The sequence below is a fragment of the Bradyrhizobium sp. Unk1 genome (assembly GCF_059512345.1).
The window spans coordinates 173015-338823 of sequence record NZ_JCAMOP010000005.1 but is presented as its reverse complement, the minus strand read 5'-3'; the positions used below and the strand labels follow the sequence as shown (position 1 = coordinate 338823).

At 64.2% G+C, this 165809-nt stretch carries 136 protein-coding genes, 1 tRNA gene, 1 other RNA gene and 2 pseudogenes (1 of these 140 cut by a window edge); 87 read left to right on the top strand and 53 right to left on the bottom strand.

From position 1 onward, the window contains the following. Positions 1-70: 70 nt before the first annotated feature. The 3 genes and pseudogenes from AC5ZFO_RS09030 to AC5ZFO_RS09020 form a co-directional block, all read right to left on the bottom strand. A pseudogene (locus AC5ZFO_RS09030) lies at positions 71-976 on the bottom strand (SulP family inorganic anion transporter); the annotation flags it as partial. Positions 977-1187: 211 nt separating this feature from the next. Then, on the bottom strand, positions 1188-2669 hold the full coding sequence (locus tag AC5ZFO_RS09025; protein ID WP_282520566.1) for a caspase family protein: 1482 nt from the start codon (positions 2667-2669) through the stop codon (positions 1188-1190). A 129-nt stretch (positions 2670-2798) separates the two neighbouring features. Then, complete coding sequence (locus AC5ZFO_RS09020) at positions 2799-3719, bottom strand: LysR family transcriptional regulator (protein ID WP_282520567.1); 921 nt, start codon at positions 3717-3719, stop codon at positions 2799-2801. A gap of 94 nt (positions 3720-3813) precedes the next feature. Between AC5ZFO_RS09020 and AC5ZFO_RS09015 the strand changes: the two genes are divergently transcribed. Continuing rightward, entirely contained in the window at positions 3814-4257 is a 444-nt protein-coding gene (locus AC5ZFO_RS09015) for a DoxX family protein (protein WP_014493016.1), read from the top strand. Positions 4258-4259: 2 nt separating this feature from the next. On the opposite strand, the gene AC5ZFO_RS09010 is transcribed toward AC5ZFO_RS09015, so the two are convergent. Then, positions 4260-4418 carry a hypothetical protein gene (locus AC5ZFO_RS09010; protein WP_282520568.1) on the bottom strand — a complete coding sequence of 53 codons (159 nt, stop codon included), beginning with the start codon at positions 4416-4418 and terminating at the stop codon, positions 4260-4262. A 182-nt stretch (positions 4419-4600) separates the two neighbouring features. On the opposite strand from AC5ZFO_RS09010, the gene AC5ZFO_RS09005 reads away from it, so the two are divergent. Genes AC5ZFO_RS09005 through AC5ZFO_RS08995 form a run of 3 tightly spaced genes read left to right on the top strand, consistent with a single transcriptional unit; the run spans position 4601 to position 8498 of the window. Further along, complete coding sequence (locus tag AC5ZFO_RS09005; RefSeq protein WP_282520569.1) at positions 4601-5632, top strand: TRAP transporter substrate-binding protein; 1032 nt, start codon at positions 4601-4603, stop codon at positions 5630-5632. Positions 5633-5654: 22 nt separating this feature from the next. Then, the gene (locus AC5ZFO_RS09000) at positions 5655-7508 is read left to right on the top strand and encodes a TRAP transporter large permease (protein ID WP_282520873.1); all 1854 of its coding nucleotides are present in this window, start codon (positions 5655-5657) and stop codon (positions 7506-7508) included. Between the two features lie 12 nt (positions 7509-7520). Beyond that, positions 7521-8498: a hydroxyacid dehydrogenase gene (locus AC5ZFO_RS08995; protein WP_282520570.1), complete on the top strand. Its 978-nt coding sequence runs from the start codon at positions 7521-7523 to the stop codon at positions 8496-8498. Here the strand turns inward: AC5ZFO_RS08995 and AC5ZFO_RS08990 are convergent. Further along, on the bottom strand, positions 8495-9661 hold the full coding sequence (locus AC5ZFO_RS08990) for an ABC transporter substrate-binding protein (protein WP_496121963.1): 1167 nt from the start codon (positions 9659-9661) through the stop codon (positions 8495-8497). The genes AC5ZFO_RS08995 and AC5ZFO_RS08990 overlap by 4 nt on opposite strands. A 276-nt stretch (positions 9662-9937) precedes the next feature. On the opposite strand from AC5ZFO_RS08990, the pseudogene AC5ZFO_RS08985 reads away from it, so the two are divergent. From AC5ZFO_RS08985 to AC5ZFO_RS08975, 3 genes and pseudogenes are all read left to right on the top strand, one after another. Continuing rightward, positions 9938-12366 (top strand): annotated as a pseudogene (locus tag AC5ZFO_RS08985) (bifunctional diguanylate cyclase/phosphodiesterase). Positions 12367-12459: 93 nt separating this feature from the next. After that, positions 12460-13758, top strand: a complete 1299-nt coding sequence (locus AC5ZFO_RS08980; protein ID WP_282520573.1) for an MFS transporter — start codon at positions 12460-12462, stop codon at positions 13756-13758. A 219-nt stretch (positions 13759-13977) separates the two neighbouring features. Then, positions 13978-16563, top strand: coding sequence for an EAL domain-containing protein (locus AC5ZFO_RS08975; protein ID WP_282520574.1), 2586 nt, complete (start codon positions 13978-13980; stop codon positions 16561-16563). 123 nt (positions 16564-16686) lie between these two features. Here AC5ZFO_RS08975 and AC5ZFO_RS08970 read toward each other — a convergent pair whose 3' ends face one another. The 4 genes from AC5ZFO_RS08970 to AC5ZFO_RS08955 form a co-directional block, all read right to left on the bottom strand. Then, positions 16687-17604: an MBL fold metallo-hydrolase gene (locus tag AC5ZFO_RS08970; protein WP_282520575.1), complete on the bottom strand. Its 918-nt coding sequence runs from the start codon at positions 17602-17604 to the stop codon at positions 16687-16689. 92 nt (positions 17605-17696) lie between these two features. Continuing rightward, positions 17697-18902: an NAD(P)/FAD-dependent oxidoreductase gene (locus AC5ZFO_RS08965; protein ID WP_282520576.1), complete on the bottom strand. Its 1206-nt coding sequence runs from the start codon at positions 18900-18902 to the stop codon at positions 17697-17699. Between the two features lie 129 nt (positions 18903-19031). Beyond that, positions 19032-19322 carry a hypothetical protein gene (locus AC5ZFO_RS08960; RefSeq protein ID WP_282520577.1) on the bottom strand — a complete coding sequence of 97 codons (291 nt, stop codon included), beginning with the start codon at positions 19320-19322 and terminating at the stop codon, positions 19032-19034. Between the two features lie 312 nt (positions 19323-19634). Next, positions 19635-20246, bottom strand: coding sequence for a TetR/AcrR family transcriptional regulator (locus AC5ZFO_RS08955; RefSeq protein ID WP_282520578.1), 612 nt, complete (start codon positions 20244-20246; stop codon positions 19635-19637). Between the two features lie 131 nt (positions 20247-20377). On the opposite strand from AC5ZFO_RS08955, the gene AC5ZFO_RS08950 reads away from it, so the two are divergent. The 4 genes from AC5ZFO_RS08950 (at position 20378) to AC5ZFO_RS08935 (ending at position 27137) form a co-directional block, all read left to right on the top strand. After that, the gene (locus AC5ZFO_RS08950; protein WP_282520579.1) at positions 20378-21607 is read left to right on the top strand and encodes a cytochrome P450; all 1230 of its coding nucleotides are present in this window, start codon (positions 20378-20380) and stop codon (positions 21605-21607) included. A gap of 132 nt (positions 21608-21739) precedes the next feature. Then, positions 21740-25399, top strand: a complete 3660-nt coding sequence (locus AC5ZFO_RS08945) for an AsmA family protein (RefSeq protein WP_282520580.1) — start codon at positions 21740-21742, stop codon at positions 25397-25399. 354 nt (positions 25400-25753) lie between these two features. Continuing rightward, positions 25754-26872 (top strand): DUF2336 domain-containing protein, encoded by a 1119-nt coding sequence (locus AC5ZFO_RS08940; protein ID WP_282520581.1) that lies wholly within the window; start codon positions 25754-25756, stop codon positions 26870-26872. 19 nt (positions 26873-26891) lie between these two features. Continuing rightward, on the top strand, positions 26892-27137 hold the full coding sequence (locus tag AC5ZFO_RS08935) for a hypothetical protein (protein ID WP_282520582.1): 246 nt from the start codon (positions 26892-26894) through the stop codon (positions 27135-27137). A gap of 16 nt (positions 27138-27153) precedes the next feature. Here AC5ZFO_RS08935 and AC5ZFO_RS08930 read toward each other — a convergent pair whose 3' ends face one another. After that, complete coding sequence (locus AC5ZFO_RS08930; RefSeq protein ID WP_282520583.1) at positions 27154-28479, bottom strand: MFS transporter; 1326 nt, start codon at positions 28477-28479, stop codon at positions 27154-27156. Between the two features lie 380 nt (positions 28480-28859). Then, positions 28860-29597, bottom strand: a complete 738-nt coding sequence (locus AC5ZFO_RS08925; RefSeq protein WP_282520584.1) for a 3-oxoacyl-ACP reductase family protein — start codon at positions 29595-29597, stop codon at positions 28860-28862. A gap of 98 nt (positions 29598-29695) precedes the next feature. On the opposite strand from AC5ZFO_RS08925, the gene AC5ZFO_RS08920 reads away from it, so the two are divergent. From AC5ZFO_RS08920 to AC5ZFO_RS08910, 3 genes are all read left to right on the top strand, one after another. Further along, positions 29696-30289 (top strand): TetR/AcrR family transcriptional regulator, encoded by a 594-nt coding sequence (locus tag AC5ZFO_RS08920; protein WP_282520585.1) that lies wholly within the window; start codon positions 29696-29698, stop codon positions 30287-30289. A 148-nt stretch (positions 30290-30437) separates the two neighbouring features. Next, positions 30438-30866 (top strand): universal stress protein, encoded by a 429-nt coding sequence (locus tag AC5ZFO_RS08915; RefSeq protein WP_071910488.1) that lies wholly within the window; start codon positions 30438-30440, stop codon positions 30864-30866. A gap of 401 nt (positions 30867-31267) precedes the next feature. After that, the gene (locus AC5ZFO_RS08910) at positions 31268-31753 is read left to right on the top strand and encodes a YkgB family protein (protein ID WP_282520874.1); all 486 of its coding nucleotides are present in this window, start codon (positions 31268-31270) and stop codon (positions 31751-31753) included. 12 nt (positions 31754-31765) lie between these two features. On the opposite strand, the gene AC5ZFO_RS08905 is transcribed toward AC5ZFO_RS08910, so the two are convergent. From AC5ZFO_RS08905 to AC5ZFO_RS08895, 3 genes are all read right to left on the bottom strand, one after another. Beyond that, complete coding sequence (locus AC5ZFO_RS08905) at positions 31766-32263, bottom strand: GNAT family N-acetyltransferase (protein ID WP_282520586.1); 498 nt, start codon at positions 32261-32263, stop codon at positions 31766-31768. A 64-nt stretch (positions 32264-32327) separates the two neighbouring features. Then, positions 32328-34034, bottom strand: coding sequence for an ATP-binding protein (locus AC5ZFO_RS08900; RefSeq protein ID WP_496121962.1), 1707 nt, complete (start codon positions 34032-34034; stop codon positions 32328-32330). Beyond that, positions 34031-35545, bottom strand: a complete 1515-nt coding sequence (locus AC5ZFO_RS08895; RefSeq protein ID WP_282520588.1) for an ATPase domain-containing protein — start codon at positions 35543-35545, stop codon at positions 34031-34033. The genes AC5ZFO_RS08900 and AC5ZFO_RS08895 overlap by 4 nt, the downstream gene beginning before the upstream one ends. A 609-nt stretch (positions 35546-36154) precedes the next feature. Between AC5ZFO_RS08895 and AC5ZFO_RS08890 the strand changes: the two genes are divergently transcribed. Further along, a complete protein-coding gene (locus tag AC5ZFO_RS08890; RefSeq protein WP_404979755.1) occupies positions 36155-36334 on the top strand; it encodes a hypothetical protein in 180 nt (59 codons plus the stop codon). A gap of 164 nt (positions 36335-36498) precedes the next feature. After that, entirely contained in the window at positions 36499-37254 is a 756-nt protein-coding gene (locus AC5ZFO_RS08885; RefSeq protein WP_282520589.1) for an outer membrane protein, read from the top strand. 94 nt (positions 37255-37348) lie between these two features. Here AC5ZFO_RS08885 and AC5ZFO_RS08880 read toward each other — a convergent pair whose 3' ends face one another. Beyond that, on the bottom strand, positions 37349-37972 hold the full coding sequence (locus AC5ZFO_RS08880; protein ID WP_282520590.1) for a helix-turn-helix domain-containing protein: 624 nt from the start codon (positions 37970-37972) through the stop codon (positions 37349-37351). A 501-nt stretch (positions 37973-38473) separates the two neighbouring features. Between AC5ZFO_RS08880 and AC5ZFO_RS08875 the strand changes: the two genes are divergently transcribed. After that, positions 38474-38761, top strand: coding sequence for a DUF3551 domain-containing protein (locus AC5ZFO_RS08875; RefSeq protein WP_282520591.1), 288 nt, complete (start codon positions 38474-38476; stop codon positions 38759-38761). A 197-nt stretch (positions 38762-38958) separates the two neighbouring features. Here the strand turns inward: AC5ZFO_RS08875 and feoB are convergent, their stop codons facing one another. The 7 genes from feoB to ssrA all read right to left on the bottom strand — a co-directional run bounded on the left by feoB (position 38959) and on the right by ssrA (position 44515). Then, positions 38959-40830 carry a ferrous iron transporter B gene (gene feoB, locus AC5ZFO_RS08870; RefSeq protein ID WP_496121961.1) on the bottom strand — a complete coding sequence of 624 codons (1872 nt, stop codon included), beginning with the start codon at positions 40828-40830 and terminating at the stop codon, positions 38959-38961. Between the two features lie 38 nt (positions 40831-40868). Beyond that, positions 40869-41144: a FeoA family protein gene (locus tag AC5ZFO_RS08865; RefSeq protein ID WP_282520593.1), complete on the bottom strand. Its 276-nt coding sequence runs from the start codon at positions 41142-41144 to the stop codon at positions 40869-40871. Positions 41145-41259: 115 nt separating this feature from the next. Beyond that, positions 41260-41514, bottom strand: a complete 255-nt coding sequence (locus tag AC5ZFO_RS08860) for a ribbon-helix-helix domain-containing protein (RefSeq protein WP_282520594.1) — start codon at positions 41512-41514, stop codon at positions 41260-41262. Further along, positions 41511-41699 (bottom strand): DUF4169 family protein, encoded by a 189-nt coding sequence (locus tag AC5ZFO_RS08855; RefSeq protein ID WP_028156439.1) that lies wholly within the window; start codon positions 41697-41699, stop codon positions 41511-41513. The genes AC5ZFO_RS08860 and AC5ZFO_RS08855 overlap by 4 nt, the downstream gene beginning before the upstream one ends. A gap of 279 nt (positions 41700-41978) precedes the next feature. Continuing rightward, positions 41979-43427 carry a class II fumarate hydratase gene (fumC, locus tag AC5ZFO_RS08850; protein WP_282520595.1) on the bottom strand — a complete coding sequence of 483 codons (1449 nt, stop codon included), beginning with the start codon at positions 43425-43427 and terminating at the stop codon, positions 41979-41981. An 89-nt stretch (positions 43428-43516) separates the two neighbouring features. Next, complete coding sequence (locus AC5ZFO_RS08845) at positions 43517-44035, bottom strand: SspB family protein (RefSeq protein ID WP_028147704.1); 519 nt, start codon at positions 44033-44035, stop codon at positions 43517-43519. A gap of 114 nt (positions 44036-44149) precedes the next feature. Next, positions 44150-44515: a transfer-messenger RNA gene (ssrA, locus tag AC5ZFO_RS08840) on the bottom strand. A gap of 96 nt (positions 44516-44611) precedes the next feature. On the opposite strand from ssrA, the gene AC5ZFO_RS08835 reads away from it, so the two are divergent. The 12 genes from AC5ZFO_RS08835 (at position 44612) to AC5ZFO_RS08780 (ending at position 55361) form a co-directional block, all read left to right on the top strand. After that, entirely contained in the window at positions 44612-45241 is a 630-nt protein-coding gene (locus tag AC5ZFO_RS08835; protein ID WP_282520596.1) for a chromate transporter, read from the top strand. Next, complete coding sequence (locus AC5ZFO_RS08830; protein WP_282520597.1) at positions 45238-45768, top strand: chromate transporter; 531 nt, start codon at positions 45238-45240, stop codon at positions 45766-45768. Before AC5ZFO_RS08835 ends, AC5ZFO_RS08830 begins: the two co-directional genes overlap by 4 nt. Before the next feature lie 94 nt (positions 45769-45862). Then, on the top strand, positions 45863-46624 hold the full coding sequence (locus AC5ZFO_RS08825) for a tripartite tricarboxylate transporter TctB family protein (protein WP_282520598.1): 762 nt from the start codon (positions 45863-45865) through the stop codon (positions 46622-46624). A 7-nt stretch (positions 46625-46631) separates the two neighbouring features. Further along, complete coding sequence (locus tag AC5ZFO_RS08820; protein WP_028147708.1) at positions 46632-48146, top strand: tripartite tricarboxylate transporter permease; 1515 nt, start codon at positions 46632-46634, stop codon at positions 48144-48146. 135 nt (positions 48147-48281) lie between these two features. Further along, a complete protein-coding gene (locus tag AC5ZFO_RS08815; protein WP_496121960.1) occupies positions 48282-49262 on the top strand; it encodes a tripartite tricarboxylate transporter substrate binding protein BugD in 981 nt (326 codons plus the stop codon). Positions 49263-49432: 170 nt separating this feature from the next. After that, positions 49433-50227: a thymidylate synthase gene (locus AC5ZFO_RS08810; RefSeq protein ID WP_282520600.1), complete on the top strand. Its 795-nt coding sequence runs from the start codon at positions 49433-49435 to the stop codon at positions 50225-50227. 5 nt (positions 50228-50232) lie between these two features. Beyond that, positions 50233-50718, top strand: a complete 486-nt coding sequence (locus AC5ZFO_RS08805; protein ID WP_282520601.1) for a GNAT family N-acetyltransferase — start codon at positions 50233-50235, stop codon at positions 50716-50718. Beyond that, positions 50718-51227, top strand: a complete 510-nt coding sequence (locus AC5ZFO_RS08800; protein ID WP_282520876.1) for a dihydrofolate reductase — start codon at positions 50718-50720, stop codon at positions 51225-51227. Before AC5ZFO_RS08805 ends, AC5ZFO_RS08800 begins: the two co-directional genes overlap by 1 nt. Before the next feature lie 153 nt (positions 51228-51380). After that, on the top strand, positions 51381-52517 hold the full coding sequence (gene hflK / locus AC5ZFO_RS08795) for an FtsH protease activity modulator HflK (protein WP_282520602.1): 1137 nt from the start codon (positions 51381-51383) through the stop codon (positions 52515-52517). Continuing rightward, positions 52514-53410: a protease modulator HflC gene (gene hflC, locus AC5ZFO_RS08790; RefSeq protein ID WP_282520603.1), complete on the top strand. Its 897-nt coding sequence runs from the start codon at positions 52514-52516 to the stop codon at positions 53408-53410. The genes hflK and hflC overlap by 4 nt, the downstream gene beginning before the upstream one ends. Positions 53411-53483: 73 nt before the next feature. Next, on the top strand, positions 53484-53690 hold the full coding sequence (locus AC5ZFO_RS08785; protein WP_025038031.1) for a DUF2065 domain-containing protein: 207 nt from the start codon (positions 53484-53486) through the stop codon (positions 53688-53690). A 171-nt stretch (positions 53691-53861) separates the two neighbouring features. After that, positions 53862-55361, top strand: a complete 1500-nt coding sequence (locus AC5ZFO_RS08780; protein ID WP_028147715.1) for a Do family serine endopeptidase — start codon at positions 53862-53864, stop codon at positions 55359-55361. Positions 55362-55498: 137 nt separating this feature from the next. On the opposite strand, the gene serB is transcribed toward AC5ZFO_RS08780, so the two are convergent. Next, positions 55499-56404, bottom strand: coding sequence for a phosphoserine phosphatase SerB (serB, locus tag AC5ZFO_RS08775; RefSeq protein ID WP_282520604.1), 906 nt, complete (start codon positions 56402-56404; stop codon positions 55499-55501). 11 nt (positions 56405-56415) lie between these two features. Here serB and miaA point away from each other — a divergent pair, with 11 nt between their 5' ends. The 9 genes from miaA (at position 56416) to AC5ZFO_RS08730 (ending at position 65730) form a co-directional block, all read left to right on the top strand. After that, positions 56416-57372 (top strand): tRNA (adenosine(37)-N6)-dimethylallyltransferase MiaA, encoded by a 957-nt coding sequence (gene miaA / locus AC5ZFO_RS08770; protein ID WP_282520605.1) that lies wholly within the window; start codon positions 56416-56418, stop codon positions 57370-57372. A 329-nt stretch (positions 57373-57701) separates the two neighbouring features. Next, positions 57702-59477: an acetolactate synthase 3 large subunit gene (locus tag AC5ZFO_RS08765; RefSeq protein ID WP_496121959.1), complete on the top strand. Its 1776-nt coding sequence runs from the start codon at positions 57702-57704 to the stop codon at positions 59475-59477. 4 nt (positions 59478-59481) lie between these two features. After that, positions 59482-60453 carry a threonine dehydratase gene (locus tag AC5ZFO_RS08760; protein WP_496121958.1) on the top strand — a complete coding sequence of 324 codons (972 nt, stop codon included), beginning with the start codon at positions 59482-59484 and terminating at the stop codon, positions 60451-60453. 23 nt (positions 60454-60476) lie between these two features. Further along, positions 60477-61019, top strand: a complete 543-nt coding sequence (gene ilvN / locus AC5ZFO_RS08755; RefSeq protein WP_282520608.1) for an acetolactate synthase small subunit — start codon at positions 60477-60479, stop codon at positions 61017-61019. Positions 61020-61022: 3 nt separating this feature from the next. Continuing rightward, on the top strand, positions 61023-61718 hold the full coding sequence (locus tag AC5ZFO_RS08750) for a class I SAM-dependent methyltransferase (protein WP_282520609.1): 696 nt from the start codon (positions 61023-61025) through the stop codon (positions 61716-61718). 49 nt (positions 61719-61767) lie between these two features. After that, positions 61768-62643: an EamA family transporter gene (locus AC5ZFO_RS08745; protein ID WP_282520610.1), complete on the top strand. Its 876-nt coding sequence runs from the start codon at positions 61768-61770 to the stop codon at positions 62641-62643. A 7-nt stretch (positions 62644-62650) separates the two neighbouring features. Continuing rightward, entirely contained in the window at positions 62651-63253 is a 603-nt protein-coding gene (locus AC5ZFO_RS08740; protein WP_282520611.1) for a LysE family translocator, read from the top strand. A 132-nt stretch (positions 63254-63385) separates the two neighbouring features. Continuing rightward, the gene (gene ilvC, locus AC5ZFO_RS08735; RefSeq protein WP_027529584.1) at positions 63386-64405 is read left to right on the top strand and encodes a ketol-acid reductoisomerase; all 1020 of its coding nucleotides are present in this window, start codon (positions 63386-63388) and stop codon (positions 64403-64405) included. 473 nt (positions 64406-64878) lie between these two features. Beyond that, positions 64879-65730: an SDR family oxidoreductase gene (locus AC5ZFO_RS08730; RefSeq protein WP_282520612.1), complete on the top strand. Its 852-nt coding sequence runs from the start codon at positions 64879-64881 to the stop codon at positions 65728-65730. Positions 65731-65737: 7 nt separating this feature from the next. Here the strand turns inward: AC5ZFO_RS08730 and AC5ZFO_RS08725 are convergent, their stop codons facing one another. Next, the gene (locus tag AC5ZFO_RS08725) at positions 65738-66358 is read right to left on the bottom strand and encodes a hypothetical protein (RefSeq protein WP_496121957.1); all 621 of its coding nucleotides are present in this window, start codon (positions 66356-66358) and stop codon (positions 65738-65740) included. A 106-nt stretch (positions 66359-66464) separates the two neighbouring features. Here AC5ZFO_RS08725 and AC5ZFO_RS08720 point away from each other — a divergent pair, with 106 nt between their 5' ends. Together AC5ZFO_RS08720 and AC5ZFO_RS08715 are read left to right on the top strand one after the other, a co-directional pair. Next, on the top strand, positions 66465-67130 hold the full coding sequence (locus AC5ZFO_RS08720) for a TetR/AcrR family transcriptional regulator (RefSeq protein WP_282520614.1): 666 nt from the start codon (positions 66465-66467) through the stop codon (positions 67128-67130). A gap of 326 nt (positions 67131-67456) precedes the next feature. Then, complete coding sequence (locus AC5ZFO_RS08715; RefSeq protein ID WP_282520877.1) at positions 67457-69172, top strand: sulfatase-like hydrolase/transferase; 1716 nt, start codon at positions 67457-67459, stop codon at positions 69170-69172. A 128-nt stretch (positions 69173-69300) separates the two neighbouring features. Here AC5ZFO_RS08715 and AC5ZFO_RS08710 read toward each other — a convergent pair whose 3' ends face one another. Together AC5ZFO_RS08710 and AC5ZFO_RS08705 are read right to left on the bottom strand one after the other, a co-directional pair. After that, the gene (locus AC5ZFO_RS08710) at positions 69301-70860 is read right to left on the bottom strand and encodes a glycine betaine ABC transporter substrate-binding protein (RefSeq protein ID WP_282520615.1); all 1560 of its coding nucleotides are present in this window, start codon (positions 70858-70860) and stop codon (positions 69301-69303) included. Further along, on the bottom strand, positions 70857-71639 hold the full coding sequence (locus AC5ZFO_RS08705; RefSeq protein ID WP_282520616.1) for an ATP-binding cassette domain-containing protein: 783 nt from the start codon (positions 71637-71639) through the stop codon (positions 70857-70859). The genes AC5ZFO_RS08710 and AC5ZFO_RS08705 overlap by 4 nt, the downstream gene beginning before the upstream one ends. Positions 71640-71917: 278 nt before the next feature. On the opposite strand from AC5ZFO_RS08705, the gene AC5ZFO_RS08700 reads away from it, so the two are divergent. From AC5ZFO_RS08700 to AC5ZFO_RS08675, 6 genes are all read left to right on the top strand, one after another. Beyond that, the gene (locus AC5ZFO_RS08700) at positions 71918-72736 is read left to right on the top strand and encodes an ABC transporter ATP-binding protein (RefSeq protein ID WP_014493075.1); all 819 of its coding nucleotides are present in this window, start codon (positions 71918-71920) and stop codon (positions 72734-72736) included. Beyond that, positions 72736-73521 (top strand): ABC transporter permease, encoded by a 786-nt coding sequence (locus AC5ZFO_RS08695; protein WP_282520618.1) that lies wholly within the window; start codon positions 72736-72738, stop codon positions 73519-73521. Before AC5ZFO_RS08700 ends, AC5ZFO_RS08695 begins: the two co-directional genes overlap by 1 nt. 102 nt (positions 73522-73623) lie before the next feature. Then, complete coding sequence (locus tag AC5ZFO_RS08690; protein WP_496121956.1) at positions 73624-74160, top strand: DUF305 domain-containing protein; 537 nt, start codon at positions 73624-73626, stop codon at positions 74158-74160. A gap of 9 nt (positions 74161-74169) precedes the next feature. After that, the gene (locus AC5ZFO_RS08685; RefSeq protein WP_282520620.1) at positions 74170-75639 is read left to right on the top strand and encodes a YncE family protein; all 1470 of its coding nucleotides are present in this window, start codon (positions 74170-74172) and stop codon (positions 75637-75639) included. Positions 75640-75679: 40 nt separating this feature from the next. After that, entirely contained in the window at positions 75680-76198 is a 519-nt protein-coding gene (locus AC5ZFO_RS08680) for a sigma-70 family RNA polymerase sigma factor (RefSeq protein WP_282520621.1), read from the top strand. After that, a complete protein-coding gene (locus AC5ZFO_RS08675) occupies positions 76195-76968 on the top strand; it encodes an anti-sigma factor family protein (RefSeq protein WP_282520622.1) in 774 nt (257 codons plus the stop codon). Before AC5ZFO_RS08680 ends, AC5ZFO_RS08675 begins: the two co-directional genes overlap by 4 nt. Positions 76969-77042: 74 nt before the next feature. Here the strand turns inward: AC5ZFO_RS08675 and AC5ZFO_RS08670 are convergent, their stop codons facing one another. Further along, positions 77043-77492, bottom strand: coding sequence for a cupin domain-containing protein (locus AC5ZFO_RS08670; RefSeq protein ID WP_282520623.1), 450 nt, complete (start codon positions 77490-77492; stop codon positions 77043-77045). A gap of 139 nt (positions 77493-77631) precedes the next feature. Between AC5ZFO_RS08670 and AC5ZFO_RS08665 the strand changes: the two genes are divergently transcribed. The 8 genes from AC5ZFO_RS08665 to AC5ZFO_RS08630 all read left to right on the top strand — a co-directional run bounded on the left by AC5ZFO_RS08665 (position 77632) and on the right by AC5ZFO_RS08630 (position 85074). Next, positions 77632-78657 (top strand): ABC transporter substrate-binding protein, encoded by a 1026-nt coding sequence (locus AC5ZFO_RS08665; RefSeq protein ID WP_282520624.1) that lies wholly within the window; start codon positions 77632-77634, stop codon positions 78655-78657. A 29-nt stretch (positions 78658-78686) separates the two neighbouring features. Further along, positions 78687-79391 (top strand): NUDIX hydrolase, encoded by a 705-nt coding sequence (locus tag AC5ZFO_RS08660; protein WP_282520625.1) that lies wholly within the window; start codon positions 78687-78689, stop codon positions 79389-79391. Between the two features lie 95 nt (positions 79392-79486). Then, positions 79487-80797, top strand: a complete 1311-nt coding sequence (locus AC5ZFO_RS08655; RefSeq protein WP_282520626.1) for an ABC transporter substrate-binding protein — start codon at positions 79487-79489, stop codon at positions 80795-80797. Positions 80798-80812: 15 nt separating this feature from the next. Beyond that, on the top strand, positions 80813-81580 hold the full coding sequence (locus AC5ZFO_RS08650; RefSeq protein ID WP_028150401.1) for an ABC transporter ATP-binding protein: 768 nt from the start codon (positions 80813-80815) through the stop codon (positions 81578-81580). Positions 81581-81583: 3 nt separating this feature from the next. Then, the gene (locus tag AC5ZFO_RS08645; RefSeq protein ID WP_282520627.1) at positions 81584-82288 is read left to right on the top strand and encodes an ABC transporter ATP-binding protein; all 705 of its coding nucleotides are present in this window, start codon (positions 81584-81586) and stop codon (positions 82286-82288) included. Positions 82289-82293: 5 nt separating this feature from the next. After that, on the top strand, positions 82294-83175 hold the full coding sequence (locus AC5ZFO_RS08640) for a branched-chain amino acid ABC transporter permease (RefSeq protein WP_027547894.1): 882 nt from the start codon (positions 82294-82296) through the stop codon (positions 83173-83175). Continuing rightward, positions 83172-84191, top strand: coding sequence for a branched-chain amino acid ABC transporter permease (locus tag AC5ZFO_RS08635; RefSeq protein ID WP_282520628.1), 1020 nt, complete (start codon positions 83172-83174; stop codon positions 84189-84191). Before AC5ZFO_RS08640 ends, AC5ZFO_RS08635 begins: the two co-directional genes overlap by 4 nt. Beyond that, positions 84151-85074 (top strand): polyphosphate kinase 2 family protein, encoded by a 924-nt coding sequence (locus tag AC5ZFO_RS08630; RefSeq protein ID WP_282520629.1) that lies wholly within the window; start codon positions 84151-84153, stop codon positions 85072-85074. The genes AC5ZFO_RS08635 and AC5ZFO_RS08630 overlap by 41 nt, the downstream gene beginning before the upstream one ends. Positions 85075-85240: 166 nt before the next feature. On the opposite strand, the gene AC5ZFO_RS08625 is transcribed toward AC5ZFO_RS08630, so the two are convergent. After that, positions 85241-86125: an MBL fold metallo-hydrolase gene (locus AC5ZFO_RS08625; RefSeq protein ID WP_282520630.1), complete on the bottom strand. Its 885-nt coding sequence runs from the start codon at positions 86123-86125 to the stop codon at positions 85241-85243. A gap of 720 nt (positions 86126-86845) precedes the next feature. On the opposite strand from AC5ZFO_RS08625, the gene AC5ZFO_RS08620 reads away from it, so the two are divergent. The 11 genes from AC5ZFO_RS08620 to AC5ZFO_RS08570 all read left to right on the top strand — a co-directional run bounded on the left by AC5ZFO_RS08620 (position 86846) and on the right by AC5ZFO_RS08570 (position 101264). Then, positions 86846-89179: a mechanosensitive ion channel domain-containing protein gene (locus AC5ZFO_RS08620; protein ID WP_282520631.1), complete on the top strand. Its 2334-nt coding sequence runs from the start codon at positions 86846-86848 to the stop codon at positions 89177-89179. 98 nt (positions 89180-89277) lie between these two features. Then, positions 89278-90276, top strand: coding sequence for a tripartite tricarboxylate transporter substrate-binding protein (locus AC5ZFO_RS08615; protein ID WP_282520632.1), 999 nt, complete (start codon positions 89278-89280; stop codon positions 90274-90276). A 162-nt stretch (positions 90277-90438) separates the two neighbouring features. Then, positions 90439-92091: an NAD-dependent malic enzyme gene (locus AC5ZFO_RS08610; RefSeq protein ID WP_282520633.1), complete on the top strand. Its 1653-nt coding sequence runs from the start codon at positions 90439-90441 to the stop codon at positions 92089-92091. 136 nt (positions 92092-92227) lie between these two features. Then, the gene (locus AC5ZFO_RS08605; RefSeq protein WP_014493096.1) at positions 92228-92620 is read left to right on the top strand and encodes a BlaI/MecI/CopY family transcriptional regulator; all 393 of its coding nucleotides are present in this window, start codon (positions 92228-92230) and stop codon (positions 92618-92620) included. Next, positions 92617-95136 (top strand): M56 family metallopeptidase, encoded by a 2520-nt coding sequence (locus AC5ZFO_RS08600; RefSeq protein WP_282520634.1) that lies wholly within the window; start codon positions 92617-92619, stop codon positions 95134-95136. Before AC5ZFO_RS08605 ends, AC5ZFO_RS08600 begins: the two co-directional genes overlap by 4 nt. Before the next feature lie 62 nt (positions 95137-95198). Beyond that, complete coding sequence (locus AC5ZFO_RS08595) at positions 95199-97211, top strand: serine hydrolase (RefSeq protein WP_496121955.1); 2013 nt, start codon at positions 95199-95201, stop codon at positions 97209-97211. A gap of 161 nt (positions 97212-97372) precedes the next feature. Beyond that, complete coding sequence (locus AC5ZFO_RS08590; protein WP_496121954.1) at positions 97373-98872, top strand: DUF1800 domain-containing protein; 1500 nt, start codon at positions 97373-97375, stop codon at positions 98870-98872. A gap of 2 nt (positions 98873-98874) precedes the next feature. Next, positions 98875-100125 (top strand): DUF1501 domain-containing protein, encoded by a 1251-nt coding sequence (locus AC5ZFO_RS08585; RefSeq protein ID WP_282520637.1) that lies wholly within the window; start codon positions 98875-98877, stop codon positions 100123-100125. A gap of 30 nt (positions 100126-100155) precedes the next feature. After that, a complete protein-coding gene (locus tag AC5ZFO_RS08580) occupies positions 100156-100323 on the top strand; it encodes a hypothetical protein (RefSeq protein ID WP_282520638.1) in 168 nt (55 codons plus the stop codon). A 153-nt stretch (positions 100324-100476) separates the two neighbouring features. Beyond that, positions 100477-100992 (top strand): septal ring lytic transglycosylase RlpA family protein, encoded by a 516-nt coding sequence (locus tag AC5ZFO_RS08575; RefSeq protein WP_282520639.1) that lies wholly within the window; start codon positions 100477-100479, stop codon positions 100990-100992. Between the two features lie 116 nt (positions 100993-101108). After that, on the top strand, positions 101109-101264 hold the full coding sequence (locus AC5ZFO_RS08570) for a hypothetical protein (protein ID WP_282520640.1): 156 nt from the start codon (positions 101109-101111) through the stop codon (positions 101262-101264). 88 nt (positions 101265-101352) lie between these two features. On the opposite strand, the gene AC5ZFO_RS08565 is transcribed toward AC5ZFO_RS08570, so the two are convergent. The 3 genes from AC5ZFO_RS08565 to AC5ZFO_RS08555 all read right to left on the bottom strand — a co-directional run bounded on the left by AC5ZFO_RS08565 (position 101353) and on the right by AC5ZFO_RS08555 (position 104862). Continuing rightward, complete coding sequence (locus AC5ZFO_RS08565) at positions 101353-101658, bottom strand: hypothetical protein (RefSeq protein WP_014493104.1); 306 nt, start codon at positions 101656-101658, stop codon at positions 101353-101355. A 111-nt stretch (positions 101659-101769) separates the two neighbouring features. After that, on the bottom strand, positions 101770-102042 hold the full coding sequence (locus AC5ZFO_RS08560; RefSeq protein ID WP_208088099.1) for a hypothetical protein: 273 nt from the start codon (positions 102040-102042) through the stop codon (positions 101770-101772). A 129-nt stretch (positions 102043-102171) separates the two neighbouring features. Then, positions 102172-104862, bottom strand: coding sequence for a flavin-containing monooxygenase (locus AC5ZFO_RS08555; RefSeq protein ID WP_496121953.1), 2691 nt, complete (start codon positions 104860-104862; stop codon positions 102172-102174). A gap of 227 nt (positions 104863-105089) precedes the next feature. On the opposite strand from AC5ZFO_RS08555, the gene AC5ZFO_RS08550 reads away from it, so the two are divergent. Both AC5ZFO_RS08550 and AC5ZFO_RS08545 read left to right on the top strand, forming a co-directional pair. After that, a complete protein-coding gene (locus tag AC5ZFO_RS08550) occupies positions 105090-105299 on the top strand; it encodes a hypothetical protein (RefSeq protein ID WP_085401559.1) in 210 nt (69 codons plus the stop codon). An 81-nt stretch (positions 105300-105380) separates the two neighbouring features. After that, entirely contained in the window at positions 105381-106853 is a 1473-nt protein-coding gene (locus tag AC5ZFO_RS08545) for a carboxylesterase/lipase family protein (RefSeq protein WP_282520643.1), read from the top strand. 7 nt (positions 106854-106860) lie between these two features. Here the strand turns inward: AC5ZFO_RS08545 and AC5ZFO_RS08540 are convergent, their stop codons facing one another. Then, entirely contained in the window at positions 106861-107040 is a 180-nt protein-coding gene (locus AC5ZFO_RS08540; RefSeq protein WP_014493109.1) for a hypothetical protein, read from the bottom strand. Between the two features lie 160 nt (positions 107041-107200). Here AC5ZFO_RS08540 and AC5ZFO_RS08535 point away from each other — a divergent pair, with 160 nt between their 5' ends. After that, a complete protein-coding gene (locus tag AC5ZFO_RS08535) occupies positions 107201-107998 on the top strand; it encodes a DODA-type extradiol aromatic ring-opening family dioxygenase (RefSeq protein ID WP_282520644.1) in 798 nt (265 codons plus the stop codon). Between the two features lie 237 nt (positions 107999-108235). On the opposite strand, the gene AC5ZFO_RS08530 is transcribed toward AC5ZFO_RS08535, so the two are convergent. The 3 genes from AC5ZFO_RS08530 to glgC are packed head-to-tail and all read right to left on the bottom strand — an operon-like array spanning position 108236 to position 111246. Next, positions 108236-108496 carry a SemiSWEET transporter gene (locus tag AC5ZFO_RS08530; RefSeq protein ID WP_028150382.1) on the bottom strand — a complete coding sequence of 87 codons (261 nt, stop codon included), beginning with the start codon at positions 108494-108496 and terminating at the stop codon, positions 108236-108238. A gap of 30 nt (positions 108497-108526) precedes the next feature. Continuing rightward, positions 108527-109987, bottom strand: a complete 1461-nt coding sequence (glgA, locus tag AC5ZFO_RS08525) for a glycogen synthase GlgA (RefSeq protein WP_282520645.1) — start codon at positions 109985-109987, stop codon at positions 108527-108529. Continuing rightward, positions 109984-111246, bottom strand: a complete 1263-nt coding sequence (gene glgC, locus AC5ZFO_RS08520) for a glucose-1-phosphate adenylyltransferase (RefSeq protein WP_282520646.1) — start codon at positions 111244-111246, stop codon at positions 109984-109986. Before glgC ends, glgA begins: the two co-directional genes overlap by 4 nt. 338 nt (positions 111247-111584) lie before the next feature. Here glgC and AC5ZFO_RS08515 point away from each other — a divergent pair, with 338 nt between their 5' ends. Beyond that, positions 111585-112055, top strand: a complete 471-nt coding sequence (locus tag AC5ZFO_RS08515; RefSeq protein ID WP_282520647.1) for a hypothetical protein — start codon at positions 111585-111587, stop codon at positions 112053-112055. Positions 112056-112183: 128 nt separating this feature from the next. On the opposite strand, the gene AC5ZFO_RS08510 is transcribed toward AC5ZFO_RS08515, so the two are convergent. Continuing rightward, positions 112184-113164: an ABC transporter substrate-binding protein gene (locus AC5ZFO_RS08510; RefSeq protein WP_282520648.1), complete on the bottom strand. Its 981-nt coding sequence runs from the start codon at positions 113162-113164 to the stop codon at positions 112184-112186. Positions 113165-113638: 474 nt separating this feature from the next. Between AC5ZFO_RS08510 and AC5ZFO_RS08505 the strand changes: the two genes are divergently transcribed. From AC5ZFO_RS08505 to AC5ZFO_RS08465, 9 genes are all read left to right on the top strand, one after another. Continuing rightward, on the top strand, positions 113639-114742 hold the full coding sequence (locus tag AC5ZFO_RS08505) for an ABC transporter substrate-binding protein (protein ID WP_282520649.1): 1104 nt from the start codon (positions 113639-113641) through the stop codon (positions 114740-114742). Further along, entirely contained in the window at positions 114720-115742 is a 1023-nt protein-coding gene (locus AC5ZFO_RS08500) for an ABC transporter permease (RefSeq protein WP_496121952.1), read from the top strand. The genes AC5ZFO_RS08505 and AC5ZFO_RS08500 overlap by 23 nt, the downstream gene beginning before the upstream one ends. Beyond that, entirely contained in the window at positions 115736-116536 is an 801-nt protein-coding gene (locus AC5ZFO_RS08495) for an ABC transporter ATP-binding protein (RefSeq protein WP_282520651.1), read from the top strand. The genes AC5ZFO_RS08500 and AC5ZFO_RS08495 overlap by 7 nt, the downstream gene beginning before the upstream one ends. Continuing rightward, positions 116530-117702, top strand: coding sequence for an acyl-CoA dehydrogenase family protein (locus tag AC5ZFO_RS08490; RefSeq protein WP_282520652.1), 1173 nt, complete (start codon positions 116530-116532; stop codon positions 117700-117702). The genes AC5ZFO_RS08495 and AC5ZFO_RS08490 overlap by 7 nt, the downstream gene beginning before the upstream one ends. 29 nt (positions 117703-117731) lie before the next feature. Then, positions 117732-118832 carry an LLM class flavin-dependent oxidoreductase gene (locus tag AC5ZFO_RS08485; protein ID WP_282520653.1) on the top strand — a complete coding sequence of 367 codons (1101 nt, stop codon included), beginning with the start codon at positions 117732-117734 and terminating at the stop codon, positions 118830-118832. Further along, positions 118829-119767 carry an ABC transporter substrate-binding protein gene (locus AC5ZFO_RS08480; RefSeq protein ID WP_496121951.1) on the top strand — a complete coding sequence of 313 codons (939 nt, stop codon included), beginning with the start codon at positions 118829-118831 and terminating at the stop codon, positions 119765-119767. Before AC5ZFO_RS08485 ends, AC5ZFO_RS08480 begins: the two co-directional genes overlap by 4 nt. A 427-nt stretch (positions 119768-120194) precedes the next feature. After that, a complete protein-coding gene (locus AC5ZFO_RS08475) occupies positions 120195-121037 on the top strand; it encodes a CmcJ/NvfI family oxidoreductase (RefSeq protein ID WP_496121950.1) in 843 nt (280 codons plus the stop codon). A 105-nt stretch (positions 121038-121142) separates the two neighbouring features. After that, positions 121143-121457, top strand: a complete 315-nt coding sequence (locus AC5ZFO_RS08470) for a septal ring lytic transglycosylase RlpA family protein (protein ID WP_282520656.1) — start codon at positions 121143-121145, stop codon at positions 121455-121457. 50 nt (positions 121458-121507) lie between these two features. Next, the gene (locus AC5ZFO_RS08465; RefSeq protein WP_496121949.1) at positions 121508-122677 is read left to right on the top strand and encodes a Gfo/Idh/MocA family protein; all 1170 of its coding nucleotides are present in this window, start codon (positions 121508-121510) and stop codon (positions 122675-122677) included. 187 nt (positions 122678-122864) lie between these two features. On the opposite strand, the gene AC5ZFO_RS08460 is transcribed toward AC5ZFO_RS08465, so the two are convergent. From AC5ZFO_RS08460 to AC5ZFO_RS08420, 9 genes are all read right to left on the bottom strand, one after another. Then, positions 122865-124175, bottom strand: a complete 1311-nt coding sequence (locus tag AC5ZFO_RS08460; protein ID WP_282520658.1) for an ABC transporter substrate-binding protein — start codon at positions 124173-124175, stop codon at positions 122865-122867. Positions 124176-124326: 151 nt separating this feature from the next. Next, positions 124327-126837, bottom strand: coding sequence for an excinuclease ABC subunit UvrA (gene uvrA, locus AC5ZFO_RS08455; protein ID WP_496121948.1), 2511 nt, complete (start codon positions 126835-126837; stop codon positions 124327-124329). 191 nt (positions 126838-127028) lie between these two features. Beyond that, on the bottom strand, positions 127029-128270 hold the full coding sequence (locus tag AC5ZFO_RS08450; RefSeq protein WP_282520660.1) for an ABC transporter substrate-binding protein: 1242 nt from the start codon (positions 128268-128270) through the stop codon (positions 127029-127031). Positions 128271-128311: 41 nt separating this feature from the next. Further along, positions 128312-129790 (bottom strand): ATP-binding cassette domain-containing protein, encoded by a 1479-nt coding sequence (locus tag AC5ZFO_RS08445; protein ID WP_282520661.1) that lies wholly within the window; start codon positions 129788-129790, stop codon positions 128312-128314. Then, positions 129790-130716 carry a branched-chain amino acid ABC transporter permease gene (locus AC5ZFO_RS08440; protein ID WP_496121947.1) on the bottom strand — a complete coding sequence of 309 codons (927 nt, stop codon included), beginning with the start codon at positions 130714-130716 and terminating at the stop codon, positions 129790-129792. The genes AC5ZFO_RS08445 and AC5ZFO_RS08440 overlap by 1 nt, the downstream gene beginning before the upstream one ends. A gap of 1 nt (position 130717) precedes the next feature. After that, positions 130718-131593 (bottom strand): branched-chain amino acid ABC transporter permease, encoded by an 876-nt coding sequence (locus AC5ZFO_RS08435; RefSeq protein WP_282520663.1) that lies wholly within the window; start codon positions 131591-131593, stop codon positions 130718-130720. A 102-nt stretch (positions 131594-131695) separates the two neighbouring features. Next, entirely contained in the window at positions 131696-132940 is a 1245-nt protein-coding gene (locus AC5ZFO_RS08430) for an ABC transporter substrate-binding protein (protein WP_496121946.1), read from the bottom strand. A 245-nt stretch (positions 132941-133185) separates the two neighbouring features. After that, positions 133186-134286 (bottom strand): NAD(P)/FAD-dependent oxidoreductase, encoded by a 1101-nt coding sequence (locus AC5ZFO_RS08425; protein ID WP_496121945.1) that lies wholly within the window; start codon positions 134284-134286, stop codon positions 133186-133188. 102 nt (positions 134287-134388) lie between these two features. Next, positions 134389-135606 carry an SMP-30/gluconolactonase/LRE family protein gene (locus tag AC5ZFO_RS08420; RefSeq protein WP_496121944.1) on the bottom strand — a complete coding sequence of 406 codons (1218 nt, stop codon included), beginning with the start codon at positions 135604-135606 and terminating at the stop codon, positions 134389-134391. Between the two features lie 265 nt (positions 135607-135871). Between AC5ZFO_RS08420 and AC5ZFO_RS08415 the strand changes: the two genes are divergently transcribed. From AC5ZFO_RS08415 to AC5ZFO_RS08385, 7 genes are all read left to right on the top strand, one after another. Then, complete coding sequence (locus AC5ZFO_RS08415) at positions 135872-136126, top strand: hypothetical protein (RefSeq protein ID WP_282520878.1); 255 nt, start codon at positions 135872-135874, stop codon at positions 136124-136126. Positions 136127-136671: 545 nt separating this feature from the next. Next, positions 136672-138234 (top strand): 2-isopropylmalate synthase, encoded by a 1563-nt coding sequence (locus AC5ZFO_RS08410; RefSeq protein ID WP_496121943.1) that lies wholly within the window; start codon positions 136672-136674, stop codon positions 138232-138234. A 174-nt stretch (positions 138235-138408) separates the two neighbouring features. After that, the gene (locus AC5ZFO_RS08405) at positions 138409-142041 is read left to right on the top strand and encodes a beta strand repeat-containing protein (RefSeq protein ID WP_496121942.1); all 3633 of its coding nucleotides are present in this window, start codon (positions 138409-138411) and stop codon (positions 142039-142041) included. A 178-nt stretch (positions 142042-142219) separates the two neighbouring features. After that, a complete protein-coding gene (locus tag AC5ZFO_RS08400) occupies positions 142220-145822 on the top strand; it encodes a beta strand repeat-containing protein (RefSeq protein WP_496121941.1) in 3603 nt (1200 codons plus the stop codon). Between the two features lie 222 nt (positions 145823-146044). Then, positions 146045-147058: a TRAP transporter substrate-binding protein gene (locus AC5ZFO_RS08395; protein ID WP_496121940.1), complete on the top strand. Its 1014-nt coding sequence runs from the start codon at positions 146045-146047 to the stop codon at positions 147056-147058. Between the two features lie 200 nt (positions 147059-147258). Continuing rightward, positions 147259-147858 (top strand): Spy/CpxP family protein refolding chaperone, encoded by a 600-nt coding sequence (locus AC5ZFO_RS08390; RefSeq protein ID WP_496121939.1) that lies wholly within the window; start codon positions 147259-147261, stop codon positions 147856-147858. A 180-nt stretch (positions 147859-148038) separates the two neighbouring features. Beyond that, positions 148039-148114: transfer RNA gene (locus tag AC5ZFO_RS08385), tRNA-Lys, on the top strand. Positions 148115-148175: 61 nt separating this feature from the next. Here the strand turns inward: AC5ZFO_RS08385 and AC5ZFO_RS08380 are convergent. Next, positions 148176-149198 (bottom strand): tyrosine-type recombinase/integrase, encoded by a 1023-nt coding sequence (locus tag AC5ZFO_RS08380; protein ID WP_282520672.1) that lies wholly within the window; start codon positions 149196-149198, stop codon positions 148176-148178. Between the two features lie 516 nt (positions 149199-149714). Between AC5ZFO_RS08380 and AC5ZFO_RS08375 the strand changes: the two genes are divergently transcribed. Further along, positions 149715-153050, top strand: coding sequence for an AAA family ATPase (locus AC5ZFO_RS08375; RefSeq protein ID WP_496121938.1), 3336 nt, complete (start codon positions 149715-149717; stop codon positions 153048-153050). A gap of 142 nt (positions 153051-153192) precedes the next feature. Here the strand turns inward: AC5ZFO_RS08375 and AC5ZFO_RS08370 are convergent, their stop codons facing one another. Further along, positions 153193-153627, bottom strand: a complete 435-nt coding sequence (locus tag AC5ZFO_RS08370; RefSeq protein WP_282520694.1) for a hypothetical protein — start codon at positions 153625-153627, stop codon at positions 153193-153195. Between the two features lie 755 nt (positions 153628-154382). Here AC5ZFO_RS08370 and AC5ZFO_RS08365 point away from each other — a divergent pair. After that, positions 154383-154583 (top strand): hypothetical protein, encoded by a 201-nt coding sequence (locus AC5ZFO_RS08365; RefSeq protein WP_282520695.1) that lies wholly within the window; start codon positions 154383-154385, stop codon positions 154581-154583. A gap of 343 nt (positions 154584-154926) precedes the next feature. Here AC5ZFO_RS08365 and AC5ZFO_RS08360 read toward each other — a convergent pair whose 3' ends face one another. The 6 genes from AC5ZFO_RS08360 to AC5ZFO_RS08335 form a co-directional block, all read right to left on the bottom strand. Continuing rightward, positions 154927-155484, bottom strand: a complete 558-nt coding sequence (locus tag AC5ZFO_RS08360; RefSeq protein ID WP_282520696.1) for a hypothetical protein — start codon at positions 155482-155484, stop codon at positions 154927-154929. Beyond that, complete coding sequence (locus AC5ZFO_RS08355; protein ID WP_496121937.1) at positions 155481-158870, bottom strand: hypothetical protein; 3390 nt, start codon at positions 158868-158870, stop codon at positions 155481-155483. Before AC5ZFO_RS08355 ends, AC5ZFO_RS08360 begins: the two co-directional genes overlap by 4 nt. 818 nt (positions 158871-159688) lie before the next feature. Continuing rightward, positions 159689-159844, bottom strand: coding sequence for a hypothetical protein (locus AC5ZFO_RS08350; protein WP_496121936.1), 156 nt, complete (start codon positions 159842-159844; stop codon positions 159689-159691). Continuing rightward, positions 159845-160168, bottom strand: coding sequence for a hypothetical protein (locus tag AC5ZFO_RS08345; RefSeq protein ID WP_496121935.1), 324 nt, complete (start codon positions 160166-160168; stop codon positions 159845-159847). A gap of 14 nt (positions 160169-160182) precedes the next feature. Then, positions 160183-163722 (bottom strand): CHAT domain-containing protein, encoded by a 3540-nt coding sequence (locus AC5ZFO_RS08340; RefSeq protein WP_496121934.1) that lies wholly within the window; start codon positions 163720-163722, stop codon positions 160183-160185. Between the two features lie 379 nt (positions 163723-164101). Next, positions 164102-165809, bottom strand: partial view of a hypothetical protein gene (locus AC5ZFO_RS08335; RefSeq protein WP_496121933.1) — the 3' portion only. Its footprint extends 1106 nt past the window's final position; only the last 1708 of its 2814 coding nucleotides appear in the window; its start codon lies beyond the right edge, outside the window; the stop codon is at positions 164102-164104.

Here is a 165809-nt window from a genome sequence, read left to right as displayed (position 1 = left end):
AGCCCTGCAGCAAGAGAGCTCACCTCGGATCGCCGTTGGCAGAAAGCCATTGACAGAGGAACCATCATGTGAGGCCGGACAGCACGCTGCCGGCGCCCGCGCCGAGGAAATCGCGATCGACGTCGGCGGGCTTGTCGGGATCGGACGGGAACGACCGCGTCGTCGCGGCGGTCTGCACCATCACGACGACGGTGATGACGAAGGCGAGCGGCACCAGGCGCACCCACAGCTCCGGCGCAAGGTCAGGCAAGGTCGGTCGCGGCAGCGCGCCCGGCACAGCGCCGACGACGCTGACGCCCTTGCTTTCGAGGCCGAGCCCGATCACGGCCAATGTAGCGGCCACGAGCCCGATCAGCGCACCCGGAATTTTCGGGCTGATCCTCTCGGCGATGAAGACCACGGCGAGCACACCGAGCCCGATGCAGAGCGTGAAGGGGTTGGTGCGGCCGAGTTCGGTCGCGAGCACGCCGATGCGGTCGAGTGTCGGCCCGCTTGGTGACTGGAGCCCGAGCACGCCCGGCAGTTGCGAGACGATGATGTGGACGGAGATGCCGGCGAGGAAGCCGACCGTCACCGGCACCGACAACAGATTGGCGATGCCGCCGAGGCGGAAGGCGCCGCCGGCCAGCATCATCGCGCCGACCATCAGCGCCAGTGCGATTGCCAACCCCTGATACTCTGGCGAGCCGGTGGCCGCGAGCGCGGCAAGTCCGCCGGCGAAGATCGGCGTGATCGTGGAATCCGCGCCGCAGGACAGGAAGCGGTTGCCGCCGAGCAGCGCGAAACCGAGCGAGCCCGCCATGAACGCGAAGAAGCCGATCTGCGGCGCAAAACCGCCGAGCCGTGCCGTCGCCATCTGCTCGGGGATCGCAATCGCCGCCAGCGTCAGGCCCGCCATGAGGTCGCCGGGCAGGGAATAGGACGCGAGTGACCGGAACAGCGGCCATGAGTTCTTGGTGGACGCGTCGTGCGGCATCGATGTGGAATCCCCGGAAAGGCTGGCGGCGATCAGACTACAGCATTTTCGGGAAGGGGGCAGAGTCGTTGATGGTCAGCCTCTCCGTCGTCATTGCGAGCGAAGCGAAGCAATCCAGAATCCCACCACGGAGGGAGTCTGGATTGCTTCGTCGCAAGGGCTCCTCGCAATGACGGAGGGCACATTTGTCCTCCGCATTGCGCGAGCAGTCTCAGTACCTGCCGCGGTTGTAGTCGCCGCGTCCGTAGCCGCCTCCGCCACGACCGCCCATGCCCATGCCGAGACCAATCCCGACACCAATTCCGACGCCCACGGCTTCAGGTGGCGGGCCTGGGGGCGGCGCGCGCTCGTAGACCACTTCGTCGGGCGGCGGCCGGCGCGGCTTTGGCGGCGTCTCGACCACCTTTCGCTTCGGCGGGGTGTCGTCGACGCGTTTCTTGATGACCGGCGCCACCGCCGGATTGACCGGCGTTGCCGGCGCCGAGCACGGGCAGGTCGGGGCCATTGCGACCGCGACCGGAGCAGGGGCCGCTGCGGCCGCGACGGGCAAGGCATAGTTGCGGTTCTGCACGCGAAGCAGCAGCCGGCGCGCAGTTGCGGCGAGGTCGCTGTTGTCCCAATTCGCCAGATAAGCCTCGAACGAAGCGCGGGTGTTGATTGCGGTGGCCCGCTCCCAGGCCAGCATCTGACGCCGGCGCTCCAGGATCGTGCGCAGACGCGGCGTGTAGGAGGCCTGTGCGTAGAGCTCGATATAGGCCTGATACGCCTCGACGGTGTCGTCGGCGATCACCAGCTCATAGGCAGCCTTCGGCTCCTTGCCCTGCAAATCCTTGCGCCAGTCCGCGACGCTGCGCGTGCCGCTGGCGAGTGCCATGGCGGATGCGCCCGGGAGAGCAGGCTGTCCGCCGCTGCTCTCGCCGCCGAAGAACTTGAAGTCGGTCGTCAGCGACGAGCTTTCCCACGGGATCTGCCGCCCGTCGGTCGATTGCGCCACGGCGATGCGGATGCGCTTGAACACTTCCTCGATCGGCAGGTTCGGCTGCTTGGCGACGGTCAGCGCGGCCGTGGTGTAGGGGCTGTCGATGCCGGAGCCGTCCTCGGCTTCGGCGCCGGGCGAGGTCGAGTAGGAGATGAAGGAGCCGGGCGCGCCGGCCTTGGTGTCGACGATTGCAAGCCCGTGGCCGGCGCCGCTGAGCGCCGGGAACGGATTGTTGCGGCAGGCGTCGAGCATGAAGATGCGTGCGCGCGTCGGCAGCGCACCGAGCGTGTTGAGCAGATCGTTCAGCCGCACGCCCTGGAGCGGAATGTCGGCCTCGCGCTTGGGATCGAGATCGACCGGCACCAGATAGTTCTCGCCGTCGATCTGGAGGCCGTGGCCGGCATAGAACACCAGAGCGACGGTGTCGGCGCCGCTGGCGCTGACCTTGCCGGCGAAATCGGAGATCGCAGCGCGCATCTCGTTCTGCGCCAAATTGGCCGCCGTGGTGACGGTGAAGCCGGCATTGCCGAGCAGCTCCGTCATGCCCCTGGCGTCGTTGGCGGCGTTGGGCAGCTCCGGCACGGTGCGATAGGCGGATTGACCGATCACGAGTGCGAGCCGCGCCTCGGCGTCGGCGTCGGTCGGCGTCATCAATTGCGCGAGCGCGACGAGGCTGGATGCAAGAAACAAATTGCGAAGGACTGGACGGCGCATGGTGTCACCTCCATCGGCAATGCGCACGATGATGTCACCTTTCTAGGTCGCCGCCACGCGTCTGTCTGTGCGCTGGCTCACGCAGCGGTGCGACAAAATCGGGCAGGAGTCTGCCGGGCTAGCGCGCGGTCAGAACAGTTCGCGGTCCCAGGGCGGGTCCGGCGCGAAGCGCGCGGCAAGAAAATCGATGAAGGCGCGCACCTTGGCCGGCGGCCGGCGGTCGGGCAGATAGACCGCGTGCACCGCCGAGGTCTGGATCTCCGGCTGGTCGAGCGGAAGAGCAACGAGCGAGCCGGCTCGCAAATCGTCGGCGATGATGAAGGTGGGCTGCCGCGACAGGCCAAGGCCTGCCAGCGTCGCCGCGCGCAGTGCATCGCCATTGTTGGCACGCAGGGTGCCACTGACCTGGACGCGAATCTCGCCATCCGCGCCGAACAGCCATTCCGCCGCGCTCGCCTGCTGCGCAAGCGTGTAACCGAGGCAATTATGAGTAGCGAGGTCGGCAACGCTGCGTGGCGTGCCGTGTTTCGCCAGATAGGACGGCGCGGCGCAGACCACGAGGCGGTTCGGCGCGAGCCGCCGCGCCACCATGCTGGATTCGCGCAGCTTGCCGATGCGGATCGCGAGGTCCCAGCCTTCCTCGGCGAGATCGACGAGGCGGTCGTTGAGGCCGAGTTCGACCGTGACCTCGGGATAGCGTGCGGAGAACTCCGCAATCAGGGGCGCAATCTGCCTGTTGCCGAACACGACGGGCACGTTGACACGCAGCAGGCCGCGCGGCTCGACGCGTTCGCGCGCCACCGCGGCATCGGCGGCCTCCATGTCGGCGAGGATGCGCTCGGAGGATTCAAGATAGCTCCGTCCGGCCTCGGTGATGGAGAGCCGCCGCGTGGTCCGGTGAAACAGTTTTGTGCCGAGCCGCGCCTCCAACGACGCAACGTGCTTGGTCACCATGGTCTGCGACAGGCTCATGGCCCGGGCCGCGCCGGAGAGGCTGCCGGTCGCGGCGACCTTGGCGAAGACCTCAAGGCTGGTCAGGCGGTCGAGCAAACAATCTCACTCTATTGGTGTGAAGTATATTTCCAGAATAGCGGATTATCATCGGAATGAGAATAGATCAGTTTGCGGCGCAAAGGAGACCGCCATGATCGATTCCCGTACCGCCCCCTACGCCGCGCTGGTGCTGCGCGTGACCCTGGGCGCGCTCTTTCTGGCCCATGCAGGCCTGAAGCTGTTCGTGTTCACGCCCGCCGGCACCGCAAAATTCTTCGGCAGCCTCGGCTTCCCGCCTGAGCTCGCTTATCTCATCATGACGGTTGAGGTGCTGAGCGGCGTCGCGCTGATCCTCGGCGTCTGGACCCGCTATGCGGCGCTCGCGGGCATTCCGATCCTGCTCGGCGCGATCTTCACGGTGCACGGCGCTGCCGGTTTCTTCTTCACCAATCCGAAGGGCGGCTGGGAATACCCCGCGTTCTGGGCGATCGCACTGGCGGCGCAGGCGCTGCTCGGCGACGGCGCCTATGCGCTGCGGCCCTCGCGCGATGTCGAGGCGGCGAGCGGGCAGTTGAGCGGCGCACATTCGCGCTGACATCACGGCATCTGCTTAAATCTGAGAGCCGCGGGATCACGATCCCGCGGCTTGTTCTGCTTCGCACCGATCAATCTGCGTTCGGCATTGATCCATACCTGAATTGGATCGATCCACGCCAATCTTGCATGGCGGGTCTTGTCGCTGCCGCGCGGCATCATCGAAAACACCCATAAACACAGGCGTCCCGCTCGGTCTCTGCCGGTGCGCCTGCTGCTTGTGCCGTCGCGGCTCCCCCGGCCGCAACCCTTGCCTGCTCCGTCGCTTTGGCCATACAGTCCGCGCAACAGGCCGTGGCAGCGATCTCGGCCGTCAACAAGAATATTCGGGGAGAGACCGCGCCATGACCATCGTGCCCGTGAGCCGTCGCACGTTCATCAAGTCGTCGACGGCGGTCACCGCCGGCCTCGTTCTCTCTCCTGCCATCATCGGTCGCGCCGAAGCGGCGACGCTGAAGCTGAAATGCTCCTCCTCGCTGCCGAACGATCCGAAATACGCCAATGGCCGCGTCTACTATGACAACCTGGTCAAGAACCTGAAGGGCAACGGGCTCGGCGAGCAGGTCGAGGTCGCCTTCTTCCCTGACAACCAGCTCGGGCAGGAGATCGACGTCATCAATTCGGTGAAGCTCGGCGTCATCGACCTCATGGTGTCGGGCTCGTCGATCTCGGCCAACCTGGTGCCGTTGGTCGGCACCTTCGACCTCGGCTTTCTGTTCTCGAGCTTCCCGCAGCAGACCAAGGCGTTCGATTCCGGCGCCGCCAAGCCGATCGAGGACGCGCTGCTCAAGGGCGGCAACATCCGCATCATCGCCTGGGCCTATAATTTCGGCTCACGCAGCGTGCTCGCGAAGAAGCCGGTGAAGACGCCGGAGGATCTCGCCGGCCTCAAGATCAGGACGCTGCCGAATCCGGTGATCACGGAATGCCTGCGCCTGATGGGCGCCGCCGCGACGCCGCTGGCATTTGGCGAAATCTACACGGCGCTGCAGGCCGGCGTGCTCGATGGGCTGGAGCACGATCCGCCGACGATCCTGGCCAGCAAGTTCTTCGAAACGGCAAAATTCTATGCGCTGACGCAGCACAATTTCTCGCCGCTCGCGATCTACTTCAGCGACGTGACCTACAACCGCATGGATCCGAAGCTGCGCGAGGGCTTCCTCGATGCCGCCAAGAAGGCCGCGGTTGACACCCGCGCCCACGGGCTCGCGGTCGAGAAGGAGGCGCTGACGGCCTTGACGGAGAAGGGCGTGACGGTGGCCGAATGCGACCGCGAAGCCTTCAAGAAGCGCGTCGCCCCGCAGCACGAGAACTTCATCAAGGCGCGGCCGGAGTCCAAGGCCGTCATCGACATCATCCGCGCGACGCAAGCTTGAGATGACCAAGTCTGAGATGGCGATGACAGCCGCCGTGCCTCTCTCGGGCGGCCGTCACGGGAGCATCTCGCTGCTGCTCCGCCTCAGCGACGCGATTGCGGCCATCCTCCTGGCCGCCGATCTCGTGGTCGTCTGCGCGTCGGTGCTGCTGCGCTTCTGCTTCAATGCGCCGGTCGAATGGTCCGACGACGTCGCGCGCGGACTGATGGTCGGCTCGGCCTTCTTCGGCGCGGCGAGCGCGCTCGCGCGCGGCGAGAATGTCGGCGTGTCCTTCTTCCGCGATCTACTGCCGGTGCGGCTGCGCGCGCTGGTGGATGCCGCGAGCGCGCTTCTGGTCGTGTTGATCTCCGGCTATGTCGCCTACAACGCGATCAAGCTGGGCTCATTGACTTCAGGCCAGACCACCGGCTCGGGCCTGCCGCTGGAGCTGACCTTCTATCCGATGGGCGTCGGCGCGCTGTTCATGACGGTGTTCGCGATCGACCAGCTCTGCGCGCGGCCGCTGCCTGACATCGTCAGGGGCCTCGTTGCGGTCGTCATCGTCAGCGGCCTCTATCTCGCCTGGGATTATCTGTCGCCGTCCACCGTGCCGTCGGCGGGTACGCTGATGCTGATCGGCTTCTTCGCAACCCTGTTCGGTGGCTTGCCGATCGGGTTCGCGCTGGCGCTGGCCGCGCTGATCTTCATCTGGGTCGAGGGCGCGCTGCCCGGCGTCATCTTCGCCCAGCAGATGGCGCGCGGCATCGACAATTTCGTGCTGCTCGCGATTCCCTTCTTCATCCTCGTCGGCTACCTCATGGAAGCCAACGGCATGTCGGTGCGGCTGATCGAGCTGCTACAGCGCGGTGTCGGCCGCATGCGCGGCGGCCTGAACGTCGTGATGGTGGCCTCGATGGTGCTGTTCTCCGGCATCTCGGGCTCGAAGATGGCGGACGTCGCCGCGGTCGGCTCAGTGCTGATCCCGGCGGCCCGACGCTCGAAGCAGAACCCGGGCGGCGCGGTGGCGCTGCTTGCCGCGTCCGCGGTGATGGCGGAAACCATTCCGCCCTGCATCAACCTGATCATCCTGGGTTTCGTCGCGAACCTGTCGATCGGCGGCCTGTTCGTCGCGGGCCTCTTGCCGGCGGCGCTGATGGCGCTGGTCCTGATCGCGGTCTCCATCATCTTCGGCAAGCGGCCGGCGGATACCGAGGACGTCGCGCCGCAGATGCCGGTGTCGGGCTTGTGGAGCGGTGCGATCGCCTCGTTCGGCCTGATCTTCATGATCTTCTTCGGCTTCAAGAGCGGCTTTGCCACAGCCACCGAGATCTCCGCTTTCGCCGTGGCGTATGCGCTCGTCGTCGGCAGTCTCGTGTTCCGCGAGCTCGGCTTCAAATCGGCCGCGCACAGTTTTGTCCAGGCTGCGACGCGCGCGGGGCTCGTGCTGTTCATCGTCGCAGCGGCGCAGTCGCTGGCGTTCACGCTGACCTTGCAGCAGGTGCCGCATGCGGTCGGTGATTTCATGCTTGGATTGTCCAAGACCTCAGGCGTCTGGCTGTTCATCCTGCTCGCGATCGCCGTGCTGATCGTGATGGGCTCGGTGCTGGAAGGCGCGGCCGCGCTGATCATCTTCGGGCCGCTGCTGCTGCCGGTCGCCGTGCAGCTCGGCGTCGATCCCCTGCATTTCGGCGTCGTGCTGGTGATCGCGATGGGCATCGGCCTGTTCGCACCGCCGCTCGGGCTCGGACTCTACGGCGCCTGCCTGATCGGCAATGTGCCGATCGAGCAGACGGTGAAGCCGATCATGGGCTATCTCGGGCTGTTGTTCCTCTGCCTGCTCGTCATCGCCTTCGTGCCATGGCTCTCGACTGCGCTGCCGCGGGCATTCGGCTACTGAAGGAGTCTTGTCGTGAAAGTGTTGCTGGCTCACACGCCGGAGATGCGTCGCAATTACTACGGCGACCGCAGCCTGAACGGCCTGCGCGCAGCCGCCGAGGTGATCCTGCACGAGAGCGACGATACGCTGGACGCGGTTACCCTCGTGCGTGCGGCGAAAGATGCCGACATCATCGTCGCCGATCGCATGACCGAAGGACGCGGCGAGATCTTCGCGCAACTGCCGCGCCTGCGCGCCTTCGTCCGCTGCGCCGTTGACATCCGCAACGTCAATGTCGATGCGGCCTCGCAAGCCGGCGTGCTCGTGACCCGCGCCGGGCCCGGCTTCGTGCAGGCGGTGGCCGAGCTCGCGCTCGGTTTCATGGTCGATCTCTCCCGCGGCGTGTCGCGGGCGACGGCGGACTACCAGGCCGGCCGCAAGGTCGAGGCGCGGATGGGCCGCCAGCTCGCCGGCAGCAAGATCGGCATCATCGGCTATGGCAGCATCGGGCGCTATCTCGCCGAAATCGCCAAGGTGATGCGCATGGAGGTGCTGGTCTCCGATCCCTTCGCGGATGTCAGCGACAGCGCGATCCGGCAGGTCAGTCTCGACGAGCTTCTTGGGGCCTCCGACTACGTCGTCTGCCTCGCGATCGCCAACGAGCAGACCGAGAATCTGATCGGCGAGGCGGCGCTGGCGCGCATGCAGAAGCATGCCGTGTTCATCAATCTCTCGCGCGGCAATCTCGTCGACGAGGCCGCGCTGGCGCGCGCGCTGCGCGAGAACCGCATTGCCGCCGCGGCGATGGACGTCGGCCGCGCGCCCGACCAGATGCCGAGCCCGGAGCTGGCGAGGCTTCCCAACGTTATCGCCACGCCACATGTCGGCGGGCTGACACCACAGGCGATCGAATACCAGTCGCTGGAAACGGTGCGGCAGGTCGAGGCGATCGTCAAAGGCGAGGTCCCGCAAGGCGCAGTGAACGCCGACCGCTGGACGCGGCGGCCCTAAAGCCGATCCACCGCCCTGAACGTCCCGTCCTTCTGGATCACGGTCAAGAACACCTTCGGCGGCGCGTCGGTCATGCGCGCGCCGACGGTGACGATGCTGCCGCTGATGTCGAAGCGGCCGACGTCGTTGATGGCGCGCAGGAGGCTCGCGCGGGTCGGCTGCGGCCCGGCCTGTTCCAGCGCCGCGGCCGCGAGGCGGCCGGAGAGGTAGCCTTCGAGCGACACGAAGTCCGGTGTCAGCGTCGGGTCGAACGCCTGCTGCGCCGCCTGGTAATCGGCGACGAGCTGTTGCGAGCGATCCCAGGGAAACGGCACGACCTGCGAGACGATGACGCCTTCGCCGTCGGGGCCGAGCTCTCGGGCGAGCGCATTGGCGCCGACGAAGGAAATGTTGACGAAGGTCGGACGGAAGCCGCTGCGATGTGCGAGCTTGATGAACTCCGCGCAGGGGCCGTAGGTCCCGACCATGACGATGGCCTCGGGCTCGGCGCGCTTGATCATGCGCCAGGCCGAGCCGACCGCGCGGGTGTTGCGCTCGAAGGTGCCTTCGGCGGCGAGCTCGAGGCCGCGCCTGGCGAGCGCGCGCTTCACGCCGGCGAGACCGTCGCGTCCGAAGGAATCGTCCTGGTAGAAGATGCCGATGCGGGTGAAGTGGCGATCCTCGGTGAGGTGCTTGACCCAGGCCTCCGCCTCAGCGCCATAGCTCGCGCGGATGTTGACGACGTTCGCAAGCTCGAGATCGCGCAGGAATTCGGCGCCGCTGAACGGACCGAAGAAGGGAATGTTCCTGCTACTGGTGATTGGTATCGTCGCCATCGCGGTCGGCGTGCCCACCGCGCCGATCAGCGCGAACACCTTGTCGTCCTCGATCAGCCGCAGCGTTTGCGCCACCGAGCGGTCGGGATCGTAGCCGTCGTCGCGGCTGATGAGCTGGAGCCTGCGGCCGTGGACGCCGCCCTTTTCGTTGATCTCGGTGAATGCCGCGACGATGCCTTGCCGCATCCGCTGTCCGAGCGCCGAGGAGGGGCCTTCGAGCGCGGCGGCCTGGCCGAACAGGATCGCGTCGTCGCTGACGCCGACCTCGTCGCCTTTCGCTGCAGGAATGGCCGCGGCGAGTAGCGCGACGGCCAATGCGACGCAGGCCGCTGATCGCGATCGTGTCATGAGGATGCTTGCCGGATAAGGGAATACCTGCCGGAAACGATAGTCCGGTCGCCCTGAACAGCTCGCTAACCCCTGACGTAACGGTGCTCCGTAAGACTCCGGGGAAAAGCGGCAAATTGCTCGCTGCTTGCAGGCCAATCGTTAACTAAGCCGCGCAATCTGCGACGACCCGGTTGCGAAATTGTGCGGTTCTTAACCCCGATCCTTGTCCGATAGCGGTTCCGGCAGCTCAACCAGAAGTGGGTTGCCGCGCCGAGGGGGACTTGCGGAATCAAGATGGGCGGTCGGGGTCAGAACCATCAGGATCGGGAACGTAGGACCGGATGGTGGCGCGCCGCGCCGCTGCTCGGACTCTATCGCCCTGCGCTCGTCGCAGTCGGCGTCGGTCTTCTGTTCTCGCTCGTCGGCGCCGCCGCCGTGGCGCGATGGGAAGACCGCGTCAACAGGATCGAGTTCGAGAACGCCGCCGAAACCGAAGCCATCGTCATGCAGAACGGCATGAGCGAGTACATTTCCAGGCTCGTCGCGCTGCGTACGCTGTTCGAATCGACCAACGAGGAAATCACCCGCAGCGAATTCGAGACCTTCAGCTCCCGGCTGTTCGAGCGTCATCCCGGCATGCTGCGCATCGCCTGGCTGCCGCGCGTCAACCGCAAGGAGCGCGCCGAATACGAGGCTGCCGCGATCACGGACGGCGTGTCCGGCTATCGCATCAAGTCGCTCCAGGGCGAGACCTTCGCGACCGCGCCGCAGGCCGATGAATATTTCCCGGTGTTCTACTCGACCCAGCCGAAGACGTCGCCGGTCTACGGCATGGATTACGCGACCGTTCCGGAGCGCCGCGCAATCCTCGAGCGCGCGCGCGACAACGATCGCGTCGCCGCCATTCGCACGCGCCTCTACGAGCCGAAGGAGGGCGGCCGGCAGCCCGACGTGCTCGTTGCCATTCCCGTCTACGCCAAGGGAACCTCGCGCGAGGCGGTGGTGGACCGGCGCCGCAATCTGGCGGGCTTCGTCGTCGGCGTCTTCGACCTGCCGCTGCTGATCCAGTCCATTCGCGTGACCACGGGAGCAAGCCCCGCGGTCAGCGTGAACGTCTATCCGCCCTTCACGGGGCAGATCGTCAGCCTGGAACAAACCTTGCCGGACTATTCGTCGGCCGCCACGTCGCCGCAATCGATGCGGGACGTCGCCCGGGCGCTGCACTGGTCGGGCAGCCTCAAGATCGGGGATACCGACTGGCAGGTGCGCGCCATGCCGACGGCCGGCGGTTCGCTGGAGACGGCCTACGACCGCGCGGTTGCCGTCATCGTCGTCGGCATGCTGCTGACGCTGTCGCTCGCAACCTATCTCATGCTCGCAAGCCGCAACTCGCGGCGGCTGTCGCTGGCGAACCGGCAGGTGCTGGAGCTCGCCCAGACCGACATCCTGACCGGGCTGCCGAACCGCGCCTTCTTCCTGACCCGGCTCGACCTGATGAACAGCCAGTTGAGCGTGCGGGGCCTGCCGTTCGCGATCCTGATGCTCGATCTCGACCGCTTCAAGAACGTCAACGACTCGCTCGGCCACGGTGCGGGCGATGTGCTGCTGCGCCAGGTGGCGCTAAGGCTGAGATCTGCCTTGCGCGCCACCGACGTGCTGGCGCGGCTCGGCGGCGACGAGTTCGCTATCATCCAGGAGGCTTGCGACGATCAGCGGGCGTGCGCGACCGAGCTCGCCGCGCGGATCACGAAGCTGGTCGCCGAACCGTTCCTGCTGCCCGGCCATCGCGTCGAGATCGGCACCAGCATCGGCATCGCGATCGCACCGGACCACGGCAGCGATCAGGAGCAGCTGCTGAAGAAGGCGGACCTCGCGCTCTACCGCTCGAAATCGGCCGGCCGCAATTGCTTCACCATCTACGACGAGGCGATGTCGGCCGAGCTCGAGGCTCGCAATACGCTGGAAGGCGATTTGCGCGATGCCATCGCGCAGTGCCAGCTGGAGGTGCACTATCAGCCCTTTATGGACGTCGCCAGCGGTGGCCGTCGCGGCTTCGAGGCGCTGGTGCGCTGGCGGCATCCGAGCCGCGGCCTGATCCCGCCGGACCAGTTCATCGCGCTTGCCGAGGAAACCGGGCTGATCGTGCCGCTCGGCGAACTCGTGCTGCGGCGCGCTGTGCGGACGCCGCGGCCTGGCCATGCGATCTCATGGTTGCGGTGAATCTGTCGCCGATCCAGTTCAAGGAAGCCGAGCTGTTCGAGACGATCTGCGCGGCGCTGGCAGATTCCGGCCTGGCGCCGCAGCGGCTGGAGATCGAGATCACCGAATCCGTGCTGCTGGAACGCGGCGTCGAGAACCTTGCCTTCATGGAGCGGCTGAAGCACATCGGCATCGAGCTGGCGCTCGACGATTTCGGCACCGGCTATTCCTCGCTGAGCTATCTGACCACGTTCCCGTTCGACAAGATCAAGATCGACAAGTCCTTCATCCGCAACCTCACGCATCAGCCGCGCAGCTCCGCGATCATCGCCTCGATCGTGACGCTCGCACGCGGACTCGATATGTCAGTTACCGCCGAAGGCGTCGAGACACGCGAAGAGTTCGAGCGGCTGACGGCGCTCGGCGTCAATTTTGCGCAAGGTTATCTGTTCGGACGCCCGCAGCCGGTCGACCAGATCGAGTTCGACGAGATCGCTCAGCCTTCGCAGCGCAACGCGGCCTGAGCGCCCCGCGCAAAGGGGCATTTCGCGAAAATCGCTTGACCCGGACGGCCCTGGATGGTCGGTAGCACCATCTAGGGATGAAATAAGCACAACATGCGGCTTCCGTTCTTCTACGGCTGGGTCGTGGTCGCGGTGACCTTCGTGACCATGGCGATCGGCGTCAACGCGCGCACCGCGTTTTCGCTGTTCTTTCCTCCCATCATCTCCGAATTCGGCTGGGAACGCGGCGTCACGGCCGGCGCGTTCTCCTTCGGCTTCGTCGTGTCGGGCATCGTCAGCCCACTGATCGGCCGCCTGATGGATCGCGCCGGCCCGCGCGCGGTGATGGAGCTCGGCGTCGTGCTGATGGGCGGCGGGCTGCTGCTCGCGCCACTCACCAGTGCGCCCTGGCATCTCTATGTGACCATCGGCGTCATGGTCGGTGCCGGCTCGGTGTGTCTCGGCTATTCCGGCCAGTCGCTGTTCCTGCCGAACTGGTTCATCCGCAAGCGCGGCTTCGCCATCGGGATTGCCTTTGCCGGCGTCGGCATCGGCTCGGTGACGCTGCTGCCCTGGGTGCAGCACATGATCGAAGAAACCGGCTGGCGCACCGCCTGTACCGCGATGGGGCTGCTCATCCTCGTCGTGCTGGCGCCGATTAATCTGTTCCTGCACAAGCGGCCCGAAGACATCGGCCTTCAGCCGGACGGCGATGCCACGCCGGCGGCGGGCGCGGCGACACCGGTCTCCAACATCGTCGATCCCGTCTGGGTCGGCACCGACTGGACGCTCAAGCGGGCGGTTGCGACCGCGCGCTTCTGGTGGATCGCGCTCGGCTATTTCTGCGGCTTGTACATCTGGTACGCGGTGCAGGTGCACCAGACCAAATTCCTGCTCGACATCGGCTTCAGCTCCGGTGTCGCGGTGTGGGCGCTCGGCATCGTCAGCCTGCTCGGCATTCCCGGCCAGATCCTGCTCGGCCACGTCTCCGACCGGATCGGACGGGAATGGGTATGGGCGATCAGCTGTGCGGGCTTCGCGATCTGCTTCGCGGCGCTGATGGCGCTGAAATTCCAGCCGTCGCTGTGGCTGGTCTATGTCATGGTGTTCGCGCAAGGCGCGCTCGGCTACGGCCTCACGTCGATCATGGGCGCGGTGGTGTTCGAGATCTTCCAGGGCAGGCACCAGGGCAGTATTTTTGGAACGATCATGCTGGCGGCCCTGGCCGGCGGCGCGGCGGGTCCCTGGCTCACTGGTTTCCTCTATGATCGCACCGGCGACTACACGCTCGCCTTCGCCATCGCCATGGTCGTGAGCGGACTGTCGGCGCTCGCGGTCTGGCAGGCCGCTCCCCGCAAGGTGCGGGCGGTGGCCGGCCGGCTGCACAAGCTCAAGGCCACAAGTGCGAACTAGCGTTTTCGAGCGAAGTGGATACCGGTTCGCGTAAAGAAAACGCGTCAAAACGAGAGTCCAGGTTCCGAACGCATCGGATTGCCTTCGCATCTTTCGCGAGCCGTTAAGCATGTCGTGTCCTGGCCGGACGCAACCCGGTCGCAAAAACGTTCTGGACACCATCGCGGCGCTAGCCTCGGCCCTGCTTGCCGCATCTTGCCGATGCCTCCGGGTCCAACTATGTCTGCCGCCGATTGTCCCATGACAGAAATTCCGGACGTGCTGTTGGCTGCGCTCGAATGCGCCGACGGCGGTATCGTCATCGTCGACGGCGCGCGTCGCATCATGCATTTCAATGCCGGCGCAGAGCGGATCTGGAAATTCGCGCGCGCCGAGGCGCTCGGCCGCGACGCCGAACTTCTCACGCTCAAATGCCTTCAGGCCGATCCGGTCGCGGCGTTCCGCGACGAGATCAGCCTCGTGCGGCGCGACGGCACCCGGATCCGGGCGGCCATCTCGCTTTCATCCTTCACGAGTGGCGGCGTCACCCATCACGTCGTGTTCGCGCGTGACGTCACCGCGGAGGCCGAGCGCCGCGTCAGAATCGGGCTCCTCCACGCTGTCTCCGACCAGACCAACCGCGCGGTGCTCATCACCGACACGGAGCAGAACATCGTCTACGTCAATTCCACCTTCGCGACGCTGTTTGGCTACACCAGCGAGGAGGCCGAGGGCCGCCGCGCCGGCGCGCTGATCGCCGGCCGCCACACCGATCGGAAGGCCGTCGCGAAGCTGGTCAAGCGCCTGATGAGCGGCGGCCGCCGCGGCGAAATCGAGACGCTGGTCTACAACAAGGACGGCGAGGAGATCTGGGTCTGCGCCCGTATCGACGTCTTCCGCGACAAGAAGGGCAGGGCCAGGCACATCTTCGCGCTGCTCGAGGACATCACCGAGACCAGGCAGCTGCGCTCGCTCCAGCAGCTCATCATGAGTGCGCTGGCCGACGAGGTTCCGATCACCGATATCGCCGACAGGCTGTGCCGAAGGGTCGAAGAGATCGCGCCTGACGTGGTTTGCTCGCTGCTCCACGTCGATGCCGCAGGCCTCGTCCATCCGCTCGGCGGCCCCAGCCTGCCCGAGGACTATTCGCGTGCGCTGGACGGCATCGCGATCGGTCCGAATGTCGGATCCTGCGGCACCGCGGCCTTCTACGGTGAACCGGTGCTGGCAACCGATCTGGAGACCGATCCGCGCTGGCAGCCCTATAAGGCCATGCCGCTCGCGATCGGCCTGCGCGCGTGCTGGTCGACCCCGGTCAAGGCCAAGGACGGCCGCGTCATCGCGACCTTCGCCTTTTACTATCGCGAACCGCGCGCGCCGAGCAATTGGCACCGGCGCATCGTCGAGGCCTGCGTCAACCTCGGCGCCTTCGCGATCGAGCGCAAGGAAGCGCGGGCCGAGATCGCGCGGCTCGCCTATCACGACATTCTCACCGGGCTGCCGAACCGTGCGCAGCTGCGGCACCTGATCACCACGGCCATCGATGCCTGCCCGACCGGCAGCCACGTCGCGCTGGCCTTCCTCGACGTCGATCATTTCAAGGACGTCAACGACACGTTCGGGCACGCCGCCGGCGATGAGCTGCTGATCCAGCTCGCGCAGCGCCTGCGCGAGCAGATTGGCCCTGAGGACATGCTGGGACGGCTCGGCGGCGACGAGTTCGTCATCCTGCTGCCGCAGCGCAACGCCGAGAGCGCCCAGCGCGTCGCGGCCGGGGTCACCGAGGCGCTCGCTGCGCCGCTGCGGCTTGGCTCCAGGCAGCTGCAGATGTCGGCGAGCATCGGCATCAGCCTCTATCCCGACCATGCGACCGACATCGACACCTTGATGCAGCAGGCGGATGCGGCCATGTACATGGCCAAGCAGGCCGGCCGCTCCACCCATCGCATCTTCAGCGCCGAAATGAACGGGCTCACCGAGCAGCGCCTGGCGCTGATCGCAGCGCTGCGCCGCGCCATCGCCGAGGGCGCGCTGACCCTCAGCTACCAGCCGCAGATCCGCAGTTGCGACGGTGCCGTCCACGGCGTCGAGGCATTGGCGCGCTGGCATGATGCCGTGCTCGGCGACGTCTCGCCGGCGAAGTTCATCCCGCTCGCCGAGGAGTGCGGCCTGATCGAGCAGATCGGCCTGTGGTCGGTGCGTGAGGCCTGCCGGCAGATGGCGGACTGGCGCCGCGCCGGGCTCAACATTCCCAGCGTGTCAGTGAACCTGTCGCCGATCAATTTCCGCAACGTCACGCTGGCGGCGCGGCTCAAGGACATCCTCGCCGAATACGATCTGCCGCCGGACGCGCTGATGCTCGAGATCACCGAGGGCACGTTCATGCGGGACAGCGTAGCCGCGCTGGAGACGATGAACGCGATCCGCGAGCTCGGCGTCGGGCTCTCCGTGGACGATTTCGGCACCGGCTATTCCAGCCTCAGCCGGCTCGCGCATCTGCCGATCCGCGAGTTGAAGATCGACCGCAGTTTCATGCGCGACATCGAGAGAGATGCGGGCGCGCTCGCGGTTGCCACCGCCGTGGTGCGCGTCGGACAGGGCCTCGGCATGACCGTCGTCGCCGAAGGCGTCGAGACCGAAGGCCAGCGCAAGACGCTGGCCGAGCTCGGCTGCGACGTCGTGCAGGGCTTCCTCTACGCGCCCGCGCTGCCGCCGGTCGCGTTCGAGCGCTGGCTGATCGAGCATTGCGCCGAGCAGGCGAGGGCGATGCTGGGCCGCCTCGACATCGCGCCGGCCGGTCGCCACGCGGTAAAGCGGTCGGCGTAGTTGCCTCTGTCGCCGGCTCGCTCGTGGTCTCATGCGGCTGGCTCGACGGCAGTGTGGAAACCAGGGCGCGAACTCGTTACGCCAAGAGCACGCGCCCTGGTTGGGCCTCAACGCAACAAGCCGTCAGTAGTCCCAGAACACCGGCACCCAGCGAAAGGCGTCGCCGGCGACCGCGACATGGCCGACGGACGGGAACGGCATGTGGGTGGCCACCAGCATCTCGCCGCTCGCGGCAATCTCTCGCAACAGACGGACCCGAACGCGCGCCGCCTCCTCGGGGTCGTGTTCGAAACCGTTGTGCCAGTCGGGTTGATCGAACCCGACGGCAAACACGGCGTCGCCGGCGAACGTCAGCCCGTCCCCGCCGGACGCCACGCGAACCACGCTGTGTCCGGGGGTGTGACCGCCGGTGCGACGAACGACGACGCCCGGCGCAACCTCGTGCTGCTCATCGAACTGCCGCAGCTGACTGCCGTACTCCTTGACGAACCGCTTGGCGGTCGCCCGAAGCGCGTCCGGGAAGCCCGGCGGCATGGCGGTGTGGGAGAAATCGGGCGCCTCCCAGAATTTGACCTCGGCGGCCGCCACGTGGATCCGCAGGTCTTTACGCAGCCGCTGCTTCACCCCGTCGACGAGCAGTCCGCCAATGTGGTCCATGTGCAAGTGGGTCAGCACCAGATCGGTCACGGTCGAAAGATCGATGCCGGCGGCCTCCAGTCGCTTGATCAACTGGCCGGCGCGCGGCAAGTGCAGATCCGGGTCTGACCCCAGTCCGGCGTCGATCAGGATGGTCTTGTCGCCGCTGCGGACCACGACCGCATTCAACGCCCAGTCGAAAGCGTCCTGCGGCAGGAACATGTCGTGCAGCCAGGTCGCCCGGACGGCCGGGTCGGCATTGTGCGCCAGCATCGTGGTCGGCAACGGCAGCACGCCGTCGCTGACCACCAGCACGTCGATCTCGCCGACCTTCAGCGCGTAGCGCGATGGAACGAGCTCTTCCGGCTTCGATGTCGCGGGGTATGAGGTGTTGTGCAGGTTCATGTTGGTCTCCTGTTTCAAGGTAGGGCTCCCGGCTGGTCTTGGTTGAGCAGGCCGCGCAGCCAGGGAGGTGCGGCCGTCATCGTTTCGTGCCTCTAGAGGCTCGTCACACGTTCCGGATCGGCCGAGGCGAGCGCTGCGGCACGCTCGGCACGGGGCGGATAGATCCAGACCGTGTTGATCTCCTGCTTGGTCTTCTTGGCGACGTCGCCGACCATCTCGACCTTGCGCTCCCAGCCGCGCGTGAACAGCGCGCCGGCTTCGCCGAGATCGAGGCAGGTGACGTAGGCCTTCTGGTGATACGGCCTGGTCGGGACGCGCAGGAGTTCGGCGGCCGCATTGTTGCCGGCAAACGCGCCCATCCGCGTGGCGTGCTGGCACGACATCAGCGCGTAATTGCCCGCGTCGTCACATGCGGCCCGCGCGGCATCACCGGTGGCGAAGACGCCGGCGATGCCGGGCACGCGCAGATCGCGGTCCACCAGCAGCCGGCCGAAATTGTCGCGCTCGGCGGGAATCTGCGCTGTCAGGGGCGCGGCGCGAATGCCGGCTGCCCAGATCACCGTTTCGGTTTCGATGTGTTCGCCTGTCGACAGCGTCACGCCGGACTTGTCGAGCGAGGCAACGCCGGCGCCGAGCCTTGTCTCCACACCGAGCTTGCGAAGCGCTTGCTCGATGACCGGGCGGGAGCCTTCGCCCATGTCGGGAGCGATCACGCCGTTGCGCTCGACGATGATGACGCGCGTCCTGGCGTTTTGGCCGAAGATGGCGCGCAGGCGCGCGGGCAGCTCGGTCGCCGCCTCGATGCCGGTGAAGCCGCCGCCGGCGACCACGACCGTGTCACGTCCATTGACGGCCGGCCGGTCGGCGAGGCCATGCAGATGCCTGTCGAGGGCAACCGCATCGTCGAGCGAGTCGACGCTGAAGCCGTGCTCGGCAAGGCCGGGAATGTTGGGTCGGAAGAGGCGGCTGCCGGTGGCGATCACCAGGCGGTCGTAGGACAGGGTCTTGCGGGTGCCTTTGGGAGTCGAGATCTGCACCGTCAGCGCCTCGGTGTTGACGGTCTCGGCGCTCCCCTGGATGTAGTCGACGTCGATCGCCTTGAGGACATCGAGCAGCGGCGCCGTCAGGGTTTCCGGCTTCGGCTCATAGAGCCGAGGGCGGACCACCAGCGTCGGCTCGGGTGCGATGAGCGCGATCTCGAGCTCTTCCGGCGAGACGCCCTGAATGTCGCGCAGGCGGGCGGCGGAGAGGGCGGCGTACATGCCGGCGAAGCCGGCGCCAATGATGAGCAGTCGCATGTGGTTCACTCCTTGATTTGGTTCTGGGTTTGTTGGTTCGAAACGCGCGCCATCGCCGCCGCTCGATGCGAGCAGAGCCTTTTGCGAGCGATGATGACGCGAAGAGGTGAGACGGAGACCGCCGGGCCCTTACGGCGCGGTGCAGTTCGGCAGCGAGGACAGCAGCGCAGGACCTTCACATCCTGCGCGGCAGCTTCGCGGGCCCGATGGCCAGCCGCGCAGGGCGACCGGCAGCGCAGGTTTGTTGGTCCAGCCCCGATTGATCAGGATCGACGTCGAGACCTTGGCGTTCTGCGCGGCTTGTGGCGGCGCCTCTTCGGCCGTCGGCGAGGTGAAACGCACCGTCAGCGAAAGCCCGTACATGAGCGCCGTCGAGACGGCCTTCCGTCGTGGCGCGATTGCAAGCCGTTTCCTGTCCATCGTTTGTCTCCGTCCCCATGATGTGACGTTGCGATGTTTAGCCAACCGGATCGTCGACTGCGCCAGAGCGATTGCCGTCCCTGTCGAGAGATTGCTGCTAACGCAGGCGCCTGCGCCAATCGCTCGGTGTCTCGCTCGTATGCGTCGCGGGAAGCCCGGCGTATTTCCCGAAGCGGCCATGCCTTGTCCGATTCTGCCGCAAGCAGGCATGCGTTTTCACAAACGCACGATGGGGGCGGATGACGAGTTGTCGGAGAAGCGAACACCGGCCGGATGACGGTCCGGTCGTGCGATTGATATCGGCGATCCAGGCTAGTTCGACGACAGTCCCGTCCTGCGCCTCAAATCGGTGATCGCGCGCAGAAAACTGTCGGCCGGCGTCGTCTCCGGATCGATCAGGCGGTGCAGGCGAAAGCCGTCTTCCAGCGCCAGCACGACGGAGGCCATCCACGGCGGATTCAGCGTGTCGTTCCTGCCACTGCTCTTCAACGTGGCCTCGACGATGTCGGCGACCAGCTTGCGCCGCGCGCGTAGCCGCTTGGCAAGCTCCGGGCGGCGCTTCTCGGCGCGCGCGACGAACAGGATCATCTCCATGTGCAGGAGGGGCGAGCGGGCGAGCGGGTCTTGCCGGCTGCGATCCATCGTCTTCAGCGCCGCGATGAAATCGTCGAGATTGTCGTGCTGCGCGAGGATGTCGAGGTTGCGCCGGATCGACTGCTCGACATGATCCTCGAGCATGGCGATGATCAATTCGTCCTTGCTCTTGAAGTTGGAATAGAACGCGCCGCGGGTGAAGCCCGCGGCGGCCGCGATCGCCTCGATGCTGGCGCCGCCGATGCCGTCCGCCTCGAACACGCGCGCGGCCGCCTCGAACAGTTTGTCGCGCGTGTCGTCCCTGGTCGGCCTGGTTCTCACCCTTGACATCGGCGCAGGTTAGGGCAGAATGCAACTCGATACAATAATGTATCGAGTTTATAATCTTGGGGATGGTTACGCCGCGCAAGCAAGGGGGCTGCCGGCGTATTCGTGTCATGCGGCAACCGATTGAGGTCACCATGAACGAGCAAGTGCAACCCGCAGGCGGACCGCTGTTCAATCCGCTGTCGCCGGACTTCATCCGCGATCCCTATCCACACTACGACCGGCTGCGCACGGTCGAGCCGATCCATGTGACGCCGTTCGGCCAGTTCGTCGCCAGCCGCCATGCCGACGTCAGCTTCGTGATGCGCGACAAGCGCTTCGGCAAGGACTTTGTCGAGCGCTCCAAGCGCCGCTATAGCCCTGCCATCATGGACGAGCCGGTGTTCCGCAGCATGAGCCACTGGATGCTGCAATCCGATCCGCCCGACCACACCCGCTTGCGCGGCCTCGTCGTGAAGGCCTTCACCGCCCGCCGCGTCGAGGACATGCGGCCGCGGATCCAGGCGATCGTCGACCAGGCCATCGATGCCGTGATCGAGCGCGGCCACATGGACCTGATCGAGGATTTCGCCTTCCGCCTGCCGGTCACCATCATCTGCGACATGCTCGGAATCCCCGAGGACCATCGCGAGACCTTCTACAACAGCTCGCGCGATGGCGGCCGCCTGCTCGATCCCGTGCCGCTCACGCCGGAGGAGATCGCGAAGGGCAACGCCGGCAACATGATGGCGCAGATGTATTTCCAGCAGCTGTTCGAGCTGCGCCGCCGCAATCCTGGCGACGATCTCATCACCCAGCTGGTGCAGGCCGAGGAAGACGGCAACAAGCTCACCAACGAGGAATTGACCGCCAACATCATCCTGCTGTTCGGCGCCGGCCACGAGACCACCGTCAATCTGATCGGAAACGGCCTGCTCGCGCTGCATCGCAATCCGGATCAGCTCGCGCTCCTGAAGGCGCGGCCCGAGTTGATGGTCAACGCGATCGAGGAATTCTTGCGCTACGATTCCTCGGTGCAGATGACCGGACGCGTGACGCTGGAGGACATCGAGGATCTCGGCGGCAAGAGCATCCCCAAGGGCGAGACCGTGCTCTGCCTGCTCGGCTCGGCCAACCGCGATCCGGCGGTCTACCCTGATCGCCCCGACCGGCTCGACGTCACCAGGCCCAATGTCAAGCCGCTGTCGTTCGGCGGCGGCATCCATTTCTGCCTGGGCGCCCAATTGGCGCGCATCGAGGCCGAAATCGCCCTCGCGACGCTGCTGCGGCGGCTGCCGGATCTGCGCATCGACGACGTCGAGAACCCGGAATGGCGCCCGACCTTCGTGCTGCGCGGCCTGAAACGCCTGCCGGCGAGCTGGTGATGGCCGGCCCCGTTAACCTCCGCGCGCAACAGTCGCTGTGACTTCGCCACACTTCCCCTTATATAAGGGGCTGTTCCGGCGCGCCTGAGGCCCTCAGGTTCGGCCCGGGCCGGTTTGGCCGAGGGGAGACCCGTGCAGACGACGCTGCTCGGATTGGCGATTGCCTTCATCATTGCGCTGCTGACCGCGCTGATCGGGCCTTACTTCATCGACTGGAACCAGTTCAGGCCCCAGTTCGAGGCGGAGGCGGGCACGATCATGGGCGTGCCGGTGCGGGTGGCGGGCGAGCTGGATGCGCGGCTGCTGCCGGCGCCGACGCTGCGGCTGCGCTCGGTCACCTTCGGCGGCAACAATGACCTCGGCCGTCTGCGCGCCGACAAGCTCGACGTCGAGTTCAGCCTGAGCTCGCTGATGCGCGGTGAATGGCGCGCTACCGAGCTGACCGTCAACGGCATGGCGGTGGATCTCGGCCTGGATGCCAAAGGACGGGTCGATTTGCCGTCCACCGCGAGCGGCACCTTCAATCTGGCCTCGCTTGCGATCGAACGGCTGAACCTCACCGGCCGCATCGCCCTGCATGATGCCGCCAGCCGCTCGACGCTGGAATTGAACGACATCACCTTTTCCGGCGACGTGCGCTCGCTGGCCGGCTCGGTCCGCGGCGATGGCAGTTTCACCGCCACCGGGGTGCGCTATCCGTTCCGCGTCTCCTCCGGCCCAAGCGCCGACGGCAGCGCCACCCGTCTCCACCTCAACATCGATCCCGGCGAGCGCGCGATCTTGGCCGATCTCGAAGGCGTGCTCGCCTTCGACAACCGCCTGCCGAAATTCGACGGCGCGCTGACGCTCGCTGTGCCTCCGGTCAAGAAGGCGGGCACGGCGGGGCCGACACCCTGGAAGCTCACGGCAAAGCTCAAGGCCGATCCGGCCGGCGCCAAATTCGATCAGATCGACGCGAGCTTCGGCGCCGAGGACAACGCGCTCAAGTTTGGCGGTGTCGGCGATGTCAGGTTCGGCGCTTCGCCGCTGCTGCGCGCGGTGCTGTCGGCGCGCCAGGTCGATGCCGACAAGCTGGCGGGCAAGGATGATGCCGAGCCGCAGCGCGTCCTGCCGGCGCTGCGCGCGGGCCTTGCGGCGATCCCGCAGGCGCCGATGCCGGCGCAGATCGAGTTCAACTCCGATCAGATCATGCTGGGCGGGCGTCCGCTCCAGAACATCACGGCGGAGCTTCAGACCGACGGAAGGTCCTGGACGTTCCAGCGGCTCGAGCTGCGCGCGCCCGGCATGACGCAGCTCTCGCTCAACGGCGCAACGCCCGGCGCCGACAGCTTTAGCGGCCGTCTCAGCGTCGAGTCGTCCGATCCCGATACGCTGGTGGCCTGGCTCCAGGGCCGCAGCGAGATCAACCGCCGCAGCACGCGCCCGCTACGCCTTGCCGGCGACGTGACCATCGCCGCCAACCATCTCGCCGTCGACAGGCTGAAGGCCGAGATCGAGGGCGGCGCGGTGGAGGGCCGCATCGGCTTCGTCCAGACCGGCGCGAGCAAGGGCTCGCGGATCGACGCCGAGCTCAAGGCCGACCGTCTCGACCTCGATGCCGCCGCAAGCTTCGTGCGCGCGCTCGCGGGGCCGCAGGGCGAATGGCCCGAGGAAGCCAAGCTCGCGCTCGACGTCGGCCGCGCGATGTCGGCCGGACAGGAGCTGCGGCCGTTCACGGCGAAGCTCGGCTACGGTCCGGCGGCGCTGTCCCTGGAGCAGTTGCGGTTCGGCCAGGCGAGCGGGGTGACCACCGAAGCGAGCGGCAGCTTCGACCGCGTTCATGCCACCGGCAAGCTCGCGCTGAAATCCTCGGCCAATTCGCTGCGTGAGCTCACCGCGCTGCTCGAGCCGATTGCGCCTTCGGTGCGCGCGCGGTTCGACGCCATGCCGTCATTGCCCGGCGCGACGCGGTTGAAGCTCGACCTCAGCCTCGACAAGAACGCCGACCATGCCGATCGCAACGACGCGCGCGCCGTGCTCGATCTCGATGCGCCGCAGCTCAAGGCCACCGCGACGCTGGCCGGGCAGACGCCGGTGGCGGCGGTCAACGGCATCGACATCGACCGCTTGCGCAACAGCGACTTCACGCTGGACTCGAAAATCTCGACGCCGAAGGCCGGCACATTGCTGGCGCTGCTCGGCCTCGATCGCGTCGCCGCCGCGGGCGAGGGCGCCTCGCAGTTCGAAGGCCGGTTGAGCGGCGCCTGGCGCCGGCCGTTGCAATTGAACGCAAAGCTCAGTGGCGGCGGGCTGGATGCGGATGCGCAAGGCAGCATCGAATTGCCGGACTTCAATTCGTCCCAGCCGAAGGCCAGCGTGAATTTGCGCGTACGCAATGCCAATCTGGCGCCGCTGTTCGGGACCAGTCCAACCGACAGATCGGTGCAGAGCGTCAACCTGTCCTCGCGCGTCGGCCTCTCCGGCAACCGCCTGACCTTCGACGATCTCGACAGCAGCGCGGCCGGCTCGCATCTGCGCGGGCATCTCGCGGTGACGCTCGATCAGGAGAAGAGCGTCGATGGCGAAATCGGCCTCGACGCGCTCGATCTTGCGCCCGCGTTCGCAATGGCCATCGGCGCCGCCGGACGTGATGCCGGTGATCCCCTGAGTGCGGGGCTGCTCGGCGGCTGGCGCGGCCGCATCGCCTTCCAGGCCTTGCAAGGCACCTTGCCCGACGGCATCGAGCTGCGCCCCGTCGGCGGCACGATCCGGAGCGACGGCCAGTCGCTCGCGCTCGACGCGCTCAAGGGTGGTGTCGGCGGCGGTGAGATGTCGGCGAGCTTCGACGCGCGCAATGGCGCCAATGGCATTGCGCTGAACGCGCGTATCGAGCTCAGAAACGTCAATGCGGCGGCGCTGCGCTACCGCGATCTCGCCTTGCCCAAGGGACGTGCCTCGGTGCAGATGGCCTTGACCAGCCAGGGCCGCAGCGTTGCGGCGTTGACCGGCGCGCTCGCCGGCAATGGCACGGTGACGCTCGAGGCCGCGGAAATCAGCGGCCTCAATCCGCGCGCCTTCGAGATCGCCATCCGCGCCAGCGACGGCGGCCAGGTTGCCGACGACAACAGGCTGCGGCAGCTCGTCGAACCCGCGCTGTCGGCAGGTCCGATCGCGGTCGCCTCGGCGCAGATCCCGTTCACGATCCGCGACGGGCGCCTGCGCGTCGGCGCGACACCGCTGGAAGCAAAGAACGCCCGGGCGATCGTCTCCGGCGGCTACGACATCCCCGCCGACCAGGCCGACATCCGCGCCAGCCTGACGCCGATCATGACCGGACTTTCCGGCGCGCCACCGGAGATCCAGCTGTTCGCGGCAGGTCCTCCCGACAGGCTCAACCGCACCGTCGATGTCGCGCCGCTGTCGTCCTGGCTCGCGGTGCGCACGATCGATCGCGAGACGCGGCGGCTCGACGCGATCGAGCGTGGCGAGCCGCCGCCGGCGACTGCGGCGCTGCCGACGCTGGTCTCGCCCGACCCGGTGCCCGAGCCGTCGCTGACCGACGTGCCGTTGCCCGGCCGCGATCCGCGCCGCGCGCCGCCGAAGCCAAAGGCCGCGCCGATGCCGAAGGCGCCGCAGGCCGCCCCCGCGGTGCCAAGTCCTTCAATCGCAAGTCCTCCACTGACAAGCCCGCCGCTCGCGAGCCAGCAGATCGCGCCGCTGCCGCCGCCGATCGAAGTGAGGCCGGCACCAGGCCCGCCGCCCGCAAAACCCAAGCCGAAGCCGCCGCTGGTGCTGACGCCGTCGAATCCGTGAGGCGGCGGGCAATGTTGTCGTGGCCATCCTTCGAGACGCCCGCCGTTGGCGGGCTCCTCAGGATGAGGTCTCGTTTCGCCGTGAAATCCTAGACTTTCATGGTGAGGAGCGCCGTTTACAGCGCGTCTCGAACCATAAGGCCGAGCAGCTTCGCAGTCCCCATCATCCTTTGCCGCCGCGGACGCCTTGCCCGCCGGTAAACCCATTCCCGCGCATTTTAACGAATTTTGCCCGGCAAAACTGATCTGCCGACTTTACCGGATTCTCGCGTTTGTTCCCTAGTCTCTGTTCCCAGAGGAATTCGGCGTCCCGCCAGCACGAGCGGGATGGCTAGCCAAGAACTGGGGTATCGAGATGAACGGGGCAAAATCGCTTCTGCAAGATCTGGACGACGCCATCGCGCGCGGCACCGACGAGAGCCGGGCGAAGGCGTTGTGGCATGCGACCGACATCCTGATCACCGGCCGCTACAGCGACGACGAGATCAGCATGTTCGGCGAGGTCATCGGGCGGCTTGCCGACGAGATCGAGGTCGCCGCGCGGGCGCAGCTCTCGGACGTGATGTCGGCGTGTGATCACGCGCCGCTCAACGTCATCGCAAAGCTCGCCCTCGACGACGAGATCGACGTGGCCGGTCCGGTGCTGCGCGACTCCAGTCGGATCAACGAGAAGATGCTGGTCGAGAGTGCCATGACCAAGGGCCAGGCGCATCTGCTTGCGATCGCCCAGCGCAAGTCGATCGGCGAAGCCGTCACCGACGTGCTGGTCAAGCGCGGCGACCAGGCGGTCGTGACCTCCGTCGCCAAAAACGAGGGCGCGCGCTTCTCCGGTTCGGGCCTGCTGCACATGGTCCGGCGCGCCGAGGGTGACTCGATCCTCGCCGAGCAGCTCGGCCTGCGCAAGGACGTGCCGCGCCACATCTTCCAGCAGCTCATTTCCAAGGCGTCGGAAGACGTCCGCCGCCGCCTCGAGAGCGAGCGGCCCGAGATGATGTCGCAGATCCAGAGCTCGGTGACCGACGTCACCGGCGATCTCCAGTCCAAGTTCGGCCCGTCCTCGCGCAGCTATTTCGTCGCCAAGCGCGTGGTGACGACGCAGTACCGCCAGGGCAACCTCAACCAGGACTCGATCTCGAACTATGCGCGCCAGCACCGTTTCGACGAGGTGCAGATCGGCCTGTCGCTGTTGTCGTCGCTTCCGGTCGACGTGATCGAGCGCGCGATGATGGACCGCAATCGCGAGATACTTCTGGTGCTGTGCAAGGCGCTCGACTTCTCGTGGGACACGACCATGTCGCTGCTGTTCCTCGGCGCCAAGGATCATCTGATCACGGCGCGCGAGCTTCATGACAGCGAGCGCGAGTTCGGCAAGCTCAAGATCGAGACGTCGCGCAGCATTCTGAAGTTCTACCAGTCGCGCAAGACCGGCGCGGGTGCCGATACGGGCCGTCAGCCCGAGCTCCAGGTGCACTGAGCAAGAGGGGAGTATTGCAATGTTGCCTCAATTCGGCACTGCGGTTCGCAAGAACAAGATCCTCAACAAGAGCCTTCCCGTCGATGCCGGCGGTTCGGCCCCCGAGAAGGCTTCCGTCGACGCCGCCTGGCTCGTGCTCGAAGCCGCCAACGATCTCGGCGACCACGCCGCGATCGCAGCCTGCCGCCGGGTCATCGACGCCGAGCTGAACGGTACGGTGGCGGGCAGCGCGGATATCGATCTCGTGCTCGGCTATTTCAGGTAGCGACGATCACCAACGTCTAGTGCGCCATCGCGATGTCGCCGGACACTTGCTCGCGTCTTGCATCGATGCGTAGCAGCACGACAACGACTGCGCCCACCAGCGCGCAGCCCGCGAGCAAAAGAAGACCCGCGGTAAAACTGCCAGTTAAATCCTTCAGGTAGCCCATTGCGTAAGGACCGGCGAAACCGGAAAGATTTCCAAGCGAGTTGATCGCGGCGATGCCGGCGGCAGCCGATGCTCCCGTTAAAAAGCTCGCCGGCAGCGGCCAAAACATCGGGGGGACCGCGGAAACGCCGATCTGTGCGAAGCAAAGCAATGCCATGACAAGGACGGAGTTGGAAACGAGACCTGCCACTCCGATCCCCACCGCTGCCATCAACAGTGCCGCAGCGACGTGACCCTTTCGTTCCATGGTCCGATCGGAATGACGACCAAGCAGCACCATGCCCGCGGCCCCGAAAATAAAGGGCAGCGCCGCCAGCAAGCCGGTCTGGGTATCACTGACGCCAAAACCCTTGATGATGGTTGGCAGGAAGAACGCTACGCCGTAACTTGCAGCATTCAGGCAGAAGTACACCAGAGCGCACAACAAAATGCGGTAATCGGTGAGCGCCTGACCCAATGACAGGTGTTCGACCTTCTCTTTGTTTCGCTTCTCGGTGGCCTGCACGTCTTCCAGCCAGGCAATCTCGTCTTGTTGCAGCCAGCGGGCCTGGCGCGGAAAATCAGTCAGATAGAGCAGGACGCAGATGCCTACCACGACCGACGGCAGCGCCTCGAGAATGAACAGCCACTGCCAGCCTTCCAATCCCAAACCGGTCACGCCGAGCAGAAGCCCGGAGATGGGCGATCCGATGATGGACGAGATCGGGATCGCCAGCATGAACAGGCTGATGACCCGAGCCCGGTAAACCGCCGGGAACCACAGCGTCAGATAGAAGATGATGCCCGGAAAGAATCCTGCCTCGCAGGCGCCGAGCAGCAACCGAAGAGAGTAGAAGACGCCCGTCGTCGGTATTCCCGTCGCTGCCGATATCGATGGGATGAATGCGAAGGCCGCCGAGACGATCCCCCACGTAATCATGATGCGGGCGATCCAGACGCGCGCGCCGACTCTTTCCAGGAAGATGTTGGAGGGGACTTCAAACAGGAAATACCCGACGAAGAACAAGCCCGCGCCCAGTCCGAACGCTGCTTCACTTAAACCCAGCGCCTGGTTCATGTGCAGCTTGGCAAAGCCGACATTGACGCGGTCAAGATAGGCCACGAAATAGCAGACGATCAGGAACGGTATGAGCCGCCACATCACCTTGCCAATGACACGCTTCTCGACGTCTTGCATCGCAAAGCCTCCCGCTTGATCACCGGAACCCGCTCAACATCCGGGCGGCGTTGCAAAACAATGACGGGTGCGAACGATGAGTGCAAACGGCATTTTGACGTTCAAGCCAAAGTGACAGTTGTGCTGTCATGCTCCGAAGCTGGAGGAGGGACGAAGCATGCGACACGTTCCATCTAACGCTCGGGCGGCCCAGGCATCGGCCGCCCGCCATGATGATCGCGAACATCATCCTATTTTGCCATCGCCATCCTGGCCGACTCGATCTTCGCCTTGGCGGCATCGAGTTTGAAGCTCGCGCCCTTCTGCGTCTGCGGAAACGCGATCGCAGTCACGGCCAGCTTCTCAACCTCCTGTTGGACGAACACGAAGAGCCAGAATGTCTAGGCGTTCGCGCCGCCGTCGACGGTCAAGGTCGAGCCGGTGATGTATTTTGCCTTCGCGCTCGCCAGGAATGCCACGGCATTCGCGATGTCATCCGTCGCACCATACCGGCCCAGTGCCATGAACTGTTTCAGCGTCTCCGCGGTCGGGCCGCTCGCGGGGTTCATGTCGGTGTCGATCGATCCCGGCTGCACCAGATTGACCGTGACGTCCCTGGGACCGAGCTCCCGCGCGAGCGCCTTCGTGAACGCTGCAAGCGCCGACTTCGACGCCGCATACACGCCGAGCACCGGCGCGGGCACGCGGTCGGCGAAATAGCTGCCGATGGTGATGATGCGGCCGCCTTTGCCGAGATGGGGCAGCGCGGCCTTGCTCGCGATCATCGGCGAGCGCACGTTGACGTCCAGCAGCGCATCGATGTCGGCGAGCGAGATATCGTTGAGGCCGCCCAGGCGCAAAATGCCGGCGTTATTGACCAGGATATCAAGCCCGCCCAACTCCTTGACGGTCTTCTCGACCGAGGCCTGAACGGCAGCGACATCGGCGCTGTCGGCCTGGATCGCAACGGCTTTGCGCCCGCCTGCCTTGATGGCGTCCACGATCTTCGCGGCACTGTCTGCGGACTTCTCGTAAGTGATTGCAACATCGGCGCCTTCCGCGGCCAGCGCTTTTGCAATGCCTGCTCCGATTCCCCTGCTTGCGCCCGTCACCAGGGCCCGTTTTCCAGCCAGATTCATTTCATCTCTCCAATTCTGTAACGATCGACACAGAATATGTGGAGTCTTGAACGGGCGCGTCAAGTCAATTATGTGTTGATCATTACAGAAAGGGCGAGATGGCCGGACGACCCCGGGAATTCGATCGAGAGGCAGCCCTCGAAGCCGCCATGTTCCTGTTTTGGCGCAAGGGTTTCGAGGCGGCCTCGATGCACGACCTCTGCGACGCCATGGGCGTCCGCTCGCCGAGCCTCTATGCGGCCTTCGAAAGCAAGGAGGCGCTCTATCTCGCCGCGATCGAGCATTACGTCCAGACCCAGGGACCTCCGGTGTGGGACAAGCTCGCGGACGGAAAAACCGCGCGCGAGGGCATCGAGCACCTGCTGATCGGGGCGACCGAGACCCTGCCGAAATCCCGGACCGCGCCGGCCGGCTGCATGGCCGTGCTCGGCGCCGTCAGCGACGAATGGCCGGCCACCATTGCCCGCGCGATCAGGAAGGTCCGCCTCGACATGCTGGGCAATCTGCGTGCGCGGATCGAAGGCGCGGTCGGCAGCGGCGAGCTGCCTGCCGCAACCGACATCGATGCGCTGAGCCGGTTCTACCTGAGTGTGTTTCAGGGCATGGCCATCCAGGCCAAGGACGGCGCGACGCCTGAGGAGTTGAGAGGCGTAGCGAAGGCGGCCATGGCGATGTGGCCGGGCGAGCGGTAGCTCGCGGCCTGTAGCATGGGTTTCGCTCCGCTCTATCCATCCTACGAGCTGGGCCGAGAGATTGATCTATCTCAAGACCGCATCCGAAACGCGAGCCCAGCTTACATTCGGAAGGCAGCGATACGTCCAGACAGGCGGGAGGTGAAGCATGTACCGGCACATTCTCATTCCGACAGATGGGTCGGAGCTAGCGGAGCACGGCGTGGCGCATGGGTTGGCGCTGGCGAAATCCCTTGGAGCCAAGGTATCTCTAATCTTCGTTGTGGAGCCGTTTTCAGAAATGACAGGGCGGTTCCGTGAAGCAGTCGCAACATATGCCGAGCTGCGCAAGGAACAGGCCACGAGCACATTGGATCGCGCGGCAAATGCGGCCAAGGAGGCCGGCGTTTCCTGCGAACCGATTCAAGTGGAGAACGGGCAACCCCATCAAGCCATCATCGCAGCAGCCGAGAATAAAGGTTGCGATCTCATCGTGATGTCATCCCATGGCCGCAGCGGACTCTCCATGCTTCTCATCGGTAGCGTGACAAACAAGGTGCTGGCGCAGGCGAAAACTCCCGTACTGATTTGTCCGTGAATGTGCGGACCTGCTGACAGAGTTCTCGCTCGCCGCGAGGACTAGAAAACTCAACGGCCGCATAAACCGGCTTGTCTGCTTTTCGTCATCTGCGGGCCTTACCTGCCGGTCAGGCCTTGTCGGCCCGGCACCCGGGTAGCCGGTGACAGTGCACTCAACTCGAAGCAGCGGACCCCCGTGTGCATCAATTGAATGCACTGTCACCGCAATTGCGGCGACGGCTAGAGCCTGTCGATCCGAAATGCGCGAGTCTCGATCGCGGCGCGAACACGCGCGTTGCACGCAGCTGTGATCCGTGGAACCCGCCGCGCATGTAACGACAGGCGCTCCCCTCCGAATAGCTCGTAGCGGACGCTTCGTTCGCCAACAGATGGATGCGCAATCCGGGGAGAAATCGTCGCATGATGGGATTCAACGTCGCGGAAAATGGTGGAGGCTCTTATCGTCCGCTCGCCATTCTCCGCTGGGTCATGGTGGTCATATTCGTATCGTTTGGAATGCAGAAATTCACACTGCAATCCGCACAGGGCATCGCCCAGTTCATCAGCAACAGCCCGTTCATCTCCTGGCTGTCGGTATTCGGCCTGAGGGGAGAGGCCTATGTTCTCGGTGTCGCCGAATTCGTGATTGCGGCGCTGCTCGTGGCCGGTGCGTTCAATCCGGTCTTGTCCGCGCTCGGTTCATTCATGGGCGTGGTGACGTTCGCGGTCACGTGGTCGTTCTTCTTCACGACGCCGGGCGTCGTCACATGGAGCCTTTCGACCGATCCGATGGCGTGGAATCTGGCCGGCGAGTTCCTGTTCAAGGACATCGTCCTGCTGTGTGTCTGCGCGGTGTTGTTTCTGGCCTCCTTGCCTCAATCGGTTGTCCGGCTCCGCACCGGCTGAGCGTTCCGCCTCTCACCACCGGATGCGGTAGATCACGACGGCTTCGCCGTGATGCGTCGTGCTCTTCTCGAGGATATAGTTCGACTTCTCCAGCACGCGGCGGGATGCGCCATGCCCGACAAAGACGAGGCCGATGAGGGACGGCAGCTCGAGTTGCGACAGCCCGATCTCGGTCAGCGCCGTCGCGATCTCGCTCGCAAGGCCCTGACCCCAGAATTCGCGCTTGAACGTGTAGGCAATCTCGACCTCGTCCACGCCATCGACGAGGATGTGCCGGATGCCCGCTCGCCCGGCGAAGGCGCCGTCCTTCGTTCGCAGCACCCACAGCCCAAAACCGTGCTGGTCCCAATGCGCCATGTTGGTCTCGAGATACGTCTTGGTGACCTCGGGTGCACGCACGCCGCCGAGATAGCGGGACACCTCGGCATCGAGATGCAGCGCGACGAGATCGGCAAGGTGATCCTCGCGCAGCTTTTCGGCGGTCAATCTGTCGGTGCTGAAGCGGTCCATGGAGACTGATAGCCGCTTTGGAGGCCGGTCGTCGATCGCTTTCGCGATGCGACACCGCGCGACATCAGCGCCGGCTGGACCGCTTGGACTCCGTGTCGCGCCCGGGTTCTGACTTTGCCGCGCCGAGCGCCGCGGCCAGCTCGTCGATATGGTAGGGTTTCGGCAGGATCTGCAGACCCGCCAATTCGGCGTCGTGAACTGCGGCGTCGGAGTATCCGCTGGTCAGAAGCACGGGTATGTCGCTTCGCCTTCGTTTGATTTCCCGCGCCAGCTCGACCCCATTCATGCCGCCGGGCATCATGATATCGGAAAAGACGAGGTCGACGGCGCGGCCGTCGGCGAGGGCACCGAGCGCGGCGGCGCCACTCGCCGCGTGCGTGACCTCGTAACCGAGCTGGCCCAGCATCTCGCTCACCAATGCGGCCACCTCGTCATCGTCTTCGACCAGAAGGATGCGGCCGTGATTGCTCTTTTTCGGCCGCGCCATGTTGAGATCGATGAGGTGTCGCTCCCTGGAAGGAATGCTGAGCGATCGCGGCAAATAGAGCTCGATGCTGGTGCCTTGGCCGACTTCCGATCGAATGCGGACCGTCCCCCGTGACTGCGTCGCGAATCCATGGACCTGGGCAAGCCCGAGCCCCGAGCCCTTTCCGACCTCCTTGGTCGTGAAGAATGGTTCGAAAACGCGTGACAGGATCTCCGGACTCATGCCGACACCCGTATCGACCACGGACAGGCGCACGTAGTCTCCGGCGATCTGCTCGTCATTCAGATCGGGCAGATTTTCCCCGCGCACGAGAATCGTGCCGCCATTGGGCATGGCGTCGCGGGCGTTGACGGCGAGGTTGAGGATCACGAGCTCGAGCTCGCCGGGATCGACCTCCACCGGCCAGAGCGTGTCCGGAAAATCGAACTCGACATGGACGTCGCCTCTCAGGCTGCGGTCGAGCAATTCGCGCATGCCGCCCATCTGCGAGGCGACGTCGACGGGCTCCGGCCGGAGCGTCTGGCGGCGGGAGAACGCAAGAAGCTGCCTGGTCAGGCTGGCCCCGCGCTGGGCGGCCTGGACCATCCCGTCCATGAGCCGGCGGCGACGGGCGGGATCGGTCTGGCGGTCGAGCATGTCGAGGCCGCCGGAGATCACCATCAGCAGATTGTTGAAGTCGTGCGCCACCCCGCCGGTCAGCTGTCCGATGGCTTCGATCTTCTGGGCTTGCCGAAGCGTCTCCTCGACCCGCGCGCGCTCGTTCATCTCCAGGCGCAATTGCTTATTGGCTTCCGCGAGGGCCCGCGTGCGCTCGACCACCAGCGTTTCGAGCTCCTGAGCCGCCTGTTCGCGCGCCGCGAGCAGGGCCCGGATTTCATATTGGCGCCGCCGTGCGCGCAGTGCCGATTGAATGGTGCTGGTCAGCGTCATCGGCTGAACCGGCCGCTCGAGCAGCGAAACGTTGCGGAGAAGCGCGACAATGCTGCGGCGCCAGGCGAGGACGGCCGGCTGCTCGCGATGGCTGGTCAGGACGACGAAGGGCAGGTCGGACCAGGGCGGCTGGCTCTCGATCCATTGCGCCAGCGGCGACGTGTCTTTCCCGAACAGCGCTTCCTCGGCAAGGAAAACGGCGCCGACGCCGGCTGCCATCTCGCTGACGAGTTCGGGCAGACTGCGGCAGCTGCTCGCTTCCAGGTGCGAACTCCGGAACAGCTCGACGGAGGCAAGCCCGTCGCGCCCGATCGGAGCAAAGACGAGAACATGGTGATCTCGCTCAACGCTCATTCAACCGACCCTTCGGGCTTGGGTGACCCGGTGTAACGCGGATTGCCGGAGAAGATGCCGCTGAACTCCCTCAGCGGCGGGCCGAGCGTGATGCCGGCGCGGCTGAGCCGAAATTCGCGGATGGTGTGCTCGTGTTGGCCGCTGCGCTTCTTGACGACAGACAGGGCGCGCCGCACCGTTCCGCTGACCTCGAAATAGCGCAGCATGAGCACCGAATCGCTGAGATAGCTGATGTCGAGAGGCGTATCCATCGGACCGACGAGGCCATGCTGGGCGAGGACCAGGATGGTCAGCACACCCTGCTGCCCCAAATAGCTCAGGAGTTCGTGCATCTGCAGGATGAGAAATCGCTCGTCGGGCATCGCGGCCAGATAGCCGTTGAGGCTGTCGATGATGACGAGGCGGGCCTTGTCGACCTCGACGCTCTTTCGCACGTTCGCGGCGAACTCACCCGGTGACAGCTCGGCGGGATCGATCTGCTGAAACCGGACATGGCCGGAATCGACGTGTTCTTGCAGGGGCAGGCCAAGTGTCCGGGCGCGCGCTTCGACCGTGCCGCGGCCTTCATCGAACGCGAAGAACACCGCGTGCTCGCCACGTTCGGCCGCCGCGATCGCATAGGTGAGCGCAACCGATGATTTCCCCACGCCGGCGGCGCCGATGAGCAGCGCATTGGTGCCGCGCTCGAGACCGCCTCCCAGGAGCTGGTCGAGCTCGGCGTTGCCGCTGGGGGTGAACTCGCCGACGAAGGTCTTGTGATGCTCGGCCGCCACCAGGCGAGGGAATATCCGCAAGCCGCCTTGCTCGATCGTGAAATCGTGGTACCCGCCGCGAAACCGGATGCCGCGCATCTTGATCACGCGGAGCCGGCGCCGCTCGGCGCCGTAGTCGATCGCGAGCTGTTCGAGCATCACCACGCCATGCGCAATGGAATGGAGCTGCAGATCGTCCTGAGATGACGAGAGATCGTCGAGCAGGACCACCGTGCAATTGCGGTTGGTGAAGAAATGTTTCAGCGCCAGCACCTGCCGCCTGTAGCGAAGCGGGTTCTGGGCAAGCAGGCGCAACTCGGACAGGCTGTCGAGCACCACGCGGGTAGGATTGATCCGCTCGACCTCCTTGAAAACAAGGTTTGTCGTTTCGCTCAGCTCCATCTCGGCGGGATGAAACACCGTGAGCTCGCGTTCCGGATCGAGCGTCGTCTCCGGCGGGACCAGTTCGAAGATGTCGATGCCGTCCAGCGACCAGCCGTGCCGCTGCGCCACGAGGTCCAGCTCGTGCTTGGTTTCGGACAGCGAAACGTAGAGCACGCGCTCTCCGTCCCGCACCCCCCTCAGCAGGAACTGGAGTGCGATCGTGGTCTTGCCCGTGCCGGGCCGCCCCTCGTAGAGATACATCCGGTTGGAGTCGAACCCGCCCCCCAGGATGTCGTCCAGGCCGGCGCTACCGGTCGATATTCTGGACACCTCTTGGGGCGCACTGTCTGCAACAGTGTCGGATGGACTGCTCATTGAACCCCCTGACGCTTCGAAAAGGGGCGCCACCGCCCCTACGCGAGTTCCAAGGCGCGCTTGTTGACAGGGCTCGCGCTTGGTCGAGCCGAAGGCCTTGGGAAGGAACTCTCAGGGAAGGAACTCTCAGCTCGGCGCCGGGTTCCTTGCTCATCGGGATGGTCGGCTCTGCATCGCGATGCTGATCGAGGCCAAAGACGGTATCGTACCGCCACTCGCAGGATGGAGCAGGTCGCGAGCTGGATGTCGCTGAAGCCGATGATGCCATCGTGATCGTGTCTTGCCAGGCGGGTCAACTGGCCCCGCAGCCCGGATGAACCGCGCGCCGCTCATCCATCGCGCAGTGTCCTCCGCCACATCGGCCTCGATGATGACGCCGACGATAGGCTTCTGCCGCAGCTCTGCCCAACGTTTCAATCGCCGCATCAAGTCGTCAAGTAGCGACTTGATCTGAATCAAGCGCCGCGATCAGGGCCGCACGACAACCGCCTCTGTGCGGTTTGTGAGAAGCTGGTGCGTGCGATGATCCCGACCTGGTACGTCACCTTTGAAGTGCAAAAGCGGGGCATCCTGCCGAGACAGCGGAGTCCTCGCGAGACGAGGACGTTTGTGACGGAGCACGAGGCAAAGCTGTTCGCGCGCGCAAAACTCGACGAAGGCCTCGCTGTCTTTGCGGGCACGATCAATCCCCACCTTCCCCGGCGGCTCATTCCAGCGTCCGGCATCAACGCGTGGCTTGCCGAAGGACAGGAAAGCGCTGCACCGCCCGGAGCTACGGATACCGACTAAGCACATTGCCGTGCACAGCGATGGCGCTTGGGTGTTGCCATTTTGGTACGGGTCGAAAATCCCCTTGCACGTAAACTTCTGGATGTTCGCGGCGCTTAAGCACGTTAACCCGCATAAGGGCCCGCTTTCTGAACCAAGAAGATTCGAGCAAAGGGGATAGGATGATGAAAAGGCTCTCGATGGCTGCGATCGGCTTCGCGGCGCTGAGCATGGCGGCTCCGGCCATGGCGGCCGACATGGCCGTTAAGGCACCGCCGCCGGCACCGATGGTGGCGGTCTATAATTGGAGCGGATTCTATATTGGCGCCAACGGAGGTTGGGGGCAGAGCCATAATTGCGTGGATTTCGTCACGCTCGCAGGAACAGTGGGAGGCGGTTGCGCTGATCGCTCCGGGGGTCTCGTCGGCGGCCAGATCGGATATCGCTGGCAAACCAATCAGTTTGTGCTTGGGTTGGAAGCACAGGGCGATTGGGCGGAGATCAAGAACACGCGCGTGAGCCTGATTGATCCGCTGATTTCGACCACGGGGAAAACCGATGGCATCGGCCTGTTCACGGCCCAACTCGGATGGGCATGGAACGCGTCACTGCTCTACGTGAAGGGTGGCGCGGCCGTCACTCGCAATCGCTTTGATGTATTCAACAACATCACCGGAGTCGGCCTGGCCTCGGCAGGTCACACGCGCTGGGGCGGCGCCTTGGGTGTCGGCTGGGAATACGGCTTCTCACCGAACTGGACCGTCGGTGTTGAATACGACCATCTCTGGATGGGGAATGACAACACCTCCTTCGCAGGCGTGGTCACGCCCGGAGGGCGCACCCTCCTCGGCACCGGGGTCAGCCAGGATGTGGACATGGTCACGCTTCGGTTGAACTATCGCTTCGGCGGTTATGGTGCTGGTTATGGTGCTCGCTACTGAGCTGGTGTCTTCCCAGTGACTTCAGGCCCCGGCATGGACCGGGGCCTTTTTCATGGGAAGCGCGAAACCGCGAGGATGTCCGTCGCTTCCAGCGTCAGTTCCGACGGTCGAACCCGGCGAGTTGTTGCCTGTCCATGAGCACGATGTGACGCTGGTTGTTGTCGATGAATGCGAGGACCCCAAGCTCGCGCAAATGCGAGAGAGATCGCGAGACGGTCTCGAGCGTCAGACCGAGATAATCCGCGATGTCGCGCCTCGACATCGGCAGCGCGAGGACGCCTGCGGCGGTGAGTCGCCTGTCCATCTCGATCAGAAAGGCGGCAACCCGCTCCAGCGACGTCTTGCGTCCAAGCAGCAGCATGTGGTCTTCGGCATGCCGGAGGTTCGTCATGGTCATATGGAGCAGGCTTCCGGTCAAGGTGCCGTCGCTCCCGGCAACAGCGTCGAGGCTCTCCCGCCTGATCAGCCGCACGGTCGTGTCCGTCACCGCTTCCGTCGTGAAACGATGGACACCGCCATTCGTCAGCCCGAAGGTGTCGCCGGGAATATGAAACGCATTGATCTGCCGGCGCCCGTCCGACAGCAGCTTGTAGCTTCGTACTGTGCCTGACTTGACCTGGTAGATGTATTCGGCGGGCTCCTTCTCGCCATAGATCTCGCTGCCGCGCCTGTAGGTGAATTCCCTCAGGCTGACCATCGGATTCGAGGCGGCGCTCATTCCGAGTTCGCTAAGAGAATGCGGGCGGGGAAGGGAGACCGGGGTCGCGTGCATCAGCATTGGACCAACTCCTCAATCTCATGGCGATCGGGTTTGTCAGTCGCGGAGCATGTGCTGACACGGGGGCAGTGTCGCGCGGCTCTTGTTCCTGATATCGAGCTTGTTCGAAAGCAGGACGAGTGACTATCGTCCTAAGGTTCATTGTACCAACGGACAGGACGAGTTTTGGCATGTCGCGATACGCCGCCTTGATCTAGCGCAACTTGAGGCCTCGTAGGCTTTCCATGCTTCGATGGCTGGACTTCACCAGCTCACGGAGGCAACTATGGATGCAGGACGACTTACTGCGGCAGCAGCCGCATTCGCGTGTGCGGCCTCGTGCACCCTGCCTTAGATCCGTTGATTTTGGTTGGGACCGCGCGCGCCCGATTGTGTTGATGTTCGCAGCCGGAAGGCAGGTTGGCGCGCAGCAACCGACAGAACTTGAATCAGGAGATGAAGATGACCCGCCTGCTTTTCGCAATTCTATCGGTTAGCTCAATTCTGGTATCGGCGGCCTCGATCTCGTCTGCGGCCGAACGCCAGTATCGCCATGGCAACGTCGCCCCGGGTGTTCCTGATAGCTACTGCTTGCAGGGGCGGATTTGGGGATACCCAGGCAATTGCCAATTCGCGACCTATGAGCAGTGCATGGCAACCGCCTCAGGGATCAATGCCTATTGCGGCGTCAATCCGAGCTACGCGTTCGCGCGTCAGCGCGACCCTCGCGGTCAGTGGTATCCGCGCTAGCGGATCTCGATCCCGGCCTGATCCCGGTCTTGGCAATTCTTCGATGATACCATTGTGCCAGTGTTTTGCCCGACGGTGCAACCGGCGCGCATTAGTCCTTGGCCCGGGTGGTTTTTGCACATGCGTAAGCCATTGATTTCACAACCCTCGTCTACTGTGCATGGGGTTGTTTTCGCAGTTTTGGTTTGAGAGGGGCCTTATCCCGCCCCCAACGCGACCGCGACGTTGTAGGTCAGGAGGCTCGCGGCATAGGCCAGCACCAGCATGTAGAAGAAGGTCACGGCCATCCAGGTCCAGCTTCCGGTCTCGCGCCGGATCACGGCGAGCGTGGAGGCGCATTGCGGGGCGAAGATGTACCAGGCCAGCATCGACATCGCGGTCGCGAGCGACCATTTCGTCGCCAGCACCTGGCCGATCTGCTCGGCCGCTTCCTTGCCGCCTTCGATCGCGTAGACGGTGCCGAGGGCTGCGACCGCGACCTCGCGCGCCGCCATGCCCGGGATCAGCGCGACCGCGATCTGCCAGTTGAAGCCGACCGGCGCGAGCAGGGGCTCGAGCGCCTTGCCGATGATCGCGGCGAGGCTGAAGTCGATCGCGGGTTCGGTGGCGCCCGCGGGCGGCTGCGGGAACGAGGCCAGAAACCAGATCAGCACCATCATCGAGAAGATCGTGGTGCCGGCGCGGTGCAGAAACATTTTCGCCCGCGTGTAGACGCCGATCGCGATCGATTTCAGCCGCGGCATCTTGTAGTCCGGCAGCTCCAGCATGAACGGCGCCGGCGCATAGTCGCGCAGCATGAAGAATTTGATCAGGAACGAGACCAGCAGCGCGCTGGTGATGCCGGCGGCGTAGAGGCCGAACATCACGAGGCCCTGGAGGTTGATGAAGCCCCAGACGTCCCTGGCCGGAATGAAGGCGGAGATGATCAGCGTGTAGACCGGAATGCGCGCCGAGCAGGTCATCAGCGGCGCGATCAGGATCGTGGTCAGCCGGTCGCGCTTGTTGTCGATCACGCGCGTCGCCATGATGCCGGGAATGGCGCAGGCAAAGCTCGACAGCAGCGGAATGAAGGCGCGGCCGTGCAGGCCGGCGCCGCCCATGATGCGGTCCATCAGGAACGCGGCGCGCGCCATGTAGCCGAAGTCTTCCAGCAGCAGGATGAACAGGAAGATGATGATGATCTGCGGCAGGAACACGATGACGCTGCCGACGCCTGAGATCACGCCGTTCTGAAGGAAGCTCTGCAAGAGGCCAGCGGGCAGGGTGGCGTGCACGAACTCGCCGAGCGCGTCGAAGCCGTTGTTGAGCAAGTCCATCAGCGGCTGCGCCCAGGCAAACACCGCCTGGAACATCACGAACAGGATAGCGGCGAGCACGATCAGGCCGCCGACCGGATGCAGCACCACGGCATCGATCCGCGCGGTCCAGGTGTCGGGCCCAGCAGGCAGGCTGACGCAGTCGGCGATGATGCGGTCGGCCTCGCGCTGGGTGGCGCGCAGCTCGGCGACGCTGAGCGCGCGCCAGCTGTTCTCCCGCGGCTCCGCGGCGAGTTTCGCCGAGATCTCGTCCGTCAGCGCCAACAGGTCGGCCGTGCCGCTCTTGCGCACCGCGATCGAGGTGACCACGGGCACGCCGAGCTCCTTGGCGAGCCGCTCCACGTCGACGGTGATGCCGCGGCGGCTCGCGATGTCGAACATGTTGAGCACGAGGATCATCGGCCGCCCGGTGCGCTTCAGCTCCAGCAGCAGGCGGATGGTCAGGCGCAGATTGGTCGAGTCGGCCACGCACAGCACGAGGTCGGGCACGGTCTCGCCGGACGCCTTGCCGAGCACGAAGTCACGGGTGATCTCCTCGTCGGGGCTGCGGCCGCGCAGCGAGTAGGTGCCGGGCAGGTCGACCACCGAGACCTGGCGTCCCAGGGGCGTGACGAAGAAGCCTTCCTTGCGCTCGACGGTGACGCCGGGATAGTTCGCGACTTTCTGTCGACTGCCGGTCAGCGCGTTGAACAGCGACGTCTTGCCGCTGTTCGGCGTGCCCACCAGGGCGAGATGCAGCAGAGGAGCTTCCATGTGATCAAAGGCCTTGGGATCAGATTTCCGGTCGCTGTCTAGGCGACAATGATGGCCATGGCTTCACGACGGCGGATCGCGATCGTGATGTTGTCGACACGGACGGCGATCGGGTCACGCCCGACCAGGCCCTCGTGCAGGACCTCGACCCGGGCGCCCTCGACGAAGCCGAGCTCGATCAGCCGGCTCTCGAGCTCGATGTCCGAGAGGGCCGAGCCCGCATCCCCAGCGGAAAGATGTTGGATGACGCCGATATAGCCGCGCTGGGCCAGGCCCAGCGGGATTCGCGAACGCGTGTCATTGGTGTCGGTCATGCCCTGTATTTTCAACGCAGGGCATTGAGGTCAAGCGCGCGGGTCGGCTGAAACTGCACCTTAGAGTGATTTTAAAGTGCAGAACCGTGAGGCGCCGTTGGAGGACGCCCAACGCCTACTGGGCCGGGACCTTGTCCGCCTGGATCGCGGCCATGGCGCGGCTCTTGAAGTAGTCGAGGACGAACAGGCGGATCGCCGAGGACAGATTGCCCTGCTGGCGGTTGCCGTCGATCTCGCCGACCAGCTCGGACAGCGTCATGTTGCGCAGGCCCGAGATCTCCTTCATGCCGTTCCAGAACGCCTCTTCCAGGCTGACGCTGGTCTTGTGGCCGGCAACCACGATCGACCGTTTCACCACGGGCGACTTCATGACTGATCCTCGCGATCGATCTGATGCTGGTCCAGATGCGCCTTCGCCTTGTCCGCGCGCGTCTCCTCCGCCGACCGCTCCGCCTTCGTGCGGCCGAACTTCGCCCGGTTGACGTCCGCCTGCTTCGCCGTGGCTTCCCGCTCGGCGCGCTTCCTGAAACGATTCAGGTTGATGACGTTCCCCATGCCGCGTCTCCATCATCCGCTCCTCTTCTGGCAGGATGAAACATTCAGAAACTGGGTGCCGTGTCGCGCCCCATGAGACTTGATCGCCATTCGCTCGTCCTCGTCAATTGGCCCCTTGGGCCATCAAACGATGAATTCGCCCCGTCAAAGGGCAGAGAGGCCTGCGTAGCACGCCGCCTCGCCACAACATTGACGGTAATCAAATCCCGTCCCTTAAGCCTTATATTTATGAGCCCCAGGGGCACCGTATGATTACGGATGACTATCGGAATTCGGAATTCATCCAGGCCGCGTCATTTTCTCCGGCTGCACCAGACGGTCGAACTCGTCGGCCGAGACGAAGCCGAGCCGCAGCGCCTCCTCCTTCAGCGTGGTGCCGTTGGCATGCGCGGTCTTCGCCACCTTGGCGGCGTTGTCGTAGCCGATCTTCGGGGCGAGCGCGGTCACCAGCATCAGCGAGCGCTGCATCAGCTCCTTGATGCGCTTTTCGTCGGCACGGATGCCGCTGACGCAATGATCGGTGAAGGAGCGCGCGGCGTCCGCCATCAGCCGTATCGAATGCAGCATGTTGTAGGCGAGCACGGGCTTGTAGACGTTGAGCTCGAAATGGCCCTGGCTGCCGGCGACCGTGATCGCTGTGTGATTGCCGAACACCTGGCAGCACACCATCGTCATCGCCTCGCACTGGGTCGGGTTGACCTTGCCGGGCATGATCGAGGAGCCCGGCTCGTTCTCCGGCAGGATCAGTTCGCCGAGGCCCGAGCGCGGGCCCGATCCGAGCAGGCGGATGTCATTGGCGATCTTGAACAGGCCGGTCGCGACGGAATTGATGGCGCCGTGCGCCAGCACATAGGCGTCGTTCGAGGCCAGCGCCTCGAATTTGTTGGCGGCGCTGGTGAAGGGGAGCTTCGTGATACCGGCAACGTGCTTTGCGAACAGTCTTGCGAAGCGCGGCTTGGAGTTGAGGCCGGTGCCGACGGCGGTGCCGCCTTGCGCCAGCGGATAGAGGTCCTTCACCGCCACCTTGAGGCGGGCGATGCCGCTTTCGACCTGCGCGGCGTAGCCGGAGAATTCCTGGCCGAGCGTCAGCGGCGTCGCGTCCTGGGTGTGTGTCCGCCCGATCTTGACGATCTTTGCGAACTCCTTCTCCTTCTTGCGGAGCGCGCGCTGCATCTCGCCGAGGGCAGGGACGAGATCGGCATTGATGCGGCTTGCGGCCGCAATGTGCATCGCGGTCGGGAACGAGTCGTTCGACGACTGGCTCATGTTGACGTGATCGTTGGGATGCACCGGCTTCTTGGCGCCGAGCTCGCCGCCGAGCAGCTCATTGGCGCGGTTGGCGATGACCTCGTTGAGGTTCATGTTGCTCTGCGTACCTGAGCCGGTTTGCCACACGACAAGCGGGAAATGATCGTCCAGCTTGCCCTCGATCACCTCGCGCGCGGCGCGGATGATGGCGTTGGCCCGGCGCTGGTCGAGCAGGCCGAGCGCGAGGTTGGATTGTGCGGCGGCGAGCTTGACGATGCCGAGCGCATGCACCAGCGCGATCGGCATGCGGTCGATGCCGATGCGGAAATTCTGGCGCGAACGTTCGGTCTGCGCCCCCCAATAGCGATCGGCGGGGACCTCGATGGGACCGAAACTGTCGGTCTCGGTGCGGCTGGCGGGGCGGGCAGTGTTCGAGCGAGCAGTCTTCGAGCGAGCAGTCTTGGCCATGAGCACATCCATTCTGCGGCACGGAATTCCACGCAGCCTCTTCATGTGCTCTTCTATATCGGCAGTTTGGCCGGGCGCGACCGTTTCGCGCCCAACCTAGATCATTTCTTGCGGAAACGATCGAGCCGCACCACCTCGGCGCCGCCCTGGTTCGGGGCGGTCGGCTCCTCGGCGCTTTCCGCCGGCTCGCTGGCAGGCGCCGGCACTGCGACGGCCGACGGCGCGGGAGCGGCCGGCAATGTCTCGGGCGAGACCTCGGCGACGTCGGAGGTGTCGAACTGGAGGCCGAACTTCACGGACGGATCGAGGAAGCTCTTGATCGCGCTGAACGGCACGATCAGCCGCTCCGGAATGCCGCCGAAAGACAGGCCGACCTCGAAGCGGTCCTCGAGCACGGTCAGATCCCAGAACTGGTGCTGGAGGATGATCGTCATCTCTTCCGGGTATTGCGCCAGGAGCCGCGACGACAGCTTCACGCCCTCGGCCTTCGACACGAAGGTGATGAAGAAATGGTGCTCGCCCGGCAGTCCATGGGACGCGGCATCGGTCAGCACCTTCCGCAGCACGCCGCGCAGCGCGTCGCGGGCCAGCACATCGTATCGGATATGATCGGTCGCCATGGTGGTCCTGTTGCATTCCAGGAGTTGGGCCCTGCCGGCCCGACTCGCCAAGCCGCAATAGTACCGCGCCTGACGGGTCAGCAGGAGTCCCCGCCGGGAAGGAAATAAGAGGTAAGTGGAGGCTTCTGTTGCCAGGTGCCTCCGAACCCCGCCTAACGGAGCTTAACCCGTTAGGACTTTAAGATGGTCTTTCAAACTGCGTTACGCAGCCTGAGCAACCGGAGCAAAGTTGTCGTTGGCAACTATTGCAGTAGCCCGATAACGGCGGAACAATACCGGGAAAAAGCACGCCCTTTACGCCCTCGTCGATCCTATTTCGCCCCCGCCAAAACCCGCTGTGGGTGAGCCCGCTGGTGGGCTTTGGTGGAGGCGCCGGGTACCGCCCCCGGGTCCGAATGGTTTATTGCGACGACCGTTTATTTCCATAGCCGGCGAACCGGCACCCCCAATATAGGGGGCAAAGGTTTCAAATGACAGGTGTTTCGAGCGGCTATGGCGAGGTTCCCTTTGGATAGGTTCCGGCCGGCCCTCCGTATGATCTTGGCCCTGGGACGGCCAGCGTTCTAAGCTCCTGACATGTCCACGGATTCAGCACCGGCCGCCCAAGAGCCAGATCAAGAGCCAGATCAAGAGCCGGACCATCCAGCCACCCACGCTCCTCCGCCCGGCCTCGTCGCGCTGTTCCTGGCCTTCGCCCGGATGTCGCTGGCCGGCTTCGGCGGGGTCCTGGTGTTTGCCCGCCACGCCATCGTCGATCAGCACCGCTGGATGACGGCGGACGAGTTCAACGAGACCTTTGCGCTCTGCCATTTCCTGCCCGGGCCCAACATCGTCAACCTGTCGATGGTGTTCGGGTCGCGGCTGCGCGGCATCGCCGGCGGCGTTGCCGCCTTTACCGGGCTGTTGCTGCCGCCGACGGTGATCATGACCGTGCTTGCGATCATCTACGCCCGGTTCGGCGATGTGGAGGTGCTGCGCCGCATCCTTGCGGGCATCTCCTGCGCGGCGGTCGGGCTGCTGATCGCGGTGGTCTTTCGCATGATGATGCCATTGCTCAAGCGGATGGACGTCGTCGTGCTCACTCTCATGCTCGGCGTGTTCGTTGCGATCGGCGTGCTTCGCCTGCCGCTCCAGGCGGTGCTGCTGGTCGCGATTCCCATCAGTATCGGCGTCACATATTGGGTGCGGCGGAAGGTAGCAGCATGAACAGCGAAAACCCGATCTGGGCGCTGATCTCCACCTTTGGTCTAATGTCGCTGTTCGCAGTCGGCGGCGCTGCGGCGGCGGTGCCGGAGATGCACCGCATCGCGGTCGACGTGCATCACTGGATGACCGAGAAGCAGTTCGCCGACGCCTATGCGATCGCGCAGCTCTCGCCAGGTCCGAACGTGCTTATCGTCACGTTAATCGGCTATGCCGTCGCCGGCATCCCTGGCGCGCTGGCGGCAACGCTGGCGATGTGCCTGCCGACGGCGCTGCTTGCCTATTATGTCAGCCGTCTGCTGAGCCGGCCCAGCCAATCGCGTTGGCCCGCCTTGATTCAGACTGCACTGGTTCCGCTATCGATTGGATTGATGGCAGCCAGCGCCCTGATCCTGGCCCAGTCGACCGATCGCACCTTTGCTGCGCTGCTTCTGACCGCGGCGGTTGCGGTGCTCGCGTCCGTCTCGCGCATCAATCCACTCTGGCTTCTGCTCGCCGGAGGCCTGTTTGGTTTTGCTGGCATTGTGTAATGAAAATCGCTAGGCAGTGATCCGGGCGGGGGATCCTTTTCCAGCCGATTAGAACAACAGTGCTCGTGACTTAGGAGTCGCGGAGGAGACAAGCATGGCCGACACGATGGGCCACTCGGCGACTGCCACCCGAAACACGGCGGTGGCGATTGGCTTCTGCCTGCTGGCGATAGCGCCGCAGATTTTCGAATTCATCTGGTCGATCGGGACGATCTTCGGCTGGGGTGCCGGGCGCGGCCCATTGCAGGTCGTAACCAGCCATGCGACAGCGCTGCTCGCCGGCGCGCCCAGTGCCATATTCGGATCGTTCGGTGGCGGCACCAAGAAGGCGTCATCCGACGTGCTGCTGGCGCTGATCTATTCCTATCCGCTGTTTGCAGTGGCGATCCTCACGCTGTTCATGACGATCCGGTCGGCGCAGGACTATATCGGCGGCGTCATCCTGATGGCGCTCGCCCTGTTCGCGCTGTGGGCGTCGAGCGATCTGCAGGGCATGCGCGGCTTCTCCTTCGGCGCCGGCACGGCACCGCGGATGTTCGGTGGATTGCTGGTGGCCTTGTCGGCCGGCATCGCCTTGACCGGCCTTCTGACCGATGGGCCGGCGATGGCCCATTATTCCTGGCGCGGGCCTCTGTTCGTGATGGTCGCGATCCTGTTTTTCGCGCTGGCGATCCGGCCGCTCGGCCTCGTGGTCACGGCCTTCGTGAGCTTCATGATTGCAGCGCTGGGCTCGCATGAGACGCGCTGGCTGGAGGCCGCCATCGTCGGCGCCTGCCTGACGCTCGGTTGCGCAATCCTGTTCCCGTACGTGCTCGGATTGCCGATGCCGATGTTCCCGCGTTTCCTGGTTCAGTGAGGGTGTAATGGAGCTCTTTGCCAACCTCGCTCACGGTTTTGCCGTCGCGTTCTCTCCGATCAACCTGCTGATGTGCCTGATCGGCGCCCTCGTGGGCACGCTGGTCGGCGTGTTGCCGGGCATCGGCACCATCGCGACGGTCGCGATGCTGCTGCCGATCACTTTCGGCCTGCCGCCGGTCGGCGCGCTGATCATGCTCGCCGGCATCTATTATGGCGCCCAGTACGGCGGTTCGACCACGTCGATCCTGGTCAACATACCCGGTGAGGCGACATCGGTCGTCACCGCCATCGACGGCCACCAGATGGCCAAGCAGGGCCGCGCCGGCCCGGCGCTGGCGATCGCCGCGATCGGCTCGTTCTTCGCCGGCTGCGTTGCGACCGTTTTGATCGCCGTCCTCGGCGCGCCGCTCACGAAGCTCGCGCTGGCGTTCGGTCCGGCCGAGTATTTCTCACTGATGGTGCTCGGCCTGATCTTCGCGGTGGTGCTGGCCAAAGGCTCGGTGCTGAAGGCGATCGCGATGATCGTGTTCGGCCTGCTGCTCTCGATCGTCGGCTCGGACATCGAGACCGGCGCCTCGCGCATGGCCTTCAACATTCCGGAGCTCGCCGACGGCCTCGGCTTCGCGACGGTGGCGATGGGTGTATTCGGCTTCGCCGAGATCATCCGCAATCTCGACGCCGGCGCCGAGATGAATCGCGATCTGGTGCAGCAGAAGATCACCGGCCTGATGCCGACCAGGAAAGACCTGACCGACTCGGCGCCTGCGATCCTGCGCGGCACGGTGCTCGGCTCGATCCTCGGCATTCTGCCGGGCGGCGGCGCGGTCATCGCGTCGTTTGCGGCCTATACGCTCGAGAAGAAGCTCGCCAAGAACCCGTCGCGGTTCGGCCGCGGCGCGATCGAGGGCGTGGCAGGGCCGGAAAGCGCCAACAACGCTGCGGCGCAGACCTCGTTCATTCCGCTGCTGACGCTCGGCATCCCGCCGAACGCGGTGATGGCGCTGATGGTCGGCGCGATGACCATCCACGGCATCGTGCCGGGCCCGCAGGTCATGCAGAAGCAGCCGGATCTGGTCTGGGGCATGATTGCCTCGATGTGGATCGGCAATCTGATGCTGATCATCATCAACCTGCCGCTCGTTGGAATCTGGGTGCGGCTGCTGCGCGTGCCTTACCGGCTGATGTTCCCCTCGATCGTGATCTTCTGCGCGATCGGCATCTACTCGGTGAACAACGCACCGGTCGACGTCATTCTCGCGGGCGTTTTCGGTCTGGTCGGCTACTGGCTGATCAAGCACGATTTCGAGCCGGCGCCGCTGCTGCTCGGCATGGTGCTCGGACCGCTGATGGAAGAGAACCTGCGTCGTGCGCTTCTGATCTCGCGCGGCGACTGGAGCGTGTTCCTGACGCGTCCGTTGTCGGCGGTGCTGCTGGCGATCGCGGCGTTTCTGCTGATCCTCACGGTCCTGCCCGTGCTGCGTGCTAAGCGCGACGAGGTGTTCACCGAATCCGAGAACTGACCGCGCCTGCGTCGTCGCGGCGCCCTGCGTCCGCACGCCGCATTCGGAAGTCGAATCGACTTGTGTGACCGCTTCGTGAAATGAAAATGCCGGCCCTGTGGCCGGCATTTTTGTTTTACGTCCGAGGGGATCGAGATGACTTCCATTCGCGCGCTTGCGGGCGCATGTGTCGCGACGTTCGCATCGTTGTGCGGCTTTGTCGCACCGGCGGAGGCGCAGACCTATCCGACGCGCAGCATCACCATGATCGTGCCGTTCGCGGCCGGCGGACCGACCGACGTGATTTCGCGCATCGTCACCGGGCACATGGCGCAGACGCTCGGACAGAGCATCATCATCGAGAACGTGGTCGGTGCCGGCGGCACCACCGCGACCACGCGCGCTGCGCGCGCGGCCAATGACGGCTATACGCTCATTACCGGGCATATGGGCACGCACGCCGCCTCGGTGCCGCTCTATCCGAAACTCGCCTACCACCCGGAAAAGGATTTTGAGCCGGTCGCGCTGCTCGCGGGCACGCCGATTCTGATCCTGGCGCGCAAGGACTTTCCGCCGAAAGACCTCAAGGAGTTCGTCGCCTACGTGAAAGCGAACGCGGAGAAGGTCAACGCCGCGCATGCCGGCGTCGGCTCGGTCTCGCACGTCTCCTGCGAGCTCCTGCACTCGATCCTCGACGTCAAGCCGGTCGGCGTGCCCTTCAACGGCACGGGCCCCGCGATGAATGCGCTGGTGGCCGGACAGGTCGATTACATGTGCGACCAGATCGTCAATGCGGTGCCGCAGATCAATGCCGGCACCATCAAGGCCTATGCGATCGCGACGGCCGAGCGCAATCCGTCGCTGCCGAACGTGCCGACGACGGCGGAGGCCGGCCTGCCTGCATTCCAGGCCCAGGCCTGGAACGCGATGTTCGCGCCGAAGGGAACTTCGCCCGCGATCATCGCGAGCCTGAATGCCGCCGCCATCAAGGCGCTCGACGACGAGACCGTGAAGAAGCGCCTGCTCGAGCTCGGCAGCGTCATTCCGGGCCCCAAGGACCGGACGCCGGAGGCGCTGGCGACCCTCGTCAAGAACGAGATCGCGAAGTGGACCCCGGTGCTCAAGCCGGCAACTTAGCCAGCACTTTCAAGCCGATAGGCGAGGGGCGGGACGCAAGTTCCGCCCCTTGTTGTTTGCACCGGGAACAGTCACTTTTCGGGGTATAATGGGCTTAAACAGCGAATCGCTGCTGTCGTAGCGCGGGGCGCGCCGTTAAGTTCGCCGCCTCCCCAAAGGCTCTATCGCACATGCACCAGTATCAGGACCTGCTCGAGCGGATTCTTTCAGACGGCACCGAGAAGACCGACCGGACCGGCACCGGCACGCTGTCGGTGTTCGGCCATCAGATGCGCTTCAACCTGTCTGCCGGCTTCCCGATGCTGACCACCAAGCGGCTGCCGCTGAAGGCGATCGTGCATGAGCTGTTGTGGTTCCTGAAGGGCGACACCAACATCAAATATCTGCGCGACAACGGCGTCACCATCTGGGACGAGTGGGCCGACGCCAATGGCGATCTCGGCCCGGTCTACGGCCATCAATGGCGCTCCTGGCCCACGGCCGACGGGCGCAGTATCGACCAGATCGCGAATGTGGTCGACATGATCAAGCGCACTCCGGACTCGCGCCGGCTGATCGTGACCGCCTGGAATCCGGCCGACGTCGAGAAGATGGCGCTGCCGCCCTGCCACCTGCTGTTCCAGTTCTATGTCGCGAACGGCAAATTGTCGTGCCAGCTCTATCAGCGCTCGGCCGACGTGTTCCTCGGCGTGCCCTTCAATATTGCGTCCTATGCGCTGCTGACGATGATGGTCGCGCAGGTCACGGGATTGAAGCCCGGCGACTTCGTGCACTCGCTCGGCGACACCCATCTCTATTCCAACCACCTGGAGCAGGCGAAGCTCCAGCTCACGCGCGCGCCGCGGGCGCTGCCGATGATGCGGATCAATCCCGAGGTGAAGGACATCTTCTCCTTCCGCTACGAGGATTTTGAGCTCGTCGGCTACGACCCGCATCCGCACATCAAGGCGGCGGTCGCGGTCTAGCGCCGATGTCGTTGAACATCCGCCGCGCGCGTCCCGGTGAGACCGGGCTCGTTCTTGCCTTCATCTGCGAGCTTGCCGAATACGAAAAACTCTCGCACGAGGTCGAGGCGACCGAGGCGATGATTGCGGAGGCGCTGTTCGGCAACGATCCGCGGCTCTTTTGCGCGATCGCCGAATGGAACGGCGAGCCGGTCGGCTTTGCGGTGTGGTTTCTCAATTTCTCCACCTTCAGCGGCCGCCACGGCATCTATCTCGAAGATTTGTATGTGCGGCCGTCGCATCGGGGCAGGGGCCTCGGCAAGGCGCTGCTGGTCCATCTCGCCAGGGAATGCGTCGACCACGGCTGGTCGCGCCTGCAATGGGCGGTGCTCGACTGGAATGCGCAGTCGATCGCGTTCTACAAGTCGCTCGGCGCCGTGATGATGGACGACTGGACGCTGTGCCGCGTCACCGGTCCTGCGCTGACACGGCTGGCTGGGAGTGCGACTTGATGGAGATCGTTTTCGTCGTGGCGATTGCCGAGAACGGCGTCATCGGCGCCGGCAATGCCATTCCGTGGCGATTGAAATCCGACATGGCGCGCCTCAAGGCGCTCACGATCGGCAAGCCCGTGATCATGGGCCGCAAGACCTTCGAATCCCTGCGCCGTCCGCTTCCGGGCCGCACCAATATCGTGATCACGCGTGATGCGGCTTATCGCGCCGCCGGCGCCGTCGTCACGACATCGGCCGCGGATGCAGATGCGGTCGCACGCGGCGATGCCCTGCGGCGTTCGGTCACCGAGATCGCGGTGATCGGTGGTGCCGAGATCTATCGGCAATGGCTCGATCGTGCCGATCGCCTCGAAATCACCGAAGTTCATGCACGGCCCGAAGGCGACACGCATTTCGACATCGACAAGGCGGAATGGGACGAGGTTGAGCGCATCCGTCATCCTGCCGACCCCGACAACAGCGCCGACTACTCCTATGTGACATATCGTCGGCGGGCGGGCAATTAACCGCATTCGTCAATGTTTACATTGACTTTTTCGTGCCCGAGCATAGCTCGAAAGACGGCCCGGGCCGCGTTGTAAGGGACTTGCCTGTCCCCTATAAAGCCGGACCGGACAAAGCGGGCGGGGGCGATTTCACCCTGCCGAGGAGAGCGTCGAATGCCGTGGAAGAATCAGGGCGGTGGCCCATGGGGCTCGGGTCCCAAGGGACCATGGGGCAACGGCCCGCAACCGGTCGGGCCAAGGCCGCCGGATCTGGAAGACCTTCTGCGGCGCGGCCAGGACCGCCTTCAGCAGATCATGCCGGGCGGCTATTTCTCCGGCATCGGCATTACGCTGATCATCCTGCTCATCATCGCGTTCTGGCTGCTGTCGGGCTTCTTCCGGGTGCAGTCCGAAGAGCTCGGCGTCGTGCTGCGCTTCGGCAAGCATGTCCGCACCGTGCAGCCGGGCCTGAACTATCATCTGCCCTATCCGATCGAAACCGTGCTGCTGCCGAAGGCGTTGCGCGTCAACACGATCTCCATCGGCATGACGCTGATCGACGATCCGGCGCGACGCGGCCGCTCCATTCGTGACGTGCCGGAAGAGAGCCTGATGCTGACCGGCGACGAAAACATCGTCGACGTCGACTTCACCGTGCTCTGGCGCATCAAGCCGGACGGCGTCGGCGACTTCCTCTTCAACATCCAGAATCCCGAAGGCACGGTGAAGGCGGTCTCCGAGAGCGCAATGCGCGAGGTGATCGGCCGCTCGCAGATCCAGCCGATCCTGACCGGTGCGCGCAACGTCACCGAACAGGGCGTGCAGGAGCTGATCCAGAGGACCCTGGACAGCTACGGCGCCGGTATTCTCATCAGCCAGGTGCAGATGCAGAAGGTCGACCCGCCGGCGCAGGTGATCGACGCGTTCCGCGACGTCCAGGCGGCGCGCGCCAATCTCGAGCAGCTGCAGAACGAGGCGCAGACCTACGCCAACCAGGTCGTGCCGCAGGCACGCGGACGTGCGGCGCAGATCATGCAGGCCGCCGAAGGCTACAGGGAGCAGACGGTCGCCGAGGCCAAGGGCCAGAGCTCGCGCTTCCTGAAGGTTTACGAGGAATACAAGAAGGCGCCCGACGTGACGCGTGAACGGATCTATCTGGAGACGATGGAGCGCGTCCTCGGCGGCGCCGACAAGCTCGTCTATGACGGCGGCCCCTCGGGCCAGGGCGTCGTGCCCTATCTGCCGCTCAGTGAGTTGACGACCAAGCGGCCGCCTACCACCGGTCAGCAGTCGAGCGGAGGCAACCGATGAGGTCTCCGGTCACAGGTATCGTCACGCTGCTCGCGCTCCTGCTCGTCGTGATCGTCGGCTACATGTCGCTGTTCACGGTGCAACAGACCGAGCAGACCATCGTGCTGCAGTTCGGCCGTCCCGTCGACGTCGTCACCGCGCCCGGCCTCCACTTCAAGGCGCCGTGGAATTCGGTGATCAACATCGACAAGCGGATCCTCGATCTGGAGAACCCGTCGCAGGAAGCGATCGCGTCCGACCAGAAGCGGCTCGTGGTCGACGCCTTCGCACGTTACCGCATCAAGGACGCGCTGCGCTTCTACCAGAGCGTCGGCTCGATCCAGGCCGCCAACATCCAGCTCACCACGCTCCTGAACGCGGCGCTGCGCCGCGTGCTCGGCGAGGTCACCTTCATCAACGTGGTGCGCGACGACCGCGAGAAGCTGATGCAGCGCATCCGCGACCAGCTCGATCGCGAGGCCGACGGCTACGGTATCCAGGTCGTCGACGTCCGGATCCGCCGCGCCGACCTGCCGGAACAGAACAGCCAGGCGGTCTACCAGCGCATGAAGACCGAGCGCGAGCGCGAAGCCGCCGAGTTCCGCGCGCAGGGCGGCCAGAAGGCACAGGAGATCCGCTCCAAGGCCGACCGCGAGGCGACCGTGATCGAGGCGGAAGCCAGATCGCAGGCCGAGCAGACCCGCGGCGTCGGCGACGCCGAGCGCAACCGCCTGTTCGCGGAAGCCTACGGCAAGGACGCCGACTTCTTCGCCTTCTACCGGTCGATGACGGCTTATGAGAACGGGCTGAAGTCGAACGACACCCGCTTCCTGCTGCGGCCGGACTCGGATTTCTTCCGGTTCTTTGGTAACCCGTCCGGCAAGACGGCGACCGAGACGCCGGCGAAGCCGTGAGCTAGACAGAGGGCGGCAGTTCTCTGCCGCCCTTCGTCCAGACAAGAACAGCATAACGGGAGGTTCCATTCCGATGAGGTCCATTGCGTTCGCCGACTTCCTCATCGGCTTAGGCATCCTGTTCGTGCTGGAAGGCTTGATGTTCGCGGCAAGTCCCAACTGGATGCGCAAGGCCATGAAAAGCGCCATCGCCACGCCGGACAATATCCTGCGGGCGGTTGGGATCGGTTCGGCCGTGGCCGGCCTGGTCTTGATCTGGGTTATGCGCCGTCCGATTTAGGCTTCACGCCAACGCCAAAGTGAAGGCGAGAGACTGGTTTTCGCCGTATTATCCGGCTCTTGAGGCCCGTTAAGCTCCGCGCTTGCGCCGTCCCCCCGTTCGAGCGCAGTCTTGGCGTTGAAGCCTTGGAGGCGAATCCCTGGCGCCTGATCCTTTTCTCTGGAGATACCAATGACCGCTGCCACCATTGCCCCGACCCGCTTGCGCTTAGGGCTGGCCGCGCTCGCCGTCAGTGCATTCAGCGCGTTCGGCACGCCGGCCCTTGCGCGCGGCCCGGACGGGATCGCCGACGTCGCCGAGAAGGTGATCGACGCGGTCGTCAACATCTCGACCTCGCAGACCGTCGAAGCCAAGGGCGGCGGCAGCAACACCATGCCGCAACTGCCGCCCGGTTCGCCCTTCGAGGAGTTCTTCGACGACTTCTTCAAGAACCGCCGCGGCCCCGGCGGCGGCAGCAAGGGCGGCGAGCGCGGTGACAATCCGCCCCGCAAGACCAATTCGCTCGGCTCCGGCTTCATCATCGACACCGCCGGCGTCGTCGTCACCAACAACCACGTCATCGCGGACGCCGACGAGATCAACGTCATCCTCAACGACGGCACCAAGATCAAGGCTGACCTGGTTGGCGTCGACAAGAAGACCGACCTCGCCGTGCTGAAGTTCAAGCCGCCGAAGCCGCTGGTCGCCGTCAAGTTCGGCGACTCCGACAAGCTGCGCCTCGGCGACTGGGTGATCGCGATCGGCAATCCGTTCAGCCTCGGCGGCACGGTGACGGCCGGTATCGTCTCGGCCAAGAACCGCGACATCTCCTCGGGACCGTATGACAGCTATATCCAGACCGACGCCTCCATCAACCGCGGCAATTCCGGCGGTCCGCTGTTTAACCTCGATGGCGACGTCATCGGCGTCAACACGCTGATCATCTCACCGTCCGGCGGCTCGATCGGCATCGGCTTTGCCGTGCCCTCGAAGACGGTTGTCGCCGTGGTCGACCAGCTCCGCCAGTTCGGCGAACTCCGCCGCGGCTGGCTCGGCGTGCGCATCCAGAGCGTCACCGACGAGATCGCCGAGAGCCTCAACATCAAGCCCGCGCGCGGCGCGCTGGTCGCCGGCGTCGATGACAAGGGCCCGGCCAAGCCCGCCGGCATCGAGCCCGGCGACGTCGTCGTCAAATTCGACGGCAAGGACGTCAAGGACCCCAAGGATCTCTCCCGCGTCGTCGCCGACACGGCGGTCGGCAAGGAAGTCGATGTCGTCATCATCCGCAAGGGCCAGGAGGAGACCAAGAAGGTCACGCTTGGCCGTCTCCAGGATCCCGATAAGGTGCAGGCCGCGGTGAAGACCGACGAGCCCGCGCCCGAGAAGCTGGTGACGCAGAAGGCGCTCGGTCTCGATCTTGCGGCGCTCAGCAAGGATTTGCGCACGCGCTACAAGATCAAGGACAGCGTCAAGGGCGTGGTCGTCACCAATGTCGAGGCCAATTCGGACGCTGCCGAGAAGCGCCTCTCCGCCGGCGACGTCATCGTCGAAGTTGCGCAGGAAGCGGTGTCGAGCGGCGCCGACGTCCAGAAGCGGGTCGACCAGCTCAAGAAGGACGGCAAGAAGTCCGTGCTGCTGCTCGTCTCCAACGCCGACGGCGAGTTGCGGTTTGTGGCGCTGAGCGTGCAGTAGGGCGCTCTGAGGCACATCATCACTGTCATCACCCGCGAAAGCGGGTGATCCAGTATTCCAGAGACAGTGCGAGGATACGGAGACGCCGCGGCGTACTGGATGCCTCGCCTTCGCGGGGCATGACTGCGGAGAGGAGGCTAAGCCTCCACGAACTCGTCCCGCCGATACCCCTGCGCATAGAGCAGCGCGGTGAGATCGCCATGGTCGATCCGCGCGGCGGCCGCAGCCGCGACCGCTGGCTTGGCGTGATACGCCACGCCCAGTCCCGCCGCCTGGATCATCGCGAGATCGTTGGCGCCATCGCCGACCACGACGGAGTCGATGTCGTCGAGATCGAACGACTCCATCAGATCCACCAGCGTCGCAAGCTTTGCCGCACGGCCCAAAATCGGCTCCTTGACCTCGCCGGTGAACTTGCCGTCGCGGACGACGAGCTCGTTGGCGCGGTTCTCCTGGAAGCCGATCTTGGCGGCGACCGCGCGCGTGAACAGCGTGAAGCCGCCGGAGACGAGACAGGTATAGGCGCCGTTGGCGCGCATGGTCGCGACCAGTTCGCGGCCGCCCGGTGTCAACGTGATGCGCTTGGCCAGCACCTCGTCGACCACGCCGGCGGGAAGGTCCTTCAGCAGCGCGACGCGCTCGCGCAGCGCCGGCTCGAACTCGATCTCGCCGCGCATCGCGCGTTCGGTGATGGCGGCCACGTGGGCCTTCATCCCGACCAGATCGGCGAGCTCGTCGATGCATTCCTGGCCGATCATGGTGGAATCCATGTCGGCGAGAAAAAGCTTCTTGCGCCGGAAGCCGACTGGCTGCACCACGATGTCGATGGGAAGGTCGCCGCGAAGCTCGCGCAACCGCTGTTCGATGGCGTGACGGTCGCCTTGGAGGTTATCCTGCGCGCCGAAGGGGATGTCGACCGCAACCCCGTCGAACAGCCAGTGCGCGGGTTGCGCCTGGGGCAGCACGGCGCGGGCGCCGTCGACGATGGTGCTGTCGAGCGCGGGATTGTCGGGATTGCAGATCAGCGTGGCGACGAGGGACATTTGAGGTTTTCGTGAGCGAGGGGCAAGTCAGCAGAAGCCATGTTGGCAAGGCCGTGCTTATCGCAGGCCCGACCGCCAGCGGCAAGTCGGCGCTGGCGCTGGAGCTTGCCCTGAGTACGGGCGGAATCGTCATCAATGCCGATTCCATGCAGGTCTATCGTGACCTCCGCATCATCACCGCGCGTCCCACACATGGCGAGGAAGGGCGCGCGCCGCACCGTCTCTACGGTCACGTCGATGCGGCCGTGAATTTCTCGGCCGGCGCCTGGGTGGTCGACGCGACGAAGGCGCTGGAAGAGGCGCAAGCCGAAGGCCGCCTGCCGATCTTCATCGGCGGCACGGGCCTTTATTTCAAGGCACTGACGGCGGGCCTCTCCGTAGTGCCGCCGATACCAGCCGAAATACGTGAGGGTGTGCGCGCGCGGCTGGAGCGGAACGGCGTCGAGGCGCTGCACGAGGAACTTGCACGCCGTGATCCGCGCGCCGCCGAACGATTGAACCTGCGCGACCGCACCCGGATCGCGCGCGCGCTCGAGGTGGTCGAGGCGACGGGCCGTTCGCTGCTCGACTGGCACCATGAAGGCCAGCCGCCGCTGCTGCCCAAGGACAGTTTTCACGCGGTGTTTCTCGCCCCCGAGCGCGACGAGCTCTATGCCCGCATCGATGCCCGTTTCGATGCCATGCTCGGTGCCGGCGCGTTGAGGGAGGTTGAGCGGCTCGCCGCCAGACATCTCGATCCGCTGCTGCCGGCGATGAAAGCCCATGGCGTGCCGGCCCTGATCCGGCATCTGCGCGGTGAGATCGGCCTGGACGATGCCGCCATGATCGGTCGCGCCGACACCCGCCACTACGCCAAGCGGCAATTCACCTGGTTCCGGCACCAATTGCCCGAATTCGAATGGGTCAGGCCGGAGGAGGCGAGGGGATGGCTCGCCGCCATCGTGAATGCGGAGCGGGACCCCGGTTGACGCGCTTTTGTACCCGGGTTCCCGAATTTACCTCTCGCCGAACCCCGGGAACACCGCTACACTGGCAAAATCGCGCGGGAACGGCCGCATTGCCTTGACATCCGGGCTTTGGCCGTTATGTTTCGCGCAACCTTTGGGAAGCCGGGCGCCTGCCATGCGTAACATTATTACCAAACTCCTTATCGCCGTCGTACCCAGGCACACCGCCGGGGGTGGCTAGCTGCCATCCACATGACAGGCGGTGTGCAGGGTCCCTCTTCGGGGCCTTTTTTATTTCCCGAACCCGACACGAACGAAGCCGCTGACAACAGCGCATCCGGAGCAAGACAATGAGCGACAAGAGCCACGATCCGAACCAGATGACCGGCGCCGCGATGATCGTCCGTGCGCTCATCGATCATGGCGTGACCGACATTTTCGGCTATCCCGGCGGCGCCGTGCTTCCGATCTATGACGAGATCTTCCAGCAGAGCGAGGTCCAGCACATCCTGGTCCGCCACGAGCAGGGCGCGGGCCACGCCGCCGAGGGCTATGCGCGCTCGACCGGCAAGCCGGGCGTTGCGCTGGTGACCTCCGGTCCCGGCGCCACCAACATGGTGACGCCGCTGACCGACGCGCTGATGGACTCGATCCCGCTGGTCTGCATCTCCGGCCAGGTGCCGACGCATCTGATCGGCAACGACGCGTTCCAGGAGTGCGACACGGTCGGCATCACGCGGCCCTGCACCAAGCACAATTGGCTGGTGCGCGACGTCAACGATCTCGCCAAGGTGCTGCACGAGGCCTTCTATGTCGCGACCTCCGGCCGTCCCGGCCCGGTGCTCGTCGATGTGCCCAAGGACGTGCAGTTCGCGACCGGCACCTATCATCCGCCGCGCAAGTCGGACGTGCACCGCTCCTACGCGCCGCGCGTGAAGGGCGACGCGACGCAGATCCGCAAGGCCGTGTCGCTGCTCGCTAATGCGAAGCGCCCGGTGATCTACAGCGGTGGCGGCGTCATCAATTCCGGCCCCGAGGCGACCAAGCTCTTGCGCGAGCTGGTCGAGGTCACCGGCTTCCCGATCACCTCGACGCTGATGGGCCTGGGTGCCTATCCGGCGTCGGGCAAGAACTGGCTCGGCATGCTCGGCATGCACGGCACCTATGAAGCCAACATGACCATGCATGATTGCGACGTCATGCTGTGCGTCGGCGCGCGCTTCGACGACCGCATCACCGGCCGCGTCGATGCGTTCTCGCCGGGCTCGAAGAAGATCCACATCGACATCGATCCGTCCTCGATCAACAAGAACATCCGTGTCGACGTCCCGATCATCGGCGACTGCGGCAACATCCTCGGCGACATCCTCCAGGTGTTCAAGGCGGAAGCGAAGAAGCCCGACATCAAGGCCTGGTGGCAGCAGATCGCGCAGTGGCGCGCCCGCAACTCGCTCTATTACAAGAAGAGCAACGACGTGATCCTGCCGCAACACGCGATCCAGAGCCTGTTCGAGGCGACGCGCGGCAAGGACACTTACATCACGACGGAAGTCGGCCAGCACCAGATGTGGGCGGCGCAGTTCTTCGGCTTCGAGGAGCCGCATCGCTGGATGACGTCGGGCGGTCTCGGCACCATGGGCTACGGCTTGCCGGCCGCGATCGGCGTGCAGGTTGCCCATCCCGACAGCCTCGTCATCGACATCGCGGGCGATGCCTCGGTGCAGATGACGATGCAGGAGATGTCGACGGCGGTTCAGTACGAATTGCCGATCAAGATCTTCATCCTGAACAACCAGTACATGGGCATGGTGCGGCAATGGCAGCAGCTGCTGCACGGCAACCGGTTGTCGCACTCCTATTCGGAGGCGCTGCCGGATTTCGTCAAGCTCGCGGAAGCCTATGGCGGCGTCGGCATCCAGGTGCACAAGCCAGGCGATCTCGACGGTGCCATCCAGGAGATGATCTCGGTCAAGCGCCCCGTGCTGTTCGACTGTCGTGTCGCCGCATTGGAAAACTGCTTCCCGATGATCCCCTCCGGCAAGGCGCACAACGAGATGCTGTTGCCCGAGCAGGCGAACGACGAGGCCACGGCAAAGGCGTTCGCCGGCGGCAAGGCGCTGGTGTGACGTCATGTTCGACCTGACGGAGCTCGAGCGCGCACATGCGATCGTGGGGCAGGCGGTGCCGGCGACGCCGGCACGCGGCTGGCCGCTGCTCGCCGAGCGCCTCGGGACGCAGGTCATCGTCAAGCACGAGAACCACACGCCGATCGGCGCCTTCAAGGTGCGCGGCGGTCTCGTCTATCTCGAAAGGCTGAAGCGCGAGCGGCCGAACATTCCGGGCATCATCTCGGCGACGCGCGGCAATCACGGCCAGAGCCTGGCCTTTGCCGCGAGCCGCCACGGCGTGCCGGCAGTGATTTACGTGCCCCGCGGCAACTCGGTCGAGAAGAACCGGGCGATGAAGGCGTTTGGCGCCGAGCTGGTCGAGCATGGCGAGGACTTTCAGGCGGCCGCCGAAGAGGCACAGCGGCGCGCCCAATTTACCGGCCTGCACATGGTGCCGTCGTTCCATCCGGATCTCGTGCTCGGCGTCGCCACCTATGCGCTCGAACTGTTCCGGACGGCGCCGGATCTCGATGTCCTCTATGTGCCGATCGGGCAGGGCTCTGGAATCACCGGCTGCATCATGGCCCGCGACCTCCTTGGCCTGAAGACCGAGATCGTCGGCGTGCAGTCCACCGAAGCGCCGTCCTACGCGCTGTCGTTCGCGGCCGGCAAGGTCGTGACGACGAAGACCAGCAACACGCTGGCCGACGGCATGGCGACGCGCATTCCCGACGCAGACGCGTTCGCGCTGGTCCGCAAGGGTGCCGCGCGCATCGTGCAGGTCTCCGACGACGAAGTCGCCGCCGCGATCCGCGCCTACTGGACCGACACGCACAATCTCGCGGAAGGCGCCGGCGCCGCCGCGCTCGCCGCGGCGCTTCAGGAGAAGACCAAGCTGTCAGGCAAGCGCGTCGGTCTCGTGCTGTCCGGCGGCAATATCGATTTCGATCTGTTCCGCAGTTGGGTCGGGGCAGAGGCGCCAGCGATGGCGTGACGGAGAGACAAGAGGGGACGACCATGAACCAGCCGGCATCCGCCTACTTCATCGAGGACCGCCACGATCCCAACGAGACGCATACGCTCTCGGTGCTCGTGCAGAACGAGCCGGGCGTGCTCGCGCGCGTCATCGGGCTGTTCTCCGGACGCGGCTACAACATCGAGAGTCTCACCGTCTCGGAGACCGAGAGCCAGAAGCATCTGTCGCGCATCACCATCGTCACCACGGGCACGCCGATGGTGATCGAGCAGATCAAGCACCAGCTCGACCGCATGATCCCGGTCTATCGCGTCGTCGACATGACCCTGACCAAACGCTCGATCGAGCGCGAGCTTGCGATGGTGAAGGTGCGCGGCGAGGGCGAGCATCGCGTCGAGGCGCTGCGGCTGGCGGATGCGTTCCGCGCCCGCGTGATCGACGCCACCACCGAGAGCTTTGTGTTCGAGATCACGGGCAATACGGACAAGATCAATCAGTTTATCGACCTGATGCGCCCGCTCGGCCTCGTCGAGGTGTCGCGCACCGGCGTTGCCGCGATTGGCCGCGGGCCTGAAGGGATGTGAGCCATGCTGGCGCGCGACTGGTACTACAACGAGCGCAACCGGATGGGGATCGAGCCCGCAGTGGCCTCGATCTACGACGCCCATGACGATGCCGATCTGCGGGCGCGCGCCGCGCTGAAAATGCTCGGGGTGCAGCGCGGTTGGCGCATCGCGGATATCGGCTGCGGCAACGGCGTGCTCGCGACCGAAGCGGCGCTGATGGGTGCCGAGGTGGATGCCATCGACATCTCGCCGGCGATGCTGGCGCTCGCCGAGATCTACGCCCGCGACCGCAAGGCGCCGGTGCGCACGCAGTCCGCCGGCTTGCTCAGCTTCGCCTACCGGCCGGAATCCTACGATCTGATCGTCAGCGAGTTCACGCTGCACCATCTGCCGGATTTCTGGAAGGCGGTGGCGATGTCGCGGATCTACCGTGCACTGAAGCCGGGCGCGAGCTTCTATCTGCGCGACATCGTCTACGCCTCGATGCCCGACGCCATCGAGCGCGACGTCGAGCAATGGGCCGACTTCCATATCAAGAACCACGATTTTTCGCGCGAAAGCGTCGTCACGCACATGCGCGACGAATATTCCACCTTCGGCTGGGTGATGGAGCGGATGCTGACCGATGTCGGCTTCACGCTGGTCTCGGCCGACTACCACGCGCCCATGCACGGCACTTATCTGCTGCGGAAATCGAAAGCCGGCGAGCAAGGCTAGAACAGAACAACAAACAGGGCTGCACGACAAAGCAGAGCCGAGAACAACAATGAAGCCGGCCGATATCCTCATCGCCATTCTGGTGGCGGTCATCTGGGGGCTTGCCTTCGTGGCGAGCCGGATCGCGCTCGACGAATTTTCGCCGGAGCTGATGACGGCGATGCGCTTCACCATTGCCGCGGTGCCGTGCCTGTTCATTCCCAAGCCGAAGATCGCCTGGTCGCTGCTGATCGCGATCAGCTTCACGCTGTTCCTCGGCCAGTTCCTGAGCCAGGCCTATGGCATCGCCCACGGTGTGCCGGTGGGGCTCACCAGCGTCGTCGTGCAGAGCCAGGCGTTGTTCACCATCGGTTTTGCCGCGATCGCATTCGGCGAGCGGCCGACGCCAGTGCAGACGCTTGGCATTGTCATTGCCGCAGTCGGCCTGCTCATGATCTGCGGTACCGTCGGTTACGATTTCAGCGTTGGTGCCTTCGCGGTGCTGATGATCGCCCCGATTTGCTTCGCTGTCGGCAATCTCCTGCTGCGCGGCGCCCGCGGCGCGCCGATGTTCGACCTGTTCGCCTGGCTCTGCCTCACCGCCGCCGTGCCGCTGTTCGCGCTGGCGCTGGTCGTCAACGGGCCGGCGCCGACCTTCCAGTCGCTGATCCATATGTCGCCGACTGGCCTCGGCTGCCTGCTGGCGATCGGCGCCATCTCGACCAGCATCGCCTATTGGCTGTGGGGCCGGCTGCTGCGTGATTATCCAGCCGCTCAAGTGGTGCCGTTCGCGCTGCTGGTGCCGTTCGTCGGCTCGGCCGCTTCCAGCATCGTGTTTGGCGAGAAGTTCGGCCCGTTGCGGCTGGCCGGGATGCTGACGGTCATCGGCGGCATCGCGGTCATGGTGCTGGCGAGACGCCCGCAGCCGCTGCCCAAGATCGCGTGAGGTGAGCATGTCCCAGTCGCTGCTCTATGCCTTCATCATCTTCGCCCTCGTGATGTTCTTCACGCCGGGGCCGAACAACATCATGCTGCTGTCGTCGGGACTGACTTACGGCTTCCGCCGCACCATCCCGCATATCGCCGGCATCACGATCGGCTTCGCCTTCATGGTCGGCGCCGTCGGCCTCGGGCTCGGCACCGTGTTTCTGGCCTATCCGATCCTCCAGACCATCCTGAAATATGCCGGCGCCGCCTACTTGATCTACCTCGCCGCGGTGATCGCCTTCTCGGGGCCGGCCAAGCCGGGCAAGGAGGACGGCCGTGGCCCGATGACCTTCTGGGGCGCGGCGATGTTCCAGTGGATCAACGCCAAGGGCTGGGTGATCGTGATCGGCACCATCACCGCCTATGCGGCCATCGCCCAATTCCCCCTCAACATCGCGATCCAGACCCTGATCAGCCTGCTCGTGGGCACGGTCTCGACGGTGGTCTGGGCCCTGTTCGGCACTGCACTACGACCGGTACTGACCTCGGAGCGGCTGGTCCGCGCCTTCAATATCGTGATGGCGCTGCTGCTGCTCGCCTCCCTCTACCCCGTTTTCATGGATGCATGATGTCGCGGATTTCCATGCAGAAACGGGTTTCCCTAGGGGCTGAAAATGCTCTAGACAGCCCCCGAAATCCGCAAATTTCACCCTTCGGACACTGACTATCGGCCGCTTCTGGCCCTGAACGAGGAAACGACTATGCGTGTTTATTACGATCGCGACGCCGACCTGAACCTGATCAAGGGCAAGAAGGTCGCCATCGTCGGCTATGGCAGCCAGGGCCACGCCCATGCGCTCAACCTCAAGGACTCCGGCGTCAAGGAAGTCGCCATTGCGCTGCGCAAGGACTCGGGCTCGGTCAAGAAGGCGGAAGCCGCCGGCTTCAAGGTGATGGAAGTCGCCGAAGCCGCCAAATGGGCCGACCTCGTCATGATGCTGACCCCGGACGAGCTCCAGGGCGACATCTATCGCGAGCACCTGCACGACAACATGAAGAAGGGCGCCGCCCTCGTGTTCGCCCACGGCCTCAACGTCCACTTCAACCTGCTCGACCCGCGCGCCGACCTCGACGTGCTGATGATCGCGCCGAAGGGTCCCGGCCACACCGTGCGCTCCGAGTATCAGCGCGGCGGCGGCGTGCCCTGCCTGATCGCGATCGCCAAGGACGTCTCGGGCAACGCCCATGACCTCGGCCTGTCCTACGCTTCGGCTGTCGGCGGTGGCCGCGCCGGCATCATCGAGACCACTTTCAAGGAAGAGTGCGAGACCGACCTGTTCGGCGAGCAGGTCGTGCTCTGCGGCGGCCTGGTCGAGCTGATCAAGGGCGGCTACGAGACCCTGGTCGAAGCCGGTTACGCCCCGGAGATGGCCTATTTCGAGTGCCTGCACGAAGTGAAGCTGATCGTCGACCTGATCTATGAAGGCGGCATCGCCAACATGAACTACTCGATCTCCAACACCGCGGAGTACGGCGAATACGTCACCGGTCCGCGCATCGTCACCGCGGAGACCAAGGCCGAGATGAAGCGCGTTCTCGCCGACATCCAGGGCGGCAAGTTCGCCCGCGACTGGATGCTCGAGAACAAGGTCAACCAGACCTCGTTCAAGGCGACCCGCGCCAAGCTCGCCCAGCACCCGATCGAGGAAGTCGGCGCGAAGCTGCGCGACATGATGCCCTGGATCAAGAAGGGCGCGCTGGTCGACAAGAGCAAGAACTGACGGCTAGCCGTCATTCCGGGTTCGCGACTTCGTCGCGCCCCGGAATGACGCGCGAAACAACAAGCTTCGCTCGCCGAACCAAATCTTAAACCTTCTCGACTACATCGGAGCGAGATCGCAAACGGCGGTCTCGCTCCTTTCATCTCGCGCGAAGCATTGCTGCTTCATTCAAATTCTTCGCGAGCTGACATGCCCCCCGAGCACGAAGAACTGACGCTTAAACCACATTCTTGGTCTCGCGTCGTTTTCAGAACTCTTCCAGAACCTCGCGATCGCCAAAAGCCCAGCGTCTTCAGGGTCGAAGATTCGGATCTTCATCTGCATCTTCAGGGCGCAATCAATCTGATGTCGCGAAGCTCGCGCGCCGCTTCATCTTAAGAATCGACACCCGCGACGTCCCTTTGAGCGTTGGGTGGCATTGCGCTGACACATCCTTCTCTCCATGATCGCGGGAACTTGAGGGGGAGGGGTCTATGCGATCTGTCGTCGTCACCGGCGCGTCCACCGGCATCGGCTGGGCCATTGCGAAATTTCTGATCGGACGCGGCTACCGCGTCTTCGGCAGCGTCCGCAAGCAGGCCGACGCCGACCGGCTCAGGGGTGAGTTCGGCGCGAACTTCACACCGCTCCTGTTCGACGTTACCGACGAGGCCGCCGTGCTCGCCGCTGCGCGCCAGGTTCGCGAGGCGCTGGCTGGCGAGACGCTGGCGGGTCTCGTCAACAATGCCGGCATTGCGGTCGCGGGGCCGGTCCTCGAATTGTCGGCGGATGATTTCCGCCGCCAGATCGACATCAACGTCATCGGGCCGGTCATCGCGACGCAAGCCTTCGGGCCGCTGCTCGGCGCGGACCCGTCGCTGAAGGGGCCGAAGGGGCGGATCGTGATGATCAGCTCCGTCGCCGGCAAGAACGGCAATCCGCTGTCGGCGCCTTACTGCACCTCCAAGCACGCCATCGAGGGCCTGTCCGAGAGCCTGCGGCGTGAGCTGATGCTGTTCGGGATCGACGTTATCATCGTCGCCCCGGGCGCAGTGAAGACGCCGATCTGGAGCAAGGCCGAAGAGATCGATCTCTCCGTCTACAAGAACTCCCCCTATCTGCCGGCGCTGAACAAGGTCATGGCGTTCATGATGGACCTCGGTGCGAAGGGTTTGCCGGCCGAGCGCATCGCCCAAATCGTGTTCGAGGCGCTGACCGCTGCGAGCCCCAAGGTGCGCTACCAGATCACGCCGGACCCGCTGCGCCATCTGGTCGGCGCATTGCTGCCGAAACGGATGGTCGATCGCATCATCGCCAAGCGCCTTGGGTTCCTGCCGCAGGGCTGATTGACGTTCAGCTCGCTTCGGCCGTCCGTCGGCGGGGTTGGGCGGCCATCGCAATCAGCCGCAGCGCCATCACGGCGAGCAGCGGAATGAGGAAGGCGGCATGGAGCGGCATCGCCGGCACGCGCTTGCCGAACGACACCATGAACTGGAACCAGAGATAGTAGCCGCCCACGAGGTGCAGCACGCGCCAGGCCTGCGGCCCGAGCAGCGCGGCGGTGCGGTCGAACGAGGTCGCGCTCATGGCGATGATGAACGCATAGCCGATGCCGCCGAAGATGTAGGAGGCGGCCGAGGTGGTCTCCGCAAAGACGGCCGGGTCCATTTTGGCGAAGGCAACGATCGCGACCGCGTGGATGGCGTGGGAGGCCGCAAAGCTCAGGCCCAGATAGCGGCGGTTGCGGCGCTGCCAGCGGGTCCAGGCGTTCGGCCACAGCCGTGCGAGCGCCGCGGCACTGAAGGCAAGACAGAACAGCAGCAGCGAGCTTCGCGCCGTGAAACGGATCACCATCCGCACACCCTCGACCTCGAACTGCCGCATCGACGCGATCCACAGGCTGAGCGCGATCAGACTCAGGAAGAGAACGGCGAGCAGCCGCCAGCCCTCGAACCAGCTTTGACGTTGTGACATGGCGATCTCCTCCCTTATGTAATCATCGATTACATTTCAGGCTAGCGAAATCGTCAACGGTGTAATCGATGCTTACATTCACGTTCGAGTGATGCTAGGAAGCGCCATGCCTGCCCGACAGCCGTCCAAGCCGCGCGCGCGTCGCCAAACTTCCGAGGCCCGCCCCTATCATCACGGCGACCTCCGCCGCGTGCTGATCGATGCTGCGTTGCAACTGGCGGCAGAGGGTGCCGAAGTCTCGGTGCGCGAGGCCGCGCGCCGGGCCGCGGTTTCGCCGGGGGCGCCGTTCCGGCACTTCCCCAACCGCGACGCGCTGATGGCGGCGGTGGCCGGGGAGGCGCAGCGGCGCTTTCGTGCCGAGATCGAGGTGGCGCTGAACCAGGCGCCGGCCGCCGACCCACTGGCCCGCTTCCGCGCCTTTGGCCTCGCTTACCTGCGCTGGGCGATGCGCAACCCCGCTCATTTCGAGATCATCTCGACTGGACGCTATTTTGCTCATGGCAGCTCCGCGGAGCTGACGCGCGACAATGCCGAGCTGATCGCTCTGACCGAACGGATGCTGGCTGACGCGGCGGAGCAGGGCCTGTTGCGGTCGGCCGACCTCAAGCGCATCCAGATCGCCGGCCGCGCCCTGGTCTACGGCTTTGCCCGGATGAATCTCGACGGCCACTTTCCGCGCTGGGGGGTGGAGGAGGGCGAAACCGAGCGGATGGCGGAAGGGGTGATCGACCTGTTCATCGCGGGGATTGCCAAGCCGACGCGCGGCGCCTGATCTGCCGGACCCTCGTGGTGAGGAGGCGCGTAGCGCCGTCTGCGGACGATGCTTCGCTTCGCCGCGAGAACCATGCAGGCGCACTCGGGCCTCGCCCTTCGAGACGCCTGCTTCGCAGGCTCCTCAGGGTGAGGGGATCGAGTTGGCCGTGCGGCTGTTCGCCGCCTGCTAACATTAAGCGAAGGTCGGACCGCGACATGCGTTGCTTGTCCGTGACCATTCAATTACAGTTTTATGACACGGTGCAGGCTTCCGGCTGCGCCGAACGCCGCAGGCTGGCCGACAGCTGGGTATTCATTGCGCCGGACCAGCTGTTGCGTGCCGTAATGGCGTCCGTGCCCAATCCAGGTCCTTCTGCCACCACCGCCGTGCTGGCGAGCGTTGCTGCGCTCGGCATCTGGCGCCTGCTTGCGGTTGCCGCGCCGCATCTTGCCGCCCTCGCGCTGATGTACGAGACCGAGACGGATTTCGGGTCGCGGCTGTCCTTCGCTCTCGCCTGGGGCATCCTCAATTTCTTCTGGATCACGCTCTTGCGGCGGCCGGCACTGTCGGGCGCGCTGTCGCTGACCATGGTCGTCGTGCTGGTGCTGCTGTCGCGGCTCAAGCACGACGTCGTGCAGATGACGGTCAACTTCATCGACCTGATGATGATCGACCGCGACACCGTGGCGTTCCTGTTCACGATCTTCCCGAATTTGCGCTGGTCGGTGATCGGGACTGGCCTCGTCACGCTGCCGCTGATGTATGCGCTGTGGTGGCTCGATCCGTTTCGCATCCGCCGCCTGCCGGCGCTCGCCTTTATGCTTGCCTGCCTCTCTGTGCTGGTCGGCTATTCGCTCTATCATCCTGATGAAGCCTGGCGCGGCTATTACGACGACGGCTATCTCTCGAAATTCTTCCGCTCCGGCGTCAGCGCGGTTTCCGACTTCGCGCAATACGGTTTCATGGAGTCGGCGGCATCGACCAACGAGCGGCTCAACATGCCGCTGGTGGATGCCTGCCACCCCGCCGGCCGGCGGCCGAACATCATCATGGTCCATGATGAATCGAGCTTCGACATTCGCGCCGCCCAGGGCATCAAGGTGCCACCGCGCTATGGCGATCATTTCAAATCCTGGGACGGCAAGCAGCGCACGTTCCTGGCCGAGAGCAATGGCGGGCCGAGCTGGTTCACCGAATACAACGTGCTCGCTGGCCTCTCCTCGCGCTCGTTCGGCCGCTTCGCCTATTTCGTGACGCGCATCGCCTCAAACCGCGTCGAGCGCGGCCTGCCGCTGGCGCTGCGCCGCTGCGGCTATGACACGCTATCGCTCTATCCCGCCTATGGCGGCTTCATGGGCGCGCGCAGCTTTCAGGTGACGACCGGCGTCGAACGCTTCCTCGACTCGAAGGATCTCGGCGCCAAGGACGTCGAGCCGGACTCTTTTTTCTACGACAAGGCGCTCCAGCTGATAGGCCAGCAGCCGCCGAACAAGCCGCTGTTCACCTTCATCTATCTCGGCGCCAATCATTTCCCCTGGGAGACGCGCTTCCGCCCCGATCTGCTGCCGAACTGGCGCGCGCCGGGCAATGATGTGGCATCCATCGACGAATATCTGCGCCGGCAGGCGATGAGCGCCGAGCAGTACAGAGCGTTTGTCGCGGGCCTGAAGAAGAATTTTCCCGGTGAGCCCTTCCTGATCGTGCGCTACGGCGATCACCAGCCCGAGTTTGCGCCGAACCTCCTCGAGCCCGGGCTTGACGAGGGCGCGCTCGGCAAGAAGCTCGACGCTTACGATCCGCGTCTCTATGCGACCTATTACGCGATCGACGTCATCAATTTCGAGCCGGTGAAGAGCGAGGCCGTGATGGACACGGTCGACGGCCCCTATCTCCCGCTGGTGATTCAGGAGGCCGCCGGCATTCCGCTCGATCCCTCCTTTGCAGCGCAGAAGGAGATCATGCTCCGCTGCAAAGGCATCTTCTACGGTTGCAAGGACGGCGCCGAGGCGCGGCGGCTCAACCGGCTGCTGATCAATGCCGGGATCATCCGGGGGCTGTAGCGCTGATCGCAACGCAGACCCAGATCGTAGGGTGGGCAAAGCGAAGCGTGCCCACCATCCCGTTGCGCGTGTTGAGAGACGGTGGGCACGGCGCTTACGCGCCTTTGCCCACCCTACGAAATCCGGGCCTACCGCTTGCCCACCTTCTCCCACAGCCACTTCGCAACCGCATCCGGCGACGAATTCGCATCATTGCCGGCAGCACGTAAATTCGCTTCCCGCATCGTGGCGATATCGACCTTGCCGAGCAGCGGTAGCAGCGCCGTCTTGAGCCGCTCATCGCCGGCCCGCTTCGGCGCCAGCAGCAGGATCGCGTCGTAGGGCGGGATCGCGTGCCTGGGATCGTCGAGCACGAGGAGATCGTATTTTGCAATCAGCCCGTCGCTGGTGTAGCCGGCGATCACGTCGACCTCGCCGCTGGCGACGGCCGCGTACATGAAATCCGGCTGCATCTGGCGCTGGGCGCGGAACGAGAGGCCATAGGATTTTTGCAGCGCCGCCCATTCGGGGCGCGAGAAGAACTCGTAGTCGCCGGCGATGGACAGCGTCGGTGCATGCGCGGCGAGATCGGCGATGGAGCGGATGCCGAGCGCTTCGGCGCGCTTCTTCGGCATCACCAGCGCATAGGCGTTCTCGAAGCCGAGCTCGCCAAGCAGGGTGATATGGTCCTTCGCGAGCGCTGTCTTGAGCTCCGCCAACAACTCCGCGCGCGGCTTGATGTCGGTGCGATGCAGCTGGTTGGCCCACAGCGTACCGGAATAATCGACATAGAGATCGATGTCGCCGGCCTTGAGCGCCTCGAAGATCACGCTGGAGCCGAGACCCGACCGCGCGGTCGCGGAGAGGCCGGCGGCCTGGAGGCGGTCCCTCAGCAGGGCGGACAGCACATATTGCTCGGCGAATGTCTTGGCCCCGACGACATAGCTCTGCGACGAGCGCCCCATCGTCGGCACCAGCGTTGCGAGGACCAGCGCCGCGATCCCGATGCCGCCGAGCGCGGCAGGCAGGCGGCTCCGCTGGCGCAAGCCGCTCTCGATCAGGCCGAGCAGCTGATCGACGGCGAGCGCGAGCAGGGCCGAGGCAAAGCAGCCGAACAGCACGAACACCCAGTTCTGGGTCTGAAGCCCGGCAAAAATGTAATTGCCGAGGCTGGTCTGCCCGATCGGCGTTGACAGGGTCGCGGTGCCGATCACCCACACCGCCGCGGTCCGGATGCCGGCCATCATCACCGGAAGCGCCAGCGGCAGCTCGACCATGATGAGCGACTGCCGCGCGGTCATGCCGACGCCTTTGGCGGCTTCGATCAGCGCGGGATCGATGCCGTTGAGGCCCGTGATGCCGTTGCGCAGTACCGGCAGCATCGAGTAGAGCGCGAGCGCCAGCATCGCCGGCAGGAAGCCGAAAGCGGAGAAGGAGATTCCGAACCAGGCCAGCGTGACCGAGGCAGCTAGCAGCAGCAGTGGATAGAACAGCGCGAGCAGCGCCAAGCCGGGCACCGTCTGCACGATGCTTGCGAGCGCGAGCAGGACAGCGCGCGGCGCCGGGCGGTTGCGCGTCAGGATCGCCAGCGGCAGGCTGATGGCGAGGCCAAGCGCGAGCGCGGCGAGGCTGACCCGCACATGGTTGCCGAGATAGTCGGGCAGATGCGACAGCGCCTCGCCCCAGCGTGGATCGGCGAACAGGCTCATGCCGCACCGCTCTGTGGCAGCAGCGCGTTCAGCCGCTCGACCTGGCGCCGCGGCGTGCGCAGCAGCTCCAGCACATAGGCGTCGCCGCTCGTGGAGAGTTCCGCGGGCGTGCCTTGCGCCAGCAGCTGTCCGCCGCGCATCACCGCGATGCGGTCGGCGAGCAGGATCGCCTCCGTCATGTCATGGGTGATCATGACCGTGGTCAGGCCGAGCTTGCGATGCAGCTCGCGAAAATCCTCGCCGAGCGCATCGCGGGTGAGGGGATCGAGCGCGCCGAACGGCTCGTCCATCAGCACGATGCGGGGCCGTGCCGCGAGCGCCCGCGCCACCCCGACGCGCTGGCGCTGGCCGCCGGAGAGCGCCTCGGGCAGGCGGTCGCGATGCGCGCGACGGTCGAGTTGCACGAGCTCGAGCAGCTCGTCGACCCGCGCGGTGATGTCCGCTGCCGGTGCGCCCAGCAGCCTTGGCGTGATTCCGATATTGTCGGCGACGCTCAGATGCGGAAACAGTCCGCCGCTCTGGAAGACGTAGCCGATCCGACGCCGCAGCGCGACCGGATCGACGGTTTGCACGTCCTCGCCCTCGACCGTGATCGTGCCGCCATCGGCCTCGATCAGCCGGTTGGCGAGCCGCAGCAGCGTGGTCTTGCCCGAGCCGGAGCCGCCGACGATGGCCAGAAATTCGCCCTCGGCGATGTCGAGCGACACGTCGTCGACGGCCTTGAGGGCGCCGAAGTTCTTGCTGACGTGGGAATAGCCAATCATCGGCCTGGAAGGCATCGGGCGGGCTCACTCTTCCTTACCCTCCCCTGGAGGGGGAGGGTCGCTCGCGCGAAGCGCGGGCGGGGTGGGGTGATCTCTCAACACGGGCGGTGTTGGACGTGGAGGGACCGTCACCCCACCCCGGTCCGCATTCCGCTTCGCTTCATGCGCACCGACCCTCCCCCTCCAGGGGAGGGTGAAGGAGGCGACGGAGCCCATGCGTAGCACGCTTGGCGGCTCGATTGAACTTGGTCGCGTGAGCGGCTAAGGCATCGGGCCAAGTTCGGAGGGAACACATGACGACGCCCACGGCAGTGGCGCTGGAAGACGCCAAGGTCGCGTTCCGGCTGGGGGACGACCGGGTCTATACGGCGGTGGAGAAGGCGCACCTTTCGGTCGCGCAGGGCGAGTTCGTCGCCATCGTCGGGCCGACCGGCTGCGGGAAATCGACGCTGCTCAATGTCGCGGCCGGCCTGCTCAAGCCCGCCGCCGGCAGCATCAAGATATTCGACCGGCCGCTCGCGGGGCTGAACCGGGACGCCGGCTACCTGTTCCAGGCCGATGCGCTGTTCCCCTGGAAGACCGCGCTCGACAATGTCGCGATCGGGCTCGAGATCGCGGGCACGCCCCGCGCCGAAGCGCTGCAACGCGCGCAAAAATGGCTGACCTCCGTCGGCCTCGGGGCTTTCGCCAACCGCTATCCGCATATGCTCTCCGGCGGCCAGCGCAAGCGCGTGGCGTTGGCGCAGGTGCTGATCCGCGACCCAAAGATACTCCTGATGGACGAGCCGTTCGGGCCGCTCGATGCGCAGACCCGCCAGGTCATGGGCAATCTGCTGCTCGACCTCTGGAATGCCGACCGCAAGGCCGTGCTGTTCGTGACCCATGATCTCGAAGAGGCGATCGCGCTCGCCGATCGCGTCGTGATCATGTCGGCGGGGCCGTCCTCGCGCATCATCGGCGACTGGCGCGTGAGCTTGCCGCGCCCGCGCGATATTTTCGAGGTGCGGCTGGACAAGGAGTTCCATGCGCTCCACCGCGAGATCTGGAGCGTGCTCAAGGACGAGGTGATGAAGGGCTACGCGCAATCGACCCAAGCGGCGGAGGCGATCTGATGTCGCGCGTGACGCTGCTGGCGCTGCAGGTCCTGGTCGCCGTCGTCTGCCTCGCACTGTGGCAGCTCTTTGCGACCGTGCCGGTGTTCGGAAAAATCCTGTTGCCGCCGTTCTTCTTCTCCAACCCGGTCGATGTGTTCAGCCAGATCGTCAAATGGTTCTCGTCCGGCGTGATCTGGAAGCATCTCGGAATCACGTTGACGGAATCTATCCTGGCGTTCGTGATCGGATCGCTCGGCGGCGTGCTGGTCGGCTTCTGGTTCGCGCGCCAGCCATTGGTTGCCGCGGTGTTCGATCCTTACGTCAAGATGGTCAACGCGCTGCCCCGCGTCGTGCTCGCGCCGATCTTCGCGCTGTGGCTGGGCCTCGGCATCTGGTCCAAGGTCGCGCTCGGCGTGACGCTGGTGTTCTTCATCGTGTTCTTCAACGTCTATCAGGGCGTCAAGGAAGTCAGCCGCACCGTGCTCGACAATGGCCGCATGCTCGGCATGAGCGAGGGGCAATTGATGCGGCACGTCTATTGGCCGTCGGCGCTGTCGTGGATGTTCTCGTCGCTGCACACCTCGGTCGGCTTCGCCGTGGTCGGCGCGGTCGTCGGCGAATATCTGGGCTCGGCGGCGGGGCTCGGCTATCTGATCCAGCAGGCCGAAGGCATCTTCGACGTCGCCGGCGTGTTCGCCGGCATGTTCGTGTTGTCGGCCTTCGTCATCCTGATCGACTTCGGGGTGACGCTGGTTGAGCGCAGGCTGCTGGTCTGGCGGCCGACCGTGGACGGGCGCGGGTAGGCCGCCTCGTTTGCCTGCTGACGTTTATGTGATTGACCGCGCGGAATAGAACGTGCGGCCACGCGTCATACCCCCATGCAACCACCTGCATGGGAGTTCAGGATGCCCCCCTCACGGTTTCGCCGCGCCGTAGCGGCGCTTGCAAGCAGATGCCGATGGCCCAGACCCGGCCTCGGCACGGCGTTCCTTGCCGCGCGCATTCTGGTCGCGTTCGCACTCCCGCCGCTCGTGTTCGCGCATGAAGCCCATCCGGCCGCCCCGCCGGCCACGGTGAGCACGGAGGAGCGTGCGTTTCTGGAAGAAAACGAAGCGGCGATGACCAAGATGATGAACGACATGGCGGCCAAGCCGACCGGCGACATCGATCGCGACTTCGTCGCGATGATGAGCCCGCATCATCAGGGCGCGATCGACATGGCGGTGATCGAGTTGCGTTACGGCAAGAACGAGCAGCTGCGGCGCATCGCCCAGGAAATCATCGTCGACCAGATGCAGGAGATCGCGGCCATGAAGCTCGCGATCGGCGAACCGGCGACAGACACCACGCCCGCCCCGACCCAACCGCCCACTGTTCCCAACACAACCGTTCATCATCACCCGGGCATGCAGATGGATATGTCCACGGGAATGAAGAAGTAGGAGTCGCAGATGACCACGTCACAAAGCACCATGATGAAGAGCATTTTCCTGGCGGCCACCATGCTTGCGACGGGTTCGGTCGCGTGGGCAGGGCAGGCGCCGGGCGCGCTGTCCGCCCGCGATATTCCGGTGAGCCATCACGACCGCGTCTACGCCGCAGAGCAGTTCTCGAATACGGTCTCGGTCACCGATCCCGTCGACAACAAGCTGCTTGGCGTGATCCGGCTGGGCGACCCGCAGCCCGGCAATTTCAGCCCGCTCTACAAGGGGCAGGTGCTCGTGCACGGCATGGGCTTCTCGCCCGATCACAAGACGCTCGCCGTGGTATCGATCGGCTCGAATTCGGTGAGCTTCATCGACACCGCGACCAACGCGGTCAAGCATATCACTTACGTCGGACGATCGCCGCACGAGGCGTTCTTTACGCCGGACGGCAAGGAAGTGTGGGTCACCGTTCGCGGCGAGAACTACATCTCCGTCATCGATCCGATCAGCTTCAAGGAGAAGACCCGCATCACGACCCCGAACGGGCCGGGCATGCAGATTTTCTCACCCGACGGCAAATACGGCTACATCTGCTCGTCGTTCAATCCCGAGACCGACGTCGTCGCGGTGGCCGAGCACAAGATCATCGCCACGGTGAAGCAGGAGAGCCCATTCTGCCCAAACATCGCGGCATCGCCGGATGGGGACCAGGTATGGTTCACCCTGAAGGACACTGGCCGGACACAGGTGTTCAACGCCAGGCCTCCGTTCAACGCGATCAAGACGATCGATACCGGGCCGATCACCAACCACGTCAACTTCGCGCACACCGCCAGGGGCACGTTCGCCTACGTCACCATCGGTGGCCTGAACGAGGTAAAAGTGTTCCGCACCGACGATTTCTCGCAGGTCGCGACGATCCCGGTCGGCAATCTGCCGCACGGCGTCTGGCCGTCCGGCGACGGCACGCGCATCTATGTGGGGCTGGAGAACGGCGACGCGCTCGCGGCCATCGACACGGCGACCAATAAAGTGGTCGGGAACGTTCCGATCGGCCAGGCACCGCAGGCGATCGCGTATGTTCCAAATGCCGCGCCTGACCCCGATGACCGCCGGAATTTGCAGGCACTCGGCGTCGCCGGGCAGGTCGCTCATCTCACGCTTGCGTCGAAGGACCGCGCAAAGGACGGCACGGCGCCGACCAGCGTGTCGCTGTTCGATCAGGGTCTGATTCAGATCTTGCAGGCTTCGGTGACGGGACTTCAGCCCACACAGAAATATGTGCTGGCTCTGGCGGAGCATGGCGACGGAAGTGGCCCGTTGCAACCGCTGGCGGCGTTCATGACCAACCCGGCTGGATCTGCCATAGTCAATGTGGTCGGTCCGATCCGGCAGATCGTCGACAAGTCTGCAGCCGAAGCAAGGCGGTACCTGGTGATTGCGGCCGGTGACGCGGCGATGCCCGGTGAGGCGGTCCAGATCGAGGCGCAATGACGCGCCGTCCGACGTCGGCAAAGGGCAGGTGGAGCGCCTCGTGAAGGACATGCTGGTTCAGGTCGAGCCGCTTATCCCCGCGCTCCGCCGCTACGCGCGCGCGCTTTTGCGCGATCGCGCGGCTGCCGATGATCTGGTTCAGGATTGCCTGGAACGTGCGGTCAGCCATTGGCATCAGCGGCGCGACGGCAGTGTACGCGCCTGGCTGTTCAGCATCCTCCACAATCTGGCGGTCACGCAATTCCGCCAGGCAACGGCGCGAGGCAGGCATATGCCGATCGACGATGCGGGCGAGCGTGAGCTTGTCAGTGCCGCCGCGCAGGAGCACAGGCTGATCTATCAGGACGTCCTGAAAAAGATTACGAGATTGCCGGAAGAGCAGCGTGCCGTGTTGTTGCTTGTTGCAGTTGAGGATCTATCCTACGCGGACGCCGCGGGAGTGCTGAAGATCCCGGTCGGGACCGTGATGTCGCGGCTGTCGCGCGCGCGGGAGAGGCTATTGCAGGAGATGGAGGGCGTGGCTCCAGGGAACGTCGTGGCATTGCGGGGCGTGAAATGAACCGGCGGCCGATCACCGAGGATGATCTCCACGCCTATGTCGACCAGGCGCTCGAGCCTGAGCGGCGCGCGGAGGTCGCATCCTATCTGGACGATCATCAGGATGTCGCCGCGCGCGTTGCGGCCTTCGCCACCCAGCGCGAGCAGCTGCGCGGGACGTTTGCGTCGATCGCCGACGAGCCGTTGCCGGCCGAGTTGAATCTGTCGCACATCATCGAGAGCCGGAGGCGGTCTCCCATGCGGGCGTGGTGGGCGATCGCTGCGATGTTGCTTCTCGGCATCGGCGGTCTCGGCGGATGGACCATGCGTAGCGTCTTGCAGGAGGGCTCGAGCGGACTGTCTGCACTGGCACAGGAGGCGGCCTATTCGTATGGCGTTTACGCACCGGACCGCGTGCGGCCGGTCGAGATACGCGCGTCCGAAAGTGCAGAGCTTACGCGATGGGTCTCTAATCGGCTGAAACAGCCGGTCAAGGTGCCGGACCTCTCTGTCTCAGGCTATCGGCTGATGGGCGGTCGCCTGGTTGCGACGTCGCACGGCCCGGCCGCGATGTTCATGTACGATGACGATCACGGCGACCGGCTTGTCGTGCTGACGCGTCCGATGAGCAACCGCAATCTGGATACGCCGATGATGCCGCAATCGACCGGCGATGTCGCGGGCTTCGTGTGGGCGGATGGCGGCATGGGTTACACGCTCGTCGGCCAGCTTCCGGGAGACACCCTCAAGCCGATCGCGAACGAGATCCGGAAGCAGACGCGCCCGATCTAACGCCGGGATTAACGAAAACGGGCCCGCGCATCGGCGCGAGCCCGAATAGTCAATCGCAGCCCGGTCGAGCGATCTCAGTCCAGCAGCTTGGTGTCGTCGGGTGCCTGCGGCGGCGTCTTGATCGCGATCGCCTTGACCTGTCCGCTGATCGGCTTGGTGCCGCCATGCGGGGTGCCCTTCGGGATGATGACGAGGTCGCCGGCTTTCACCGTCACCTCCTTGTCGCCGAGCCAGATCGTCCCGGTCCCGTCCAGGATGTACTGGATCTCGTTGGTGTTGGGATGCAAGTGCTTGGGCACATTGCCGACCTGGATCGAGATGGTGGCGCCGTCGGCGCTGGCGAACATCTTGGAACGGTAGCCGACATTGTTGGCGGGGCCGAGTGCGTCGCCTTCCATCTCGCCGGTGTGGATGATCTGTGCGGTGACGTTCTCGGCTGCCAGCGCCGGCCGGAGCAGCTGGTTCGCGCCGCATCCGGCGGCAAAGGCGGCGGCGATCGACAGGCCGATTGCAAGGCGATTCATGGATGATCCTCCCCATCAAGAATTGTTCTTGTCTGAGCATGTTATTGCGCCGAAAGGCCAATGGCCAGTGCCACTTAAGCGGTGCTTCTCAAGCCAGTCCCGCTGCTCTATGGTGCCGCCAGCCGAACGGAGGAAACCAATGAAGAACACGATTGCCAGGCTCGCCGGCGCGCTGCTCGCGCTGACGCTCACCACCGGTCTTGCCGCTGCGCAAAGCAAGGTGACCATCGCGGTCGGCGGCGGCGCCTGCCTGTGCTATCTGCCGACGGTGCTGGCCAAGCAGCTCGGCGAATACGAGAAGGCGGGCCTCAATGTCGAGCTGGTGGACCTCAAGGGCGGCTCGGACGCGCTCAAGGCCGTGCTCGGAGGCAGCGCCGACGTGGTCTCCGGCTATTTCGACCATTGCGTCAACCTCGCCGCCAAGAAGCAGGAGCTTCAGGCCTTCGTGGTCTATGACCGCTATCCCGGCCTCGTGCTGGTGGTCGCGCCCTCGCGCACCAATGACATCAAGTCGGTCAAGGATCTCGCCGGCAAGAAGGTCGGCGTCAGCGCGCCCGGCTCCTCCACCGACTTCTTCCTCAAATATCTCCTGAAAAAGAACGGGCTCGATCCCGCCGGCACCGCCGTGATCGGCGTCGGCCTCGGCGCCACCGCCGTGGCCGCGATGGAGCAGGGGCAGATTGACGCCGCCGTGATGCTCGATCCCTCGGTCACCGTGCTCCAGGGCAGCCACAAGGATCTGCGCATCCTCAGCGACACCCGCACCCAGAAGGACACGCTCGAGACGTTCGGCGGCGAATATCCGGGCGGCGCGCTGTACTCGACCGTGGCCTGGATCAACGGCCACGAGAAGGAAACGCAGGCGCTCACCAACGCAATGCTGGCCACGATCGGCTGGATCCATTCGCATTCGCCCGAGGAGATCATGGCGAAGATGCCGGACGAGATGGTCGGCAAGAACAAGGAGCTCTATCTCGCCGCGCTGAAGAACACGATCCCGATGTTCTCCGAAACCGGCAAGATGGACCCGAAGGGCGCGGACGCAGTGCTCGCGGTGTTCAGCGTCGGCTCGCCGGAGGTGGCCGCCGCCAAGATAGACGTCAGCAAGACCTTTACCAACAAATACGTCGATCAGGCCAAGAAGACCACGGGGAACGCCAAATAACTGACGCGAAGGCATTGTAATCAGGTGTCATGACGTCACTGGTCATTCATCGCGTCACGACGCTTGATCTTGCCGTGCGGCCGATCGCCTGGCCGTTTGCGGAGGAACGCCGCGCCGAAATTGCGGCGCATTTCGCCGAGAAGCAGCGCGAGCGGCCGAAGATGTGGAACGGCCGCGTCCTGCTCGGGCGCGATGCCGTGTTCACGGACGGCCATCTCGCCGCGACCTATTTCGAGACGGATTTCGCGAGCTTCCTCGCCTGGCGCGACTGGGGCTTTCCCGACAAGGCCGTGTTCAACGGTTTTGGCATGGGCGCGCTGCGCGCCTCGGATGGTGCCTTCATCATGGGCGAGATGGCGCAGCACACCGCCAATGCGGGGCGCATCTATTTCCCCTCGGGCACGCCCGATCTGGACGACGTCAGTGACGGCGCGCTCGACATTCCTGGCAGTGTCATCCGCGAACTCGGGGAAGAGACCGGCTTGACAGCGGCCGACTACCGGACCCAGCCGGACTGGCACTGCGTCGTCACCGGTCCGTCGATTGCAATGATTCAGATCATCAACCTGGACATGCCGGGCGACGTGGCCCAGGCCCGGATCGAGGCCAATCTCGCCCGCGAAGCCGATCCGGAGTTGTCGGCCATTCATCTCGTGCGCGGGATGAGCGATCTCACGCCGTCCATGCCGCGATTTGTCACGGCCTTCGTCGAGCAGCAGTTCGCGTCGCGCTGAAGCGCGAGGCTTGACATCGCTGCGCCCAGCCCATGTGATGGGCCAAAAAGCAAAAGCAACAAGAATGCGATGCACAATCGTCCAGGGAGGTTTTGATGCGCCTGCGCATGGCTGCCCGCTTGGTACGTGGGCTGTTGGTCGCGATATCAGCGACGGGCTTGATGGCTTCGGCTCAGGCTCAAGAGAAGAAGATCAAGATCGGCGTTGTTTTCGACCTGACCGGGCCTCTCGCGGGCGGTGGATCTGAGCTCGGCTATATCGGCGCAAAAATTATTCTCGACCATTTCGCCAAGACCGGCGTCGAGGGCTACAAGATCGAGGCGGTCTATGCCGACGCGCAGAGCAAACCCGACATCGCCATCAACGAATCCGTCCGCCTGCTCGAGCAGGAGAAGGTGGACATGGTGCTCGGCTTCTTCTCCTCGGCGCAATGCGTGCCGGTCGCCGCCCGTGTCGAGCAGCTCAAGAAGTTCATGTGGATGACGACCTGCATCTCGTCGGCCGTGTTCAACGACAAGGGCTACAAATACGTTTTCCGCCCGCAGGCGAGCGGCGACCAGTTCGGCATGATGACGATGGATTTCATCGCGCAGAATGCCAAGGCGAAGTTCGACAAGGAGCCGAAGGACCTGCGCGTCGCCATCATCCACGAGGATGGCGCCTATGGCGTCGACGTCTCCAGGGGCAACGAGGCCGGCGCGAAGAAGGCGGGCTTCAACGTCGTGATGAAGGAGGGCTATTCGGCGACGGCGCCCGATCTCTCCGCGCTGGTGACCAAGCTGAAGCGTGCCAAGCCCGATGTCATTTTCCACACCGGCTACAACCCTGATATCACGCTGCTGCTGCGCCAGGCCCGCGAGCAGGGGTTGAAGTTCGGAGCGCTCATGGGCCATGGCGCCGGCTACGGCGTCTACGAGAAGCTGAAAGAGGGGATGGGGGCTGACGCCACTTACATCTTCAACACCGACCCGATCTCGATCTGGCTCGCCAACCAGAAGACCATGGATCCGAAGCTCCCGCCCGTCATCAAGATGGTCGGCGAGGAGTTCGACAAGATCAGGCCCGGCGTTGCCATCCGCTCGGCGCATGTCGGCATCGGCGCGTCCAACACTTACGTGTTCATGAGTGATGTGCTGCCGCGCGCGATCAAGAAGTATGGCGGCGTCGATCCCGACGCGCTGCGCAAGGCCGCGCTCGACACCGACATCCCCGAAGGCGGCACGATGCTCGGCTTCGGCGTCAAGTTCTACGGCGAGGGCACGCCGATGGCCGGGCAGAACGAGCGCTCGTTCCCAGTCGTGATCCAGTACATCGACGACAAATCCTCTGTGGTGTGGCCCAAGAGTCAGGCGCAGCGCGAGGCTGTGCTGCCGCTGCCGAAGGGCACCACCTACAGCAACCAGTAGCGGCGGAGCAGGGCGGTGCTGGAAGTCAGCGGGCTGGTGAAGCGGTTTGGTGGCTTCACCGCCGTCAACAACGTGTCGTTTCGGGTCGATCAGGGCGAGATCCTCGGTCTGATCGGCCCCAACGGCTCGGGCAAGAGCACGATCTTCAACATGCTCTCCGGCACGCTGGCGCCGACATCCGGCTCGATCCTGTTCGGCGGCGCCGAGATCGCAGGGCTTGCGCCGCACCGGATCATCAACAGCGGCATCGGCCGCACCTTCCAGATTCCGCGGCCGTTCCGACGCCTGACAATCTTCGAGAATGTCGCCCTGGCCGGCTTCTACGGCCAGGGCCGCCACAGTCGTGCCAGGGCGGAGGAGGCGGCCGAGCGGTCACTTGCGATGGTGGGCTTGCCGACCGATCGCCATGCCAGCGTCGATGGCCTGGGCGCAGCCGGCCTGAAGAAGCTCGAATTGGCGAAGGCGCTCGCCACCGCGCCAAAACTGCTGCTTGCCGACGAGAGCCTCGGTGGTCTCGACGAGACCGAGATGGACCAGGCGGCCGACATGCTGCGCAACATCCGCGACGAGCTCGGCATCACCATCATCTGGGTCGAGCACATCATGGGTGTGCTGATGCGCGTCGTCGACCGCGTGATGGTGCTCGATCACGGCGAGAAGATCTCGGAAGGGTTGCCCAGCGCGGTTGCCGGCGACCCGCGCGTCATCGAGGTCTATCTCGGCACTGATGCCGAGACCACGCAGGCCGCGGCGGCGGAAGCGCGCCGCCGCTCGGGAGGCTAGACGATGCTGGAGCTTCGTTCGGTCAGCGCGGGTTACGGCACGTTCCAGGCGCTGTTCGACGTCGATCTCGACGTGAGGGCGGGCGAGGCCGTCGGCGTCATCGGTCCGAACGGCGCCGGCAAGACCACCCTGATGCGCGTCATCTCCGGCCTGATCCGTCCCACGCGCGGGTCGATCAGGATGGAGGGCGTCGACGTCGTGGCGACGCCGCCGCACAAGATCGTCAGCCTCGGCATCGCGCATGTGCCGGAGAACCGGCGGCTGTTTCCGCAGCTCACGGTCGACGACAATCTCAAGATGGGCGCCTTCATGAAGGAGGCGCGCGGCCACTATGCCGAGCGGCTGGATGTCGTGTTCGACCTGTTTCCGCGCCTGAAGGAGCGCCGCCACCAGATGGCCGGCACCATGTCCGGCGGCGAGCAGCAGATGTGCGCGATCGGCCGCGCGCTGATGTCGAATCCAAAACTTCTGCTGCTCGACGAGCCGTCGGCGGGGCTGGCGCCGGTCGTGGTGCAGCAAGTGTTCGAGCTGGTGAAGCGGATCCGCGCCCGCGGCCTGACGGTGCTGATCGTCGAGCAGAACGTGCAGCAGGTGCTGAAAGTGGTTGATCGCGCCTATCTGATCGAGGCGGGCACGATCCGGGCATCCGGCACCTCGGCCGAGATGCTGGCGAGTGACACGGTCAAGGAAGCTTATCTCGGGGTGTGATGGGCATGCAGGCGTTCCTGGACATATTCGACATCTACCTGCTGGAGGCCGTGATCAACGGCATCCTGCTCGGCGGCGTGCTGGCACTGCTCGCGCTCGGGCTCAATTTGATCTTTGGCGTCATCGACGTGACCTGGATCTGCTACGCGGAGCTGGTGATGATCGGCATGTACGCCATGTATTTCATCGTGCAGTATTACGGCCTCAGCTACTTCATCGCAGCGCCGTTCACCATTTTGCTCGTCGCGATCCTCGGCGCCGCGCTGCACTACCTCGTGATCGCGCCGCTGCTCACCGCGCCGCCGATCAACCAGCTGCTTGCGACAGGCGGGGTGCTGTTCGTGCTCCAGAGCTTTGCCACCGTCGCCTTCGGCATCGACTTCCGCAATCTCGGCATCCGCCTGCCGGTGCTCGCCTTCGGCGACATGAATTTCAGCTACGCGCGGCTGCTGTCTTTTCTGGCCGCGCTGGTCGGCATGGTCGCAGTGTACCTGTTCATGACCCGCACCTTCACCGGCACCGCGATCCGCGCCATCTCCCAGGATCGGCAGATCATGGCGCTGATGGGCGTCGACACGAAGAGAATGTATCTCATCACCTCCGCGCTCGGCGGCGCGCTGGCTGGGCTCGCCGCTTGCCTGCTGGTGCTGCAATACGACGTGCATCCCTTCGTCGGCCTCTCCTTCGGACCGATCACCTTCCTGATCTGCGTGCTCGGGGGGCTCGGCAATTTCATCGGCGGCTTCATCGCCGCCTTCGTGTTCGCCGAGATCATCTCGCTCGGCGGCCTGTTCTCCGATCTCGAATGGGGTTACGTGCTCGCCTTCGCCTTCTTCATCGTCATGATGTTCATCCGGCCCGCGGGCCTGCTTGCGAGGCGCCGATGATCGGGCAGGGCCGGCTTGCGGCGTGGGCGGTGGGGCTGGCGGCGCTGGTCGCGCTGCCCTTCCTCTATCGCGACCCCTATCATCTGCACATTCTGGTGCTGATCCTGATCTGGTCGTTCGCCTACACGTCCTGGTCGATGATGGGACGGTTCGGCCTCGTCTCGCTCGGCCATGGCGGCTTCATGGGGATCGGCGCCTACGTCACCGCGCTGCTGTGGAATCATCTGGGCTGGTCGCCCTGGATCGGTATTCCCATCAGCATGGTTGCGGCGGGTGCGCTGGCGCTGATCGTCGGCTATCCCTGCTTCCGCTTCCGCATCACCGGACATTATTTCGTGCTGGTGACGCTGGCGCTATCAGGCATCGTGCTCCAGGTCATCACGGCGACGCGCGACTACACCGGCGGCTCGCTCGGCTATACGCCAAATCGGGCCTCGGGCAACAAGCTGCTGGCGCTGCAATTCGACGACAAGACGACCTGGTATCTGATCGCGCTCGGGGTCTGGCTTTTCGGCATCGTGGTCTGGCACTGGGTCGACCGCAGCATGGCTCGCTATGCGCTGGAGGCGATCTCGGAGGACGAGGATGCCGCGGCCGCCGCCGGTGTCGATGTCACCGCGGAGAAGCTGAAAATCACGCTGCTCAGTGCGGTGATGACGGCGCTGGCCGGCGCAATCTACTGCCAGTACCAGATGTTCATCACCCCAGACACCGTCAGCGGCATCGCGGTGTCGCTCCAGATGGTGTTCGCGGCCATCGTCGGCGGCCTGTTCGTCTCGCTCGGCCCGACCTTTGGCGCTGTCATCACCATTCTGCTGGCGGAAACCCTGCGTATCGGCTTCGGCACCAAGGCGGTCGGCTGGGACAACCTCGTCTATGGCGTGCTGCTGGTCCTTTTCATCATATTCCTTCCCAAGGGCATCCTTGGTAGCCTGCTCGACCGATTGAAGCCGCAACGCAAGGTGCCCCGCGCTCATGAGCAAGAAGCCGTCCAAATCGCTCGCCCAGGAACTTGACCGCTACATCACGCCGTTCCGTTACGACGGATCGGGCAAGTTTCACCTCAAGGATTACAAGACCAACGAGAAGGGCGATCTCGACAAGGAGAAGGCGCAGGAGATTCTCGACGCCAACAAGAAGCGGATGATCGAGTTTCAAGAGAAGCTCTACGCTCAGGACCGCTGGTCGGTGCTGATCGTGCTCCAGGCCATGGACGCCGCCGGCAAGGATTCTGCGATCAAGGCGATCTTCGAGGGCATCAACCCGCAGGGTTGCGAGGTCCATGCTTTCAAGGCGCCGAGCACCAAGGAGCTCGATCACGATTTCCTCTGGCGCCACGCGATCGCGCTGCCCGAGCGCGGCCATATCGGCATCTTCAACCGCTCCCATTACGAGGAGTGCCTGGTCACGCGGGTGCACCCGGAGATTCTCGCCAGGCAGAAGCTGCCGCAAAGACTCGTCACCAAGAACATCTGGAAGGAGCGGTTCGAGGACATCTCCGCCTTCGAGCGCCATCTCAGCCGCAACGGCACGGTGGTTCTGAAATTCTTCCTCAATCTATCCAAGGAGGAGCAGCGCGAGCGCTTCCTTGAGCGGCTCGAGGAACCGGCCAAGCAGTGGAAATTCTCGATGGACGACATCAAGGAGCGCGCGCTGTGGCCGCGCTACCAGGCGGTCTATCAGGACATCGTCCGGCATACGGCGACGTCGCATGCGCCCTGGTATGTCGTGCCGGCCGACCACAAATGGTTTGCCCGCGTCGTGATCGGCTCGGCGATCGTCGCGGCGCTCGAAAAGCTCGACCTGCGCTTTCCCCGCGCCGACAAGGCCTCGCTTGGCGAATTCGACGAGGTGCGCAAGGCGCTGGAGCGGGAGGGGAAGGGGAGCGGGAAGCGGTGAATTTTCTTCGCCTCTCCCCGCTTGCGGAGAGAAGCCGGAATGCGCGCGCAGCGCGGATTCCGGGTGAGGGGGAGTCTCCGCGAGTTCGACCGTCACTATTTTTGCGGAAGCAGCCCCTCACCCTGACCCTCTCCCCGTAAGAACGGGGAGAGGGGAAGAATCGGTCTCAATACCCGCGGCCCCACCAGTAGCAGAAGCGCTCGACATTGGCGGGAAGGGCGGTCTCGTAATTCGCCCATTTCTCGTATTTCGGCAGCTTCACTTCCTTCATCGCGGTGTCGAAGCATTTGCCGGCATCGGCGGCCTTCTTTACCTCTGCGGACAGATCTTCCATGTAGGCGATGTCGTCCTCGACGTCCTTCTTGGTGCCGAGGCGCCCGCCGGCATAGGGATGGCCGGGGATCATCCGGTCCCAGTCGAGCGACGCCAGCTTCTTCAGCGAGGCGATATATTCCAACGGCGACGCATTGTCGGGGATGTTGCGGAACTGCACCGACTCGATCGGCGCGAAGTCGACGACGAAGACGATCTTCTCCTTCGGCAGCCGCATCACCAGCGAATTGTCGGAATGGTTGCGGCCGACATAGTTCAGCTCCAGCGTGGTGCCGCCGAGGGTGATGCTCTTTTTGTCGTCGATCACCTGGTCCGGCATCACGACATCGGCGAGCAGCGCATTCTGCTTCTTCAGCTCGAGCAGGCGCTCCTTGGTCCGCCGATGCGCGATGAAGGTCGCGCCGAGATCCTTGAAAGGCTGGCCGCCGGCGATGTGGTCGTAATGGTGGTGGCTGTAAATGACGTATTTGATCGGCTTGTCGGTGACGGCCTTGATGGCGTCGATATAGGGCTTTGCCGGACGCAAATACGAGATCGGGTCGGTCGCGATCACGCCCTGCGGCGTCACGATGAACATCGACTGATGACCGCCATAGCGGAAGACGTAGACGTTCTCGGTGCCGTCGACCTTCTTGGTCGAGGTCTGCGGCGGGGTCTGCGCGAAGGCTGATCCAGTCAGGAGGGCCGCGACAGCGGCGATGCAAAGTAATGCTTTCATGTCTGGCTTTCTGGAAAAGGATGGAATGCGAAAGGCGAATGGACTCTCTGACACAAACGCGGCAGGAGGGAATTTATTCCCTGATCCATTGCGACCAATCTGTCTCGGTGGGAGGGAACACGTCCGCAAATGTGATACCGGCACCATTGATCCTGCTTGACAGTCTTATGTCACGGGAGGAGCATGGTGTTGGTCGCAAACAAGCGACGCGTCCACCTCAGAGCAAGGGGAGGTCTATGAGTCCACCTCCGCAGATCCAGCCGCGTTAAGTGCGATGGAGCTCGTTCGGATTATCGCATAGCGGCAGAAACCGCGAACGGCACGCCGGGTCAAGGTTTAGCGGGCTGCATCAGTGAGGCAAAGCCCCTACCTTCCCGGCGCCTGTATTTTGCATCACACCGATCGTGTCGGATGGCCGTGATGCGGCCGCCATGACAGGCGCTTTGACATCCTGCTTTCTCCTCCTCCTCGCCGTCATTCCGGGCCGACTCCCGGAATGACGGGAGGGTTTTGTTGTGCGCATCGCACATCGGCTGATGTTCGGACGCGCGGAGCCGACGGTTCCCGTTCCTGCACTGCGGCAAATGCCAAGAGAATGTCGCCTCGTTGGCCAACTTCCGACACAGCGCCGGGGCGAATAGCGTCGATCCGACATGATGCAGTGCTTCGGCGGCGACAGTCCCGACTCCGCCGGCGCATGCACTTTTCCAGGGAATCCTCGTGTCGCACAAGCTTGCCCCGGCGCTCCTCGCCGCTCTCTTCATCGCGATCTCGTCTCTTTCCACCGTCCGCGCCGAGCCGCCGGCCGCCAACAGTGCTGCCGCCCTGTCGCCGGAGCAAGCCAAGCGTGCGCTGGAGACGCTCCAGGACGACAAAAAACGCGCGCAGATGATCGATACGCTGCGCGTGATCGCGAATGCGCCCGGTCAGCAGCAGCCCGTGCCCGCCGCGCCCGAGCAGAAATCGCCGATCCCGCTCTCGGCCGACGGCCTTGGCGCACAGCTCCTGCTCACGGTGTCGGAAGAGATCGGCGAGATCTCGCGCCAGATCGCCGACGTGGCGCGGACGCTGACGCATTTCCCCGCCTTCTATTACTGGATCGTACGGACCGCCAACGATCCCGCCGCCTACAACCTCCTGATCGAGATCGCGTGGAAGCTCGCGCTGGTGCTCGGCTGCGCCATTGCGGCAGAGTGGGTGATCTTCCGCGCGATCCGGCGTCCGGTCGCCTTCCTGGAAGGACGCGTACCCCAAACCGCGCGCCTGCCGGCGCAGGTGCTGCCCATCGCCGATCCGCCGTCATCGGTCGCCGATGTCACGCCCGCGCCCGAACTGCACAAGCGCCGCCACAGTCTCGCACGTGTCTGGCAATTGCTGTTGCGGCTGCCCTTCGTGCTCGGGCGTCTCCTGCTCGAGCTGCTCCCCGTGTTCGTTTTCATCGGTGTCGCAACCGCACTGCTCGGCACGGAGATCGGCGATCCCGCAACCGTCCGCCTCGTGATCCTCGCCGTCGTCAATGCCTACGCCTTCTCGCGCGGGCTCATCTGCGTCGTCCGGGCGCTGGCGGGGCCGTTTGGCCTCGTTCCGGTTCGGGCAGAAACCGCGGCCTATATCGAGATCTGGGCGCGGCGCATCGTGGGCGTCGGCGTCTCCGGCATCGCCTTCGCCAATGTTGCGCTGCTGCTCGGCCTGCATCGTGCCGGCTATGCGGCGCTGCTGCGCATGGTGTTGCTGGTCGTGCATCTCTTCGTCGTCGTCATCATCCTGCAATGCCGCCGCCAGGTCGCCGAGGCCATCCGCGCGCCGGCGGAGCGGCAGGGGATCGCGGCGCGCCTGCGCAACCGCATTGCCGGCGGCTGGCACTATCTCGCCATCGCGCTCGACCTCGCGCTGTGGGCGGTGTGGGCGCTCAACATTCGCAATGGCTATTCGCTGCTGCTGCAATATTTCGTCGGCACCGTCGTGGTGGCGCTGATCACGCGCGTCGCCATCATGGTGACGCTGAGCCTGATCGACCGCGGCTTCCGCATCAAGCCGGAGATCCTCCAGCGCTTTCCGGGCCTCGAGATCCGCGCCAACCGCTATCTACCGCTGCTGCGCAAGATCGTATCCAGCGTGATCGCGTTCATCGGCTTCGTGGCCGTGCTCGAAGTCTGGGGCGTCGACGCCATCGTCTGGTTCTATGGCGGTCAGATCGGCAGCCGGCTGATTTCGGCGGTGGCGACCATCGGCATCGCTGTGTTCATTGCTGCCGCCATCTGGGAAGCCAGCAACGCGCTGCTGGACCGCCAGATCAATACGCTGTCACGCGACGGGCACTACGCCCGCGCGGCGCGCCTGCGCACCTTCCAGCCGATGCTGCGAACGGCGCTGCTCTGCCTGATCGCCACCGTCGTCGGCCTCACCGCGTTGAGCGAGATCGGCGTCAACGTCGCGCCGCTGCTGGCCGGCGCCGGCATCGTCGGCATTGCCATCGGTTTCGGCTCACAGAAACTGGTGCAGGATCTCATCACCGGCCTGTTCCTGCTGCTGGAAAATACGGTCCAGGTCGGCGATAACGTCAGCGTCTCGGGGCTCTCCGGCGTGGTCGAGAACGTCTCGATCCGCACCATCCGTCTGCGCGCAGGCGACGGCGCGGTGCACATCGTGCCCTTCAGCGCGGTGACGACCATCACCAATGCCAGCCGCGGCGCCGGCAATGCGTCCGTCAGCGTCAATGTCTCCTATAAGGAAGACACCGACCGCGCCGGTCAGATCCTCAAGGACATCGTCGAGGAGATGCGCCGCGAGCCGGAGTTTCGCGCTGCCATTCGCGGCGACCTCGAACTGTGGGGCATCGACAAGGTCGATGGTGCCATGGTGTCGATCGTCGGCCAGATCCGCTGCACGGAGGCGGGCCGCTGGCCGGTGCAGCGCGAATTCAACCGCCGCATGAAGCTGCGCTTCCAGCAGAACGGCATCGAGGTCGCATCCCCGGTCCAGACCATCCTGATGCAGATCGCGCCGCCGGCTGATGGCGCCGCCAATCTGGCCCCGCGGCGGGCGGCTGGTTAGCGCTCGGCATCATTTCCAGCTTGCCTCTGCCCGCACGGCAGCGTTCACTCCGGCCCCAGCCCGCTGACAACATGCGGGCGATGAAAAAGGTGGATGGAATGCAGGGGCTGTGGGCCGGACTACGCGGTCATGTGATCATCATTTGCGCGTTGATCGGATGCGCGGCGTGGACCGCGCCGGGCGGCGCCCAGCCGTTCCCGTCGCGCCCCATCACCCTCGTGGTGCCGTTCGCGGCCGGCGGCCCGACCGACACGCTGGCGCGGATCCTGTCCGAGCGGATCGCCGGTCAGCTACACGCGACCGTCGTGGTCGAGAACGTGGCCGGTGCCTCCGGCAGCATTGCGGGCGCCCGCGTCGCGCGCGCGACGCCTGACGGCACGACGATCACGATCGGCCATTGGGGCACGCATGTGCTGAACGGCGCGATCTTGAAGCTGCCCTATGATGTGATCGCCGATTTCGAGCCGGTCGCGACGATCGCGATGGGAACGCAGCTCATCGTCGGCCGGAAGTCGCTCGAGGCCAACAATCTGAAAGAGATGATTGCGTGGCTGAAGGCCAGCCCCGGCAAGGCGACTGCCGGCACGGCTGGTGCCGGCACGGGCGCGCATGTTGCAGGAGTCTTCTTTAAGGAGAAGACGGGCACCGATTTCCAGTTCGTGCCATATCGCGGCGCCGGACCCGCCATGATCGATCTCGTCGCAGGCCAGATCGACATCATGTTCGACCAGGCCTCGAACTCGCTGCCGCAATACAAGAACGGCGCGATCAAGGCGTTTGCGGTGACTTCGCCGACGCGGCTCGCCTCCGCGCCCGACATCCCGACCGTCGACGAGGCGGGCCTGCCCGGCCTCTACATCTCCTACTGGCACGGCATCTGGGCACCGAAGAACACGCCGCAGGAGATCGTCACACGGCTTAACGCGGCCATCGTCGCCGTGCTTGCCGATCCCTTTGTCAAGCAGCGTTTCGCCGAATTGGGGCAGGAGATTCCACCTGCCGACCAGCAATCGCCTACGGCGCTCGGCGCATTCCAGAAGGCGGAGACCGAGAAATGGTGGCCGATCGTGAAGGCCGCCGACATCAAGCCCGAATAGTCCTGCTGCGTTACCCTCGTCTCGCGCGCAAATGCGGGCTTTTCGCGAAATCTCGCTGCGGTGCGAGATCACAATCGTGCCTTGAGTCTCTACGTCCTTGATCTCGGGTGAGCGCTGGCCGACAATGCTTGCCCTTCAATAAGAAACTCCCTGGGGGAATTCGTGAATAGACCTGCTCGGGTCAGCGCCCATTCGACATCATCCGACCCCGCGCACGGCATGACGCTGCTGCGCGATCCCTTGCTCAACAAGGGCACCGCCTTCACGGAAGCGGAGCGCGATTCGCTCGGCCTGCGCGGCCTGCTGCCGCCCTGCGTGCTGACGATGGAGACCCAGGTCGAGCGCGTGCTGACCAATCTGCGCACGCTGCCGACGGATCTTGAAAAATACGTCGCGCTGAATGCGCTGCATGACCGCAACGAGGCGCTGTTCTTCCGTGTCGTCGTCGACAATATCGACGAGATCCAGCCGATCATCTACACGCCGACGGTCGGGCTCGCCTGCCAGAAATACGGCCTGATCTTCCAGCGGCCGCGCGGCATGTTCATCTCATCGCGCGATCGCGGCCAGATCGCCGAGATCCTGGAGAACTGGCCCTATCCGGCCAAGCTGATCGTCGTGACCGATGGCGAACGCATCCTCGGGCTGGGCGATCTCGGCGCCAACGGCATGGGCATCCCGGTCGGAAAGCTCTCACTCTATTCCGCCTGCGCCGGCGTGCATCCCGAGCATTGCCTGCCGATCGTGCTCGACGTCGGCACCAACAACGAAGAGCTCTTGAACGATCCCTATTATATCGGCTTGCGCGAGCGGCGGCTCACCGGCGAGGTCTATGACAGCTTCGTCGACGAGTTCATGCAGGCTGCGCGAACGACGTTTCCGGGCGTGCTGATCCAGTTCGAGGATTTCGCCAATCACTCGGCGTTCAAGCTGCTGCACAAATATCGGGACGAGGCCTGCGTCTTCAACGACGACATCCAGGGCACCGCGGCCGTGGCGCTCGCTGGCCTGTTCTCGGCGTTGCGCGTCAATGGCGGCAAGCTCAGGGATCAGCGCATCCTGTTCCTCGGTGCGGGCGAGGCGGCAACCGGCATCGCCGATCTCGTCGTCTCCGCCATGATGGCGGAGGGGATTTCCGAGGCGGAAGCTCTGCGGCGCAACTGGCTGGTGGATTCGCGCGGCCTCGTCGTCGGCGGCCGTGACGGCCTTTCTGGCCATAAGCTGCGCTATGCCCATGCCGGCCAGGCGCCGATCGCCGATTTCCTCACCGCGATCAAGACGCTGAAGCCGACGGCGATCATCGGTGTCGCCGCGGTCGGCGGCGCCTTCACGCCCGAGGTGCTCAAGGCGATGGCCGCGCTCAACGAGCAGCCGATCGTGTTCGCGCTCTCCAACCCGACTTCGAAGGCCGAATGCTCGGCCGAGGATGCCTACCGCTATACCGAGGGCCGCGCACTGTTCGCCTGCGGCAGTCCCTATGATCCGGTGACGCTCAACGGCCGCAGCTTCGTGCCGCGCCAGGGTAACAACTCCTACATCTTCCCCGGCGTCGGCCTCGGCGTCATCGCCAGCGGCTCGCGCCTGGTGACGGACGAGATGTTCATGGCGGCCGCCCATACGCTCGCCGATTGCGTTGGCAAGGAGGACCTCGCGCAGGGCAGCCTTTATCCGGCACTCCCTCGCATTCGCGAGGTTTCGGCCCGCATCGCCGTTGCGGTGGCAGACGTCGCCTACCAGCGCGGTCTCGCCGAGGGACCCGCTCCCAACGACGTGAAGGGCCTGGTCCAGTCCCAGATGTACGAGCCGCAGTACTGAGCCACGGGCTCCGCCTCGGCTGCACCTAGGTCAGCACGGCGGCGCCATTTCAAGTGGAATCGCCGTTGCGCGGCGCGGTCGCTTATGCGACGATCTGTAGCGTTACAAGAAAACTCAATCCGCAAGGTCAGATGCCATGGACGATCGTTTGCCCGAACTGGGCGACCTCGAGCACGAGGTCATGCAATTGGTTTGGGCCCATGGTCCCGTTACGGCCGAGGTCGTGCGCGAGCGGCTGTCGCGGCGTCTGAAGGAATCCACCGTCCGCACGGTGCTGCGCCGGCTGGAAGAAAAGGGTTATGCTCGGCACACCGTGGACGGACGCACCTATGTCTACCACGCTGCGGAAGAGCGCGCGCGGGTCGCGGCCAAGGCGGTGCAGCGTATCGTCGACTGGTTCTGCAACGGCTCGATGGAGGAAGTCCTCGTCGGCATGGTGGACAATGCGATGCTCGACCAGCAGCAGCTGCGTACACTGGCCGACCAGGTGGCCAAGGCGAAGAAGGCGAGGGGAGTGAAGAAAGAATGATCGCAACTCTGGCTGAGGCGGCGCTACGCTCCTTCGTGCTGGGAGGCGTCGTCTGGTTCGGTCTCAACCTGTTTCGCGTGCGCAATCCGCACGTCCACATGACGGCGTGGGTCGTCGTGCTGCTGGCATCGCTGGCGATGCCCTTCGTTATGCATTGGCCGACGCTGACGATCACCCGGATGCCTTTGCCGGTATCCGTGCCGGATGATGTCCTGCCGGCCGACGTCTCGATGCTGGAGGCCGCGCAACCCGCGCTGCCGATTCCGCCGGGCGCTGCTGTCGTGGCGCCGGCAGAAGCTGCTGTATCGATCAATTGGTGGCTGGTCGCCTCCATCGTCTATGCCGGCGTCGCCGGCGCGTTGCTGCTGCGGCTGGCCATCGGTCTCTGCCTGACCTGGCGTCTGGCACGCGCGGCAAGGCCGATGAGCGGCCCGCAGCTGATCGACGCCGACGTGCGCGTCAGCCGCGAGGTCGGCGGTCCCGTCACGTTCGGCTCGACCATTCTGGTGCCGCCGCAGTTCTCCGGCTGGGATGCGAAGAAGCGCCTCGCGGTGCTCGCGCATGAGGGCGCGCACGTCGCCAATCGCGATTTCTACGTCCTGCTGCTCGCCTCGCTCAACCGTGCAGTGTTCTGGTTCAGTCCGTTCTCGTGGTGGCAGCTCGCGCGTCTCGCCGAGCTCGCCGAGATCATCAGCGACGCCGAGGCGATCGAAGTCATCGACGACCGGTGGTCCTATGCCGAAATCCTGCTCGATGTCGCAACCAGCGTAAATCCGCGGCCGGTGGAGCTCGCGATGGCGCGGGTATCGACCGTGCGCGCACGCGTCGAGCGCATCATCGCGGCCGCCGCCATGCCCGTCGCGGTCGGCTGGCGGAAGCGGCTGTGGATCGCGGCCGCGATCATTCCGGCTGTGATCGTGTCCGCCGGCATGATTGCCTATCGCACCCCGGATCCCGCACCCGTCGCTGCGGATACCGGCGAGGTGCCGGCCCAGCATTACCGCCCCTTCGTCAATTTCTACGCCATGGGTCCCGCCTCGGTGTTCGCCATCTTCCGCGAGGGCGACGACCTCTACGGCCAGCTCACCGGACAGCGCAGGCTGCGCCTGACGGTCGGCAGCGACGGCACCGCGGCCTACGCAGCCTCGTCCGGCGAGATCACGTTCCCGCTCGATGCCGAGCGCCGGTCCTCCGAGCTGATGCTGCGCATGAACGGCCGCGATATCCGCGCGGTCCGCATCGCCGAGATGCCGACGGCGGCCGCCGATCCGGCATCGCTCGACCAGTATGTCGGCTGGTACAGGATTGCGCCGAACCGCGTGCTGATGGTGCGGCGTGAGGGCGATCGTCTCCACGTACAGGAAACCGTGCAGGGCCGGGCCACGCTCCTCGCCGAAGGTGCTGACGTCTTCTCGATCCGTGGCGAGAATCTCCTGATCTTCCTGCGTGACGAGCAATCAAAGGTCTCGCGGGTTCTGGTGCAGAATTCGGTCTTTGGCGCTCGCCTGGCGCCGCGGATCGATGCATCGGTGGCTCAGGCGATCGAGGCGGATTTCGCGCGCCGCCTTGCGGAGGTTCCTGACAGGTTCAGGGAGCAGGTCCCGGTTGCCGGCGGCAAGGAGATGATTCTGCGCGGGATCGAAGATCTGCGTCGCGGCACGCCGAACTACGATCGGATGAGTGCGCCGCTGGCCGCCAAGGTTCACCGGCAGCTCGGTGAATCGCAGGCGACGTTCGTGGCGCTCGGCGCGGTTGAGTCGATCTTCTTCCGCGGCGTCGGCCCCGGCGGCTATGACATCTATGGCGCGAAATTCGAGAACGGCACGGCCGAATTCCGCCTGATGATCGAGCCCGACGGCAAGGCCGGCGACGTCATCTTCCGACCCGACGGCAATGACGAGCTCGGCGGCATCGTCTCCTGCGCCGAGGAGGCGAATGTGCGCGGCCGCGCCGGCACTTCGCCGATCAGGATCATGATCTATAACGAGATGGGCGACGACATCCAGGTCTTCAATCTCGACGCCGATGGCAATCGCAGGATGCAGAGCACCGTCAGGCCCAACGTGTCCTGGGCGTCCACGACCACCGTGAACAATCCCTGGGTGATTGCCGACAAGTCCGGGCGGTGCCTCGAGGTCCTGGTGCCGGGGCGGCAGACCCGATTCCACAATGTCGAAGCGTCGAACATCGGCGCGCGGCCGGGGCGCGCGGCGCGCCGCGCCGTTCCGATCGCCAATGGCGAGGAGATGCTGCGCCGCTATATCGAAGGCGTCGGCAAGGGGCAGCCGGACTACGAGCGCATGACGTCGGAGGTGGCCGACATCACGCGTCAGCAGCTTCCGTTCGACCAGGCCATCCTGGCGCGGCTCGGCGCATTGCGCGCGGTTTCGTTCCGTGGCGTCACCGCGCTCGACAGCGATATCTATGTCGCCCAGTTCGCCAACGGCTCGGCGGAATGGCGCATCGGCGTCAGGAACGGCACGATCACGAAGATCGCGCTCGGACCCAATTTCTAGCGGTTCACATCTGCCGCAGGAGTGCCTGCTCGGATTTGTGGTGCTCCTGCGGAGACTGCGGAATGAGACTCGTCGCATCGATGTGGGCGATTCCAGTTGGGCTTTGCCTATTGGGGACCGCGTTCGCCGATGACCTCGCGACGCCGGGCGATGCAAGAAGCCTGGGATTCTCGGCCGCGCGTCTGGCGCGTATCGCGCCGTGGTATCAGGCGCGCTTCGATTCCTTCTCGCCGTCGGACGGCCTTCTCCCCGGCGCCGTCGTCGCCATCGCGAAAGGCGGCAAGCTCGCCTATTTGCAGGCCATCGGATTTCAGGACCGCGCCAAGACCGTCCCGATGAAGACGAATTCCATCTTCTGGATCGCCTCGATGTCCAAGCCGGTGGCCAGCGTCGCCGCCATGATTCTGGTGGGCGAGGGCAAGCTCGACCTCGACGCATCAGTCTCGCAATATCTGCCGGAGCTTGCGAACATGCGGGTCGCTTTCCAGAAGATGGATCCGGCGACAGGAGAAATGGATTACGGGCTCGGTCTGCCAAAACCGCCAAAACGTCCGATGATCGTTCTCGATCTGTTGCGCCATACGTCCGGCCTGATCTATCCGGAGCTCGATTTTGCCTATCCGGAACGGGGCCTTGCCGACGCAAGCGCCGACTTCGGGATCCGGATGATCCATGGGCTCTATGGCTTGAGGGCCGTGCGGAGACGCGACACGACGTTGGCGGATTTCGTGTCGAGCCTCGCCCGCCTGCCGCTCGCGCACGAGCCCGGCGAGGTCCATGAATATGGCTGGAGCGTCGAGGTGCTGAGCCGGGTCGTTGAAGTGGCGTCCGGTCAGCCCTTCGATCAGTTCCTGGAGAGCCGCATCTTTGGGCCGCTGCATATGGTCGACACCGGTTTCTTTGTGCCGAAGGAGAAGCTCGATCGGCTCGTCGATTCTCCCATGCCGGAACGGCCGCCGATCTGGGATGTCACGATGCCGTCAAAGCTGTTTTCCGGCGACGGCGGACTCGTATCGACCGCGCCCGACTATCTCCGCTTTTGCCAGATGCTGCTCAATGGTGGTGAGCTCGATGGCGTGCGCGTGCTCAGCCCGCGTGCGGTGAAGCAGATGACGACGAACGCACTGCCATCGGGTGTCAGCATCTTCGGAGGTGACGAGGTTGGCGCCCGCGCCGGAACAACCTTCGGGCTTGGCTTCGCCATCCGCGCCGATCCGGTCCAAAGCTGGATACCGGGAGCGGTTGGAAGTTTTTCCTGGGCTGGACATTGGAGCACGTATTTCTGGATCGATCCGGCGGAGCAATTGATCGGCCTGCAGATGGTCCAGGCGACTCCCGGCAGCAACGGGCGCCAAGCGGTGCTGTACTCGGGGATCAATCATCTCGTCTATGGCCCATTGACGATTCCCGAGTCGTCCGCCGTCCCGCCGGCTGTGCGGGTGCCCCTGAGCACGGAAGCGCTTGCCGATTATGCCGGGAGCTATGACTTCGGCGCCACGGTGAGCTCGCGTGACCGGCAGGGCCTCGCCGATGGCAAGACCGGATGGCTTGGAATCGGGAATTTCGTCGCCATGGAGCAGGAGGGGCTGAGGATCAACAAGCCGAACCTCGGCAGCAGCCCCGCAGCCAAGGCCGGTGTGACGGCGGGCGACCTCATTACCGAAATTGACGGCGTGCCGCTCAGAGGCCTCGCGCTCGCCGATGTCCTGGCCAAGCTCCGAGGGCCAGCCAACTCGACGATCAAGATGAAAATCGTCCGCAAGGGGCAAGACAGCGTGAGCGACCTCAGCGTCGAGAGAGCCGACCGCCGTCTCAATTCCGTCCGGCTTCAGGTTCGCGTCGCGGAAGGCAAGCTCGTCGCCGAAGCGACGGGGGTCTGGCCGATCCTTGAATTCGAGAAGGGCAAGGCGACGCCGCTTGTGGCGACATCAAGCAACGAATTCACCGCAGCCGACGAAGATCGTACCCGGATCGCTTTCGTCAGGGACGCGGCAGGCAAAGTCTCGGGGCTCATCCTGAATCCTGGGCCTTGGGAGCAGCATGCGGCGAAGAGCGCGCTTGGGCCCAATTTCTAGGACTGCCGCGGCTGCCCGTCTGTCGCGGCTCCCGATTTCTTGACCCTGGCGTTTCAATCTCCGCTTGCGGGCGCATTTCCGTAATGCTACGGTTTGTAGCATTACGGTTAGTAGCCTAGCGCGACACCGGTCGGCAGGCTCGAAAGAGTTGGGCGTTCGCCATGAGCAATTCCGCAAAGGCCGAGGCCGTGCTGGCGCTTCATCGCTTCGGGATGGGGCCGCGACCGGGATCAATTGCGGCCGTCGGGACCGACCCGCGCGGCGCGTTGATCGCAGAGCTCGATCGGCCGCTCTCATTGAGCGCCGCCGCCAGCCTTCCCAGCAGTGCGAAGGCCTATCGCACAGTGGCCGATGCCAATGCACGGCGAGCCGCGCGCGCCAAGCAGGCGCAGCAACAGGCCAAGAAGCAGCAGATGGCTGCGGTGCCAACTGCTCCGGGGGACCAGGGTCAGGCTCAGGCTCAGGCTCAGGCTCAGGCGCAGACCGAGGGGCAAGCGCCAGCACAGGGCCAGGAGAAGGATGCTGCCGAGATGGCGGCCAAGCAGGCGGCTGACGCCGTTCCCGATCCCGGCCGTCCGATCTACTTGCAGGAAGCCAAGCTGCGCATGGAGGCCGCGCTCGCCGCCGACATCGGCTTCGCCGAGCGGCTGGTGTGGTTCTGGTCCAATCATTTCTGCATCTCGGCCTACAAGATCCAGAGCATGTCGGGTGCTTACGAGCGCGAGGCCATTCGCGCAAATGCGCTCGGCCACTTCGTCGATCTTCTGCTGGCGGTCGAAGGCCACCCGGCGATGCTGTTCTATCTCGACAATCTGGGGTCGATGGGCGCGAACTCGATCGCCGGCATCAACCGCAGCCGCGGCCTCAACGAGAACATCGCCCGCGAGATCATGGAACTGCACACGCTAGGTGTGCGCACCGGCTACACCCAGGACGACGTGATCAGCTTTGCCAATGTCATGACGGGATGGACGCTTGTTCCTCCTGGAGACAATCCGGAGCATGGCGGCGAATTCACCTTCAATCCGCGGCTGCACGAGCCCGGCGGGCAGACCGTGCTTGGCAAACGTTACGAGCAGGAGGATGCCGAGCAGGGCCGCGCCGTGCTGCGCGACCTCGCTGCACATCCGGCGACCGCGACCCATGTCGCAACCAAGCTCGCACGGCATTTCGTGGCCGACGAGCCGCCTCCGCCACTCGTCGAACAAATGGCGAAGACGTTCCGCGACACCGAGGGCGATCTCAAGCAGGTCGCGATTACGATGGTTTCGTCGGACGAGGCGTGGCGCGGGCCGCCGTCAAAACTGAAGCGTCCGAGCGAATGGGGCGTTGGCATGGTGCGCGCGACCGGGATTAAGGTCGTCGACCCCACGCGTTTCACGGCGGGCCAGGAGCTGCTCGGCGAAGGGCTGTGGCGGCCGTCGGCGCCCAAGGGCTATCCGGATGACGAGGCAAGCTGGATCGACGGCATTGGCCGACGGCTCGACATCGCCAACAATTTTGCCGAGCGCGTGGCGGCCACTGCTGATCCGCAGGGGATCATCGAGGACGTCTTCGCATCGCAGATCGCGCCCGAGGTGAAGCAGGCGGTCGGACGCGCCGAGAGCCGGCAGCAGGCGCTGGCATTGTTGTTCATGTCGGCGGATTTTCAGAGGAGGTGAGCATGGGCTTCGTCAATCATTTGCCCACGCGGCGCGAGCTTCTGGTCGGCTCCGGTGCGCTGTTCGCGTGGAGCCAGATGCCGCGGATCGCACGCGCCGAAGGACGCGATCCGCGCCTGCTCGTGATCGTCCTGCGTGGCGCGCTCGATGGTCTCGGCGCGGTCGCACCGGTCGGCGATCCCGATTGGGTCGGCTTGCGCGGCGATCGCGCGCTGGTGCTGGACGGCAAGCCGCCAGCGCTGCCGCTCGGTTCCTTCTTCGCGCTCAACCCGGCGATGCCGAACCTGCACCGGCTCTACAAGACCGGCAAGGCCGCAATCGTCCATGCCGCCGCGACGCCCTACCGCGAGCGCTCGCATTTCGACGGCCAGGACGTGCTGGAGAGCGGGTTCACCAAGCCCGGTGCCACCGCATCGGGATGGCTCAACCGCGCGCTGCTCGCGATGGAGTCGGGTGGGCGCGTCGATCCGCGCGGCAGCCGTGCGCTCGGTATCGGCTCGGTGACGCCGCTGGTGGTGCGCGGCTCGGCGCCCGTCATGACATGGGTGCCGCAAAAACTGTTGCCGGCGAGCGAGGACACGCAGAACCGCCTGCTCGATCTCTACCAGCACACCGATCCGAAGCTTGCGACCGTGCTCCAGGCGCGCATGAAGCTCGCCTCGCTCGGCGGCGCGCCCGGCACGGGCGATCCGATGTCGGACGATCCGACATTGATGCCGCCCGGCATCGCGCGCGTGCGCGCCTACTTCGCCGAAGCAGCCGGCACCGCCGCGCGCTATCTCGCCAAGGCCGATGGCCCGCGCGTCGGCGCGATGGGCTTCGTCGGCTGGGACACGCATATCGCCGAAGGCGCGGCCTCGGGCCAGCTCTACAATCTGCTCGGTGCGCTCGATGGCGCCTTTGCGGCGATCGAGAGCAACATGGGCGAAGCCTGGCGGGAGACGGTCGTCGCCGTCGTCACCGAGTTCGGGCGCACCGCGCGCATCAATGGCACGCAGGGCACGGATCACGGCACGGGCACGGTCGCCTTCCTCATTGGCGGCGCGCTCGCCGGCGGCCGCGTGATCGCGGACTGGCCGGGACTGAAGTCCGCGCAACTGTTCGAGGATCGCGACCTCAAGCCGACCACCGATCTCCGCGCCGTGCTGAAGGGCCTGCTCAGGGATCATCTGCGCGTCGAGGAGAAGGTGCTGGCGGATGCGGTCTTCCCCGCCAGCGCGGACGTCAAGCCGATGGGAGGCCTCGTCGGCTGACGGCGCGGCCTTCGCAACCGGATCGGGTCCATGATGTGCACACTGACGCAACGGGAACTCGACTTTCTCGCCAGCCTGAAAACCGGCTGGCGGCGGCTCTATCGGCGCGAGCTGATGCGGCTGCTGAAGGGTGACACCGAGGCGAACGAAGCGCAGCTGGAGACGCACCCGATCGTCTGGCGCGTTGCGTCGGGCTAGTTTTCCGCGAGTCTGTGTCGATTCACGACACGCCACTGTGGTGGAATCGCCACAGCCGGCGCGAAACGGTCGTGGCCCTAAGCCTGCTTTCCTTCAGCCAAGGTTCTGCCCTCATTGCCCACCGAAACTCCGGGCAGTTCGGAGGGGCGTATCATGTCTCGATTTGCACGTGCCGAAACTGCCCGAATTTCCCTCGCAACCTCTTGCCGGTTGCTACTCGCCATCGTCGGCGCCGCATCGCTCGCCGCCTGCGCGCAATCGCCGGTCGGCCGCCAGAAGGCCGATCTTGGCACCAATCGGCAGGCTGCGGTCCAGCGGCCCCATAGGGTAGCGGCCCTGCATCCGCGGCCGATCAGCCGGGTACGCGTCCCCGACCGTGACGCAAAGCAAACCGCTTCGCACGGCGTTGCCAGCTTCTATTCGGACACGGAGACCGCGAGCGGCGAGAGGTTCGACAAGAACGAATTGACCGCGGCGCATCCCAGCCTGCCGTTCGGCACGAAGCTGCGAGTCACCGACGTCTCCTCAGGACGCTTCGTGACCGTCAGGGTCAATGATCGCGGGCCCTATGTTCGCGGACGCGTGGTCGACATCTCGCCGTCCGCAGCCGAGGCGCTGGGCATGGTCGACAAGGGCATCACCAATGTCCGGCTCGACGTGGTCCGATAATTCGTCTTTCATGGACATTGAGACGCTACGCTTAACCGGCTGTTAGTCGCCCTGGCGCATCATCAGTGCCCAAGCAAGTCGGGGCTCCAATTTGGGGTCCTCGGGGGAGGCGGCGTTTGAACACGATCCAGTATCTCGAAGATCAGGCCGCGCGCGCCGAGCGGCTCGCCAAACGGATCACGGATACGCTGACGATCGAAAGGCTCCTGACCTTCGCCGGCGAACGCCGCCGCGAAATCGAGGTCATCGCCGGCAAATATCGGCGCGCGTAACTCCGTCAACCATGCACCGGACGCGCCGCGGAAGCGGCGCTTTTTTCTTGTCCGCGATTTGAAGCGTATCAATGAGAACGACGCGCGGTCAGCTATGGCTCTCGACGAAGTCGCTGAGATAGTCGGGAAGACGGACGCCATCGATGTCGCAGCGCGCCTTGATCTCGCCGGCGATTTCGGTCGAGATGTCCTTCATCCAGTGCTCGAGCGTGTTGAACGAGATCACCTTGATCGGATCGTTGAAGCAGCCGGCGACGAGCTCGCCGATCGTGGCTTCAAGATCGCTTCGTTCGATGCGAATTTCAGTCGCCTTGTCGCGGCGATCAATCACCACGAACAGGGTCTGGTCTGCGCCATAGGGCACGACCGCGGATGGTACGCCGGCTTCAAGCATCTTGGGGCTCTCGTCTCGACTTCCGATCCCGGTTAACGGGAAAATCCGGTAGAAGGTTCCTGCCTCATGAAAAGCTTGTCGCGCGCGTGCAGCTTCCGCGTCTGCACGCAATCAGAGAAATTCTCTCAACCGCGATAGCTCGATGACGTGCTCGGGCGAGAGGATATCGGTGACCAGCGGCGGCTGCGCAATCGTGTGAATCTCATAGAGATGCCTGGTCGTGGCCGGCTTCTCCATGAAGGCCGAGATGCACTGGTCGAGCGTACCTTCGCTTATCGGATAGGAATCCCTGTCCGGTCGGCGCTGGTTCGCAAGCGACGGCCATTTATGCAGCGTTGCAGGCGCTCCGAAATCGACCTTTGAATCCGCAACCACGTCTCCCATCGTCCGCCTCACGCAACAAAAATTGCCCCGACACGCGGATCTGCGTGCCGGGGCCCACACCTATCGCTGCATCTCAATGCCGAGCGCTTAACGCAGCAACCGGGAAAAGGTTCCCGGCCGCCTTGCAAATCAGCTCGCGGCCGCCGCGATTCTGTGGCCGGGGCTGGCATGATCGTGGCTATCCTCATCGCGGCGGCTGACTTCCGGGGGAAGCCCTGCGAAGCGCCGCAGCGCTTCGGCCATCTGCACCCGACCTGCTACACCGGTGATCACCACGTCGACCATCGCAAAGGACGAGTGGAAATGGCCGCGCGCCCTGAGCTGCTCGACCGGAACGCCGGCGGCCGCCATTGCCTCGGCATAGGCGATGCCCTCGTCGCGCAACGGGTCGAATTCACAGGTGACGACCAAGGCCGGCGGCAGGCCGGCGACGTTGCCGCGCAGCGGCGAGACGCGCGGATCGGTGCGGTCGGCCGGTGAGCAGTAGAGGTCCCAGAACCAGTACATCAGCGAGCGCGTCAGGAAATAGCCGGTCGCATTGTCGTTGTAGGAGGGCCGGTCGAAGGTGCAGTCGGTGACCGGGCAGACCAGAACCTGGCCGGCGATCTCAGGCCCACCGCGATCGCGCGCAAGCTGGCAGGTGACGGCGGCGATGTTGCCGCCGGCGCTCCAGCCCGCGACCAGCACCGGGCCCGGCCTGCCGCCAAGCTCGGCCGCGTGCTCGGCGATCCAGCGCGTTGCCGCATAGCCGTCCTCGGCCGCGGTCGGGAAACGATGCTCGGGCGCGTGGCGATAGCCGACGCTGACGAACATCATGCCGGTTCGCCGCACCAGATCGCGGCAGAGCGGCTCGTCCGATTGCTCGTCGCCGAGCACCCAGCCGCCACCATGGAAATACACCACGACCGGATGCGGCCCTGGCGTTGCAGGCTTGTAGATCCGGTAAGGCAGCGGGCCGTCCGTGCCGGGCAGCGTGCCGTCGACGATCTCCCCGATCGGCCGTCCCGCGGGCCGGCCCTTGTTGAACTCGTTGACGAAGGCGCGTGCGCCGAGCGCACCCATCGACTCGATCGGCGGCAGGTTCAGCGATGCGAGCAGGTTCAGCACCAGCCGCACATCCGGCTGCAGGCATACCACCTCGCCGTCGTTGCATTGCGCGGCGCCGTTGGGGCCGGTCAGCTTGAAGCCGAGCATGCCGCGGGCCGTGACCTCGTCGCAAATGCTGCGATAGGGGCCGACGCCGCCGGTGTAAGGCATCAGGCCCTGCACCTTGCCGGGCACGTTGGCGCCCGTGTACCAGGTGTTGGCGAGCCGGTGCAGGGTCACCATCGAACAGTCCGTCATATGCCGGCCCCAGCCGGCCTGCGCCGTCTCGGTCGGCTCGATCGTGGTGAAGCCGGCGTCGCGCAAAGCAGCGATGCGGTCGACGACCCAGTCGACATGCTGCTCGATCGACACCGCCATGTTCGACAGCACCGACGGGCTGCCGGGCCCGGTGATCATGAAGAAGTTGGGGAAGCCCTCGACCGTCAGCCCGAGATAGGTCTGCGGCCCCTGCGCCCAGACGTCGGTCAGCGACTTGCCGCCGCGTCCGGTGATCGGATGCACGGCGCGGATCGCGCCGGTCATGGCGTCGAAGCCGGTCGCGAACACGATGACGTCGACGTCGAAGTTACGTTTGCCGGTGGTGATGCCGCTCGCGGTGATCGCCTTGATCGGTTCCTGGCGCAGATTGACCAGCGTGACGTTCGGCCGGTTGTAGGTCGCGTAGTAGTTGGTATCGAGGCAAGGGCGCTTTGCGCCGAAAGGATGATCGTGCGGCATCAGCGCCGCCGCCGTCTCCGGATCCTTCACGGCAGCGCCGATCTTCTCGCGGATCAGCTCGCCGATCAGCGCATTGCCCTCGACGTCGACGCCCTGGTCGGCCCAGAGCTGGGTCAGGATGTGGACGAGGTCGCCGGCCGCCCAGGCACGTTCGAAGCGCTCGCGGCGCTCGGCATCGCTCAATTGCCAGCTTACCACCGTCTGCTGCGGATACGGTACGCCCGTCATGGACCAGCGCGCTTGATCGCGGTATGCGGCGCGGTCACCCTCGAAGAAGGTCTTGCGATCCTCCGGCGCCGGACCGTTGCCCGCCGGCAGCGCGAAGTTTGGCGTGCGCTGGAATACGGTCAGATGCGCGGCCTGCTCAGCGATCAGCGGGATCGACTGGATGGCTGACGAGCCCGTGCCGATCACGGCGACGCGCTTGCCGGCGAGATCGACGCCGTCATGCGGCCAGCGCCCGGTGAAATAGACTTTGCCCTCGAAATCCTTGACGCCGTCGATCTCCGGCGGCTTCGGCGCGGAGAGGCAGCCTGTGGCCATGATATAGTGGCGGCAGGAGACCGGCGTGCCGCTGCTCGTGGTGAGCTGCCAGCGCTCAGTCGCTTCATCCCATTTTGCTTCGGTGACCTTGGTCTTGCAGCGGATGTCGCGGCGCAGATCGTAGCGGTCGGCGACGAAGCCGAGATAGCGCAGGATCTCGGGCTGGGTCGCGTATTTCTCCGACCAGGTCCACGCGTTATCCAGCTCGGGATCGAAAGTGTAGCTGTAGTCGATGGTCTGGATATCGCAACGGGCGCCGGGATAGCGGTTCCAGTACCAGGTGCCGCCGACATCGCCGGCTTCGTCGAGGGCGACCGCCGTGAGACCGGACTTGCGCAGGCGATGGAGAAGATAAAGGCCGGCAAATCCGGCGCCGACCACGGCAACGTCGACCTGTTGGGCTGTTCCATTCGCCGCCTTGGACTCACGTGCGGCGACCATTGCGTCTGGCATGGTATTCCTCCCGTGTTTTTTGGTTTGCCGGCAGGCTATCGCCGCAGGCTTGGCTTGTCATCAGGACAGGTACAATCTTCGGTAGTCGTTTGCGGCACCATCATGGCCGCGCGAAGGTTGCGGCGATACACGCATCGCGATGCACAACCGCCGGGATTGTCCGGGCTAATCAGACCACATCCTTCTGTGTATGCTTGCGGTTACAAGCCACGCGTACCCAGGACGTCATGACAGAGTTGAGCGAGCGGACGAAAGCCAACATGGACGTCGTCCTGGAGCAGACGTGCCGCCAATTGCCGCACGGCGGCGATCACGACAGCCGCAGGTTCATCGCCGAGCGCCTGATCGAGGCGGCGCAATCAGGCCATTCCACGCTTGGTGAGCTCGGCATCGTCGCGCGCCGCGCGCTGGCGGAGATCGTCGCCAAGGGCGGCTAGCCGGCGCCGCCGAGCTTGCCTCGTCGCGGGCCGCAGACGTAACCTGTCGGGGAACCTATTGGCGCGTCGAGATCCCCCAGGATGCGACTCCAGTTTGCGCTCGTTGTGGCGTCTTCACTCCTTTGCTGGGACGGTGCGGCCGTCGCTCAGGCGGTCGGGCAGTTTCCGTTCGCGCTGACGCGTGAAGGACAGATGCTCGGCGCCGTCGAGGGCGAGGTGGCGTCGTTCAAGGGGCTGGCTTATGCGGCGGCTCCGGTCGGCGCGCTGCGCTGGCGCCCACCGCAGACAACGGCCGAGAACCCCGAGATGCGCACCGCCTATGAGTACGGCGCGCCGTGTCTTCAGCCCTCGCTGCCTGATACGAGCGAGGACTGCCTCACGCTCAACGTATTCCGTCCCTTCGGCGTCGACGGCCCGCTGCCGGTGATGGTCTTCATCCATGACGGCGGCTTCGTCAGCGGCACCGCGAACGATCCGCTGTTCGACGGTGCAAAGCTCGCGCAAGCCGGCCTCATCGTGGTCACCGTGAATTATCGTCTCGGCGCGCTCGGCTGGCTCACTCATCCCGCGCTGTCGGAAGGTGACTCCGGCAATTACGGCCTGATGGACCAGATCGCGGCGCTGCATTGGGTGCACGACAACATCGCGGCCTTCGGCGGCGATCCGAACAACGTCACCTTGTTCGGCGGCGGTGCAGGCGCGACGTCGATCGCGCTGCTGATGCTATGTGCGCAATCGCGCGATCTCTTCCAGAAAGCGATTCTGCAATCGCCGCCCGGCCGCGCGCGCCTGCGCCCGGTGCAGGAGGCGGAGGCCATGGGCCGGCAATTCGTGGCGGCGCTTGGGCAGCAGGCGGATTTGCGCGTCGCCGCGCCGGCGCGGCTGCTTGCTGCCGAACAAAAACTGCTCGCCAAATCCGAACGCAGCTTCGCGCCCGCGATGGATGGAATCCTGGTGCGCGAGGACGTGGCCACTGGATTTGCGGCGGGACATGAAAGCCGCATCCCACTCATCATCGGCTCGAATGACGACGAGACGCGTTTCGATGGCGAGCGGGAGATCAAGGAGACGCTGGCGGCCTCGGGCGAGAGCAGCGATGAGCTGCGCCAGCTCTACCCTGACATCGCCAGGCCATCGGAGCGCGCAGCCAAATTCTACACCGACAAGGTCTTCTCCGAGCCGGCCAGGCTGCTTGCCCGCCTCCATGCGGCAACCGGTGCGCCTACGTTTCGCTATCGCTTCGCTTACGTGACCGAGGCCCGGCGCACAAATCCCGACGAAGGGCACGGGCGCGAGTTGCAGTTCATCTTCGGCGCGGAAGGCGTGCCCGGTGCGGGACCGCTCACATGGGGAGATCGCGAGGTCGCGAACCGCATGCGCGCTTACTGGATCAACTTTGCAAGGAGTGGCGATCCCAACGGCCCGGATCTGCCGCATTGGGACGCGGCCGCAGACCGCGATCGCCTGCTGCTGATCACGAACGATCGCATCGCGAGCGGCGACGACCCCTCGACGGAGCGTCTCGACCGGCTTGCAAGTGAGAGCAGAAAATGAGTTGGGCTTAGGCCGCGAGCTCGACGCGCGGCGCCGGGCTCAGCCGGTGTTCTTCCAGATGGTCCATCGCGCCGTCCTTCTCGACGGCGTAGAACTGCTGGCCGTCCTTGGACCTGTAGGCGGCGCGCACGACGCCGCGGCGGCCCTTGTCACTGTTGACGACGTCCCCCAGCGCAAACTTCTTCATCTCACGTCTCGCTTGTCTTCAGGCCGACTCCTTCGGCCACGGCCGGATTGTGGGCGGCAAATCGTTAACGACTTGCTAACCATACCGGTTTGCCTATGCTCGCCGCCGTTCGCGCGGGCAGCTCGCACGCGCATGTTGTCAACGAGACGAGCCGGCATCCATGACGCGATTTCCAACCCTCTTCCTGTCGCATGGCGGCGGCCCCTGGCCCTTCATGGAGGACCGGCGGGTGCAATATGCCAAGACGGCCGCGGAGTTCGGCCGGCTGCCGCAGCTTCTCCCCGAGAAGCCCAAGGCCGTGCTCGTCATCACCGGTCATTGGGAAGCCGAAGCCTTCACCGTGTCGACCTCGGCGCATCCGCCGATGGTGTACGACTATTACGGTTTCCCCGAGCATACCTATCACCTCAAATATCCGGCGCCGGGCAAGCCCGAGCTCGCCGCGGACGTGAGGGCGCTGCTCGAGCACGCGGGCCTCGATTGCCGGGAGGATCCCAACCAGGGTTTCGATCACGGCACCTTCGTGCCGCTCGGCCTGATGTATCCGAACGCGGACATGCCGATCGTGCTGCTGTCGCTGAAGTCGAGCTACGATGCGGCCGAGCACATCAAGGTCGGGCAGGCGATCGCATCGCTCCGCGACGAGGGCATTCTGATCGTCGGCAGCGGGCTGACCTATCACAACATGCGCGGCTTCAACCGGCCGGAGTCGAAGCCGGTCTCATATGATTTCGAGGCCTATCTGAACGAGGCGATCAGCAACCCGGATGCGGCGCGCCGCAACGCGATGCTGGTCGACTGGGAGAACGCGCCGAGCGCGCGTCTCGCGCATCCCCGCGAGGACCATCTGCTGCCGCTGATGGTGGCGGCAGGTGCCGCCGGCCGCGACGTCGGCAAACGCGTCTTCGTCGACGAGGTCGCGAGCGTCGCGATGGCGTCGTATGTGTTTGGCGGCTGATTTTTTTGCCTCATGCGCCCGGCCAATCGCAAAATCTCGAAAAACAACCCCATGCACAGTAGAACGGCCCAGCAAATAGAATGGCTTAGCCGAGTGCCTTTGCGGGGCAGGATCATCGAGCGGTGTGTCTGCGACGTTTGACACGTCGGGCAAAACAGGAGCAGAATTCGATCATGGCGGTGGTGACCGCGCTGCGGGTGGTGGGTTACGCCTTCTCCGCCCTACACAGCTTCAGACTCACCCATACCTCAGCTTCATGAACAGGATGCCGCCGGCGAGCACCATGGTGATGGCGTTGGCGGCGACCAGCGGGGCGTCGCCAGAGAGCAGGCCGTAGATGAGCCAGAGCGCCAGGCCCAGCACCATGACCAGGAACATACCGAGCGAGATGTCGCGCGCCGAGCGGGTCTTCCAGACCTTGATGAACTGCGGCGCGTAGGCGACGGTGGTGCAGGTGGCGGCAGCAAAGCCGATCAGCTTGATCGCGAAGGGGTCCATGCCGGCTCTATAGCATGGATTCGGTGGTGATTATGAGGTGCGGCGCGCCGCCATGAGATCGCGATAGAGCTCGGCATAGTCGCCGGCGCGGTTGCGCCAGGAGACGTCGGTCGCAAGGCCGCTCAATTGCAGCCGGCGCCAGGTCGCCTTGTTGCGGAAGGCGGTGCTGGCCTTGCGCAGCGTTCCGGCGAGGGCCTCTGCCGTGACGGGCGCGAACTTGAAGCCGGTCGCGTCGCGGTCCGATGTGTTGGCCTCGCCGATATCGACGATGGTGTCTTCGAGGCCGCCGACGCGCGACACGATCGGCACTGCGCCATAGCGTAGCGCGTAGAGCTGGGTCAGGCCGCACGGCTCGAACCGCGACGGCACGATGAGCGCGTCCGATCCGGCCTGGATCAGGTGCGCCAGAATCTCGTCATAGCCGATCACGACGCCGATCCGCCCGGGGTTCGCGCGGGCGACCGCCTGATAGCGCTCCTGGAGATCGCGATCGCCGCTGCCGAGCAGCGCGAGCTGCATGCCGTCGCCCAAAATGGTCGGAATGGCCTCGAGCAGGAGATCGAGCCCCTTCTGCCAGGACAGGCGGCTGATGACGCCGAGCAACGGCGCCTCGTCCGAGGAATCGAGATTGAACTGTTGCTGAAGCACCGCCTTGTTCGCGGCGCGGAACGTAAGATCCTCCGCGCCGAAGCGGTAGGCGATGTGCGGATCGGTTTGCGGATTCCACACGTCGATGTCGATGCCGTTGAGGATGCCGCTCAGCACATCAGCGCGTTCGCGCAGCAGGCCGCCGAGCCCCATGCCGCCTTCGTCGCTCTGGATCTCCTGCGCATAGGTCGGGGACACCGTGGTGATGCGATCGGCGAGTTGAAGCCCGGCCTTGAGGAAGCTGATGCCGCCGAAATATTCGAGGCCGCGAACGTCGAAGGAGTCCCAGGGCAGGCCGATCGAACCGATCAGCTCAGGAGCGAACTTGCCCTGATAGGCCATGTTGTGGATGGTCATCACGGTGCCGGGCCGCGGACGGTTGTCATAGTGCAGATAAGCGGGCGCAAGCCCCGCCTGCCAGTCATGGGCGTGCACGACATCGGGCACGAACGCAGGGACGAGGCCGTGGCCGATGTCGGCGGCGATGCGTGACAGCGCGGCGAAGCGCAGGCCATTGTCGGGCCAGTCGACGCCCTCGGGTGTGACGTAGGGATTGCCCGGCCGCGCATAGAGATGCGGCACGTCGAGCACGAACAGATCGAGCCCGTCATGCGAGCCGGCGAGCAGGCGTCCGGGGCCGCCGAAATAATCCGGCCAGCGCCGGATTTCGCCGGTTCCCGCCAGCATCCGCATCACGTCGGGATAGCCCGGCATCAGCGTGCGCATCTCGACGCCGTGCGCCTTCAGCGCAAGCGGCAGTGCGCCGGCGACATCCGCGAGGCCGCCGGTCTTGACGATCGGGTAGACTTCAGAGGCGACCGCGAGGACGCGAACAGGCGTCATGTATTGAGCCTGTCGAGCATTGTCTGGGTGATGAGCGAAATGCCCTGCTCGGTGGTGCGGAAGCGCTTGGCGTCGAGTTCGGGGTCCTCGCCGACGACGAGCCCTTCGGGGATTTCGACGCCGCGGTCGATCACGACGTTCTTCAAGCGAGCGCCGCGGCCGACGTTCACGTAGGGCATGATCACGGCGTTCTCGACAGTGGCGTAGGAGTTGACGCGCACGCCGGTGAACAGCAGCGAGCGGCGCAGCGAGGCGCCGGAGATGATGCAGCCGCCCGAGACCAGCGAGCTCACGGCCTGGCCGCGCCGGCTCTCCTCGTCATGGACGAACTTGGCGGGTGGCGTGATCTCCGCATAGGACCAGATCGGCCAGGCGCGGTCGAACAGGTCGAGCTCCGGCACGACGTCGGTGAGGTCGATGTTCGCGGCCCAATAGGCGTCGACCGTGCCGGCATCGCGCCAGTAGGCGCGGGGATCGCTGCCCGAGCGTACGCAGGAGGTCGAGAATTGATGCGCGATGGCGCGGCCGTTCTTGACGATATAGGGGATGATGTCCTTGCCGAAATCGTGACTGGAGTTCGTATCCTCGGCGTCGCGCTTGAGCTGGTCGAACAGGAATTTCGTATCGAACACGTAGATGCCCATGCTGGCGAGCGAGACGTCCGGCTTGCCCGGCATCGGCGGCGGATCCTTGGGCTTCTCGAGGAACTGCTGGATCCAGCCGTTCTCGTCGACATGCATGATGCCGAAGCCGGAGGATTCCGCGCGCGGCATTTCGAGGCAGCCGACCGTGACGTCGGCGCCGCTGTCGACGTGCTGGCGCAGCATCACCTCGTAGTCCATCTTGTAGATGTGGTCGCCGGCGAGTACGACGATGAAGCGGGCGTTGTGCGACTCGATGATGTCGATGTTCTGATAGATCGCATCCGCCGTGCCGACATACCACATGTTCTCCGAGACGCGCTGACTGGCCGGGAGGATGTCAAAACTCTCGTTGCGTTCGGGGCGGAAGAAGTTCCAGCCCATCTGAAGGTGCCGGATCAGGCTGTGCGCCTTGTACTGGGTCGCGACCGCGATCCGGCGGATGCCGGAATTCACCGCGTTCGACAGCGCGAAATCGATGATGCGGGACTTGCCGCCGAAATAGACCGCGGGCTTGGCGCGCCGGTCGGTCAGTTCCAGGAGCCGGCTGCCGCGTCCGCCGGCCAGGACGAACGCCAGCGCCTGACGGGCAAGCGGCTCGGGTCTCGCGGCACTCATGTCATCCTCCCACAACCTTGGCGCTTCGCGAGACGCCTCCCGGCCGCGCACATTGGAACCGATAGTAACGGCACGAATAGTAAATCGGGAAGGTGCTTGTTGGTTGCGAACGCCCGGGAAGCTTAATGCTTTGCTGTGGCCTCCGGCTCTGTCGCACCAGTGTCATTTCCGTGCGGGCACTGGCGTTGGCCGGACCACAATCGAGGCATGCGCGGGTATTCTTGTGCGGTGCACGCAATGCAGGCTGTGACTTTCGGAGGCTTTGACTTGGCGCAAGGATGCCCGATCATGGCCTTGCGATCCTTTTCCAAACGAAACGTCAGACAGGGAGCAAGACGATGAGTATCTGGAAAACCGCAATTGCCTGTTCGCTGGCGGGCGCGGTGATGGCCGGCCAAATCGAGCAAGCGGCAGCGGCTCCGCTGCCGACCAACGTCGCGACCATGAAGGCCGCCGTCGGTGACGATGTCACCCCGGTGTATTGGCGCGGCCGAGGCTGGGGTGGAGGAGGCTGGGGATGGGGCGCAGGAGGCCTCCTCGCCGGAGCCATCATCGGCGGCGCCATCGCGAGCAGCGCGCCCTATGGTTACTATGGCGGCGGCCCGTATTACGGCGGTTATGGTTATGGAGCGGGCTACGGCTATGGCTACGCACCGTCCTATGGCTATGCGCCGGCCTATTACGGCGGCTACGGGCCGAGCTATGGGTATGGCGGCTACTACGCGCGTCCCCGCTACTACGGCTATCGTCCATATTACGGCCCTCGCTACGGCTACGACCGGCCGTACCGGGCCTATGGATATTGGTAAGGACCCTGCGCGGCTAGAGCGAGAGCCACACGATCAGGCTCATGCAGGCGAGATGCGCCAGCACGATCGCGGCGAGATGCAGCGGGCCGGCCTTGAGGCTGGACTTGCGCATCCCGCCGCGCCCCGCGCTAGTTTGACCCCGCGGCCGCGGCTGTAAAGCTGCGGTCCACGGCTTTGCTCACGTCGAGCGTCTTCGGCAGGATGCCGTAGCGCGTCGAGCGGTCGGAGGCTTCCTGCACCTCCTTCACCACGTTCTGGTCGATCACGATCGGGCTGGTGCGCTGCGCGGTGTAGGCCGACAGCAGCACGTCCTCCGGCAGTTTGGTCAGTTCGGCCGTGCTCTTGGCGTATTCGCCAAGATGATCCAGCGACCATAGCCGCGCCTTGTTCAGCCGCTGCACGAGGTCCTGCACCGCCGCGCGCTTGGTGGCGATGGCGTTGTCGGAGGCCACGATGAAGGTGATGGTCGGCGTCAGGCCTTCGCCGTCGGCGATCACGCGGGCCTTGTCCTTCAGCGTCGCGAACGAGACGTAGGGCTCCCACACCGCCCATGCATCGATCGAGCCGGCGACGAGTGCGATTTTGGCGTCGACCGGGCCGAGCGGCGCGAAGGTCGCGTCCTCCAGCTTGATCTGCGCCTTCTCCAGCGTCGCGTCGATCAGGAACTGGCCCCAGCCGCCGCGCGTGCCGGCGAGGCGTTTGCCCTTGAGATCGGCGGCCGACTTGATCGGCGAATCCTGGCGCACGAGGATCGCTTGCGTCTTCGCATCCGACCTGGTGCCGCCGATCGCCTTGATCGGCGCGCCGGCCGCATAGACCGAGAGGAAGGAGAGATCGCCGGTGTAGCCGACGTCGAGCGCGCCGGCGTTCAGTGCTTCCAGGATCGGAGCGGCGGCAGGGAATTCCGACCATTCGATTCTGTAGGGCAGGTCCTTCGCATAGCCGGAGATTTCGAGCAGCGAGCGGTTGCCGCCCTTCTGGTCGCCGACGCGCAGCACGACGGTGTCGGCCGCGAACGAGGCGGCCGCGGTCGACAAGGTGATGGCTGCGGCGAACAGCGATGCTGCGAGCCGGCGTGTGATGGAATGGTCGTCGAAGTTGATGCTCATGTGGCCTGTCTTGTTGCTTTGCCCACGACGCGTGAGCGAGCGATGCAGCGAGACGACCAAGTCTATGACGGCGCGATGCGCAGTCAATGAAATGGCTATCCGTATTGCGGATGCGTCGGGCAATGACGTTTCAGCGTAGCGCCGCTTTCGAGAACGCACCGCGTGCGCGGCAGGCGATGCGCAAGAATGATGCAGGCTGCGGAGTCGCGACGCATCGTTGCAAGATGATGCAGCAACGAAAATCGTTGCATCGCTGTCCCGTGCGCTGATGGAGAGAATGACCTCGCTTCGCGCCACATTCGAAATTCCATTTCATTGACGATGCGGCGGGCGCGCCGCATGATTTGCGCATCGCATCAAAGCGGCGCGGGAAGCGCCGGCGAAAATTATTCTCTCAACGCAGCTCCGTACGGAACATGCGCAACGCGAGACGTTGCGAATGGCGGAGCTGTGCCAGCGCAGGAGTGGGGACTGATGGGCAACGACAACAAGCGCAGCGGATCGGGCCTCGACCGGCGTCATTTGCTGCAGGCGGGGCTTGCGGCGGCATTTGCCGCGCCGCTTGGTGCCTTTGGTGCAGCACAGGCCTTTGCGCCCCAGGCGATCGCGCCCGGTGTCGACTTGTCGGAGTTTCCGCTGTGCCGGACGGCCGCGGATGGCCCCGTCCTCACCGGCGCGCCGCGCAAGCTGAAATTGTCGTGGAACGCGGGCGCGGTCTGTCTCGCCCCGGTGCCCGTCGCCATCGAGCACGGCTTCTTCCAGAAGCACAATCTCGACATCGAGCTCATCAACTATTCCGGCTCGACCGATCAGCTGCTCGAGGCGATCGCGACGGGAAAGAGCGATGCCGGGCTCGGCATGGCGCTGCGTTGGCTCAAGCCGCTGGAGCAGGGCTTTGACGTCAAGATCGCCGCCGGCACCCATGGCGGCTGCATGCGCGTCCTGACCCGCGCCGACTCCAGCGTGAGCAAGCTCGCCGACCTCAAGGGCAAGATCGTCGCGGTCGGCGACCTCGGTGGCCCCGACAAGAACTTCTTCTCCGTCCAGCTCGCCAAGCTCGGTATCGATCCCAACAAGGATGTCGACTGGCGCGCCTATCCCGGCAATCTTCTCAACGTCGCCGTGGAGAAGGGCGAGGTGCAGGCCTTCCTGTCGTCCGATCCGCTGGGCTATCTCTGGCTCAAGGACAGCCAGTACAAGGAAGTCGCTTCCAACCTCGACGGCGAATATCGCGACAAGAGCTGCTGCATCCTCGGCCTGCGCGGCAGCCTGGTGCGCGAGGAGCCGCAAGTCGCGCGCGCCCTCACACAGGCGCTGCTCGATGCCGCGATGTTCACCGCGCGGAACCCGACCGTGACGGCGAAGTCGTTCCAGCCTTATGCGCCGAAGACAGCGTCGCTCGCCGACATCGAGGGCATGGTGCGCTACCACACCCACCATCATCATCCCGTCGGTGAAGCGCTCAAGCGCGAGCTGAAGTCCTATGCCGACGATTTGAAGAGCGTCCAGGTCTTCAAGCAGAGCACCGATACGGCCAAATTCGCGGAGCGCATCTATGTCGACGTATTCGCTGTCTGACGGCCTCGCCTCCGGCGCGCCGCGCCTCTCGCGCACGCCGGTCCTTGCGAGCTGGGTCCGGGAATCCGGCGTCGGCATTCTCGCCAGCGTCGCGTGGATCGCGTTCGGCCTGTCCTGCCTGTGGTGGGAGGATGTCGGCGACTGGTCGCGGACGCACTCGCTCGGCATCGCCGCCTTCATCGTTGCCGCAATCGCCTTGTTCGGCACCGTCGGCGCCGACTATCTGGGGACCGCGGGTAAGGCCTTGCGCCAGCGCGCGCCCTGGCTCGTGGCGCTCGGGGCATTCCTGACATTATGGGAGGTTGCCACCGCAAAGTTTGCGTGGCTGCCGCTGCCGTTCTTCCCGCCGCCGCAGTCGATCATCGAGGTCTATACCGACGATTTGCCAAAGCTGCTCGACAGCGTGTTCGCCTCGGTCAAGCTGCAGCTTGGCGGCTATCTGATCGGCGCCACGGTCGGCTTCCTGACCGGCGTCTCGATCGGCTGGTCGCGCGCGGTCGGCTATTGGATGCATCCGGTGCTGCGCTTCATCGGCCCGCTGCCGGCAACCGCCTGGCTGCCGATTGCCTTCTTCACGTTTCCGTCGAGCTGGAGCGCCTCGACCTTCCTGATCGCGCTCGCGACCGGCTTCCCGGTCACCGTCTTGACCTGGTCCGGCGTCGCGAGCGTCAGCAACGCCTATTACGACGTCGCGCGCACGCTCGGTGCAAAGCCGTCCTTCCTGGTGCTGAAGGTCGCGATCCCCGCGGCACTCCCGCACGTCTTCGTCGGCCTGTTCATGGGCCTCGGCTCGTCCTTCGCCGTGCTGGTCGTGGCCGAAATGATCGGCGTGAAGGCTGGGCTCGGCTGGTACCTGCAATGGGCGCAGGGCTGGGCCGCCTACGCCAACATGTATGCGGCGCTGATCGTGATGTCGCTGCTCTGCTCCGGCGCCATCACGCTGCTGTTCGCGATCCGCGATCGCCTGCTGGTCTGGCAGAAGGGGACCGTGAAATGGTAGCGGCAACCGCACTGGCCGAAATCGCGCCCCCGCCGGCCGCCGGCGCCGCGCTCGACATCGAGCAGGTCAGCCACGCCTTCAACATCGATGGCACTGAGCTGCCTGTTCTCAGCGACGTCAGCATCTCCGTGGAGCCGGGCGAATTCGTTGCGTTGCTCGGCCCCTCCGGCTGCGGCAAGTCCACGTTTTTGAGGCTCGTCGCCGGCCTCGACAAGCCCAAGGCTGGAACGTTGCGCGAGGACGAGGCGCGCATCACCCGGCCGCATCCGTCGCGCGTCGTCGTGTTCCAGGATCCGACCCTTTTTCCCTGGCGGTCGGTCTGGGACAATGTCGCCCTGGGCCTCGAGGCCCAGGGCATTTTAAAAAGCCAGCGTCACCGCGTCGATGCTGCGCTCGATCTCGTCGGCCTTGCGTCCTTCCGCAATGCTTATCCGCATCAGCTCTCCGGCGGCATGGCGCAGCGCGTCGCGCTTGCGCGGGCGCTCGTGAATGATCCAAAAATCCTGATCCTCGACGAGCCGCTCGGCAAGCTCGACTCGCTGACCCGCATCACCATGCAGGCCGAGCTCGTCTCGCTCTGGCAGCGCAAGGGCTTTACCACGCTGCTGGTGACGCACGACGCCGAGGAGGCGCTGGTGCTCGCCAACCGCGTCATCGTGTTCAGCGACCGTCCGGCGCGGGTGAAGGCCGACATCCGTGTCGACCGACCCTATCCGCGCCATCGCGGCGATCCATATCTGGCCGATCTTCGCCGCCAGATCCTTGGTCTCCTGGGGTTAGACGCCACATGGTGACGTCCGTAGCCAAGGGCCGGGCGGCCCATAGCGAACCCGATTACATCGCGCGCGCCGAAGCGCTGGCCGAAGGTTTTGCTGCGCGCGCCGCCGAGCATGATCGCGCCGGCAGCTTTCCCTTCGCGAATTTTCGCGAGCTGTCCGAGGCGGGTCTGCTGTCGCTGACGGTGCCGGCCGTTCATGGCGGGGCCGGTACGGGCGCACGATACGCCGCGCGGGTCATCGGCATCATCGGCAAGGCCGATTCCTCGACCGCGTTGGTGCTGTCGATGCACTACATCAACCATCTGGTGATGGGGCGCAGCCCGACCTGGCCGGCGAAGCTCTCGCGCAAGCTTGCGCGTGAGAGCGTCGAGGGCCTCGCGCTCGTCAACGCGCTCCGCGTCGAGCCCGAGCTCGGCTCGCCCGCGCGCGGCGGCCTGCCGGCGACGATCGCGCGCCGCACCGAGACCGGCTGGCGCCTCACCGGCCACAAGATCTATTCGACGGGATCGCCGATTCTGAAATGGTATCTGGTCTGGGCCCGGACCGACGAAGCCGAGCCGCGCGTCGGCCAGTTCCTGGTACCGGCGGGACTGCCGGGCACCCGCATCGTCGAGACCTGGGATCATCACGGCTTGCGCGCCAGCGGCAGCCACGACGTCATCTTCGACGACGTCGTGATCCCGCTGGATGCCGAGGTCGATGTCCGCAATCCCCAGGAGTGGCGTGCGCCCGACATCGCGCAGGCGACCGTCCACACGGTGTTTGTCGCGGCGATCTATGACGGCATTGCCCGTGCCGCGCGCGACTGGTTGGTCTCGTTCCTGAAGCAGCGCGTTCCCGCCAGCCTCGGCGCGCCGCTTGCGACCTTGCCGCGGGCGCAGGAGATCCTCGGTGCCATCGAGGCCAGGCTCGCGGTCAATGCGCGGCTGATCGAGACGTTCGCCCGCGACTTCGACGACGGCGTCGATCTCTCCACCGGCGAATCCAACGTGATCAAGCTGACGGTGACCAACAACGCCGTCGCCGTGGTCGAGGATGCCTTGTCGCTGACCGGCAATCACGGCCTGTCCCGCACGAATCCGCTGGAGCGGCACTATCGCGATGTCCTGTGCGGCCGCGTGCACACGCCGCAGGACGACGCCACCCGCACCGGCCTCGGCCGCGCCGCATTGGGCCTTTAGATTTCCGCCAAACAATCAGGGAGACGATCATGTCGGTCGAGTTCATCGGCTTTATCGCTAACAGCAATGCTTCCGAGACCATCGTGCGCCAGGGTCCGGTGCTCGATCCACCCTATATCGAGACCGTCGCGAAGGCGCACGAGCTTGCCGGTTTCGACCGTGCGCTGCTGGCGTTCCATTCGACCACGCCGGACGCGCTCCAGGTCGCGCAGCACGTGCTGACCATCACCAAGAAGCTCAAGGTGATGATTGCGCAGCGGCCGGGCTTTACCGCGCCGACGCTCTTGGCGCGCCAACTCGCGACGCTTGACCAATTCTATGGCGGCCGCGTCTCACTGCACGTCATCACCGGTGGCAATGCGACCGAGCTCAGGCAGGACGGCAACACGCTCGACGACAAGGACGAGCGTTACGCCCGCACCAGCGAATTCCTCGATGTGGTACGGCTGGAATGGACCAGCGAGAAGCCGTTCAACTACAGCGGCAAGTACTACAAGGTCGAGAACGGCTTTTCGCAGGTCAAGCCGCTGCAGAAGGGTGGCATCTACACCTTCGTCGGCGGCGGCTCCGACGCAGCGATCGAGGTCGCCGGCAAGCATGCCGACACCTTTGCGCTGTGGGGGGAATCCTATGTGCAGGTGCGCGACGTCACCTCCCGCGTCCACAACGCGGCGGTTCGTCAGGGACGGCCGACGCCGCGTTTCAGCCTCTCGGTGCGGCCGATCATCGCGCCGACCGAGAAGCAGGCCTGGGAGAAGGCGGAAGAGATTTTGGCGCGCGCCACCGCGCTCCAGGACAAGACCGGCTATCGCAAGCCTGCCGATGGCCATGCCACGGCCGGCGCGCGGCGCCTGCTCGCGCTCGCCGACCAGGGCAGCCGCATCGACAAGCGGCTCTGGACCGAGATCGCAAAGCTCACCGGCGCCAACAGCAACACCACCGCGCTGGTCGGCACGCCCGAGCAAGTCGCCGAAGTGTTCGGCGACTATTACGATCTCGGTATCAGCCACTTCCTGATCCGCGGCTTCGATCCGCTGATCGACGCCATCGAATATGGCCGTGAGCTGATCCCGTTGACGCGCGAGCTGGTCGCCAAGCGACAGGCCGTTCGCGGTGAGGCCGCGGAATGATCCGCCTCATGCTGGCCGGCGCGCTGCTGTTCGGCTCGTTCGAGCTCGCGGCAGCGCAAACCACCTTGCGTGTCGGCGATCAGAAGGGCAATTCGCAGGCCGTGATGGAAGCGGCAGGCGTGCTCAAGGACGTCCCGTACAAGATCGAGTGGAAGGAGTTTCCGGCAGCGGCACCGCTGCTGGAAGCGCTCAGCGCCGGCGCGATCGAGACCGGGCTCGTGGGCGATGCGCCCTTCACCTTTGCCGCCGCCTCGGGTGCGCCGGTGAAGGCGATCGCCGCGATCCGGCAGACGCGCGAAGGGCTCGCGATCCTCGTGCCGGAGAATTCGCCGATCAAGACGTTCGCCGATCTGCGCGGCAAGAAGATCGCAACCGGCCGCGGCTCGATTGGTCATCAGTTGATCCTGGCTGCGCTGGAGAAGAACGGTTGGAGTGCGTCCGACGTGCAGATCGCGTTCCTGGCGCCGTCCGATGCCAAGATCGCCTACACGCAAGGCTCGGTCGATGCCTGGTCGACCTGGGAGCCGTATGTGAGCCAGGAGGAGGTGCTGTTCAAATCGCGCCGCGTCATCACCTCGGAGGGCCTGACCCCGGGGCTGAGCTTTCAGGTCGCACGGCCCGACGCGATCCGCAACAAGCGTGCGGAGCTGACCGACTTCATCCGGCGCCTTACGGCGGCGCGGGCGTGGTCGCTGAGCAACGTCGACAGCTATGCCGCGACCTGGGGCAGGCTGATGAACATCCCGACCGCCGTGCCGCAGAACTGGCTGTCGCGCGCAAAGATCCGCATTGCGCCGATCGACGACGGCGTTGTCGCGGACGAGCAGAGCACGATCGACCTCTATTTCCGTTGGGGCCTGATCAAGGAGAAGCTCGATGCGGCCGAGATCGTGGATCGGTCTTTTGCGGACGCGATCGCCAAGGCGGGGCTGTAGCGAACACTCTCATGTCCCGGATGCGGCGCTTTCCCTCTCCCCTTGTGGGAGAGGGTGGCTCGCCGCGTAGCGGCGAGACGGGTGAGGGGTCTCTCTCCGCGTACTCCATCTCTCCCTGTTGAGTTCGCGGATAGAGACCCCTCATCCGGCGCCATAGCCGAAGCTATGCTTCGGCGTTCTTAAGAACGGCGGCCGAAGGCCGCCTATGCCACCTTCTCCCACAAGGGGAGAAGGAAGAAACGCTCTCACGGGCGCCTCAAGGGCTCGTGAGGAAAGGAGGAGGTTTCCAGCTCGATCGGCTTCCTCGAAACGTTCTTTCTGCATTCGTGGCTCCCGACAACACCCTCATTGCTATTTGCACCACCTCTCTTGCACCGCGCCGCATCCCGTCAAAAATCACACAGACGACCACATCGGGAGACCGGCCATGGGCCTGCAAGAAACAAAAATCGAATCGCTTCCCTTCGTCACTGCTGAACTCAACTACCTCGCGCCGGTTTCCGGCAAGCCGCGCACATATGCTTTCGATCCGCCGCCGGGCGAGCCCAAGAGCACGTCGTTGCCGGAGCCGCATCAGGTCCCGATCTTCGATGCGCGGCTGATCGCGAACAACATCTCGCTCGATCGCGAGGGTTTTACGCTGGTGCGTCACCCGACGCAGGTGAAAGACTTTTACAACGACGAGGAAATCCGCACCGTCTATTATCCCGCCGTCGAGGCCTTTTTGCGCGCGACGTTGAAGGCCGACCGGGTCGTCATCTTCGATCATACCGTGCGCAGGCGTGTCGAGGGGGCGGCGGATATTCGCGACGGCGGCCCGCGCCAGCCTGCGACGCGCGTCCATGTAGACCAGACCGCGATCTCCGGCGCCAACCGCGTGCGCGAGCATCTGCCCGACGAAGCCGACGCGCTGTTGAAGGGGCGTGTGCAGGTGATCAATCTCTGGCGGCCGATCCGTGGTCCCTTGCGCGATTCACCGCTGGCGATGGCCGACGGCACGACGGTGGCGCCCGACGATCTCGTCGCCTCCGATCTGATCTATCCCAATCGCCGCGGCGAGACCTATTCGGTGAAGTACAATCCGAACCACCGCTGGTTCTATTTTCCGGAGATGACGCCGGACGAGGCGCTGCTGCTCAAATGCTATGATTCCGCAACCGACGGCCGGACGCGGTTCGGGCCGCATACGGCCTTCGTCGATCCGACCACGCCGGCCGATGCGGCTCCGCGTGAAAGCATCGAGGTCCGCACGCTGGTGTTCCATAAATAGTAACAATGTGTGATGGCACTGCCGGGCGCGCCCGGCAGTGTTCCAGGAACTTACCGGAACAAATCGACGTTTGCAGCGCCAGGCAGGTTAACCGGGAGCGGTGCCGTGCGAACGCAGACGACGTTATTCTTCAGTCTGGCCATTTTTTCGCTTTCTGCATTTTCCGCCGCACAAGCCGAAAACGGGCTTGCCTCATACTACGGTTACGGAAAAGCCGGTAAGGGCGGCGAGCTGACCTGCGCCCATCGCACGCGTCCGTTCGGCACCGTGCTGAGGGTGTCCTACGGCAGCCGGTCGATCCAGTGCCGCGTCAATGACCGCGGCCCCTTCATCCGCGGCCGGATCGTCGATCTCTCGGTGCCGGCGGCCAAAGCGCTCGGCATGATGAGCGCCGGCGTGGTGCGGGTCTCGGTGGAATAGGCTGGCCGTCACGCTATAGTGCCGCCCAACGCAAGGGTAAGGGGGGCGTAATGGCCAGGATTCGGGTGGGACTTGTCGGCTGCGGCTTCGTGTCGGAGCTGCATATGTATGCGTTCCGCCGCGTCTACGGTGTGGATGTCGAGGTCGCGGCGGTCGCGGCGCGCGGCGATCATGTCGTCGAATTCGCCGGCCGCCACGGGATTCCACGGGTCTATCGCAGCTTTGCCGAACTGATCGCGGACCGCGAGCTCGATGTCATCGACATCTGCACCCCGCCCAATCTCCATGCCGACATGATCGTCGCCAGCATGCAGGCCGGCAAGCACGTGATCTGCGAGAAGCCGTTCGCCGGCTATTTCGGCCGTGCAGGCGACGCGCAGCCGATCGGCAAGCATGTGCCGAAGGCGCGGATGTATGAGCGGGTGCTGGAGGAGATGGACGCGACCCGCGCCGCGATCGAGCGCACCGGAAAACTCTTCATGTATGCGGAGGATTGGGTCTACGCGCCCGCGGTGACCAAGACCGCGGAGATCATCAGGGCGACCAAAGACAAGATCCTGTTCATGAAGGGCGAGGAGAGTCATTCCGGCTCGCATGCGGCGCATGCCGCACAATGGGCGATGACCGGCGGCGGCTCGCTGATCCGCATGGGCTGCCATCCGCTCTCGGCCGTGCTTTATCTCAAGCAGGTGGAGGCCAAAGCGCGCGGCGAAACCATCCGCGTCGCCAGTGTCACCGGCGACGTCGGCAACGTCACGGCCGTCCTGAAGCCCGAGGAGCGCACCTACATCAAGGCCAATCCGGTCGATGTCGAAGATTGGGGCACGCTGACGGCGACCTTCTCCGACGGCACCAAGGCGACCGTGTTTTCCGGCGACATGATCATGGGCGGCGTGCGCAATCTGATCGAAACCTACACCTCCGGCGGTTCGCTGTTCGCCAACATCACCCCGAACACTCATCTGATGAGCTACCAGACCAGCGAGGAGAAGCTCGCCAGCGTCTACATCACCGAGAAGGTCGACCGCAAAACCGGCTGGCAATATGTCTGCCTCGAGGAGGAGTGGACACGCGGCTATCTCCAGGAGATCCAGGACTTCATGGAATGCGCGGCGAGCGGACGGCAGCCGCTGTCGGACCTCGCGCTGGCGTATGAGACGATCAAGGTGAACTACGCGGGCTACTGGGCCGCGGAGGAGGGACGGCGGGTGGTGTTGTAGGGTACGGCTCCGTTACCCTCCCCTGGAGGGGGAGGGTCGATCGCGCGAAGCGCGAGCGGGGTGGGGTGATCTCTCAAATCGGGCAGTGTCCGTGAGGAGAGATCACCCCACCCCGCAACGCATTCCGCTCCGCTGCATGCGTTGCGACCCTCCCCCTCCAGGGGAGGGTGGCACCGTCCGCATCACCTCACGCCCCGTAGGTCGAACCCTTCGGCAGCGGAAACACCGGGTCCTGCGTGCGGATATTCGTCGGCCACACCACCGAGATGTGCTCGCCGGCGTTCTGCATCACCACCGGGGTCGAGCGCTCGTTCTGGCCCGACATCGGCGTGCCCGGCGGGAAGAATTTTACGCCGTAGCCCTGGATGGTGCCGCCGGCGGGAATGTCGACGTCGAGCGCGGCCTTGCGGATGGCCTCGGGATCGAAGCTGCCGTATTTCTCCTTGGCGACCGGCAGCACGTTGTTGAGCAGCAACCAGGTCTGGTTGAAGCCCATCGAGCAGTGCGGCGGCACTTCGGTCGCGCCGGTCTTGGCCTTGTAGCGCGTGACCATGGCGTTGGTCAGATCGCCGATACCCGGCGCGAGCTTCGCCGGATCGAGCAATTGCGCCGGTACCGGATCGATGTTGCAGAAATTGTCGATGTCGGCGCCGAAGGTCGCACGCAGCTTGTCGAGCTGGCTGTAGCCGGCGCCGGCGCCGAACAGCATCTTGAAGCGCAATCCGCTCTCGCGCGCCTGGCGCAGGAACAGGGTGATGTCGGGGTTGTAACCGGCATGCGAGATCACGTCGGCCTTGGCGCGCTTGATTTTCGTGACGAGCACCGAGAGGTCGGGCGCCGAAGCGGAGTAGCCTTCGCGCAGGACCACCTGGATGCCGGCCTGCTTGGCGTAGGCCTCGTCGGCCGCCGCGACGCCGACGCCATAGGGGCCGTCCTCGTGGATCAGCGCGACCTTGACGTCCTTCGGATCCATGCCGAGCTTGCCTTGCGCGTGCTCGGCGAGGAAGCTCGCGAAGGCCTGGCCATACTGGTCGGAATGGATCTGCGCGCGAAACACGTATTGCAGGTTCTTGTCCTTGAACACGGCGGTCGAGACCGCCGTCGTGATCCAGAGGATCTTCTTCTGCTGCTCGACCTTGGCGGCGAGCGGCACCGCATGCGAGCTCGCATAGACGCCGTTGAGGATGTCGATCTTCTCCTGACTGATCAGGCGCTCGGCCTCGTTGATCGCAACGTCGGGTTTGCTCTGGGAATCCGCGGCGACCGGAACAATCTTGGTCTTGCCGCCGACACCGCCTTTCTCGTTGACGAGATCGATCGCGATCTGCGCGCCGATTGACGAGGCGACCGAGCCGCCTGCGGCAAATGGGCCGGTGAGGTCGTAGATCAGGCCGATGCGCAGATTCTCGGCTTGCGCCTGGGCCCGGGTCCAATCGAGGCTGAGTGCAGCGGCGGCAGCCGCAGTGCTCTTCAGCAGCTGCCTGCGTGAAGTCGGCATCCTATCCTCCCTCAAAACCCGTCTGTTGATTGGTCTTGTTATTCTTTTGCGAATTATGGGGAGCGGGACGATGGAAAGTCAACATGGCGAAAGTCGGGGTCTGTTCTCCCGACGCCGAACGCAAATGCGAAATGGGTGGCGAGACCGCGCGCTACTGCTTCAAGCGGCGTGCAAGATAGCCCGCGGTTTTGCCGCCGGCCTTGGCGACCTGATGCGGTGTCCCCGCTGCGACGATATTGCCGCCCTCGTCACCGGCGCCGGGGCCGAGATCGATGATCCAGTCGCTGCAAGAGACGACATCCATGTCATGTTCGACCACGACCACGCTGTTGCCGGCATCCACGATCCGCTCGAGCTGCGCGATCAGCCGCTCGACATCGCGCGGGTGAAGGCCGGTGGTCGGCTCGTCCAGGACATAGAGCGTGTGCCCACGTTGCGGGCGCATCAGCTCGGTCGCCAGCTTGATGCGCTGGGCTTCACCACCGGACAGTTCGGTGGCGGACTGACCGAGCCGGATATAGCCGAGGCCGACCTCGCGGACGACCGATAGCGACCGGTTCAGTGTGGAATCGTCGCGGAAGAAGTCGAAGGCCTCGTCGACGCGCATCGCCAGAACATCCGCGATCGATTTGCCGCGAATCTTCACCTCGAGCGTCTTGTCGTTGTAGCGCGCGCCGTTACAGGTCGGGCAGGGCGCATAGACGCTCGGCAGGAACAGAAGCTCGACGCAGACGAAACCTTCGCCCTCGCAGGTCGCGCAGCGGCCCTTCGCGACATTGAACGAGAAGCGTCCGGCATCGTAGCGGCGAGACTTTGCCTGCGGCGTCGCCGCGAACAGCTTTCGCACATGGTCGAACAGGCCGGTATAGGTCGCAAGGTTGGATCGCGGCGTGCGGCCGATCGGCTTCTGATCCACCACGACGAGGCGATCGACCTGGTCGAGGCCGGCGACGATCTTGCCGCCCGATGTCTCGACCGTGGGCGCCAGGCTGTCGTCGTCCGCTTCGGCGGCAAGCGTGTGGCCGAGATGGCCGGCCACGGCATCGACGAGGAATTGGCTGATCAGGCTCGACTTGCCGGAGCCCGACACGCCCGTGATGCTGGCGAAGACGCGCAGCGGGATGTCGACGTCGAGGCCGCGGAGATTGTTGCGGACCACACCCCTGATCTTCAGATGCCCCTTCGGCTCGCGACGGACCGCCGGCAGCTTCTTTCGTGGATGGGCGAGATAATCGGCGGTTCGCGATTGCTCGATCTCGCCGAGCCCCGCGGGCGGTCCGCTATAGAGGATGAGCCCGCCACCTTCGCCGGCGTCGGGCCCGACGTCCACCAGCCAGTCGGCATGCCTGATCACCTCGATCTCGTGTTCGACGACGAAGATCGAATTTCCGGCATGCTTCAGCCGGTCCAGCGCCCGCAGCAGCGCCTCGGTGTCGGCGGGATGCAGGCCGGCGGAGGGCTCGTCGAGCACGTAGACGACGCCGAACAGGTTCGAGCGAACCTGCGTCGCGAGCCGCAGCCGCTGCAATTCACCCGGGGATAGCGTCGGCGTGCTGCGCTCGCAGGCGAGATAGCCCAGGCCGAGGTCGAGCAGGACAGCGAGGCGCGCCGACAGATCCTCGCAGATGCGTTTGGCGACGATGGTCTTCTCTGACCTGTCCGCTGAGGCTTTTGCGAACGGCTTGATCAATTCCTGCAGCTGCTTGAGCGGCAGATGCGACATCTCGGCGATATTGAGACCGGCGAACTTCACCTTGAGCGCCTCGGGCTTCAGCCGGGTGCCATGGCAGGTCGGGCAGTCCCGGGTGATCATGAATTGCGCGACGCGGCGCTTCATCATCGCGCTCTCGGACTTGGCGTAGGTCTGCATCGCGTAACGCTTCGCGCCGGTGAACGTGCCCTGGTAGCTCGGCTCCTCCTTGCGGCGCAGGGCCCGTTTGACCTCAGTGGCGTCGTAACCGGCATAGACCGGAACGGTCGGCTGCTCTTCGGTGAACAGGATCCAGTCGCGGTCCTTCTTGGAAAGCTCGCGCCATGGCTTGTCCACGTCGTAGCCCAGCGTCGTCAGGATGTCCCGGAGGTTCTGGCCCTGCCAGGCGCTCGGCCATGCCGCGATCGCGCGCTCGCGGATTGTCTTGGTGTCATCAGGCACCATGGACTTCTCGGTGACGTCGAGCATCCTGCCGATGCCATGACAGGTCGGGCAGGCGCCCTCCGGCGTGTTCGGCGAAAACGCCTCCGCATAGAGCATGGGTTGTCCGCGCGGATAATCCCCGGCGCGGGAATAGAGCATTCTGAGCAAATTCGAGATGGTCGTCACGCTGCCGACGGACGATCTCGTCGTCGGCGCGCCGCGCTGCTGCTGGAGCGCAACGGCGGGCGGCAGGCCTTCGATGTCGTCGACCTCAGGAATCTGCATCTGATGAAACAGCCGCCGCGCGTAGGGCGACACCGATTCCAGATAACGCCGTTGCGCCTCGGCGTAGATCGTTCCAAAGGCGAGTGAGGATTTCCCGGAGCCCGACACGCCTGTGAACACGACGAGGGCGTTGCGGGGAATTCTGACGTCGACGTTCCTGAGGTTGTGCTCGCGCGCGCCCCGAACCCGGACGAAGCCATCGTCCTGCATCAGGCTATCGGGTTGTCTCGGTCGGTCGTCCATCTCGCTCCTCCGGCCCTGCGGACAAGGACCCGCATGGCACATGCTAACCGCAAGATCGCAGGATGGGTCCTCCAATGCCAGTGCGCCAGTTCCGTTCTGCACAAAGCGAAGGCCCGTCGCGGTGATCGCGACGGGCCTTGCACGAGGTGAAGCACTTGGGTGCCGGCTGGTCCAGCGCTAGGCGCCGGATGTTACTGCGACAGCTTCACGAAGGCGGGAAACTTCAGCATGCCTTCCGCGATCTTCTCGGGCCAGACCACGACCTGCTTGCTGTCCTGCCACTGGAAGACGAGGCCGGACACGGTCGTGGGACCGGACTTGATGCCGTGGGTGAACTCGTCGTCCTTGCCGTAGAACTGGATGCGGCCGATCGTGCCCTCGTAGTCGGTCTTCTCCAGTTCTGCGACCATCTTGTCGGGATCGGTCGAGCCTGCGCGCTTGATCGCTTCGGTGATGAAGTAGACCTCGTCATAGGCGGTATAGCCGGTATAGGCCGGCGGCGTGCCGAACTTGGCCTTGAAGGCGGCCGCGAACGGTTTTGTCTTGGCGGTCACGGCAACATCGGGTGTTGCCACGGCCAGCGACGGCACGCCGTCGGCGGCGCCATTGGTGTCCTTCCAGAAGGTCGGGCTCAGCGCCTGCGCGCTGATGCCGAACATCGGAATCGGCACCTGCTGGTTCTTCCACTGCACCGTCGGCTGCACGCCGACATGCGAGATGCCGGTGACGATCACGTCAGGCTTCTTGCCCTCGATGTTGTTGAAGATCGGCGTGAAGTCGGTGGTATCGGGCGAGAAGCGTACATGCTCCACGACCTTCAGGCCCGCCTTGGGCAGGCAGGCCTCGTAGCCGACGTCGAGCGGCTTGGTCCAGGCCGCGTCCTCGCTCATGATCGCGACCGTCTTGAACTTGAGCTTGTCGACCAGCAGATCCTTGGCGGCGTCGCAGACGAGCTGGGCCTGGGCGGCCGAGGTCAGATAGCCGTGGAAAGTGTACTTGTTCTTCTCGTAGTCGTTGTGGATCGCCTTGGTGATCTCGTTCGAGGCGGCGCCCGGCGTGATCAGCGGAATTTTCAGCCGTGCCGCCCAGGGTTCGAGCGCCAGCACGACCTCGCTGATATAGCTCGCGATCACGGCCGACACCTTGTCCTCGCTCACCGCGCGCTGGAACGCGCGCACCGAGTCGGCCGACGAGCTCTTGTTGTCATAGGTGACGATCTCGACCTTGCGGCCGAGAATGCCGCCCTTGGCATTGATCTCGTCGGCCGCGATCTGCGCGCCGCCGGGCGTCGCGGCACCCGCGATCGACTGCACTTCGGCGATGACGCCGATCTTGATCGGGTCGTTCGACTGCGCGTAGGCGGGCGCGGCGAGGCACAGGGCCAGCGCGGAGGCGAGAAGGAAGTGGCTGCTTAGATTCGTCGATGGTCGCATGGTCGTTTCCCTTTGCTTGTTTTGTTATTGATACGCGCGAATTAGAGAAAATCGGCGCCGGCTTCGCTCGCGAAGCGGCCGGGATCTCCCTCCCAAACGATCCGCGCATGCTCCAGCACATAGACGCGGTCGGCATGCGGCAGCGCGAAGGTGACGTTCTGCTCGCCGAGCAGCACCGTGATCGCGGTGGTCTGCCGCAGCTTCGTCAGCGCCTTGGACAATTGCTCGAGGATGACGGGAGCGAGGCCCAGCGTCGGCTCGTCCAGGATCAGAATCTGCGGCTGCATCATCAACGCGCGGCCGATCGCGAGCATCTGCTGCTCGCCGCCGGAGAGCGTTTGTGCCATCTGGCCCTGGCGCTCCTTCAGGATCGGGAACAGCTCGAACAGCCAGGCAAGCTGCGCCGCGCGCTTGTCGTCGGAGAGATGCTGGCCGCCGAGGTCGAGATTTTCGCGCACGCTCATCTCGCCGAACAGCTCGCGCGATTCCGGGCATTGCACGATGCCACTGCGCGCGATTTTCGCCGGGCTCGTGCCACGCAGTCTGTCGCCGCCGCGCACGATCTCGCCGCTATAGGGCAGGAAGCCGGAGATGGTGTTGAACAGCGTGGTCTTGCCGGCGCCGTTGAGGCCGACGATTGAGACGAACTCGCCCTCGTGGACGTGGATCGAGACGTTCTCCAGCGCCTGCGCCTTGCCGTAGAACACGCTGACATTCTCGACCTGGAGCAGCGGCACCTTGTCCTTGAAGCTGGTCTCGGGCCGCGCATGGGTCTCGATGGCGCCGCCGAGATAGACCCGGCGCACCGTCTCGTTCTTCATGACATCGTCGGCCTTGCCGGTGACGATTTCCTCGCCGAGATACATCGCGAGCACGCGGTCGACCAGCGCGGCGACGCTCTTGACGTTGTGGTCGACCAGCATCACGGCGCGGCCCTCGTCGCGAAAGCTGCGGATCAGGTCGGAGAAGACGTCGACCTCCGCCCGCGTCAGACCCGCGAAGGGCTCGTCCACCAGCACCACTTTCGGGTCACGCGCGATCGCTTTGGCAAGCTCGAGTCGACGCAAATCGGCAAACGGCAGCGTCGGCGGACGGCGGTTCATGACGTTGCCGAGCCCAACGCGGTCGGCGATCCATTTGGCGCGCTCGACCAGCGCCTTGTCCGGGAACAGCATGAACAGGCTGTCCGGCAGCAGCGCGACCATGATGTTCTCCAGCACCGTCTGCCGGTTCAGCGGCCGCGAGTGCTGGAACACCATGCCAAAGCCTTTGCGCGCGATCTTGTGCGCGGGGAGACCGGCGACGTTCTCGCCCTCGAAGATGACTTCGCCCGATGTCGGGCGTTCGATGCCCATCACGCTCTTCATCGCGGTCGATTTGCCGGAGCCGTTCGGCCCGATCAGGCCGAAGATCTCGCCGGCGTTCACCTCGAAGCCGAGGTTCTTCACCGCCGTCAATCCACCAAAGCGTTTCGTCAGGCCGCGGACGTCGAGCACGGGCCGGTTTGCGATCATATCCATCACGAGCGCGCCTCACGCGAGAGGGCTGCTCCGAGGAAGCCGCCGGGGAAGAACAGCACGACGAGGAGCGCGACCGCCGAGACGATGAAGGTCGCGAGCTCGCCGGTGGGGCGCAGGAATTCGCCGGCGACGATCAGGAAGATCGCGCCGAGCGCGGCGCCAAGCACGGTGCGCCGGCCGCCGAGCACGGCCGAGACGATCACGTTCACACCGACCGCGACGTCGACGACGGTGCCGACCGAGGCGGTGCCGAAATAGAACACCAGCAGCGCGCCGGATAAACCAGAGAAGAATGCGCTGACGATGAAGGCGGCGAGCTTGTGCTTGACGATGTTGAAGCCGAGCGCGCCGGCCTGCACCGGATCCTGGCCGCTGGCCTGGAGCACGAGGCCTATCGGCGATTGCGACAGGCCGTAGAGGATCGCCGCCGAGATCGTCATGAAGCCGAGCGCGATCCAGTAATTGGCGCCGGCGTTGATGGTGATGACGTCGGGGATGGTCAGGCCGATCTCGCCGCCGGTGAGATCGGCGAACACCACGATGAAATTCTGCAACATCAACACCGCGACCAGCGTGGTCAGGCCGAAATACGGCCCGCGCACGCGCAAAGCCGGCAGCGCCAGAACGAGGCCCGCGATGACGGAGGCCAGCGCCCCCAGCACGATGCAGAGATAGACCGACCAGCCGAACTGGGAATTCAAAATGCCGGCGGTGTAGGCACCGACGCCGATCAGGAAGGTGGGCCCGAAATTGACCTCGCCCGCGAAGCCGAACAGCAGGTCCCAGGCCATCGCGAACACGCCGAAATAGAACGCGACGGTGAGCAGGCCGAGCACATAGCCGGAGACGTAGAGCGGCAGCGTCGCTGCGATGATGACGAGCGCGACCGAGATGAAGAACAGGCGGGAGGTGAAGAAGGTGGACATCTCAGCGCCTCCCCAGAAGGCCCTGGGGCCGGATATACATCACGAACACGAGCAGCAGCAGCGCCGGAATGGTGCGGTAGGCCGGCGAGACCAAATAGGCCGTCAGCGTCTCGAGATAGCCGACCACGAAGGCCGCGATCAGCGAGCCGGAGACGCTGCCGAGACCGCCGAGCACGACGATCGAGAACGCGCTCGCCGTCAGCGGTCCGACGCTGTAGGAGCTGACCCCTAGGAACATGCCGAGCAGCACGCCGGCGATGCCGGCGAGGATGCCGTAGATCGCCCACACCACGACGTAGATGTTGGTGAGCTCGAGCCCGAGCAGGGTGACGCCGCGCGGGTTCATCGACGCCGCCAGCACCGCCTTGCCGGTGCGGGTGCGGTTCACGAGCAGCCACAACAGCGCGATGACGAAGCAGCACACGATCGCTGTGAAGATCTCGTTCCGCGGCGTGCGGACGCCGAGGATCTCGACCACGCCCTCGACGATCGGCAGCACGGTCTTGGCGTTGTTGGTGAAGAAATAGGCGATCAGCTCCTGGATCATGATGCCCCAGAGCAGCGTTCCCGTCAGGACGAAGATCTCCTTCTCCTCATTGGGGATGCGCCGGGAGTCCTGAATGGGCTTCACCACCGCGAAATAGGTCGCAAAGGCGGTGAGGAGAGCGACGGCGACCCCGATCAGCGCACCGGCATAGGTGCCGACGTTGAGGATGCTCGCAGCGGCCCAGGCCGCCACCGCTGCGGCCACCATGATGGCACCGTGGGAGAGGTTGAGCACGCCGGAGACGCCGAAGATCAGGGTGAAGCCGGTGGCACCGAGAGCGTAGAGAGCGCTGATGGCAAAGCCATCGATTAGAATTTGGAAAGCTCGCATCTATGATTGGCCAGGTGGCAGTGCGACTGCCGCTTTGAGGGAAGGTGCTGCGGAGAGCCGCATGTGGAAGCTCCCGGGAGGTGGTCCCGGGAGCATGTCCTGCTAGTTGCTGAGCTTGATGAAGCTCGGGAACTTGACGTCGACCTTGGCGACGTCCTTGGGCCAGACCGCGCTCTGCTTGCCGTCCTGCCATTGCAGCATCAGCCCGGTGATCAGGCCCTTGCCATATTTGATCGAGTGGGTGAACGGATCGTCCTTGCCGTAGAACTGGACGCGGCCGATCGTGCCTTCCCAGTCGGTCTTCTCGAGCGCGGCGACGAGCTTGTCGGCGTCGGTCGAGCCGGCGCGCTTCACCGCGTCGGCGATGTAGTAGACCTCGTCATAAGCGGTGTAGCCGGCATAGGACGGATAATTGCCGAACTTCTTCTTGAAGTTCTCCGCGAACGGCACCGATTTCGGCGTCACCGCGACGCCGGGCCCGGAGACGCCCTGATAGAGCACGCCTTCGGCCGCCTGGTTGGTGTCCTTGCCGAAGGTCTCGTTGGTTGCCTGCGAGGAGATGCCGAACATCGGGATCGGCACCTGCTGGTTCTTCCACTGCACCGTCGGCTGCACGCCGACATGCGAGATGCCGGTGATGATCACATCGGGCTTGGCGCCCTCGATCTTGTTGAAGATCGGCGTGAAGTCGGTCGTATCGGGCGAGAAGCGGATGTGGTCGAGCACCTTCAGCCCGATCTTGGGCAGGCACTCCTCGTAGCCGATGTCGAGCGGCTTGGTCCAGGCGGCGTCCTCGCTCATGATGACCGCGGTCTTCATGTGCATCCTGTCGACCAGCAGGTCCTTGGCGCCGTCGCAGACCGAGAGCGCCAGCGCGGCCGAGGTCAGATAGCCGTGGAAGGTGTACTTGTTCTTCTCGTAATCGGCGTGGACGCTCTTGCTGATCTCGTTGGAGGCGGCGCCCGGCGTGACGAACGGCGTCTTCAGCCGCGAGGCCCAGGGCTCCAGCGCCAGCACGACCTCGCTGATATAGCTGGCAATGACCGCGTTGACCTTGTCCTCGTTCACCGCGCGCTGGAACGCACGCACTGAATCCGCCGACGAGGAGTGATTGTCGTAGGAGATGATCTCGATCTTGCGTCCGTCGACGCCGCCATTGGCGTTGATCTCGTCGGCGGCAAGCTGCGCCGCCTGTGGAATGGAGGCGCCGGCGATCGCCTGCGCTTCCGCGATCACGCCGATCTTGAGGGGATCGGCTGCAAGTGCCGCGCCTGACGCTGCCATCACCGCGCCCGTCGCGGCCGCACCGAGCGCTATTCGCAATGCAACAGAGAGTCGTTTTTTCATGTTGTTCTCTCCCTTTGAACAGGCCTCTTGTGAGCCATTATGTCGCAACTATAACGGCGGGGGCTCTCTCGGCAAGTGAAACCGCGTTCAGGATTGGGGAGACGGACTAAAGTCTAGCGCTGCGCAAATTGCGGGCAGGATAGCTGCGAGACACTCATGACGCGCGCAGGCATGCAGATTCTGTCGGCGGGCATGCGTGAGCGTCGAAGCGGGCGGTAGCCTACAAGACGAGCAGCGATGCCGGTTCAGCGCGCTTGCAGCAACGACGGATCGAGCGGCCTCAATCGGGCCGCATCGAATGGCGACAAGTCTACAGGCGTCGCATCTTTGGCAATGAGCTGCGCCAGCGCTTCGCCGGTGGCGGGCGCGTTGAGGATGCCCCAGACATTGTGCCCGGTCGCAACATAGAGGCCTTCGCTCTGCGGCACCTTGCCGATCAACGGCAGGCCATCCTCGGTCACCGGTCGGAAGCAGGCCTGCTGCGCGATGATCTTTTCGGGACGAAACAGTGGCGACAGCCGTTCGCACATGATTTGCAGGCGCGCGATCGCATCGACGTCCGGCGTCACGGCCGCCGGATCGAGCGGCAGCGGCGCGATGTCCGAGAGTGCGGTGATATGCGTGCTGCCGTCGGCGCGGGGAAACACCTCGATCGACACGGCGCTGCCGTCCTCGTCATACTCCAGGAACAACGCATCGGCCGGCACGTTGGGGCCGAGATCGTACACGATGCTCGGGCTGCGCTGGCCGTAGACAGCGGGCAGGGGCATCCATTGCGCGGCGAGCAGCGACCATGGTCCCATCGCGATCACGACAGCGTCCGCCTCAACGACGCTGCCTTCGACCTCGACACCCTTTGCGGTCGTGCCATTCGCATCGCGCACGATGCCCGTGATGCGGCCAACGCGAAGCTCGGCGCCTTGCGCGACTGCCGCGTTCATCACGGCCGACGTGAATTTGCGGGGATGAACGATCGCAGTCGTCTGCGTCGTACCGATGCGCTGCGCGATGACGACGCTGTTGGCGAGCCAGCCGAGCGCGGATGGCGCATTCCGGCGCGGATCGCCGTCGGAAGCAACAAAGCCGCTATACGCGGTCATCGGGCGATAGCCCCAATCACCGGCGATCTCCTGCGCCAGCTGCGCATGAAGCACAAAGCTCCGCCGGGCGAGTGCGTCGAGCGGCGAGCCGGCGCACCAGTCACGCGCCAGAAAGCCGCCGGCCTTGCCGGAGGCGGCGGCCGCGACCTCGGTCCGTTCGACCACGATGACCTCGATGCCGCGGCGCCGGAGAAACAAGGCGGTGCAGGCCCCGATCACGCCGCCGCCGCAGATCACAACGCGCATGGCTTGTTTCCTGACGATCCTCTTTGCATCGAAAGAACTATCCAAACAATTCGGCGCCGGCGAGGCACGCCGGCGCCGCGTCGTGATCCTGCTCGCCCCGCGTCAGCCTGGTCCTGCACCCTGCGTCGCGGTATACACCGCGTAGAGCGATTGGCTCGCGGCCATGAACAGGCGGTTGCGCTTGGGGCCGCCGAAGCAGACGTTGCCACACACTTCCGGCAGGCGGATGCGGCCGAGCAGCTTGCCTTCCGGCGACCACACCGTCACGCCGTTATAGCCGACGGCGCGCCCCGCGTTGCTGGAGGCCCAGACGTTGCCGTTGACGTCGCAGCGCACGCCGTCGGGCCCGCACTTCACGCCGTCGATCACGCAGTCGCTGAACTTCTTCACGTTGGAGAGCTTGTTGTCTGCGCCGAGGTCGAACACGAAGATCTCGCCCTTGCCGCCGGGCCCGGTGTCGCCCGGTCCCTTGCCGGTCGAGGCGACGTAGAGCTTCTTATAGTCGGGCGAGAAGCACAGGCCGTTGGGATCGGGCACCTGGTCCTCGGTGACGACGAGGTCGATGCGGCCCGAGGGATCGATGCGATAACAGTTGGTCGGCAGCTCGCGCTTGCCCGGCACGAAGCCGGCCGGCTGTCCGATCCGCGGATTGAGCTTGCCGCCCGCATTGCTCGGGCCGCCCGCGACGTCGGGCTCGCCTTCATAGAGCTGGCCGCCATAGGGAGGGTCGGTGAACCAGTAGCTGCCGTCGGGATGCGCGGCGACGTCGTTCGGCGAGTTCAGGCGTTTGCCCTGATAGGAGTCCGCGAGCACCGTGGCAGTGCCGTCGTGCTCGTAGCGCGTCACCCGCCGGGTCAGGTGTTCGCAGGAGAGCTGGCGGCCCTGGAAGTCGAACGAATTGCCGTTGGAATTGTTGGAGGGCGCGCGGAACACGCTGACGCGGCCGTCGTCCTCGGTCCAGCGCATCTGCCGGTTGTTGGGAATGTCGCTCCACAACAGATACCGGCCCTGCGCGCTCCAGGCCGGGCCTTCGGCCCACAACAGGCCGGTGTAGAGGCGCTTGATCGCGGTGTTGGGCTGCGCCAGGTCGTTGAAGGAGGGATCGACGGCGATGATGTCGGGGTCCCAGAAATAAGTCGTCGGCGCGCCGTTGGGACCGAAGTCGCGCGGCGGGGTGGTGATCGTCGTTGGCGGTGCGGCAGGTCCGGTCTGGGCCAGCGCTGGGCCGGCCACGGTCGCCGCAGCGCCGATCGCAAGTCCCCGCACAAGTGTTCGTCGTGAAAGCGCAGCATCCTGGTCACGCTGCTCTGGGCGTTTCATCGCGTCCTCCCGGTTATGTTCGGCTGGCCGGTTGATCCGGCCGAGCGGGCGAAGGTTAGTCCTGTCCGCGGCCGGTTGCGAGGGGCTGGTTCGCATCCTCCGCGCGATGCCGCGAGAACGCCGCAACATCGCCGCATTGCGGCTGTGCAAGGCGACAATTCGTCCCGCGCAGTTAACCGGGCGCGGTTTTAGGACCTGTCAAGCCTTGACCTCGCCCGCGATGCTGGCAGAACGTCGTGCAGGCGAAAAAGGTCGGAGCTTTATGGTGCTAGGTGTCGTCGTCCTGATCATACTGCTCGCGATCGCGTTTGCGGCCGGCTATTTCACGCGCGGCCACGTCTCCCGCAAACGACGCGCGGAGGCGCGCCGCTGGCGCGAATATAGCGAGCCGGACTGGCTCCGCGCCGCCGCGCCGGCCAATACCAACGAGGCCGCAAACACCAACGCGGCTGCCACCGGCGAGCTCGGCCAGATGCTGGACCGTTGGGAAAGCCGGGCGCGCGCGCGCCGCGCGGGATAGCCTGACCGCGACGCGGGTGAGGGGAGCCACATCCGGGCGACCTTTCCCCCTATCGCTCCGATCTCGTGGGTCCCTCGCGCTGTCCGACGACCCCGTCATATTCCCATCCCGTGAATTCGGATTTGCCATATGGTTCGTGCGATGACCACCGGTCGCCGCGTCGCACATTGCAGATCTGGCGGCAGGTCAGTCCTCCTGACCATCTTTTGGCGTTGCAGTTGCCGCCATTTCTCGTCTAGAAACGGCGCATCGAGCCTCCCGGCAACCAACCGTCAACGGTTTTGACCGAGGATTTGAGGGCTCAAAAGGGTCTGGCAATGCTGATTCGCGGCCAAATCGATGGGATTTCGGGGGAGGTGGCTGTGGCCGCCGCCACGATCCCGGCCGCGCTGCTGCCCACCCTCCTGATTGGCGGCCTTCTTCTTACTTGCCCCTGAGGGCCGGCTGGGCGCCACGCGCCTGGGCGCTCAGGGGTTGGTCGAGATCACCGGACACCTCTAGCGCCCAGACCACTGACGGCGCACAAGCTCAAAAGGAATTCTGCAATGGCCCCCGTGAACAAGTCCGACAAGGACCGCGTCATCATTTTCGACACCACGCTGCGCGACGGCGAGCAGTGCCCCGGCGCCACCATGACCTTCGAGGAGAAGCTCGAGGTCGCCGAGATGCTGGATGATATGGGCGTCGACGTCATCGAGGCCGGCTTCCCGATCACCTCCGAAGGCGACTTCCAGGCGGTCAGCGAGATCGCCCGCCGTTCCAAGAACGCCGTCATCGCCGGCCTGTCGCGCGCACACCCGGCCGATATCGACCGCTGCGCCGAGGCGGTGAAATTTGCAAAGCGCGGCCGTGTCCACACCGTGATCGCGACCTCGCCGCTGCATATGCGGGTGAAGCTGAACAAGACCCCGGAGCAGGTGCTCGAGACCTCGGTCGCGATGGTCGCGCGCGCCCGCAACCAGATCGACGACGTCGAATGGTCGGCCGAAGACGGCACCCGCAGCGAGATGGACTATCTGTGCCGCATCGTGGAAGCGGTGATCAAGGCCGGCGCCACCACGGTGAACATCCCCGACACCGTCGGCTACACCACGCCCGACGAGTACACCCACTTCATGAAGACGCTGATCGAGCGCGTGCCGAATTCGGACAAGGCCGTGTTCTCCGTGCACTGCCATAACGACCTCGGCATGGCCGTGGCGAACTCGCTGGCCGGCATCGTCGGCGGCGCGCGTCAGGTCGAGTGCACCGTCAACGGCATCGGCGAGCGCGCCGGCAACGCCGCGCTGGAAGAGATCGTGATGGCGATCAACGTGCGCAACGACAAATTCCCGTACTGGAACAAGATCGACACGACGCAGCTCACCCGCGCCTCGAAGGTGGTGTCGGCGGCGACTTCGTTCCCGGTGCAGTACAACAAGGCCATCGTCGGCCGGAACGCCTTCGCGCATGAGAGCGGCATTCATCAGGACGGCGTGCTGAAGGATGCTTCCACCTACGAGATCATGCGGCCCGAGATGGTCGGCCTGAAGCAGTCCTCGCTGGTGCTGGGCAAGCATTCCGGCCGCCACGCCTTCGTGCACAAGCTGGAGGAGATGGGCTACAAGCTCGGCCCGAACCAGCTGGAAGATGCGTTCACGCGGATGAAGGCGCTCGCCGACCGCAAGAAGGACATCTACGACGAGGACATCGAGGCGCTGGTCGACGAAGAGATGGCGGCGTCGCACGACCGCATCAAGCTGACCTCGCTGACCGTGATCGCCGGCACCCATGGCCCGCAGCGCGCGACCATGAAGCTCGACGTCGACGGCCAGATCAAGATCGAGGAGGCCGAGGGCAACGGTCCTGTTGATGCGGTGTTCAACTGTATCAAGCGCCTGGTGCCGCACGAGGCCAAGCTCGAGCTGTACCAGGTCCACGCCGTCACCGAAGGCACCGACGCGCAGGCGGAAGTCTCGGTGCGGCTGTCCCATGACGGCCGTTCCATGACGGCGCGCGCGGCGGATCCGGATACGCTGGTGGCGTCCGCCAAGGCCTATCTCGGCGCGCTCAACAAGATCGTCATGAAGCGTCAGCGCGATACGGTGACGACGGCCGCGGCAAGCTGAGGCTTCATCCTCTCCAGTGCATCGGCAAACGCGGCGTCTTCGGCGCCGCGTTTTTCGTTTTGGGCTCGATGATGTGGAGGAGGGGGCGTCATAACATAATCGTTATCATAACGTCATGTTATCATTTCATTGACTCCAGCATCACGGCCCGCGCCCCGCTGCTGGAGAATTGAAATGTCGCTGACTGCTGGTTCGATCGCCTTCACCGGGTTCAACGGCGACGGCAACGACAATCTGTCCTTCGTTGCCCTGGCCGACATCCCGCAGGGCACGGTGATCAACTTCACCGACAGCAACTGGAACGGAACCAGCTTCGCCACCGGCAGCAATGCCGAAAGCACGATCGCCTGGACCGCGACCAGCGCGATTCCCGCCGGCACCGTCGTCGGCATCAACAACATCGGCCAGGGCACGCTCGGCGCCAGCGCCGGCTCGGTGAGCTTCACCAATGCCAACAACACCGGCCTGTCCAACGACAGCGAGGTCGTCTACGCCTATGTCGGTTCCGCGACGTCGCCGACCTTCCTCGCCGCGATCTCCAATGTCGGCTATGCGACCTCCGACGGCACGCTGACCGGCACCGGTCTCGTTGCCGGCCAGACCGCGGTCAGCTTCACCGGCGGCCTCGACATCGTCGGCTATATCGGCCAGCACTTCGGCTTGGCCAGCTATGCGGACTATCTCGCCGCGATCGGCGACACCGGCAATTGGATCACCCAGAACGGCAGCGGCGATCAGAGCGCCGATGGCAATACGCCGGACGCGCCGTTCCCGACCACGGCCTTCACCGTGGCGCCCCCGTCCGCGCAATTGATATCGTTCTCGCCGTCGAGCGTGTCGATCGTCGAAGGCGACAGCGGCACCAGGACCATGACCTTCACGGTTCTGCGCAGCGGCGGGACCATCGGCGCCGCGAGCTTCTCGGGCAGCTTCGCCGCCGGCACCACCAACGCCGCCGATTACGGCGGCACGTTGCCGCCCGCGACCTTCAGCGGCACCATCGCCGATGGCGCGACCTCGGCGACCATCACGGTTACGATTTCCGGCGACACCACCCCGGAGGCCGACGAGCGCTTCACGCTCACGCTCACCAGCGTCAACAACCCCGGCGCAGTGACCGCGATCGGCACCGCCACGGCGACCGGCACGATCACCAATGACGATGGAACGATCCTATCGGGCAATTCGTCGGCCCCCATCACGCTGGCCAACAACGACCATCTCACCATCTTCGGCACGCTGTCCGGTTCTACCCCGGTTACCTGGATCGGCGGCGGCACTTCGCCCGGCGTGCTGTTGGAGAATTTTGGCAAGATCGTTGGAACCAGTAGCGCGATAGTCAGCGGCGCGTCCGCAAGTGGCAGCTTCATCGTGAACAACGGCCCCGGCGGGACCATCACCGGAGAGACCGGCTCCGGCATCAACATTGATAGTGCGGCGAACACGACTATAACAGTGACAAACCGCGGCACCATTACCGGCATCTCCTCGACCGGCGCCGACGCCGACGGCATCGACGTCGATGGCCTGGTCTCGATCGACAATTTCGGAAACATCAGGTCATTCGGGCTCGTGGCCGCGGCCAACGGCCTTGGCGAGGCGCTCGCGATCGGCGGTGGCTTCGTCCACAACGAGGCGGTCGCCGGGATCGTCGGCGACCAGCGCGCGATCACCGTCGACGACAGCAACGGCGGCAAACCCTTCGGTGCCGTCTCCATCATCAATGACGGTTACATCCAAAGCAGGAGCGGACAGGCGATCTCCATCACCAGCACATTCGACAATACCATCGCCAACACCGGCTACATCGTCGGCAGCATCGCCATGGGCGGCGGTAATGATGGCCTGAGCAACAGGGGCGTCATCAAGGGCGATGTATCAATGGGAGCCGGGGACGACAGTATCACCCTCGTCAACAGCCTAGACGTGGCCGGGGGGCGCTCGGCCTTGAGCGGGACGATCGATGGCGGTGCGGGCACCGATACGATCAGTCTTTCGAGCACGGGCGTTTACTACGACCAGCTCGGCACCGTGATCAACGTCGAGAATCTTCACATTCAGAGCGGCAACTGGGGCCTCAGGGCTCTCGCCGGCTTTTCCGATATCAAGGTCGAGAGCGGAGCGACGGTGTACTTCGTTGATACGACCCCCAGCCCGTCACTCGGCGCCAAGACCATCTACAATGAGGGCGGGATCACGGCCCCGATCAGCACCCTCGGAAGCTTTGACGACACCATCACCAACAAGGGGAGTATTAACGGCGGCATCTTTACGGACGGCGGCGCAGACACGCTGACCAACAGCGGCTTGATCGGGTTGTATTCCGGTTCCACGATTAACCTTGGCGACGGCGACGATACCTTCACCAACAGCGGCACTGTCTCCGGCAATGTGCTGATGGGCGCCGGAAACGACACCATCAACCTTTTCACCGGTTCGACCATCACCGGTACGCTCGATGGCGGCGATGGCAACGACACGATCAACCTGTCGGGATCGGGCGGGACGCTTGGAAAGACCGTCGGCATCGAGAGTCTCGATGTGCGGAGCGGATACTGGACGACCAGTGCGGGCACGACTTATGCGGTTGTTACGGTGGAGACCGGCGCCAGCCTTGTGATGCAAGGCCAGAGTTCAGGCGGCATGGTGGCGCAGGGCGCTGCGCTCTATGTTTACGGCAGAGCCGATGCTGCCACCGTGCGCGGCGAGCAGTGGGTTATGTTCGGCGGCAAGGCGACGGGCACCTTCCTGGACGGCGGCAGCCAGAACGTCTACGGCGCGGTGGCGACCCAGACCACGATCGGCAACGGCGCGATCCAGTATCTCCATGGCAGCGCCATCACCACGATCCTCAACGACGGCGGCGCGCAGAATGTCTATTCCGACGGCACGGCGACCGGCACCAGGGTCAACACGGGCGGCGTGCAGAACGACTGGGGCACGGCGGGCGGAACGACGCTCGAAGGTGGGGCTCAATACGTGTTCGGCTCGGCAAGCACGACGACGCTCAATTCGGGCTTGCAGGTCGTTGAGAATGGCGGCACCGCCAACACCACGACGATCCATGGTGGCAATCAGGTCGTCTTCGGCGGTGGAACGGCGACCGGCACCATCATGGACGGCGGCAGCCAGGAGGTTTACGGCGCGGTGGCGACCCAGACCACGATCGGAAACGGCGCGATCCAGCATCTCCATGGCACCGCCGTCACCACGATCCTCAACGGCGGCGGCGCGCAGAACGTCTACGCCGACGGCACGGCGACCGGCACCACGGTCAATGCCGGCGGCGTCCAGGTCGATTGGGGCGCGGCCAGCGCCACCACCGTCAACGGCGGCGTGCAATATGTGTATGGCAGCGCGATCGGCACGACGGTCCTGGCCGGCACCCAGTACGTGCAGTCCGGCGGCAGCGCGGACGACACCACGATCGGCTCGGGTGCGCTCGCCTTTGTCCATTCGGGCGGCACGATGGACGATGTGATCTTCGCCGGTGCCAATGCCTCGCTGGTGCTTGCCCAGGCGTCGGCGCTCACCGGATCGATCTCCGGCTGGCAGGACCATGACAGCATCGATCTCGGCGACATCCTGTTCAACGACGGCTCCACGTCGCTCGCTTACTCGCAGAACAACGACGACACGGGTGGCACCCTGACCGTTTCGGACGGCACGCATGTTGCGACGTTGCACCTGCTCGGCCAATACACCGCCGCCGATTTTGCCATCGCGTCGGACGGACATGGCGGCACCCTGCTCACCGATCCGGCGCTTGCACCGCAGGTTGCGCTCGCACCGGCGCTGCATGGCTAAGGCCGGGAAGGCCAAGGTGCTGTAGTTGCGGGAACGCGGCGCCCTCGGCGTCGCGTTTTTCGTTTGACACACGATCACGTTATGCGGGGGTGCATCGCAATAAATATGTTATTAACATGTCATGTTAACGTCCCATTAACCGGCAGCGTCGCGCGCCCTCGCTGCTGGAGAATTTGGAATGCCCCTTTCCGCTGGTTCGATCGCCTTCACCGGTTTCAACGGCGACGGCAACGATAATTTGTCCTTTGTCGCCCTGACCGACATCCCGCAGGGCACTGTCATCAATTTCACCGACAGCAACTGGAACGGCTCCGCCTTCGCAACCGGCAGCAACGCCGAAAGCACGATCGCCTGGACTGCGACCGGCGCGATTCCCGCCGGCACCGTCATCGACATCAACAATATCGGCAAGGGCACGTTCGGCACCAGTGCCGGCTCGGCGACCTTCACCAACGCCAACAACACCGGCCTGTCCAACGACAGCGAGGTCGTCTACGCCTATGTCGGCACCTCGACGGCGCCGACCTTCCTCGCCGCGATCTCCAATGTCGGCTATGCGACCAGCGACGGCACGCTGACCGGGACGGGCCTCGTTGCCGGCCAGACCGCGGTCGGCTTCACCGGCGGCCTCGATATCGTCGGCTATAACGGTCCGCGCTCGGGCTTCGCCAGCTTCGCCGACTACCTCGCCGCGATCGGCAACACCGCCAATTGGGCCACCCAGAACGGCAGCGGCGACCAGAGCACCGACGGCACCACGCCCGACGCGCCGTTCCCGACCACCGCCTTCACCGTGGCCGCGCCCGCCACGCAGACGATCTCGTTCTCGTCGCCGAGCGTGTCGGTTGCCGAGGGGCAGAGCGGCACCAAGACCATGACTTTCACGGTTCTGCGCACCGGCGGCACCACCGGCGTGCTCAGCTTCTCCGGCAGCTTCGCCGCCGGCACCACCGATGCGGCCGATTTCGGCGGCACGCTTCCGGCCTCGACCTTCAGCGGCAGCTTCGCCGACGGTGCGTCCTCGGCGACCATCACCATCACGATCTCCGGCGACACCACCGCAGAGCCCGACGAGAGTTTTACGCTCACGCTCACCAGCGCCAGCAATCCGGGCGCGGCGGTCACGATCGGCACCGCGACGGCGACCGGCACCATTGCCAATGACGACGGCACTCTCGTCTCCGGCAACTCGTCGAACCCGATCACGCTGGCGAACAACGATCATCTGACCGTCCTCGCCGGCGCGACCCTGTCGGGCTCGACCCCGGTCACCTGGATCGGCGGCAGCACCTCGCCCGGCGCGCTGGTCGACAATTCCGGCACCATCACCGGCACCAGCCGCGCGATCGCCACCAGCGGCTCGGCGAGCGGCAGCCTCACCATCAACAACAACGCCGGCGCCACCATCACCGCGACCAAGGATGCGGTGAAGATCTCGAACCTGGTCTCGGGCAAGAGCGGCACCTTCACCATCAACAACGAGGGCACGATCTCCTCGACGGGAACCGGCAGCAATGCCGGCCAGGCGCTCGATCTCGACGACGTCAATTCGAGCGGCGCGCAAACCATCATCAACAACGCGGCCAGCGGCGTGATCTCGGCGGCCGATGCCGACGCGATCCGGCCCGGCGCCCACGCCACCATCAACAATTACGGCCAGATCGTCAGCCACAATGCCTCGGCGGCCTCGTCCGGCAACGACGCGATCGACTTCCAGTCGGTCAACACCGGCGGCGTGGTCAACAACTACGCCGGCGGAATCATCGACGGCGCCCGCCATGGCATCACCGGCGACCAGCCGATCACCGTCAACAACGACGGCACGATCACCGGCCGCAGCGGCTCCGGCATCAACATGGACAGCGCGCCGAACTCGACGACAACGGTGATCAAGCGCGGCACCATCACCGGCACGGCCGTCGGCGGTGCTGACGCCGACGGCGTCGATGTCGACGGTCTGGTCTCGATCGACAATTTCGGGACGATCGCGGCGGTCGGCCTGACCAGCGGCGCCAACGGCCTCAACGAGGCGCTCGCGATCGGCGGCGGCTTGGTCCACAACGAGGTGGGCGGCCTGATCATCAGCGATCAGCGCGCGATCACCGTGGACGACAGCAATGACGGTAGCGCCTTCGGCGTCATGACCATCATCAACGACGGCGCGATCCGCGGCAACAACGGCGAGGCGATCTCGATCGTCGGCACCTTCGGCGACACCGTCACCAACACGGGCAGCATTTTCGGCAGCGTCGCCACCGACGGCGGCAACGATACGCTCACCAACAGCGGCTCCATCGTCGGCGACGTCTCGATGGGCGCAGGCGACGACAGCATCAATCTCGCCACCGCTTCGATCGTCACCGGCACGATCGACGGCGGCGACGGCGTGGACACGCTGGTGCTGTCGGGCAGTGGCTCCGGTTCGCTCCTTGGCACGGTCGTCAATGTCGAGAAGCTCGACGTCCAGAGCGGCGTCTGGCGGATCAAGGACGCGGCCGGCTATTCTGACATCCGGGTCGAAAGCGGCGCGGCGGTCGTGCTGGAGGGCTCGGCCAATGGAATGGTGGTTGCTGCGGGCGCCGCGCAGCTGGTGTTCGGTCTGGCCTCGAACTCCGTGATCTCGGGCAATCAGTACATCCAGATCGGCGGCTCGGCCAACGGCACGACGGTCGAGGCCGGCGGCGAGCAGGATATCCTCGGCGGTGGTATCGCGACCAACACCACCGTGGACGGCGGCACCCAGAACGTCTTCGGCGTTGCGATCCAGACCACGGTCGCGAATGGCGGCATCCAGCACGTTCACAACAATGCTTTCAACACCATCGTCAATGCCGGGGGTGAGCAGAACGTCTACATCGACGGCAGTGCGACCGGATCCACCATCAATGCCGGCGGCATCCAGATCGATTGGGGCTTCACGATCATCACGACGATCAGCGGCGGCGGTCAGTACGTGTTCGGCTCGGCGAGCCTCACGACGATCAATTCGGGCCTGCAGGCCGTCGAGAGCGGCGGCACGGCCTCGGACACGACAATCCATGGCGGCGGGCAGGATGTCTATTTGGGTGGAACCGCGATCAACACCACGATGGATGGTGGTGTCCAGTCGGTCTATGGCGGCACGGTGGTCCAGACCACGATCAGCAATGGCGCTCTCCAGTATCTCCACGGCAACGCGTCGATGACGACGGTCAACGCCGGCAGCCTGCAGAGCGTCTACGCCGACGGTGCTGCGACCGGCACCACGATCAATGCCGGCGGAGTCCAGGTCGATTGGGGCGCCGCCAGCGCCACCATCGTCAGCGGCGGCGTGCAATATGTGTATGGCAGGGCGACCGACACGACGGTCCTGGCCGGCACGCAGCACGTGCAGGCCGGCGGCAGCGCGGATGACACCACGATCGGCTCGGGCGCGCTCGCCTTTGTCCACGCGGGCGGGAAGATCGACGATGTGATCTTCGCCGGTCCCAATGCTTCGCTGGTGTTGGCCCAGGCGTCGGCCTTCACGGGAACGATCTCCGGCTGGCAGGACCATGACAGTCTCGATCTCGGCGACATCCTGTTCAGCGACAGCCTGACCTCGCTGGCCTATGCGCAGAATGGCGACAACACCGGCGGCACGCTGACGGTCTCCGACGGCACCCACGTCGCGACGCTGCACTTGCTCGGTCAGTACAGCGCGGCCGATTTCGCGCTGTCCTCGGACGGGCACGGCGGTACCCTGATCACCGATCCGGCGATCGTGCAGCAGGCCCAACTCGCGCCGGCGCTGCACGGCTGATGTTGCGAGCGGCGGCAACGGCGATGGCGGGGTTTCCCTGCCATCGCCCTGCGTGAGCCAGTCCGGCAGGTTTCGCCTCCGGATACCGCATTTTTGCAAGCCGCCCCCTGCTAAGGGGCAATGGCGCCTGTGTCCGCTTCCCTATAATCCTGCCTTCAAGTCTTGAATCTAAGGCTTGGGGGCGACGGTTCGTGCCCCACCAAAAAACGTGTGGGAGGAAGCATGCGGAAACTCATTTGGGCTGCGGCATCGGTTGCGGTCTTGACCGGGGCGTTGGCCCTGACCGGGCCGGCATCGGCCCAATCGCCGATCATCATCAAGTTCAGTCACGTCGTCGCCACCGACACGCCGAAGGGCAAGGCGTCGGAGAAGTTCAAGGAGCTCGCCGAGAAGTACACCGGCGGCAAGGTCAAGATCGAAGTCTACCCGAACTCGACGCTCTACAAGGACAAGGAAGAGCTCGAGGCGCTCCAGCTCGGCAGCGTGCAGATGCTGGCGCCGTCCAATTCCAAATTCGGTCCGCTCGGCATCCGCGAGTTCGAGGTGTTCGATCTGCCTTACATCCTTCCGGACCTGAAGACGCTGCGGAAGGTGACGGAAGGCCCGCTCGGCCTGCGGCTGCTCAAGCTGCTGGACTCCAAGGGCATCACCGGCCTTGCCTATTGGGACAACGGCTTCAAGCAGATGAGCGCCAACAAGAAGCTGGTCACGCCCGCCGACTACCAGGGCGTCAAGTTCCGTATCCAGTCCTCGCGCGTGCTCCAGGCCCAGTTCAAGTCGCTTGGCTCGCTGCCGCAGGTGATGGCGTTCTCGGAAGTCTACCAGGCGCTGCAGACCGGCGTGGTCGACGGCCAGGAGAACACCTGGTCGAACATCTATACGCAGAAGATGCACGAGGTGCAAAAGTACATCACCGAGACCAATCACGGCTACATCGGCTACGTCGTGATCGTGAACAAGAAGTTCTGGGACGATCTGCCGGCCGACATCCGCGACCAGCTGTCGAAGGCGATGAAGGAAGCGACCGACTTCAACAACGCGCAGTCGCAGAAGGAGAACGACGACGCGCTGGCCGAGATCAAGAAGAGTGGCAAGAGCGAGATCATCAAGCTCACGCCGGCCCAGGACGAGGCGATGCGCAAGGCGATGGAGCCGGTCTACAAGGACGCCGCAGGCCGCGTCGGCCAGCCGCTGATCGACGAGTTCCAGAAGGAAGCCAAGAGCGCGACGAACTGATCCGGATCGACCATCAATGAAGGGGCTTCCGTGCGGCCTGCGCGGAGGCCCCTTTTTGTTGCAAATCGTTTCAGTCTGCATCTGAATGGACATTCAGGGGAGTTACATCTTCGTAAGAACGCTCTCTCTGTCCAAGTTGTAAGTTGCGCGTCAGCCGTCCGGCGCTCATCCTCACCAGCATCCTTCCAGAGGAGGTCCGTATGAGGAAGTTCACCATCGCCGCCATCGCCGTGCTCAGCATCGCCGGCTCGGGCGCGGTCTATGCCCAATTTCATCGCCCGTGGATGGAGCACTTCCGCCACGTCCGCATGAACCCGGAGGACCGCGCCGCCTTCGTCGACGCGCGCATCGCCGCCGTCCATGCCGGGCTGAAGCTCAACGCCGACCAGGAGAAGCTGTGGCCGCCGGTCGAGGCTGCCGTGCGCGACTTCGCCAAGCTGCGCATCGACCGCGCCAACGCGCGGATGAATGCCGGCCCGGGTGACGCCGGCAAGGACGCCGACAAGCCCGAGGATCCGGTCGCCCGCCTGCGCCGGCGCGCCGAGGACATGGGCGCGACCTCCGCCGCCCTGAAGAAGATCGCCGATGCCGCCGATCCGCTCTACAAGACGCTCGACGAGGGCCAGAAGCGGCGCCTTGCCGTGCTGACCCGCCACCGTGGCCCGTTCGGCGGCGGTGGGGACGGCCCGTCCCGACACTTCATGGAACGCGGCATGGACCGCATGATGGAGCGCGGCATGGACCGCTTCCACGGCGACCGTGACGGCGGCCCGGACCGGGATCGCGAGGGCCGGCTCTGAGCCACCCCGTATTTCCCGAGGAATTAACCCTGGGATCAGCCTTGGCGAAGCCGCTGGAATCCAGCGGCTTTTCGCATTTTCGGGCCTGTGGAAGAACCTTGGAAAACATGCGCCACATCGCTTGCCATATCCGGATCGCTTTGCTAAACGACCGGCCTCGCAAGGCATTGACCGCCTTTCGGGCGCATAGCTCAGTTGGTAGAGCAGCTGACTCTTAATCAGCGGGTCCCAGGTTCGAGCCCTGGTGCGCCCACCATATAAATCAAACACTTAGCGCTGATCGCAATACGGTAAGTGGCTTCATTTTACAGGTCATTTTACAGCTTTGTTCGCGCTTCGAGCTTCAGCACCGCGGCTTCGGCGAGCTGAATATCTCGGCCAAGATAGTGTGCATCGAGAATGGCCTCGACGTCCTTTAGCGAGTGACCAGTCACGGCCGCGATCTGCGGCACGCTCGCGCCGGCAATTGCCAACCGAACCACGGCGGTACCTCTCAGGTCGTGAAACGTGAGGCCGCTGATGCCAGCTCGTTCGCATGCCTTTGCCCACGATGTCCGAAAGCCATCTGACGTCCAGGGCCGCCCGAGCGTGTTCGTCAGGATGAGCGGTCCTCGGCGCTCGGTGGTGTCGAGTAGAGCTCGCAGAGGGCCTCCGGCGGGCATTGCGACACGCCGGCCGCCTTTCGACTGCCGAAGGCGAATATAAGGGCTCTCGTAGGCTGACCAAGGCAGTCGCAGCATGTCTCCCTGCCGTTGCCCGCTCCATAACGCCAAGATCAGCGCGAGCTGGATCTCGCTGGATGCGACCGCGAGGACAGCGGCAATGTCTTGCTCGGTCCAGACCTTTTCCTTGCGGTCCGCTACGTAGAGGCGGCCGCCGCGCTCGCATGGATTGGTGCTGACAATGCCGCGGTCCTTCGCGAAAGACAGGATGCGGGCCAACACCGTCCATGCCAGATCAGCCTTACGCGGCGTGTTTGCGTACTTGTCTCGCCAGCTCTTGAAGTCGCCGCGAATCCTACGGTCGGCGAGGGCAGCAATTGGCAAGTCGCCGAATTCTTCTTCAATCAGCTTTATGTATCTCAGGTAGTCACGGCGGGTAGACGCCGCGATCCTATTGAACTCTGGCGCCGCCTTGTATTGAGTGATGATCGACATGAACGACCTTGCGTTGGGCTTGCGCAAGTTCGCGTGTGCGTCTTGGTACTGCCGGACAAAGTCAGGGGTGCCCGGTATGGCCATGATCTGCGGACCGCCGCGATAGGCATAATAGTAGGTTTTCATCTCGCCGTTCGCGAGCGGCACCTTGACCTTATGAACTCCTTTCAGAACGACGCGCACGATTTTCTCTCCATTCGTCTAAAGCAGATGATTCTTGTTTCGGTTGGAGGCCGCTCATTGCGTCTAACGCGATGTCGATAGCTTTGAGATCCCAGCGCGTTGTACCGGCGAGCGGTGGTGCTTGAACAAATTGGTCGCCATGTCGTTCCGCCCCAGCGGCAAGTGTCCGCAAGGCTCGTCGAGGTCTGTTTGAGGGGATATAGCGGACTAGATTTGCTCGCGTCGAGTTCTTCGCATTTTGCCCCGTAGCAGCTGAGGATTTTAGAACGTCCTCCGTGGCGTGCGGTTTTGCTTGTGCGCTGCTCAATTGCGAGGACACGAAGCAGGCCAGCCGCGTCGGCCTATCGTGCGCCGGGACGTACTCCGATCTCGCTAATGAGCAGAATTATGGCCAAAAACTGTCCCCACAGGTGGCATCGTATGAGATAGGATTGCTCACCCACGGAGCCAGGTTCGTCCGCTTCAGTAGCTAGTTGGCAAACTCTAAGACGCCCTGGGTGCACTGAGGACAGGACAATGAGCCATGACGTAAGAGCTTGGCTTGAGCATCTCGGACTCGGGCGATATGCCGAAACGTTCGCCGAGAGCGGCGTCGATTTTGATCTGCTGCCCGATCTCAGTAACAGCGATCTGAAAGATCTCGGGATTGCAAGACTAGGAGACCGCAAGCGTCTGCTCAGGGCGATCGCCGCGCTCATGCGGACCAAGCACTTAGCGGCAATTTCTGCTCCGAGCACATCCGAGGCGGAACGTCGTCAGCTGACGGTGATGTTCTGCGATCTCGTCGATTCTACCGCTCTCTCCAGCACTGTCGATCCCGAACGGCTGAGACAATTACTGCTTGCCTATCAAGCAGCTTGCGTTGCCGCCATTGACCGCTACGACGGCCATCTCGCGAAATACCTTGGAGACGGTCTGCTGGTCTATTTCGGTCTTCCGCGTGCGCATGAGGATGACGCCCAACGTGCGGTGAGTGCTGGGCTGGATATTGTCGAGGCGATCGTGTTGCTGAATCGAGACTTGTCCAAGAAATTCGGTATCGAGCTCAGTGTCCGCCTTGCCGTGCACACCGGGCTTGTGGTGGCAGGCGAGATGGGTGCGGGTGGCACACGCGAGGAAATGGCGATTGTCGGTGAAACACCGAATGTTGCTGCGCGGCTACAGTCGCTGGCCGCCCCCAATGCCTTAGTGATCAGCTCCAGCACACAGCGGCTGGTCGCTGGCTTTTTCACCTTCGAAGACATTGGTGTCCACCAGCTGAAAGGCGTCGCCCGTCCTGTGCAGGCGTGGCGAGTGACCGGCGAGCGTCTGACGGAGAGTCGTTTTGAGGCGCTGCATCCTGGCGGGCCATTCCCGCTGATCGGTCGCGAGGAAGAGGTCAATTTATTGCTGCGCCGCTGGGAGCAGGCGAAGCAAGGCGACGGCCAGGTCGTATTGCTCTGTGGGGAGCCTGGCATCGGCAAGTCGCGGATTGCCGAGGCACTCATCGAGCGAATAGCGGACCTGCCGCATGCACGGTTGCGGTGCCAATGCTCGGCATATTTCGCGACCAGCGCGCTATATCCCTTCGCGCGCCAGTTGATACAGGCGGCCGGGTTCCTGGCAACTGATCCGCCCGCGATCAAATTGAACAAGCTCGAGCAGATGTTGACCGAATCTGGACAGGCAGTGCCCGAGAACGCTTCGCTGTTTGCCGGTTTGCTGTCGATCCCTGTCGCTTCGCACTATCCGAGGCTGGAGCTGACGGCAGAGAGCCTTAAGCAGCGAACCGCGACAGCACTGGTCGATCGAATGCTTGGGTTGGCGACCCGGAAGCCGGTGCTGATCGTGGTGGAAGACGCGCATTGGATCGACGCTTCGAGCGCAGACTTAATAGTGGCCGCGATGGATCGTGTGCAGGATTCTCGGGTCCTGATCCTGATTACGTACCGACCCGACTACATACCGCCATGGAGCGGCCGCCCCCATCTAACCATGCTTACGCTCAATCGGCTAAGCCGAGCGCAGGCAGCTGACATGGTTGGTGCGTTTGCTGCAACCGAAGCACTGCCGGCGGAAATAATTCAACAGATCGTTGCAAAAGCGGATGGCGTGCCGCTTTTCATCGAGGAGCTGACCAAAGCGGTACTCGAGGCCGGCTTGGCCGACGACGAAACTACTTGCGGGCGTGCCGGGCGACTCCAGCTCTCGGTTCCGGTGACGCTGCAGGACGCCCTCGTTGCGCGTCTGGACCGGACAGCCGGGACGAAGGAAGTCGCGCAAGTGGCGGCGGTGCTGGGCCGCGAATTCAGCGAGGCCCTCCTGACGGCTGTCTTGCCACCGAACCGAGACGCACTGACCGCGGCCTTGGATGCGTTGGTTCACGCGGGACTACTGTTCCGCCGCGGCTTGCCTCCTCAACACAGATACGTCTTCAAGCACGCGCTGGTGCAGGACGCCGCCTATGGGACCCTGCTCTTGACCTCCAGACAGCAACTGCATGCGCGGACCGCCCACGTAATTGAGCAGCAATTCCCGGAGGTTGCAGAAGCGGAGCCCGAACTGCTGGCACACCACTACGCGGCCGCCGGCATATACGATCGCGCGATCGCCTATTGGCAGCGGTCCGGCACGCGTGCGCGCGAGCGCTCCAATTACGTCGAGGCTGAGCACGCCTTGATGGCGGCGGTCGCACTTGTGCCGCAACTGCCCGACCAGGCGCGGAAGCGCACTGAGCTTGACCTGCAGATGTCGCTCGGCGCGGTGTATCGCGCCCTCCGTGGCTCGGGCTCACTGCAGACTGAGATCAGCTATAGGCGTGCCCGCGCACTATGTGAGGAGGTTGGCGACGCCGATCGGCTGTTGGAAGTCATGTATGGTCAGTTTGTCGGTGCGTTCAATCGGCCGAAGCTTCATGATGCCGAGCTCTATGCGAGCGAGTTCATGGAGGTTGCGCAGATTGACCAGAATGCATCAGCGCTGAAGGTGGCAGAGTATTTGATTGGCAGCACAGCATTTTTGTTGGGTGATCTTGTTCGCGGTCGCCAACATTTGGAAGAGTCGCTGCGCGTCGATAACGTAGACCATGGGCGCGTCAATCGTTACTCGCACGGCCAGTATCCCACATGGCCACTGACATACTTGGCATGGACCATGTTCGTGCTTGGATTTCCGAATCAGGGGCACGCTTTAGCCGCAGAAGCCATTGCGGCTTCAAGGAAGGGCTCAGACTTCTACTATGCAATGGCACTTAGCAACGGTTGCTATCTGCATCATATGTGCGGAGATTGTGCGGCTGTGGAGGCGAACGTTGCTAGGCTGCTCGATCTTGCGGCGAAGAAAGGGGTCGTGTACCGCGCGCAGATGCGCCTGTTCGAAGGCTGGACGCGGGCATGTCGCGGCGCACCCGAAGGTGGGATAGAGCTGATGCGTGACGCGCTGGCTAAGCTCGTCGCGACGGAGCAGAAGGTCGAGCATCCCTATAAGAGATCAATCCTGGCCGAGATTTGTCTGCAAGCCGGTCGGTGGTCGGAAGCGGAGGAGCAGCTCGGCGAGGGACTACGCCTAGTGCGGGCCACGGACGAACGCTGGTATGAGGCGGAGTTACACCGGCTTGCCGCCGAACTTGCGCTTGCAGAAGGGGACAAGGTGAATGCCGAGGTAAAATTCCGGCGAGCGCTCACGCTTGCGACGGCGCAGTCGGCGCGGATGTGGGAGCTACGCGCGGCGAAGGGACTTGCCCGGCTATGGCGCGAAGCTGGCAAGATCGACGAGGCGCGTGCCCTACTGGCGCCGGTGCTCGGCGGCTTCACCGAAGGTTTCGACACGCGCGATCTCATCGAGGGCAGAGCACTCCTCGATGAGCTGGCCTGATGCAGGGGAGCCAGTTTGGGCGACCGGCGCCAGCTTCTCATGGTCTAGGTCCGTAGTTGGCCCAAATGCGAAGTGCACGATCTCCGCTAGTTAGGTCGCTATCGGGGTAAAAGCGAACGTCGCACACATTCCGCGGGCGATCTTACTGTGCTAGAAATCCGAATGCGACAACCAGTGCCACCATGCTCGCGAAAATCAGCAGTGCCGGGAGGGATTTTCGGGTCATTGGCCTCGTCGAATGGCGCGCAGCCGATTGACCGGGTTGAGGTCCAGGCGGTCTCTGGGACCGCACGAGTTTGCCCTCTGTTGTAGGCGTCCGAGCCTTTGGTCCCGGCGCGGCGCCTACGCCTCCCATCTCGCTGTAATAAACGCTGTAGACCTCGCGAACGGCTAGAGCCGTGGACTCGGCCTCGCTCATTGTCCCGAGCCGAGTTTGATAATTTGTCAGAAACCTTTGGGCGCTGGACGGCAGGTCATCGAAACCACCCAGCTTGGCCATCATGAGCCAGGTGGCAAAATCCGCCTCAGCCTTCGTGCGCGCTCTCTTGGCGATACTGGCGTTGGAGCTAGAGGACATGGTGGTCCGATTGGTTTGAACCCCGCCGCGAAGCTGTCCATCGACACCATCCGCCCGGCGGGGGCAGGCAATTGGCAATCCAGCCACAGTACCGGGAGAGTTCAAACGCGAACCTTACCAACTAGTCGGCTCCTGGCCAGGTTGAATGGGCGGTAGCTATCATAACTCGTGGTCCGCGGATATCCACTCCTCCAAAACGGGAACGGCGAAGGCATTGCTTACTCTGCAATGTTTCGGCAGGCGGCCTAAGATTCGCGTGAGTAGCCACGGTGAGAAGCTACAGATTTTGCGGCCGCGACCACCGCGTTCAAAGAGCAGGGCACTTCGCAATGCGTCAAATGGCAACGATTGGCTGAACGCCTTCGATGTCCGGCCATCGTAAGCTCTCCGCTAGGACCGGTCTGCCATCCGCTTCGTCGACCTTGAACGGATAGATCGCGTCGTCAGTCTGATCAGCACCAAGGCCGACGAGCGCTACAATGGCGTGCTTCGGATGGAAGTTTCCATATCGTTCATGGCGCTCCCCTCTAGGAACACCATATCGTCCGTTTTAGGACATTCGCAAAACGCACGCCTCCCGGGACCGCGCTCATAAGGACCTTCGACGGCGTTCACCGTTTGGCAGGTTCTCAAGCAAAAGTCGCGGAGCGTTGCCCATTTGCAACCCGCGCAGCCGTTCGGAGCTGTAAGCTGATCGATCAGAATGACTGAAACATATTTCGTATTTACTTTGACAATCTCAGCGGGGGCAAAAAGTGTTTGATGTCTATCGCAATGGGAAGCGCGATTTGCTCGTTCTAAGCACAGGGTCCGCGATACCCGGGGCTTACTCTGCAAGCAAGTGGCGCAAGAGCAGAAAAAGAATTTTCAAAGTAAGCGACGAGATTAGGTCAACCGTTCAGCGACAGGGGTATTACGTTCGTCGCTTGCACGTCACGAAGAACGGTTCGATTTAGTCCGAACGCTTCGGGCCGAATCTGCTGATTTATTGAGTTGTACTGGGTCCGCTACGAACGCGAACGGTCAGCCCTGGGCCGCTTTGGGTCAATTGCGTCCTCCCGCGGCTTTGACTTCCGGTCGGCCGCGCCCAGCGGACACTCTTAGCGTGCAGGGGAGGGTCTCAGATGGGCCATTCGGCGACTTCGAGCCGCTCGATGGCTTCTGCTCTTAAAGCCGGTGCTTTAGCCTGATGTGCTTAGTTGTTGTTGGAGCGGATCTTCCACTGATAAGCGTTGGTCGCAAAGCTTATCAGTTACTGTTGCGTCCTTCTAAGGATCAAGATCTCCGCACTGGTGGAGATCAACACTCCGTTGCGTCTTGGTCTAACTGGCTCGCGATCATTCGCAAGCGTCGCGCAATTGTGGCAGCTATTGCACTTCCTTCGGTTTCGACAGATCGATGATAGGACATCGTTACCAGCGCTGTGATGCCTCCTTGAATGCGAACGAAATAGTCCGTGTAATAATTGTGAAGTTCCGATTGGTAGTGATGCGCCCACTGCCAAAGCTTGCCGTCATAGCACTTCGTTCCTGACCGAACTTCGCTCGACACTGTAATTCCACCGCTCAAGTCCTTCCATTCTTTCGGCTGGGCAAGTTGGGACGCATAGACCTCGAGAGTATCCCGTTGTGGATCCACCACTTTGGCCGCGAGGAGCGCCATCATATCTACGGATTTGCGGTTTGCTTCCTGACACGCAAACGCAACGCCATCCTGCTCACAATCCCACGCAGCGGGCATCTCAAACTCGATATAGCTGTTGCGAAATATTTTGACGCCCGACTGCCCGGAAACTGATGAAGTCTGCAGCGTAGCCACCAGTATCATCGCTGTTGCGAAGAAAGGCCGAACGTTCATTTTCGCCTCCAGGTGTTGGCTAGTGGGCCGTCGTCTGGGAAGCCTTGGCGCACCCGGGTCAGCAGATCGAGCGCAGTAAAGATAACGACGTTTGGTCGGGTAATCTCGGAGCGGGCAAGTTCTATCGCTTGCGAGGACCGATCGGACGGAGGTAGGTCCGCCTCGGCATTGATCAGCAGCAAAGTCGGCTCGCTATCGATCGGCAAGGCGTCCAGGTTCGCCTTTGTCGCATGGATCAAGCTCAAGGTAAGCGAAGTAGGGGTAGCAATAGTCAACAAGCCGAAGCTGCTCCAATCCGAATGGTATATCAAGGTTCGTTGCCCAGCGATCAGCTCGCCGCGCGAAAAACCAGCTTCCTGCAGTAGCGCGACAGCCGCTTCCAGTAGTGCGTCGGAAAGAGCTGAAGACAATACACGCGTGCCGGATCGTCCCGCGTCAAGACGCGCGACAGCCCGCGCCGTCTCATCCAAGAGTCCAGCCCGCAATGTCTCGTTGCGGGAGATGGTGACGTTCTCGGCCGCAACGTCCGGTCGGTCATATTGTGGCAACCAATCTGGATCCTTGCTTTCCAAGAAGCGCCTTGCGCGCATTCCCTCTAGATATCGATCGGAGAGGCGGTGATCGCTCCGATCGAGGGCGCTCTCCAGGAGAAATTCACGCAATGCGATCGCCTCGTTCGCAGGCAACTCGACAGTCAGCAGATCATAGACCCCGGAAAACTTGTCATCATCGGCGTGCGTCACACGCAACGTCGGGTCCACGACGAAGGCCTTGTAAGTGTAAAAGTCGCGGATCTTGTCGTGGCGAAAGATGTATCCGTCAGACTTGAACGACGAATCGTTAGAGACGTATCGTTGAATCTGCTTCTCTTCCAACAGTATCTCGGCGATTCGTGGAAAGCGGACTTCATCAACCTCGGTTCTTGCGTCTCGGCGTGCCTCGTAGACGCTACGTGAGAACGCATTTAACGGAAACCGTTCGCCGTTCGTACGATCCTGATACCTTTCTTCGACCAGCCGGTGGCGCTGCTTCTGCAGCCCCCATATGTCCGGCCGTTGGCCGAGAGCCAGCAGCTCAGCGACGGTTTGGAGGTCCATCGGATTTGAGAGCCGGTCGATAAGTGCTCGGGCACGCTCGACGCCTGTACCGTCTTCCGGTGTCGCCGCCTGAGCATCCGCTTCGGCAAGCCGTTCGGCAACGAACGCCTTGGCTTGCGCTACGAACGAATCCCCGCGTATCTTTGCGCCTTCAGGCAAGTTCGACCCGCGGGTAAGCAGAAACTCAACAACCTGTGTCCGCGTTAAGGGCAACAGAAAGAAGAGTGCGGCGTCTCCAGGATAACGCTCAAGTGGCTGCGTCGTGAGGAAAATATTGGCACCGGGGCGTGCGGTGACATAGTCCGTAATTGCCGAGCGAGCTTCAGCGTCGACCTCGTTCAGCCCGTCGATGTAGACGTCGAGCTTGCCAGATGCGACGAGCGAGTCCAAAAAACCCTCATCGGTTATAGCGCCGCTTAACCGGCCTAGCATGGCCTTTCGCAGATCACCTCGCAGCGATGACGCCGTTGCAAAAATGGCCGGTTCGCGAATGCCCCCGGCCCAAAGGATGTGATGTCGCAAGAACATCGTCTTGCCACGCCCGGAAGGGCCAACAAGCACTACCCTTCCTTTCCAGGCTCTCAGAGCCACAACAACGGAGGCAGAGGGCGATGACTCCTGCGATACCGTCTGGCGATCTAGTTCGCGGATCTGCGCTGCGATCCCGCCTCTTTGGATGGGGGTGGCGCCAGACCCCACGAAATAGGCCTTTTCGTCATAGTCGCTGACGTCTTGTTGGCCGAGCACACCAAGCATCGTGCTGCGGTACGGCCGAAAGAACAGCCGTCGCAAATATGGCGCTGCGAAGATGAACGTGTTGACTTGTCCGAAAAGACCGAGCTGTCGTCCAAACGGGTGGAACAACAGGAACGCGCGTATATTGGCGGAACGTGACATTAAGACGAGAGCCACGAGGGCGGCCAGCCAGACGACGAGTGCTGAAGCTATGCCGGGGATGCGGGTTATTGCCCAGCGCGTCCAATAATGTCTAGAGAACTGGGCCGACAAACCGAGGGGCTCCGCCCGGGCTGCCCAGGCGGAAATTGCGTCTACGCCCGCGAAACTGAACAGCGGTACGGCGTCCAAGAGGTTGGCCGCGGATGAAACGAGCGATTTCCGCAAGTTGGCCACGGTGTTTGGAAATGCACTCGCGTCGAGGTCCGAACTTCGTGACCAGAGCGCATCGAGATATACGAAATGTGCGTAACGGTCGTCCCGGCTCTCCGATTGTCTGCCGACCAGCAAGTCGCGCAGATGCTTGCTAGCTGGCGTATTCGGGTCGAGCAGAAGGACGCAGGCGGCGGTATTCGCAGGATCGGGACGAGTTTTTTCCGTACCTCCGAACAGCGCAAGTCCCACCGGAATTCCGGGCGATCGCGGAAGCGAAACAGCGTATGCACACGCGGAGCCGACAAGGCCAAGGCCCAACTCGATTCGTTTTGTCAGAGCGTGCGAGGTTTGCTTTGCAATCTCATCTCCAGAGAGACGGCTTAAGACCGCGCTCGCATTGGTGAAGTGCTCAAAGTCAGTGAGAAATGGCAGCAACAGCTGCGCGCGGTCAGATATGGCCTTTCGGGCCGCGATAGGATCGACAAAGGCAAGCTCTGTCAGGGTTTCGAGTGCATATGTGCCGGCCTCACTTGTCACGTTCGGCCGCAACAGTTGCTCATCAACAAACGACAGTGCCGCCGACGCGCGGTTATTGCGGATCAAAGCAAGGACAAGCAAACGGCGTAGGTCGATGTCTGCAGAGGTGTCTCTTGCAAGGGGTTCAAGTGCGTCGGCTTGAGCGGCGGTGAGTTGAACGGTCGCGACCGTGTTTGCTGAGTCAAGACGCGAATCTCGGTCATTCGGCGATCGCGATGCTAAAGTTGCAATCAAAGCTTCCGTCTCTTTGGCGGATGCTGACCTGAGCAGGGGCGGACGGGACGCCTGCCGGACGCGAGCGGAAGCTTGCTTGATTTGATCCAAGTCGCTCGCCGGAACGGACTGGTCCAGCCGAGCTGAAGTCACGAGTAAAGCCGCAATCTCGGGGACCCCCAGCGCGGCATTGCGAAGTGCCTCGAATTCAGAGCTCGCGGCCCGGGCTTCGTCTGGCGAAAGATTCTTGTCGCGAAGCCTCGAAAGCAAGCCGTCCGCGCGATGTGCAAGAGGTTTGCCATCTTCTCGGACGACGCGCTTGAAGGTCTCCGTGTGCAATGGGTTGGGATTTGACAAGGTTCCCAGCCACCCCAGAAAACTCCATCCTTGTGCGCGAACTAGGGGGTTTTCGTCGTCGAGGACCGCCATAAGAGATCGGCCGAAAGGTGTGGTCCCGGGCTCGGCACAAAATGCTGGGGCAGTCCCGCCTATGAACCAAACGAAAAGCGGGGCTGCAATCAAGGCACTGAGCCAAGCCTCGTAACGGATAGAGCTCATCTTGGTTTGACCCCCGCCGAGCATATCCTCTGATGCCACCCTGCAGGCCAAGGTACCACGGATCGTCAACCCAAACGAGAGTGGTTAGGCCGCCAGAGGAAGCCGTGCTGGCGCATACCGGTGCTGGTAGCCCTTTCATGGCGGTGTCCCAGGCGGCTCCGTCGTTTGCCGAAGAAAACCGGTTTTATGCTGACCCGGGAGCGACACTATGTGTCTCCGGACGGGGCGAAATTGTTGATGGTCTTCCCTCCATTCTCGTAGAATTGCCGAGGTCGCCCTTAAATGCTGCCCGGTCATTGTCCGGTGCTGCTCCGAAGCCGAATCTTGCTTGAGGCTGCTCGCACAACTGACCAACCGAGCCTCTATTATCGTACAAACGGAGTCAGCTTGCTGAACGACAAGCAACCATACGAAACGGAGTCAGTTAGCCGACTGATAAGGAAATTACACAAACCTTATCAGTTTGCCGAAAAGTCTATGGGGCGATCCTGGCACCCGAGTGGTGGCTGGCACCTGAACCAGCCACGAAAATTATTGAGCAGCACCAGCTTCTAGCCCTTTGGCGAATCTCGGCGATGCGGCCCGAATTTCTGCCTCAAGCGTGGCTTCGCGGGATAAAACTAAGGAAGCGCGCGTAAGGGAAGCGAGCTCGAAGCTAAAACCTGAAAAGTAACGACGCACATCGCACTTCAACCATTGGCAGCGCCTTTGGTGAAGATGCCGAGCAGGGCTTTCACCGGCGCATCAAAGCGCGAATATTCCGCTTCCGTCGTTTCTTGGAACGAGCCATCCTTGTTCCATTTGGTTGTCGTCTTCTCCTTGATGGGCTTGTCGGGTCCCATCATCTAAATCGCGTACAGGGCGATCAGCGTGATCGCGCCGATCTCCAGCATAGGCATCTCGCGGTCCGCGCCGTCGATCGCGCCCTCAACCGCATCCTTATATTCTGGGTCGCTGGCCGCAAAGGAGATCCACATCATCGCGATGTCCCGCACGAGCTCTGGCTTCGCCTCGAGCTCCTTGAGGGCCTGGTCCACCTTCTCAGGATCGCTTGCTGCTCGCTTCAAAACCGCCTTCATTTCATCCGGCGAGCGATCGTCGGACGCCTCGAACACCGACGTCTTGAGGATCTGTAGGATCGTTTCCGGCGTCGCACCCTTGGCGTTCAACTGGTCTGCAATAGTCATATCCATGCTCCTTCAATCGTAAATGCGTGGGCTTGCCATTCCGGAACGCCACGCTTTATTGCGGCTTCCGCCGCAGCCAAGACCGCCTTTGCGAGCGGTTCGCCATCGACGAAACGGGCGATGACATCGTCCAGGACCGGCAGCGCGAGTTCGGCGTCGATCTTCCAGCGCGGAGCCAGCACCGATTTCGTCCCGGCTCGTGCCAACATCGATGCAAAACTGGTACGCTCGTCCAGCCCGGCGACCGACACAAACCCGCCTGAGCACGCGCCGAGAAACAGCGTACGCGGGGCGACCGTCTGTTCACCCAACTGCTTGCGCCCGAAGCGATGTCCTTGAGCTGTCTCGAGCATGACACCGAAGCTGTAGCCCGGGGGCGGGCGGCCGTCGTGATCTATGAGCAGGACGACTTCATGGTCCTCCTTTGTAACTTGCCCATGACAGAGGACTTTTAGGGCATCGCTGGTATCGAGCAGGCGACGGAAAGCAGCTGCGTCTGCCGAACCGGGTTCCGCGTGGTCGCAGTCAAGTCCCTTGCGCTTTGCGATATCGCGCATCGCCATGTCGGAAGCCAGCAGAGCCGCGCGAACCGCAACAGTCTCGTTTGAACGTGGCGCATGCAAAACGCCAAGCCGCGGCCGCGACGGTGCGTCGCCATTCGCCTTCACCGCAGCCTCAATGGCCAGCCAGTCTGATGAATAGGAAACAGTCCATTCCGGCGCGAGCGCGATATGGAATGGAAAGCCAGACAGGGTCGCGTCGTCGATAACGACGACGTGGCCCCCTTCAGGCAGATAGGTCGCGGCGATGATGCGAAGGCCCTGTTTGATCAACTCCCAATCAAGCGCGTCATAGGGCTGACCCTTGCGCCCGCTTCGCCAATTCTCGAGCCGCGTGCCAATTTTCTCCGCCGTGCCGATAAGATCGAGTTCCTCCGACTTGCTGATATATTGAGCCTGTCCGTCACCACCGGCGACGAAAGTGACGAGGCCGAGCAAGCCGTCCGGAACCTCGCACCATTCCAGCACGATGAAGGGCGTGTCGTCACTCCGCATTGTTGCTGCAATCTGCAGACCGCAACTGAAACCGGGACCGTCTCCGCTCGCGCTCTCAATCGCTCTGGAATGGGCATTTCGTCGAAGCTCGGCGACGAGCTGGATGGCTCCCGGGCCAAGCTCCTTTTCGTAGACTGCCATGGCCAAACGTTCGAACGGACCGTCCAGTGGCGAGAGCACGTCCATCGACTCGGCGTTGAGCGATATGCCGGTCGCTCGCTGCGCGATCGCACCCGGGATCATCAAGATCCTCTCGCGAAACGTCTCCGGATTCTCACGAAGCCTATAGATTGCGAGCTCGATGGCGGTGCGCGGATCGGGCAGCCGGCCGGCCTTGAGACTGATCGCGGCGTCACGATACCAGAGCTCTTCGGCCTCCGGCAGCGCGAAAGCTTCCGCGACCTCGGCCGCGCCGTGACTGGCGCCCTGCGCCTGAACATGGTTTCCAACGGCCTCGAACTTGTCGATGATACCCATCAGGCGCGGTAGCAGTGCAAGCGCCACAGGCCGATATTTCTCAAAACCGTCAGGACGATCGACCAGCGTCTTGAGAATGTTGGTGTAGCTGACAAGCGCTTGGTCCGGCATCGTTTCCGGGGAAGGGGCCTTGGCCAGCAGCGTCTCGGCGCGCTCGCGCTGGCCGAGCTGCATCCGTATGGCGACCTCCGTCAGCAGAAGCGACAGGCGGACATCCGCCAGATCAGGGCCGCCCGCGGTCTTTCGCGCCTCGGCAAGTACGTCAGCGGCTTCAGCCGGCCGGCCCGTCTGAACAAAGATCGATGACAGAGAATGAAGCGGCGACCACCGCTGGCTCTCGGAGGTGAGGCTGATGGCCTGCAGCAGACATTGCTCCGCTTTGGCAAATTGGCCATTCTCTCGCAGCAGGATGCCATAGTTCATCCAGGCCGTGGCCTTGTGTCCCTGCGGCGCGTCCGAATCCGCCTCCGTAATTCTCAAAGTAGCCTCAGCCACCTTGAGTGCGGCAGCGGTATTGCCTGCAAGACGTAGCGCGTTACTACGCTCCGTCCAGAGCCGGCGTTGCGCAACATTGCTAAGTCTAGCCTCCCATGGCGCTGGCTCTGCGCCCATTCGCGCAAGCACGGGTTTTGGCGCGCCCAGCAACTTCATTCGCTCGCCAAACCAGGTCAGAAGCGCCGCCTGTTCTTCTGGATTGGCTTTCGTTGCAGGTTCCAGCAGGTCGAAAAACCGCGCGACGGTCTCTGGATCCGAGTACCAAGGAGGCCGCAACAGCCTCAATGTCTCGCCTAGATTGCTCAGGCTTCCATCCTTGTAGCCCGTCACAATGCGTGCCGCGAACCATTCTGGCGTTCGCTTGTCGACGGGATCAGGATCAGGATCGGGGGCAGGTTCGGGTTCGGGCACGGCTGTCTCGGTCGGCTTTCTCCGCTGTCCCGCACTATGGATCACGGCTTCCAGGAGCCCCGGGTATCCGAGATCGTCGGCGGCCTCCTCGAGATATTGCAATTCCTTTTTCTTCTGCGCTGGATCTGGCAGCTTGAGGATCGAATTGGCCGACGCGGCGACGGCGTTCCACGCATGCTCGTATGGAATCGTGGTGGCGAGCCGCCGCGCGCCCAAAAGGAAACGATCTTCCTCGCCAAGCTCGCCTTCGCGACAGGTGCGACGGACCATAAGGTAGGCAGCAGCCCATTCGTCAGCATGCGGATTATCCTTCCCCAGCATGCCATAGACAGTGGCTTCAATGGCGCAATAATGAAACCTTATCCGGAAGTCTAAATCCTTCTCGTCGATGACACGCCGACTGGCGGCGAGCCTATCAATTGCTCGATCGCGAAGCAGCGCGATGACGCCGCAGCTGTCGATCAAGCGAATGAGCACTTCTTCGAGGCTGACTTGCCGCGTTATTGTCGGCAAGCCTAGCGACCAACTCGTCAGAAGACGCAGGGTCAGGTTTTCAATTTGCTTGACGGTCGCTTCAACGCTTGCTTTCTCGCCGTCTGGCGTCGCGGCATGGACGCCAAAATGCGGGACAATGTCCAATGCGCCGACAACAAAGGCCGTCAAAATCTCGCCTTGGAGACTTCGCCAATTGGCCAGATCCTGCGGGACCTTGTTGCCGGTGAAGTCGCCATAGGGGAACGTTCGCGCCGTCGCCTTCACCTTTGCGGCGAACACATCTTTGAACTGGTCAAGAGTTCTGACTTGCTCGGCGACCAGGGGAGACTTGGTCGCAGCCACGAGCGGCGCCAACGTGGTGCGGACGACCGGCTCTGCGTCGAAGCCTCGATCGACCAACAACAGCTTGGCCTCGACTGTGAAGACCCCGGCGAGGCTGGGATGGATTGATGACTGCGCCCCGCAATGGGGACAGTCGAATGCATCGAACTTGTCGGTAAAAAGATCGACAATGTCGGAGATACTGAATGCGAGAACCGGGCGCCATTGCAGGTCGGCTGGCGCAGCTCGTCCGCAATCTCTTGATTGACAGCAAACAGCCATGGAACCACTCAAATGACACGAAGGAATAGGTCGTATTGAATGAATAAATCTCAGGTAGTATACCCTTCGCGCGCTCCCGGGGAAGCCCGGCAAAATCGGCCTCGATCCGGCGAAAAAAAAATCGATGAGCTGGGCGCGACCAGTCGCGTTTTTGAGATCGGCGGCCGCCGCAGAGCGATGCTCTTGATAGGTAATTTGTCTAAAAATAAGCGCGGGCTCGGGACTTCCTCCAGCCGGTCCGAAGGTTACGGCAGAAGCTACCGATAAGCTTCAGCTGAAAAAGTGACTGGGAACGATTGTGCGATTTTCCGCTATTGGCGACTAATTTGGGGCGGCGCGGGCTCCATGATCCCGAGCACCGCAGACTAGGGCCTCTCCTTCATTCTCTGCGGATTAGCCCGGTGACGCCGACAACAAACAAGGTCGTGAAAAACCATCCGACCAATATGTGAATTGGAAGGTAGTACCGGGCGAATTTTCCCGGGTTCGTCTTGCTGTTTGGCGTCCAATAATCTTTCTGTTGCAAATTGACAATCGGCAGGAGGACGTCGGCGGAATAGAGTATCTTGTCAAACGGCGGATAGGTTTTCTGACTGTCTTGAAATGCTGTAGAATCCTTCGACCTTATGAGGTCGTCGGCCGTCAAATCGAACATCCACGCACCAAACCCGACGAAAACAGCAATCCATAACGCCGCGAGCCAGGGCCGGTAGCCGTGTCCGCATGCGACTTCCATCAGAATATTGCCAAGCCAAGAGGGAGAGCCCAATCCCAAAAATTTGCGCGCCTCGCGATGTCGATGGATCGCAATCATTCTTGCGTCTCTGTCGTAGCCGGCGCGCCGCAACACCGCTACCAAGGTCATGAAGGGCTGCGGATTGAACTCGTCTTCGGCCTTTGTCTCAGCATTGCGGAATCGGAATAGCCATCTTAGGCGTCGTTGCCACGTTGGTGCTTTCGGCTCTGAGCACCTCAGCCACGCAAGGCGCTTGCGCCACTTGGTCGGGGCGTTGCCGCTCAGCAGGCTGTATTCAAAGCCGTTCAGCGACAAGGCTCCGGGTCGGCCAGGCCAGTCAGTACCCCCGTCGTTAAAGGCGAGCACTTTAGCGTTGGAGAGTGAAAACTTGCCTTCACCACACTGGAAGTTTTCAAGAACAAAGGCGCCAGACACAGCCAGCCGGTTGAATGAAAGGGCTTGGTTTCCACTTTGTAGTGCTTCATTGATGTGGACGCTGCCAGCAACGGCTGTTGCCGTCATGATAACTCCGCCGTTGACCTGTGCGCAGCGCACGTCTGACGATGCTCCGGTGGAGCGATCTGGCCGGATGAATAGGTCGCCGCCGATCTTCGAGCGCTCCAAGTCAAGGGCAATCGCGGTGGGGTTGTCGATTGTGCTGCCGGAAAGGTTCACGCTGCGGCGAATTTGCGCATCTTTCAGCAGAACCGGTCCTGTCACCTGCGAGCGTACCAAGAGCAAGAAGTCGCCGACCTGCACACCGTCCGCGGCAATGGCCGCTGGCGCGGCCGATGGAAAATTGGCGCCCTTGACCGACGCATCACGGATCTGGAGCGCGCCACCGACCGACGCATTCCACAAGACAATTGTGCCCGTGATCGCGTTACGCGTTCCTTCAGATGGAATCATGAAAAAGTCACCACCAACTTTTGCGCGTTCCAGGTTGAGCGCTGGCAGATTAACTGTCGTGAGCACTGCACCACTTAGGTTAAGATTTGCGCCGATAGTGGCGTTTCGCAGCATCAGCGTGCCTTCCACCCTCGCTCGTTCGAAAGACAACGCGCCTGCTACCCTCAGGCCGTCGGCAGCGATAGCAACTGGCCCGGGCATAGGGAAGTTGGCGCCCTTGACCGACGCATCACGGATCTGGAGCGCGCCACCAATCGACGCATTCCACAGAACGATTGTGCCCGTGATCGCGTTACGCGTCCCCTCTGAGGGGGTCATAAACAAGTCGCCCCCAATTTTTGCTCGCGCTAAGTTAATCGCCGGCCCGTTAGAGTTCGATAGCGATGCACCACCCAAATTGAAATTAGCGCCTATAATCACATTTCGCAGAAGCGATGCGCCT

Bases quoted from the DNA above. Each gene is read 5' to 3' on its own strand.
- AC5ZFO_RS08435 (WP_282520663.1), bottom strand. From the start codon at position 131,593: ATGCGAGCTTTCCAAATTCTAATCGATGGCTTTGCCATCAGCGCTCTC.
- AC5ZFO_RS09015 (WP_014493016.1), top strand. From the start codon at position 3,814: ATGATCGATTCCCGTACCGCCCCCTACGCCGCGCTGGTGCTGCGCGTG.
- fumC (WP_282520595.1), bottom strand. From the start codon at position 43,427: ATGGATGTGCTCATGGCCAAGACTGCTCGCTCGAAGACTGCTCGCTCG.
- AC5ZFO_RS08475 (WP_496121950.1), top strand. From the start codon at position 120,195: ATGGGCCTGCAAGAAACAAAAATCGAATCGCTTCCCTTCGTCACTGCT.
- AC5ZFO_RS08715 (WP_282520877.1), top strand. From the start codon at position 67,457: ATGGCGTCCGTGCCCAATCCAGGTCCTTCTGCCACCACCGCCGTGCTG.
- AC5ZFO_RS08590 (WP_496121954.1), top strand. From the start codon at position 97,373: ATGAGCAATTCCGCAAAGGCCGAGGCCGTGCTGGCGCTTCATCGCTTC.
- hflC (WP_282520603.1), top strand. From the start codon at position 52,514: ATGAGGTCTCCGGTCACAGGTATCGTCACGCTGCTCGCGCTCCTGCTC.
- serB (WP_282520604.1), bottom strand. From the start codon at position 56,404: ATGTCCCTCGTCGCCACGCTGATCTGCAATCCCGACAATCCCGCGCTC.
- AC5ZFO_RS08480 (WP_496121951.1), top strand. From the start codon at position 118,829: ATGATCCGCCTCATGCTGGCCGGCGCGCTGCTGTTCGGCTCGTTCGAG.
- AC5ZFO_RS08980 (WP_282520573.1), top strand. From the start codon at position 12,460: ATGCGGCTTCCGTTCTTCTACGGCTGGGTCGTGGTCGCGGTGACCTTC.
- AC5ZFO_RS08575 (WP_282520639.1), top strand. From the start codon at position 100,477: ATGTCTCGATTTGCACGTGCCGAAACTGCCCGAATTTCCCTCGCAACC.
- AC5ZFO_RS08705 (WP_282520616.1), bottom strand. From the start codon at position 71,639: ATGCCTTCCAGGCCGATGATTGGCTATTCCCACGTCAGCAAGAACTTC.
- AC5ZFO_RS09025 (WP_282520566.1), bottom strand. From the start codon at position 2,669: ATGCGCCGTCCAGTCCTTCGCAATTTGTTTCTTGCATCCAGCCTCGTC.
- AC5ZFO_RS08655 (WP_282520626.1), top strand. From the start codon at position 79,487: ATGCGCCTGCGCATGGCTGCCCGCTTGGTACGTGGGCTGTTGGTCGCG.
- AC5ZFO_RS08565 (WP_014493104.1), bottom strand. From the start codon at position 101,658: ATGCTTGAAGCCGGCGTACCATCCGCGGTCGTGCCCTATGGCGCAGAC.
- AC5ZFO_RS08910 (WP_282520874.1), top strand. From the start codon at position 31,268: ATGATGGGATTCAACGTCGCGGAAAATGGTGGAGGCTCTTATCGTCCG.
- AC5ZFO_RS08350 (WP_496121936.1), bottom strand. From the start codon at position 159,844: ATGATGGGACCCGACAAGCCCATCAAGGAGAAGACGACAACCAAATGG.
- AC5ZFO_RS08495 (WP_282520651.1), top strand. From the start codon at position 115,736: ATGGTAGCGGCAACCGCACTGGCCGAAATCGCGCCCCCGCCGGCCGCC.
- AC5ZFO_RS08760 (WP_496121958.1), top strand. From the start codon at position 59,482: ATGTTCGACCTGACGGAGCTCGAGCGCGCACATGCGATCGTGGGGCAG.
- AC5ZFO_RS08950 (WP_282520579.1), top strand. From the start codon at position 20,378: ATGAACGAGCAAGTGCAACCCGCAGGCGGACCGCTGTTCAATCCGCTG.
- AC5ZFO_RS08740 (WP_282520611.1), top strand. From the start codon at position 62,651: ATGTCCCAGTCGCTGCTCTATGCCTTCATCATCTTCGCCCTCGTGATG.
- AC5ZFO_RS08405 (WP_496121942.1), top strand. From the start codon at position 138,409: ATGTCGCTGACTGCTGGTTCGATCGCCTTCACCGGGTTCAACGGCGAC.
- ilvC (WP_027529584.1), top strand. From the start codon at position 63,386: ATGCGTGTTTATTACGATCGCGACGCCGACCTGAACCTGATCAAGGGC.
- AC5ZFO_RS08815 (WP_496121960.1), top strand. From the start codon at position 48,282: ATGACTTCCATTCGCGCGCTTGCGGGCGCATGTGTCGCGACGTTCGCA.
- AC5ZFO_RS08555 (WP_496121953.1), bottom strand. From the start codon at position 104,862: ATGCCAGACGCAATGGTCGCCGCACGTGAGTCCAAGGCGGCGAATGGA.
- AC5ZFO_RS08955 (WP_282520578.1), bottom strand. From the start codon at position 20,246: ATGTCAAGGGTGAGAACCAGGCCGACCAGGGACGACACGCGCGACAAA.
- AC5ZFO_RS08560 (WP_208088099.1), bottom strand. From the start codon at position 102,042: ATGGGAGACGTGGTTGCGGATTCAAAGGTCGATTTCGGAGCGCCTGCA.
- AC5ZFO_RS08510 (WP_282520648.1), bottom strand. From the start codon at position 113,164: ATGAGCATCAACTTCGACGACCATTCCATCACACGCCGGCTCGCAGCA.
- AC5ZFO_RS08500 (WP_496121952.1), top strand. From the start codon at position 114,720: ATGTCGACGTATTCGCTGTCTGACGGCCTCGCCTCCGGCGCGCCGCGC.
- AC5ZFO_RS08630 (WP_282520629.1), top strand. From the start codon at position 84,151: ATGAGCAAGAAGCCGTCCAAATCGCTCGCCCAGGAACTTGACCGCTAC.
- uvrA (WP_496121948.1), bottom strand. From the start codon at position 126,837: ATGGACGACCGACCGAGACAACCCGATAGCCTGATGCAGGACGATGGC.
- AC5ZFO_RS08665 (WP_282520624.1), top strand. From the start codon at position 77,632: ATGAAGAACACGATTGCCAGGCTCGCCGGCGCGCTGCTCGCGCTGACG.
- AC5ZFO_RS08940 (WP_282520581.1), top strand. From the start codon at position 25,754: ATGAACGGGGCAAAATCGCTTCTGCAAGATCTGGACGACGCCATCGCG.
- AC5ZFO_RS08765 (WP_496121959.1), top strand. From the start codon at position 57,702: ATGAGCGACAAGAGCCACGATCCGAACCAGATGACCGGCGCCGCGATG.
- AC5ZFO_RS08690 (WP_496121956.1), top strand. From the start codon at position 73,624: ATGCCCCCCTCACGGTTTCGCCGCGCCGTAGCGGCGCTTGCAAGCAGA.
- AC5ZFO_RS08400 (WP_496121941.1), top strand. From the start codon at position 142,220: ATGCCCCTTTCCGCTGGTTCGATCGCCTTCACCGGTTTCAACGGCGAC.
- AC5ZFO_RS08990 (WP_496121963.1), bottom strand. From the start codon at position 9,661: ATGACACGATCGCGATCAGCGGCCTGCGTCGCATTGGCCGTCGCGCTA.
- AC5ZFO_RS08615 (WP_282520632.1), top strand. From the start codon at position 89,278: ATGCAGGGGCTGTGGGCCGGACTACGCGGTCATGTGATCATCATTTGC.
- AC5ZFO_RS08800 (WP_282520876.1), top strand. From the start codon at position 50,718: ATGGAGATCGTTTTCGTCGTGGCGATTGCCGAGAACGGCGTCATCGGC.
- glgA (WP_282520645.1), bottom strand. From the start codon at position 109,987: ATGACGCCTGTTCGCGTCCTCGCGGTCGCCTCTGAAGTCTACCCGATC.
- AC5ZFO_RS08425 (WP_496121945.1), bottom strand. From the start codon at position 134,286: ATGCGCGTTGTGATCTGCGGCGGCGGCGTGATCGGGGCCTGCACCGCC.
- AC5ZFO_RS08785 (WP_025038031.1), top strand. From the start codon at position 53,484: ATGAGGTCCATTGCGTTCGCCGACTTCCTCATCGGCTTAGGCATCCTG.
- AC5ZFO_RS09005 (WP_282520569.1), top strand. From the start codon at position 4,601: ATGACCATCGTGCCCGTGAGCCGTCGCACGTTCATCAAGTCGTCGACG.
- AC5ZFO_RS08960 (WP_282520577.1), bottom strand. From the start codon at position 19,322: ATGGACAGGAAACGGCTTGCAATCGCGCCACGACGGAAGGCCGTCTCG.
- AC5ZFO_RS08635 (WP_282520628.1), top strand. From the start codon at position 83,172: ATGATCGGGCAGGGCCGGCTTGCGGCGTGGGCGGTGGGGCTGGCGGCG.
- AC5ZFO_RS08685 (WP_282520620.1), top strand. From the start codon at position 74,170: ATGACCACGTCACAAAGCACCATGATGAAGAGCATTTTCCTGGCGGCC.
- AC5ZFO_RS08900 (WP_496121962.1), bottom strand. From the start codon at position 34,034: ATGAGCGTTGAGCGAGATCACCATGTTCTCGTCTTTGCTCCGATCGGG.
- AC5ZFO_RS08595 (WP_496121955.1), top strand. From the start codon at position 95,199: ATGAGACTCGTCGCATCGATGTGGGCGATTCCAGTTGGGCTTTGCCTA.
- AC5ZFO_RS08730 (WP_282520612.1), top strand. From the start codon at position 64,879: ATGCGATCTGTCGTCGTCACCGGCGCGTCCACCGGCATCGGCTGGGCC.
- AC5ZFO_RS08360 (WP_282520696.1), bottom strand. From the start codon at position 155,484: ATGAACGTTCGGCCTTTCTTCGCAACAGCGATGATACTGGTGGCTACG.
- AC5ZFO_RS08820 (WP_028147708.1), top strand. From the start codon at position 46,632: ATGGAGCTCTTTGCCAACCTCGCTCACGGTTTTGCCGTCGCGTTCTCT.
- AC5ZFO_RS08670 (WP_282520623.1), bottom strand. From the start codon at position 77,492: ATGAATCGCCTTGCAATCGGCCTGTCGATCGCCGCCGCCTTTGCCGCC.
- AC5ZFO_RS08460 (WP_282520658.1), bottom strand. From the start codon at position 124,175: ATGCCGACTTCACGCAGGCAGCTGCTGAAGAGCACTGCGGCTGCCGCC.
- AC5ZFO_RS08420 (WP_496121944.1), bottom strand. From the start codon at position 135,606: ATGAAACGCCCAGAGCAGCGTGACCAGGATGCTGCGCTTTCACGACGA.
- AC5ZFO_RS08540 (WP_014493109.1), bottom strand. From the start codon at position 107,040: ATGAAGAAGTTTGCGCTGGGGGACGTCGTCAACAGTGACAAGGGCCGC.
- AC5ZFO_RS08810 (WP_282520600.1), top strand. From the start codon at position 49,433: ATGCACCAGTATCAGGACCTGCTCGAGCGGATTCTTTCAGACGGCACC.
- AC5ZFO_RS08905 (WP_282520586.1), bottom strand. From the start codon at position 32,263: ATGGACCGCTTCAGCACCGACAGATTGACCGCCGAAAAGCTGCGCGAG.
- glgC (WP_282520646.1), bottom strand. From the start codon at position 111,246: ATGAGTGCCGCGAGACCCGAGCCGCTTGCCCGTCAGGCGCTGGCGTTC.
- AC5ZFO_RS08585 (WP_282520637.1), top strand. From the start codon at position 98,875: ATGGGCTTCGTCAATCATTTGCCCACGCGGCGCGAGCTTCTGGTCGGC.
- AC5ZFO_RS08430 (WP_496121946.1), bottom strand. From the start codon at position 132,940: ATGAAAAAACGACTCTCTGTTGCATTGCGAATAGCGCTCGGTGCGGCC.
- AC5ZFO_RS08710 (WP_282520615.1), bottom strand. From the start codon at position 70,860: ATGAGCCTGTTCGCCGATCCACGCTGGGGCGAGGCGCTGTCGCATCTG.
- AC5ZFO_RS08625 (WP_282520630.1), bottom strand. From the start codon at position 86,125: ATGAAAGCATTACTTTGCATCGCCGCTGTCGCGGCCCTCCTGACTGGA.
- AC5ZFO_RS09010 (WP_282520568.1), bottom strand. From the start codon at position 4,418: ATGATGCCGCGCGGCAGCGACAAGACCCGCCATGCAAGATTGGCGTGG.
- AC5ZFO_RS08780 (WP_028147715.1), top strand. From the start codon at position 53,862: ATGACCGCTGCCACCATTGCCCCGACCCGCTTGCGCTTAGGGCTGGCC.
- AC5ZFO_RS08370 (WP_282520694.1), bottom strand. From the start codon at position 153,627: ATGTCCTCTAGCTCCAACGCCAGTATCGCCAAGAGAGCGCGCACGAAG.
- AC5ZFO_RS08660 (WP_282520625.1), top strand. From the start codon at position 78,687: ATGACGTCACTGGTCATTCATCGCGTCACGACGCTTGATCTTGCCGTG.
- AC5ZFO_RS08875 (WP_282520591.1), top strand. From the start codon at position 38,474: ATGACCCGCCTGCTTTTCGCAATTCTATCGGTTAGCTCAATTCTGGTA.
- AC5ZFO_RS08695 (WP_282520618.1), top strand. From the start codon at position 72,736: ATGTCGCGCGTGACGCTGCTGGCGCTGCAGGTCCTGGTCGCCGTCGTC.
- AC5ZFO_RS08860 (WP_282520594.1), bottom strand. From the start codon at position 41,514: ATGAAGTCGCCCGTGGTGAAACGGTCGATCGTGGTTGCCGGCCACAAG.
- AC5ZFO_RS08465 (WP_496121949.1), top strand. From the start codon at position 121,508: ATGGCCAGGATTCGGGTGGGACTTGTCGGCTGCGGCTTCGTGTCGGAG.
- AC5ZFO_RS09000 (WP_282520873.1), top strand. From the start codon at position 5,655: ATGACAGCCGCCGTGCCTCTCTCGGGCGGCCGTCACGGGAGCATCTCG.
- AC5ZFO_RS08505 (WP_282520649.1), top strand. From the start codon at position 113,639: ATGGGCAACGACAACAAGCGCAGCGGATCGGGCCTCGACCGGCGTCAT.
- AC5ZFO_RS08530 (WP_028150382.1), bottom strand. From the start codon at position 108,496: ATGGACCCCTTCGCGATCAAGCTGATCGGCTTTGCTGCCGCCACCTGC.
- AC5ZFO_RS08440 (WP_496121947.1), bottom strand. From the start codon at position 130,716: ATGTCCACCTTCTTCACCTCCCGCCTGTTCTTCATCTCGGTCGCGCTC.
- AC5ZFO_RS08605 (WP_014493096.1), top strand. From the start codon at position 92,228: ATGGACGATCGTTTGCCCGAACTGGGCGACCTCGAGCACGAGGTCATG.
- AC5ZFO_RS08445 (WP_282520661.1), bottom strand. From the start codon at position 129,790: ATGGATATGATCGCAAACCGGCCCGTGCTCGACGTCCGCGGCCTGACG.
- AC5ZFO_RS08865 (WP_282520593.1), bottom strand. From the start codon at position 41,144: ATGACCGACACCAATGACACGCGTTCGCGAATCCCGCTGGGCCTGGCC.
- AC5ZFO_RS08725 (WP_496121957.1), bottom strand. From the start codon at position 66,358: ATGTCACAACGTCAAAGCTGGTTCGAGGGCTGGCGGCTGCTCGCCGTT.
- feoB (WP_496121961.1), bottom strand. From the start codon at position 40,830: ATGGAAGCTCCTCTGCTGCATCTCGCCCTGGTGGGCACGCCGAACAGC.
- AC5ZFO_RS08975 (WP_282520574.1), top strand. From the start codon at position 13,978: ATGTCTGCCGCCGATTGTCCCATGACAGAAATTCCGGACGTGCTGTTG.
- AC5ZFO_RS08915 (WP_071910488.1), top strand. From the start codon at position 30,438: ATGTACCGGCACATTCTCATTCCGACAGATGGGTCGGAGCTAGCGGAG.
- AC5ZFO_RS08745 (WP_282520610.1), top strand. From the start codon at position 61,768: ATGAAGCCGGCCGATATCCTCATCGCCATTCTGGTGGCGGTCATCTGG.
- AC5ZFO_RS08450 (WP_282520660.1), bottom strand. From the start codon at position 128,270: ATGCGACCATCGACGAATCTAAGCAGCCACTTCCTTCTCGCCTCCGCG.
- ilvN (WP_282520608.1), top strand. From the start codon at position 60,477: ATGAACCAGCCGGCATCCGCCTACTTCATCGAGGACCGCCACGATCCC.
- AC5ZFO_RS08355 (WP_496121937.1), bottom strand. From the start codon at position 158,870: ATGGCGGTCCTCGACGACGAAAACCCCCTAGTTCGCGCACAAGGATGG.
- AC5ZFO_RS08720 (WP_282520614.1), top strand. From the start codon at position 66,465: ATGCCTGCCCGACAGCCGTCCAAGCCGCGCGCGCGTCGCCAAACTTCC.
- AC5ZFO_RS08920 (WP_282520585.1), top strand. From the start codon at position 29,696: ATGGCCGGACGACCCCGGGAATTCGATCGAGAGGCAGCCCTCGAAGCC.
- AC5ZFO_RS08805 (WP_282520601.1), top strand. From the start codon at position 50,233: ATGTCGTTGAACATCCGCCGCGCGCGTCCCGGTGAGACCGGGCTCGTT.
- AC5ZFO_RS08845 (WP_028147704.1), bottom strand. From the start codon at position 44,035: ATGGCGACCGATCATATCCGATACGATGTGCTGGCCCGCGACGCGCTG.
- AC5ZFO_RS08750 (WP_282520609.1), top strand. From the start codon at position 61,023: ATGCTGGCGCGCGACTGGTACTACAACGAGCGCAACCGGATGGGGATC.
- AC5ZFO_RS08825 (WP_282520598.1), top strand. From the start codon at position 45,863: ATGGCCGACACGATGGGCCACTCGGCGACTGCCACCCGAAACACGGCG.
- AC5ZFO_RS08925 (WP_282520584.1), bottom strand. From the start codon at position 29,597: ATGAATCTGGCTGGAAAACGGGCCCTGGTGACGGGCGCAAGCAGGGGA.
- AC5ZFO_RS08675 (WP_282520622.1), top strand. From the start codon at position 76,195: ATGAACCGGCGGCCGATCACCGAGGATGATCTCCACGCCTATGTCGAC.
- AC5ZFO_RS08340 (WP_496121934.1), bottom strand. From the start codon at position 163,722: ATGGCTGTTTGCTGTCAATCAAGAGATTGCGGACGAGCTGCGCCAGCC.
- AC5ZFO_RS08885 (WP_282520589.1), top strand. From the start codon at position 36,499: ATGAAAAGGCTCTCGATGGCTGCGATCGGCTTCGCGGCGCTGAGCATG.
- AC5ZFO_RS08515 (WP_282520647.1), top strand. From the start codon at position 111,585: ATGAGTATCTGGAAAACCGCAATTGCCTGTTCGCTGGCGGGCGCGGTG.
- AC5ZFO_RS08895 (WP_282520588.1), bottom strand. From the start codon at position 35,545: ATGAGCAGTCCATCCGACACTGTTGCAGACAGTGCGCCCCAAGAGGTG.
- AC5ZFO_RS08490 (WP_282520652.1), top strand. From the start codon at position 116,530: ATGGTGACGTCCGTAGCCAAGGGCCGGGCGGCCCATAGCGAACCCGAT.
- AC5ZFO_RS08965 (WP_282520576.1), bottom strand. From the start codon at position 18,902: ATGCGACTGCTCATCATTGGCGCCGGCTTCGCCGGCATGTACGCCGCC.
- AC5ZFO_RS08600 (WP_282520634.1), top strand. From the start codon at position 92,617: ATGATCGCAACTCTGGCTGAGGCGGCGCTACGCTCCTTCGTGCTGGGA.
- AC5ZFO_RS08830 (WP_282520597.1), top strand. From the start codon at position 45,238: ATGAACAGCGAAAACCCGATCTGGGCGCTGATCTCCACCTTTGGTCTA.
- AC5ZFO_RS08930 (WP_282520583.1), bottom strand. From the start codon at position 28,479: ATGCAAGACGTCGAGAAGCGTGTCATTGGCAAGGTGATGTGGCGGCTC.
- hflK (WP_282520602.1), top strand. From the start codon at position 51,381: ATGCCGTGGAAGAATCAGGGCGGTGGCCCATGGGGCTCGGGTCCCAAG.
- AC5ZFO_RS08880 (WP_282520590.1), bottom strand. From the start codon at position 37,972: ATGAGCGCCGCCTCGAATCCGATGGTCAGCCTGAGGGAATTCACCTAC.
- AC5ZFO_RS08645 (WP_282520627.1), top strand. From the start codon at position 81,584: ATGCTGGAGCTTCGTTCGGTCAGCGCGGGTTACGGCACGTTCCAGGCG.
- AC5ZFO_RS08390 (WP_496121939.1), top strand. From the start codon at position 147,259: ATGAGGAAGTTCACCATCGCCGCCATCGCCGTGCTCAGCATCGCCGGC.
- AC5ZFO_RS08545 (WP_282520643.1), top strand. From the start codon at position 105,381: ATGCGACTCCAGTTTGCGCTCGTTGTGGCGTCTTCACTCCTTTGCTGG.
- AC5ZFO_RS08700 (WP_014493075.1), top strand. From the start codon at position 71,918: ATGACGACGCCCACGGCAGTGGCGCTGGAAGACGCCAAGGTCGCGTTC.
- AC5ZFO_RS08550 (WP_085401559.1), top strand. From the start codon at position 105,090: ATGACAGAGTTGAGCGAGCGGACGAAAGCCAACATGGACGTCGTCCTG.
- AC5ZFO_RS08580 (WP_282520638.1), top strand. From the start codon at position 100,156: ATGATGTGCACACTGACGCAACGGGAACTCGACTTTCTCGCCAGCCTG.
- AC5ZFO_RS08970 (WP_282520575.1), bottom strand. From the start codon at position 17,604: ATGAACCTGCACAACACCTCATACCCCGCGACATCGAAGCCGGAAGAG.
- AC5ZFO_RS08535 (WP_282520644.1), top strand. From the start codon at position 107,201: ATGACGCGATTTCCAACCCTCTTCCTGTCGCATGGCGGCGGCCCCTGG.
- AC5ZFO_RS08855 (WP_028156439.1), bottom strand. From the start codon at position 41,699: ATGGGGAACGTCATCAACCTGAATCGTTTCAGGAAGCGCGCCGAGCGG.
- AC5ZFO_RS08485 (WP_282520653.1), top strand. From the start codon at position 117,732: ATGTCGGTCGAGTTCATCGGCTTTATCGCTAACAGCAATGCTTCCGAG.
- AC5ZFO_RS08375 (WP_496121938.1), top strand. From the start codon at position 149,715: ATGAGCCATGACGTAAGAGCTTGGCTTGAGCATCTCGGACTCGGGCGA.
- AC5ZFO_RS08935 (WP_282520582.1), top strand. From the start codon at position 26,892: ATGTTGCCTCAATTCGGCACTGCGGTTCGCAAGAACAAGATCCTCAAC.
- AC5ZFO_RS08640 (WP_027547894.1), top strand. From the start codon at position 82,294: ATGCAGGCGTTCCTGGACATATTCGACATCTACCTGCTGGAGGCCGTG.
- AC5ZFO_RS08395 (WP_496121940.1), top strand. From the start codon at position 146,045: ATGCGGAAACTCATTTGGGCTGCGGCATCGGTTGCGGTCTTGACCGGG.
- AC5ZFO_RS08835 (WP_282520596.1), top strand. From the start codon at position 44,612: ATGTCCACGGATTCAGCACCGGCCGCCCAAGAGCCAGATCAAGAGCCA.
- AC5ZFO_RS08410 (WP_496121943.1), top strand. From the start codon at position 136,672: ATGGCCCCCGTGAACAAGTCCGACAAGGACCGCGTCATCATTTTCGAC.